This is a genomic window from Betaproteobacteria bacterium, from assembly GCA_016713305.1.
In the GTDB taxonomy this organism is placed as follows: domain Bacteria; phylum Pseudomonadota; class Gammaproteobacteria; order Burkholderiales.
Window position 1 is genome coordinate 690182 of record JADJPK010000031.1, and the last position, 200028, is coordinate 890209.

The 200028-nt window shown below is 66.2% G+C and carries 182 protein-coding genes, 1 tRNA gene, 1 other RNA gene, 16 pseudogenes and 1 riboswitch; of the genes and pseudogenes, 62 read left to right on the top strand and 138 right to left on the bottom strand.

What is annotated here, in order from left to right:
- Positions 1–210: 210 nt before the first annotated feature.
- From IPK20_24750 to IPK20_24760, 3 genes are all read left to right on the top strand, one after another.
- Positions 211–1644 (top strand): glutamate--cysteine ligase, encoded by a 1434-nt coding sequence (locus tag IPK20_24750; protein MBK8019576.1) that lies wholly within the window; start codon positions 211–213, stop codon positions 1642–1644.
- A gap of 76 nt (positions 1645–1720) precedes the next feature.
- A complete protein-coding gene (locus IPK20_24755) occupies positions 1721–2755 on the top strand; it encodes a peptidase M14 (protein ID MBK8019577.1) in 1035 nt (344 codons plus the stop codon).
- A 22-nt stretch (positions 2756–2777) separates the two neighbouring features.
- Positions 2778–3626, top strand: coding sequence for an endonuclease/exonuclease/phosphatase family protein (locus IPK20_24760; protein MBK8019578.1), 849 nt, complete (start codon positions 2778–2780; stop codon positions 3624–3626).
- Positions 3627–3630: 4 nt separating this feature from the next.
- On the opposite strand, the gene IPK20_24765 is transcribed toward IPK20_24760, so the two are convergent.
- Complete coding sequence (locus tag IPK20_24765; protein MBK8019579.1) at positions 3631–4332, bottom strand: hypothetical protein; 702 nt, start codon at positions 4330–4332, stop codon at positions 3631–3633.
- A gap of 438 nt (positions 4333–4770) precedes the next feature.
- Between IPK20_24765 and IPK20_24770 the strand changes: the two genes are divergently transcribed.
- On the top strand, positions 4771–6090 hold the full coding sequence (locus IPK20_24770; protein ID MBK8019580.1) for an MATE family efflux transporter: 1320 nt from the start codon (positions 4771–4773) through the stop codon (positions 6088–6090).
- A gap of 155 nt (positions 6091–6245) precedes the next feature.
- Entirely contained in the window at positions 6246–6467 is a 222-nt protein-coding gene (locus IPK20_24775; GenBank protein MBK8019581.1) for a hypothetical protein, read from the top strand.
- A gap of 18 nt (positions 6468–6485) precedes the next feature.
- Here IPK20_24775 and IPK20_24780 read toward each other — a convergent pair whose 3' ends face one another.
- The 4 genes from IPK20_24780 to IPK20_24795 all read right to left on the bottom strand — a co-directional run bounded on the left by IPK20_24780 (position 6486) and on the right by IPK20_24795 (position 9688).
- Positions 6486–7118 carry an aldolase gene (locus IPK20_24780; GenBank protein MBK8019582.1) on the bottom strand — a complete coding sequence of 211 codons (633 nt, stop codon included), beginning with the start codon at positions 7116–7118 and terminating at the stop codon, positions 6486–6488.
- 73 nt (positions 7119–7191) lie between these two features.
- Positions 7192–8460, bottom strand: coding sequence for a four-carbon acid sugar kinase family protein (locus IPK20_24785; protein MBK8019583.1), 1269 nt, complete (start codon positions 8458–8460; stop codon positions 7192–7194).
- A 184-nt stretch (positions 8461–8644) separates the two neighbouring features.
- Positions 8645–8920, bottom strand: coding sequence for a hypothetical protein (locus tag IPK20_24790; GenBank protein MBK8019584.1), 276 nt, complete (start codon positions 8918–8920; stop codon positions 8645–8647).
- A gap of 120 nt (positions 8921–9040) precedes the next feature.
- Entirely contained in the window at positions 9041–9688 is a 648-nt protein-coding gene (locus IPK20_24795; protein MBK8019585.1) for a glutathione S-transferase family protein, read from the bottom strand.
- Positions 9689–9720: 32 nt separating this feature from the next.
- Between IPK20_24795 and IPK20_24800 the strand changes: the two genes are divergently transcribed.
- Complete coding sequence (locus tag IPK20_24800; GenBank protein MBK8019586.1) at positions 9721–10314, top strand: DUF2946 family protein; 594 nt, start codon at positions 9721–9723, stop codon at positions 10312–10314.
- 10 nt (positions 10315–10324) lie between these two features.
- On the opposite strand, the gene IPK20_24805 is transcribed toward IPK20_24800, so the two are convergent.
- The 12 genes and pseudogenes from IPK20_24805 to IPK20_24860 all read right to left on the bottom strand — a co-directional run bounded on the left by IPK20_24805 (position 10325) and on the right by IPK20_24860 (position 23543).
- Positions 10325–10537: a KTSC domain-containing protein gene (locus tag IPK20_24805; protein MBK8019587.1), complete on the bottom strand. Its 213-nt coding sequence runs from the start codon at positions 10535–10537 to the stop codon at positions 10325–10327.
- 72 nt (positions 10538–10609) lie between these two features.
- Complete coding sequence (locus IPK20_24810; GenBank protein ID MBK8019588.1) at positions 10610–11122, bottom strand: DUF302 domain-containing protein; 513 nt, start codon at positions 11120–11122, stop codon at positions 10610–10612.
- A 365-nt stretch (positions 11123–11487) separates the two neighbouring features.
- Positions 11488–12109, bottom strand: a pseudogene (locus IPK20_24815) (histone H1-like DNA-binding protein).
- A gap of 562 nt (positions 12110–12671) precedes the next feature.
- Positions 12672–13821 (bottom strand): annotated as a pseudogene (locus IPK20_24820) (ribonucleotide-diphosphate reductase subunit beta).
- A 59-nt stretch (positions 13822–13880) separates the two neighbouring features.
- On the bottom strand, positions 13881–16736 hold the full coding sequence (locus IPK20_24825; protein ID MBK8019589.1) for a ribonucleoside-diphosphate reductase subunit alpha: 2856 nt from the start codon (positions 16734–16736) through the stop codon (positions 13881–13883).
- Positions 16737–17114: 378 nt separating this feature from the next.
- A complete protein-coding gene (locus IPK20_24830) occupies positions 17115–18017 on the bottom strand; it encodes a histone deacetylase (GenBank protein MBK8019590.1) in 903 nt (300 codons plus the stop codon).
- Between the two features lie 61 nt (positions 18018–18078).
- Positions 18079–18654: a 1,6-anhydro-N-acetylmuramyl-L-alanine amidase AmpD gene (gene ampD, locus IPK20_24835; protein MBK8019591.1), complete on the bottom strand. Its 576-nt coding sequence runs from the start codon at positions 18652–18654 to the stop codon at positions 18079–18081.
- 43 nt (positions 18655–18697) lie between these two features.
- The gene (locus IPK20_24840) at positions 18698–20185 is read right to left on the bottom strand and encodes a sigma-54-dependent Fis family transcriptional regulator (GenBank protein MBK8019592.1); all 1488 of its coding nucleotides are present in this window, start codon (positions 20183–20185) and stop codon (positions 18698–18700) included.
- Positions 20104–21720: a HAMP domain-containing histidine kinase gene (locus IPK20_24845; protein ID MBK8019593.1), complete on the bottom strand. Its 1617-nt coding sequence runs from the start codon at positions 21718–21720 to the stop codon at positions 20104–20106. The genes IPK20_24840 and IPK20_24845 overlap by 82 nt, the downstream gene beginning before the upstream one ends.
- 150 nt (positions 21721–21870) lie before the next feature.
- Positions 21871–22131: a preprotein translocase subunit YajC gene (locus IPK20_24850; GenBank protein MBK8019594.1), complete on the bottom strand. Its 261-nt coding sequence runs from the start codon at positions 22129–22131 to the stop codon at positions 21871–21873.
- A gap of 64 nt (positions 22132–22195) precedes the next feature.
- A tRNA-Pro gene (locus IPK20_24855) sits at positions 22196–22272 on the bottom strand.
- Positions 22273–22460: 188 nt separating this feature from the next.
- Positions 22461–23543, bottom strand: coding sequence for a polyprenyl synthetase family protein (locus IPK20_24860; GenBank protein MBK8019595.1), 1083 nt, complete (start codon positions 23541–23543; stop codon positions 22461–22463).
- A 46-nt stretch (positions 23544–23589) separates the two neighbouring features.
- On the opposite strand from IPK20_24860, the gene rplU reads away from it, so the two are divergent.
- The 4 genes from rplU (at position 23590) to IPK20_24880 (ending at position 26506) form a co-directional block, all read left to right on the top strand.
- Positions 23590–23955, top strand: a complete 366-nt coding sequence (rplU, locus tag IPK20_24865; GenBank protein ID MBK8019596.1) for a 50S ribosomal protein L21 — start codon at positions 23590–23592, stop codon at positions 23953–23955.
- A 15-nt stretch (positions 23956–23970) separates the two neighbouring features.
- A complete protein-coding gene (rpmA, locus tag IPK20_24870) occupies positions 23971–24234 on the top strand; it encodes a 50S ribosomal protein L27 (GenBank protein MBK8019597.1) in 264 nt (87 codons plus the stop codon).
- Between the two features lie 86 nt (positions 24235–24320).
- Positions 24321–25385, top strand: a complete 1065-nt coding sequence (gene obgE / locus IPK20_24875) for a GTPase ObgE (GenBank protein MBK8019598.1) — start codon at positions 24321–24323, stop codon at positions 25383–25385.
- Positions 25382–26506, top strand: coding sequence for a glutamate 5-kinase (locus IPK20_24880; protein MBK8019599.1), 1125 nt, complete (start codon positions 25382–25384; stop codon positions 26504–26506). The genes obgE and IPK20_24880 overlap by 4 nt, the downstream gene beginning before the upstream one ends.
- Before the next feature lie 149 nt (positions 26507–26655).
- On the opposite strand, the gene IPK20_24885 is transcribed toward IPK20_24880, so the two are convergent.
- The 5 genes from IPK20_24885 to IPK20_24905 all read right to left on the bottom strand — a co-directional run bounded on the left by IPK20_24885 (position 26656) and on the right by IPK20_24905 (position 30912).
- Positions 26656–27198, bottom strand: a complete 543-nt coding sequence (locus IPK20_24885; protein ID MBK8019600.1) for a CNP1-like family protein — start codon at positions 27196–27198, stop codon at positions 26656–26658.
- A 65-nt stretch (positions 27199–27263) separates the two neighbouring features.
- Positions 27264–27857, bottom strand: a complete 594-nt coding sequence (locus tag IPK20_24890) for a DUF3501 family protein (protein ID MBK8019601.1) — start codon at positions 27855–27857, stop codon at positions 27264–27266.
- An 81-nt stretch (positions 27858–27938) separates the two neighbouring features.
- Positions 27939–29261: a Fe-S oxidoreductase gene (locus tag IPK20_24895; protein ID MBK8019602.1), complete on the bottom strand. Its 1323-nt coding sequence runs from the start codon at positions 29259–29261 to the stop codon at positions 27939–27941.
- 104 nt (positions 29262–29365) lie between these two features.
- On the bottom strand, positions 29366–29785 hold the full coding sequence (locus IPK20_24900) for a rubrerythrin (GenBank protein MBK8019603.1): 420 nt from the start codon (positions 29783–29785) through the stop codon (positions 29366–29368).
- Between the two features lie 119 nt (positions 29786–29904).
- Positions 29905–30912, bottom strand: a complete 1008-nt coding sequence (locus tag IPK20_24905; protein MBK8019604.1) for an HlyD family efflux transporter periplasmic adaptor subunit — start codon at positions 30910–30912, stop codon at positions 29905–29907.
- On the opposite strand from IPK20_24905, the gene IPK20_24910 reads away from it, so the two are divergent.
- Both IPK20_24910 and IPK20_24915 read left to right on the top strand, forming a co-directional pair.
- Positions 30907–31614, top strand: a complete 708-nt coding sequence (locus IPK20_24910; GenBank protein ID MBK8019605.1) for a dienelactone hydrolase family protein — start codon at positions 30907–30909, stop codon at positions 31612–31614. The two genes, IPK20_24905 and IPK20_24910, sit on opposite strands and share 6 nt — an antisense overlap.
- An 85-nt stretch (positions 31615–31699) precedes the next feature.
- Entirely contained in the window at positions 31700–32338 is a 639-nt protein-coding gene (locus tag IPK20_24915; GenBank protein ID MBK8019606.1) for a hypothetical protein, read from the top strand.
- Between the two features lie 49 nt (positions 32339–32387).
- Here the strand turns inward: IPK20_24915 and IPK20_24920 are convergent, their stop codons facing one another.
- Genes IPK20_24920 through IPK20_24940 form a run of 5 tightly spaced genes read right to left on the bottom strand, consistent with a single transcriptional unit; the run spans position 32388 to position 36144 of the window.
- The gene (locus tag IPK20_24920) at positions 32388–33173 is read right to left on the bottom strand and encodes a hypothetical protein (GenBank protein MBK8019607.1); all 786 of its coding nucleotides are present in this window, start codon (positions 33171–33173) and stop codon (positions 32388–32390) included.
- A 56-nt stretch (positions 33174–33229) separates the two neighbouring features.
- The gene (locus IPK20_24925; GenBank protein MBK8019608.1) at positions 33230–33985 is read right to left on the bottom strand and encodes a LamB/YcsF family protein; all 756 of its coding nucleotides are present in this window, start codon (positions 33983–33985) and stop codon (positions 33230–33232) included.
- A 6-nt stretch (positions 33986–33991) separates the two neighbouring features.
- On the bottom strand, positions 33992–34996 hold the full coding sequence (locus IPK20_24930; GenBank protein ID MBK8019609.1) for a biotin-dependent carboxyltransferase: 1005 nt from the start codon (positions 34994–34996) through the stop codon (positions 33992–33994).
- Positions 34993–35721, bottom strand: coding sequence for a 5-oxoprolinase subunit PxpB (pxpB, locus tag IPK20_24935; GenBank protein ID MBK8019610.1), 729 nt, complete (start codon positions 35719–35721; stop codon positions 34993–34995). The genes IPK20_24930 and pxpB overlap by 4 nt, the downstream gene beginning before the upstream one ends.
- Positions 35722–35766: 45 nt before the next feature.
- Positions 35767–36144, bottom strand: coding sequence for a DUF1992 domain-containing protein (locus IPK20_24940; protein ID MBK8019611.1), 378 nt, complete (start codon positions 36142–36144; stop codon positions 35767–35769).
- Positions 36145–36440: 296 nt separating this feature from the next.
- Between IPK20_24940 and IPK20_24945 the strand changes: the two genes are divergently transcribed.
- The 4 genes from IPK20_24945 to IPK20_24960 all read left to right on the top strand — a co-directional run bounded on the left by IPK20_24945 (position 36441) and on the right by IPK20_24960 (position 41099).
- Complete coding sequence (locus IPK20_24945) at positions 36441–37766, top strand: beta-lactamase family protein (GenBank protein MBK8019612.1); 1326 nt, start codon at positions 36441–36443, stop codon at positions 37764–37766.
- Between the two features lie 8 nt (positions 37767–37774).
- The gene (locus IPK20_24950) at positions 37775–38428 is read left to right on the top strand and encodes a YqgE/AlgH family protein (protein MBK8019613.1); all 654 of its coding nucleotides are present in this window, start codon (positions 37775–37777) and stop codon (positions 38426–38428) included.
- Positions 38429–38520: 92 nt separating this feature from the next.
- The gene (locus IPK20_24955; protein ID MBK8019614.1) at positions 38521–39909 is read left to right on the top strand and encodes a thiol oxidoreductase; all 1389 of its coding nucleotides are present in this window, start codon (positions 38521–38523) and stop codon (positions 39907–39909) included.
- Between the two features lie 89 nt (positions 39910–39998).
- Complete coding sequence (locus IPK20_24960; GenBank protein MBK8019615.1) at positions 39999–41099, top strand: mandelate racemase/muconate lactonizing enzyme family protein; 1101 nt, start codon at positions 39999–40001, stop codon at positions 41097–41099.
- Between the two features lie 72 nt (positions 41100–41171).
- On the opposite strand, the gene IPK20_24965 is transcribed toward IPK20_24960, so the two are convergent.
- From IPK20_24965 to IPK20_25020, 12 genes and pseudogenes are all read right to left on the bottom strand, one after another.
- On the bottom strand, positions 41172–41675 hold the full coding sequence (locus IPK20_24965) for a hypothetical protein (protein MBK8019616.1): 504 nt from the start codon (positions 41673–41675) through the stop codon (positions 41172–41174).
- A 241-nt stretch (positions 41676–41916) separates the two neighbouring features.
- Complete coding sequence (locus tag IPK20_24970) at positions 41917–43350, bottom strand: deoxyribodipyrimidine photo-lyase (protein MBK8019617.1); 1434 nt, start codon at positions 43348–43350, stop codon at positions 41917–41919.
- On the bottom strand, positions 43347–43766 hold the full coding sequence (locus IPK20_24975) for a nuclear transport factor 2 family protein (protein ID MBK8019618.1): 420 nt from the start codon (positions 43764–43766) through the stop codon (positions 43347–43349). The genes IPK20_24970 and IPK20_24975 overlap by 4 nt, the downstream gene beginning before the upstream one ends.
- Positions 43763–44539, bottom strand: a complete 777-nt coding sequence (locus tag IPK20_24980; GenBank protein MBK8019619.1) for an SDR family NAD(P)-dependent oxidoreductase — start codon at positions 44537–44539, stop codon at positions 43763–43765. Before IPK20_24980 ends, IPK20_24975 begins: the two co-directional genes overlap by 4 nt.
- Positions 44536–45054 carry a DUF3833 domain-containing protein gene (locus IPK20_24985; GenBank protein ID MBK8019620.1) on the bottom strand — a complete coding sequence of 173 codons (519 nt, stop codon included), beginning with the start codon at positions 45052–45054 and terminating at the stop codon, positions 44536–44538. Before IPK20_24985 ends, IPK20_24980 begins: the two co-directional genes overlap by 4 nt.
- 23 nt (positions 45055–45077) lie before the next feature.
- Positions 45078–46322 (bottom strand): MFS transporter, encoded by a 1245-nt coding sequence (locus tag IPK20_24990; protein MBK8019621.1) that lies wholly within the window; start codon positions 46320–46322, stop codon positions 45078–45080.
- Positions 46323–46396: 74 nt separating this feature from the next.
- Positions 46397–46891, bottom strand: a complete 495-nt coding sequence (locus IPK20_24995) for a chalcone isomerase family protein (protein MBK8019622.1) — start codon at positions 46889–46891, stop codon at positions 46397–46399.
- Between the two features lie 37 nt (positions 46892–46928).
- Positions 46929–48139, bottom strand: a pseudogene (locus tag IPK20_25000) (class I SAM-dependent methyltransferase).
- Positions 48140–48150: 11 nt separating this feature from the next.
- Entirely contained in the window at positions 48151–48942 is a 792-nt protein-coding gene (locus tag IPK20_25005) for a DUF1365 domain-containing protein (GenBank protein MBK8019623.1), read from the bottom strand.
- Positions 48915–50192: an FAD-dependent oxidoreductase gene (locus tag IPK20_25010; GenBank protein ID MBK8019624.1), complete on the bottom strand. Its 1278-nt coding sequence runs from the start codon at positions 50190–50192 to the stop codon at positions 48915–48917. Before IPK20_25010 ends, IPK20_25005 begins: the two co-directional genes overlap by 28 nt.
- 26 nt (positions 50193–50218) lie before the next feature.
- The gene (locus IPK20_25015) at positions 50219–51028 is read right to left on the bottom strand and encodes a GTP cyclohydrolase I FolE2 (GenBank protein MBK8019625.1); all 810 of its coding nucleotides are present in this window, start codon (positions 51026–51028) and stop codon (positions 50219–50221) included.
- A 99-nt stretch (positions 51029–51127) separates the two neighbouring features.
- Positions 51128–51457, bottom strand: coding sequence for a hypothetical protein (locus IPK20_25020; GenBank protein ID MBK8019626.1), 330 nt, complete (start codon positions 51455–51457; stop codon positions 51128–51130).
- A 208-nt stretch (positions 51458–51665) separates the two neighbouring features.
- Between IPK20_25020 and IPK20_25025 the strand changes: the two genes are divergently transcribed.
- From IPK20_25025 to IPK20_25065, 9 genes are all read left to right on the top strand, one after another.
- Positions 51666–52553, top strand: a complete 888-nt coding sequence (locus IPK20_25025) for a MerR family transcriptional regulator (protein ID MBK8019627.1) — start codon at positions 51666–51668, stop codon at positions 52551–52553.
- 31 nt (positions 52554–52584) lie between these two features.
- Positions 52585–52722: a DUF2256 domain-containing protein gene (locus tag IPK20_25030; GenBank protein ID MBK8019628.1), complete on the top strand. Its 138-nt coding sequence runs from the start codon at positions 52585–52587 to the stop codon at positions 52720–52722.
- The gene (locus IPK20_25035) at positions 52712–54247 is read left to right on the top strand and encodes a cryptochrome/photolyase family protein (GenBank protein MBK8019629.1); all 1536 of its coding nucleotides are present in this window, start codon (positions 52712–52714) and stop codon (positions 54245–54247) included. The genes IPK20_25030 and IPK20_25035 overlap by 11 nt, the downstream gene beginning before the upstream one ends.
- A gap of 94 nt (positions 54248–54341) precedes the next feature.
- On the top strand, positions 54342–55199 hold the full coding sequence (locus IPK20_25040; GenBank protein MBK8019630.1) for a diiron oxygenase: 858 nt from the start codon (positions 54342–54344) through the stop codon (positions 55197–55199).
- Positions 55196–55684, top strand: coding sequence for a D-glycero-beta-D-manno-heptose 1-phosphate adenylyltransferase (gene rfaE2 / locus IPK20_25045; protein ID MBK8019631.1), 489 nt, complete (start codon positions 55196–55198; stop codon positions 55682–55684). The genes IPK20_25040 and rfaE2 overlap by 4 nt, the downstream gene beginning before the upstream one ends.
- A gap of 120 nt (positions 55685–55804) precedes the next feature.
- Positions 55805–56389 (top strand): response regulator, encoded by a 585-nt coding sequence (locus IPK20_25050; GenBank protein ID MBK8019632.1) that lies wholly within the window; start codon positions 55805–55807, stop codon positions 56387–56389.
- A gap of 503 nt (positions 56390–56892) precedes the next feature.
- Complete coding sequence (locus IPK20_25055) at positions 56893–57438, top strand: heme NO-binding domain-containing protein (protein ID MBK8019633.1); 546 nt, start codon at positions 56893–56895, stop codon at positions 57436–57438.
- A 127-nt stretch (positions 57439–57565) separates the two neighbouring features.
- Complete coding sequence (locus IPK20_25060) at positions 57566–59317, top strand: ABC transporter ATP-binding protein/permease (GenBank protein MBK8019634.1); 1752 nt, start codon at positions 57566–57568, stop codon at positions 59315–59317.
- Between the two features lie 258 nt (positions 59318–59575).
- A complete protein-coding gene (locus tag IPK20_25065; GenBank protein MBK8019635.1) occupies positions 59576–61924 on the top strand; it encodes a glycosyltransferase in 2349 nt (782 codons plus the stop codon).
- Here the strand turns inward: IPK20_25065 and IPK20_25070 are convergent.
- From IPK20_25070 to IPK20_25080, 3 genes are read right to left on the bottom strand one after another with little or no spacing between them, the layout of a single operon-like run.
- Complete coding sequence (locus IPK20_25070; GenBank protein ID MBK8019636.1) at positions 61871–62575, bottom strand: SPOR domain-containing protein; 705 nt, start codon at positions 62573–62575, stop codon at positions 61871–61873. The genes IPK20_25065 and IPK20_25070 overlap by 54 nt on opposite strands.
- Positions 62572–63315 carry a type III pantothenate kinase gene (locus IPK20_25075; protein MBK8019637.1) on the bottom strand — a complete coding sequence of 248 codons (744 nt, stop codon included), beginning with the start codon at positions 63313–63315 and terminating at the stop codon, positions 62572–62574. The genes IPK20_25070 and IPK20_25075 overlap by 4 nt, the downstream gene beginning before the upstream one ends.
- Positions 63312–64292 carry a biotin--[acetyl-CoA-carboxylase] ligase gene (locus IPK20_25080; GenBank protein MBK8019638.1) on the bottom strand — a complete coding sequence of 327 codons (981 nt, stop codon included), beginning with the start codon at positions 64290–64292 and terminating at the stop codon, positions 63312–63314. The genes IPK20_25075 and IPK20_25080 overlap by 4 nt, the downstream gene beginning before the upstream one ends.
- 159 nt (positions 64293–64451) lie before the next feature.
- On the opposite strand from IPK20_25080, the gene IPK20_25085 reads away from it, so the two are divergent.
- From IPK20_25085 to IPK20_25115, 7 genes and pseudogenes are all read left to right on the top strand, one after another.
- The gene (locus IPK20_25085) at positions 64452–64892 is read left to right on the top strand and encodes a hypothetical protein (GenBank protein ID MBK8019639.1); all 441 of its coding nucleotides are present in this window, start codon (positions 64452–64454) and stop codon (positions 64890–64892) included.
- Between the two features lie 187 nt (positions 64893–65079).
- Positions 65080–65523, top strand: coding sequence for a universal stress protein (locus IPK20_25090; GenBank protein MBK8019640.1), 444 nt, complete (start codon positions 65080–65082; stop codon positions 65521–65523).
- A gap of 182 nt (positions 65524–65705) precedes the next feature.
- Positions 65706–68805: pseudogene (locus tag IPK20_25095) on the top strand (efflux RND transporter permease subunit).
- Positions 68806–68985: 180 nt separating this feature from the next.
- Entirely contained in the window at positions 68986–69954 is a 969-nt protein-coding gene (locus IPK20_25100; GenBank protein MBK8019641.1) for a tripartite tricarboxylate transporter substrate binding protein, read from the top strand.
- Positions 69955–69981: 27 nt separating this feature from the next.
- Positions 69982–71187, top strand: a complete 1206-nt coding sequence (locus IPK20_25105) for a mandelate racemase/muconate lactonizing enzyme family protein (protein ID MBK8019642.1) — start codon at positions 69982–69984, stop codon at positions 71185–71187.
- A 25-nt stretch (positions 71188–71212) separates the two neighbouring features.
- Positions 71213–71737 (top strand): hypothetical protein, encoded by a 525-nt coding sequence (locus tag IPK20_25110; protein ID MBK8019643.1) that lies wholly within the window; start codon positions 71213–71215, stop codon positions 71735–71737.
- Positions 71738–71782: 45 nt separating this feature from the next.
- Positions 71783–72922 carry a mandelate racemase/muconate lactonizing enzyme family protein gene (locus IPK20_25115; protein MBK8019644.1) on the top strand — a complete coding sequence of 380 codons (1140 nt, stop codon included), beginning with the start codon at positions 71783–71785 and terminating at the stop codon, positions 72920–72922.
- A gap of 54 nt (positions 72923–72976) precedes the next feature.
- Here IPK20_25115 and IPK20_25120 read toward each other — a convergent pair whose 3' ends face one another.
- On the bottom strand, positions 72977–73609 hold the full coding sequence (locus tag IPK20_25120) for a TetR/AcrR family transcriptional regulator (GenBank protein MBK8019645.1): 633 nt from the start codon (positions 73607–73609) through the stop codon (positions 72977–72979).
- Positions 73610–73766: 157 nt separating this feature from the next.
- On the opposite strand from IPK20_25120, the gene IPK20_25125 reads away from it, so the two are divergent.
- Positions 73767–74183 (top strand): DUF4281 domain-containing protein, encoded by a 417-nt coding sequence (locus IPK20_25125; GenBank protein ID MBK8019646.1) that lies wholly within the window; start codon positions 73767–73769, stop codon positions 74181–74183.
- Positions 74184–74205: 22 nt separating this feature from the next.
- On the top strand, positions 74206–75054 hold the full coding sequence (locus IPK20_25130; GenBank protein MBK8019647.1) for a hypothetical protein: 849 nt from the start codon (positions 74206–74208) through the stop codon (positions 75052–75054).
- Between the two features lie 235 nt (positions 75055–75289).
- Here IPK20_25130 and IPK20_25135 read toward each other — a convergent pair whose 3' ends face one another.
- On the bottom strand, positions 75290–76507 hold the full coding sequence (locus tag IPK20_25135) for an MFS transporter (GenBank protein MBK8019648.1): 1218 nt from the start codon (positions 76505–76507) through the stop codon (positions 75290–75292).
- Positions 76508–76596: 89 nt separating this feature from the next.
- The gene (locus IPK20_25140) at positions 76597–77238 is read right to left on the bottom strand and encodes a shikimate dehydrogenase (protein MBK8019649.1); all 642 of its coding nucleotides are present in this window, start codon (positions 77236–77238) and stop codon (positions 76597–76599) included.
- A 76-nt stretch (positions 77239–77314) separates the two neighbouring features.
- On the opposite strand from IPK20_25140, the pseudogene IPK20_25145 reads away from it, so the two are divergent.
- Positions 77315–79079, top strand: a pseudogene (locus IPK20_25145) (glutamine--tRNA ligase/YqeY domain fusion protein).
- Between the two features lie 426 nt (positions 79080–79505).
- Here the strand turns inward: IPK20_25145 and IPK20_25150 are convergent.
- From IPK20_25150 to IPK20_25170, 5 genes are all read right to left on the bottom strand, one after another.
- The gene (locus IPK20_25150; protein ID MBK8019650.1) at positions 79506–79985 is read right to left on the bottom strand and encodes a cytochrome P460 family protein; all 480 of its coding nucleotides are present in this window, start codon (positions 79983–79985) and stop codon (positions 79506–79508) included.
- A 235-nt stretch (positions 79986–80220) separates the two neighbouring features.
- Positions 80221–81381: an AAA family ATPase gene (locus tag IPK20_25155; protein ID MBK8019651.1), complete on the bottom strand. Its 1161-nt coding sequence runs from the start codon at positions 81379–81381 to the stop codon at positions 80221–80223.
- Positions 81382–81394: 13 nt separating this feature from the next.
- Positions 81395–81739: an antibiotic biosynthesis monooxygenase gene (locus IPK20_25160; protein MBK8019652.1), complete on the bottom strand. Its 345-nt coding sequence runs from the start codon at positions 81737–81739 to the stop codon at positions 81395–81397.
- A gap of 36 nt (positions 81740–81775) precedes the next feature.
- On the bottom strand, positions 81776–82255 hold the full coding sequence (locus tag IPK20_25165) for a nuclear transport factor 2 family protein (GenBank protein MBK8019653.1): 480 nt from the start codon (positions 82253–82255) through the stop codon (positions 81776–81778).
- Positions 82256–82295: 40 nt separating this feature from the next.
- Positions 82296–82931 carry a glutathione S-transferase family protein gene (locus tag IPK20_25170; protein ID MBK8019654.1) on the bottom strand — a complete coding sequence of 212 codons (636 nt, stop codon included), beginning with the start codon at positions 82929–82931 and terminating at the stop codon, positions 82296–82298.
- A 197-nt stretch (positions 82932–83128) separates the two neighbouring features.
- Here IPK20_25170 and IPK20_25175 point away from each other — a divergent pair, with 197 nt between their 5' ends.
- From IPK20_25175 to msrA, 3 genes are all read left to right on the top strand, one after another.
- Positions 83129–84277: an MFS transporter gene (locus IPK20_25175; GenBank protein MBK8019655.1), complete on the top strand. Its 1149-nt coding sequence runs from the start codon at positions 83129–83131 to the stop codon at positions 84275–84277.
- An 84-nt stretch (positions 84278–84361) separates the two neighbouring features.
- Positions 84362–84844: a peptide-methionine (R)-S-oxide reductase MsrB gene (gene msrB, locus IPK20_25180; protein MBK8019656.1), complete on the top strand. Its 483-nt coding sequence runs from the start codon at positions 84362–84364 to the stop codon at positions 84842–84844.
- Positions 84841–85473, top strand: coding sequence for a peptide-methionine (S)-S-oxide reductase MsrA (gene msrA / locus IPK20_25185; protein MBK8019657.1), 633 nt, complete (start codon positions 84841–84843; stop codon positions 85471–85473). The genes msrB and msrA overlap by 4 nt, the downstream gene beginning before the upstream one ends.
- A gap of 10 nt (positions 85474–85483) precedes the next feature.
- Here the strand turns inward: msrA and IPK20_25190 are convergent, their stop codons facing one another.
- Positions 85484–86389, bottom strand: coding sequence for a spermidine synthase (locus IPK20_25190; GenBank protein MBK8019658.1), 906 nt, complete (start codon positions 86387–86389; stop codon positions 85484–85486).
- 117 nt (positions 86390–86506) lie between these two features.
- Here IPK20_25190 and IPK20_25195 point away from each other — a divergent pair, with 117 nt between their 5' ends.
- Entirely contained in the window at positions 86507–86686 is a 180-nt protein-coding gene (locus tag IPK20_25195) for a CopG family transcriptional regulator (GenBank protein ID MBK8019659.1), read from the top strand.
- Positions 86687–86704: 18 nt separating this feature from the next.
- On the opposite strand, the gene IPK20_25200 is transcribed toward IPK20_25195, so the two are convergent.
- The 9 genes from IPK20_25200 to IPK20_25240 form a co-directional block, all read right to left on the bottom strand.
- The gene (locus IPK20_25200; protein ID MBK8019660.1) at positions 86705–88381 is read right to left on the bottom strand and encodes an STAS domain-containing protein; all 1677 of its coding nucleotides are present in this window, start codon (positions 88379–88381) and stop codon (positions 86705–86707) included.
- A 276-nt stretch (positions 88382–88657) separates the two neighbouring features.
- A complete protein-coding gene (locus tag IPK20_25205) occupies positions 88658–89446 on the bottom strand; it encodes an NAD(P)-dependent oxidoreductase (protein MBK8019661.1) in 789 nt (262 codons plus the stop codon).
- Between the two features lie 13 nt (positions 89447–89459).
- A complete protein-coding gene (locus IPK20_25210; GenBank protein MBK8019662.1) occupies positions 89460–90353 on the bottom strand; it encodes an SPFH domain-containing protein in 894 nt (297 codons plus the stop codon).
- Between the two features lie 112 nt (positions 90354–90465).
- Positions 90466–91500 carry a nitronate monooxygenase gene (locus IPK20_25215; GenBank protein MBK8019663.1) on the bottom strand — a complete coding sequence of 345 codons (1035 nt, stop codon included), beginning with the start codon at positions 91498–91500 and terminating at the stop codon, positions 90466–90468.
- Between the two features lie 70 nt (positions 91501–91570).
- Entirely contained in the window at positions 91571–92017 is a 447-nt protein-coding gene (locus IPK20_25220) for a VOC family protein (GenBank protein MBK8019664.1), read from the bottom strand.
- Positions 92018–92039: 22 nt separating this feature from the next.
- Positions 92040–92288, bottom strand: a complete 249-nt coding sequence (locus IPK20_25225; GenBank protein MBK8019665.1) for a DUF1272 domain-containing protein — start codon at positions 92286–92288, stop codon at positions 92040–92042.
- Positions 92289–92392: 104 nt separating this feature from the next.
- Complete coding sequence (locus tag IPK20_25230) at positions 92393–92803, bottom strand: hypothetical protein (protein ID MBK8019666.1); 411 nt, start codon at positions 92801–92803, stop codon at positions 92393–92395.
- 76 nt (positions 92804–92879) lie between these two features.
- Complete coding sequence (locus tag IPK20_25235) at positions 92880–93929, bottom strand: alpha/beta fold hydrolase (GenBank protein ID MBK8019667.1); 1050 nt, start codon at positions 93927–93929, stop codon at positions 92880–92882.
- Between the two features lie 25 nt (positions 93930–93954).
- Positions 93955–95058, bottom strand: coding sequence for a Zn-dependent alcohol dehydrogenase (locus tag IPK20_25240; GenBank protein MBK8019668.1), 1104 nt, complete (start codon positions 95056–95058; stop codon positions 93955–93957).
- Between the two features lie 207 nt (positions 95059–95265).
- On the opposite strand from IPK20_25240, the gene IPK20_25245 reads away from it, so the two are divergent.
- Positions 95266–97614 (top strand): CHASE domain-containing protein, encoded by a 2349-nt coding sequence (locus tag IPK20_25245; GenBank protein MBK8019669.1) that lies wholly within the window; start codon positions 95266–95268, stop codon positions 97612–97614.
- A gap of 5 nt (positions 97615–97619) precedes the next feature.
- Positions 97620–97820: a hypothetical protein gene (locus IPK20_25250; protein ID MBK8019670.1), complete on the top strand. Its 201-nt coding sequence runs from the start codon at positions 97620–97622 to the stop codon at positions 97818–97820.
- Between the two features lie 152 nt (positions 97821–97972).
- On the opposite strand, the gene IPK20_25255 is transcribed toward IPK20_25250, so the two are convergent.
- Entirely contained in the window at positions 97973–98836 is an 864-nt protein-coding gene (locus tag IPK20_25255) for an MBL fold metallo-hydrolase (GenBank protein MBK8019671.1), read from the bottom strand.
- A gap of 74 nt (positions 98837–98910) precedes the next feature.
- On the bottom strand, positions 98911–99048 hold the full coding sequence (locus tag IPK20_25260) for a hypothetical protein (protein MBK8019672.1): 138 nt from the start codon (positions 99046–99048) through the stop codon (positions 98911–98913).
- Positions 99049–99069: 21 nt separating this feature from the next.
- Between IPK20_25260 and IPK20_25265 the strand changes: the two genes are divergently transcribed.
- Complete coding sequence (locus IPK20_25265; protein ID MBK8019673.1) at positions 99070–99558, top strand: PaaI family thioesterase; 489 nt, start codon at positions 99070–99072, stop codon at positions 99556–99558.
- An 82-nt stretch (positions 99559–99640) separates the two neighbouring features.
- Positions 99641–102290, top strand: a pseudogene (gene pepN / locus IPK20_25270) (aminopeptidase N).
- A gap of 42 nt (positions 102291–102332) precedes the next feature.
- Here the strand turns inward: pepN and IPK20_25275 are convergent.
- Both IPK20_25275 and IPK20_25280 read right to left on the bottom strand, forming a co-directional pair.
- Entirely contained in the window at positions 102333–103271 is a 939-nt protein-coding gene (locus IPK20_25275) for a response regulator (GenBank protein MBK8019674.1), read from the bottom strand.
- Positions 103268–104596, bottom strand: coding sequence for a protein kinase (locus tag IPK20_25280; GenBank protein ID MBK8019675.1), 1329 nt, complete (start codon positions 104594–104596; stop codon positions 103268–103270). The genes IPK20_25275 and IPK20_25280 overlap by 4 nt, the downstream gene beginning before the upstream one ends.
- A 323-nt stretch (positions 104597–104919) precedes the next feature.
- A riboswitch (cyclic di-GMP riboswitch) is annotated at positions 104920–105009 on the top strand.
- A 73-nt stretch (positions 105010–105082) separates the two neighbouring features.
- On the opposite strand from IPK20_25280, the gene IPK20_25285 reads away from it, so the two are divergent.
- Positions 105083–107506: a S8 family serine peptidase gene (locus tag IPK20_25285; protein ID MBK8019676.1), complete on the top strand. Its 2424-nt coding sequence runs from the start codon at positions 105083–105085 to the stop codon at positions 107504–107506.
- Here the strand turns inward: IPK20_25285 and IPK20_25290 are convergent.
- The 4 genes from IPK20_25290 to IPK20_25305 all read right to left on the bottom strand — a co-directional run bounded on the left by IPK20_25290 (position 107461) and on the right by IPK20_25305 (position 110023).
- Positions 107461–107955, bottom strand: a complete 495-nt coding sequence (locus tag IPK20_25290) for a type II secretion system protein (GenBank protein MBK8019677.1) — start codon at positions 107953–107955, stop codon at positions 107461–107463. The two genes, IPK20_25285 and IPK20_25290, sit on opposite strands and share 46 nt — an antisense overlap.
- A complete protein-coding gene (locus IPK20_25295; protein ID MBK8019678.1) occupies positions 107949–108431 on the bottom strand; it encodes a type II secretion system protein in 483 nt (160 codons plus the stop codon). The genes IPK20_25290 and IPK20_25295 overlap by 7 nt, the downstream gene beginning before the upstream one ends.
- A 76-nt stretch (positions 108432–108507) precedes the next feature.
- Positions 108508–108810, bottom strand: a complete 303-nt coding sequence (locus IPK20_25300; GenBank protein MBK8019679.1) for a hypothetical protein — start codon at positions 108808–108810, stop codon at positions 108508–108510.
- A 73-nt stretch (positions 108811–108883) separates the two neighbouring features.
- Positions 108884–110023: an ABC transporter substrate-binding protein gene (locus IPK20_25305; GenBank protein MBK8019680.1), complete on the bottom strand. Its 1140-nt coding sequence runs from the start codon at positions 110021–110023 to the stop codon at positions 108884–108886.
- Between the two features lie 131 nt (positions 110024–110154).
- On the opposite strand from IPK20_25305, the gene prpF reads away from it, so the two are divergent.
- Positions 110155–111297 (top strand): 2-methylaconitate cis-trans isomerase PrpF, encoded by a 1143-nt coding sequence (prpF, locus tag IPK20_25310; GenBank protein MBK8019681.1) that lies wholly within the window; start codon positions 110155–110157, stop codon positions 111295–111297.
- Between the two features lie 51 nt (positions 111298–111348).
- Here prpF and IPK20_25315 read toward each other — a convergent pair whose 3' ends face one another.
- The 11 genes and pseudogenes from IPK20_25315 to IPK20_25365 form a co-directional block, all read right to left on the bottom strand.
- Positions 111349–112539, bottom strand: coding sequence for a glycerophosphodiester phosphodiesterase (locus IPK20_25315; protein MBK8019682.1), 1191 nt, complete (start codon positions 112537–112539; stop codon positions 111349–111351).
- A 332-nt stretch (positions 112540–112871) separates the two neighbouring features.
- On the bottom strand, positions 112872–115271 hold the full coding sequence (gene lon / locus IPK20_25320) for an endopeptidase La (protein MBK8019683.1): 2400 nt from the start codon (positions 115269–115271) through the stop codon (positions 112872–112874).
- Between the two features lie 130 nt (positions 115272–115401).
- A complete protein-coding gene (xerD, locus tag IPK20_25325) occupies positions 115402–116307 on the bottom strand; it encodes a site-specific tyrosine recombinase XerD (GenBank protein MBK8019684.1) in 906 nt (301 codons plus the stop codon).
- Between the two features lie 64 nt (positions 116308–116371).
- Positions 116372–118327: a TRAP transporter fused permease subunit gene (locus IPK20_25330; GenBank protein MBK8019685.1), complete on the bottom strand. Its 1956-nt coding sequence runs from the start codon at positions 118325–118327 to the stop codon at positions 116372–116374.
- Positions 118328–118415: 88 nt separating this feature from the next.
- Positions 118416–119376 (bottom strand): annotated as a pseudogene (locus IPK20_25335) (TAXI family TRAP transporter solute-binding subunit).
- Between the two features lie 156 nt (positions 119377–119532).
- Complete coding sequence (gene rplS, locus IPK20_25340; protein MBK8019686.1) at positions 119533–119952, bottom strand: 50S ribosomal protein L19; 420 nt, start codon at positions 119950–119952, stop codon at positions 119533–119535.
- Between the two features lie 21 nt (positions 119953–119973).
- Positions 119974–120690 (bottom strand): tRNA (guanosine(37)-N1)-methyltransferase TrmD, encoded by a 717-nt coding sequence (gene trmD / locus IPK20_25345; GenBank protein ID MBK8019687.1) that lies wholly within the window; start codon positions 120688–120690, stop codon positions 119974–119976.
- A gap of 36 nt (positions 120691–120726) precedes the next feature.
- A complete protein-coding gene (gene rimM, locus IPK20_25350) occupies positions 120727–121206 on the bottom strand; it encodes a ribosome maturation factor RimM (protein MBK8019688.1) in 480 nt (159 codons plus the stop codon).
- A gap of 37 nt (positions 121207–121243) precedes the next feature.
- On the bottom strand, positions 121244–121510 hold the full coding sequence (gene rpsP / locus IPK20_25355; GenBank protein ID MBK8019689.1) for a 30S ribosomal protein S16: 267 nt from the start codon (positions 121508–121510) through the stop codon (positions 121244–121246).
- 88 nt (positions 121511–121598) lie between these two features.
- Positions 121599–122363: a DUF3530 family protein gene (locus IPK20_25360; protein MBK8019690.1), complete on the bottom strand. Its 765-nt coding sequence runs from the start codon at positions 122361–122363 to the stop codon at positions 121599–121601.
- Positions 122364–122582: 219 nt separating this feature from the next.
- A complete protein-coding gene (locus tag IPK20_25365) occupies positions 122583–123236 on the bottom strand; it encodes a glutathione S-transferase family protein (protein ID MBK8019691.1) in 654 nt (217 codons plus the stop codon).
- 150 nt (positions 123237–123386) lie between these two features.
- Between IPK20_25365 and phaZ the strand changes: the two genes are divergently transcribed.
- Positions 123387–124604 carry a polyhydroxyalkanoate depolymerase gene (phaZ, locus tag IPK20_25370; GenBank protein MBK8019692.1) on the top strand — a complete coding sequence of 406 codons (1218 nt, stop codon included), beginning with the start codon at positions 123387–123389 and terminating at the stop codon, positions 124602–124604.
- A 67-nt stretch (positions 124605–124671) separates the two neighbouring features.
- Here the strand turns inward: phaZ and ffh are convergent, their stop codons facing one another.
- Positions 124672–126027: a signal recognition particle protein gene (ffh, locus tag IPK20_25375; protein MBK8019693.1), complete on the bottom strand. Its 1356-nt coding sequence runs from the start codon at positions 126025–126027 to the stop codon at positions 124672–124674.
- Between the two features lie 95 nt (positions 126028–126122).
- On the opposite strand from ffh, the pseudogene ccsA reads away from it, so the two are divergent.
- From ccsA to IPK20_25415, 8 genes and pseudogenes are all read left to right on the top strand, one after another.
- Positions 126123–126937: pseudogene (gene ccsA, locus IPK20_25380) on the top strand (cytochrome c biogenesis protein CcsA).
- Positions 126938–127044: 107 nt separating this feature from the next.
- A pseudogene (locus IPK20_25385) lies at positions 127045–128232 on the top strand (HlyC/CorC family transporter).
- A gap of 55 nt (positions 128233–128287) precedes the next feature.
- Positions 128288–129997 (top strand): type IV-A pilus assembly ATPase PilB, encoded by a 1710-nt coding sequence (gene pilB / locus IPK20_25390; GenBank protein MBK8019694.1) that lies wholly within the window; start codon positions 128288–128290, stop codon positions 129995–129997.
- Positions 129998–130020: 23 nt separating this feature from the next.
- Positions 130021–131249: pseudogene (locus IPK20_25395) on the top strand (type II secretion system F family protein).
- 70 nt (positions 131250–131319) lie between these two features.
- Positions 131320–132174: a prepilin peptidase gene (locus IPK20_25400; GenBank protein ID MBK8019695.1), complete on the top strand. Its 855-nt coding sequence runs from the start codon at positions 131320–131322 to the stop codon at positions 132172–132174.
- 7 nt (positions 132175–132181) lie between these two features.
- Complete coding sequence (locus IPK20_25405) at positions 132182–132790, top strand: dephospho-CoA kinase (GenBank protein ID MBK8019696.1); 609 nt, start codon at positions 132182–132184, stop codon at positions 132788–132790.
- A 93-nt stretch (positions 132791–132883) separates the two neighbouring features.
- Positions 132884–133638, top strand: a pseudogene (gene zapD, locus IPK20_25410) (cell division protein ZapD).
- An 8-nt stretch (positions 133639–133646) separates the two neighbouring features.
- Positions 133647–133853, top strand: coding sequence for a DNA gyrase inhibitor YacG (locus IPK20_25415; GenBank protein MBK8019697.1), 207 nt, complete (start codon positions 133647–133649; stop codon positions 133851–133853).
- Positions 133854–133883: 30 nt separating this feature from the next.
- Here IPK20_25415 and IPK20_25420 read toward each other — a convergent pair whose 3' ends face one another.
- The 4 genes and pseudogenes from IPK20_25420 to secA all read right to left on the bottom strand — a co-directional run bounded on the left by IPK20_25420 (position 133884) and on the right by secA (position 139795).
- Positions 133884–134915, bottom strand: coding sequence for a Nudix family hydrolase (locus tag IPK20_25420; GenBank protein ID MBK8019698.1), 1032 nt, complete (start codon positions 134913–134915; stop codon positions 133884–133886).
- Positions 134843–135736 (bottom strand): ATP-binding protein, encoded by an 894-nt coding sequence (locus IPK20_25425; protein ID MBK8019699.1) that lies wholly within the window; start codon positions 135734–135736, stop codon positions 134843–134845. The genes IPK20_25420 and IPK20_25425 overlap by 73 nt, the downstream gene beginning before the upstream one ends.
- Before the next feature lie 40 nt (positions 135737–135776).
- A pseudogene (gene argJ / locus IPK20_25430) lies at positions 135777–137005 on the bottom strand (bifunctional glutamate N-acetyltransferase/amino-acid acetyltransferase ArgJ).
- A gap of 60 nt (positions 137006–137065) precedes the next feature.
- Positions 137066–139795 carry a preprotein translocase subunit SecA gene (gene secA, locus IPK20_25435; protein ID MBK8019700.1) on the bottom strand — a complete coding sequence of 910 codons (2730 nt, stop codon included), beginning with the start codon at positions 139793–139795 and terminating at the stop codon, positions 137066–137068.
- A gap of 316 nt (positions 139796–140111) precedes the next feature.
- On the opposite strand from secA, the gene IPK20_25440 reads away from it, so the two are divergent.
- Positions 140112–140594, top strand: coding sequence for a DUF721 domain-containing protein (locus tag IPK20_25440; GenBank protein ID MBK8019701.1), 483 nt, complete (start codon positions 140112–140114; stop codon positions 140592–140594).
- A gap of 27 nt (positions 140595–140621) precedes the next feature.
- Here the strand turns inward: IPK20_25440 and IPK20_25445 are convergent, their stop codons facing one another.
- The 30 genes and pseudogenes from IPK20_25445 to IPK20_25590 form a co-directional block, all read right to left on the bottom strand.
- Entirely contained in the window at positions 140622–140807 is a 186-nt protein-coding gene (locus IPK20_25445) for a hypothetical protein (protein MBK8019702.1), read from the bottom strand.
- Between the two features lie 24 nt (positions 140808–140831).
- Positions 140832–141743, bottom strand: coding sequence for a UDP-3-O-acyl-N-acetylglucosamine deacetylase (locus tag IPK20_25450; GenBank protein ID MBK8019703.1), 912 nt, complete (start codon positions 141741–141743; stop codon positions 140832–140834).
- Between the two features lie 248 nt (positions 141744–141991).
- Positions 141992–143149 carry a cell division protein FtsZ gene (gene ftsZ / locus IPK20_25455; GenBank protein ID MBK8019704.1) on the bottom strand — a complete coding sequence of 386 codons (1158 nt, stop codon included), beginning with the start codon at positions 143147–143149 and terminating at the stop codon, positions 141992–141994.
- An 80-nt stretch (positions 143150–143229) separates the two neighbouring features.
- Positions 143230–144468, bottom strand: a complete 1239-nt coding sequence (gene ftsA / locus IPK20_25460; protein ID MBK8019705.1) for a cell division protein FtsA — start codon at positions 144466–144468, stop codon at positions 143230–143232.
- Between the two features lie 50 nt (positions 144469–144518).
- Positions 144519–145229 (bottom strand): cell division protein FtsQ/DivIB, encoded by a 711-nt coding sequence (locus tag IPK20_25465; GenBank protein ID MBK8019706.1) that lies wholly within the window; start codon positions 145227–145229, stop codon positions 144519–144521.
- Positions 145219–146139: a D-alanine--D-alanine ligase gene (locus tag IPK20_25470; protein MBK8019707.1), complete on the bottom strand. Its 921-nt coding sequence runs from the start codon at positions 146137–146139 to the stop codon at positions 145219–145221. The genes IPK20_25465 and IPK20_25470 overlap by 11 nt, the downstream gene beginning before the upstream one ends.
- Before the next feature lie 34 nt (positions 146140–146173).
- A pseudogene (gene murB / locus IPK20_25475) lies at positions 146174–146941 on the bottom strand (UDP-N-acetylmuramate dehydrogenase).
- A gap of 2 nt (positions 146942–146943) precedes the next feature.
- Positions 146944–148350 (bottom strand): UDP-N-acetylmuramate--L-alanine ligase, encoded by a 1407-nt coding sequence (locus tag IPK20_25480; protein ID MBK8019708.1) that lies wholly within the window; start codon positions 148348–148350, stop codon positions 146944–146946.
- Positions 148351–148354: 4 nt separating this feature from the next.
- Positions 148355–149419, bottom strand: coding sequence for an undecaprenyldiphospho-muramoylpentapeptide beta-N-acetylglucosaminyltransferase (gene murG / locus IPK20_25485; GenBank protein MBK8019709.1), 1065 nt, complete (start codon positions 149417–149419; stop codon positions 148355–148357).
- A 19-nt stretch (positions 149420–149438) separates the two neighbouring features.
- Positions 149439–150599, bottom strand: coding sequence for a putative lipid II flippase FtsW (gene ftsW, locus IPK20_25490; protein ID MBK8019710.1), 1161 nt, complete (start codon positions 150597–150599; stop codon positions 149439–149441).
- A complete protein-coding gene (murD, locus tag IPK20_25495) occupies positions 150587–151999 on the bottom strand; it encodes a UDP-N-acetylmuramoyl-L-alanine--D-glutamate ligase (protein MBK8019711.1) in 1413 nt (470 codons plus the stop codon). Before murD ends, ftsW begins: the two co-directional genes overlap by 13 nt.
- Before the next feature lie 2 nt (positions 152000–152001).
- Positions 152002–153084 (bottom strand): phospho-N-acetylmuramoyl-pentapeptide-transferase, encoded by a 1083-nt coding sequence (locus IPK20_25500; protein MBK8019712.1) that lies wholly within the window; start codon positions 153082–153084, stop codon positions 152002–152004.
- A complete protein-coding gene (locus IPK20_25505; GenBank protein MBK8019713.1) occupies positions 153084–154457 on the bottom strand; it encodes a UDP-N-acetylmuramoyl-tripeptide--D-alanyl-D-alanine ligase in 1374 nt (457 codons plus the stop codon). Before IPK20_25505 ends, IPK20_25500 begins: the two co-directional genes overlap by 1 nt.
- Positions 154450–155914: pseudogene (locus tag IPK20_25510) on the bottom strand (UDP-N-acetylmuramoyl-L-alanyl-D-glutamate--2,6-diaminopimelate ligase). The gene IPK20_25505 and the pseudogene IPK20_25510 overlap by 8 nt, the downstream one beginning before the upstream one ends.
- Entirely contained in the window at positions 155911–157641 is a 1731-nt protein-coding gene (locus IPK20_25515; protein ID MBK8019714.1) for a penicillin-binding protein 2, read from the bottom strand. The pseudogene IPK20_25510 and the gene IPK20_25515 overlap by 4 nt, the downstream one beginning before the upstream one ends.
- Entirely contained in the window at positions 157638–157925 is a 288-nt protein-coding gene (ftsL, locus tag IPK20_25520; protein ID MBK8019715.1) for a cell division protein FtsL, read from the bottom strand. The genes IPK20_25515 and ftsL overlap by 4 nt, the downstream gene beginning before the upstream one ends.
- A complete protein-coding gene (gene rsmH / locus IPK20_25525; GenBank protein MBK8019716.1) occupies positions 157922–158839 on the bottom strand; it encodes a 16S rRNA (cytosine(1402)-N(4))-methyltransferase RsmH in 918 nt (305 codons plus the stop codon). Before rsmH ends, ftsL begins: the two co-directional genes overlap by 4 nt.
- 23 nt (positions 158840–158862) lie before the next feature.
- Complete coding sequence (gene mraZ, locus IPK20_25530; protein ID MBK8019717.1) at positions 158863–159315, bottom strand: division/cell wall cluster transcriptional repressor MraZ; 453 nt, start codon at positions 159313–159315, stop codon at positions 158863–158865.
- Between the two features lie 269 nt (positions 159316–159584).
- An RNA gene (gene rnpB, locus IPK20_25535) (RNase P RNA component class A) lies at positions 159585–160047 on the bottom strand.
- Positions 160048–160133: 86 nt separating this feature from the next.
- Positions 160134–160568, bottom strand: coding sequence for a BLUF domain-containing protein (locus tag IPK20_25540; GenBank protein MBK8019718.1), 435 nt, complete (start codon positions 160566–160568; stop codon positions 160134–160136).
- A 227-nt stretch (positions 160569–160795) separates the two neighbouring features.
- Positions 160796–161791, bottom strand: a complete 996-nt coding sequence (locus IPK20_25545) for an NADPH:quinone oxidoreductase family protein (protein MBK8019719.1) — start codon at positions 161789–161791, stop codon at positions 160796–160798.
- Entirely contained in the window at positions 161788–162903 is a 1116-nt protein-coding gene (locus tag IPK20_25550; protein ID MBK8019720.1) for a CoA transferase, read from the bottom strand. Before IPK20_25550 ends, IPK20_25545 begins: the two co-directional genes overlap by 4 nt.
- Positions 162900–163550 carry a 3-hydroxyacyl-CoA dehydrogenase gene (locus IPK20_25555; protein MBK8019721.1) on the bottom strand — a complete coding sequence of 217 codons (651 nt, stop codon included), beginning with the start codon at positions 163548–163550 and terminating at the stop codon, positions 162900–162902. Before IPK20_25555 ends, IPK20_25550 begins: the two co-directional genes overlap by 4 nt.
- Position 163551: 1 nt before the next feature.
- Complete coding sequence (locus IPK20_25560) at positions 163552–164427, bottom strand: 3-hydroxyacyl-CoA dehydrogenase family protein (protein MBK8019722.1); 876 nt, start codon at positions 164425–164427, stop codon at positions 163552–163554.
- A 29-nt stretch (positions 164428–164456) separates the two neighbouring features.
- The gene (locus IPK20_25565) at positions 164457–165623 is read right to left on the bottom strand and encodes an acyl-CoA dehydrogenase family protein (GenBank protein MBK8019723.1); all 1167 of its coding nucleotides are present in this window, start codon (positions 165621–165623) and stop codon (positions 164457–164459) included.
- Between the two features lie 7 nt (positions 165624–165630).
- On the bottom strand, positions 165631–166398 hold the full coding sequence (locus tag IPK20_25570; GenBank protein MBK8019724.1) for an enoyl-CoA hydratase/isomerase family protein: 768 nt from the start codon (positions 166396–166398) through the stop codon (positions 165631–165633).
- On the bottom strand, positions 166359–168059 hold the full coding sequence (locus IPK20_25575; protein ID MBK8019725.1) for an acyl--CoA ligase: 1701 nt from the start codon (positions 168057–168059) through the stop codon (positions 166359–166361). Before IPK20_25575 ends, IPK20_25570 begins: the two co-directional genes overlap by 40 nt.
- Position 168060: 1 nt before the next feature.
- The gene (locus tag IPK20_25580; protein MBK8019726.1) at positions 168061–168840 is read right to left on the bottom strand and encodes an enoyl-CoA hydratase/isomerase family protein; all 780 of its coding nucleotides are present in this window, start codon (positions 168838–168840) and stop codon (positions 168061–168063) included.
- Positions 168841–168963: 123 nt separating this feature from the next.
- The gene (locus IPK20_25585; GenBank protein ID MBK8019727.1) at positions 168964–169581 is read right to left on the bottom strand and encodes a hypothetical protein; all 618 of its coding nucleotides are present in this window, start codon (positions 169579–169581) and stop codon (positions 168964–168966) included.
- Positions 169582–169674: 93 nt separating this feature from the next.
- A complete protein-coding gene (locus tag IPK20_25590) occupies positions 169675–170106 on the bottom strand; it encodes a type II 3-dehydroquinate dehydratase (protein ID MBK8019728.1) in 432 nt (143 codons plus the stop codon).
- Positions 170107–170447: 341 nt separating this feature from the next.
- On the opposite strand from IPK20_25590, the pseudogene IPK20_25595 reads away from it, so the two are divergent.
- Positions 170448–171628: pseudogene (locus IPK20_25595) on the top strand (esterase-like activity of phytase family protein).
- A gap of 42 nt (positions 171629–171670) precedes the next feature.
- Here IPK20_25595 and IPK20_25600 read toward each other — a convergent pair.
- The 3 genes from IPK20_25600 to IPK20_25610 form a co-directional block, all read right to left on the bottom strand.
- Positions 171671–172057, bottom strand: coding sequence for a VOC family protein (locus IPK20_25600; GenBank protein MBK8019729.1), 387 nt, complete (start codon positions 172055–172057; stop codon positions 171671–171673).
- 492 nt (positions 172058–172549) lie between these two features.
- Positions 172550–172945, bottom strand: coding sequence for a GFA family protein (locus IPK20_25605; protein MBK8019730.1), 396 nt, complete (start codon positions 172943–172945; stop codon positions 172550–172552).
- 126 nt (positions 172946–173071) lie between these two features.
- Positions 173072–173464 carry a DUF5329 domain-containing protein gene (locus IPK20_25610; protein MBK8019731.1) on the bottom strand — a complete coding sequence of 131 codons (393 nt, stop codon included), beginning with the start codon at positions 173462–173464 and terminating at the stop codon, positions 173072–173074.
- Between the two features lie 191 nt (positions 173465–173655).
- On the opposite strand from IPK20_25610, the gene IPK20_25615 reads away from it, so the two are divergent.
- Complete coding sequence (locus tag IPK20_25615; GenBank protein MBK8019732.1) at positions 173656–174894, top strand: MFS transporter; 1239 nt, start codon at positions 173656–173658, stop codon at positions 174892–174894.
- A gap of 10 nt (positions 174895–174904) precedes the next feature.
- Positions 174905–175978: an NYN domain-containing protein gene (locus IPK20_25620; protein ID MBK8019733.1), complete on the top strand. Its 1074-nt coding sequence runs from the start codon at positions 174905–174907 to the stop codon at positions 175976–175978.
- A gap of 115 nt (positions 175979–176093) precedes the next feature.
- On the opposite strand, the gene IPK20_25625 is transcribed toward IPK20_25620, so the two are convergent.
- From IPK20_25625 to IPK20_25645, 5 genes and pseudogenes are all read right to left on the bottom strand, one after another.
- Positions 176094–176849, bottom strand: a complete 756-nt coding sequence (locus IPK20_25625) for a methyltransferase domain-containing protein (protein MBK8019734.1) — start codon at positions 176847–176849, stop codon at positions 176094–176096.
- 91 nt (positions 176850–176940) lie between these two features.
- Positions 176941–177723 carry an aldolase gene (locus tag IPK20_25630; protein ID MBK8019735.1) on the bottom strand — a complete coding sequence of 261 codons (783 nt, stop codon included), beginning with the start codon at positions 177721–177723 and terminating at the stop codon, positions 176941–176943.
- An 8-nt stretch (positions 177724–177731) separates the two neighbouring features.
- A complete protein-coding gene (locus IPK20_25635) occupies positions 177732–178757 on the bottom strand; it encodes a dehydrogenase (GenBank protein ID MBK8019736.1) in 1026 nt (341 codons plus the stop codon).
- A 64-nt stretch (positions 178758–178821) separates the two neighbouring features.
- A complete protein-coding gene (locus IPK20_25640; protein ID MBK8019737.1) occupies positions 178822–179577 on the bottom strand; it encodes a glucose 1-dehydrogenase in 756 nt (251 codons plus the stop codon).
- Positions 179578–179610: 33 nt separating this feature from the next.
- Positions 179611–180371, bottom strand: a pseudogene (locus IPK20_25645) (SDR family oxidoreductase).
- Positions 180372–180549: 178 nt separating this feature from the next.
- Between IPK20_25645 and IPK20_25650 the strand changes: the two are divergent.
- Positions 180550–183690, top strand: a complete 3141-nt coding sequence (locus IPK20_25650) for an AAA family ATPase (GenBank protein ID MBK8019738.1) — start codon at positions 180550–180552, stop codon at positions 183688–183690.
- Positions 183691–183808: 118 nt separating this feature from the next.
- On the opposite strand, the gene IPK20_25655 is transcribed toward IPK20_25650, so the two are convergent.
- The 10 genes from IPK20_25655 to IPK20_25700 all read right to left on the bottom strand — a co-directional run bounded on the left by IPK20_25655 (position 183809) and on the right by IPK20_25700 (position 193776).
- Positions 183809–184300, bottom strand: coding sequence for a hypothetical protein (locus tag IPK20_25655; protein MBK8019739.1), 492 nt, complete (start codon positions 184298–184300; stop codon positions 183809–183811).
- Positions 184301–184560: 260 nt separating this feature from the next.
- Positions 184561–187725 carry a hypothetical protein gene (locus IPK20_25660; GenBank protein MBK8019740.1) on the bottom strand — a complete coding sequence of 1055 codons (3165 nt, stop codon included), beginning with the start codon at positions 187723–187725 and terminating at the stop codon, positions 184561–184563.
- A 104-nt stretch (positions 187726–187829) separates the two neighbouring features.
- A complete protein-coding gene (locus IPK20_25665; GenBank protein ID MBK8019741.1) occupies positions 187830–188345 on the bottom strand; it encodes a hypothetical protein in 516 nt (171 codons plus the stop codon).
- Positions 188346–188435: 90 nt separating this feature from the next.
- Positions 188436–189095: a hypothetical protein gene (locus IPK20_25670; protein ID MBK8019742.1), complete on the bottom strand. Its 660-nt coding sequence runs from the start codon at positions 189093–189095 to the stop codon at positions 188436–188438.
- A complete protein-coding gene (locus IPK20_25675) occupies positions 189083–189604 on the bottom strand; it encodes a hypothetical protein (GenBank protein ID MBK8019743.1) in 522 nt (173 codons plus the stop codon). The genes IPK20_25670 and IPK20_25675 overlap by 13 nt, the downstream gene beginning before the upstream one ends.
- An 80-nt stretch (positions 189605–189684) precedes the next feature.
- Complete coding sequence (locus IPK20_25680; GenBank protein ID MBK8019744.1) at positions 189685–191637, bottom strand: hypothetical protein; 1953 nt, start codon at positions 191635–191637, stop codon at positions 189685–189687.
- A 71-nt stretch (positions 191638–191708) separates the two neighbouring features.
- Positions 191709–191963, bottom strand: coding sequence for a hypothetical protein (locus IPK20_25685; GenBank protein ID MBK8019745.1), 255 nt, complete (start codon positions 191961–191963; stop codon positions 191709–191711).
- Positions 191960–192259, bottom strand: coding sequence for a hypothetical protein (locus IPK20_25690; protein MBK8019746.1), 300 nt, complete (start codon positions 192257–192259; stop codon positions 191960–191962). The genes IPK20_25685 and IPK20_25690 overlap by 4 nt, the downstream gene beginning before the upstream one ends.
- Positions 192260–192268: 9 nt before the next feature.
- Positions 192269–193312: a hypothetical protein gene (locus tag IPK20_25695; GenBank protein ID MBK8019747.1), complete on the bottom strand. Its 1044-nt coding sequence runs from the start codon at positions 193310–193312 to the stop codon at positions 192269–192271.
- A 128-nt stretch (positions 193313–193440) separates the two neighbouring features.
- Positions 193441–193776, bottom strand: coding sequence for a hypothetical protein (locus IPK20_25700; protein MBK8019748.1), 336 nt, complete (start codon positions 193774–193776; stop codon positions 193441–193443).
- Positions 193777–193870: 94 nt separating this feature from the next.
- Between IPK20_25700 and IPK20_25705 the strand changes: the two genes are divergently transcribed.
- Entirely contained in the window at positions 193871–194092 is a 222-nt protein-coding gene (locus IPK20_25705; GenBank protein ID MBK8019749.1) for a hypothetical protein, read from the top strand.
- Between the two features lie 193 nt (positions 194093–194285).
- On the opposite strand, the gene IPK20_25710 is transcribed toward IPK20_25705, so the two are convergent.
- Positions 194286–194843 carry a hypothetical protein gene (locus tag IPK20_25710; GenBank protein MBK8019750.1) on the bottom strand — a complete coding sequence of 186 codons (558 nt, stop codon included), beginning with the start codon at positions 194841–194843 and terminating at the stop codon, positions 194286–194288.
- 73 nt (positions 194844–194916) lie between these two features.
- On the opposite strand from IPK20_25710, the gene IPK20_25715 reads away from it, so the two are divergent.
- Entirely contained in the window at positions 194917–195189 is a 273-nt protein-coding gene (locus IPK20_25715; protein MBK8019751.1) for a hypothetical protein, read from the top strand.
- A 749-nt stretch (positions 195190–195938) separates the two neighbouring features.
- Here the strand turns inward: IPK20_25715 and IPK20_25720 are convergent.
- Complete coding sequence (locus IPK20_25720; protein ID MBK8019752.1) at positions 195939–196853, bottom strand: hypothetical protein; 915 nt, start codon at positions 196851–196853, stop codon at positions 195939–195941.
- Between the two features lie 465 nt (positions 196854–197318).
- Entirely contained in the window at positions 197319–197783 is a 465-nt protein-coding gene (locus IPK20_25725) for a hypothetical protein (protein MBK8019753.1), read from the bottom strand.
- Between the two features lie 531 nt (positions 197784–198314).
- On the opposite strand from IPK20_25725, the gene IPK20_25730 reads away from it, so the two are divergent.
- A complete protein-coding gene (locus IPK20_25730) occupies positions 198315–198554 on the top strand; it encodes a hypothetical protein (protein ID MBK8019754.1) in 240 nt (79 codons plus the stop codon).
- Positions 198555–198683: 129 nt separating this feature from the next.
- Here IPK20_25730 and IPK20_25735 read toward each other — a convergent pair whose 3' ends face one another.
- From IPK20_25735 to IPK20_25745, 3 genes are all read right to left on the bottom strand, one after another.
- On the bottom strand, positions 198684–198947 hold the full coding sequence (locus tag IPK20_25735; protein ID MBK8019755.1) for a hypothetical protein: 264 nt from the start codon (positions 198945–198947) through the stop codon (positions 198684–198686).
- A 330-nt stretch (positions 198948–199277) separates the two neighbouring features.
- Positions 199278–199634 (bottom strand): polyprenyl synthetase family protein, encoded by a 357-nt coding sequence (locus tag IPK20_25740; protein MBK8019756.1) that lies wholly within the window; start codon positions 199632–199634, stop codon positions 199278–199280.
- Positions 199603–199761, bottom strand: coding sequence for a polyprenyl synthetase family protein (locus IPK20_25745; protein MBK8019757.1), 159 nt, complete (start codon positions 199759–199761; stop codon positions 199603–199605). Before IPK20_25745 ends, IPK20_25740 begins: the two co-directional genes overlap by 32 nt.
- Positions 199762–200028: the final 267 nt, after the last annotated feature.

Sequence of the window (200028 nt, forward strand, 5' to 3'; positions counted from 1 at the left end):
CACCGGTGACACGAGGAATCCGGGCGCAGCACGGTAACTCTTGGGAAAGGCGGCCGCAACGGTCGCCATTTGGCCACAGGGTTCCGCCCCTGCCCCGCGACGTCTTGCCGCAGGTGATGGGAGATTTCCCAACCCCCGCCCTTGATCTATGACAATCCCGCAGCCCTTTCATTGCGCTCCAATGGGACCAGACTACTTCTTCTGTCACTCATGGGCCAGGAAATCGCAGAACACCACTTCAGGCACCGCGACTTCGAGCGTTTCGACTCGCGTCTGGCCGTCGAGACAGACCTGCTTTGCGACTGGATCTCGGAGGGCGTGCTGGCCCGCTCGGCGCCCATGGCCGGGCTGGAACTGGAAGCTTGGCTCGTGCAGGAAGATGGAACACCCGCTCCGCGCAACGCCGAGTTTCTTGCGAGACTCGCCGACCCCGCCGTGGTTCACGAACTCGCCCGTTTCAACGTCGAGCTGAATGTCGCACCCCAGAGCCTCACGGACACCGGACTGCGGCGCATGTCCGACGAACTGGAGACGACCTGGCGGCGGTGCCGCGAGGCCGGCGCTGCTCTTGGCCTCAAGCTCGCGTCCGTCGGTACGCTTCCGACCGTGGCCGAATCGCATCTGTGCGCCGGGAACATGTCCGATTCGGAGCGCTATCGCGCACTCAACGAACAGGTGATGCGTCAGCGGCATGGGCGGCCGATGCGCCTTGCGATCGACGGCGCGGAGCGGCTGGAGACCTTCCACACCGATGTCATGCTGGAGGCCGGCACGACGTCCTTGCAAGCGCATCTGCAGGTCACTCCCGAGAACGCGGTGCGGTACTACAACGCGGCCATCATCGCGTCTGCTGCCACGGTGGCGATCGCCGCCAACAGTCCGTTCCTGTTCGGCCGTCAGTTGTGGGAGGAAACGCGCATTCCGCTGTTCGAACAGGCCGTGGACGTCGGCAGCCACGAAGCCTCCTATAGGGGATCGGTTCCCCGGGTCTCGTTCGGCACGGGCTACGCGGGGTGGTCACTCGCGGAATGCTTCCGCGAGAATCTGCACCTGTTTCCGGTCATGCTGCCGCTGGAATTCGACGTCGACTACTTCCGCCTCGCGCACCTGCGCCTGCACAACGGCACCATCTGGCGGTGGAACCGCCCGCTGGTCGGTTTCGACGCGAACGGCAAGCCGCATCTGCGGATCGAGCATCGGGTCATGGCCGCCGGTCCCTCGGTCACCGACATGATGGCGAACCTCGTGTTCTTCTACGGGCTCGTGTCGTCGCTTGCCGAAGACGACGTTCCGCCCGAGTCGATCCTCCCGTTCGCCCAGGCGAAGAGCAATTTCTACTCGGCCGCCCGCCATGGGATCGCCGGCACCGTCACGTGGCTGGACGGGGTGGAACGCCCGCTCCAACAGGTCGTTCTGGACGATCTGCTGCCGCGGGCCCGGGCGGGCCTGGGCCCGCTGGGGGCGTCCGGCAGCTTCACCGATCGTGCGCTTCGGGTCGTGGAATCGCGCGTGGCCTCGGGACGCACCGGCAGCTGGTGGCAGCGAGCATTCGCGGAACGGCATGGCAGGGACTTTCCCCTGCTGGTGCGGGAATACATCGTGCGGCAGGCGCAGGGAACGCCTGTTCACGAATGGTCCCTTTGACAGTCCGCCGCGGTTCGCACAGCGCGCCCGTTGGAGTACTCTGCGGGAAGCATCATCGGCTGCACACCGAACACGCATGGACACCCTCGTACGGCCCCGGCTGCAGATCCTGACCGGACTGCCCGCCGGATTCCTGAACTGCACCGCCGCCGACCTTTACCGGATCCTCCCCCGCCCGGCACTCATCCACCTGCCCGGAAAGCGCAGTCCCGCGCTGTTCGTGTCGATCCTGCTCCACGGCAACGAGGACGTGGGTCTCCAGGCCTTGCAGCGGGTGCTCGCGGGCTTCGCTGGACGCGAGCTGCCGCGGGCGATGTCCCTGTTCATCGGCAACGTCGAAGCGGCGCGCGCAGGCGTGCGGCGCCTCGACGACCAGCCCGACTACAACCGGGTGTGGCCGGGCACCGACGTGTCCGAGTGCCCCGAAGCCGCGATGATGCGCGAAGTCACCGAAACGATGCGCGCGCGGGGAGTCTTTGCCAGCATCGATCTTCACAACAACACCGGTCTGAATCCGCACTATGCCTGCGTGACGAGCCTGACCCCTGCCTTTCTCCAGCTTGCCGGTCTTTTCAGCCGCACGGTCGTCTACTTCCGGACACCCCGCGGAGTGCAGTCGGCCGCTTTCGCCGAACTGGCGCCTGCCGTCACGTGCGAATGCGGCAAGACCGGCGACGAGTCGGGGGTGGCGCACGCCGCACAATTGGTCGAGGCGTGCCTGCGTCTCGAGCACGTCCCCGATCATCCCGTCCGCGAGGGGGATGTGCATCTGTTCCATACGGTCGCGACGATCAAGCCTGCCGAGATGTTGTCGATGAGCTTCGATGGAACGCCGGCGGACCTTCAGTTCGTCACTTCGCTGGATCACTACAACTTCAGGGAACTGGAGGCAGGCACGCTGCTCGCGCGTTCGCGCGATCCGGAGGCGTTGCATGCGCATGGGGAATCGGGCGACGACATCACGTCGGAGGTGCTGATCCGGGTCGCCGATGGCTGGCGGCTGCGAAAACCGTTCATGCCGGCAATGCTGACGCGCGACGAGCGGGTCGTGCGTCAGGACTGCCTGTGCTATCTCATGCAGCGCATGACCTTGCCGCCGGCGATCGGCTGACCGACGGGCGGCCCGCGCGGACGTGAAGCTCATCACCTGGAACATTCAGTGGTGCCGCGGTGTCGACGGCCGCGTCGATCCGGTCCGCATCGCACGCGAGGCGAGGGACCTCGCGGACTTCGACGTGCTGTGCCTGCAGGAGGTCGCGATCGGCTTCGAGACGCTCGGCGGCAGCGCCGGTGAGGACCAGATGGCTCTCATCGGCGCCGAACTGCGCGAATACCGAGGGTTCTACGCCCCCGCCACGGATGTCGACAACCGCAAGGGAGGGCGCCGCCAGTTCGGCAACGCCGTCTTCACCCGCCTGCCTGTCGTCCAGGTTCAACGGCACCGGCTGCCCTGGCCCGCCGACCCGAGCGTGCCCAGCATGCAACGGGCCGCGCTGGAACTCGTGATCGACGCCGCGTTCGGGCCGGTGCGCGTGACGAGCACCCACCTGGAGTATTACTCGGCACTGCAGCGGATGGCTCAGGTCGACGCGCTGCGCGAAGTGCACGCCGAGGCCTGTGCACACGCAGCGCGACCTCGCGCCAGCGGCGATCCCGGCGAGCCCTTCGAAGCCCTCCCCCGACCTGCGTCGGCCATCGTCTGCGGCGACTGCAATTTCGCGCCGGGATCCGCGGAACATGCGCGGATGCTGGCGCCCTTCGCCGGAAACGAGCCCCGCTTCCTGGACGCGTGGGACGCCATGCACCCAGGCGCGGCGCATCCGCCGTCATGGGGCGTGCACGACAGGAGCTGCCCCTTGATGTGCTGCGATTTCGTCTACGTGACCGCGGATCTCGCAGCGCGGCTTTGCCGCGTGGAAGTGGATGCCTCGACCGACGCATCCGACCACCAGCCGGTACTCGTCGAGTTGCACGACGCCTGACGGCTCAGCGGCCTGCCACCAGTTCCGCGGCGAACGCCCGTACTTCCAGTTCCACCTCGAGTCCCTCGACCGGGGGCCGCGCGCAGTGGACACGCACGCCACGGCGCGACGCGAATTCCAGCGCCGGCATCAGCACATCCGTGACGGGCGCGCGTTCCGGGTGGGCACAATAGACATCCACATGTGTCGCATCCCCGAACGAAACACCGAGGCCCTGCATGCGGTCGCGAAAGGCACGCACCAGGAATTCGGTCTTGGCTGCGAATCCGGCCGCCGAGTCGTCGCCGGCGGCCACCACGCCCGCCGGGCCGTTCTCGGCCATGCCGGACAGCACGAACGTCGGGCGCGCGGCGCGTCCCGCCCGCGCAAACGAGAAGGCATGCAGCGAGGGCATTTCGGGCGGATCGAAGACGGGCGCCACGTTGGTTCTCGACACCGGGTTGCGCCCCTCGGCCAGCAGTCCCCAGGAGAGGAGCCGCTCTACATAGGGACCGTTGAACGCACGAAAACCGTCCATGCTGAGCTGCCGGGGCAACCTCAATTCCATGCCGCAGAGAGACTGCATCGGCCGTCCCGCCGAACGCAGAAACTCCTCCACGAACCTGTAGCCATCCTGCAGCTCGAGCCATCGGTCGAGCATCACGTGCACGATCTCGAAACCGCGCAACGCGACGGCACCGGTCGCGAATACCTGGTTTCCGGGCACGAATCGAAACCCTCCCTCCGGCCGATCCACGGCCGGGAGTGACTGCGCCCGCAAGAGGGCCGGACGGATGGCGAAAGCGGCGGCGGCGGCGGCCACTCCAAGCAAGCGCCTGCGGCGCAGGACAGTGTCGTACGGTGGGTGCATGGTGGTTGATCCTCCCGGAGGTTTGCGTTCTACTGCGAGCGTTCGCCAGGCGTGCGGCGCGAGCGACACGCGTCGTGGCGGCGCTCCGTATGGCGCCTGGCCGTTCCGTCGCCGGCGGCGTTCGTCGCGATCGTCCAACGACCCATCTTCAGACGCGCCGGTGCCTTGACCATATCTCCTCAGCATTCCGATTCACGTGCCGCAGCGGCATCGCGTCTGCCCGCACTCCGCCGCGACCACCACGGACACAGGCACGTGGACTTCGGCGCTGTCCTGGCGCTCGCGCTCCCGCTGATGCTGAACAGCGCCGTCCAGCTCGTGCTCAATCTTACCGACACCTGGTTCATCGGGCGCATCTCCACCGACGCCATGGCGGCGATGGGTGCGGTGCACTTTCTCGCGATCGTGTTCCTGCTTGCGCTGGGAGGCGTCGGCCTCGCCGTTCAGGCATTCGTCGCGCAGGCCTACGGCGCGAGACGAAGCCTGCAGGCGTCGTCGAGCACCTGGCATGGCCTCTGGTCGACAATGCTCCTCGCTCCCGCATTCCTGGCGATCGCGTATTCCGGACCAGCGCTGCTGCGGCCATTCGGGCTCCCGGAAGTCGTTGCGGACCTGGCGGCGGAGTGGTGGATGCCGCGGCTGCTCGGCGGGCCGCTCGCGGTAGCCCTCTGGGCCATCTCCGGATTCTTCAACGGCCTCGGCCGCGCGCGTGTGACGCTGCTCGTCATGGTAGTCGTGGCCTGTGCGAATGCAGCATTGAACGAGATCCTGATCTTCCGGCTCGGATTCGGCATCGCAGGTTCTGCGTGGGCAACGACCGTGTCGATGGCCATCGGTGTGGTGCTGGGGATGGCAATCTTTCTTTCTCCTGCACTGCAGCAGCCCTATCGAACCCGGCTTACGTGGCGGCCCAAAGTGCGTCAATTGCGACGCGTCTTGTCCATCGGCATCGCCACCGGCCTCTTTCCCGCCGTGGATCTGGTGGCAATTTCGCTGTTCCAGCTGATGCAGGTGCGCCTCGGCTCGGTCCAGGGAGCGGCCACGCAGATCGTGATGATGCTCACGTCCATCGCGTACCTGCCGGCCATCGGCATCGCCATGGCCGGTACGACGCTCGTGGGGCAATCCATCGGCGCCGGGGACAAGCACTGGGCGCAGCGCCTCGGTGACACGGTCGTGGTCATCGCGGCGCTGTACATGGGGGCCGTGGGCGCGGCGATTGCCCTGGGAGGCCCCTGGCTGGTGCCGATCTTCACGGATGCGTCCCATCCGGGTGCACAGGAAGTGATCGCGCTGGCCCTGTCGATCGTGTGGATTGCAGGCGCGTACCAGACCTTCGATGCGCTGAATCTGGCGGCGGCATTCTGCCTCCGCGGAGCAGGGGACGTGCGCGTGCCGACGGTGCTGCTGCTCGTGCTCGCCTGGGCAGGGTTCGTACCCCTGGCCCATATGCTTTCCTTCGCACCCGGTGAAGGGTGGGTGGATTTCCTGCCTCAGTTCGGGTGGGGAACCCGCGGGGGGTGGTGGGTGTTTTTGGTGTACATCGTCTTGCTCGGCGCGATGATGCTCTGGCGTTGGCGTTCCGGAAGCTGGAAGCGTGCGAGCCTGACTTAACTCATAGGTGGGAAAGCCCCGGCCCCGGCGGTCCTGGCACCCGCCTTGCGTCGTGAGAGGACATGAAGATCGAGTTCCGTTTGCTGCAAAAGTTGCAGTCCCAATCCGTGCTTGACAAGCACACGCCGAAACTTTCGGAGTATTCGCGACCCATCATGAACGAACGTGACTATCGGGATTCCAAGGCCTCGTTGGCCCAGGCGATGCGCAGTGCGCCGACCGCGGAATCCGCCCTCAGGGCAGAGGCCCTGCTGCGCGAGATCGTTGACTACGAGATGCGCCTCGACATTGACGAGGAAGAAAGCTTCTCCGCGTACGAGGAACTTTCGGACTACGAGGGACCGCGGCGGCGGTGGTCCGACCGGTTCGACGATTGAGCCTGGCGCTCCCGATGGTCAGGCGCCGAAGCGCCGTTCGAGTTCCGCCACGGCATCTTCGTCCAGCACTTTGATCTTCTCCGTTCGAAGCATCAGGAAGAGCTTCGCGGTTTCCTCCAGTTCCTCTGTCGCGTACACCGCATTTTCCAGGTCCACCCCGGCGATCACGGGGCCATGATTCGCAAGCAGTATGGAATGGTGCTTCCGCGCCACTTCCCGCACTGCGTTCGCCAGCGACAGATCCCCCGGTGGGTAGTAGGGCAACAACGCGAGCCGGCCTACCTTCATCACGTAATAGGCGGTGATCGGAGGGATGGGATTGCGCTCGTCGAGCCCCTCGATCACCGATACGGCGACGGAGTGCGTGGAATGCAGATGGACCACCGCACCGGCCGAAGGACGCTCGCCGTACATCGACAGGTGCAGGAACGCCTCCTTCGAAGCCTTGTCCCCGGACAGATGATTGCCGTGCAAGTCGAGCTTCGTGATGCGAGCCGGGTCGAGCCTCCCCAGGCATGAATTGGTCGGTGTGATCAGGTAACCGTCGTCGAGTCGCGCGGAGAAGTTCCCGGAGGAACCGAAGGTGAGTCCCCGGTCGAACAGCGACTTGCCCAACACCGCCATCTGTTCCCGAATGGCACTTTCGCTCATTGCCACTTCCTCCATCGCGCGGCACTTCGGCCGCTGCCTTGACCGGATCTTTCCGACGCGGGGCGGCCCCGCTTCAGCCGTACTTGGCGAATGCCTTGCTGAAGAAGTCGGTCGTGCCGAAATTGCCCGACTTGAGCGCAAGAGCCAGGCGCGGTTCTCCCAGGCTGGCCGTCCACGGCACACCGGGATCGATCTCCGCGCCGATCATCAGGCCCTCGACGCCCAGCGCACTCACGATGGCGCCGGAAGTCTCTCCGCCCGCGACCACCAGTCTTCGCACGCCTCGCGCCACCAGACCTCGCGCAATCTGCGAAAGCGTTTCTTCCACCAGCGCTCCCGCGTGTTCCCTTCCCAGTCTCGCCTGCACTTCAGCCACCTGATCCGGCGTGCCTGAGGAATAGATGAGGATCGGCTTGTTCGACAGCCGCTCCTGCGCCCACTGCAGCGCTTCGGCGACGACATCCCGTCCGCCTGCCAATGCCATGGGATCGATCGCCAGCGTGTCGTGGGTACGCTTCATGTGCTCTACCTGGGACAGCGTGGCGGCGGAGCAACTGCCAGCGATGACCGCGGCATGGCCCGCAATGTCGGGCAGACGCATGGCCTGGCCCGGCACGAGCTCGCCGGAGCGAACGAAATTCGCAGGCAGCCCCATGGCCATGCCGGAGCCGCCCGTCACCAGCGGCATGTCGGAGCAGGCTTCACCGAGCACCTGCAAGTGTTCGTCGCTCAGCGAATCCAGTACGGCATGCCTCGCTCCCTCCTGACGGAGGCGCTCCATCGCCGCACGCACTTCAGCAGGCCCGCGGTTCACGATGGAAACCGGCACGAGCCCGACCTTCCGCGGTGTCTGCTGCTGCAGCACGCGCACCAGCGAGGGATCCGTCATCGGGGTGAGGGGATGATGACGCATGCTCGACTCGGACAGCAGCATGTCTCCGACAAAGATATACCGCTGGTAGACCGTCCGCTTGTTGGTGGGAAACGCCGGATTGAACACCGTGAAATCCGTTCCCAGGGCATCGCACAGCGCGTCCGCCACCGGACCGATGTTGCCCTTGGAGGTGGAGTCGAAAGTCGAGCAGTACTTGAAATAGAACTGCCGGGCTCCCGCGCGTCGCAGCCAGTCGAGCGCCGCGAGCGACATGGAGACGGCCTCGGCGGCCGGATTGCTGCGTGACTTGAGCGCGACGATGACGGCATCCACATCGGGGACAGGCAGATCGCGGCGGGGAACGCCCAGCAGCTGGACGGTACGCATTCCTGCCTTGACAAGCGTGTTCGCCAGATCGGTGGCGCCCGTGAAATCGTCGGCGACGGCTCCCAGAAGAATGCGGGCCAAGATGTTCTCCGGCAGTGATCGTTGAGCCTGCTATTTGAACACAGCGTCAGGGGCCCAAGACGCAGCCTTCTGCGGAAGAGACGCATGGGTCCCGCCCGTCCTCCGGCGTCATCAGGCTCCGGACAACGACTTCAGCCGCGGGCGCCGCATTTCCTTGGGGTGACGACCCCGCGTGTGGCCCGCCCTACTGACCGCTCAGCTGCAACAGATAGGGGATGACCGATTGACGCTGAGCTTCGTCCGGCATGAAGTGGCTGGGCAGATGCCGCTCCAGTCTAGCCGCGCGGTCGGGCGCCGGAGTTCGTGCCACGAGTTGCGTCAGCCGCTGAGTGTTGTGACAGCTCACGCACTTCGACTTCACCAGCTGTTCGCCGGCGGAGGGTTCGTCATCGGCCCATGTCGGTAACGAAGTGGCGGCTGCCACGGCGAATACGACCGGTCCCAACCGCTTCATATCCATGCGTCTTCTCCCTGTTGGCGCGCGCTGGCGCGTCCTCGAATTCGATTGAATCCCAACGGAAGCCGAACGCCGGCGACGCAGATCAAGTCAGACTGCATTCCGGGCCGGCCGGTCCCGTCTTCACTTCTTCCAGTGTGGCGGTACGGTCCTGTCCAGATAGGGAAGCGCTTCGACCCGTTGCATCCAGGCCCGCATGTTCGGGCCGACAAGCGCCCCCACGCCCACATCCTGTTTGCGCTTGTCCACCCGCAACGTCAGCGCGACATGGGGGTAGAGCGTGAAGTCGGCTGCATTGGGCGCGTCGCCGGTGAGGAAGGCGGGCCCCATGGATTTCTCCCACCAGACCATCTCGGTGGCGGCCTTCTCCCGCGCCAGAGCGATCGCATCCTCGCTCCAGTTCTCGCGCGGCGTGAACAGAACGGCATCCAGGAGCGGGTCCATCGCCGGAAGGAAGTACTGATCGGCTTCCTGGATCAGCCTGCGCGTGATGGCCCTCGTCCGCAGCGTCTTGCCGATGAGCGGCGGGCCGTCCGGGAAGCGCTCGTCCAGGTATTCGACAATCGCGGCGGATTCATACAACGCGAAGCCCTCGTCCGAGATCGCGGGAATCTTGCCCCGCGGATTGATGTCCAGATACTCGGGCTTCTTGTGTTCCCGGTCCGAGAACGAGATCATTTTCAGTTCGTAGGGAACGCCTTTGAACTCGAGAGAAAGCCAGACCCGCCACGCGAAGGGCGAGCCGGAACCGCAATAGAAGGTGAGCGCCATGACGTGTTGCTCCGAAGTGCCGAGCCGGAATTATGGATGACATCGTCCGCAAGGCGCTGGAAAAGTGGCCCGACGTTCCCCACGCGTACGGCTGGCTGTCGCTGGACCCGCGGGGAAACTGGCTTCTCAAGGGCGAGCGCATCGGCAACGCGGGCGTCATCGCCTTCATCAATCGCAACTATGAATCCGACGCCAGAGGCCGCTGGTACTTCCAGAACGGACCACAGCGGGTCTATGTCGCACTCCCGGGTGCGCCGCACGTGTACCGGCTCGAGACGCAGGACGGAAACACGCTTGTCACCCATACAGGCCACGACGCCGGTCGAGTCGACGGTGCCTGGCTGGACGACCGCGAGCGAGTCGTGATTCTGGCCGACGCCGGGGTCGGAACGCTCGACGATCGGGATCTTCCGCGGATCGTGCCGTGGCTTTCGGACGAGCACGGGAAGCCGGTGACCGATGACGCCCTGGCACGCTGGATGGCGGGAGACGCCGCTGTGCCTCCTCCTTGGTTGCGCCTCGCCGGTTGCGCCGTGCCGGTGGAACGCATCGCGGCCGCGGATCTGCCGCACCGATTCGCCTTCGATCCCGATCCGCGGCCCGCCGACGGCGAACCGGAATGCTGAGTTAGATCGCTCAGCGGAGCCGTCTTGCGGTGAAGGATTCCTCGATGTTGTCGCGAAAGTAGCTGCCTGGGGAAGGCGCCGCCATCAGGCGCCGATACACCTCGGGGGAAACGCGGGAGTACTGCACGATCGAACCGCTGGGGAACTCCACCTCCAGCGTCTGCGAGGCCGGGTCATAACCGACGGACCGGATCTGCGTGGCGGACAGTCTCTTTCTTTCCATGGCGGTTCCGTCTCCTGTTCGGACCGGAGGTCTGCGGTCACTCCACGCGTGGCGGCAAGACCGCTTGCCGGTTCACTGGGAGATGCCCTTCACGACGCCCGCGACCAGTGCCTCGGACCGCTCCAGAGCCGCTCGGACGTCGGGCGAGATCTCGGGCATCAGCAGCGTTCTGTAGCTCACGTATACCCGGCCTGGCGTACCGGAGAGCGTGTAGACCGCCACGGAATACGGACAAAGACCCACGAGATGCGCGTCGACCTGGGTCGAGCCGTGCGCGGTGCTCGCCGAGCAGAACTGCACAATCTCCGCGTTCCCGTAGAGGTCGCGCGCTCCGCCGACATCGCTGCGAGTGCGCTTCAGCATGTCGCCCACGGCTGCCGTGTTGCTGACGGCGAGCCCCTTCTGCTCTATCGAGAAGACAAGCTGATCCCGGATGTCCTCGAACGTGCCCGCAAACTCGCTGACGATCAGATCGCCCAGGCGAAAACGTGCCGGCTCCTCGGCCGACACCACGGCCGCAAAGCACAACCAGCAAACCAGCAAAGCCCTCTGGCACCGAATGCCGAAAGATTTACACGCGTTCATGTTCGCCTCCGCGACCAGGATCGTTCGGATGGTAACGCAGGGCGCCAAGCCCAGACGCTTCGGAAGAGCGGGAGAACGCGGCAGCAGGGCGAGACCGGAGTGGACGAACCGGAAGGGGATCGCCGGGCGATCGGGACTCGGCCAAGGCTGGCAGGACAGCGCTCTGGAATTGCGGGAAGACGTTCTGACGGTGCCGCTTGCGCGGACGCACTCAGACGAAGCTGGAGCGAAGAACGGGGGAGGCGTGTTGCGCTCAAGGTGCGATCGTCGACACGATCGGCACCCCAGCAAGAGCCAAGAGCCCGCGGATCAGTGACTGGTATCCATCTCGGATGCAGAGCTGCCCGCAGGCATCTGGGTAGCGATTAGTTCGGTCTACCCGCTACAGGAAAGGGCCACGCGGCCGGAGCCGACAGAGGCTTGGGCGCTGCGGGGGCCGCGGCCGCGGGAGCGGCGGGCTTGGCAGCAGCCTTCTTCGGCGCAGCTTTCTTGGGAGCCGCAGCCTTCTTGGGGGCCGCAGGCTTCTTGGGCGCAGCAGCCTTCTTGGCTGCCGGCTTCTTCGCTGCAACCTTCTTGGCTGCCGGCTTCTTGGCGGCGACCTTCTTGGCTACCGGCTTCTTGGCGGCGACCTTCTTGGCTGCCGGCTTCTTCGCTGCAACCTTCTTGGCTGCCGGCTTCTTGGCGGCGACCTTCTTGGCTGCGGGCTTCTTCGCTGCAACCTTCTTGGCTACCGGCTTCTTCGCTGCAACCTTCTTGGCTGCCGGCTTCTTCGCTGCAACCTTCTTGGCTGCCGGCTTCTTGGCGGCGACCTTCTTGGCTGCGGGGCTTCTTTGCGGCTACCTTCTTGGCTGCCGGCTTCTTGGCGGCGACCTTCTTCACAGCGGGCTTCTTCGCTGCAGTCTTCTTTGCGGCGGGCTTCTTGGCCGCCGGCGCTTTCTTCTTCGCCGGAGCCTTCTTGGCCGCGGTGGCCTTCTTGGCAACTGCCATTTCAATACCTCCTGAAGAGAGTTGAACAGCACATTCGCGAAGACTGTTGCAATACCGCAGCAACCGACTCCGCGACTGCAGCGACGCGCTTACGCAAAAAGCATGCTTGTAACGCAACCGCATCGCGACAGCCCGATGGCATGCGCATCCGTTCGACGGAATGCCCATGCGTCCGAACAGCGAGTAACCCTCCGGGGCGCAGTGAGACGAACCGCGCCCGAAGCCACTCGGCGTACGAAAACGAAGAGGGAGAAACACCGGCACCGAGCGCGCTTGAGCGCCCTCGGCGAAGAAAGGGAGACGGCCCGTGCCTACGAGCGCTGCCCATCGACACGTCCCACCCGCGTTGACCTGCTGGAAGCGAACTCAGTGGATGCAACCGAGTGCGCCCCCGCCTTTGCGTCTTGAAGGAACTTGCGACTCCTTGTTCCCGTTCACACCACCCCGGGCTGCGTCGGAGAATTCCGCAGTCATCCGGGCCCGGACGAGGCAGCCACACTGCCGCCGCGCCACCGGTGCGTACGACGCGAATCCCTCAGGACACTGCCGTCGAACACACCATTCAATCCCAACTCAAGGCGCCACCGGTCTGGTACTCGATGACGCGTGTCTCGAAGAAGTTCTTCTCCTTCTTCAGATCGATCATCTCCGACATCCACGGGAACGGATTATTCGCTCCGGGATACGGAATTTCCAGTCCGATCTGCTGACACCTGCGATTAGCGACAAATCTTAGGTATTCCTTAAACATTGGCGCGTTGAGCCGAGCACGCCACGCGGCATCGTATCCTCTGCGTAGCGATATTCCAACTCCACACCGCGCTGCATGAGGCTGCGAATCTCCTCTCGGAACTCGGGGTCCACAGCTGCGGGTTCTCCAGCTTGATCTGGTTGATGAGGTCAATGCCGAAGTTGCAGTGCATGGACTCGTCTCGCAGGATGTACTGGTACTGCTCGGCCGCCCCGGTCATCTTGTTCTGCCGCCCGAGTGCCAGAATCTGGGCAAATCCGACGTAAAAGAACAGTCCTTCCATGATGCAGGCGAACACGATCAGGCTGCGCAGAAGCTTCTGGTCGTTTTCCGGCGTTCCGGTCTTGAAACCCGGATTGGTGAGCGTCTCGATGAACGGAATGAGGAACTCGTCCTTCTCCCGGATGCTGTCGACCTCGTGGTAAGCGTTGAAGATCTCGCCTTCGTCCAGCCCCAGACTTTCGACGATGTACTGATAGGCGTGCGTGTGGATGGCCTCCTCGAAGGCCTGCCTCAGGAGGTACTGCCGGCACTCCGGCGCCGTGATATGCCGGTAGGTGCCCAGCACGATGTTGTTCGCGGCGAGGCTGTCGGCGGTCACGAAGAAGCCCAGGTTGCGCTTGACGATGAGCCGCTCGTCTTCCGTCAACGCATGAGGGTCCTTCCAGGTGGCGATGTCGCGGCTCATGTTGACTTCCTGCGGCATCCAGTGATTCGCGCAGCCCGCCAGATACTTCTCCCACGCCCACTTGTACTTGAACGGCACCAGCTGATTGACGTCGGCCGTTCCGTTGATGACCCGCTTGTCCTCCACCCGTATCCGGCCGAACGGGCTCTGTGCGGGCACAGGCGCCGGTGCCGGCTGGCTCCGCGCCGTGACCGGCTGGGAGCCGCCGGTGTCGCGCAACGACTGGAGACCCAGGCCAGACAGTGGAGTGGCGGCGTCTTCGAATTGCAGCATTGGGTAATGTCCTCTTGTTCTTCGTTTCCGTGTTGGTCAGATCCAGCGCCGGCCAGCGGTCATTGGCATGCTTCGCACGTCGGATCGTCGATCGCGCAGAACTTCGGCTCCGCGGCTGCCGGCGACGCCGCCATGCCGCCGTGAGCAGGAACGGAATTGAGCTCGCCCCCCCGCCCGGTGGACTTCTCGGCCGACGTCGCAGCCAGCGTTCTCAGGTAGTAGGTGGTCTTGAGACCGCGAACCCATGCGAGCTTGTAGGTCTCGTCGAGCTTCTTTCCGGATGCACCGGCCATGTAGATGTTGAGCGACTGGGCCTGGTCGATCCACTTCTGCCGGCGGGCGGCGGCCTCGACCAGCCACATGGGCTCCATCTCGAAGGCCGTGGCATACAGCGCACGCAATTCCCCGGGGATGCGATCGACCTTCGCGAGGCTGCCGTCGAAGTACTTGATGTCCGCGATCATGACTTCGTCCCACAGCCCGTCCCGCTTCAGGTCACGTACGAGGTACTCGTTGGCCACGGTGAACTCGCCCGAGAGGTTCGACTTCACGTACAGGTTCTGGTAGTTGGGCTCGATGGAGGCGGACACGCCCACGATGTTGGCGATGGTGGCCGTGGGGGCGATGGCGAGACAGTTCGAATTGCGCATGCCGTATTGGGCGATGCGCGCGCGCAGGGCATCCCAGTCCATCGTTGCCGACGTGTCGACTTCCACGTAGCCGCCTCGCGCCTCTGCCAGGAGCTGGAGCGTGTCCTGCGGCAGCAATCCGCGGGACCAGAGGGAGCCTTCGTACGTGGAATACCGCCCCCTCTCCTGGGACAGCTCGGTGGAGGCCCAGTAGGCGAAATAGGCAACCGCCTCCATGGAACGGTCCGCGAACTCCACCGCCTCCCGCGACGCATACGGCACCCGCATCTCGTGCAGGCAGTCCTGGAATCCCATGATCCCGAGACCCACGGGGCGGTGCTTCAGATTGGCGTTCCGGGCCTTGTTGACGGCGTAGTAATTGATGTCGATGACGTTGTCGAGCATCCGCATGGCCGTCGAGACGGTCTGCTTCAGCTTGTCCAGGTCGAGCTTGCCGTCGCGCATGTGGGCCACGAGATTGATCGACCCCAGGTTGCATACGGCGATTTCCGTGTCGGACGTGTTCAGCGTGATCTCGGTGCACAGGTTGGAGCTGTGCACGACCCCCACGTGCTGCTGCGGCGAGCGGATGTTGCAGGGGTCCTTGAAGGTGATCCAGGGATGCCCCGTCTCGAACAGCATGGACAGCATCTTCCGCCAGAGCTGGAGCGCAGGGATCTTCTTGAACAGCCTCAACTCGCCTCTCGCCGCCTTGTCCTCGTAACGGACATAGGCTTCCTCGAACGACTTGCCGAAGCGGTCGTGCAGGTCGGGCACGTCGGCCGGGGAGAACAGGGTCCATTCGGCACCTTCCATCACCCGCTTCATGAACAGATCCGGAATCCAGTTCGCCGTGTTCATGTCGTGGGTACGGCGCCGGTCGTCGCCGGTGTTCTTGCGCAGTTCCAGGAACTCTTCGATGTCCAGGTGCCACGTTTCCAGGTACGAGCAGACCGCCCCCTTGCGCTTGCCGCCCTGGTTCACCGCCACGGCCGTGTCGTTGACCACCTTGAGGAAGGGCACGACACCCTGGCTCTTGCCGTTGGTGCCCTTGATGTGGGACCCCAGCGCCCTCACAGGCGTCCAGTCGTTGCCCAGCCCTCCGGCGAACTTGGAGAGGAGCGCGTTTTCCTTGATGGCCTCGTAGATGCCTTCGAGGTCATCGGACACCGTGGTCAGGTAACAACTGGAGAGCTGGGAACGTTGCGTCCCGGAATTGAACAGGGTGGGCGTGGAACTCATGAAATCGAAGCTCGAGAGCACCCGGTAGAACTCGATGGTTCGGGCCTCGCGGTCGACTTCGTTCAGGGCGAGGCCCATGGCCACCCGCATGAAGAACGCCTGCGGCAGCTCGATCCGGCGGCCGTGAACGTGGAGGAAGTACCGGTCGTACAGCGTCTGCAGACCCAGGTAGCCGAACTTGAGGTCACGTTCGGCATCCAGGGCCTGACCCAGCCTCTCCAAGTCGTAACGCGCCAGCCGCTCGTCCAGCAGCCCCGCTCCGACCCCCTGCTTGATGAAGCGCGGGAAGTATTCCGCATACCGGGCGTTCATCGCGCTCTGGCCCACGGATTCGCCCAGGACCTCGAAGCGGACGTTGTCCAGCAGCAGGCGGGCCGTGACGTAGCTGTAGGCAGGGTCTTTCTCTATGAGCGCACGGGCCGCGAGAACGGTGCACTTGCGCACCTCATCCATCGACACTCCCTCGTAGACGTCACGGAGGATGTTCTGCAGGATGAGGCCGCCATCCACGGTGTCCTGCAGCCCGGCACACGCTTCGGTCACCAGAGTCGTGAGGCCGTCGAGGTCCAGGGGGCGCAGCACGCCCGCATCGTTGACGTTGACCACCTGAGGCGCCTGTTTGGCCTGCGCCTCCTTCGCCCTTGCCCTCTCCCTCGTGCGCTCCTCGCGGTACAGAACGTAGGCACGCGCGACGTCGTGCTCGCCGAAACGCATGAGCGCCAGTTCGACCTGGTCCTGGATGTCCTCGATGTGGAAGGTTCCGCCCTGCGGCTGCCGGCGCACAAGCGCTCCGACGACCGCATCGGTCAGCTTTGCCACCATTTCGCGCACCCGGGCGGATGCCGCTCCCTGTCCGCCGTTGACGGCGATGAAGGCTTTGGTCATCGCCACGCTGATCTTGCCAGGCTCGAACCCGACCACCGCGCCATTGCGACGAATCACCTTGAAATCGCCATATCGGGATTCGCGCACGACCGCCTCCTGCATGTGCCCGAAGGCGGCATCCTGCATCAGCGGTGTGGCGGTTTCGGTGACAAGTTGCATTCGTCCTCCTGAGTCGGATGGCGGGGGAGCCGCAGGCGGGTCGGGCAATCTGCCTCGATCCGGTTGTCGCAGCACCCTATATGTTGTGTTCTGGGGCGCAATCGCCACCAAGTCTTCGGTACCCTTCCATGGTGGACACAACATCTTGTGTTCATTGCATGGTCGAGAAACAAATTCTAGTGTTTAGGGTCGGTGTGTCAAGGCGGATCGCTCGGGCGACGCCCGACATCGCATGACGCCGTTGTGGAAAGCCGCGCCAGCACTCGAACCAGCCCGATATTTGCCACTAGGTTGCAGAACTGGGTGGCTCGTCGCGCCCGCCTCCGGATGACGCGGGCATCGAAGATGCCGGTACTGGCTTGCCGCGGGCGACGCCGATCAGCGACGGTTCATCTCAGCCACGGCGCGAACCGTCGCGAAGTGGATGTCGACGGTGTCCTCGATCCGGCGACCGTAGCCCCCTGCCATGGTGACTGCGATGGGCAACCCCGAATCAGCGCAGGTCCGCAGCACGAACCTGTCGCGCGCCTCCAGTCCGCCCTTGGTGAGTTTCAGGCGGCCGAGACGATCTCCTTCGTGCGGATCGGCCCCCGCCAGATAGATCACGAGTCCGGCCTGGGCGGCAGACATGGCGCGGAACAGACCGCTTTCGAGAGCCCGGAGATATTCCGCATCCCCGGTTCCGTCCGGAAGCTCGATGTCGAGATCGCTTTCTTCCTTGCGGAACGGAAAATTGTGAGCACCATGCATGGAGAAGGTGAATACGGACGGATCATCGCGGAAGATGGACGCCGTGCCATTGCCCTGATGAACGTCGCAGTCGACGATCAGCACGCGTCGCACGCGCTCTTCAGCCTGCATCGCGACCGCCGCAATGGCCGCATCGTTGAAGACGCAGTAGCCCTCGCCACGGTCGCGGAAGGCGTGGTGAGTGCCGCCCGCCAGGTTGACCGCCATGCCGTCCTCGATCGCGGCTCGGCAAGCCTCCAGAGTCGCGCCGCTCGAACGCCGGGACCTCTCGACCATCTCCGGCGTCCAGGGAAACCCGATACGCCTGATCTCCTCCGGCGCGAGAGTTCCGGCGACCACGCGCCCCAGATAGCCGGCATCGTGCACCCGCAGGATTTCCTCGTCTGTGGCCGCGCGGGGGGAAACCGGCGGCTCGTCCCGGCACACCCCGGAGGCAACCACCCGTTCACGCAGCATCCGGTACTTCTCCATCGGAAAGCGATGCCCCTCCGGCAGGGGAAGGACATAGTGATCGGTGTAGAGGACCTTCACGGGTGCACGGGCAGCCGGTCGCAGCGTCTCCGGCAGAGCGAAGATGGGGGAACGCCCGGACTCATTCGCCCGGGGAGGCGGGTACCGGTCCCGGCAGACCGGTGTCCCGCATGAACCTGGCCCAGTCGAACCAGGGGCCCGGATCGGTCTTGCGCCCGGGCGCGATGTCGGAATGTCCAGCGGCGGCAACGAGCCCGTAGCATCGGGCCAGCGACCGCGCGAGTGAGGCGAGGGCTCCGTATTGGACTTCCATGAAGGAGAGGTCGTCGGCTCCCTCCAGTTCGACGCCGATGGAGAAGTCGTTGCACCGCTCCCGGCCTCGCCACGTCGACTGGCCCGCATGCCAGGCCCTGTGAAGACAGGACACGTACTGGACCAGGGCGCCCGTGCGGCGGATCAGGAAGTGTGACGACACCCGCAATCCCCGCAGCCGGTCGAAGTAGGGGTGCGCGCCGCAATCCAGACGGCCCAGAAAGAGGTCATCCACGAAGCCTCCGCCGAAGTCCCCGGGTGGGAGGCTGATGTTGTGGATGACCAGCAACTCGGCGAGGACACCTGCCGGGCGGGCATCGAAATGCGGCGAGGGTATCTGGGTGGCGCCGGGATGCCACCCGAACTGGTCGATGCCGAACCGCATCTGGGCCCCCGGGGGTCGTGTACTGCAGGCGTTGCGGGGGCCGTTACTCGATGCCCAACCGTTCCATCCGGTAACGGATCGAACGGAAGGTGATCCCCAGGAGCTTGGCTGCCGCCGTGCGATTGAACCGGGTCTTCTCCAGCGCCTCAAGGATTGCCTCGCGCTCGACGCGGTCGAGATAGTCCTGCAGCGGCCACTTGCCGTTGCTTCCGACGGGCGCCGCTTCCCGCGTGACGATCTCGGGCGGCGTGATCTGAAGGTCGTCCTCGGTGATCTTCCCGTTGCTGCAAAGAGCCAGGGCACGCTCTAGGATGTTCTCGAGCTCGCGAACGTTGCCGGGGAAGTCGTACTGCTGCAGTGCCTTCATCGCCCCCGATTCGATTTCCGGCTTGGGGCCCTGGATGCTGCGGGCAAGACGGTCGAGAATGAATTCGGCGAAGAGGGGCACATCCTCACGCCTGTCCCGCAGGGCTGGCATGCGCAGCTCGATGACGTTGAGCCGGTAGTAGAGATCGTGGCGGAACTTGCCGGACTCCACGCATTCGCTGAGATTCTGGTGCGTGGCACTGATGATGCGGACATCGACGGCCTCTTCCTGCGTGTAGCCCACCTTGCGCACCTTCTTTTCCTGGATGGCGCGCAGCAGTTTCACCTGCATTGGCAGCGGCAGATCGGCGACCTCGTCCAGGAACAGCGTGCCGCCATGTGCGGCCTGGAAGAACCCGTCCCGGTCGGCATCAGCGCCAGTGAAGGCACCTTTCCGATATCCGAAGAATTCGCTCTCCATCAGGTTCTCCGGGATGGCGCCGCAGTTCACGGGCACAAAAGGCTTGTCCCGCCGCACGCTCTTCTGATGAATGAGCCGCGCCGCAAGTTCCTTGCCGCTACCCGATTCGCCTGTGACGTGCACCGGCGCTTCGCTGCGCGCCAGCTTCTCAATCATCTCCCGCACGTGCTGCATGATCGCGGACGTGCCGATCAACCCCTGTTCCGTAACGGCCCGGGCCTGGGTGGCGGCGGGCAAGGACAGCGCGGACTTGACCAGGGTGCGCAACTGCTCGAGCGATACAGGCTTGGCCAGGTAATCGAAGGCGCCCGCCTTGAGGGCAGCAACCGCGTTCTCGGTGTTGCCGTGCGCCGTGATGACGGCCACGGGAAGGTCGCGTACGTTCTGCGAAATGAACTCGACAAGCTGCAGTCCTTCGCCATCGGGAAGCCGCATGTCGGTCAGGCAAAGATCGAAGTGGCCTGTCTTGACTTTCTCTATCGCCTCGCCGACCCGCATGGCCCGTTCCACCTCGAGCCCCATGCGCAGCAGCGTGAGCTCGATCAGTTCGAGGATGTCCTCCTCGTCGTCCACGATCAGCACTGTCCGCGTGCCCGCCCCGCTTGCGTTCGGCTCTTTGCGCTTCACTGCCTCTCTCCTGGAAAACCGCCGGACAGGCCGGTTCAGACGCTCTTGATCACCACCATGAATTGGGCGCCCGCGGGACGCTCCACATACGACAAATTCGCACCGTTGGCTTCGCATACTTCCCGGGCGATGTAGAGACCGAGGCCGGTGCCGCTGGAAGCCGTCGTGAAGAACGGCTCGAACAGATGGGCACGCAGCGATTCGGCCACGCCGGGACCGTCGTCTATGACACTCAATTCTACTGTACCGTGCGCCGCTCCCGGCTCCACCGCGATCTGCACGCTGCCTTCCTGCCTCTTGCTGTACCGCAACGCATTGCGGCACAGGTTCCACATGACTTGATTCAGGTGCGAGCGATCGAAGCTCACACGGGGTTGAACCGACATGTTCACGCGGATCAGCTCGGGGGCGACCTTCTCGATCTCGCAGAACTGGGCAGCGAAATTCCGCAGGAACTCCCCAAGCGAAAACGTCTCGCGGACCGCGCGGTCCCGCCGATTCAGACGGAGAACGTCCTGCACCATCCGGTCCAGTCGCTGTGCGTTGTCGTGGATGATCTGCAGCAGCCGGCGCTGCGTTTCGTTGGTCCCCTGCTCTTCCTGCAGCAGTTCGGCAGCGTGATTGATGGCGGACAACGGATTGCGGATCTCGTGCGCGATGTTGGCCGTGAGCCGGCCCAGCGACACGAGCTTCATCTGTTGCGCCTGTGTCTGGATACGCGTGAGGTCTTCGATGAAGATGACCACGCCCTGGCTTTCGCGGCTGCCCACCGGCACGAACCGGGCAGCCGTGACCTTCTGGGTGAGTATGGTGCGCAGCGGATCGAAGCCCGCATCGGGATTCTCCTGCCACCGCGCCAGCCTGGCCGCCAGACCGGAGTTGTATTCCTTCAGGTGCAGGTCGCGTACCTTGGGAGCGGGGCCCAGCAGTTCCTCGGCGCGGGCATTCATCTGCCGGACCACCCCGCGTGAATCCACGACGATGACCCCGTCCTGCATGTCCTGCATCACGAGCTGGCTCACCTGCGCCATGCTCGCGAGGTCGACCTCGCGCTGGGCCGCCAGTTGCTCGCTCGCAGTCGCACGCTTGGCGAGCGCATGGGCAAGCCAGGCGGTGGCGAAGTAACCGATGGAGAGCAGCCCCGCCTGCAGATACATCGTATAGCTGCCATAGAAGAACAGCACCTCGTAGGTGTGCTCGAGCAGGACGGCAACGGACGCGAGCGACGCGAAGAAGAGTGTGAGGCGGCCTCGGCTGATGATGCCTGCGGCGGCAAGATTGGCGAGCAGAAGGAGCCCCAGCCCGCTGGAAATACCCCCGCTCGCGTGCAGCAGCAGGACGATGAACAGGATGTCGCCGCCTACCTGGATGACGAGCTGGATAGGAAAACTCGGCCGGCGGGCCGCAATGGTCGCGAAACTCAGAGCCGAATAGACGACATAACCTACGCACCCGGTGACGAACAGCGGCCGGTTCCACGAACCGAACAGCAACGTCTGGCCCAGAACCGCCGTTGCAAGCAGCAGCACGGTGGCCACCGCCAGGCGATAGCCATTGAAGTACAGCAGGGAGCGCCAGTAGCTGTCGGGATAGTCGATCCCGGGCGCGGCGGGTTCCGGCGTGGGCGTGTGTTCGGCGGGTGAATCGGACACGTGCGCTCTGAAACTCGATCAGTTAGGAACGAAAGGGCTCTTTCGCGGGAAAGGGTCTGCAGCGGTATGCCGTATGCAAGGTCCTCGCGTCAAGCGAACAAGGAAGTGCTGCCCCGCCGGCGGTGCCCCGCAGGGCACCCCCGGCACGCGTCAATCGCCGCTGCGGCGCTTGGACGCCGGCCCGAGTTTCCGGTGTTCGTCGGTGCAGTAGAAGGCCCCCTGGGACAGGAAGCTTTCGCTCTTGGGAAGGTGCACGCCGCAATGCGCGCATCGGACCATGTCCTCGAGTGAGGAACGCGGCGTGTCTGCTCCCTCTTCTTCCTTTTGCTGTCTGGACAACGATCGCTGATAGTTCTTGAGCAGCAGTACGACGCCCGCGATCACGGCAAGGAGAAGGAGGAATTTGGCCACAGAAGCGCGGTCGGTGACGGCTCGGATGCCGGACTTGAATGTCGATGTTGGATTTGGTTGGATTTGGTCGGGGTGAGAGGATTCGAACCTCCGACTCCTGCGTCCCGAACGCAGTACTCTACCAGGCTGAGCTACACCCCGAAGACGGTGCGCCGACCACTCGCGGACGCACCATGCACGACCAAACTGACAACTCCAATCGATGCTGCCACATCGCGACCGGACCCGCCTCGGTCCCGATTGCGTGCGACAGCGTTTCCGGCGACACGATCAGCCAACTATCATTCGCTGAACGAACGTTCGTTGAACAAACATCAGTTGCACGAACATCACTGCGAACGCGTCACCGAAAAGGCGGCCAAGTGTAACAGACTCTCCTTGTATGGCGAAGACTCGATGCGATCGAGCATGGCAACAGCGCGATCGATCTCGGCTCGGGCAGCATTGCGGGCATATTCGAGGGCCCGGGTTCTCGTGATGGCGGCCATCACAGGGCCGAACTCCGCCAGCCCCCCTTCCGCGATCGCCTTGCGCACAAGGGCCGCCTCGTCGCGCGTACCGGAACGCAGGACGTGGATGAGCGGCAGCGTGGTCTTGCCTTCTGCCAGGTCATCACCGAGATTCTTGCCGGTCTCCGCCGTTTCGCCCGAATAATCCAGTACGTCGTCAATGACCTGGAAGGCCGTCCCGAGATGCATGCCGAACCTGGCGAGATCCGATTCCACTGTGTCCGAAGCGTCGGCAAGCACCGCGCCGAGGCGCCCCGCGGCCTCGAAGAGCTTCGCGGTCTTGTAACGGATCACGCCAAGGTACGCATCCTCGGTGATGTCGGGATCGTGCACGTTCATGAGCTGCATGACCTCGCCCTCGGCGATCACGTTGGTCGCGTCGGAAAGCACTTCCATGACACGTGGCCGGCCGACCGAAACCATCATCTGGAACGAACGGGAATACAGAAAATCGCCCACCAGGACGGAGGCCGGATTGCCGAAAACCGAATTGGCCGTGGTTCGGCCACGCCGCATGTCGGACTCGTCGACGACGTCGTCGTGGAGGAGCGTCGCGGTATGGATGAACTCGACAACGGCTGCCAGTTGGTGGGCATGCGGGCCGCGATATCCGCAGGATCCGGCTGCCAGCAGGAGCAGGACCGGGCGAAGGCGCTTGCCGCCGGACCCGATGATGTATTCGCTCACCTGGCGGATGAGGGCCACGTCCGAGTGCAGACGGGCACGCACGACGTCGTCGACGGCGCGCAGGTCCTCGGCCAGGAGAGTTCGGATGACGTCGATCGACAAGACGGGCGGACCGGAGGAAAACGGGAATCTTAGGAACCGTGCGATTCGGGTGTCAAGCTGGCGGCTGCCTTTTCTCACAGGGAAACGGTCTTGGCATTTGACTCGGCGAAGCATTTTTCGTACGATTCGCGCCCTTTTGGTACACGGATTGGGATCAGCCATGTACGCGGTCATCAAAACCGGCGGCAAGCAATACCGCGTCAGCGCCGGGACGAAACTCAAGGTAGAACAGCTCTCCGCCGACATCGGCTCCGAAGTCGTGCTGGACCAGGTTCTGATGGTCGGCAACGGTGAATCGGTGCAAATCGGCAAGCCCCTCGTGTCCGGCGCCAACGTCAAGGTCACGGTTCTGGGTCACGGCCGGGCCGACAAGGTTCGAATCTTCAAGCACCGCCGCCGCAAGCACTACAAGCGGCAGGCCGGACATCGCCAGTGGTTCTCGGAGATCTTCATCGCCGGGATCGACGATGGAAAAGGTGGCGTTGCGACCGCGGAAGCCCCCAAGGCTGCCGAGGCCAACCAGTAATCAGGAGCTCACGCCATGGCACACAAGAAAGCAGGTGGCAGTTCACGCAACGGGCGCGATTCCGAGTCGAAACGACTGGGAGTGAAGCGATACGGCGGTCAACTGGTGCTCGCGGGCAACATTCTGGTCCGTCAACGCGGGACCCAGATGCACCCCGGGGACAACGTCGGCGTCGGCAAGGATCACACGCTGTTCGCAAAGGTCGATGGCGTCGTGAGTTTTGCCGTCAAGGGTCCGCTCAAGCGCAAGACCGTCAGCGTCACGCCCGTGGCCGCCTGAAATTCCGGACGGCAGGGTCCGCAAGAAGCCCTATCGATGCGATAGGGCTTTTTTGCTTTATCGGCCCCCCGCACTGACACACGCCCATGAAGTTCGTCGACGAAGCCCTCATCGAAGTTCATGCCGGAGACGGCGGGGACGGTATTGCCTCGTTCCGCCGCGAGAAGTTCATTCCCCGCGGCGGCCCGGACGGCGGAGATGGGGGAAGGGGCGGAAGCATCTGGGCGGTGGCGGACCGCAACATCAACACGCTCATCGACTACCGCTTCGCACGAATTCACCGCGCTCGCAATGGCGAGAAGGGACGGGGTTCGGATTGCTATGGCGCGGGTGCCGACGACGTCACCCTGCGCATGCCGGTCGGCACCGTCATCACGGATATCGAATCGGGGGAGCGCCTCGCAGATCTTGCCCATGACGGCGATCGTGCATTGATTGCCAAGGGTGGCGATGGTGGATTGGGCAACATCCACTTCAAGTCGAGCACCAATCGGGCCCCGCGCCAGTGCACGCCAGGCAAGCCGGGAGATCACCGCAGGCTGCAGCTCGAACTCAAGGTCCTGGCCGACGTCGGCCTGCTGGGCATGCCCAACGCGGGGAAGTCGACGTTCATTCGCTCCGTGTCTGCAGCGCGGCCAAAGGTGGCGGACTACCCCTTCACCACCTTGCATCCCAATCTCGGTGTCGTGCGCATCGATCACGCCCGCAGCTTCGTCATCGCCGACATTCCCGGCCTCATCGAGGGCGCGGCCGAGGGTGCGGGCCTGGGGCACCAGTTTCTCCGGCATCTGGCGCGGACACGCCTTCTCCTGCATCTCGTGGATGTCGCCCCGACCGATCCCGATGTCGATCCTGTCAGGGAGGCCGCGGCGATCGTTCAGGAATTGCAGAAGTACGCTCAGGCGCTCTTCGACAAACCGAGATGGCTGGTACTGAACAAGGTGGACCTGATCCAGTCGGAAGACCGCGAGGAGCGCATCGAAGCGCTCGTTCGGGAACTTTCGGCGGCAACGGGAGCCGCGCAGGTGCATGTCATCTCCGCCATGACGGGCGAAGGGTGCCGGGACCTCACGTACAGGATCATGGACCATCTCGACAGTGTCAGGGAAACCGCTACCGTCTCCGCGGAGATGCCCTCGGAGCAGCCATGATGTCCATGTCCGTGGTCCGGGAGTCTGCACGCCTGGTGGTCAAGGTCGGTTCGAGTCTGGTGACCAACGGAGGTCAGGGACTGGATCTGGCGGCGCTGGCGCAGTGGGCAGAGCAGATCGCCGGGCTGGCCAAGGGCGGCAAGGAAGTCCTGCTGGTGTCGAGTGGCGCGGTCGCGGAAGGGATGCAGCGCCTCGGCTGGAAGCGACGTCCCAAGGCGCTTCACGAACTGCAGGCTGCGGCGGCCGTCGGGCAGATGGGACTGGTGCAGGCGTACGAAACCTGCTTTCGACGCTTCGATCTGCGGACCGCCCAGATCCTGCTCACGCACGAAGACCTGGCAGACCGGCGGCGATACCTGAACGCCCGTTCCACATTGCGAACGCTGCTCTCGATGGCGATCATCCCCATCATCAATGAGAACGACACGGTCGCCACCGATGAAATCCGGTTCGGCGACAACGACACGCTGGGCTCTCTGGTGACCAATCTGGTCGAAGCCGACGCGTTGATCATCCTCACGGACCAGCCCGGGCTGTTTACGGCAGACCCCCGGAAAGATCCATCGGCGACCCTGGTGCGGGAAGCTCGTGCCGGAGACCCTGCCCTCGAAGCGATGGCCGGTGGAGCGGGAAGTGACATCGGCTCGGGCGGCATGCTCACGAAGATACTCGCCGCGAAACGCGCGGCGAGAAGTGGAGCACACACGATCATTGCCTCGGGACGGGAGCCGGACATCCTGAAACGGCTCGCGTCGGGGGAGGCCATCGGGTCCCAGCTCGTTGCCGAAACGCCCACCCTGGCGGCGCGCAAACAATGGCTCGCCGACCACCTCCAGGTCAGAGGGCGACTCCTGCTCGACCACGGTGCTGCCCGGGCACTGGCCGCGGGCGGGAAAAGCCTTCTTCCGGTGGGAGTTCACGAACTCGAGGGCAATTTCGAACGCGGAGAAGTGGTGAGCTGCATCGCGCCGGACGGCCGCGAGATCGCCCGGGGTCTGGTGAACTACAGTGCCCACGAAGCGCGCCGCATCCTGCGTGCGCCAACCTCGGAAATCGAAGCCAGGCTCGGCTACGAAGACGACCCCGAACTGATTCATCGAGACAATTTGGTTCTGCTCTGAAAGAGCAGAACCAGATTGCGTCGCAGGCTGACCTGGCAAAGCCAGGTCAAGGACGAAGTCCCGGCCGAAGACACAATCCTCCGCCTCCGCTGCTCTGAAAGAGCAGAACCAGGTTGCGTCGCAGGCTGACCTGGCGAAGCCAGGTGTCCTCAGTCCGTACCGTCCCGGCGTCTGCTGAGAAGACCGTCGCTCGACTTCTTGATCTTAGCGATCACCACCGCGCCGTTCTTTGGGGTCATCCCATCACGGTCGCAGACGTACTCGTCCCACAAGGTGTAGCGAATGGCGTTGAGACCCGACTGCTCGATGCGCTGCCACCGGGGCGCCGGCGCTCTGGACCACCCGCCGTCGGGCCGGCCCGTGGCGTACATCTTCCATTCCTGCGTGGAACAGCGGATGCCCTCGTAGCTGACATTGTCGATCCCGCGCGCGGTCCTGACCAGCAGCGTGTAGCGCGTGATTCCGTCACCACCCACCGAGATGGACGACGGGTCCAGTGCGGTCTCGTGCTGGATGAAACGCTGAGCCTTGAACTTGGTCCAGGTCGCTGGAGCAGAAGTCTCCGGCAGCGTGGCGAACTCGTTCTCGGGCAGCAGGGACGGTCCGGAATCGCGCTCGAGTCCGGCCCGGCTGCCCAGATCGCGGTTCAGCGCGCGGTTGTACTGCCCCGGATCCTGGGGCTTGATCTCGATGTCCTTGCATCCTCCGCCCACCAGGGCGGCCGCAAGGACCAGGAACGAACTGCGCTGGAGCTTCGTCACGTCGGAAATCTGAGGTCGTTCAGGAGGGAATCTCGAATGCCGGAGGATACCGGATCGTTCGCGTGCGTGTACGACGCGTGGTCGATTCCAATGGAAAGCGACGCGCCACCGCGCAACGACGTCTTCATCGCGGATGACAGTTCGAATCTCAGAAAGTGCACGGACGACGTCTTCTCGTCGTTCTCGCGTTCCAGGTCCTCGTCGGCAATGGCAAACACCTTGGCGTGACCCGCGACCCGCACCCAGGTGAGATCCTCGATCCCCTTCAGCTCGGCCAAGCGAACCCGCCGCTCATCCACCTCGGGATACTCGATCAGCATCGTCGCCTTCCAGTTGCTGCCGTCGGGCAGCAACGGCGTGTAGGCCTCGAGTTCACCCTGGATGCCAGCCTCGTCGAAGATCTTCTCGATCCTCAGCATTTCCTGGATCTGATAGCGAAGGGTGAGTTCGTCCTCGAAGATGAGCGTGACATGGTCTCCGATGCGCACCTGACGGGACTTCTTGTGCTCCATCACCTTCGCGCGGAAATCCTTGCGGTTGCGCGCGTAGGACTCGAGAGTCATGAGGCTGTCGCGGGGAATGGCATTCATGGCATGCATCATCGGGAGAGTGTGGAAGTTGCGCTGGCGGCCTGGAGAAGGTCTGATCGATGGACGCGAATCGGATCCTTCCTATAGCCCGTAGGCGATCCGCACGAGCGAAAGCGGATGCTCTTTCGCGGCACCCGTCTCGCCCATGCCCTGCCGGATATGGCGGCCGGCAATTGCGCAGTCGGAACTGATGTAGTCCGGATCGCTGCTTGCCATCGCCTTGAACACGGGCCTGCCGATCTTCATGGAGTCCTTGAAAAATTCGCTCTTCACGCCCCAGGTGCCATCGTGACCCGAACAGCGTTCCACAACGTTGACTTTGGTACCGGGCACGAGTTCCAGAAGTTCACGCGTCTTCTGCCCCATGTTCTGCACCCGAAGGTGGCAGGGGATGTGATAGGACACCTTGCCCAGAGGGGTCTTGAAGTCTGTCCTGAGCAACCCGTCCTTGTATCGGAGCACCAGATACTCGAACGGATCGAACATCGCATCCTGCACGGCCTTGACGTCAGGATCGTCGGGGAACATCAGGGGTAGTTCCTGCTTGAACATGAGAGTGCACGACGGTACCGCCGTCACGATGGCGTACCCCTCCCTGGCGTAGTGCGCAAGGACGGGAATGTTGCCGTTCTTCAGCTTCTCCACGGCTTCAAGATCGCCCAGTTCGAGCTTGGGCATGCCGCAGCAGTTCTCCTTGTCCACGACGACGTGGGGAATCCGGTTGTGCGTGAGAATCCGGACGAGATCGTGCCCGATACCCGGTTCGTTGTAGTTGACGTAGCACGTGGAGAAGATCGCCACCTTGCCCGGCGTGTTCCTGCCGTCCTGCGCGGGGAAGGACGCATCCGTCCTCGCCTTGCTTCGAAACTTCGCGCTGTCGTACTCGGGCAGTTGCCGTTCGCGGTGTATTCCCAGCACGTCGTCCATGACCTTGCGCGTGGCCGGCGTCCTGTTCACCAGGTTGACCATTTGCACGACGATCGGGATCGAAGCCAGTTTGCCCAACGAGTCCGTGGATGACAGGAGCCTGTCCCTGAAGCGGATTCCCCCCTGCTTGAACTTGTATGCCTTCGCGCGAAGCATGAGGTGCGGGAAATCGACGTTCCACTCGTGCGGCGGGACGTAAGGGCACTTCGTCATGTAACAAAGGTCGCACAGGTAGCACTGGTCGACCACCTTCCAGTAGTCCTCTTTCTTCACGCCTTCCACTTCCAGGGTCTCGTTGTTGTCCACGAGATCGAACAGAGTGGGAAATGCGTTGCACAGGCTCACGCAGCGCCGGCAGCCGTGGCAGATGTCGTAGACGCGCTCGAGTTCCTTGAACAGACTTTCTTCGCTGTAGTACTCGGCGTTCTTCCAGTCGATCGGATGCCGGGTCGGTGCTTCCAGGCTGCCTTCGCGCATGGGATGGGTCGCAGGAAAGGGAACGGGGAAAAAGACAGGCGCAAGTGACCGACGTCAGGCGGGGCGACGGCGCCTGAGACCGCCGCCCCCTCTGCCCGGGCGCGTCAGTCCTGGAGGGCGTCCAGTGCCTTCTGGAATCGGTTCGCATGGGAACGCTCGGCCTTGGCCAGCGTTTCGAACCAGTCGGCGATCTCGTCGAATCCTTCGTCACGAGCCTGCTTGGCCATGCCCGGGTACATGTCCGTGTACTCGTGCGTCTCGCCTGCCACCGACGCCTTCAGATTGTCGCGGGAAGCCCCGATGGGCAATCCGGTCGCGGGATCCCCCACCTGTTCGAGATACTCCAGATGGCCGTGGGCATGACCAGTCTCGCCCTCGGCGGTGGAACGGAACAGCGCCGCCACATCGTTCTGGCCTTCGACGTCAGCCTTGTTTGCGAAGTAGAGATAACGGCGGTTGGCCTGCGATTCGCCAGCGAAGGCGGCCTTCAGGTTGCCTTCGGTCTTCGAGCCTTTGAGTTGCATGGAAACCTCCAGATCGTGGGTATGTTCGAGCAATCCGCCATCGGGGCCGGGGTCCTGCGTGACCGGATTAGACTTCGTCTAAACGGTATACGAAGTATATTCACCGCACCGGCGCGAAGTCAAAGAGATCTTCCCTCCGGTTCATGAATCCGCACCTGCACCCGGGTGCCCGCGGACAGCCGCGAATTCTCGACGACGATCAACACCAGTTCGGGCTCTCCGTCCACGTCCCGCGGCCCGGCACGGATGACCCGCGCGTGCAGCGACCGCACCGGTCCGCCTTCTTCCGAGAAATCGATCAGCGCTCTTCGGCCGGCACGGACGGAGGAAAGCAGCGAGGGTGGTATTCGGACCGCGATCTCCAGCACCCTGTCATCTTCCATTTCGACGACGGCCTGGCCGGCCCCGACCGGATCGCCTGGTGCGGCCCGAATACGTGTCACGCGACCGCTCGCCGATGCGCGCAGCTGGGTAGCGGAGGCCGCCCATCGGTCATGCCTGAGCCGGGTCGCAGCCGTCGCCTGCGCGATCTCCGCCGCCAGAACGGAAGATCGAAGAGAATCCGCCGCCCCATAGCTCACGACGGAGGGCAGGAACGCCCTCACGTCCTCCGGCCGCATGTAGTTGCCCAGCGTTGCCAGACGAGCCTTCGCGGATTCGAGCGCCTCCTCGCTGGACGCGGCGGACGTCTCAAAGGGAGCCCCGTCGATCTCCGCGACGATCGTTCCCGCCTCGATTCTCTCGCCCTCACGCACGTTCACACGAATCAGCCTTCCGCTCACTCCGAACGCGGCTGCCCAGCGGTGGCTGGCTCTGACCTCGCCCTGCAAGACGCTGCTCGAACGCAGCGCGACAGGTCCGGCGCCGCTCGTCACCCCCGTCGCTGCGCATCCTGCAGCCACGATCGCGAGCACCAGGGCGCCCTGCATGGAAAGTCTGTTCCACATCACGCAAACCCCGCAGTACGAGATTCGATAGTCTACGACCGGCACGGCGGACAGGGCGACCTGGCGTGCCCTCGCATTGACGTGTCCACGATGGGCACGGTAAAAGCCATGCGTCACGCGGCCGATCGCGTCGAGCCGGCCCGCTGCAAGGTAGCCCCGCCGGAGTTCTCCACCATGCATGGAAAGCGAATCGAAGTGACCAGCGCCGACGGCCAACCGTTCGGCGCCTATCTTTCCGCCCCGGCGTCGGGCACCGGCCCCGGTCTCGTCATCTGCCAGGAGATCTTCGGGGTGAATGCGTTCATCCGCGATGTCGCGGACCGCTATGCCGCACACGGCTTCACCGTGCTCGCTCCCGACCTGTTCTGGCGGCTCGAACCCGGTGTGGAACTGGGGTACGACGATGGCGATCGGGCGCGCGCCTTCGATCTCATGGGCCGTTTCGACACGGATCTAGGCGTGCAGGACATCACTGCGTGCGTGCAGGCGCTGCGAGCGATGCCGGGCTCGAACGGCAAGGTCGGCGTCGTGGGATTCTGCCTGGGAGGGCGACTCGCCTATCTCGCGGCGGCACGCTCCGGACCGGACTGCGCCGTGGGGTACTACGGTGTGTCCATCGACAAGTATCTCGGCGAGTCCTCGAGGATCACCGAGCCGCTCATGCTGCACTTTGCCCGCGAAGATCATCTGGTTCCGCCCGAGACGGTCGATCGCATCGCCGAGACCTTCGCCGGGCGCAGCCACGTTTCGATTCACGTCTATCCCGGAGTGGACCACGCATTCGCCCGCACCGGAGGCGCGAACTACCACGAAGGCTCGGCCGCCACTGCGAACGCCCGCACGCTCGAGCTGCTGCAGCGAACCCTCGCGGCGAGTCGCTGAGGGACCCGTCACGTTCGATTCGACACCACTGCTGCGGCGTGAGGGCGGCAAACCACCGATGTCCTGTGTCTTTCAGGAGAACGCCATGAATACCCGCGCTGCCATCGTCCGGCTCTCGCTGCCGGGCCTCCTTGTCCTGACCGTCTGCGGGGCACATGCCGAACAGGAGCGCTTCTACGCAGGAGGCTCGGCGGGCATATCGAAAGCCGACATCGATTCGGCCAACCGCGAGCGGCAACTCACCGCACTGGGTTTCACGAATCCCTCCGTGGACACCGATACCCGTGGTCACGCAGCCAAGGCGTATGCGGGGTGGCGGCTCCACCGGAACCTCGCGATCGAGGGAGGCATCTTCACGCTGCGCAGCTACGAAGTGCGCTCGACCGTCGCAGGCGGTTCGCTCCACACCGAAACCGTGACGCACGGATTCAACGCCGATGCGGTCGGTCTATGGCCGGTCAGGGAAGACCTGCTCGTGCTTGCGCGCGTCGGCGCAATGAGCGCCCGCGGCAAGACGGAGTCGGAATCCACCGGGAGCGTCAACGTGGCCCGGCCCACCGCCAGGGAAACGAAGCTGCTGTGGAAGATCGGCCTCGGCGCCGAATGGAGCTTTGCCGGCGACTTCGCCGCACGTGTCGAGTGGGAACGCTATCGCGTTCCTGACGGTCTCGGGAACCGCCTGGACATCGACGCCTTGTCCGTGGGGATCCTGCGGCGCTTCTGACGGACCGGGTCCGGTCCCGGCGACCTGCCTGCCCATCGCCGACAGGCGGTCAGAAATCCACGACTACTTTGAAGCCCGCGGAGTAGCGGGTGCTGGCCGGCTGGAAGATGAGCATGGAACCCTGAGTGTTGTGCACGACCGGTTCGGCAGGCGAGCGCGACAACCGGAGGCTGTCCACGTAGAAGACGAGGGCCAGCGGCCCCTGGAAGCGGTATCCCGCATGGAGATAGCCCGACACCTCCTTTCCCGGCCTCAAGCGGGGATTCTGCTGGAAGCCGATGTCGGTCAGATGCGAATCCTCCCAGCTGTAGAACGGCATCTTCACACCCAGCCCGGCGAGCCAGCCCGCGCCGGCGCGCTCCGTTTCCAGGCCCAGACGGGCGAATCCGATGACGTAGTCTTCCTTCTGGCTGGAGCTCAACCTGCGCTGCCACAGGTCGACACCCGCTCCGGCGACCAAGTCCATTCCGCGCTGGCCGCCCACGTCGAAGCGATAGCGCAGCTGTGCCTCCTGGACGGTTCCCGTGTACTCGGTCGTGGCTGTCACCGGCTGCACGGGAGGGAACAGGGTGGCGCCCTCGTAGTCGACCGATCCGAAATAGAGCCGGCCCCGGTACGCCCATAGCAGTCCGGCGTCGGCGGGGCGCGTGTATTCCAGTCCGAAGGCCAGGAGGGCACCCGATTCCTTGACCTCCGGCGTCGTGTCTTCCTTCCACGAGAAGGACTCGACACCGGCGCTGGCACGCAGTTGCGCCGATGCCGTGGACGGCGCCATCGCGAGAACGACCGAAGCCACCGCCAGCATTCCCGTCATCTTCAACGAAGCGTTCTTCATTTCTTCGACCCTCTCTCCGGCAGACCCTGTGGCTCGACCGATCCGATCGGCGGAACTCAAGGTGCGCGCACCTCGATGCCGTTCGTCGCGAGCGCGCGCCGCAACTCCCGTGCGAGCGTCACTGCCCCCGGCGTGTCACCGTGCACGCAGATGGTGTCGGCCCGCAGTGGCACCCAGTTGCCCTCCACACTCAGGACGCGCTGATCGCGCACCATGTCGAGCCCCTGCGCGACGGCACTCGCGACCTCGTCGATCACGGCGCCCGGCTGGGAGCGTGGCACCAGGCTGCCATCCTTCCGGTAGCTCCTGTCGGCGAAGACTTCCGCCGCGACGCTCAGCCCGGCCGCTTCGCCGGCGTCGATGAGCGCACTTCCCGCCAGTCCGTAGAGGACGAGGTCGGCATCGAAGTCCCGCACGGCGGCGGCGATGGCCGCAGCGAGGGAGGCGTCACCCGCAGCCATGTTGTACAGCGCGCCGTGCGCCTTCACGTGATGGAGCCGCCCACCGGCAACCCGCGCAAAGCCCGCCAGGGCCGATATCTGATAGAGCACCAGGTCATAGACTTCGCCGGCGCTCACCGCCATGGACCTGCGGCCGAAACCGGCGTGATCGGGAAGCGAGGGATGAGCGCCGATCGCCACGCCGTTCCGCGCCGCGAGCTGCACCGTGCGACGAATGACCGAAGGGTCGCCCGCGTGAAAGCCGCATGCGATATTCGCCGACGAGACGACCTCCAGCAGCGACGCGTCGTCGCCCATCGTCCAGGCGCCGAAGCTCTCGCCCATGTCCGAATTGAGATCGACGATCGTCACGATGGGCTAGCCCGAAAGCCGGACGGCCAGGGACTGCCGGACACGTCCGAGCTGAAACTCGCGGATCGCCGATGCGGCATAGCTCTCCTCGACAGTCACCAGACGGAACTGGATGTCCTCGCCCGGCGCCGTCTGTGCCATGACCGGAAGATCGATGCCCGCCACGACGGCGATCACCGGATATCCGCCGATGGTCTGCCGGTCCGCCATCAGCACGATGGGGTCCCCGTCCGGCGGAACCTGCACGGCGCCGTTCACCACGCCTTCGGACAGCACGTCTCCACCACGGCGGCGCTCCAGCGGCGCACCCTCCAGCCTGTACCCCATCCGGTCCGAATCGAGGGCCACCCGGTACAACGCCTGGGTGAGCTGCTCGCGGGTGGCAACGGGAAACAGCTGCCAGTGACGGCCAACCACGACGCGCACGATCTGCGGCCTGACCCGGTAGGGCATGCGCGCACGGCTCACGGACCAGTTCGGATAAGCAAGCCCATGGTGGTGGCGTGCCAGCGACCTCACCCAGCGTCCCGTCTGCGCTTCCCTGGGAGAGCGCAAGGGAAGCGCATCCCCCTTCTTGAGCGCCCGTCCGCGAAAGCCTCCGTAGCCACCCACGAGCGCGGTGGAACGGCTGCCCAGCACGAGCGGAACATCGAAGCCGCCTGCCACGGCAAGATAGGCTCGGCAACCGATCTCCGGCCGCGAGAACGCGATGGTGGTACCGGCCGGCACGCGCACCGGACGCCACCAGGGCACGATCTGGTTGCCCGCCTTGCCCCCCATGTCCGGCCCGCACAGCGCGATGACGGCGTCTTCCTCGAAGCGGAGGGTCGGCCCGTTGAGCGTCATTTCGAGCGTGGCCTCGTTCTCGTCGTTGCCCACCAGCAGATTCGCGAGCCGGTGCGACACTTCGTCCATGGCGCCGTTGACCGGCACGCCGAGATGCTGCGAACCATTGCGCCCCAGATCCTGCAAGGTCGTGAGCAAACCGGGACGTTCGACGATGATGCTCATCGCTGGGAAGCCTTCAACCGATCGTACTCGGCGCCGGAAATCGGGACGAAGCGCACTTCGTCGCCCGCCTGCAGCACCATCTGGGCACCTTCCTCCGACAACTGCACCAGCTTGCGCGGCGTTCGGCCGATGAGATTCCAGCCACCGGGAGTCTCCAGTGGATAGACGCCGGTCTGCTCACCGCCGATGCCGACGCTCCCGGCCGGGACACGCTTGCGCGGCGCCTGCCGGCGCGGACACCGCAGGCGGCTGTCGAGCCCTCCCAGATATCCGAATCCCGGCACGAACCCGAGCGTGTAGACCTGGTACAGGGGCGCGGTGTGCAGACGCACGACTTCCTCTGCCGGGAGATTGCACTGCCGCGCGACATCCTCCAGATCGGCGCCGTGGTCGCCGCCGTAGCAGACGGGGATCTCGATGGTCCGTGCCTTCCTCTTCGAGGCAAGGGGCGCTTTCTGCAACGCAGTGCTCAAGGCGGCGCGCAAGGCCTCAAGGGGTTCGGTCGTACGGAAGGCCTCGCATGCCGCCATGGGATCGAAGTGAACGGTGACGCACGCGTAGCCCGGGACAACGTCGTTGACGCAAGGCACGCGGATCGTCAGCAGATGCTCGGCGAACGCGCGCGCCCGCGCATTGATCGACGCATCGACGATGGTGCCGAATTCGACGACCAGCGCCCGATCGCCGAGCGGAAAGATCTGGGGGTCCGGGGGAGCCGCGGCCATGAACGCCTGTTCAGCGGCCGGTTCGCGGTTCGCCGTGCCGGCGGCTCAACCGCGCCCCCGCGCGAACCTGCTCACCGCCTTCTCGAAATAGGACGAACCCGGGCACAGGGGCGCGGCCTCGCGGCGGTTTTCCGACAGTGCCGTCAGCAGCGCCTGCAGGCGCCGCATGGCGAGATTGCGAGACGGTTCGTCCGCAGCCTGCGCAACCAGACGTTCGAGATCGCCGATCTCCCGCCGCTGTTCGACTTCGGGCGGCACGAAACCGGCATTCCTGAGAATGCGATAGGCCATGCGAACGTCCTCCGGAACCAGCGGCTCTTCCGACAGATCCAGAGGCTTGCCGGCACAGGGCAGATCGTCGAATTCGCCCCGTTCCATCGCCTCGCGGATCCGGCGCTCCGCGATGAGGTCGAAAGCAAGCACGTCATTGCCTCCAGTGACAGCGAGCCGCAACCTCTCGTGCGAGCTTCCGGCACGCACGACAGGGCCGCGCTGCGAAGTCGAATGCAGGAACCATCGTGCTCCCCCGAGCCTTGTAGTGAAGCCATGGCGGCACGCAGGTGCTTCGTTCCGCCGGTCTCGCGCAAGGTGCGATCCGATGCCGGGCCGCCACGCCCGGCAGCTTCCCTGCCCTGCATCATCCGGATGATAGCCGCGTTCGCCGGGTGAGGCGATAATGCCTCGGGACGGCCCGACGAATACGCTACCGCCTCGCGAGCATGCCTGCCGACCGGACCGGCCCCACCCCTTCGGAGGAGACTTCCTTGAAACCTGTCCACCGTTCGTTCCTGCTCGTCCGGATCGCCCTCCTGGCGGCGCTTGCGATGCCGGCCTGGGCCGCGCCGCTTCCCACTGCCGAACCCGAGGACGTGGGTCTTTCGTCCGAACGTCTGCGGCTCATCGAAGCGACGGTCAAGGGTTGGGTCGACAAGAAGGAAGTGCCGGGGGCGGTGGTGATGGTCGCCCGGCACGGCAAGCTCGCGTACGTCACGACCCAGGGCATGCGCGATTCCGCCAGGGGCGAACTGCTCCGGGAGGACAGCATCTTCCGCCTGTACTCGATGACCAAGCCCATCACCACCGTCACGGCAATGACTCTGGTGGAGGAAGGCCGCCTCTCGCTGCAGGAACCGGTGGCCAGGTACATTCCCGAGTTCAAGGACATGAAGGTCGGCGTGGAGACGTTCGACCCGAAGACGGGCGCGCAGACCTTCACGACCGTGCCGGCCCGCCGGCCGGTCACGGTGGGCGACCTGCTGCGGCACACGGCAGGACTCACCTATGGCCCGCCGCTGTCAACCCGCACGCAGATCCAGAAGATGTACCAGGAAGCGGGCGTGTGGTCCCAGTCGTGGGTGCTGGCGGATTTCGCCAGGACCATGGCCAGGCTGCCGCTGGTCCACGAACCAGGCACGGCATGGGAATACGGACACAACACCGACATTCTCGGGCGTGTCATCGAAGTCGCGACCGGGCAGACACTCGACAAGGCGTTCGAGGACCGCGTACTGCGCCCCGTGAAGATGACGGACACGGCGTTCTCCCTGCCGGCCGCCAAGACGGGAAGACTCGCACAGCCGCAACCCGATCCCTACAGCGGCAAGACACCCGATCTCATCGATTTCACGCAGCCGCAAGGCTTCTTCGCCGGCGGACACGGACTGGTGGGCACGGCCGGCGACTACCTGCGTTTTTGCCAGATGCTGCTGGACGGCGGATCCATCGATGGCGCGCGCGTCCTGGGACCGCGCACCGTGGAGTACATGGCGTCCAATCACATGCACGCGGGTGTCGCGCTCGGCGCGGGATACCTGCCGGGCCCGGGCTACGGCTTCGGTCTGGGCTTCGGTGTGCGGACCGACAAGGGAGGCGCCGACTACAACGGCTCCGTCGGGGACTACTACTGGGGCGGATACGCCGGCACCTATTTCTGGATCGATCCGAAGGAACGCCTCACCGTGGTGTTCATGACCACCGAACCCGTGCGCCGGACGCAGTACCGCATCGCGATCCGGCAGCTCGTGTATCAGGCGATCGCCCGCTGAGAACCGCCATGAACTCGATTCGCGATTGCTGCACGGCGCTTGCCATCGCGGTTGTCTGCGCCGCCTCCCCCGCGGCGGTGGCGGGTGTGGAGGACGAAGGAGACGCAGTGCTGCTGGTGGCGAAGCCGGAGATGCCTGACATCAATTTCGCGCAGACGGTGGTCCTGGTCACCTTTCCTCAGGATTCGGGACCCATGGGTGTCGTCCTCAATCGCGATGCCGGCCTCACCATAGGGCAGCTCTTCGGACCGGACAGGCCGGAGCTGAAGGACATCCCCGACCCGCTCTACCTGGGCGGCCCGGTGAAACCGGATGGCATGCTGTTCCTGTTCCGCGCCCCCGAACATCCGGTCAAGGCCTTGCCGGTTGTGGACGATCTCTATCTCTCCGGAGATGGCCCGATCTTCGAATCCCTGGTGGCCCGCCCTGCTGACGGTGGCAACCGGAAGTTCTTCGCAGGATATGCCGGCTGGGCCGTCGGGCAGCTGGACGCGGAGATCCGCCGGGGCGATTGGCACGTGGTGCCGGTGGACGCGGAGACAGTGCTGGCGCCGCCCATGGACGATCTGTGGCAGCGCATGCTGGTACGTGCAGCGTCCCGTTCGGCCGGCGCGAATGCGACTCCGGGAACGAAGCCGGGCCGCCGGCTGGCGGCACACTGAACGGCCTGCGGTCGAAGGAACCGCGAGACATGCCTGCCCGTTGCAGCCGTGCCGTGGGCGAAAGGGCCTGCGCATCGGGGCATGGAGGCAGGGTGCGTCAAGACCGCTCGTACCCGAAACAGTGGAGACAGCTCTCCACCATCCTGTTCCTGGTGCTGATGAGCCTTGCTCCGGCGATCCCTGCGGAGCGAGGACACTCGGCGTCGGGCACGGCGGGGCAAACGCCCGGCGAGGCACTCGATGCGGACCACGCGTACGACACGCCGGCGCCAGGACTGAGCGCCGATCAGCGCGAGCAATTCCTGAGGGGCAGACAGGTCGTCCGCGAAAGGTGGGTCGTCGCGCCGTCCCCTTTCGGCTCGTGGGGCCGGGGACCGACATCCAACGGCGAGGCATGCGTCGACTGCCATCCGCGCAACGGTCGGGGCGTTCCTCCGGAGGCGCCCGGCGAGACGGCCGTGTCGGCGATCCTGCGTCTGTCGTTGCCCGGGATCTCCGCCACGGGTGCCGCCCCTCCCCACCCCCGCTACGGCTCGCAGCTCCAGCATCAGGGCATCCTGGGCCAGGTGCCTGCCGAAGGCGAGTTCACCGTTCAATGGCGCGAGACGGTTCGCCGCTATCCGGACGGCGACATCGTGTGGCTGCGCTTTCCGCAGATCGGGACTCGTGCACTTGCTTTCGGCACGCTCGAACCCGAAACCGCAATGTCGATGCGCGTCGCGCCGCCGCTAGCGGGATTGGGGCTCCTGGAAGCGGTTGCGGAATCCTGGCTGGAGCAACGAGCCGCCATCTCCGGGCGGCTGAATCGGGTCCGTGACAGCCTGACCGGACAAAGACGTACCGGTCGATTCGGCTGGAAGGCGACGCAACCGGATCTGCGCACGCATGCGGCGCATGCGTTCTTCGAGGATCTCGGCATCACGAGCGACGTCCATCGGGGACAGAACTGCACGGACGTGCAGGACGCCTGCCGCGCCGCGGCCCAGGGCACGCAGCCCGAGATCTCGTCCGACAGACTGGATGCCGTCGCGTTCTATCTGCGGGCCCTGGATGCTCCCGCCGCCGGTCCCTCGGACAGCGCGGACACGCTCCGGGGAGCCCTCCTCTTCGAATCGGCGGGCTGCGGAACCTGCCATGCGGGCGAAGCGCCCCTGGGCGATTCGCCGCTGGCTGCGGTAACCGGCCGGACCGTCATCCGGCCGTATACCGACCTGCTGTTGCACGACATGGGCGAAGACCTCGCCGACGGAGTGCGGGAATATCTCGCGGGTGCGTCCGACTGGCGCACGGCGCCACTGTGGGGAATCGGGATGGCCAAGGCCGTGACTCCCCGCGCACGCTATCTGCACGACGGACGCGCACGTTCCCTGGAGGAGGCGACACTCTGGCACGGCGGCGAAGCGCGTTCTTCCCGGCAGCGCTTCGAACACTTTGCCCGCGACGACCGGCACGCACTGCTGGCGTTCCTGCGTTCGCTGTGAGATCGACCTGGCGACGCGCGGGTCCGGGATGCCGGCCTGGCGCAACCATCACAGACATTGATCAGACGTTTTCCTGGAGAGGACCACCCATGAAGATTGCCCGCATCGAGACGGTCGTGCTCAAGATTCCCTACACGACGGGAGGCTCGGACGAAGCCTCCGCGTGGGGTGGCCGGCCGTGGACTACCGCGGACTCGCTGCTCGTCCGTGTCGAAACTGACAACGGAATCGTGGGCTGGGGCGAGGCGTTCGGCTACAACGTCATCCCGGCCACACAGGCCGTCATCGAACACGTCCTGACCCCCATGGTGGTCGGAGCGCAAGCGGATGCCATCGAACCGCTCATGCGCGAGGCAGAACAGAAGCTGCACATCTTCGGACGCGGCGGACCGGTGATCTACGCCCTGTCCGGGCTCGACATCGCGCTGTGGGACATCGCAGGCAAGGCAGCGGGTGTGCCCGTGCACCGTCTGCTGGGAGGAAAGGCACACGACACGCTCCCCTGTTACGCGAGCCTCATCCGCTACGCCACGCCGCAGGGAGTGGCGGCGAACGTGCAGCGCGCCCGAAACGCCGGATTCGCCGACATCAAGCTGCACGAGATCGATGTCGACTGCATCCGCGCAGCGCGGCAGGCGGCAGGGCCGCAGGCCCGGCTCATGCTGGATGTGAACTGCCCTTGGACGCTGGGCGAAGCCCTGCGCGTCGCGCGCGTGCTGCGGGAGGTCGACCCGTTCTGGCTGGAGGAACCCGTGTGGCCGCCCGAGGACGATGCGGCACTGGCGCGCATCCGCCGCGAATGCGGTATTCCCATCGCGGCAGGCGAGAACGCCGCGACCCCGCACCAGTTCGCTCAGCTCCTCCGTTCCGGGGCCGTGGACATCCTGCAGCCCAGCCCGGCGAAATGCGGCGGCATCTCGACGCTGCGCAAGGTCTTCGCCCTGGCGGACGAATACAACGCTCGGGTCGTGCCGCACACGTTCTACGACGGACCCGGTCTGCTCGCCGGCCTGCATTGCGCTGCCGTGTTCCAGCGAGAGCCTTTCATCGAATGGCGGTTCTTCGACGTGGAGGCTCCGGTCTACAAGGGCAGGTGCATGCCTGCCGGCGGAAGAATCTCCGTGCCCGACGGACCCGGTCTGGGTGCCGACCCCGATCCGGACGTGCTGAAGGAGTTCGGAACCCGCTGACCCGGCGGGCTGGCGGAGGTTCCGGGCAGAACGCCCGCCCGGAGAGGAAGACAGCACGCCGGACCGCCGTTGTCAGGACTCCGGCTGCGGCGGGCGCGAAACGCACCGGCCGGAGCCGTTCACGTTCAGCACTCCGGTGGCGGACTGGATGCGGATCTTCGACTTGTAGTGCGTCACCTCGCAACCGGGCGCGCCAGGCGCGCACGCTCCCTTCGGCCTGACCACGACGTCGAGAATCTCAAGCCGGATCGGATGCAACCCGGCTCCTGGCGCATCGTAGTAGGACATGAACCGGTGTCCGACGGCGAGAGCCTTGTCGGGAATCTTGCGAAAGATCACCGATCGGTCGCGGTACTTGAGCGTGACGAGCGCGCCATCGAGCAGCATGCGCAGACGGTCACCGCCGCTGGGAGACAGGATGCATCGATTCCTTTCATCGAAATAGCTGCAGCCGTCCGCCTCGCATTGTCCGGGAGGATCCGTGCCCAGCACCGGCGCTGCGCGCAGGGGCCGGGCAAAGGGAAACAGCAGGATCAGAGCGGCAAAGGCCGCAGCGCGGCGATGGCGAGCATTCATCGATTGCCTCTGTCTGTTCGCTTCGAGCGGATCGGTGCCAGCGGCCGAGTCGGTGGCACCGCTTCGCGATTCCAGAAATGGTCCGGTCAATATACGTGGATCGCGTGGGCGCCGGAATCGTGCGACAGCAAGGCGGGAGGCGAAGGCGGCTGCTGACGTCCCGCCGCTCCGGACCATGCCGCCCGTGTCCGTCTTCCGCCGATGCGATGCCCATTTGCCGACGGTGCCCGTCCCGGCGCCCTCAATTCCGGCCGGCCTTGACTGCCGCATACATCCGTAGCGCGGCCTCTCTCGCCTCGGAATGATCCACGACAGGAAGCGGATACTCCCGGCCCACCGTCACACCGGCGGCCTGCTGCTCGAGGGGCGGCATCTTCCACGGTGCATGGATGTAGCGCGACGGTACCTTGGCGAGCAGCGGCAGGTACTGCCGGATGAAGCGCCCCTGCGCGTCGAACTTCTCCGATTGCGTGACCGGGTTGAAGATGCGGAAGTAGGGCTGCGCGTCGCAGCCGGTCGAGGCCGCCCACTGCCAGCCGCCATTGTTGGCCGCGAGGTCGAAATCGTTGAGGTGTGCTGCGAAATAGCGCTCGCCCCAGCGCCAGTCGATGCACAGATGCTTCACCAGGAACGAGGCGGCGACCATGCGCAGCCGGTTGTGCATGTAGCCGGTGGAGTTGAGCTGTTTCATGGCCGCGTCGACGAGCGGATAGCCGGTGCGGCCTTCGCACCAGGCGGTGAAGTGGTCCTCCCGGTTCGCGAAGCGCAGCGCATCGAACTCGGGCTTGAAGCTGCGTTCGGCCACGTGGGGGAAATGCCACAGAATCTGGAAGTAGAAATCGCGCCAGACCAGTTCCGACAGCCATGTGCGGGCGCCTTCGGATACGCGCTCGTACGCGCGCCGCGCAAGCTCGCGAACGGACACGGTGCCGAAGCGAAGATGCACCGAGAGATACGAAGGTCCGCGGATGGCCGGGAAGTCGCGGCGTTCGCGGTAGGCGTCCATCCGCGGGACGAAATCCTCCAGCAGAGCATGTGCCCCGCTCGCCCCCAGAGGCAACTGCAAGGACGTGAGATTGGTGGGCGTGAAGCCCAGAGCGGACAGATCGGGCATTGGAGGGACATGGTCCCGGACCAGTGACCGCGCATGCTTCTCGATCGGATATGCCTCGAGATGAAACGGCGTGAGCGTCCTGAGCCAGGCGGTCCGATACGGCGTGAAGACGCTGAACGGTCGACCCGCCTGCGTCAACACTTCGCTCTTCTCGAAGATGCACTGGTCCTTGAACGTGCGCAGCGATCGGCCCTCGTCCGACAGCGTCCGTGCGACGTGTGCGTCCCGATCTTCCGCGGCGGGTTCGTAGTCGTGGTTGGCATAGACCGCGCCGGCCCCGAGCGTCCGCGCAAGCCGGGGAATCTCGTCCCGCGCGCGCCCATGCAGGACGTGAAGACTGCCGCCTCGCGAAGCCAGACTGTCGCGCAACTCGCGCACGGCGTGCCAGATGAACTCCACGCGCCTGTCGGCCCGCGTGGGCAACGCGTCGAGAATCTCCGTGTCGAACACGAACACGCAGCTCACCGCGGCCGCGTTCTTCAGCGCGTGATGGAGTGCCGCGTTGTCGGTGACGCGAAGATCGCGCCGGAACCACATGAGGGCGCGCTCGACGGTGCTCATCCGAGCGCTCTCGAAATGCGCCGTATCACCGGGCCCAGCAGGGGCAGATGTGCATAGAGCTCCTCGCCTGTGTCCCAGAAGTCCCGGTGGTAGCGGATGCGCCCGTCGGATGCCAGCCGCAGATGCGTCGCACCGTGGATGCGCCATGACTGGCGAGGCCGGAACCGCCGGATGGAGAACGTGAAATCCCACTCGAGCATGAGCTGATCGCCCTCCGCGATGCGATTGACGACCGAGAATCTCGGCTCCAACAGGGATTCGAACATGCGGGCATAGATGGACCGGATGTCTTCCCTGCGGCGCGCCTCGTTGAACGGATCCTTGAAGTACGCATCCTCCGTATAGACGCGATCGATCGCCCCCAGCGACACCTCGTCGAGCGTCTCGAAGTACCGGACGATTTCGTCGACCGTCACAGTCCCGTCACCCGGTGGATGAGCGGGAAATACCAGCGGTAGGGCAGCCAGCTCGCCAACTTGACCAGCCGCGTGAAGCGCTTCGGATAGTGGATCTCGAACTCGCCCCGCGCGAGCCCGCGGAGCGTCTGCTGCGCGGCTTCCTCCGGCGCGATGAGGGCAGGCATGCGGAAGTCGTTGTCCGCCGTGAGGGGGGTGCGCACGAATCCCGGGTTGACCACGCTCACGCCGATACCCTTCGGCGCGAGATCGACATAGAGGCCCTCGGCGAGATGAATGAGGGCTGCCTTGGTCGCGCCGTAGAAAAGCGCCTTGGGCAAGCCCCGATAGCCAGCCACGGAAGCCACGAGGGCGATGTGACCGCCCTGCGCCCGGACGAACTCGTGAACGACTGGTTCCAGGACGTGGAGCGCGCCGGTGACGTTGACGTCGAACAGCCGCCGGCCGGCCCCGGCGTCGAAATCCCACGCATTGCAGGGCTGGTACACGCCTGCCATGTAGATCATCACGTCCAGCCCTGCCCAGGCGGACCGGATTCGGGCGAATGCCTCGCTCACCTCCGGCGCGACCGTCACGTCGAGCGGGCACACGAGCGCCTGCCCCGGATGGCTGCGCGCCAGTTCCTCGAGGGGCTCCGGGCGCCGTGCCGACACGGCGACGCGCGCACCGAGCAGGAGAAGCTGCCTGGCCAGCGCCGCGCCGATGCCCGTGGACGCACCCACGATCCACACCCGCCTGCCGGACCAGTCACGGATGGGAACGTTCATCGTCATGACGAAGCCTCCGCGCCGCGCGGTTTGCGAAAACTGATGAGCACCTGGGCAATCTCCACACCGAGCTTGGACACGGTGGAGCGGTTGAGAAGCACCTCGGGGTCCACGAGATACATCCAGTCGTCCACGTCCAGATGCACGGTCGAATCGCCCCACGGATAGTCGAGCACGTAGCGAAGGCGGAAGGCATTGCCGGCGGCCTCCCCCTGCGCTTGTCCGATCACGTCTGCGGCCGTGCCGACATACCGGTCGCCCGATCTGCGAAGCGTCCACACGCGCCGCTGCTTGCGCCCGTCGGAATAGGTGAAGATCTCGTCCAACGTTCCTTTGTCGCCTTCCCATCGGCCATCGATGCGGACGGTGAAGCGCTGCGAGATCGTGCCGTCCCGGTCGCGGACGATGCCCCAGGCGTCGACCCTGCCGCTGAAGTATTCGCGCAGATCCAGGACCGGACGTTCTGCCCGGAACTGCTCCACGCCGGGAGACGAGCAGGCCGCGATGGGAATGGCCGGGATGAGGCAGAGAGCGTGGCGCCGGTTCACGAAGGCTTTCCTCCGGTCGGATGGGGCGGCACTGCCGTCGTTTCGAAGGGAGTCCGCCAGAGCATCCAGACGGCGACGGCCTTGAGTGCGCAGGGCACGACGGCGTACATCACGGAAAGATCGCCCATGGGTCCCTGCGGCGTTCCGGGCTCGTACCCTGACCACTGAAGCAAGGGCAGCGAGATTCCCGCAGCGAGGGCGAGGTTGAGCTTCTCCACCAGTTGCCACGTACCGAAGTAGGCGCCCTGCCGCGCGCGGGTCCGGTCGGTGTCACCGGCAATGTCCGCCAGCAGCGAGGCCGGCAGCGCAAGCTCCGCCCCGTACGCGAGACCGGAGAGCGCGCATACCAGCGTGAATGCCAAGGCGTCTCCCGGACCCAGAAGATAGGCCCACACGAAGGCGGCGATGCTGCCGGCCATGGCGATCATCCATGCGATGCGCTTGCCGGCCCGGCGCGAGAGATTGACCCACAGCGGCATGGCTGCCGCGCCGAACAGGAAATACTGGGCGAGAAACACGCCGGAAAGAGCCGGCCGGTTCAGCACGTCCTCGACGTAGAAGAGAAAGAGCGTCGCGGGTATGGCCGATGCCACGCCGCTGGCGAGACAGATGCCCAGCAGCCGGCGGAACCGGTGGTCCGCGAGCGGCGCCATCATGTCCCTCCAGGAACCGGAGGCCGGTTGCGGCAGGGACCGCCGGGGTTCGGCGACACCGAAAATCACCGCCGCGGCGCCGGCCAGCAGGACGGGAATATAGAGCAGCGCGAACACCTCGAGCCCCTTGCCGAACTGTCCGCTGCCGGAGATGGCTTGCGGCAGCGCGCTGGCGATCAGCACGCCGATCACGCCTGCCGCGCCTCGAGCCGCCGTGACGTGGGTACGCCGGTGCACGTCGCCGGAAAGTTCGGCACCGAGGGTGAAGTAGTTGATCGTGCCCATGCTGAACCCGACATAGGTGACCACCAGACTGATGCCCAGCCAGACGGCGAGCGCGTCGGGCCCCAGAGCCGGGGGACGGAAAAGAGCCAGCACCCCGAGCGCCAGCAGCAGCACCGACGCGGCGAGAAACGGCTTGCGTCCGTGACGAACGGCAGTGCGATCGCTCCACCAGCCGAGCACGGGGTCCTGCAGTGCATCGAGCGCCCTCACGGCGAGCAGCAGCACACCGACAGTTGCAAGGGCGAGGCCGCGTTCGTCCCCATAGAGCTTCGGCACATGGACGTAGACCGGCAGGGCCGCCATCGCGAGCGGAAGCGCGAACGCCGCGTAGGCGCCCAGCGACCACGGTGAAAGCGGTGCAGACACGATTCCGGCGTTCAGCGCGCGCCCAGCAGCGCCGCGCGCAGCGCCGGTTCCCGCGTTCGCGGGTCGAGCCAGATCGAGAAGAAGGCTCGAGCGAACTCGGGGTCGCGCACGGACGCGGTCAACCGCCCGTCGTGATAGAACTCCACCCCGCTGCCGGGCCGATACAGCCCCGTGAGATGACTGCCCTTCCTCACGTCGGGAAATGCGCGCCGCATCTGCTCGCGCCACGCCTCGAGCCGGGCCGGATCGCGCCAGCCGATCCGCTGCATCTCGCTCACGCTCGTGTCGGCGAGCCGCTCGCCGGCGAAATCGCGTGCGTAGCGGATGTCGAGGGCGAAAGGCCGTTCCCACTGCCACTGGCTCCCCGCGACCCACAACGATGCCTCGTACAGGAGAAGCCCGAACCAGCGCATCCGGCCCTGTCCCTGGACGCGGAACTCGTCGGGCTGGCTCTGCAGGACGTCCGCCGCCGGCGTGTTGGCCCTCACGTATGCGGGAGACGCCATCGCCAGACACACGATGACCGCGAGAATGCGCCACGCCTTACACACGCTTCAGCTCCACCTGCAGTACATTGAGCGTGCCAGCACGAAAGCCGGCTTCGCAGTAGGCGAGATAGAAGTTCCACAGGCGGACGAAACGGTCGTCGAAGCCCATGGCATTGAGCTCCCCCACACGGCGATTGAAGCGGTGCCGCCAGCGCTTGAGCGTCTCGGCATAGTCCAGACGGAAGGCCGCGGTCGCGCCGATCTTGAGCCCTTTGCGGGATGCGTGGTCGCGGAACGCTTCTTCCGAGGGCAGCATGCCGCCGGGAAAGATGAACTGCTGGATGAAATCGGTCCGGTGCGATAGCGGGCAAACAGATCGTTCGCAATGACGATCGTCTGCACCAGTGCCCTGCCCCCCTTGCGCAGGCACCTCCGGACGGTCTCGAAGTATGCCGGCCAGTATCCCTCGCCGACCGCCTCGAACATCTCGATCGATACGATGTGGTCGTATTCACCCCGTGCATCCCGGTAGTCGCGCAGGTGGAACTGCACCAGTTCTCCCAGATCGGCCTGCGCGATGCGGTTGCGCGCGTAGTCGAGCTGCTCCCGGGACAGGGTGATTCCCTCCACGAAGCAGGCGCGGCTGCGGGCCGCATGTTCCGCGAAACCGCCCCAGCCGCAGCCGATCTCGAGCACGCGGTCCCCGGGCCGGATGTCCAGCACCGCACAGATGCGCTCGTACTTGGCCGCCTGTGCCGTCTCCAGCGATCGCTTCGAGTCCTGCTCGAACAGTGCGGACGAGTAGGTCATCGTGTCGTCCAGCCACAGCCGGTAGAAATCGTTGCCGAGATCGTAGTGCGCCTGGATATTGCGGCGAGCCTGCGGCTTGCGGTTCGAGCGCATCAGGTGACGGAACCGGTAGGCGACCCATCCCCAGAAGCGGCCGTGAATCGCCCGGCCGAGCGCGTCGCGGTTGACCGCCACGAGCGTCAGCAGCTCCGCCAGGTCGGGCGTGTCCCAGCGGCGCTGGAGCCACGCTTCTGCAAAGCCGATGTCACCGCGCCGGGCCACGGCGTCCAGAACGTCCCAGTCTGAGAGCCGCAGCATGGCGTGCGGCCCGGGAAACCCGCTCGTGAAAGTGCGCGCCGAACCATCGGGAGAAATCAGATCCAGCCGGCCGGAACGCAGGTGTTCCAGCAGGCGCAGGACCAGACGCGCGGCGCGGGAATGCGGCAGCGCGCCGACGTGATACGTATTCGCGGGCATGTCGTCCAGTTTCATCGGGAGGTCTCCCGCGCCGGAGCCGCCGGCTTGGCGAAGAACGGCACGCCCTTCCACCACAGACGCAGTGCCTGCCAGTGGATCCTGGCCGTCACTGCGGCCGTCATCCAGGGATAACCGACGAAGCAGCGAAAGAGGCGCCCGGGCGTAAGCGCACGCCCGGCGCCGGAGACCGATGTGACGAGAAGTTTACCGTTCTCGTCCTCATAGTCGATGCGAATCCGCACGGCGGGTCCCTGCGACTGGAACTGGAAGCGATAGCGGCCCTTGACCGGAAGGAACGGTGACACGTGGAACACCTTCCACGCCTCCAGCATGTCGCCTCCGGCGATGGGGCGCGCATCGGAATGCGTCAGCAGGTAGTTGTGGTGCTCGCCGAAGGTGTTGTTGACCTCGCAGAGTACCGCCCGAAGCCTTCCCTCGCGGTCGTGGCAGAGCCAGAAGCTCACCGGATTGAAGACATAGCCCAGAACGCGGGGAAACGTCTGCAACCAGATTCTGCCGTCGGCGTACCCGCAGCCTTCGCGCTCGAGAAGACGGCGGATCCACTCGGCCGGATCGGTGCCGTCGCGGGCACCATGATCGCGGCGGTGCACGCTGAACACGTTGAAGCGGTCCACCGACAGGAACCGGCATACGGCTTCGTCGAGCCGGTCGACGTCCAGACGAAGAAAGAAGACCGGGTAGGCAAAGCGGTTGCGGCTGGGCTTCAGCCGCTCGTGCACGACCAGGCCGCGGTACAGCACCGCCGGGCCGCTCACTACGCCGCCAGGGCCTGTGTCTGCCATGGCGCGCGAATGCCCAGGGCGTTCGCCACGGCGAGCGCCGAAGCGAGACCGTCCTCATGAAATCCATATCCCGTCCAGGCGCCGCAGAACCACGTCTTCCGCCTGCCCTGGATTTCGGGCAGGCGTTCCTGCGCCCGGAGCGTGCCGGCGTCGAACACGGGGTGGGAATACCGCAGCGTCTGCATGACCTTTTCGAACCGCGGTTCGCGGACCGGGTTGAGGGTGACGATCACCGGAGTCCGGCAGGGGACCGGCTGCAGACGGTTGATGAGATAGCTCACTGACACCGGCCGGCCATCGGGGCCGTGGCTTCCCCCGACGTAGTTCCAGGCTGACCACGCCTCACGTGAGCGGGGAAGCAGGTCCTCGTCCGTATGCAGCCAAGCAACGTTGTCCTGATACCGGACGGCGCCGAGGATGCCCGCTTCTGCCTCATCCGCATCCTCCAGCAGTGCCAGCGACTGATTGCCGTGGGTGGCGAGCACCACCTCGTCGAAGTGGTCGATGCCCGAACCCGTGCGGACCCTGACACTGCTTTCGTGCCGCGCGACACCCAGCACCGGGCAACCCAGGCGCACGTCCCGAAGACCCGCCAGGATGCGTGCGACGTAGCTGCGCCCGCCGCCGTTCACCGTTCGCCACTTCGGCCGTCCATGGATCCGGAGAAGGCCGTGGTTGTGGCAGAAGCGAAGAAACGTGCGGGCCGGATAGTCGAGCATGGTCGCGGTCGGGCAGGACCAGATCGCGGCGCTCATGGGCAGCAGGTACCAGTCGCGGAACGACGATCCGTACAGGCCCCGGGCAAGATAGTCGCCCATGGAACCTCCGATCGCGCGGCCCGCCTCCACGTCTGCCGTGGCCTGCCGGTTGAAGCGGACGATATCCTTCAGCATCGCCCAGAAATTGCGGTTGAGCAGATTGCGCCGCTGGGCGAACACGGTGCCCAGCGAACTCCCCGCCCATTCCAGATCCTGGTCGTCGACCCGCACCGAGAACGACATGTCGCTCGCCGTCCATTCGACGCCCAGGGTGTCGAACAGGGCGCAAAGGTTGGGATACGTGCGGTCGTTGAATACGAGAAAGCCGGTATCCACGGGAAAGCGTTTCCCGTCCACTGTCACGTCGACGGTGTTCGTGTGCCCCCCTGCCCGCTCGTCGGACTCGAACAGCGTGACAGCGTGGGAGCGCGAGAGAAGCCACGCGGATGCGAGCCCGGCGATGCCGGAACCCACGACGGCGATTCTTTTCATGATTCTGGAAGAGCAGGAAAGCCGCCTTACGGCGACACGGACTTGTCCCTGACGATCGACGCGAAAGCGGAGTGGTTGTGGATGGACTCGAAGTTCTCCGACGACACGCTGTAGCGCCGCACCCGATCGTCCCGGTCCAGCCGCAGCGCGATGTCGCGGACGAGGTCCTCCACGAATTTCGGGTTGTCGTAGGCACGCTCGGTCACCCACTTCTCGTCGGGGCGTTTCAGCAGGCCGAAGACTTCACAGGAGGCCTCCTCCTCCGCAATCGTCACGAGATCTTCGATGGACAGCGCCTGGCCGCACAGCGCGCTGATCGTGATGTGCGAACGCTGGTTGTGCGCGCCGTAGTCGGAGATCTCCTTGGAGCAGGGGCAGAGGCTGGTTACAGGTGCGGTCACCGAAAGCGTGATCGAAGCGTCGGAACCCCGGATGCCCTCCACGCGCAGAACCACCCGGTAGTCCAGCAGACTCTCCACTCCGGACACGGGCGCCCGTTTCGAGATGAAGTAAGGGAATCGAAGTTCGATGCATCCTTCCTGAGCATCGAGCCGGGAGAGCATCGACGCGAACATCGCACGGAGCCCTGCGATATCCACCTGGCTCGCGTGTTCCTGCAGGATTTCCACGAAGCGGGACATGTGCGTGCCCTTCGCATCGGCCGGCAGGCGGACATACATGTCGGCTTCCGCCACCGTACCCAGCGCCGTCCTGTCGGCTTTCTGGACCGTCACGGGATGGAGCAGTCCGCGGATACCGACCCGGTCTATGGCCACGGACCGCGTGTCGCGCATGGACTGGATGTCTGGGAGCAGGAATTTCTCGGGGGCGTTCACGACTGCGTCACTCCGGCGTTGGGTTCAGGCCGCAGGCGGTCCGCACGGGGGGTGGCGCGCGGAGTGAGGGGAATTTGCCTGCGGCCTGAAGAGGGGAATTCAGTTGGCGATGGTGTGCAGGTCCGACCAGGGCATGAGCAGGAAGCGGTTTGCACAGCCGGTCGCGGCCTCGTGCATCTGCACGTAGAGGCTGACTTCGGCATCCGTGAACGCCGTGGGCGCCTGGGGCATGGTCGAAGCGTACGAATGGCCGGACGCGCGCCGCTCTGCCGATATTGTCCAGGACATATCGATTTCTTCGTTCATGAGCCGCTCGACCGAGACCCGGCCTTCATCACTGGCACCCCACGCCGATGTCGCGCTGTTCAATAGGGCGAAAATCGAAATGATGCCTGCAAGCACCTTGATCTTGCTGAAACGGGACAGCATCGCACACCTCTCTTTTGTCCTAGTCAACACTGTTCATGCGGCGTACCATACGGCGCGTCGCGTTTGATGTCAACACTTTGTCCATGACAATAGTTGGACAAGTATCTCGAGAGGTTTGAGCGTGAAAGCGGACAAATGGCAGGGCTTGTTCGAGAATCGGGTCGTGCAACCGCCTTCGAGCAACGGGCCCGTGAAAGAGCGACAAACGATGTTGAGCATCAGCGCCGTCGAGCGCGACACCGGTCTGTCCAAGGACGTGTTGCGGATGTGGGAGCGGCGCTACAAGTTTCCGACCCCCCAGCGCGACCACCACGGAGAGAGGATCTATCCGCCGGATCAGGTGGCCCGGCTGCGAGTGATCAAGCGTCTGATGGACCGCGGGTTCCGTCCGGGCAGGATCATCGGGATGCCGCAGGACGAACTCGAGGCGCTCGGCACGACGCACGCGGAACGGGAGGGGCGGGACGACGATGTCGAGGCGGTGCTGCAGCTCGTGCGCAACCATCAGCTTCCCGAGTTCCGTCAGAAGCTCAATCACCTGCTCATGAAGCAGGGCCTGCAGCGCTTCGTCATGGAGACAGTCGCCCCGCTCACCGTCGCGGTGGGCGAATCATGGGTGCGAGGCGAGTTCGCCGTGTTCGAGGAACATCTCTATACCGAGCAGGTGCAGAGCGTCCTGCGAAATGCCATCGCCGCCGCGCAGTCCCATGCGCGAGGACCGCGGGTGCTCCTCACGACATTTCCCGGAGAACAGCACACGCTGGGACTGCTGATGGTCGAATCGCTGCTGGTCGTGGAAGGTGTCGCAAGCATTCCGCTGGGCACGGAAACCCCCTTGACCGAGATCGTGCGGGCAGTGTCGGCGCATCGGGCAAACGTTCTGGCGCTTTCCTTCAGCTCGGCATTCCCCGACAGGCAGGCGGCATCCGGACTCCGGGATCTGCGGGCCGCGGTGCCGAAGGACGTCGAGATCTGGGCTGGCGGGGACTGCATCCGCCGCATCCGCCGGTCCATCGACGGCGTGCATTTCGTCAAGTCCCTCGATCAGATCAATCCGCTCATCGCCGCCTGGCGGTCCGGAAGACACGTGTACTGAGCCGTCGCACGAGCACGGCCCTTCCCCGGAAGTGAAGCAACCGCTGGCCGTGAAGACGTGCGCGCAGTGCGGCCGCCCCATGACGTGGAGAAAGCGGTGGAGGAACACCTGGATGCAAGTCCGGTATTGCTCGGAACGCTGCCGGAGGCACGCGAAGCATGACCGCTGACGTGCGCCTCGTGCTGGGCAACCAGCTCACGCTGCGCAATCCGGCTCTCCCTGTTGCCGGCGCCGGCGGTGCCACCGTCCTCATGATCGAGGCCCCGGGCGAATCCACGCACGTGTGGAGCCACAAGGCGCGTATCGCGGTCTTCCTGGCGGCCATGCGCCACTTTCACCGCCTGCTCGCCGGAGAAGGCCTGCTTGTCGAATACGTGCGTCTCGACGATGACGACGCACCGGAGTTCCAGGTCCGCCTGGAAAATGCGCTGCGACGGCTGGGGGCCCGGACGCTCACGGTCGCGGAGCCGGGCGATCATCGTGTGGCCGAGCACATCAGGGCAGCATGCGAACGCCTGCGGGTTCTGCTGCGGGTGCAGCCGGATACGCACTTCATCGTGTCGACGGAGGAGTTCCGCGCCTGGGCCGGCGGGCGCGCGACGTTGCGGATGGAACACTTCTACCGGTACGTCCGCCGCCGCACGGGCATCCTCATGAATGGCAGCGAGCCCGAGGGCGGCGTCTGGAACCTGGATGGCGAGAACCGGCGGGGGTTCGGCCGGCAAGGTCCGGGACTCGTTCCTGCGCCACCCAGTTTCGTCCCCGATGCGCTCACGGCGGAGGTGCTGGATCTCGTTTCCCAGCGCTTCGCCGATCATCCGGGAGATCTCGCGACTTTCGGCTGGCCGGTGACCCGCGAGCAGGCGCTCGTGGCATTGAAGTCCTTCGTGGACGATCGCCTCGCAGGTTTCGGCCCCTTCCAGGACGCCATGTGGTCGAGGCAGCCGCATCTGTGGCATTCGCTGCTGTCCTGCGCTCTCAATCTCGAACTGCTGGACCCGCGGGAAGTCATCGATGCTGCGCTCGAGGCCTATCGCCGGCATCGCCTTCCGCTCGCCAGCGTGGAAGGTTTCGTCCGGCAGATCCTTGGCTGGAGAGAATTCGTGCGCGGCGTGTACTGGCTCGACATGCCCGGGCTCGCACGGGCGAATCACTACGGTCACGACAGACCGCTCCCCGGGTGGTTCTGGACCGGACATACCGGCATGAACTGCCTGCGCGAGGCGATCGGTCAGACGCTCTCGCTCGGGTACGCCCACCACATCCAGCGGCTGATGGTCATCGGCAACTTCGCCCTGCTTGCCGGCTTGCGCCCCCAGGAGGTGTCCGATTGGTTCCTGGCCGTGTACGTCGATGCCGTCGAGTGGGTGGAACTGCCGAACACGGCGGGCATGGCGCTGTACGCCAACGGCGGGCGCTTCACGAGCAAACCGTACGTCGCTTCCGGCGCTTACATTCAGCGGATGAGCGACTACTGCGGGGGCTGCCGCTACGATCCGGCCTCGCGCAGCGGCGCGCAGGCGTGCCCGGTCACGCTGCTATACTGGGCCTTCATCGACAGGCACGAGTCGTCGCTGTCGTCGAACCCGCGTACCACCTTGATGGCCAGGGGCGTGGCACGGCTGGGGTCCGGCGAACGCCGCACCTTGCGGCAGGAAGCGCAGCGCGTTCTCGCCACCATGGAAACTTTGTGATGTTCAGACCGGCCGCCTCGCCCGGCGCCGCATTCCCTTTGTCCGGACCGGCACGCCCGCGCCACCGCTTCCGCGCGGCCCGGTCCTTTTCGAGATGAGTTCGATGCTCTATCCGGAGATCTTCAAGTCCCTGGAACAGGTCCGCTGGAACATGGCCACCGACGTTCCCTGGGGCGAGTTCGATGCCTCCCTGCTCACCGAGGAGCAGGCCATGACGATCAAGATGAACGCGATCACCGAGTGGGCGGCACTTCCGGCCACGGAGATGTTCCTGCGGGACAATGCGAACGACAGCGACTTCTGCGCGTTCCTGTCCGTCTGGTTCTTCGAGGAGCAGAAGCACTCCCTCGTGCTCATCGAATACCTCCGCCGCTTTCGCCCGGATCTCGTGCCCACCGAGGACGAATTGCATGCGGTACGCTTCGAGTTCGATCCGGCACCGGCGCCCGAGACGCTCATGCTGCATTTCTGCGGAGAGATCCGCCTCAATCACTGGTACCGGTGCGCGGCCGACTGGCACACCGAACCGGTCATCAAGCACATCTACCGCCTCATCTCCCGCGACGAGGCGCGGCATGCCGGCGCATATCTTCAATACATGCGGCGCCTGGTCGAACGCCTGGGCGACGATGCCCGCGCTGCCTTCGCCCGGATCGGCATGCTGATGGCCAGTTCCGCCCGCAGCAGCAAGCCGCTGCACCCGACCAACCTGCACGTGAACCGCCAGCTCTTTCCGAATGACACGGTGCAGTCGCGCCTGCCGGACCCGAAGTGGCTGGAACGCTGGCTCGATGAGCAGATCCGCTTCGGACGCGAATGGGAAGGCAAGGTCGTCGGCATGATCCTCAAGAACCTCTCCCTCCTGTTCGACCGGACTTTCGCCACGGTTGCCGATCTCAATCGCTATCGCAAGGAGATCGTGAAGCCTCTGGACGCCCCACGGCCCGCATGAAGCATCCGGCCCCCGGATTCGAGGCAAAAATCTGCGCTCCCGAGACCATCGCGGGACGTGCCGGGCAACTGCCGCATCCGGTCGTCTTCACCAACGGCGTCTTCGACATCCTGCATCGCGGTCACGTCACGTATCTCGCCCAGGCTCGGGCGCTGGGCGCGAGCCTGGTCGTGGGCCTCAATTCCGATGCGTCGGTCAAACGCCTGGGCAAAGGTGACGACCGGCCCGTCAATCGCCTCGAGGACCGGATGGCCGTCATCGCAGCCCTCGAATCCGTGGCGCTGGTCACCAGTTTCGAGACGGACACGCCCCTGGACCTCATCCTCCAGGTGCGTCCCGACGTGCTGGTGAAAGGCGGCGACTGGACGGTGGACCGCATCGTCGGCGCGGCCGAGGTGATCGGCTGGGGCGGCAACGTCCATTCCATCCCTTTCGAACACGAACGTTCCACGACCGCCCTGCTGAACCGTATCCGGCTTAGCTGAGCTCACACCGACATCGCCTGTCCAGGACCCCCTTCCCGCGGAGGTCATACATTTTTTTGGCCATAAAATGAAAAAAATGCTAAAGATGAAAAAAATGAAACCGTAACTGGAGACATGTGGATGCAAGACCCCGATACCCTCACCACCCGCGAAGCCGCCCGGCGGCTCGGCGTCTCGCTCCGGACGGTGCAACTCTGGACCGAGAACGGAGCCCTCGATGCCTGGAAGACACCGGGCGGTCATCGCCGCGTGCTGCTGGCCGCGGTGGACCGGATGCTCGCGCTACGGCAACCGTCAGCATCGAGGGAGACGGGACGCAGCCTCCGGGTGCTGGTGGTGGAGGATGACCCGACCCTGCTCCATCTCTACCGCACCCAGCTCACCACACTGTCGGTGCCGGTCGACTTGCGCATCGCGACCAACGGGTACGAGGGACTGATCCGGATCGGCGAACAAGTGCCCGACGTCCTGATCACCGACCTGATGATGCCCGGCATCGACGGATTCGGAATGCTCAGGACCTTGCGAGGCCGGCCGGGACTGGAGTCCATGGACGTGCTGGTGGTGACGGGCCTGACCACCGGCGACATCGCCCTGGAGGGCGGGCTGCCGGGGGACATCACCGTGCTTTCCAAGCCCGTCCCGTTCGCCGCGATCGAGCAGCGCCTTGCCCTGAAACTTGCCGCGATGGAAGACGCCCGATGAATTCCGCTTTCGCTGTTGCCTTGCCAGGAGTACCGAACATGTTGACCCCCGACATCCCGAACGCCGATGCAACCCCGCCGCGGGAAGACCGCGCCGGATCACGCGAGGCTGGCGGCAGGAGAACCCCTTCCCAGGGACATGCGGCGATCGGCCGCGACGGCCGCGTCATCTACGTGAACGGAACCTTCGCCCGTCTGACCGGTTTGCGCGCAGAGGACGTCGTCGGGACGACCGAGGAATCCCCTGGACGCGCTCCTGGAGTCCGTGTGCGATCCGCACCGTCCCTACCCGAGCTTCTCGGAAGCGCCTGGCCGCTCGAGCAGAACCCGGCGCACCCCTGGGCCGGGAGGCCGTGCTGCATCTTGCGGCGTCTCCCCGCATCCTCTCTCACGAAGCGTCAGGCACCTCGCGGGCGACTTCAAGATCGTCGGGTTGAAATTGATCGACGAATCGGAAACCACAGGCACAGCCGCCTGAACGCACCAGCAGCGGAGAAGTCCATCATGCATACGATCCTCGAGAACGCCGTCGAACGGCTCGTCACCGAGCTTTGCGGCGCCAAGGCCTGGCGCGAGCTGGAACGCAAGGCCAAGACGGAAGACTGCGCGCTCGAGGGAAAGAATCTCCCTGGCGAATCCACCGAGCGCCTCGTGCTCGCAGCCGCCGAGTGGATGGGTCTCACCTGCGAGGAGATGCTCGAGGCGCTGGGCGAATTCATGCCGCTGTACGTGGCGGAAACGCTGCCTCGTCAGGACGGTCTGGCGGCTGGCGGGCTGCTGCGTGCCCTCGACGAACTGGACGGCCGCCGCGCACGGGGACCGCACACCCTGCCGAGGATGCGGTCCGTCGAACTGCGTGTCGACGGTAACGGCGAGCAAGCTCGCACGATCCACTGCGAATCGGCCTATGAAGGCGTCGCCTCGGTGCTCGTGGGTTATCTCAAGGGGCTCGGCCAGCGCTTCGGCACGCCTCTGGAAGTCAGGCACGTCGTCCGGCGCACCCCCGCACTGCACAAGGACACGTTCGAGGTCGTTCTCGCGGCCGCCTGAGCGGCCGCTCACAGTCTCCCGAAGAGAGGTCCACCCCCGCGAGGAACGCGCGTTGGCACGAGCCGGCAACCGTGGCGGTGTTCGCCGGTTCTGCTAACGTTGCGCGTCCTCGCGGCCGCCGGGCGTCCTGCACGCGGCCCTCCTTCGGAGACTCTTCGATGTTCGAGCATTCGCGTCGCTGCTGCGCGAGCTGTGGCAACTCGCCCGTCCCTACTGGTATTCCGAGGAGAAGACCTCGGCGCGCCTGCTTCTCGCGGCCATCATCGCGCTCACGCTCGCGATGGTGTACCTGAGCGTCCAGTTCAACAGCTGGTACAACGACTTCTACAACGTCCTGCAGGAGAAGCGGAAGGACCAGTTCCTGACCGAGATGGCCCGTTTCATGGGGCTCGCCATCGCGTACATCGTGGTGGCGGTCTATGCCTTCTATCTCAATCAGATGCTGCAGATCCGATGGCGGCGCTGGATGACCGCCAACTACGTGAACGACTGGCTTGCGGATCGCGTGTACTACCGCATGCAACTCGCTGGCAACCACACCGACAACCCCGATCAGCGGATCGCCGAAGACATGAATCTCTTCGTGTCCGACACTCTGGATCTCGTGCTGGGACTGCTCAATGCCGTGGTGACGTTCATCTCCTTCGTCGGCATTCTCTGGGGACTGTCCCGGGCGCTGGAGTTCACGCTCGGCGGCGAGACGTACGAGCTGTACGGATACATGGTCTGGGTGGCCGTGGTCTATGCCTTCGTCGGGTCCTGGTTCACTCACAAGCTGGGACGGCCGCTGGTAAAGCTCAACTTCGACCAGCAGAAGTTCGAGGCCGACTTCCGGTTCGGGCTCGCGCGCTTTCGCGAGAACACCGAGGGCGTGGCCCTCTACAGGGGCGAGCGTGACGAACTCGATGGCTTCCGCGCCCGGTTCGGTGAAGTCCTGGGAAACTGGTGGCGCATCATGAAGCGCCAGAAGATCCTGAACTTCTACACCAACGGCTACAGCCAGCTCGCCGTCGTCTTCCCCTTCCTGGTGGGCGCACCTCGGTATTTTTCCGGCGCGATTCCGCTCGGTGGACTCATGCAGATCTCCAACGCGTTCGGCCAGGTGCAGGGATCGCTTTCCTGGTTCATCAATGCGTACACGGTGTTCGCCCGCTGGCGCGCCGCCGTGGAGCGGCTCACCGGCTTCCACAACGCCATCGCCGAAGCTCGCGCGGCCGCGGCGCGGGTCGAACTCCAGACGGTCAGCAGTCAGGGAGCGGCGCTGTCGGCCGAGGCGCTGGACGTGAACCTGCCCGACGGCCGCACGCTGGTGCGCAATGGCCGGTTCGAGATCGCCCCGGGTGAACATCTGCTGCTTCGCGGCCCTTCCGATTCCGGCAAGAGCACGGTGTTCCGCACGCTCGCCGGGATCTGGCCCTTCGCGGGCGGCAAGCTGCAACTGCCGCGCGACTACGAACCGCTGTTCCTCCCGCAACGGCCCTACTTTCCCCTGGGCACGCTGCGGCAGGCCCTGGCGTATCCCGCGCGCGCGGAGCGTTTCTCCGACAGCGAGATCCGCGCGGTCCTCGAACTCACGGGCATCGCCCACCTGGCCGCCCGCCTGGAAGAGACGGGCCAGTGGTCGCAGCAGCTCTCGGGCGGTGAACAGCAACGCGTCGCCTTCGCCCGCGCACTCCTGTTGAAACCGCGCTGGCTGTTCCTGGACGAAGCCACCTCCAATCTGGACGAGGCCGCGGAAAGCCGCATGTACGAAGTGCTGCTCGAGCGTCTGCCGGCCACCACCGTGGTCAGCATCGCCCATCGGCCGACAGTCGCCCGGTTCCATACACGCGTGCTGGAACTTCGGCCCGAAGACGCGCAACTGGCTGCAGCGGGTTGACCGCACCGGGAAAGCGCCACTGCCGCAAGGGACGATCCGATCAATGAACGCGACCGAACGTGCGGATCGGACCAGTCCTGATGGCGGACGCTGCCAGGGATAGCACTCTTCTTGCACCTGGGGCGGGCACAAGCGTCGGCCGTACTCCTGCCGCACGCAATAACTCGTTGATCCAAGGAGAGACGCGCAACTCGCCGGAGTGCGCGGCAGCGTCGCTGCATTCGCCGCTGTAGCCCATCCCGACATGCGCCACCAGGTTTGGCCGCTCCCTACCCGCCCCCATCGGCGCCTGCTTCCGCGCCAGCCCCCCTGCCGGAGCCGGCAGACGGCAACCTCACCGGTCCGCAACACGATCGCCTGACGTGGCTGCAAACCATCCTCGCCGCGGTTTTCGTCGTGGTGGGCCTCGCCTACCTCGGCTGGCGCGCGACGACGTTCAATCCCGGCGCGCCGATCCTGTCGGGAATCGTCTACGGAGCGGAGGTGCTCGGCTTTCTGGCGTCGCTGCTCATGCTGTTCATCACTGCCCGCCTGTCGGTGCGCGAACCGCCGCCGTCGAACCCGGATCTCCTCGTCGACGTGATCGTCAGCGCGCGGGACGAATCGGTGACGACGGTCCGCAGAACGCTCGTCGCAGCGGCGAGGATGCGCTATCCCCACGCCACCTGGCTCGCTGACCAGACCGGCCGCGCGGACTTGGCGGAACTTGCCCGGGAGCTGAACGTCCTGTACGTGAGTGCCGTCCAGGACAGGGCCACTGGAAAGCGTTCCGACGCCATGGCGGGCGTGCTCAAGCGTGCGTGCGGAGCGCTGGTCGCGGTTCTGGCCGCCGACCACACGCCGTCACGCACGTTCCTGGAACGCACGCTCGGATACTTCAGGGATCCGCGGGTGGGACTCGTGAGCACCCCGCTGGCCGCCTACAACGTCGATTCGTTCGAGCATGTCCAGGGCGACCGGCGTTCCGTCTGGAGCGAACAGACTCTGTTCAACAGGGTGATCCAGCGCGGGCGGGACGCCTGGAATGCGGCAACCTCGGGCGGCTCCGCCGTCGTGTTCCGCCGCGGTGCGCTGAACGACATCGGCGCCACGCCGGAGATTGCACGGGGCGAGGACCTCGACACGTCACTGCGCATGCACCGCAAGGGTTGGCTCACGGTCTACCACGCCGAGCCGCTCGCCTTCTGTCTCGCCACGACGGATTTCGTACCCTACGTGCAGCAGCGCACGCGGCTGGGTCAGCAGGCGATTGCCGCCCTGCGCCGGCACGCGTCGGCACTGACGGGCGGAGAGCTCACGTGGGCGCAGAAGGCGTGTTACCTGGGCGGCGCGCTGGGACAGCTGGAGGGATGGCGAAAACTGGTCTTCTACACTGCGCCCTTCGCGAGCCTTCTTACTGGACACGCGCCGGTCGCCGCGATCACCGTCCCTCTCGTGGTTCTGTTCGTCCTCTACTACGGGCTCAACTTCTGGGTGCACGAGGAATCCAGCCGCGGCTACGGGCGCGCCTTCGAGACGGAGCGCTACCGGATGGCACGCCTGTCGGCTTCGCTGCTCGCGGTTCGCGGGCTCATGAAATCGACGGACTGGAAGCGCGTGTGGAAGAGTTCACCCGGACGCTCGTCGCGCTCGCAACGATTCCGTTACCTGATCCCGCAGTCCGGGGTCCTGGCGATGAATGCACTGGCCATTCCGGTCGGTCTGGCGCAGAGCTACTCGGGAGGCACCGTCGCGAACGCCGGCACGCTGGCCATGTCCGCCGTGTGGGCGCTGGGCAACATGGTCCTCGCCCAGACAGTGATCGGTCTCAGCCGCCGCGCCGCATCCTGCCGCCGGCAGGACTACCGGTTTCCCATCGCACTCCCCGCCATGCTGAACCATCGCGGCACGCGCCCGTGCGCGGGGGTCGTCGACGACGTCTCCGCGACCGGCTTCCGCTATTACGGAGTGCTCCCGCGGGAACTGGGCCCGGGTGAATTCGTCACCGGCCAGATCCTGCTGCCCAACGGCCCTCAGCCCTTCATCGCCGAAGTCCACACCGCCTCCGGCAGAGGTGCCGACCGCAGGCCCCGGTCCATCGGCTGTTCGTTTCTGTGGCCTACGCCCGGTTCCGGCGACGAGCTGCTGGGTTTCCTGTACGGGTCCGACCTGCAATGGCGACTCAACCAGTTCGTCGAGAAATCGCTGACGCCGATCCAGCGCATGGCGCGCTTCCTGGGACACGGTCCCCGGGGCAGGGAATCCGGCCAGGAATACTGGGCGGCGGCGACCTGCCAGACGCTGGACGGCATCTCGACCATGCATCCGGGCATCATCACCGTGCCGCGCAATTCGCGACGCGACCGGACGCTGGTGGCGTTCCGCAGGCTGCTCGCGAAGCTGCCCCTGCGGCTCACGGTGACCTCCCGCACGGGCGTGCGCCACATGAACGGCCACGCCGAACTCTTCGACGCGTTCCACGCGAACGGCTCGCCGCTCTACGCGTACCGGTTCCGTCCCTACGTGGATCCGGGGCAGGCACCGGTCAGGCATCCGCCGCCGGGACCCGAGCCGTCACTGGGGCCCTGGACACGCCGTGGCTCTCACCTCGGTCGCGGGAAACGCTGACTTCACCTCCAGGATGCGCTGCGTCTCGGCGTCGACCGGATCGCGCAGATACAGCGCGGTCATGCGGATCTGATGCTGGCGCGCGCCGATCACGGCACTGGTGACCCCCTTCTCCCTGAGCCTCTCGGCGAACCGTTGTGCCGCTTCGATCGTGCGGAAGATGCCCAGCGATATCGCGAACCGCATGTCGGAGGATTCCTGCACCACGTAGGTTTCCATCACGCCCAGGGCATTGAGCCGCGCGACTTCGCGCTCGGCGAGTTCGCGCGTCTTGCGCGGCGGGACGTACACCCACCAGCCCGCCATCGCCACGATCGGCGCTGCCGTGAGCCGGCCTTCTGCCCGCAGGGGCACCAGCGCCTGCTGAACGCGGGCGAGTTCTTCCTGGGAGAACGGTCCGAACTCGAGACAGGCAGCCGCGGCGGCCGGCTGCGCCGGGGATCCGTTCGGCGCTTCCGGCACCGGCGGGGGTGCGGCCGGGGGCGGAGGCACCGGCTCGGGTTCGCCACGCACGATCCGGATCTGCTCGGCGCCGACCGGTTCCCGCTCTGCATCCCCTTCTGCGCGGCGATGCTCTCCCAGACCGAGCAATCCGAAGACGGCAACCCCGGCATTGAGCACGATCAGGATCACCAGCGCGATCCTTTTCACGCCTGCCCCTCCGCTATCACGCGCAGCCCCTCCAGCACCAGTTGTTCGATCCGGATCACGCGTCCCGCAAGATGTTCCGCGATCGTGTCCGCGGCCCCGCCCGAGAGCACGATCGGAACCTCGCCCTGCACAGCCTGCCGAAGCGCCTCGTGCGCCCGCAGCACCGCGCCGGCCGCTGCATCGATGGCACCGGTCATCATGGCATCGGCCGTATTGGCCGGAAACGCGCGATAGGCACCCTGGGATCTTCGCAGGCCCGCGGTCCGTTGTTCCAGGGCATCCAGCATGGTGTCGATGCCGGGCATGATGCGCCCCCCGAGAAACCGCCCGCCGCGGTCCAGCGCATCGAGCGTGATGGCCGTGCCCGCGTTGACGACCAGGCAAGCGCCTCCGACGTGCGAATACGCGCCGATCATCGCGGCCCAGCGGTCCGCACCCAGCTGGCCCGGCCGGTCGTAACCGCTCGAGACGCCAGCCTGCCGTTCGCACGACGCATTCCAGCGGATGGGGAGGCCTCGCGCCGAAAGTGCGGATTCCACATGCGCGGCCGCGGTGGCGCCGGCGACGTTGCACCCGACCGCACGCACGGGTTGCTCGGGCAGCCGCGACATGGCATCCGCAAAGGCCGCGCCGTCTGCCGTGTCGACGGAGCCCGTCGCGATCCAGCCGCCGTCCCGCGACAGCCCCCACTTGATGCGCGTGTTGCCGGCATCCACCAGGAGCAGCACCGGCGCACTCATGCGGGCAGACGCCTGCGCACGCTCACCTCGCCGCCGTGACAGGTCCGCACACCGGCCGGGGTGGCGACGCGCAGGGCGCCCGTCGCGTCCGTGCCCTCGACGATCCCCGACACGACGGAACCGTCGGCGAACGTGACATCCACGGGCCTGCCGTGCAGGACGTGACGCTTTCTGAATTCCGGCTCGAGCGGTGCGAATCCGCCGTCGACGAACTGGTCCAGCGTTCGAGCGAGCATTTCCAGGACAAGGCCCAGCAGCATATTGCGGTCGCCCGTTCCGCCGGCGCCATGCACATCCGCGACAGGCTGATCCACCGCTTCGGCGACGGCGTCGGTGAGGCGCATGTTGATGCCGATGCCGATGACGGCCGCCGAGGGTCCGAGCGCGTCGCCCTGCAGTTCGATGAGGATGCCCCCGAGCTTGCGTCCATCGACCTGAAGATCGTTCGGCCACTTGATGCCGACGCCGCGGGCGCCGGCCTCTTCGAGCGCTCGCGCGCAGGCTAAGCCCACCACGAGACTCAGTCCGGACAGGCCGCTCACCCCCTGTTCGAATCGCCACAGGACGGAGAAGGTGAGCGCGCCGCCCATGGGATTGAGCCACTGCCTGCCGCGCCGGCCGCGGCCTCCGGTCTGCGTTTCCGCCGCCAGCACCAGACCGCCGGGATTGCCTGCGGCCGCGCGTTGCAGGAGATCCGTGTTGGTCGACCCCGTCGACGCGACCACCTCCACCCGGAACCGCGACGTGGCGCTGCCCAGCGCGCCTTGGATGGCGGCCGAATCCAGCCAGACCACCTCATGCTCCAGCCGGTATCCCAGGCCGCGCACCTTCTCGATGGCGACGCCGAGCGACTCGGCCTCCTGGATGGCGTTCCAGACGGTCGCCCGTGTCACCGATAGCGATGCGGCGATCGCTTCGCCGGACACGTGGCGTGTCGCCGACAGGCACTTCAGCGTGGCAAGAGTGAGCGGGTTCATGGCGGGCTGCGATGATAGTCCGCAGCCGCCCGGCCGTGCGCGTTCGGGCGCACAATTGTTTGCCCCGCGCCCGGTGAACGGCAGGGGGCGCGCCGCGAGTGCGGCAAGGGATTGCCGTGCTTCCATGTTCCCGTTCCTGCCCCGCGCGAAGGAGGAGCCATGGCGAGAATCACTTTGCACTACCGGGATCTCGAATCCGCATTCGACTTCGTCAGCGCGGCCGCTCCCAACGAGCACGCCGCCTACATCGCCCTGGACGATGGCCGCATCCACTGGGTCTCCGAGCATGGCGAGATCGACGAGCCGGTACCGGACGATCTTGACCAGGAGGGACGTTACATCGAGGTACCGCACAAGTACGACCTCGACCTGGGAAACCGGCTCGCGCTGCGCTTCGCGGAGGCCTTCTTTCCGCAGCACCACGACGAGGTGGACGGACTCTTCCGCAGAAAAGGCGCCTATGCGCGCTTCAAGCAGTGGCTGGAGGAGGAAGGGGAGCTGGAGCAGTGGTATCGTTTCGAGGCCGAATCCACACGGCGTGCCCTGCTCGAATGGTGCGAGGAGAACGACATCGCGGTCGTCGGCTCGGACCCCGAATGAGGTACGCGCGCATGCGGCCAACGAGTCATGCATTGCGCGATGGATTGATTTGCGTCAACGTGATTCCGGCGTGCGGGACGACACTCGATCCCGAATGCGGCGGGCGGCCACAGGCACACCACCGCGACGCTGGCATCGACCGCAGTCCCGGCACGAAACGAACTCGCCCTGAAAGGAGCTTCAAGCCATGTACAAGCGCATCCTGATCCCCGTCGATGGCACCCCACTGTCGAAGAAGGCCATCCGCGAAGGACTCAAGCTCGCCAAGACGTGCGGCGCCAAGGTCACCGGGTTCTTCTCGCCGCCCGAGTACGAGGTGCTCATCTACGGTGAATATTTCCCGCCCGATCTGATGCCCCGCGAGGAATACGACGAGCGCGCCGCGGCCAACGCCGAGAAGATCCTGGGCGCCGTGGAAAAGGAAGCGCAGTCCGCGGGCGTGGAGTGCGACACGTACTTCGAGCCCAGCCGCATGCCCTGGGAAGCCATCATCGCCGCCGCGAAGAAGAAGCGCTGCGATCTGATCGTCATGGCGTCCCATGGACGCAAGGGACTGACGGGCGTGCTGCTGGGCAGCGAGACCACCAAGGTGCTCACGCACTCGAAGATCCCGGTGCTCGTGGTACGCTGAATTCATGATCTGACCCGAGGGCCGGCGGGCCTGTCCCCGCCGGCCTCGTCACGTTCATCCGGACCCCCGGAGGGCGGTCCGGTCCTGTCGCCGACACGGGATGCCGGTGCGTCTGCCTTGTGCATCGTGCCGCCAGCGGCTTTACCGAACGACGATCGACTCGCCCTTGCCGAAGAGAAAGCATGCTCGATGGACTGATTCGCTGGTCGCTGCAACAGCGCCCTCTGGTGGTGATTCTGGGTGTGGTGCTGCTGCTTGCCGGAGCCATGGGACTCGGACGGCTGGCGGTCGACGCCTTTCCCGACGTGACCAACGTCCAGGTGCAGATCGCCGCCGAGGTACCCGGCCGGCCGCCGCCCGAGGTCGAGCGGTTCGTGACGGTTCCCATCGAGGTCGCCATGCGCGGCCTGCCGGGCCTCACCGAGATGCGATCGCTCAATCGGAATGGCGTTGCGTCCATCACCCTGGTGTTCACCGATCGGACGGACGTCTTCTTCGCGCGTCAGCTGGTGCTCGAACGTCTGATCGAAGTGACGCCGAGAATGCCGCCCGGCATCGTTCCGGTACTGGGCCCGATCACCACAGGTCTGGGCGAGGTCTACCAGTACACGCTCGAGCGCCCGGACGATGGCGATCGAACGCTGAGCGTCGACGAGTTGCGACTCCGCCGTGACGTCCAGGACTGGATCGTACGGCCAATGCTGCGCTCGGTTCCCGGCGTGGCCGAAATCAACACCCAGGGCGGCTTCGTCAAGCAATACCAGGTCCTCCCCGATCCCGACCGGATGCGCCACTACGGCGTTTCCATCCGCGATCTCGTTGACGCCGTATCGCTCAACAACGGCAATTCGTCGGGCGGCGCGCTCTTCGCCGGTGGCGAGCAATTCCTCGTGCGCGGAACGGGGCTCATCGAGACGCTCGACGACATTCGGCGGATCGTGCTCAAGGAACATGCGGGCGTCCCGGTCAAACTCGACGACGTCGCGGATGTGGTCATTGGCGAGGAAGTTAGGGCCGGGGCGTCGGTCAAGAACGGCAAGGACCGAGTCGGTCGCCGGGATCGTCCAGATGGTCCGCGGAGGCAATGCCAGGGAGGTGGTCGCGAGAATCAAGGACAAGGTTGCGGAAATGAACGCGGACCCCGGCTCCTGGGAGGCCTGCGCATCGTCCCGTTCTACGACCGCACCATGCTGGTGGACGCGGCGCTGTCCAACGTCGGCAAGGTCCTGATCGAGGGCATCGTCCTGGTCGTCGTGGTGCTGTTCCTCTTCCTCGGCGACGTCCGCTCGTCGCTGATCGTCGTCTCGACACTCGTGCTGACGCCGCTCGTCACGTTCCTCGTGATGGGTCAGATCGACCTTTCCGCCAATCTCATGTCGCTGGGCGGTCTCGCCATCGCGATCGGACTCATGGTGGACGGTTCGGTCGTGGTCGTCGAGAACGCATTCTCGCGGCTGGGGGAAACGGGGGAGAACTTCCGCGGCCGGCTGACCGCCGTGCGGGAAGCGACGCTCGAAGTGGGCAAGCCGGTGCTGTTCGGCGTGGGCATCATCATTCTGGTGTTCCTGCCGCTGCTGAGCCTCGAGGGCATGGAAGGCAAGCTTTTCGCCCCCCTCGCGCTCACCATCGCCATCGCACTCACCATCTCCCTCGTCCTGTCGCTCACGCTGTCGCCCGTGCTGTGCTCCTTCTTCCTCAGGGGTGGCGAGGAGCACGACACCTGGCTGCTGCGTCTCTTCAAGCGTCCGTACGTCATCGCGCTGGACATCGCGTTGCATCACGGCAAGAAGGTGGCGGCGGCCGCAGTGCTCGCCATGGCCGCCGCGGTGGCCTGCGTTCCCCTGCTGGGACGTCCTTCATTCCGGTGATGAAGGAAGGGCAGCTCACACCGGTGATCGCCCGGGTGCCGAGGATCGCCATCGACGAATCCGATCCGGATCGAGCGCGAAGCGCTGACTTCCATCATGCAGATCCCGGGCATCGTGAGCGCCGTGTCCCGCCTTGGGCGCGGCGAATCGCCCGCCGGACGCGGGTCAACCCCACGAGTCGGACCCCATCGTCACACTGGCCCCGCGGGAACAGTGGCCGGACGGCTGGACCCAGGACACCTTCGCCGACGCCATTCGCGAGCGCCTCGAGAAACTTCCCGGCATCGAGTTCTCGGTGAGCCAGCCCATCGCCGCCCGTGTGGACGAGATGGTATCGGGCGTACGGTCGCAGGTGGCGGTGAAGGTCTTCGGTGACGATCTGGACGTTCTCGGCAATCTCGGCCGGGAGATCAGCCACATACTCCGCACCATGCCCGGCGCCGTGGACCTCCGCACCGAACGGGTGTCAGGCCAGAACTACCTCACGGCAAAGGTGCGGCGGGAGGAGATCGCCCGCTACGGCATCAACGTGGAAGACGTGCACGACGTCATCGAATCGGCGATCAGAGGCAGCAGCATCACCACGATCTTCGAAGGCGAGCGGCGCTACGACCTCGCGGTGCGATTCCCGCTCGAACGCCGGGCGAGCATGCGCGACGTCGGCGACATCGCGATCAAATCCGCGAGCGGCGCGATCATCCGGCTCCGCGATCTGGCGGATATCCAGCTCCTGGACGGCCCGCCACAGATTGCCCGCGAGGACGGAAAGCGCCGGCTGGTGATCGGCGTGAACGTCCAGGACCGCGATCTGGGCGGATTCGTGGCGGAGGCCAAGGAGCGCATCGCGAGGGAAGTCCGGATGCCCGCCGGCTACTACCTCGAATGGGGCGGTAAGTTCGAGAACATGGAACGGGCCATGACGCGGCTCGCGATCATCATTCCGGTCAACATCGCCGCCATCTTCTTCCTGCTGTTCCTCCTGTTCGGAGCGGTGCGATACGCGCTGCTGATCATCCTGGTACTTCCGCTGGCAGCGATCGGCGGAGTGTTCGGGCTGCTCGTGTCGGGCGAATATCTTTCCGTGCCGGCCGCCGTGGGCTTCATCAACCTGTGGGGTATCGCCGTGCTGAACGGCGTGGTGCTCGTGAGCCGGATCCGGGAGCTTCGGCTGGCCGGCCAGGCCTCGACCGAAGCGGTGCGGGCAGGTTGCCTGGCCCGGTTCCGGCCCGTCATGATGACCGCCACCGTGGCCATGCTGGCGCTCATTCCGATGCTGTTCTCCACCGGTCCAGGTTCGGAGGTCACCCGGCCGCTCGCAGTCGTCGTCATCGGAGGACTGATCAGTTCCACGACGCTGACTCTGCTGGTCCTGCCCGTGGTCTACCGGTGGTTCGAGGGACGCTCCGCCGCCTGAGCGTCCTTCCGCTGCCGGCCTGGCGGCGGATCCGGGATGGCGCGCTCCACGATATCGGATCGCACGGCCTCCGGAAACGGGCGATGATAGGGGCTGGCTGGAACCCCAGGCGCCCGCCGCTCCAAGCCCTGGCGAGTTCCGTGAGGACAGCATTTCCGTCAACAAGCCCCGAACGTCACCATGTCACTGCTCCGCATCGTCATCGCACTCATCGCACTGGTGCTCCCGTTCTCGGAACCGGGCGCGCAGACCTTTCCCCGCAAGCCGGTCAAGATCGTCGTGCCCTTCCCGCCAGGAGGCACGCCGGACATGCTCTCGCGCATCCTCGGTCAGCGGGCCAGCCAGATCCTCAAGCAATCCGTCATCGTGGAGAACCGACCGGGCGCCGGGGGCAACGTGGCGATGGAGGTCGTGGCCCGGTCGCCCGCCGACGGGTACACGCTGATCATGGGCACGATCGGCACGTGCGCGATCAATCCCTACATCTACAAGAAGGTGGGCTTCGACGTGGAGCGGGATTTCGTGCCGGTCATGGGGGTGGGTTCCATCTCCAATCTGTTCGCCGTGCATCCGTCGGTACCGGCGTACAGCGTGAAGGAACTCGTGGCGCTCGCCAAGGCAAGACCGGGTGAGCTCACGTATGCGAGTTCGGGGTTCGGTTCGTCGATCCACCTCATCGCGGAAGTCTTCCAGTCCGTGGCCGGCATCGATCTGCGCCACGTCCCGTACAAGGGCAGCGCCCTGGCCGTCACGGCGCTGGTCGGCGGTGAAACGCAGATGATGTTCGACAACATCCCCTCCATCTCCCCGCATGCGCTTGCCGCCAAGGTTCGGCCGCTCGCGGTGACCGGTACGGCCCGTTCAAGGCTGTTCCCGAACGTCCCGACGATGAAGGAAGCCGGTTACCCGGATGTCGTGATCAAGCCGTGGTTCGGATTGCTGGCACCGGCGAAGACGCCGGCCGACGTCGTAACGAAGCTGAACGAAGCCTTCAACGAGGCCATGCGCGACGCCACCGTACAGAAGCGCTTCGCCGAGATCGACCTGGAACCGGCCGGAGGCAGCGGCGCCGACTTCGCGAAGCTGATCCGTGCGGAAAGCGCCAAATGGAGCGCCGTGGTGAAGGAAAAGAACATTGTCGCGGAGTAACCGGGGACGAGCCGCCGAGGAGCCGGAATGAAGATCACCGCCATCGAAACCATCCGTCTGCCCGACCGGCCCAACCTGCTGCTCGTGCAGGTCCACACCGATGAAGGGCTCGTCGGGCTCGGCGAGACGTCACGCGGACCTGGCCCGGTCGAGGCGCAGATCCACGATCTTTCGGCCCCCGTGCTGCTGGGCGAGGACCCGCTGGCCATCCAGAAGCACAACCGCGCGCTGATGGCGACCTACCTCGGCTTTTCCTCCAGCAGCACCGAAGTGCGCGCGGCCTCGGCGCTCGACATCGCGCTGTGGGACATCTTCGGTCAGGCGACCGGCAAGCCGATCCATCAGTTGCTGGGGGGTGCCTGCCGCGACCGCATCCGCGTCTACAACACCTGCGCGGGCTACCACTACAACACGCGCTCTGTCGGTCGGCGGCAGTTGGCGGTGGGCGACACCGCAGCGCAGGCCGAAGGTCCCTACGACGATCAGATCGCCTTCACGCACCGCGCCGACGAACTGGCGCTGAGTCTGCTCGAGGAAGGCTTTACAGCCATGAAGATCTGGCCGTTCGACCCCTATGCGGCCGACCGCGGCGGCAGCTTCATTCCCGCACGGGACCTCGAATTGGCGCTGGAGCCGTTCCGCCGCATCCGCAAGGCCGTCGGCAGTCGCATCGAGGTGATGGCCGAGTTCCACTCGCTCTGGAACCTGCAGCAGGCGAAGCAGATTGCCAGGGCCCTGGAGCCCTTCGCGCCCTACTGGTCCGAAGATCCGATCCGCATGTGCGACGTCTCGACGCTGCAGGAATACGCGAGAAGCACGACGATCCCCGTGTGTGCCAGCGAGACGCTCGGAGGCCTCTATCCGTTCCGCGACGTGCTGGAGGCGCAGGCTGCGGACGTCGTCATGCTGGACGTCGGCTGGTGCGGGGGACTCACCGAGGCACGCAAGATCGCAGCCCTGGCGGAAGCCTGGCAGCGGCCGGTGGCGCCGCACGACTGCAACGGACCCGTGGTGTGGGTCGCGTCCATCCATCTGATGGCGCACCTGCCCAACGCGCTCATCATGGAAGTCGTGCGCGCGTACTACACGACCTGGTACAAGGATGTCCTCACCGACCTGCCTCGGGTGGAAAAGGGTTTCGTCCACCCGCTGGACGGCCCGGGCCTGGGGACGCGGCTGCTGCCCGATCTGGTCGGCCGCGAGGGCGTGCAGGTACGCCGCAGCGGGTCTTAGCCATCCGTTTCACGGAGGATCGCCCATGAAGTTCATCGGACAACTGCTCGGCGCGCACCTGGCGCGATACCCTCAGATGCAGCTCGCGGACATCTACAAACTGCTGCACCAGGCCGCTCTGGGTCCTGCCCACGCGATCGAGAGCGGCGATGCCATTGCACGCCTGCGTGAAGAGGCCGCGTCGCTCGCGCCGTCGGCCTCGGCCGACCCGGTCTGCGACGTCATCTCGCCCGATGGCCGCCTGGCGCGTGTGCACGTGCGGCCGTACCTCGCCATCGGCCGGGATCTCGACGCGCTGGCTACCGCGTTCGCGCGTACCGCCTGCGAATACGCGGGCTCGGAAGACAAGCTCGCCAAGTTTTGCGGCTGCCTGGGCGATCTGGCGGACGCCGGCGGCATTCCGTTCATCCGGGCAAACGTCGAGACCTACATGAATGCTCGCCGCGACGAGGGCTGGCCCGCCGTGCATCACTCGGATCCGTACCGGGCCGCGTACGGCCCCGCCTACCGGGTGATCGACATTTCGCTGCTGACCGACCTCCCCCGCTGACCCTTCCACGGAGTCCCCATGAGCACTGCCGGCACCGCCTCCAGCCTGAGGATCCGCGACATCGTCGCCCTCCCCACCTCGTTCCCGGTTCGCGCCGAAGACAGCGTGACGCTTGGCATCGGGCGGGCCGTCAAACGCGATGCCGTGATCGTGAAGGTGGTGACCGAGTCCGGCCTCGTCGGTTACGGCGAGGCGCATCACGGCCGCGCCCCGGGCGCCGTGGCGCGGCTGGTCGAAAGCACGGTGAAGCAGCTCACCATGGGGCAGGATGCCGCGGACGTGGTGGGTGTGTGGAAGCGCATCTACGACAAGCAGCTGGGCAGTCACGGCATGGGGGCCGGCACGTGTCTCGCCATGTCGGGACTGGACATGGCGCTGTGGGACATCCGCGGCAAGGCGGCCGGCATGCCGCTCTATCGCATCCTGGGGGGCGCCTCGCGCCCCATTCCGGCATACGCAGGCGGCGTGTCGCTCGGCTACCAGCCGCCCGGCGAGCTGGTGGAGGAGGCGCGCGTGCACGTCGAGGCCGGCTATCGCGCAGTGAAGCTTCGCATCGGCGACACCGTAAAAAACGACATCGAGCGCATCGAGGCCGTTCGCCGAGCCTTCGGCGACGATCTCGCGATCCTGACCGATGCGAACACCGGGTACGACGTGGCGGCCGTGCGCGCGGCGATGCCGCAGCTCGACGCGCTGGGCGTGGGCTGGCTGGAAGAACCTTTCCCCGCTCACGACTACCACAGCTATCGCCTCGCAGGCGGATTCGGACGCACGCCGCTCGCGGCCGGCGAGAACCACTACACGCGCTACGAGTTCCAGCACGTCCAGGCGTGCGAGGCCATCACGATCTGGCAGCCGGACCTGTCCAAGTCAGGAGGCATCACCGAAGTGCTTCGCATCGCGGCAATGGCCTCGGCTCGGAAGATCCCGGTGCATCCGCACACCTCGATGACCGGCCTCAACATGGCGGCCTGCGTGCACTTCCTGTGCGCCATCGACAACGGGGGCTACTTCGAGGCGGACGTCTCCCGGAACAACCGCTTCCGCGACGAGCTGGTCGACACGCCGTTCGCCGTAGGCCGCGACGGCAACGTCCGGCCTCTGGAAGGTCCCGGATTGGGCGTGGAGGTGAACGAGGATTTTCTCGTCCGGCATCCGCTCATCGACGGTCCGGCCTACGTCTGATTTCAGGGGCCCCGGCGTTCTCCCGGCGGCCGCAGCGAGCGCCCGCCGAGGCCGTCACCGCTCGAACACGCTGCGCGCCCGCTGCATCATGTCGATGAACCGTTCGCGCGCGTGTTCGTGATCGCCCACCTGCGACGCAAAGAGGTTGTTGTCCAGCATCAGCGTCGCGAGACCGTGCACCAGTGACCACGCGAACTGAACGCAGGGCGCCAGATCGGCGTCCGGTCGACCTGCCCTCTTCAGCACGTTGCGCATGCACGACTCGAAGTGCTGGTAGACGGGGTAGGCCGACCGCTGCAGGTCCGGGTTCGCGAAGTCCAGGCGGTCACTGCGGAACATGAGCTGGAACCGCGCCCGGTGGGCCAGCGCATAGTCGAGATAGGCGAGGCCGTTGGCCACGAGTCGCTCGTAGGCTCCCGGCTGAGCTGCCTCCCTGTACTGGCGCGTGAGCGCCTCCAACTGGTCGAAGCTCTGGGCCGCGAACGCGGACAGCAGCCCGCGAACGTCGCCGAAATGGTGAGCCGGGGCGCCGTGTGACACGCCGGCGCGGCGCGCGCATTCGCGCAGCGTGAACCCTTCGAGTCCGGACTCGTTCAGCACCGACTCGGTGGCCGAGAGCAGCGCGTCGCGCAGCGCCCCGTGGTGGTAGGGCGCCTCCCCGGCGCGAGCGCGTGTCGTTCTCGGCATTTCCTCTTCCTCGCGCCTCACGGCAACGGCCGACCCCCGGCCGTGTCCGCCATGGCAATTTCGTTCTTGACACTGTCTAGTTTAGCCGGTACCGTTCGCCCACCTCAACTAGACACTGTCTATTTAGGAGTTCGACATGCACGAATCCCTCTTCTCCATGTCCGGATCTCTGGCCCTTGCCGGTTGGATCGCCCTGGCCGCGGTCCCGCTTCGCTTCCGGATCGCGCGTCCGGTCGCTCTCGCCGTCGCCCTGGTGCTGACGGCACTCTACATCGCCCTGATCCTTTCGTACTGGTCTTCGGGGACTGGCGATTTCCAGTCGCTTGCCGGGGTCGCCCGTCTGTTCGAGCACCCGGGACTGCTGCTCGCCGGATGGATCCACTACCTGGCCTTCGACCTGCTGGTCGGGACGTGGGAGCGGGAGGAGGCCCGCCGCATCGGGCTGGCCCAGTGGGTTCTCGTTCCCTGCCTCGTCCTGACCTTCCTCTTCGGGCCGCTCGGCTGGGCCGCGTTCCTCGCGTGCCGGACCGTGCGACTCGATTCCAGGCACGACACCGCTGCCGTCCGCCCCTGACCTTCGCCCCGGAGCATCCCGCATGAACGTCCTCGCCGCCCCTGCCGAAACCTTGCGCCCGCCATCGTTCGAGATCCCCTTCTGGCGCGAACTCGCCCGCCGGCAGCCCTTCCTCTCGTCCGTGGGCCTCATTTGTTTCCTCGCACTCGTCCCGATCGCACTCGCCGGCTACATCGACACGCGCACGGTCCACGGGATCAGCGTGTGGGTGAAACCCGCCAAGTTCCTGGTCGCCATCGGGGTCTACCTGTGGACGCTCGCGTGGTTCTCCGGCTATCTCGGCCCGGACGCCCGTCGTTCCCTCGCGGGTCGCTACGTCGTCTACGGTACGACCATGTTCATCACGCTGGAACTCGTCTGGATCATCGGCATGTCGGCGGCGGGACAGGCATCGCACTTCAACCGGGGATCGCCGGTCGCCAGCGTGCTGTATGGCATCGCGGGCCTTGGCGCCGTGGGTCTCACGGCCAGCCTGCTGGTTCAGGGAATACTGCTGGCACGGGATCGCAGCGTCCCCCTCGCGCCGGCTTTCCGCCTGTCGCTGGTACTGGGATCGATCCTCGCCTTCGCCGGTACGCTCGCGTTCGCGGGATTCATGGCGTCCGGGCAAGGCCACTGGGTAGGCGGCACCCCTTCGGACGTGGGCGGATTGCCCTTGATGGGCTGGTCCCGGACCGGGGGCGACTTGCGTGTGGCGCACTTCTGGGCGACCCACGCCCAGCAGTTCCTCCCGCTCGCCGGGGCGTTGCTGGTCCGCAGAGGGTCAGACTGGAGCAAGGCGGGCGTCTGGAGTGTGACCCTGGTGTACGGCGGATTCGTGGTGTACACGTTCGCCCAGGCCATGGCGGGTCAGCCGTTCCTGGCCGGCTGAGCGATAGCGCTGGCGGGTGGCGGACCGTCTCCCGCTGGGCGGCGCATCCGCGTGCTTCGATGACCAGGATCGACATGGTGGCCTCTCGTGCACTTCCCTGAGCGATCGACCGCGGTGGCCATTTCGCAGTCGACGTATCGAGGAACGACCGTTTCCGGTGCTGGCTTGTTGACACGTGGTGTTTCGTCGGCCGCGATGCGCGAGTGGGTCGATGGCCGCCACCGTCAATCCACTGTCAGTCCACTTCCAGTCGCTTCACGTCGCCAAGGATGAAGATGTAGGACAACGCACCGACCAGCGCCACCGCGCCCACATACGCCAGGGCGAAGTGGAAGGATCCGGTGCCCGCGACGATGAAGCCGATGACCAGCGGCGTGACGATGCCCGCCAGGTTCGCCGCGAAATTGAAGATGCCGCCCGTGAGACCCATGAGATTCTTGGGCGCGATGTCCGAAATGAGCGTCCAGCCCAGGCCCGTCATGCCCTGTGCGAAGAACGCGACGGACAGGATGGCGATCACCAGCGTATCGCTCTGCGCGTAGTTGGCGAGGATGATCGTCGATGCGCCCAGCAGCCCCGCGATGATGGGCGCCTTGCGCGCGACATTGGCCGACCCCGTGCGCTGCAGCAGCGCGTCTGAGACCCAGCCGCCGAACATCACGCCCACCGCCGCGGCGAGGAAGGGCATCACCGCGAAGAACCCGATCTTGATCCAACCCATGTGGCGCTCGGTGGCCAGGTACGTCGGGAACCAGGTGAGAAAGAACACCAGCGTCGAGTTGCCGCCGAACTGGCCCAGGCACGCCCCCACGATCTGACGCTGCCGCAGCAGCGCGCGCACGCGAGCCCACGAGAAACCGCTGCCTGCCGCCGCGCCGGGGGCCATGAGACCGCCGCCCTTCGCGATGTAGTCGAGCTCTGCCTGATTGACCGTGCGGCTCTCGTGCGGTTCGCGGTAGCGGAACCACCAGACGAACGCGAAGACGATGCCGGCCACGCCGGTGGCGAGGAACAGCGACCGCCATCCGTATTGACCCATCAGCCAGAACAGCAGGGGGCTGAAACAGGCCAGTCCGAGATACTCCCCTACGGTGTAGACGCCGGTCGCCCTGGCCCGCTCGTGCTGCGGAAACCAGGTGCTCACCACCCGGCTGTTGGTGGGGAAGCACGGTGCTTCGGTGACGCCCAGTCCGAACCGGAACGCGAGCAGCGAACCGAGGCCAGTGGCAAGTCCCTGCAGCAATGTGAAGACCGACCACAGGCCCACGGAAAGGAAGTAGGTGAGCCGGGCGCCGAAACGGTCGAGAAACACGCCGCCGGGAATCTGCGCCGCGGCGTAGGTCCAGGAGAACGCGGAAAACACGATGCCCATGACCGCTGCGGTCAACCCCAGTTCCTGCGTGAGCGACGGCGCCGCGATCCCCAGCACCGTGCGGTCGAGGTAGTTGATCATGGTCCCGGTCGCCAGCAGCGCAAGCACGCCGAGGCGGGCCCGGCTGCGTGCGGGCGAGGGAGGGTTCACCAAGGGGGTCTGCGACACGGTCAGGTTCCGATCATCCGTTGAAAGTGGTCCAGCATTCTCTTCTCGTCCGGCACGATGCCGGTGAACAGACGGAAGGCCTCGACAGCCTGGAATACCGCCATGCCGCCGCCGTGCAGTGTGCGGCAGCCGATACGTGCCGCCTCTTTCAGCAGCGCCGTCTCGAGCGGGAAATAGACGATCTCCGCCACCCACAGATCCGGTCCGAGCAGTTCGACCGGCAGCGGAAGACCCGGGTGGTTGGCCATGCCGGTCGGTGTGGCGTGAATGAGCCCGTCGGCCTCGCTCATCGCGGCAGCGAGGTCGCCTCCGGCGAGGGCGCGGCCTGCTCCGAAGCGCCTGGACAGGTCATCCGCAAGGCGCGCGGCACGATCTTCGGTCACATCGAAGAGGTGCAGACGCTGCGTGCCCAGGGTGAGTGCCGCATGCGCCACGGCCGCCCCTGCTCCGCCGGCACCGAGCTGCACGACACGGTTCCGGGGCGCGTCGGGGATGCGGCGCCTTCGTGCTCGTGCAGTGCGGGTGAACGGGAAGCCTGGATGCCGGAACCGATCAGCCCGATGAGATAGGAGGAGGCGGGTTGCATGGCGGGCGCATGAAGCGCTCTTCGTGGGACGGCGGCGAGTATTGCACGGACGGGCCACGGTCGAGGCGAGCCTTTAGAATAGCGGGCTTCGAGCCGGGCAGGGCTCCGGCGATGCATTTCCGAGGAACATCCAGTTGAGCAAACCCGAACCGAACGGCGCACCGGCGCCGGCTTCGAACTTCATCCGCAACATCATCGACGCCGATCTCGCCCGCGATGCGTTTTCCGACCGGCTGTGGAGCGGCCGGCCCGGTCCCGCGGCTGTCCAGGCCGGCGGCACCCCGGACCCCGCACGCATCCGCACGCGTTTTCCGCCGGAACCCAACGGTTACCTGCACATCGGACACGCCAAGTCGATCTGCCTCAACTTCGGGACGGCCCGCGACTATGGCGGCGCGTGCCACATGCGGTTCGACGACACCAACCCCACCAAGGAAGAGCAGGAGTACGTCGATTCCATCCTGGACGCCGTGCACTGGCTGGGGTTCGACTGGGGCGAACATCTCTTCTACGCCTCCGATTACTTCGAGACGCTCTACCGGTTCGCCGAGGCCTTCATCGAGCACGGCCTCGCCTACGTGGACTCGGTCAGCGCCGAGCAGATGCGCGAGCTGCGCGGCACGCTCACCGAGGGCGGCAAGGAGAGCCCATACCGCAACCGGAGCGTCGCCGAGAGCCTGGACCTGTTCCGCCGCATGCGTGCGGGCGAGTTCGCGGACGGCGCGCACGTGCTGCGGCTCAAGATCGACATGCGCTCGCCCAACATCAACATGCGCGACCCGGTGATCTACCGGATCCGGCACGCGCACCACCACCGCACGGGCGACGCGTGGTGCATCTATCCGATGTACGACTACACGCACTGCATCTCCGACGCCCTGGAGAACATCACGCACTCCATCTGCACGCTCGAGTTCGAGGATCACCGGCCGCTGTACGACTGGGTCCTGGACAAGCTCGCCGACTTCGGCCTGCTCGCGCGCCCGCTGCCGCATCAGTACGAATTCGCCCGCCTCAACCTCACCTATACGGTGCTGTCCAAGCGCAAGCTCATCCAGCTCGTGGACGAGAAGCACGTGAGCGGCTGGGACGACCCGCGCATGCCCACCATCGTGGGCTATCGCCGCCGCGGCTACACGCCCGAGGCCATCCGCCTGTTCGCCGAGCGCATCGGCGTCTCGAAGGAGAACTCCACCATCGAGATGTCGATCATGGAGGATTGCCTGCGGGAGGACCTCAACGAGCGCGCGCCGCGCGCCACCGCCGTGCTGGACCCGCTGAAGCTCGTCATCGACAACTGGCCTGCGGACAGGACCGAGGAGTGCGAAGCTCCGGTACATCCGCACAAGCCGGAGTGGGGCAAGCGTTCCTTTCGCATCGGCCGCGAACTGTGGATCGAGCGCGAGGACTTCATGGAAGACTCCGGTCAAGGGGTATTTCCGCCTCTTCCCCGGCAACATGGTGCGGCTGCGCTACGGCTACGTCGTGAAGTGCATCGGCTGCGACAAGGACGACTCCGGCCGCATCACTGCCGTGCACTGCGAGGTGATGCCCGACAGCAAATCGGGCACGCCGGGGGCGGACACGTACAAGGTCAAGGGCAACATCCACTGGGTATGCGCGGCCGATGCGCTGGACGTGGAGATCCGCCTCTACGACCGGCTGTTCACCGTGGCATCGCCCGGTGCGGGCGACACGGACTACCTCACCCAGATCAACCCCGATTCGGTGCGCTCGATCCGGGCCAGGCTGGAGCCGGGACTGGCGAGCGCCAAGGCCGAAGACCGCTTCCAGTTCGAACGCCACGGCTACTTCGTGGCTGACCTGCGCGATTCGAAGCCGGGCAGCCCCGTCTTCAACCGTGCGGTGACGCTGCGGGATTCGTGGGGAAAGAACTGACCCGCACGCGCCAGACCCGCCAGTTCTCCGGGTGGCTCATCTGCTGAGCCACCCGCCTGCCTACCATGCCTGCATGGATTCACCTTCCCGTGCCCGCATGGAACTCATCCCGGCAATCTGCTGCACCTGCCGCTTCGGCACCATGATTCCCGCCGTCGTGGCGGAAATCCGCCAGTCCGTGTTCTGGTGCAGGCAAGGGGTGCCGCGCGTCGCCGACCGGGTGGACTGTCCGTGTTATTCGAGAGGGAACGCCACGTGGGAAGTCGCCGAGCCCTCCGCAGGCAGTCACGCAGGCCCGCCGGGTGCACCCACCCAGCCGGGCAGTGAGGCAGCACCCCGGATCGAACCCGGGCGGCCGGCAGGCCCGCCGGCCATGACGGAAACCTGCCGTGGGCGGGAGGGGCCCCTCCCGGGGTCCTCTCGCGATCAGGGCTTGTCGTTCTTCGAGAACAGGTAGTGGTTGTCGGCATGCGGGACGTGACACGCGAAACAGGCCTTGCCTCCGTCCTTGACGACGCGCTGTGACGGATCGCCGCCCTTGAATGCCTCGAATCCCCATCCGCCCGTCTCGGGGTACCGGGCCGAGTTGCGCACCATCACGGCGATGACCTTGCGTGAACCCTGGGCCAGGCTGTTGTTTCCGGCGTCTTCGTACTTGAAGCGGTCGACGACGAAGGTCGCTCCATCCGCGAACTTGCCCGTGCGCAATCCCTCCAGTGCGGCGGGATTCGCATAGACATGCTGTAGTCCGACATTGCCCTCGGGCTGATGCCCGGTCATGTTGACGGTGGACCGGTGGTGAAACCAATTCCGGTATCCGTCCGGGAATGCGATTCCCGTATCTTCCGCCAGGGCGGAAACTGCAATGGCGGCGCCGAGCGCGCCCACCAGCCAGTTGAGCTTCATGGTGACCTCCGTCGTCTTGATGTTCGTGGTGTACCACCGGCAGACCTGCGTCCGGAGTCGCCGGATTGCCCACAGCGTCAGGCTGCTCCCCAGCGCACTGCGGAGCAACGGGAAAAAGGATGATCCGGGCCTCATGAGATTCATGAATCCCGCGCGCGCCTTCACGGTTCCTTTCTCGAGGGCCGGTCGTGTCCGTCGCAGGCGTCAGTAGTCACAGGCTTCCCGGTCCTTCCGTTCACCTGGCCGGCCAATGCCACGCCGGCAGTTCCAGGTCGTCGGCACCCGCGAGCCGTGTCTCGCTCAGCTCCTTCTCCAGCGTGAGTTCGTTGCAACCGGGGGCATCGCGCAGGGCAGCGATGAGCCGCGGGGAGTGAGACACGACGATCACCTGAGCGCGGTTCGCCGACCGAACGATGAGTCTGCCCAGCGCGGGCAGAAGATCGGGATGCAGGCTCGTCTCCGGTTCGTTCAGCACCAGCAACCCGGGGGGACGCGGGCTCAGGAGTGCGGCGATGAGCAGCAGATAGCGCAACGTTCCGTCGGATACCTCCGCGGCCGTCAGCGGCCGCAACAGGCCGTGCTGGCGCATGCGCAGTTCGAAGCGGCCGGCCGAGCCATGCACCGACACGCTCGCACCCGGAAAGGCGTCCTCGACCGCGGCGTCCAGCGCTTCCGTGTCGCCGATTTCCCGGATGGTCTGGACGGCGGCGGCCAGATCGGCGCCGTCGTGACCGAGCACCGGCGTGTGAGTGCCGATCTGCGGGATGCGCGCCGGAGCGTCCTGGTCCGAGCGGAAGTGATCGTAGAACCGCCAGCGGCGCATCTGCTCGCGCAACAGCAGCATCTCGGGCGCGAGCCGCGGATCGACGCCGTGGGTCATCATGCTGTCGAACGTGGCAATGTGCTGCGCGACGACGGACCATTGACCCTCCGTGCGCACTTTCACCACGCCCCCGTGCCGTTCCACCAGCACGCCGGACGGCCGCATCCAGGGTCCGTTCCACAGACACTCGCGCTTGATCTCGGGGTCGTGCGAGAAGGCGGACAGCGAGGGCGTCGGCAGGCCGAGGTCGATGGCGTAACCGAACTCGTCGCTGCCGAACCCGAAACGCAGGCTCACGGGCTTGCTGCGCGGCGTGCCCTGCACCGGCTGATCGCCGCGCCGCATGGCTTTCGAAATGGCTTCCGGCCCCGCCCACAGCACCGACTCGAGTCCGCCCTCGCGAGCGAGCGATGTCACCACCCTGCCCTGCGCCGCGTCGGCCAGGAGCCGCAACGCCCGGTAGAGATTGGACTTGCCGCTGCCGTTGGCACCCGTGACCACGTTCAACTGCGCGAGGGGGACCACCAGTTCGCGCAACGAGCGATACCCGGCAACGGCGATGCAGCTCAGCATGGAGGGGACGGCTTCACCCGTGAATGGCGACGCTGTCCTGCGGGGCCTCGGCGCGCTCCTCCATGCCGTAGTCGCGGACGACGGCCGCCACGCGCAGGCGATAGTCGGCGAACACGCCTGCCCTGCCCTTGGCCTGGGCCATGCGGTGACCAGCCCGGTTGCGCCAGTCGCGTACGGCGGCTTCGTCGCGCCAGTACGACAGGGACACGTACTTGCCGGGCGTGGTGAGGCTGGAGTACCGCTCGATGGAGATGAAGCCCTCCGCGTGCTCCAGTTCGGCCTTCAGCGCGGCAGCCAGGTCCAGGTACTCCTGCATCCGCCCCTCGGCGGGCCAGACTTCGAAGATGACGGCGATCATTCAGTCCTCCTCTTGCAAGACGGTTCGACAGATCACTTACAGCCCCAGATCGGACAACCCCGGATGATCGTCGGGACGCCGCCCCTGGGGCCAACGGAAGAGCCGGTCGGATTCGCGGATGGGCAGATCGTTGATGCTGGCAAAGCGGCGTGCCATCAGCCCATGCTCGTCGAACTCCCAGTTCTCGTTGCCATACGAGCGGTACCAGTTGCCGGCGTCGTCGCGCCACTCGTACGCGAACCGGACGGCGATGCGGTTGCCGTCGAAGGCCCACAGTTCCTTGATGAGGCGGTAGTCCAGCTCGCGTGCCCACTTGCGCACGAGGAATTCGACGATCTGCTGCCGGCCGACGGGGAACTCGGCCCGGTTGCGCCACGCGCTGTCCTTCGTGTATGCCATCGACACGCGTTGCGGGTCGCGGCTGTTCCACGCGTCCTCCGCCATCCGCACCTTCTGCATCGCCGTCTCGCGCGTGAACGGGGGAAACGGCGGTCGTGCCTCTGCTGTCGTGTTCATGTGCTGCTCCTGTCGGAAGATTCGCTTGCGGCCTTCCGCTTCAACGGCTTGCCACGGGACCGCGAGGCATCAGTTCGTACGGCGGCCGCCACCCCGGCAGGCTCGCGATGCGCTGCGTCCAGGCCTCGATGTTCGGCGTGGCGTCCAGTTCGACGCCCGCGTGCTCGGGATAGTAGAGGTAGCCCACGGCGGAGATGTCGGCGATCGTCGGCTCGTCTCCGGCCAGGAACGGCTGTCCGGCGAGATGGTTCTCGACGATGACACGGCTCGCCTCCACGCGCTGACGCAGGAAGGCGATGACCGCCGGGTCGCCCGCCTTCTGCAAGCCTGCGAGAAAACGCAGGGTCGCGAAGTAGGAGGTGAACTTGTGGTTGTCGAACAGGATCCAGCGCCAGATTTCCCGCCTGTGCGCGGCGTTGCGCGCACCGAACATTCCGGTGCGTTCGGCGAGGTAGTCGAGGATCACGCCCGACTGCGAGATCAGTTCGCCGCCGTGATTCAGTACCGGGACCTCGCCGATTTCGCTCACGTCGTGGCGAAAGGATGCGCTGCGCGTCTGGCCGCCGAAGTAGTCGACCCACTCGGGCGCCCAGTCGGCGCCCGTGAGCGCGAGCATCAGCGCGGCCTTGTACGAATTGCCGGATTCGGCAAAGCAGTACAGCGTGTATTCGGCCATGGGGCGTCCTCTTGTCGTGTTCAGGGATGGCTGCCGTGCGGCGGCACGGTGCACCGCACATTGAGTCCCCGGCCGGGTGCGTGTTACGGTCCGCCGGCTCGGGCCAGCCAGGATCCGGAAGCCGCCGGACGAACGCTGGCGCCGAGGCACGTTCTGGCGCACCGGCGCTGCACCACAACCCGCCCCGAGGAGGTCTCATGCAGTCGCCATTGTCGCCCGAACGCCGCAGCCAGGTGTTGAAGAAAGTCTCCTGGCGCCTGCTGCCGCTCGTGGTGGCGAGCTATCTCGTGGCGTACATCGACCGCACGAACGTCTCGTTCGCGGCGCTCACGATGAACCCGGACCTGGGTCTTTCCGCCTACATGTACGGCTGGGGCGCGGGCATCTTCCCCGGTATCATCTTCTATCTCACCTTCTGGTTTCCGGCGGAGTACCGCGGGCGGGCGATTTCGGTCCTGTACATCGCCGTGCCCATGTCCAACGCGCTCGCGTCGATGATCTCCGGCGTCATCCTGCAGATGGACGGCATCTGGGGTCTCAAGGGCTGGCAGTGGATCTTCATCATAGAAGCCATGCCGGCGGTGCTCCTGGGGTTCGTGGTGATGAAGTACATGACCGACCGCCCCCGCGAAGCCGCATGGCTGGAACCCGAGGAACGCGAGTGGCTGGAATCCGAACTGCAGGCCGAACGGGATCATGTGGAACGGCACGGCATGCTCACCATGTTCCAGACGATGAAGGACCCGAGAGTGCTGGCGCTGTCCATCATCTATCTCACCAACGTCACGGCGAGCTACGGCATCGTGTTCTTCATGCCGCAGATGGTGAAGTCCCTGGGGCTCTCCAACCTCGCCACGGGCTTCGTCACGGCCATTCCGTACACCATCGGCATCATCGGGCTCATCGCCTGGGGCTATTCCTCGGACCGGCTGCGCGAACGCCGCAAGCACCTGATCGCCGCGACGGCCGTGGCTGCCGTCGGCTACTTCGCGGCCGGCTGGCTGAGTTCGTCCTACTGGACCGTGGCCGCCATGTCGATCGTGACTCTGGGCGTCTATGGCTGCCGTCCGACCTTCTGGCCCATGCCGTCCCTGTTCCTCACGGGTGCCGCTGCCGCCGCCGGCATGGCGTTCATCAACTCCATCGGAAATCTCGGCGGGTACTTCGGGCCGTTCGTGGTGGGCTGGATCAAGGACAGCACGCACAGCTTCGAGATGGCCCTGTACTTCCTTGGCGCCTGCACGTTCCTTTCGGTGGTGGTCACCTATCTGTCCGTGCGGGCGACGTCCCCTGCAGCCGGTCCGGCCACGGGAACGGGCGAGGCGGTCACGGCGGCACGAAGCTGAATCCAGGGCAGGGGCGAACTCGTATAACGAGCCACGATCAAACCGGGCTCCCGGCCCATCGAGGTTCATCATGCGTCGACGTCGATTTCTGGGTCTGATGGCCTTGTCCGCCGCATTCGGCGGAATGCTCGGATCCGTGACCGCGGCTCCCCCTCGGCTCTCAGGAAATCCCATTCCGAGTGGAAGTCCCTGCTTCCTCCCGACCGCTACGCCGTGCTGTTCGAGGAAGACACGGAGCGCCCCCACACCAGCCCGCTCAATCAGGAAAAGCGGGAAGGGACGTTCGTCTGCGCAGCCTGCTTCCTGCCCCTCTTCGACTCGAACCGCAAGTACGAGAGCGGCACCGGCTGGCCCAGCTTCTGGGAACCCAGGACCGGCGCCGTGGGCACGAAGCGCGACTTCAAGCTGGTATGGCCGCGCACCGAATACCACTGCGCGCGTTGCGGCGGACACCAGGGCCACGTGTTCGACGATGGGCCGAAGCCGACAGGCAAGCGCTATTGCAACAACGGGCTCGCCCTGCAGTTCGTGGCCAGGGGCGAGCCGATGCCGGGGCTGCGCACATGAAGATCCTGCTCTGGGGCACCACGTTCATCGGCGGGGTCGTGCTGGCGGCGGCTGCCTTCTTCCACGCGGACATCGTCGCGAAGGAGTCCGCACCCAAGCCGCCTTCCACCGCGACGGCCGTCTTCGCCGGCGGCTGCTTCTGGTGCGTGGAAGCGGACTTCGAGAAGCTGCCCGGCGTGTTGTCGGCCGAGTCGGGCTATGCGGGCGGGCAGACGCGCGACCCCACGTACCAGCAGGTGAGCGCGGGCGGCACGGGCCATGCGGAGGCAGTGCGCGTCTACTACGACCCGACGAAGGTCACGTACGACCAGCTGCTCGATCACTTCTGGCATCACGTGGATCCGACCGTGAAGGACCGTCAGTTCTGCGACTCGGGCAGCCAGTCCCGCACGGCGATCTTCTACCAGGACGACACCCAGAAGCGTGCCGCAGAAGCGAGCAAGGCGGCGCTGGAGAAGAGCGGCCGGTTCACGCAGATCTTCACGGAAGTCGCTCCCGCCGGAACGTTCTACGTGGCCGAGGAGTATCACCAGGACTACTACCGGAAGAATCCGATCCGCTACAAGTTCTACCGGACTTCGTGCGGCCGGGACGCCCGCGTGGCCGAGGTGTGGCAGGAGAAGCGCTGATGCTCGTCGTTCAGTCCTGGGCCTCCTCGCGGGAGGCCCAGCGGCGCCGGAGCTGATCAGCGTAAGCGGCAAGGTCGAAGCCCAGGCGTCCCGACCACTCCAGCGCCCGGTGACGCGCCGCCGGCCAATCGACGCGCCCGGGCGGATCGGCGAACGCGAAGGCGATGCGGTTGTCTTCGTCCCGGACCTCGAGAATCCAGGGCCTCGCGTCGAACGCCTCGCCGATCAGCGCAAGATGCGCATCGCCCTGGTCGCTCGAGCCGAGCACATTCGCGACCAGGAGTCCGCCGGGCCGCAAGGCGCCGCGGAGATCGCGATAGAAGCCGGCATTGTCCGCGCTGGCGGAGAGGCCCTTGCTGTCGTACACGTCCAGGAGGATGACGTCCGTCCGGGGTCTGGCGGCGATGAGATATTCATGGGCCTCGGCTCGTTCGACCCGCCAGCGCGAATCGTCCGGCGGAATGCAGAACAGGTCACGGAATCCGATCACGTCGGCGTCCATCTCCACCGCCGTCAGCGCAGCGCCCGGCAGATGGCGGTGACAGGTCTTCGCCAGCGAGCCGCCGCCGAGCCCCATCAGCATCACGTGGCGGGGCCGGGGCCGGAGGAGGACGAAGGTCATCATGGCCTGGGTGTAGGCCGCGCAGAGCGCATCCGGCTCCGCGATGCGCATCTCGCTCTGGATGTGCGCAAGGCTGAAGTGCAGCCTGCGCATGCCTTCGTGATCGATCACGAAGGGCTTCGGATACGTGCCATCCAGCAGCCTGACGGCGAGATCGAACAGCTTCGCGTCGAGGGGTTCCCGCAGGCGGACCATGCCGTGCTCGCCCAGAACCGCGGCCGACATGCTGAGGTAGCCCGATTCGGCAGCCGCGGTTCGCTCGCCTCGATGCGTCGCGGCGGCCGGTTCTTCCATGTGGTTCACCGCTCAGTGGCCGGTCGAGCGCCGACCGCCGGATCTGCTGCGCGTGGGTGCAAGCCGTCTTCCGTTCGCATAGAATGTTAATGTGATTAACATGAAGCCGGGTTCTGCATGGAAAACAAGACTGCTCGACTCACCATCCTCATCGACCCGGTGAAGAAGAAGGCGTTCGAGCAACTCTGCGCGTCCCAGGACCTCACGCCCTCGCAAGTGGTGCGGCAGCTCATCCGCGACTATCTCGAGCGCAACGGCGTGGATTACGCGACGCGCTCCCGCAAGCCCCCCCGCTGAGAACCACATTCGCTTCCGTCAGGCCTGCTCACCTGCCGGCAGATCCTTGCGGCCCGCGGAGGCGGCGGAACGCCGAAGGCACTCCGAGAACTCCTCCGCATAGCTGCCTTCTCCCAGCGCCTCCAGCACGCCGGCGCGCTCCAGCTTCGCCCTCACCCGGGCATTCGCTTCGCACAGAAAGACGCGCACGCCGCGCTTTCGCAACTTGTCGGCGACTTCCTCCAGCGTCTGGAGACCCGTGATGTCCATGAACGGGACGCGCCGAAGACGGATCACCAGCACCCGGGGATCCGTGTGGGTCTGCGCGAGCGCCCTCTCGAACTGCTCCACCGCGCCGAAGAAGAAGGGGCCGTCGATGCCGTAGACCAGTACGCCGGGCGGCAGCTCCGTCATGCCCACCCGGTCGAGTTCCTGCGCGATCTCCTGATCGCCGAGGGGCTGCACCTCGACGGAAGCCGCCATGCGCCGCAGGAACTGCAACGTCGCCAGGATCACCCCGATGTTGACGGCAACGACCAGATCCGCGAAGACGGTGAGCCCGAAGGTGATGAGGAGAATCGCCACGTCCGCCCGCGGCGCGCGGCGCACCATGTGGGCGAAGTGCTTCAGCTCGCTCATGTTGTAGGCCACCACGAACAGGATGGCGGCGAGCGCCGCGAGAGGCACGTTCTCCGCCAGCGGCGCCAGGAACAGGATCACCAGCACCAGCGTCACCGCGTGGGTCATGCCCGCGAGGGGACCGGTGCCTCCATTGCGCACATTGGTGGCCGTTCGCGCGATGGCGCCGGTCGCGGCGAAGCCGCCGAACAGCGGAGCGGCGATGTTGGCCACACCCTGCCCGACGAGTTCCTGATTGGAATCGTGCTTGGTCCCGGCCATGCCGTCGGCCACCACGGCGGACAGCAGGGACTCGATGGCGCCCAGCATGGCGACGGTGAAGGCGGGTCCGATCAGTTCGACGATGCGCGCGAGCGTGATCTCGGGCGGCGAGAACGTGGGCAGACCCTGGGGAATGCCGCCGAACGCGCTGCCGATGGTCGTGACGCCGTCGAAGTGGAGGAAGGACTGGAGCGCGGTCGCCACCACCATGGCCACGAGCGGCCCGGGGACCCGGCGCAGGCCCGGCACCCGGGGCGACAGGATCACGATGAGCAGGCTGCCCACCGCGAGAGCCGTCGTCGTGACATGCAGCTGCGGGAAGACCTGGATCAGGTGCCAGAGCTTTTCGTGAAAGTGCTCGCCGGCGACCTTGGGCAGGCCGAAGAAGTAGCTCCACTGCCCCACCCAGATGATCACGCCGATGCCGGCGGTGAAGCCCACGATCACCGGCGCAGGAATGAACTTGATCACCGCGCCCATCTTGGCGAGCCCCATGGCCAGCAGCATGATGCCCGCCATCAGCGTGGCAATCTGCAGACCGTCGATTCCGTGCCTGGCCGTGATGCCCGCGAGGATCACGATGAATGCGCCGGTGGGCCCGGCGATCTGCAGGCGGCTGCCGCCCAGGGCCGACACGAGAAAGCCCGCGATGATGGCCGTGTAGAGGCCTTGTTCGGGCTTGGCCCCGCTGGCGATGGCGAACGCCATGGCAAGCGGCAACGCCACCACGCCCACGATCACGCCCGAGACGATGTTCGGCAACCAGTGGTTGCGACGCAAGAGCCCTGCGTCCCAGGCTTCCTTCAGCGCGATCATCGACCTGGCGCCCTTCCGTGGGAATGAGCATCGTATGTTAATGCATGTAACACATCATTAACATCTTCGACGCCATGTCGGTCTGCGCAAGCACGCAACTGGCGTCCCGCCCGGAGGGGGAATGTGTTGACAGGAATCACCGTGTCGTCGCGAAACACGCACGTACCGGTAACCGCCATGGAGGTCGCCTTCCCGGAGTGATGCGCGAGCGATCGGATGGCGGGATCGCGCCGGTTTGCGAGGGCGGCGAGATTCGCGCGGCGGGGGAATCGCCGCTCAGCCGTCGCGTTCCCAGACGCAGTACACGCCGCCCTGGAGCGTCTCGGCCAGAGGATCCGTACAGGTTCCGTCGACACCTTCCAGTTCGGGCGCGAACGTCTCGGCATCGTCCTGCGGGTGGTAGCCGAGCCTCTCGGCGGCGGCGTCCTTCCACCACCGCCGGGCGTTGTTCGACATCCCGTAGACGATCTCGTAGCGCACGTCGGCTTCGATGGCTCGCTCGACCAGTTGCCCGAGGTCGCGGTGGCTGATCCACGAGGACAGGTGGCGCCGTTCGGCCGGCGCATCCGGACGGAGCAGCGTGCCGATGCGGATGCACACCGAAGCAAGGCCGAACTTGTCGGCGTAGAAGCTCAGCAAGGTCTCGCCGAACACCTTCGACACGCCGTAGCGCGTGTCGGGCCTGGGCAGGCTGCTTTCGTCCAGCGTCTGCCGCCGCGAGTAGAAGCCGATCGCGTGGTTGGACGACGCGAACACGAAACGCCCCACCCCCGCCTGCCGCGCCGCCTCCACCACACGGTAGCAACCGTCGATGTTGGCATCGCGTATCGCCTCCCACGGCGCCTCGGTGGGCACGCCTGCCAGATGGACCACGGCGTCCGCGCCGGCCATGGCCAGGGCGAGCACATCCGGATCGCCGATGTCACCCTGCAGGACACGCTCGCCCTCGCAGGCATCCGGCATCGGTTTCAGGTCCAGAAGCGTCAGGCGGTAGCGGCCACGCAGTTGCTCGCGCAGCACCCCCCCCACAAGTCCGGCAGCGCCGGTGATCAGCACGCACTTCATGGTCGGTCTCTCCTCAGGCAGCGCTTGCCGCCGAGCCCGTCGACATCTGCAGAACGGGCTGCGCTTCGTTCTCGCCCACCAGGACCGTCATGAGATTGGTGACCAGCTGGGCGCGCTGATCGTTGGACAGCTGCACGAGTTTTCTGGATTCGAGCTGCGACAGCGCGATCTCCACCATGCCCACCGCGCCCGCGACGATCGTCTGCCGGGCGGCCACGACCTGCTGCGCCTGTTGCTGCCGCAGCATCGCCATGGCGATCTCGGGCGCGTACGCCAGATGGGCCAGGCGCGCATCGAGAACGCGCAGCCCGGCCGGTTCCACGTGCTGCTCGATGGTCTCGATCAGTTCCTTCGCGGTGCCCTGCACGTTTCCTCGCAGGGTGGCGTTGCGGTTCGGACCGTCGTAGGGATGGGAGCCGGCGACCTGCCGCAGGGCGGACTCGGACTGGACCCGGATGTATTCCGAGTACGCCTCCACTTCGAACATCGCCCGGAACGTGTCGCTCACCTGCCAGGCGATGACCGCCCCGATCTCGATGGGATTGCCGTTGGCGTCATTCACTTTCAACGTCGGGGTGGCGAGATTCTGGATGCGCAACGAAAGCTTCTGCAGACGGCAGAGCGGGTTGTAGTAGTGGAACCCGTCCTCGCGCACCGAGCCTGCGTACTTGCCGAAGAACGTGAGCACCGCAGCCGTGTTCGGCTGCAAGATCACGAAACCCTTGAGCGCCAGCAGAAGGATCGCGCCGAGCAGAAGCGGCGGTGCAAAGGACAACGGACCCGGAACGGCGCCCGACGCGACCGACAACACGGCGTGACGCCACAGGTGCCACTCCAGCGCAGCGAGCACCAGCACGACGATCACACCGATCCACCCCGAGACGGTAAGCGCGCTGCGTTCTTCCACGGCGATCTCCATGGTTGGCGGAACGCCGACCGTATCACGGGAAAAGTCGGCGGCTCAATGGAACCGGGCCTGCGCCCCTCCGCCGAACCGCCGTCGCGGCCGCTCGCGTTGATCAGAGCCCGGCCAGTTCCCGCGTGAGTTCCGCGGCGGGGATTGCCTTGCAGCCGGTGGCGTTCTGACCCGACCATAACGGTGAGAAGTCACCGCTGCCCGCCGCTTCCGCCTTCGCGCGTATCGGCGTGATGGCCGAAGTGGCGAGGGGAAACCTCGGCGCCGCCTCGTTCATGGGTCCCACTTCCCGGATGAACCGGTTGACGATGCCGCGCGCGGGACGGCCCGTGAAGAGGTTGGTGAGCACGGTGTGCCGCGCGGCGTCGCTGGCCAATGTGTCGTGATGGATGTCGCTGATGGTCGATTCCGGACACCTGAGATAGGCGGTGCCGATCTGGGCTGCCGATGCGCCCAGAGCCAGGACCGCCCGCACCCCCGCGGCATCGGCAATCCCGCCGGCTGCAATGACCGGTACCCGGACCGCCCGCACGATCTGCGGCACGAGCGCCAGGGTGCCGATCTGCGTGGAAAGATCGTCGGTGAGGAACATGCCGCGATGGCCCCCGGCTTCCACGCCTTGCGCAACGATGGCATCCGCGCCATGCGCTTCGAGCCAGCGCGCTTCGTCGACGGTGGTGGCGGACGAGATCACCAGCGAACCCCAGGACTTCACCCGCGCCAGCAGTCCGGCCGACGGAAGCCCGAAGTGAAAGCTGACGACCTGGGGAGGCGCCTCGGCCAGCAGTTCTGCAGCCTCGGCACTGAACGGGGCCCGGCCCGGGCCTGCCGGTATGGATGAAGCGTCGATGCCGAACTCGCGATAGTAGGGGCCCAGCCGCTCCCGCCATGCGGCCTCGCGCGCGTCGTCCTGGAGAGGCGGTTCATGGCAGAAGAAATTGACGTTGAACGCGCGGTCCGTGTGTCCGCGAATGATCTCCAGTTCCTTGCGGATACCCTCCGTACTGAGGGTGGCGCAGCCGACGGACCCGAGCCCGCCCACGGCCGACACGGCGGCCGCAAGCGCGCCGGCCTGTGCGCCTGCCATCGGAGCCTGGATGATCGGGACATCGAGCCCCAGTGTTTGCATGAGATTCATGAGAGTCCTCGCGAGAATGTTCGGAACGGCGCAGGTGCTGGCCGGCTGGCTGGGCGCAACGAGGAGCGGATCAGACCTGCTCGAGGTCGTTCCAGCGGTCGTGCCGGTCGCGCCGCTCCTGCCTGTAGTTGGTGATCTCGAGCCGGATGCCATCCGGGTCGGTGAAGAAGACGGCCCAGTAGTCCGGAGCGTATTCCCGATGCAGTTCGGGCCCTTCCACGTCGACTCCCAGCGCGCGCAATTCGTTCGCCGCGCGCTTCACATCGTCGGCCGACTCCACCCGAAGACACAGATGATGCAGCCCGGGCGCGTACGGGTCGTGCGCTCCGGCCGAGCGCGCCGGACGCAGCACGACGCCGAAATGCCGGTTGTAGTACTGGACGTGCGGATCGCCTCCGAGCGTGAAGGCGTTGCGGCGAAACCCGAGCGCGGGCATCACGCGGTCGTAGAAGGATTCGGACCTGCGCGGGTCGGATACGGCGAGATAGAGGTGATCGAACCCTGTGATTTCGACCATGCGGCGTTCCCCGGCCGCGCGCTCAGGAGACCCGGGCGCAGCCGGCAGGCTTGTGCACGCGGATCGAGGACGGCGGATTGGCGGCAAGCTTCGTGTCGGGACGCCGCGGTCTGGGAACGAGTTCGCCGCCGCAGTTGGGGCAGCGGCCGCCCAGCACGCCATCGGTGCAGTCCGCGCAGAACGTGCATTCGAAGGAACAGATGCGGGCATCCGTGCTGCCGGGCGGGAGATCGCGGTCGCAGCACTCGCAGTTGGGTCTCAGTTCCAGCATGGCGCACTCCTTCTCCACCCGATGGCAGGGCAGACGAAGATAGCACCGCCAGCGGCGTGACGTCGATGCGGATCGAGCCTCCGGAATTCAGCCGGAGGTCCCGCTCACTGCTTCACACCATCCCACGCCATGCGGGTATCGGAGGGGTCCGTCCCCCAGAATCCGCGGAAGATCCGGTAGTCGGTCGAGAAGAGCAGGCGGACGCTCCCGGTCCCGTACCGGTCTGTCCACGTGCAGCTCAGCAGATAGGCCGCCTCCCAGCCGCATTCGTCGAGTGTGCCGGTCTCGATGCCCTCTTCCTCCCCGATCGCGTAGCTGCCGCTCCACCGCCCCTCGGCATTGCGCGAGAACGCCGTCAGCACCGGATCGAAGTCGTCGCCGTTCAGCACCTGCCCTTGGTAGCTGCCAGAGAGCGGCTGCGGAGAATCGTCCTCTGCCCGCGCCCCCGCCGCCATCGAAGCGATCGTCACCGAGAGCAGGACGGCAATGCCGGAACCGCTGACCCGCTTGATCATGAGATGTCCCCACCCTGGAATGCCGCGCATCCGTTCGCGGCCCCGCCGAGCATACTCGAGTGGAGCCCGGACGGCCTCACGTCGCGAGGAATCCCGCGATCATCCGGTCGAGGAAGGCCGCGTCCTCGGGGCGTTGACTGGTCGCGGACTGGTGGCCCTGCGCCGAAGGGATTTCCTCGAAGCGCGCGCCCGGAATGGCAGCGGCGAGCGAGCGGGCCGCGTGTGCCGGATTGAACAGGTCGAGCGGAGGTGCAAGCACCAGCGTGCGTGCCCGGATCGATGCGAGCGCCGCCTCCGTGCCGGTCATGCCGGGAGTGGTGCCGACGTCGTGCGCTTCGTACGCCCACGACTGATAGAGATAGTCGATCGCCTGGAAACCGCCTGCCCGGTTGCGGGCCACCAGCGTATCGAACCACGCGTGGGCTTCGGCGGCATCGCGAGCGGCCGACTCGACGGCTGCCGGTGTGCGCGACAGCAACGCGGTCATGAGCCCCGTGTAGGCACGCCAGCCTCGCTCCGGTTCCGTCCGGAATCCGTCTCCGGTCCACGCGGGATCGGCCATGAGGCAGGACCTGGCCGTCTCGGTGACGAGCACCGCCCACGGGGAGGTCTTCGCCATGGGCGTCATCGCGATGCAGGCCCGGACCCGGTCCGGGTGGCTCACCGCCCACTGCAACGCCTGCATGCCTCCCATGGAGGCACCGACGACCGCGTGCAGGTTCGTCACATCCAGATGTTCGGAGAGCAATCGGTACTGAGCGTGGACCATGTCGCGCACGGTGAAGCGGGGAAACCGCATCCCCGGCTGGCGCTGGCTGTTGGATGGCGAGGTGGACAGACCGTTGCCGATCGGGTCGGTGGCGACGATGCACAGGCGGCCGGGATCCAGTGCCCGGCCGGGACCGATCAGGAAATCCAGACGGTGATGCGTTCCGGTGAGCGACGCGCACACGAGCACCACGTTCGAACGCTGCGCATCGGGCTCTCCATGCACCACGAACGACTGACGGTAGCCGGAGATGCGTTCGCCGGATTCGAGGACGAGCTCCCCCAGTTCGGCCACGCGATGCGGCGCCTCCACGTGGTCCGGTGCCGCCGGCGGATGTGCAGATGCATGAGCATTCATCGGGCAGGCCTTCCGCCAGGGGCGTTCAATCGAACATGACCACGGTCCGGATGCCTTCGCCCCGTGCGAGACAAGCGAACCCTTCGTTGATCTCGTCGAGAGCGATCCGGCGGGTGATGAGTTCGTCCAGCAGCAGACGCCCCGCGAGATACTCCCCGACGAGCCACGGAAAATCGCGCCGCGGCTTCGCATCGCCGTAGCTGGATCGCACGATGCGCCGCTCGCCCATCAGCGACCCCCAGCGGAACGTCACCTCCTGGTCCGCGTTCACCTTCCCGAGCCACACGACCTGGCCGCCGGGACGCACGGCTTCCACCGCAAGGCGGAACCCGGCAGGACGGCCCGCGGCTTCGATCACGCAATCGGCACCGCGTCCCTCCGTGAGCGCTTTCACCGCCTGCACCGCATCGGGCGACGAACCGTCCACCACATGCGTCGCGCCGAACTGCCTTGCCCGCTCCAGATGCGCGGAATCGACGTCCACGGCGATGATCCGGCCCGCACCCGCCAGTCTGGCGCCCTGCACGGCGTTCAACCCCACGGCCCCGCAACCGATCACCGCGACGCTCGCTCCGGCTTCCAGACGCGCTTTCCGGACCACGGCTCCGACACCCGTCATCACCCCGCAACCGATGATGCAGGCGCGGTCGAACGGCATCTCGCGCGGAATCGGAATCGCGCCCGACTGCGGGACCACCGTGTACTGCGCGTGCGTGGAGGTGACCGAGTAGTGATGAACGGGTTGGCCGCCACGGCGCAGGCGGGTGGTCCCGTCGAGAAGCAGCCCGCGCGGCTGATGGCGCGTGAACGGCTCGCACAGAATCGGCTGGTCGCGCTCGCAGTAGAAACAGTGGCCGCAGTGGGGATTCCACGACAGGATCACGTGGTCGCCCGGCCGGACGCCGGTCACTCCGCTGCCGACGGCCTCCACCACGCCCGCACCCTCGTGGCCCAGGACGATGGGCAGCGGATACGGCAGCGAGCCCTGCATCACCTCGAGGTCCGTATGGCACAGACCGCTCGCCCGGATCTTCACGAGCACGTCGTCCGCAGCCAGTTCGCCCAACTCCAGCGTCTGGACGGCGAGCGGCGCGCCGACCTCGTTCAGCACTGCGGCGCGGAATTCCATGCCGGCTCATCTCCCGGGAAAGGTCTGGCCCGTGAACACCGACCGCCCTGCAACGGCAGGCGGCGGGGACAGTGAGTGTGGCCGTGTGGCTGTGGCCGGCAGCCCACATGCGGCCCGGGAATCATACCCGCGCCGTCCACGGCGGCGCGGGCGGAAGCGCGGTTGACCATCCCTACAGAACGGGAACGCGAGGCCGTTAACACGTTCATGCCGCGTTCTGCCCGCTCCAGCCCCGCCACGGTGCTCCCGCCTGCGTCCTCCGGTCGCCGCTGGGTGACACCGCTGGCCGTCCTGCTCGGCGGACTGGCCCTGTCGTTCGCGGTGTGGCAGGCCGTGGAGGTGCAGACCGACGTGGCCATCGGTGACCGCTTCGACGGGGTGGTGACCGACGTCACGACGCGGCTGGAGCAGCGCATCGATGCCTACGCGCAGATCCTGCGCGGTGGCGCGGGCGTCGCCCTCGTCGAGGACGGGCTCGACCGCGGCGACTGGGCGCTGTATTACCGGAGCCTGCAGATCCCCGACCGTTTCCCCGGAGTCCAGACGTTCCTCTGGGTGCCCCGGGTGGACCCGGACCGTCTCGATGTCTTCGAGCGGGAGATCCGGTCGAAGGGACACCCCCAGTACAAGGTGTGGACAAGAAGCGATCGCCGTCCCCAGACCGCCATCGCCTTCGTGGAGCCCTTCGTGCCGGAGAACGTCAAGGCCCTCGGGTTCGACATGTTCTCCGAAGGGGCGCGGCGCGAGGCCATGATCCGCGCCCGCGACAGCGGCGAGGTATCGATCACCGGCAAGGTCCTGCTGGTGATCGACAACCGCCCCCTGCCCGGCTTCATCATGTATCACCCCGTCTACCGGGATGGCGCCATGCCGCCGGACGTCCGAAGCCGGCAGGCGGCGCTGGTGGGTTACGTGGCGAGCGCCTTCCGGGTGCAGGACCTGCTGAACGCCACGCTCGGCACCAAGCGCGAACAGGTCCACCTGCGAGTGTTCGACGGCCTGGAGCCCACCCGGGACGAAATGCTCTACGACAGCGAGCCGGCCCCCGACGAGACCGCCCTGCGGCAGGCGCAGCTGGTACGCATGGCCCCCTTCGCCATCGGCGGGCGGACGTGGACCCTGCACCTGTCGTCCACCCCGCAGTTCGAGGCGGCGGTGGCACACGGCAGCGGCTTGCTCATCGCGGTTTCGGGCGTGCTCCTGAGCGGCCTTGCGGCGTGGGTGACATGGCTTGCCCTGAGCCTGCGGGACCGTTCGCGCTCGCTGGCCGCCATGGCGGCGTCGCTGCGATCCCAGCAGGACGAGCTGGAGGCAGCGAACACCGCTCTCGTGCAGGCGCGCGACCAGGCGCTCGCCGCCGCCCAGGCCAAGAGCGAGTTCCTGGCCAACATGAGCCACGAGATCCGCACCCCCATCCACGGGTTCATGGGACACACCGAACTGGCGCTGGGCAATCCGCTGGACACGGAAACGCGAAACCACCTCGAAGTCGCCCAGAGCTGCGGCGACGCGCTGCTTGCCGTGGTGGACGACATCCTCGACTACAGCAAGCTGGAGGCGGGGCGCTTCGATCTGGACCGCGTGGCCTTCGACCTGCGCGAGCTGCTGCGCCAGAGCGTGCAGACGGTCGAACTGCGAGCGCGGGGCAAGGGTCTCGACATCACCTGGAACGTGACTCCGGAAGTGCCCGAACGTCTCATCGGCGATCCCAAACGGCTTCGTCAGGTGCTGCTCAATCTCCTCTCCAATGCCGTCAAGTTCACCGCGAACGGCAGCGTTCAGGCCGCCGTCGCGTTCCGCCGCGGCGGACCGGACAACGTCACGCTGCGCATCTCGGTGAGGGATACCGGCATCGGCATGAGCGAGGAGACACGACAGAAGCTCTTCCAGGCGTTCTTCCAGGCCGATACGTCGATATCCCGGCAGTTCGGAGGCACGGGGCTCGGTCTTGCCATCTCGGCGCGGATCGTGGCGCTGATGGGCGGCATGATCGAAGTGGAAAGCGCACCGGGCACAGGCAGCGAATTCCACTTCGAGGCGCGCTTCGCCATCGATCACTCCCGCACCGCGGCGGATGGCACGGGCGGCCGTGTCGTCGAACTGTCCCGGAGCGCCGCCTCGCCGCCGCGTCTGCGCGTGCTCGTGGCGGAGGACAATCCGGTGAACCAGGCGCTCATCCGGAGAATGCTCGAACGGCTGGGCCAGGACGTCACGCTCGCCGACAACGGTGTCAATGCCGTCACCGCCGCGCTGGCAGAGGACTTCGATCTGATCCTCATGGATCTGCAGATGCCCGACATGGACGGACTGGAGGCTTCGCACCAGATCCGCCAGCGCGCCAAGGCCCAGGGCCAGACACGCGTGCCGATCTATGCGCTTACGGCAGACACCCTGCCCGGGGATCGCGAGAAATGCGTCGAGGCGGGAATGGACGGCCATCTCTCCAAGCCTCTGCCGATGGAGCAGCTGCGTCAGCTGCTCGTCCGTGTCGCGTCCGAACGAGCCGAGATCCGAACCGAAGACACGTCCGCCCCTTCCCGGACGCTGACCGCCTGAGCCCCATGTTCCAGATGACCGACAGAGATCAGAAAGGCGCCACCCAGCTCGCCCTGGCGCCGACCCGTGCCCACGCGGCGCCGTCCCTTCCGGCACGGCCCACCCGCTTCACGGCCCACCTCCGGCGCCTGACGCCCCCGGGCACGTGGTCCCCCGGCGCCATGCTGCTGCCCGGCGGCGACTGCGACTTCTACGAACCGCGCTGAGGCCCGGCCCGGCCGGCGGCGAACGGACCGGCGCCCGCCTCACCCGCCCGGACACACGGCGGCTCCGCCGTTCGCCTCGTGCGGAACGCGGGCTATATCCCGCGACCCCGTCATCGGTGACTGCGGGAGGTCCGATCGGTATCAGACTTTCTCTAGCTGCGGAACGGGATCTTGAGATACCGCATGCCGTTGCCTTCGGGAGCAGGCAAGCGGCCGGCGTTGATGTTGAACTGAAGGCTGGGATACAGCAGGCGCGGCGCATTCAACCGCTTGTCCCGCGCCTGCCGGAACTGCACGAAGGCTTCCTTCGTGCTCTTCGCCGGAAGCTGCACGTTGTGGAGCTTCTCTTCCCCGATGGTGGATTGCCACAGGACCTCCCGCCCCCCGGGCTGGTAGTCGTGGCCGACGAACACGCGCGTTTCGTCGGGAAGGGTGTAGAGCCGCCCGGTGATGGAATCGAACAGCGTCTCAGCGCTTCCGGACGGGAAGTCGCACCGGCCCACGCCATAGTCCGGCATGAACAGGGTGTCCCCCGTGAACACCGCGTCGCCCACGAGAAACGAGACGCATGCCGGTGTGTGCCCGGGGGTGGCGATGATTCGGATGCGCAGGGCACCCGCCTCGATCATCTCGCCATCCTGCAGCAGCCGGTCGAACTGGCTGCCGTCGGTGGGGAAGTCCGGGGCGAGGTTGAACACCGGCTTGAAGGCGGCCTGGACCTCGCGGATGCGCTCGCCGATGGCCACCTTGGCGTCGGGAAAGCGGGTCTTCATCTCCTGCGATCCGGTCAGATGATCGGCATGGGCGTGCGTGTCGAGAATCCAGTGAAGCTGCAACCGCCGATCGCGGATGAAATGCTCGACCTCGTCCAGCGAACGCGTGCTCACGCGCGAGGGCGCGGGATCGTAGTCGAGCACCGCGTCGATCACCACGGCATCCCGCGTGTCCGGATCCCACGCGACGTACGTGAGAGTCCAGGTACCCGCGTCGAAAAAGGCTTTGACTTCAGGATTCATGAGGTGCATTCCCGGGCCGGAACTTCGAAGCCGGAAGGATGCCACAGCAGCGGCGGCCCGCGGGTTGATTCAGGTCAGGCGCCCGGACCGCTGAAGGCCGGCCAGCGCACGTGCGTCACGCCGCAGACCGGCACCGGCAGCGTTGGCAGTCCTGCCCCGATCCCGAGGCCGATCGGCCTGCCCACGTCCGTCGGTTCTTCCCTAGAATTCACGTTTGCCTCTCCGCTCTCACCGTGAACGCGACCCTTCCCGACTGGCCCGGCCACTGTTTCGGCTGTTCCCCCCGGAACCCTCTGGGACTCCATCTGCGCTTCGAGCGGACCGCCGAGGGCTGCCGCACTTCCCATTCCGTCTCCGACCGGCACTGCGGCATCGAGGGCATCGCCCACGGCGGCATCGTGTCGACCCTGCTGGACGAAACAGCCGCCTGGGCGATCATCCTGCACTCGGGACGTCTGGGGCTCACGACCCGGATGGGCGTGGAGTTCGTGAAGCCGGTGCCGACCGCCACTCCGCTGGAACTGGAGGCATGGATCGTGTCGCGCGATGGAAAGCGGGCCACGACCCGCGCCGAGATCCGCGATGGCGGCGGCGCGGTGCTTGCCCACTGCGCCGCCGAATGGGCGCTGGCCTCCGCGGCCGTGGTCTCCCGCATGAGCGGGCTCGATCGCTCGCTGCTGGCCGGCTTCTTCGCCGCAGCGCATCCCTCACCGGCGGACTGAACGCAACCGCATTCGCGCCGTCGAACCCTCTACCGGGTCCGGCGGCATGCCCCGACAACATCCTGCACGAGCGACATCATCCATGAGAGATCCCGCCCCCAACGTCATCCGCCTGGAGGACTACACGCCTCCCCCGTTCCTCATCGACACCGTGGAACTGGACGTCGACATCCAGACCGATCACGCGATCGTCCGGGCGGCCATGGCGATACGGCGCAACCCCGACGCCAGGGCGCCGCGCGCGGCGGCCCTCGAACTCGATGGCGACGAACTTGCGCTCCTGTCCGCGGAGATCGACGGCAGGACGCTCGCCTCGTCCGAATACGCTGTGACACCCGAACGGCTGTCCATTGCCGGCGTGCCCGATGCGTTCACCCTGCGCACAACCACGCAGGTCGACCCCTTCGGCAATACCAAGCTGATGGGATTCTTCAAGTCCAAGGATGGCCTTTTCACCCAGTGCGAGGCAGAGGGCTTCCGCCGGATCACCTGGTTCCTCGACCGTCCGGACGTGATGGCCCGCTACCGGGTCACCCTGCACGCCGACCGCGCGCGCTATCCGGCGCTGCTCTCCAACGGCAATCTGGTCGCGGAAGGCGAAGAACCCCACGGCCGCCACTTCGCACGGTGGGAAGACCCCTTCCCCCAAACCCTGCTACCTCTTCGCCATGGTGGCCGCGAAACTCGACGTGCTGGAAGATCACTTCGTCACACGCTCCGGCAAGCAGGCGCTCCTGCAGGTCTACGTCGAGCCCGGAAAACTGGATCAGGCGGGCTTCGCCATGGATGCCCTCAAGCGGTCCATGCGCTGGGACGAGGAAGTCTTCGGCCTGGAACTCGATCTCGATCGCTTCATGATCGTCGCCGTGGGCGACTTCAACATGGGCGCGATGGAGAACAAGGGGCTCAACGTCTTCAACACCAAGTACGTGCTGGCGCGTCCCGACACCGCGACGGACACGGACTACCTCAACATCGACCGCGTGGTGGCGCACGAGTATTTCCACAACTGGACCGGCAACCGCGTGACCTGCCGCGACTGGTTCCAGCTCTCCCTCAAGGAAGGCCTCACCGTCTTTCGCGACCAGGAGTATGGCTCGGACACGTACTCGCGGCCGGTCCAGCGCATCCAGGAAGTGCGCGGCCTGAGAGCCATGCAGTTCCCCGAGGACTCCGGACCGATGGCCCACCCCATCCGTCCGCAGTCGTACATGGAGATCTCGAACTTCTACACGGCCACGGTGTACGAGAAGGGCGCGGAAGTCGTGCGCATGATCCACACGCTGATCGGCAAGGATGCCTTCCGGCGCGGCATGGATCTGTATTTCCGGCGGCACGACGGCCAGGCGGTGACCTGCGACGAGTTCGTGCAGGCCATGCAGGACGCGAGCGGCGTCGACCTCGGCCATTTCCGCCGCTGGTACGACCAGGCTGGCACTCCACGCGTCGCCATCCGGTCCGAGTACGACGATCGGGCCCGCGTCTTCACGCTTCATGTCCGCCAGCACTGCGCACCCACGCCGGGGCAGCCCGACAAGAAGCCACTCCACATTCCGCTGGCTGTCGGACTGGTGGGCGAGGACGGGCGCGACTTGCCGCTGCGTCTCGTGGGCGAGGACAGCGCAGGCCCGGCTACGCGCGTGCTGTCGGTCACCCAGACGGAGCAGAGCTTCCACTTCGCGGACGTCACGGCGCGTCCGGTGCCCTCGCTGGGCAGAGGGTTCTCGGCGCCCGTGGTGCTCGAGTACGACTACCGCGAGCAGGAACTCGCGCTGCTCCTCGCATCCGACAGCGATCCGTTCAATCGCTGGGAAGCCGGGCAGCGCCTGGCGCTGGGTCTCATCCTCCGCTGTGTCGAGCAGCGCAAGGCCGGCAAGGCGTACGACATTCCGAAGAGCTTCGTCGAGGCCTTCGGCCGTGTGCTGGCCGACGCGCCGTCGGACCCCGCCTTCGCGGCCGAAGTGCTCTCGCTCCCCTCCGAGGCGTACGTCGGCGAACAGATGGAAACGTGCGATCCGGAGGCCATTCACATCGTGCGCGTACGTCTTCGCCAGCACCTGGCCGAAACGCTGCGCGAACCGCTGCTGGCAACCTTCCGGTCGATGGCGGTGCCGGGCCGCTACAGCCCCGATGCGGCATCCGCCGGCAAGCGCGCTCTGCGCAACCTGTGCCTGGGCTATCTGATGGAACTGGAGGACGACGAGATCGTGGCCGTGTGCGTTGCTCAGCTCGACGGCGCGGACAACATGACCGATGCGATGGCCGCGCTGGCGGCGCTGGCCAACGCGGAGTGTCCGGAACGGGAGCCGGCACTGCAACGCTTCCACGAGCGCTGGAAGCACGAGGCCCTGGTCCTCGACAAATGGTTCGCCGTGCAGGCCATGTCGCGTCTTCCCGGGACGCTCGCGCAAGTGCGCGCGCTCGCCAGGCATCCCGACTTCGACATCCGCAATCCCAATCGCGTGCGGTCCCTGATCGGCAGCTTCTGTCAGCACAACCCGGTCAGATTCCACGCTGCGGATGGCCAGGGATACGCACTGCTGGCCGATTTCGTCACCCAGCTCGACGCGCTCAACCCTCAGGTGGCTTCGAGGCTGGCCCGTGCCATGGATCGCTGGCGCAAGTACGACGCGGGGAGGCAGGCGCACGCGCGTGCCGCGCTGGAACGCGTGCGTGATCACGCCGGACTTTCCAAGGACGTGACGGAAGTGGTGCTGCGCGCGCTGGAATGAGCCGCTCTGTCCGGGGCGTTCCGAACTGGCCGCGGCCGGTGATCAGGCGAGCGCCACGGCCGGAACGTAGCGGGCAATGACTTCGAGAAGACGTCCGTCGTCCAGCGGCTTGTCGAGATAGGCATCGCAGCTCACCATCTTGGCCTTGATGCGGTCGAGCGGCGAACCGTGGTCGGCGAGCAGTACGACCGCCGTCGGCTTGGCCGTGCGGCGCGTCTTGACCACCTTGCACACCTGGTATCCGTCGAGCCCGGCCGAGTCCACCGCCACGAACATGCAGCAGTAGTGGCGATGCGCGGAGAGCTGGAGCGCTTCGTCGCCGCTGTGCGCCACGTGCAGCGGAAGCCGGAGAGGTCCGAGCCGTGCGCGAAGCATGTCCATCACGGCCGGATCTTCCCCCACCACCAGGACCACATCTTCCTGGGGAACCTGTTTCGGTGTTTCGGCCGCGCGCGGCGTCGCGCCTGTCTTGCGTCGGGCGTCCGCCCCTCCCGTGGGCATGGGGTGCGTGATCACGCCGTCCGCCGCCCGCCGGAACTGCGGCTCCGCCACCGGCACGCCGAGTGCCCTTGCAATGCCGCCGGGAATGACATCCGTATCCGTCGCCTTGCGTGCGGCCGCCGGCGGGCGTTCGCTGCGCGGGCGGACGGCGAGATCGAAGGCGACGAACAGGCGGGCCCATTGCAGCGGCCGCGACAGCCGCGGCCAGCCGGTGCCCTGGTCGTGCTTGCCGATGAGGATCACCGGGATCCTGCGTTCGCGGTTGCAGGCCTGCAAGGCCGTCATCGCGTTGGCGTCGTCGGCGTCCACCAGGAAGACGTCGGGCGTTCCGGTCTCGTCCAGCTGCCGCACGAACTTCGGCGTGCGTCTGGCGGACATGTCGAAGATGCTCGCGAGCACCCTCTGTTCGGTGGGATTGAAGCCGAGCACTGCCACGGCGTGCTCCGGCTTCGCGGCGTCCGTCACGGGTTGGGGATTCATGCGACTCGCGGTTCCTGAAGATTGCCGCCGGAACTGCGCCCGCTCACGGACGAGATGGCTTCCAGCAGTTCGGATGCGTTCTGAAATCGTTCCTCCGGATTCTTGGCCATCATGCGATCGAGCAGGGGCTGCGCCCACTCGGTCGATGGCGGCAGCCGGGGAACGGGCCCATGCACGTGCATGTCGAGGATTCGCACGGGATTGTCGCTCTCGTACGGCTTCCGGCCCGTGAGCATCTCGTAGAGCATGACGCCGAGACTGTAGAGGTCGGCCCGGTGGTCGACCTTGTTGCCGGCCTTGAGATACTCGGGAGCCAGATAGCTGGCGGTTCCCACGACCTGTCCCGTGCCGGCGTAGCTCAACTGCACGCCTTCCTGGCGGGCGATGCCGAAATCCACCAGCACGTACGACCCGTCGCGCCGGCGCATGACGTTCTCCGGCTTCAGATCGCGATGCACGATCTCCGCTGCGTGTACCGCGCCGAGCGCGGCGGCGATCTGGGCGAGCGCATCGAGCGCGACCTCCTGGCGGAACGGCCTGCCCATGGCGGCGCGCAATTCGCCGCCCGGCAGGTACTCCATCGCGATGTAGGCGTGCCACTCGGTGAACCCGTGCTCATAGATGCGCGCGACGCCGGGATGCTCCACCTGCGCGAGCAGAACGGCCTCGTTGATCAGACGCTGGACCATGTCGCCGCCATCGTGTTCGCTGATGGGCAGCAGCTTGAGCACACGCTCCTCGCCCGTCGCTTCGTGCAGCGTGAGATAGACGATGGCCATGCCGCCGCGGCCGAGGGGCTTGATGACCCGGTAGCCGTTGACCATGGTCCGGTCCGCGTCGTCCGCGTAGCTCGGACGCGAAGGCCGCTCCCTCGAACCCGATGCGGCGGGCGGCTCGTCGGGAGATCGCGATCGCAGCAGGAGCGTATCGTCGGGCCCTCTGCGCCGGCCGCTGGCGGGATCCTCGTGTGCCCGTCCCTGCAGCACGAGCCGCACGGCATTGGTGAGCAGTTCTTCCGTGGCGGCCAGCGGCAGGACGAGATCGGCGGCCTGGGTGGCCTCCTTGCGTCTGCCTTCGCCGGCCAGAATGATGAGGGAGGCCTCGAGGCTGCCCGTTTCCAGCTTGATCAATTCCACGAAGTCCAGCGCGTTGAGACGCGGCGGAGCATCGATGAGAACGACGACGTCGGGGTGATCGCGTGCCACGGATTCGATGATCGATCGGATGTCGGGAAGCACCCGGGCGTCGTGTCCCATGGCCCTCATGGCCCGCAGAGTGAACGCGCTGCGCGAATGCGAAGGATCCAGGACGAGAACGATGGCCATGTGGTGACGCGGAAAAAGCTCGACAGAGAATCAGTTCAACGCTTGATCGGCAGCAATGCTGAAAGCTGAAGGCGGCATCTCGAGAACGCGCGGGCGAGTCTGTCGAACCTGGGACGCAGCCCCAACAGGCGCAGCCATTCGCAGGGAGCATGCCTTCCGTGGCGTGGTGACGAATTCCGGCAACGATGTCCGAGACGTCACCACACCCGCAGTGCGGTCGGACCTCCCGGAGCTGCGCGCTCTGCCCATGGGAGACGGCTGCCAGGGCATCACATGCACGGATCTTGCAATGCCGCGCGCGGGACGCACCCCTCATGCCGCGTCCTGCACAAGGGCAAACCTGCCGAAAGGCAGCGACGCAAAACCTCCGGTCTAACGGCGACGTACTCGCCCACGACAGCGGGGTTGCCAGCAGGGAGTTCGTGATCTCCCGGCACCGCGGGAATGCCTTTGCGCGATTGCGCACACAACGCCAAAGGAAACCGAATGCCCAGTCCCTCCCGCCGAGTCCTGACCCTCGCCGTTGCCGGCGCCTGTACCGCCCTGGCGCCCATTGCCGTCCATTCGGCCGAGGCAACTTCCGACGGTACGGCCGGCCTCTCCCTGACCAAGGCCCAGGAACGCTCGATCTCCAACGCGGCCTCGCACTCGCGCGCGTTGGCTGTCCACGATCAGGGCATCACCGGACGGAACGTCCGCATCAACGTGATCGACACGGGCGTCCGGGCGACGCATACGGAATTCGCCACCGGACGCGTGCTGGTCAGCGCCTCGCGGGACATGACGCGCTCGAGTCCGCCGGCGGGTTCCGGCGCCACCGACGGGCACGGTCACGGGACATTCGTCGCATCCATCGCAGCCGGCGGAGCGAATCTGCAGGGATTCGTGGGGGTGGCCCCGGATGCGATCGTGATCTCCAGTCAGGCCATGAGCGCCTCGACCGGATGGTCCGCGTCGGGAAGCACGCTGCTCGCCGCCGTGCGCAACGGCGTCAGCGCCGGTGCCTTCATCCACAACATGAGTCTCGGCGGCCCTGCTCCGGTCGGCGAATCCGCGCTGCGGGAGGCGGTGGCGGCGGGAACCCTGTCGGTGGTCGCCGCCGGCAACCGCGGCCTGGCGAACCCCGACTGGCCGGCCCGCTACGCGAAGGAGAGCTGGGCCAGCAATTCGATCATCGCCGTCGGCGCCGTCGACGCGAACAACACCATCGCGTCGTTCAGCAATCGCGCGGGCGATACGGCGAACTGGTTCGTGGTGGCGCTGGGCGTGAACGTGATCGGCGCAGGTGCCACGTCCAACACCGCGCTCGTTCAAGGTTCAGGCACCTCGATGGCCACGCCCGTCGTCTCCGGCGTGGCGGCCCTCATCAAGAGCCGCTGGCCGAACCTGCGGGCCTCCCAGGTCGGCCAGATCATCTTCGCCACCGCCACGGACCTGGGCGCCAGAGGCATCGATCCCGTCTACGGGCATGGCCTGGTCAACGCGGAACGGGCCATGCAGCCGGTCGGCCAGACGGGCACCCGTACCGCCTCCGGCACCTGGACGTTCAGCACCCAGGGAACGCTGCTCGCCACCACCCCCGTGTGGAGCGCCAAGGTGTCCTCCTTTGCTGCAAGCGGCGCGCTCGATCCCATCGTATTCGACAGCTTCCAGCGCGACTTCACTCAGGATGTCTCTGCATCGGTGGTCACGCCCCGCGCCGCAGGGTTCGAGGGACTCGCACCGTTTTCCGACCGGCAGATGCAGTTCGCCGAGAAGACGCTGGACCCCCTGGGTTCTCGCCTGATGGTGGCCGCGGAAACCCGTACCGATCTGCAGCGCGCCGACGGCTTCGAGACGCAGAGCCTGTTCAACTACGAGCACCGCTTCCGTTCCGCCAACGCCGTGCTGGGCGCGGCCTGGATCCAGAAGTTCGAGAACGGCATGCAGTTCGGCATGGGGACGGGCGGCATGAACGGATTCTTCGGCCTGCAGGGCATGGATACCGTGTCGACCCAGATGCACGCGCAGGGGCTGCAGAACCCCGTGCTGGGCATGATGCCCCCTGGCGCAGAGCGGCGGCATCGGAATGGATCTGTCGCGCGGATGGAACCTCAAGTTGGGCATCGCCTCCACGCAAGGCGGAAACGCGGTTGCGGAACAACTCGGCATCTCGGGCGGCATCGCGCTCAAGCAGACGCTCGCGATGGCGGAACTCAACCGCGCCTTCGACGAGGGCCGCACGGTGGTGGGCGTGCAGGTCGCCAGCCTGTCCGAGCGCGAATCGCTGTTCGGCGGCCAGGGCTACGGACTCATGAGCTTGAGCGGCATGACCGGGGCCACGCAGACGGTCACGCTGCAGGCGGCCTCGCGCCTTTCCGAAGACTGGGTCGCAGGCGCGCAATTCACCGCGGGCTATCTGGGATCGCAGACCAACCGCGATGCGAGCCTGGTGACCGGCAGCACCGCGATGTCGCTCACCGGCTGGGGCATCGGCGTGACACGGTTCAATGCGCTGGCCCAGGGAGACCGTTTCGCGATCACGTTGTCGGAACCGATGGCCGTGCGCTCGGGTTCCCTGCTGTTCGACGTGCCGGTCACGGACGGCAGCGGCAACGTGCAGTACCGGCGCGAAACGGTGTCGCTGGCGGGCAGCGCCCGAGAACGCCTGTACGAGGCTGCGTGGGTGCTTCCCCTGCCGAAGCAGATGGCGGCTCTCACCGTCTCGGGAATCCTGCGGCAGCACGCCCTCGGCGAAGCGTCAGCCCCCAGCGAACTGCTCGGAATGCTGCGCTATCAGCAGGCGTTCTGACGTTGCGCCCGGGCGGCCGTGGAGCGGCCCGGCGCGGGGAAGGACCGGCCGTGCCGAGATGGCCGGCGTTTCGTCAGAACCTGCCGGTCACTCCGGCCGAGAAGACCCAGTCGGCGTAACGCCGGGCCTTCGCCCAGGAGGGATTGAAGGGCCACAGGCGGTCACGGGGCAAGGGCTTTGCCTGGGACTGGGAGTGCACGCCGACGATGCCGCCCGACGCGTCCTTGACCAGACCCCACTGCGCCTTGCCGGTCATCGGATCGACGTAGACGCGCCTGAGGTGCTGACGGTTCGACTCGCCGCGCCGGTCGTTGACCAGTTCCTCCAGCGTCTTCGGCGCGCGCCCGCCGTCGTCCGGGGCGACGGCCGCGTAAGACGCGAGCGCGAACCGGAACTGCTCTCCGATCCACATGAGGTCGCGCTCCTTCGCGAGCCTGTCCTCCATTTCCCAACGCCGGGCGAGCGTGAAGGTGAGCAGCCCCGTCACCAGCAAGAGCAGGATCGTGGCCGACAGCAGGAACCCCCCCTGCGTGCGAGGCAGGGCGCGCGGATTCGGCCGGCTCACCATTGGCGATAGGGCACGCCGTTCAAACCCACCGCGGCCGACTGCGAGAACACGTCGAAGATGTCCGGTCCCGCCTGGGGATTGTCGGGGTCCGAACCGTAGCTGCGCGACCCCCACGTCCGCTCGGCGGGAAGCCTTTCGTTCGCGAAGGGATCGCGCGGCAGCCTGCGCAGGAAGTAGAGCTTGCGCCCGGCCGGATCGAGCTGGTCCGGCACGCCCAGCACCAGCACCTCCAGCGACCGCGGATAGCCGGAATCTCCCGGGAGGCGGGCGATGCGGCCCAGGTCTCCGGCCTGCTTGTAGTCGTCCAGGGCCTGGCGGATCTGACGCAGTGCGATACGCAGCTCGTGCTCCTTGTCGCGCTTCAGCGCGGTCACGACCATGGGCGTGACGAGGCTCGCGAGCAGCACGATGATTCCCATGGAAACGAGCAGCTCGACGAGCGTAAACCCCTGCTTCCGGCGCCACATGGCGGTCATCCCGCGATCCGTGAATGTCCCGGATTGGCTTATCGACGGCGCGCGCCGAAAGTGAAGGATGCTCCCCGGCATGCGGTCAGTCAGTGCCGCCGCGATCCGACCTGTTCGGCTCCGGGGCGGGTTGCGAGCGCGGCTTGAAGTTCTTCTTCTTCACGTCGTTGGACACCTTGTTGCCGATGCCCTTGGTGCTGTCCACGGTGCCCTTGCCGATGCTGCTGCCGACCTTGCCCAGTTCCTGGCCGAATTCCTTGAAACTGCCCAGCTTCTTCTTCGGCTTCTGTTCGTGCCTGGCGCTCTCGGGCGGGGGCGCATCCGCAGACTCCGCGGCAACAGCGGCAAGGGGCAGGCACAGCACCACGGCGGCGATCAGCTTGTTCATGCGAACCTCCTTTTGTCGACGGAATACGGTGAGACCGGAAAAGAGCCGGGGGATTCCCCGGCAGCGCCGCGGCTCACTTCCCGTCCGCGGCGAAGTCGATGTGCTTGATGAACGCGAGCCGGCCCTTTTCGTTGCGGACGATGGAATAGCCGTGCAAGCCGTCGCCGTTCTGGTCGAACGCGTACTCGCCCTCGATGCCCTTCAGTCCGCGCGTGGAGAGAATGGCCTTGCGCACGGCATCGGAATCCGTGGTGCCGGCCTTCTCGATGGCGTGCTTGAGAAGGTGCAGTCCCGCGTAGGACCACGCCGAATACAGGTCCGGATTGAAGCCGTGCTTCGCCTTGAACTTCTGCGAGAACACCTTGGATTCCGGATTGGCGTCGGGAAAGAAGTCGGTCACCACATAAGTGCCCCACAAGGCGTCGCCGGCCAGCTTGAGCGCGGTTTCGGTGGACAGCGACGTCGAACCGATCCACTCCACCTGCACGCCCAGTTGCCGCAATTGGCGGGCAAAGATGCCGACGTCCGGCGAGTTGGTCATGTAGCTGCCCACGATGTCGGCGCCTGCCTTCTTGAGGCTCAGCACCACCGCCGTGAAGTCCTGCTGGTTGTTGGTGTAGCCCTGGGTCATGACCGGCTCGATGCCCAGCGCCTTCAGGGCATCCGCCAGTGCCGCCTTGCCGTTCGCGCCGAACGTGTCGGTCGAATGGATGATGGCCCACTTCTTCTTGCCGAGCGTCCTGGCGCCGAACTCCGCCATCACGCGCGACGAGTAGAAGTCGTTGGGCCGCACGCGAAAGATCCACGGGTTGTTCACGCGCGTGAGGCTCGGATCGCTGCCGCCGATGACGGCGGGCAGTTTCGCCTTGGCGATAGTCGGCGAAGCCGCCTGCACCTGCGTGCTGCGCAAGGGGCCCACGACCGCGACGACCTTCTGGTCGACCAGCTTGGAATAGGCGAGCACCGTCCCGGGGTTGGTGCTCTGGTTGTCCTCCACCACCAGTTCGACGGTCCTGCCCAGGATTCCGCCCGCAGCGTTGATCTCCTCCAGCGCGAGCTGGGCACCTCGCAGCGTGAGCACACCGGCCTCCGCCTGCGGGCCCGTGGTTTCGTCCACCACCCCGATGCGGATCGGATCGGCGGCGCCGGCACCAAATGCCAGCAGCGACAGCATGGCGGCGATTCCCCGCCGGATGATTGCCTTCGTGATCATGTCGCTTCTCCATTCGTGTGATGTGCGGCGATGGTAGCCCCGGAGATCCCGCGCGGTCGATGTGCACCGCGGCGCGCCGTGCTGCCGGAGCGCTGCGGCATAATCGGCCCATCCGATTGATGCAATGCCACATGAATTCGCGAAAGATTCCCGCCGACTTCTGGCGCGGCGGCACGAGCAAGGGGATGTTCTTCCTCGACAGCGACCTGCCTGCGGATCCGGCGGAGAGGGAAGCGCTGCTGCTGCGCTTGGTGGGCAGCCCCGATCCGTACGGAAAGCATATCGACGGCATGGGCGGCGCGAGTTCGAGCACCAGCAAGGTCGTGATCGTCCGCCCGTCCGCTCGAGCGGGCTGCGCCGTGGAGTACCGCTTCGGCGCAGTTGCCATCGACCGGCCGGTGATCGACTGGTCCGGCAACTGCGGCAATCTCACCACCGCGGTCGCGCCTTTCGCCTTGCTGCATGGATTGGCATCCCCGGTGGAAGGCACGACGACCGTCGGTCTGTGGCAGGAGAACATCGGCAAGCGCATCGTCGCGCATGTGCCCGTGGCCGACGGCGAACCCGTGGAATCGGGCGATTTCGTGATGGACGGCGTGGCGTTCACGGGCGCGGAGATTCTGCTGGAGTTCATGGATCCGGGCGGCGGAGAAGGCGCCATGCTCCCCACGGGCCAGGTGTCGGATGAGCTGGAGGTCCCCGGACTCGGCCGCATCGAGGCCACGCTGGTCAATGCGGGCAATCCCACCGTGTTCGTCGCGGCCGACGCGCTGGGTCTCACCGCGCGCGAACTTCAACCGCAGGTCAACGGCGACGCCGCCTTGCTCGAACGATGCGAACGCATCCGTGCGCATGCGGCGGTGCGCATGGGTTTGGCCGCTTCGGCCGATGCGGCCACGCGCGACCGGCCGGCGACGCCCAAGCTTTCCTTCGTGGCGCCGCCTTCCCCCTATACGTCGTCGGCAGGAAAGGCGATCGAAGGCGAACGCATCGATCTCCTCGCCCGCATCCTGTCCATGGGCGCCCTGCATCACGCCTATACCGGCACCGGAGCGGTGGCGCTGGCCGTGGCGGCCGCGCTGCCGGGTTCGGTCGTCGCGAGGGCCTCACGGAACGGCGCCAGCTCCCAGGTGCGCATCGGTCACACGTCCGGGACCCTCACCGTCGGAGCGGAAGTGAAGCGCTCTGGGGACAGGTGGGAGGTCACCCGCGCGCTCATGAGCCGCAGTGCGCGCCGGCTCATGAGCGGTTGGGTCCACGTGCCGAACCGCTAGGGAAGCGCCGACTCGTATCCGCGGTCGCCACGCAGGTTCGGCACGCGTGTCTTACCTGCGGGCCCGGCGGCGGGCGACTGCGCCCAGGATGCCCAGACCACCGAGCATCAGTGCATAGGTCTGGGGCTCAGGGATGGACGCAACGGCGGCCACGCCGATATCCGGCTGGTCGCTGAACACCCCATCCATGCCGGCCGCGAAAAAGGCCAGGATCTCGCCTTCGAGATCGCCATAGGCGTTCGGATCCGAGCCTGCGCGGTAGTCGGTGGGCAGGAAGGTGTTTTCCCGGCGGAACGTCCAGCCGTGGACGATCAGACCTTCCGCATGGGCATCCGCGATGACGCTCGTGGGATCGCCCAGCGTTCCGTCTCCGTTACGCGGAATCATGAGCGTCTTGTTCACGCCTACCCCGTCGGCGTAGGTCGCGATCTCGTCGAGCCCGGCCGCGCTCGCCATGTCGGCATAGGTGCGGCTGTCGCCGGCCACCGTGAAGTCCCACGGCCTGCCGCCGGCATTGATGAGCTGCACGATGGAGATGTCGGTCATGCCATTGAGTTCCTTGAGGTTGGCTACCTCGAAGGACTGGATGAACACGGGAGCCGTGGACGTGTTGCCGTAGTTGGCATGCAGCGCCTCCACCAGCTTCTCTTCCAGCGAAAGACCGATGGAATCGAAGTATGTCGGATGCTTCGTTTCCGGATAGATGCCGATGGGGCGGCCCAGTTCGGCACTGCGCTGCTTCGCCAGATCGATCACCTCCTGCAGCGTCGGGATCTCGAACTGGTCGTTGTAGGCAGTGTTGCCGGGACGAATCGCCGGGATCCGCTCGCGCGCCCGCAGGGTCTTCAGTTCGGCCAGCGTGAAGTCTTCGGTGAACCAGCCCGTCACCGTCACACCGTCGATGGTCTTGGTCGCTTTGCGATCGGCGAACTGGACGAGTTCATTGACGTTGGTGGTGGCCTCGATGACCGCGCCGGATACGGGATTGACGATCGCCAGGGCATTCTCGTGGCGAGCGACCAGCACGCCATCCTTGGTGCTGACGAGATCGGGCTCGATGTAGTTGGCGCCCATGGAAATCGCCAGGTCATACGATGCGAGGGTGTGTTCCGGCCGGTAGCCGCTGGCGCCACGGTGACCGATGACGATTGGTGCTGCACCGGTCAGCGTGTTGAAGTCGGCGGCCTGCGCCTCTGCGGCGGCGGCGGCCGCGAGCAGGGCTGCAACGAGGGTTCTGCGCATGGTCTGCATGATGGTCGTCCTTGTCGTGACATGTGGATGGCATGAAACTCCAAGGAAGGCTAAGGGCGGGAGATGACGCGAGGACGACGCCCGCCGGGCGCCGGCATGGTCTTTCCGGAAGAGTCCGAAGCAACACCGCGACCGGTTGGCCAGGCGCCGACGGGCCGTGGCGCACCGGTCGTGGAATGGATGGATGGCGCGAAGTCGCGCGAGCCCTCGCACCTGTCGTGGGCGGAAGTGACACCGCCATTGGTGGGCGCGACCGGGCCGCACGTGGGGGGACGGACCGCGGCAACCGCCCCTTCCGTGGCGCCCCCCCGCCTATGCCTCGATCACGTTCCGGCGGGCACCGCGGTGGAAACCGGCTCCGGTTCGAGCGCAACGTCCAGCGCCTCCTCCACGCGATCGAGGAACACGAAGCGCAGCCGCTCCTTCGCTTCCGCCGGGACGTCGGTCAGATCCTTCTCGTTGCGCCGCGGCAGCATCACGGTCTCGATGCCGGCCCGTAACGCCGCGAGCGTCTTCTCCTTGACGCCGCCGATGGGCAGCACCAGACCGCGAAGAGAGATCTCGCCCGTCATCGCGACCTCCGGGCGCACCGGGCGCCCGGTCACCATGGAGACGAGCGCCAGGTACATGGCAACCCCCGCGCTGGGTCCGTCCTTGGGCGTGGCGCCCGCGGGGACGTGCACGTGGACGTCCCAGGTGTCGAGCTTGTCGCCCAGATGCGCCTTGGCCAGCGTGAGTGCCGCCTGCACGGATTCCTTCATCACGTCGCCGAGCTGACCGGTCAGTGTCAGCTTGCCGGTCCCCGGCACCTTGGCGGCCTCGACGAAGAGAATGTCCCCGCCCACCGGTGTCCAAGCGAGACCGGTCGCCACCCCCGGCAGCGCGATACGGCCCGCCACTTCGTTGTCGAACTTCCGCGGCCCGAGAATGGGAGCGAGGTCCGGGACATCGATGGTGACCCGTTCGGCGTGGCCTTCGGCGATTCTCATCGCCACGTGGCGGAGCACCGATCCGAGTTCCCGTTCGAGGCTGCGCACGCCCGCCTCGCGTGTGTAGTCCGAGACGATGGCCTGCAGCGCCGGTTCGGTGACGGTCACCTGGTCGGGGCTCAGCCCATTGGTTTCCCGCTGCCGTTGCAGCAGATACCGCCGAGCGATCTGCAATTTTTCCTGCTCGGTATAGCCGGGCAGCTGGACGATCTCCATGCGGTCGCGCAACGGACCGGGAATGGTGTCGAGCTGGTTCGCGGTGGCGATGAAGAGAATGCGCGACAGATCGAAGTCCACGCCCAGGTAGTTGTCGCGGAACTTCGAGTTCTGCTCCGGATCGAGCACCTCGAGCAGGGCCGACGACGGGTCGCCGTGGAAGCCTCCGGCGCCCAGCTTGTCGATCTCGTCCAGCATGAACACGGCCGAACGCGATGCGGCCCGCTTGACCGCGTGAATCACGTTGCCGGGCATGGAACCGATGTAGGTTCTGCGGTGGCCGCGGATCTCGGCTTCGTCGTGCACGCCGCCCAGGGCGATCCGCTGGAACGGCCGGCCGGTGGCACGGGCGATGGATTGTCCGAGCGAAGTCTTGCCCACGCCGGGCGGACCGACGAAGCACAGAATGGGGCTCTTGCCTTCCGGATTGAGCTTGCGCACGGCCAGGTGCTCGAGGATGCGGCGCTTGATCTTCTCCAGTCCGAAGTGGTCCTCGTCGAGCACACGACGGGCCCGCGCGATGTCGATGGGCACGGCGGCGTCGAGCTTCCACGGCAGTTCCGTGAGCCATTCGAGATAGGTGCGCACCATGGACGACTCGCCGGAATTCTCGTTCATCCGCTCCAGCCGCTTCAGTTCCTTGCGGGCATGCTTGAGCGTTTCTTCGGGCATTCCGGCATTCTCGATGGCGGCGCGCAACTCGTCCCTCTCGGCCGCCTCGTCCTCGTCGTCGCCCAGTTCCTTCTGGATCTGGCGCAGCTGCTCGCGCAGCACATGCTCACGCTGGCGTTCGTCGAACTCCTTCTTCGTCTTCTCTCCGATCTCGCGTGAAAGCCGCATCACTTCCACGCGCGCGCCCAGCAGCGCGAGGACCTTGTCGAGACGGCGGCGGACGTCGAACGTCTCGAGGATGTCCTGCTTCTCCTCGCGCTTGGCGTCGATGATGTTCGCGACCATGTCGGCCAGCAGTGCCGGCGATTCCATGCCCTGCACGACGCCCTTCAATTCCTCGGGCGCGTTGGGAAGCAGGTCGATGGCCTCCACGGCCCGTTCCCGGAGCTGAAGGAATCGTGCCTCCACCTCGGGACCGACATCATCGGCCTGTTCCACCATCGCAACGCGTGCGACGAGGAAAGGCCAGCCTTCCAGGAACTGAAGCACGCGAAACCGCGTCTGTCCCTGGACGACGAGATGATGGATGCCTTCGGGTGCCGCGATGTGGCGCACGATGCGGCCCGCCGTGCCGACCCAGTGGACGTCGTCCTGCGAGACGTCGGTCTTCTCCGGGTCCCGCTGAAGCAGAAAACCGACGGGTGCTTCCGCCTTGGCCGCGACCTCCGCTGCCGCGACGGAGGTCGCACGGCCCACCGATACGGGCGAGAGGATGCCGGGGAACAGCACGGCATTGCGCATGGGGATGACGATCATCGCATCATCCGGCAAGGGGCGGACCGCGGCGTCGTGCCCGCCCTCCGGCGAGCCGTCGCCCGGTTTCGGCTTCGAGCCGCCCGACCACATCTCCTGCAATCTGGGAAAGATATCCATCGCTACGCCGCTCCAGTGACGACGGGTCTTCCGCCCGTCAGGACATCGAGGTGAGGCCGCGCGAGAGGGATTCAAGGGCGCGGGCGGCCGCCCGGAAGGCGGGCTAACCGCGCGGGTGATGCTTCTCGTGCAGCTGCTTGAGGCGCTCGCGGGCAACGTGCGTGTAGATCTGCGTCGTGGACACGTCGGCATGGCCCAGCAGCATCTGCACGACGCGCAGGTCGGCGCCGTGGTTGAGCAGATGCGTGGCAAAGGCGTGGCGCAGCACGTGCGGAGAAATGGATCTGGCGATGCCCGCTTCGAACGCATAGCGTTTCACCAGCATCCAGAATGCCTGCCGCGTCATCGGCTCGGCGCGGTGAGTCACGAAGATGGCGTCGGAGATCCGGGATTCAAGTAGAACGGGGCGGCTTTCGCGCAGATACCGCTCGAGCCAGTCGATCGCTTCCTCTCCGATGGGGACCAGGCGCTCCTTGGTCCCTTTCCCGACCACGCGCAGCACCCCCGCGTCCCGGCTCACCTGCGTGAGCCGCAGCGTGACCAGTTCGGTCACGCGCAGGCCCGTCGCGTACAGCAGTTCCAGCATCGCGCGATCCCGCAGTCCCATGGCGCTCGACATGTCGGGTGCGGACAGGAGGCGATCCACGTCCGCCTCGGTGAGCGACTTGGGCAGGGGACGCGGCAACTTCGGCGAATCGACGTTCAGTGTCGGGTCGGCCGACAGGCGGGAGTCGCGAACTTGCATGCGGTAGAAGCGCTTCAGCGTCGATAGCAGGCGGCCTGCGGAGCTGGCCTTCGTCCGGGCGCGGTAGCGGTGCGCAAGGTACGCGAGGATGTCCGCATGCGTCGCCGTGAGAAGGGCGCTCCCGCGATCCCCGTGCAGCCACGTCGCGAACAGCGCGAGATCGCGCCTGTAGGCATCCAGCGTGTTCCTCGACAGGCCATCCTCGAGCCACAGGCTGTCGCAGAAGCCATCGATGAGGGGATCGTCGGAGGTGGCCTGGGCGATGCGGGTTCGCCCTCTCCGGCGGACTTGCGAATCGCTCACCGGGCCACGCTCCGCCGCCCCGGTCTCACCCGGAACTGCGCCGTGAACCGGGCCCGGTGCGCCACCGGTGCAACACCACGGCGGCCACGGCAAGCAAAGCACCTGCCGTGTCGCTCCACGACGCCGACCACGCCAGCAGCAGACCGGCCACGATGAAGGCGGCACGCTCGACGAGAGACAGCTTGTGCGAGAGCCAGCCCTGCGCACCGATGGCCAGCGCGACGATCCCGCCGATCGCCGTGACGACGACGAGTGCGATGTCGGCGGCGGGGCCGGACAGCAGCAGTCCCACGCCCTCGGGCGCCAGCACGAACATGAACGGCGTGACGAACGCCGGCAAGGTGTACTTCCACGAGGAGAGCGTCGTCCGGTAGGGATCGCCGCCCGTGATGGCGGCTGCGGCAAACGGAGACAGCGCTGTGGGCGGCGAGACTTCGGACAGCACGGCGTAGTAGAAGATGAACATGTGCGCAGCGTAGTCGGCGATGCCCACGTGGATCAGCGCCGGGGCGGCCACGACCGCGCAGATGATGTAGGAGGCCGTCACTGGCACGGCGAGACCCACGATCCACACGAGCAACGCCGTGTACAGCGCGGTCAGCGCGCGGCTGCCGTCCGCATAGTCGATGACGATGCCACTGAACTTGAGCCCCAGTCCGGTGAGCGTGACGACGCCGACGATGATTCCGGCTGCGGCGCACGTGGCCGCCACACCCAGCACACCGCGCGATCCTTCGGCAAGCGCGCCGAGGAGGCGCTTGGGCACTAGGGCGGTGTCGCGGCGCACGAAGCTCAGTGCGACGGCGATGACGATCGCCCAGAACACGGACGTCATGGGCGAGAAACCGATCACGAGGAACACGACGACGGTGACCAGCGACAGGAAGTGGTAGCCGTGCTGGCGGACGAGCGTGGAGGCACGCAGGCCGGCGCCGGCGGCCACGGCGCCACCGAACTTGCGCGCGTCGATCTCCACCATCACGAACAGCGAGAGGTAGTAAAGCACGGTCGGGATGGCCGCCATGCGGATCACGTCGAGATAGGAGATCTTCAGGAACTCGGCGATGAGAAAGGCGGCGGCGCCCAGAACGGGGGGAGAGAGAATGGCACCCAGCCCCCCGGCCGCAAGCAGTCCTCCCGCGGATTCCTTGCTGTAGCCGGCACGTTCCAGGAGCGGATAGGCAACGGAACCGAGCGTGACGGTGGTCGCCACACCGCTGCCCGAAGGCCCGCCGAGCAGGAAAGAACCCAACACCACCGCGCGGCCCGGCGCACCCTTGCGGCGGCCCATCACGGCAAGCGCGAAATCGATGAAGAACTTGCCCGCACCGGAATACTGCAGCACGGCGCCGTAGATGGTGAAGAGCACGATGAGCGTGGCGCAGACGTCGATGGGCGTGCCGAAGATGCCTTCCATCGTCATCGTCATGTGGCCGACGAGCCGGTCGAGATCGTAGCCCTTGTGAGTCCAGGGAGCGGGCAGCCAGGGCCCGGCGAATGCGTAGGCGATGAAGGCCGAGACAACGGCGGGCATGACCCACCCGCTCGCCCGGCGCACGGCCTCCAGTACCAGCAGGATGAGGAGGCCGCCCGCAACGATGTCCCACGTCTGCGGTTCGGTCGCGCGTTCGGAGATGGCGTCCCAGTCGTGCAACAGATAGGCGATGCAGCCGAAGGTGACCAGCGCGAGCGGCCAGTCCCACGGCATGATGCGATCGCGAAAACGCCGTGAGGCGGGCAGCGTCAGGAACAGCAGACCCAGCATCAGCGCCACGTGCACGCCTCGCATCCAGGGAGCGCTGACGATGTCGAACGCCGCATAGAGATGCCACAGCGAGGTTCCCGCCAGGGCAACGGTGAGCAGCACCCCGAGGACACCGCGAAGCCGGTTGACAGCGCCTTCCTCTTCCTCGACGAAGCGGTCGGCCGCGGCGAGGCGGTCTGCATCGACCTGCGGGCCGGATGGGGAGCGTGTGGACATGCGGTCGGACGTGCCGGCTAGCCTGTGAACGGATTCCGGGGAAGATCTGATCGATGTACGCGGATCGCGCGCATCGATCAGATCTTCCCTAGAGCTTCAGTCCCTTCTCCGCGAAGAACCGGATCGCCCCCGGATGAAAGGGAATCGGTGAGGCGCCCTTCGTCTGGTACTCCAGCGAGAGCGTGGCGAACTCCTTGTGAACGGCGATCATGTCGGCGCGGCGGTCGAACACGGTCTTGACGATGGTGTAGGCGACATCCTCCGGCATGGAGGCGTTCACGACCAGCACGTTCCAGACGTTGGCGTTGCGCGCGTCCTGGGTCATGCCGGCGTAGGTGCTCTTCGGGATCACCCCCTTGCTGTAGAACGGGCCGAACCGCTGGTTCATGGCGTCCACGGCGTCGGCATGATCGATGAGCCGGATCTTCGTTCCCGGAGTCGCCGCCAGGTCCGTGACTGCCGCTGTGGGCACCCCGCCGACCCAGATGAACGCGTCGATCTTGCCGTCCTTCATGGCGTTCACCGCTTCGTTCACGGACAGGCGCTCGCGCTTGATGCGGTCGGCAAGCCCGTAGGCGTCGAGCACCCGCATGCCCATGACCTCCGTCGCACCACCGGGCGAACCGAGCGATACGCGCTTGCCATCGAGATCCTTCATCGAGGCGATGCCCGCCGATTCCGTGCTCACCACATGCATCCGGTTCGGATACAGCACCATCAGCGTGCGCAGCGGAAAGCTTGCGGCCGGCGAACTTGTCCTGGCCCGTGTAGGCATCCCACGCCGCATCGGCCATGGACAGCCCCAGGTCGGCCTTGCCCGTTCCCACCAGTTTGAGATTGTCGATCGCACCGCCGGTCACTTCCGCGGTGACCTGCCAGCCGGGCACGGTGCGCGTGAGCACCTGTGCGATCCCGCCCGCGAGAGGGTAGTACACGCCGCCGGTGTTTCCCGATCCGATCGACAGGGTGACACCTTTCTGCGCAAAGGCGAGCGGGGCAAAGGAACACGCAAGCGCAAACGCGGCGCAACGACGGCGAGTGGGATTCATGAGCATGGGTGCAGCCGGAAAGGTACGCCGATTGTAGCAACGGCTCGCGCGCGGAACGTCATGTCGATGGAGCCCCGGTGACTGGCAAGCGTTGGCGGCGGAAAAGAAAACGGCCTCCAGAAGAGGCCGTTTTCCTTGGTGCGGATCGGGGACCGGTCAGCTTGCCGGCGTTTCTGCGGCGGCGGCAGCAGCAGCAGCAGCGGCGGCCTTGTCGGCATGCGTACCGCCAATCTTCTCGCGGATGCGCGCGGACTTGCCGGAACGCTCGCGCAGGTAGTAGAGCTTGGCGCGGCGCACGTCGCCGCGACGCTTCACTTCGATGGAGGCGATGAGCGGCGAGTAGGTCTGGAACGTGCGCTCCACGCCTTCGCCCGAGGAGATCTTGCGAACGATGAACGAGGAATTGAGTCCGCGGTTGCGCTTGGCGATCACCACCCCTTCGTAGGCCTGGACCCGCTTGCGGGTCCCTTCCACGACGTTCACGCCCACGATGACCGTGTCTCCCGGGGAGAAGTCGGGGATCTTCTTGCCGAGCCGCTTGATTTCCTCGGCTTCCAGTTGTGCGATCACGTCCATGTCGTTCGCTCCTTCACTCATTCATTCATGTTCGCGCCGGAACTCGTCCAGCAGGGCCCGTTCTCGGGCTGTCAGTTCCACCTTTTCCAGCAGTTCCGGACGTCGCAACCACGTGCGCCCGAGTGACTGCTTGAGCCGCCATCGCTCAATGTCGGCATGATTGCCCGACATCAGGACCTGCGGCACCCTCTCCCCCTCGAAAACCTCCGGCCGCGTGTAGTGCGGACAATCCAGCAGCCCCTTCACGAAGGAGTCCTGCTGCGCCGACTCGGCATCGCCCAGCACGCCGGGCAGTTGCCGGATCACGGCATCCAGCACCGTCATCGCCGCCAGTTCACCGCCGGACAACACATAGTCGCCGACGGATATCTCGCTGTCGATCTCGCGTTCCAGCACGCGCTCGTCGACGCCTTCGTACCGGCCGCACACCAGAACCAGCCCTTCCTGGCCCACCAGTTCCTCGACCAGGCTGTGGTCCAGCTGCCTGCCCTGTGGTGACAGATAGATCACCCGGGTCTGCGGCACGCCCGCACTGCGCTGCCGCTGCCGCGCCGCCCGGATCGCCTTGGCGAGCGGGTCCGCCATCATCACCATGCCGGGACCGCCGCCGTAGGGCCGGTCATCCACCGTGCGATAGGCATTCGCCGCGAAATCCCTGGGATTCCATGCCACGAAACCGTACACCCCGGTTTCCCGCGCCCGCCCGGTCACGCCCCATTCGGTCACCGCATCGAACATGCGGGGGAAGAGAGTGATGGCGTCGTACTGCTTCAATCAGTAATCCGCACCCCAGTCGACCTCGATCCTGCGGCCTTCCGGGTCAACCCTCGTCACGAACTGCTCGACGAAGGGTATCAACCGTTCACGATCGCCCCGAACCACCAGAACGCTCTGCGCGCCGTTGTCCAGGAGCGATTCCACGACACCCAACCGCTCTCCGGCGCCGTTCACCACATCCATGCCGATGAGATCGGCCCAGTAATACTCGCCTGCTTCCGCGGGTGGGAGGCTGTCGCGCGGAACGGCCACGTCAACCTTGCCCAGCCTGGCCACCTGCTCGGGAGTGTCGAAACCCTCAAGCCTGGCGACCACGGTCTGACCGTGGACCTTGGCTTCGTCCACCGCGGCCTCTTTCCAGCCCGACGGCAGATGCAGCCACCAGCGGGGGAAATCCGCCAGGGCACCCGGTTCGGACGTGAAGGGCTGGATCTTCGCCCAGCCCTTTACCCCGAAGGGCGCCACGATGCGCCCCATCACGACCAGCCGATCAGACAGCTGCGTATCCCGCCTCTCAGGCGGCTGCAGTGGCGGCGACGGTCTTGCCAAACTGCTTGACCAGACGCTTGACCGTGTCGGAAAGCTGGGCACCCTTGCTTTCCCAATGGGTGACGCGGGCCACGTCGATGCGCAGCTTCACGTCTCCGTCGGGTGCGACCGGGTTGTAGAACCCGACGCGTTCGATGAATCGGCCGTCACGCGCATCGCGCGAGTCAGCCACCACAATGTTGTAGAACGGACGCTTCTTGGCGCCGCCCCGTGCAAGCCGGATCACGACCATCGGATGACCTCGGTGGTTCCTGGAAAAAAGGGCCGAATTCTAGGCATGCCGCGCCGGTCTTGGCAAGGCGTTTCGTGCAGACGGCCGGTTATCTTGGCGCCGGAGACGGCGTATTCCGGAATATCTCGTCCAGATAGTCCACCACGACCTTCACCAGGGCGTCCTCTTTTCCCTCGAAGAAGTGCAGCGCCTCGGGAACGACGACCTGGCGAGAGCCGGAGATCTTGATGATCTGCTTGTAGCGCTCCGGCGCGCCCACCTGCGTGATCTCCCAGTCCTTGCCGCCGTAGACGTCGAGCACGGGAATCTTGATCCGGAACATCTCCTCGAGCCCGTTGATGATCCCGATGAACACCCAGGTCTTCACGGCGGTGTCCTTGGCGTTCACGTTGATCAGGTAATGATTCGCCATGGTGGCCCCGAGGCTGTGGGACACGATGGAGATGTTCTTGTATCCCTTCTTCTGCAGCCACTGGGCAGCGAGGTGGTACCGCTCGGCGGCTTCGCCGTACGTGGGAATGTAGTCCCCGATCTTCGCGCCCCCGCCCAGTACGGGAAGCTGGATGGACAAGGTCGAATAGCCTTGCTCGGCGAACTTGGTCCGCAACACGCCGTAGAGTTCGTAGTCCGGACTCCAGCCGCGGCCATGACCCAAAATAATCGCTCCCCTGGCGTTTTCCGCCTCGGTCCAGAGCGTGAGGTACTTGTGCTTGTTCTCCTGCTCGATCCACACGGCCTCGCCCACCATGAGCCCGGGGACGATCTGGTCGGACCAGCGCTTCTCCCGGTAGTAGTCCTGGGCAAGGGCGGGCAGACACAGAAAAAACGACAGCGCAGCGGCCAGAAGGCGCATGAGTGTTCCTCGAGATGGCGGGAGTACGGCGGGGTGGGTCGTCCGGATTCTACCCCACCCCCTTTCGTGGACCCTTGCGGACGAGCGGGGTTCCCGGACGGATTCGGACGGAGTCCTGCCCCCGTTCAGGGGTGGAGATCCCGGTACCGGGACGGAACGAAGGGGTGCCGAGATGACCGCTGCCGGGAGCAGGATCCGCGGGCGTCCATCGGCGCTTCCCTAGAACTCCGCGTCGAGTTCCTCGATCTCCTCGGCCTCCTGCCTTGCGTCCCCGATCCACTCGACCATCTCCGGCATGGCCATGACGGTGTCCCGGTAGCGCGCGGACACCGGATCGAGCTTCACGTCGTAGGTCACGAACCGGGTGGCCACGGGGGCGTACATGGCATCGGCCATGGAGCGCTTGCCGAAGAGGAAGGGCCCCCCGTAGGTTGCCTGGCACTCCTGCCATATGGCGGTGATGCGCTCGATGTCGGCCTCGGCGCGTGCCCAGACCTTGTGCCCCGGAAAGGTGCGCTTCAGGTTCATCGGCAGTGCGGATCTCAGGGCACTGAATCCGGAGTGCATCTCGCCGCACACGGCGCGGCAGTGTGCGCGGGCCCCACGGTCAGCGGGAAGCAACCCTGCCTTCGGACGGACTTCGTTCAGATACTCGCCGATTGCGAGCGTGTCCCAGACACGCACCCCGTCTTGATCCAGACGAGGCACGAGAATGGACGGAGACAGCAGCAGCAACTCCTTGCGTGCATCCGCATCATCGGGGGGAACGATGCGCTCCGCGAAGTCCAGCCCGGAGAACCGGACGAGCAGCCACCCGCGAAGCGACCACGAGGAATAGTTGCGGCTGCTGAGGGTGAGGGTCGCCTTGGCCATGGAGTGTCCCCGGACACGGCGATTGATCGCCGGAGTGGATGATGGGCGATGTGCACCGCGCAAGCGACATGCCAGTGGCCAGTCATGGCGTGCAAGTTGCACGTTCGGCCCACGATGCCGCGAGTGCACGCGGGCGCCAGCGAAAAAACGATGATCTATCAGACCTATCAGAATCACGCGGACTGGTTGCGCGCCTGGCGCCTCGCAGGGTCGGCCATGACCGCGCTCTTCAACGATGCGCGATTCCGGTTCAAGGAGCACAAGTCGGTGCGTGAGGTCGTCGCCGCATGGGAAGTGTTTTCCGCGGCCGAGTTGACCCACGTGCGTCCCGACTATGGCGTCACCCGGGTGACCGTGAACGGCGTCGAAGAGGCGGTCGCCGAAGAATCCGCGCTACGCACCCCCTTCTGCACGCTTCTGCGGTTTCGCAAGGCTTCTTCCGCGATGCAACCCAGGGTGCTGGTCGTGGCGCCCATGTCGGGACACTTCGCCACCCTGCTGCGCGATACGGTCCGGACGCTGGCCGCAGATCACGACGTCTACATCACGGACTGGCACAACGCCCGCGACGTTCCGCTGCTCGCCGGCCGGTTCGGGCTGGACGAATACATCGAACACGTGATGATGTTCCTGCGCCATCTCGGCGAGGGCGCGCACGTCGTGGCGGTCTGCCAGCCCTGCGTTCCCGCACTGGCCGCGACTGCGCTCATGGCCGAGGACGGCGACCCGGCCACGCCGGCAAGTCTCACTCTCATGGCCGGCCCCATCGACTGCCGGATCGCACCGACGCAGGTGAACGATCTGGCCACCTCCAAACCCATCGAATGGTTCGAGCGGACACTTATCGCGACGGTGCCATGGCAGCACCCCGGGGCATGGCGGCGCGTCTACCCCGGCTTCATGCAGCTCATGGCATTCATGAGCATGAACCCGGAGCGGCACCGCGACGCGTTCCGGGGAATGTACGACGCCCTGGTGAGCGGAGACAGCGAGAAGGTCGAGGCGACCCGCAGCTTCTATCGCGAGTACCTCGCCGTGGCGGACCTGCCGGCGGATTTCTATCTGGAAACGGTCAAACAGGTGTTTCAGGACTACTCGCTGGCCCGCGGCGTGCTGCGCTGGCGCGACAGGACCGTCGATCCGGCGGCCATTCGCCGCACGTCGCTGCTCACCGTGGAAGGGGAGCGCGACGACATCTGTTCCCTCGGACAGACGCTGGCGGCCCACGACCTGTGCACAGGCCTGCGGCAGTACCGCAAGGCCCACTACGTCCAGCCCGGCGTCGGCCACTACGGGGTGTTCAGCGGACGGCGCTGGAGCCACCAGATCTATCCGATCGTCAGGGACGTGATCCATACGAGCGGGTGAAGGCGGCCGTCCTCGAAACGTACGCCTGCCGCGGTCTGTGGACGCGGCGAATCCCCAAGCTCGGGCGTTACCGCATGCCCGGCAGCATCCCCTTCATGCCCCGCATCATCTTGGCGAGCCCGCCGCCCTTGGACATCATCTTCATCATCTTCTGCATCTGCTCGAACTGGTTGAGCAGGCGGTTGACCTCCTGGACGCTCACTCCGGCCCCCGTGGCGATGCGCCGCTTGCGCGAGGCCTTGAGGATCTCGGGCTTCATGCGCTCCTTCGGAGTCATGGAGTTGATGATGCCGACGGTGCGGTTGATCACCTTGTCGTCCATCTGGCCACCCGCGGCCTGGGCGGCCTGCGAAAGCTGGGCGGGAAGCTTGTCCATCAGGGCCGACAGCCCCCCCATCTTCTTCATCTGCATGAGCTGGTTGCGGAAGTCCTCCAGGTCGAACCCCTGGCCGGACTTGACCTTCTTCGCGAGCTTCTCGGCCTCCTCGATGTCGATGCCCTTGCGCGCCTCCTCGACCAGCGACAGGACGTCGCCCATGCCGAGAATCCGCGAAGCCATCCGGTCGGGAAAGAACGGTTCGAGCCCGTTGAGCTTCTCGCCGACGCCGGCGAACTTGATCGGCGCGCCGGTGACGTGGCGCACCGAGAGCGCCGCGCCGCCACGGGAATCGCCGTCGAGCTTGGTCAACACCACACCTGTGAGCGGGAGCGCTTCGGCGAACGCCTTGGCCGTATTCACGGCGTCCTGGCCCTGCATGGCGTCAACCACGAACAGCGTCTCGACCGGAGAGACCGCCGCATGGAGATCGCGGATCTCCTGCATCATCTCCTCGTCGATGGCGAGGCGGCCGGCCGTGTCCACCAGAAGCACATCGTGGTAGTGACGTCGCGCCCAGTCCTGGGCCGCCCGGGCGATGTCGACCGGCTTCTGCCCGGGCGTGGACGGAAAGAAGTCCACCTCGACCTGCTGCGCGAGGGTCTCGAGCTGCTGGATGGCAGCCGGACGGTAGACGTCGCACGAGACCATGAGGATCTTCTTCTTGCGCTCCTTGAGCAGGCGCGCGAGTTTGCCGCAGGTGGTCGTCTTGCCCGCCCCCTGCAGGCCTGCCATCAGCACGGTTGCGGGTGGAACCGTCGCAAGGTTGAGTTCGGCGTTCGCGCCGCCCATGAGCTGAGCCAGTTCGTCGTGGACCACACCCACCAGCGCCTGTCCGGGTGTGAGGCTGGCGATGACCTCCTGCCCCAGCGCCTTGTCGCGAACGCGTGCGATGAAGTCCTTGACGACGGGGAGGGCGACGTCGGCTTCGAGCAGAGCGACCCTGACTTCGCGCAGCGCGTCCTGAACGTTCGATTCAGTGAGACGCGCGTGTCCGCGCAGTGTCTTGATGACACCGGAAAGGCGATTGGTGAGTCCGTCGAGCATGGGAAACCTCTGGAATGGCGGCGGGCAACGGCAGGATCGTTCGAACCCGCGGCGTATAATCGCCCTTGGCGGTTCGATCCGCGCGCTCCTTGAAGATGCCTCCGATTCTAGCCTACGGTCTGAACGCGTTCCTGTACGCCTCTCTCGGCGCTGTTCTCGCGCGAGGGCTGTGGCGTTCCGAGCCGGCCTCCGCCGGCGAATTCGGCTGGGTGCGCTACGCGCTCCTGGTGCCGATCCTCCTCCAGACCTGGCTCCTCTATCACGGCATCTTCGGTTCGGGCGTGATGCGCATGGGAGTGGGCAATGCGTTGTCGTGCATCGTCTGGCTGTCCATCGTCATCTATTGGCTCGGCAGCTTCTTCTACCGGCTCGAAGGGCTGCAGGCGCTCGTGATTCCGGTGGCGGCCGTGGCCGCGCTCATGCCCCTGGTCCTGCCCGGGACCAAGCCCCTGCCCAACGCGGGCATGCCGTTCTTCCAGCTGCATCTGGCGATGTCGATCCTGGCCTACAGCCTGTTCACGATCGCATCGCTGCACGTTCTGCTCATGGCAGTTCTGGAGAAGCGGTTGCACAGCGGCACGCTGCCTCCGCTGGTACGAAGCCTGCCGCCGCTGCTCACTCTGGAACGGTTGCTGTTCCGCATCATCACGGCCGGCTTCCTTCTGCTCACCGCGTCGCTCGTCACGGGCATGTTCTTCTCGAGACGCTGATCGGAAAGCCGCTCCAGTTCAATCACAAGACGCTGTTCGGGATCCTCTCCTGGCTCATCTTCGGCGCCTTGCTCGCGGGCCGGGCGTTCTGGGGCTGGCGAGGGCGCATGGCCCTGCGATGGACGCTCGCCGGCTTTCTCATGCTGATCCTCGCGTACGTGGGCACGAAGTTCGTCATCGAGATCGTGCTGGGCCGCTGACCGCCCTGCTCCTCCCGTCGCCTTGGACGAAATCTCCACACACCCTGCTGGTGACACTGGCGGTCCTGCTGGTGCTGTCGGGATTCTTCTCGATCGCCGAGACCAGCATGATGGCGCTCAACCGCTACCGGATGAAGCACCTGGCGAAGACGGGGCATCGGGGCGCCCGTCTCACCGCGCAACTGCTCGCCCGGCCCGACCGTCTCCTGGGCGTCGTGCTGCTCGGGAACAATCTGATCAATTCGGCCTCCGCGGCGCTGGTCACCTACCTCACGTTCCGGTTCTTCGGCGAATCCGAACTCGCGCTTACGCCGCGACCGTGGCCGTCACCTTCGCCATCCTGGTGTTCAGCGAGATCACGCCCAAGGTGATCGGCGCGACCTATCCGGAGCGCATCGCCTACGTCGCCGCCTTCGTCCTCACGCCGCTTCTGCGGATCGCCTATCCCATCGTCTGGTTCGTGAACCTGTTCGTCACGGCCCTCCTGAGCTTGCTGCGCCCTGAAGCCCGTGATGGACGGTCAGGGCCAGAAGCTCACCCTGGAAGAACTGCGTACGCTGGTGCTGGAGGGGGGCAACTTCCTGCCACAGAAGCATCAGAACGTGCTGCTCAACCTGTTCGATCTGGAATCGGCCACGGTGGAGGACGTCATGGTGCCGCGCCCCCAGATCGACGCCATCGACATCGATGATCCCCCGGAGGAACTCCGGCGGCAGATCGCCACCTCCAACCACACGCGCATCCCCGTGTACGAATCGTCCATCGAGAACGTCGTCGGCGTCCTGCACGTCCGCAAGTTCCTCAACATGGGCGAGGGTGACGAGTTCACCGCCGAGCACTTGCGGCAGGTGATGAGGCCACCTTATTTCGTGCCGATCGGCACGCCGCTTCTCACCCAGATCCAGCAGTTCCAGGAACAGCAGGAAAGACTGGGACTCGTGGTCGATGAGTACGGGGAACTCATGGGGATGGTCACCCTGGAGGACATCCTCGAGGAGTTGATCGGCGAATTCACCACCCAGTCGCCTCTGAGCACGTCGGTGAGCTCTTCCCGGCAGCCCGATGGCAGCCTCATGGTCGAAGGGGGAACGCTCCTGCGCGACCTGAACCGGCGTTTCGGAACCAAGTTCCCCCTGGACGGGCCGAAGACGCTGAACGGCCTCATTCTGGAGCACTTCGAGGACATTCCCGAGCCCGGGACGAGCACGCGGCTGGCCGGCCAGCCCATGGAAATCGTCCAGATTCAGGACAGGGTCGTAAAGTCGGTCCGGCTTCTGCCGAAAGAAGGGGGATAGGCACCCGGGCGCCCGTTGCGGTCCGGGCCCACTCACGAACCATCGATCCGCACGCGTGGCAGCAAATCCTCAGAGCAGCCTGTCCGGCCTGGCCCGAGCCCTGGTCCAGAAAGGCCGACTATCGGAGAAGGAGGCCGAGACCCTCCAGGCGGAGGCCACCGGCTCGGGCGGCGGTTTCGTCGACCACCTGATCGCCAGCCGCAAGATGACCGAGCTGGAGGTCGCCGAGTTCGCCTCCCAGACGTTCGGTTTCCCCTTGCTGGACCTGAACGCGCTGGACCCCGAGTTCCTGCCGAAAAAGCTCGTCGACGAGAAGGTCATGGCGACCCGGCGGGTGCTTCCTCTGCTCCAGCGGGGCAACCGCCTGTTCGTGGCCTTCTCCGATCCGACCAACCGGACGAGCTACGACGAGATCAAGTTCCAGACCGGTTTGATGGTCGACCCCATCGTCGTCGAGGACACCAAGCTGGGGACCCTGCTGGCCAAGCTCTTCCAGCAGAACGACACCAGCCTGTCCACTCTCGTGACGGAGGACATCGGCGCGGAACTGGCCGAGGCCGTCACCGAGCCCGAACCCGACCAGGCGGTGGACATCGACGACGCGCCGGTCGTCAAATACATCCAGAAGATCCTGCTGGACGCGATCAACGGCGGCGCCTCCGACATCCACTTCGAGCCCTACGAGAAGTACTACCGGATCCGGTACCGGCAGGACGGCATCCTCTACGAGATCGCCCAGCCCCCGCTCGCCATCAAGGAGAAGATCGCTTCCCGGATCAAGGTCATCTCCAAGCTGGACATCTCGGAGAAGCGCGTGCCTCAGGACGGGCGGATGAAGCTCGTGATCTCCAAAAGCCGCGCGATCGACTTCCGCGTCTCGACGCTGCCCACGCTGTTCGGCGAGAAGATCGTCATGCGGATTCTCGATCCGAACAGCGCGACCCTGGGCATCGACGCCCTCGGTTACGAGCCCGATCAGAGGGAGGCGCTGCTGCATGCCATCGGCCGGCCGTACGGGATGGTCCTCGTGACCGGCCCCACCGGCTCGGGCAAGACCGTGTCGCTCTACACGTGCCTCAATATGCTCAACAAGCCGGGCATCAATATCTCCACGGCGGAAGACCCGGCCGAAATCAACTTGCCGGGCATCAACCAGGTCAACGTGAACGACAAGGCGGGCCTCACCTTCTCGGCGGCCCTCAAGTCGTTCCTGCGTCAGGATCCCGACATCATCATGGTGGGCGAGATCCGCGACATCGAGACCGCCGAGATCGCCATCAAGGCCGCGCAGACCGGCCACCTCGTGATGTCCACCCTGCACACCAACGACGCGCCCACGACTCTCACGCGGATGCTCAACATGGGCATCGCGCCGTTCAACATCGCCTCGAGCGTGATGCTGATCACGGCGCAGCGGCTCGGCCGCCGGCTCTGCAGCCACTGCAAGCAGCCGGCGGACATTCCGCCCGAGGCACTGCTAAGAGCGGGATTCAAGGAATCGGACCTCGACGGCACATGGCAGCCGTTCCACGCTGTCGGGTGCGATGTATGCAAGAATACGGGCTACAAGGGCCGTGTCGGCATCTACCAGGTCATGCCCATCAGCGAGGAGATCAACCGCATCATCATGAAGGACGGCGATGCCATCGACATCGCCGATCAGGCGCGTCGCGAGGGAATCCGCGATCTGCGACAGTCCGGTCTGCTCAAGGTCAGGCAAGGTCTCACCTCTCTGGAGGAGATCGAGGCCGTGACCAACGAATAGCATCCGCGAGAGAGGAACCTCCGATGGCCACCGCCGCCGCCACTGCACGCAAGCAGGAAATCAAGGAATTCAACTACGTCTGGGAAGGCCGCGACAAGCAGGGCAAGGTCGTCAAGGGCGAGTCGCGCGCGACCGGCGAATCCGTCGTCAAGACGACGCTGCGCCGGCAGGGCATCCAGGTCGTCAAGGTCAAGAAGCAGCGCGCAGCCTCCGGCGGCAAGATCACCGAGAAGGACATCACGCTTTTCACCCGCCAGCTGGCCACGATGATGAAGGCCGGCGTGCCCTTGCTGCAGGCGTTCGACATCGTGGGGAAGGGGCACTCGAACCCGGCCGTGGCCAAGCTTCTCCTGGACATCAAGATGGAGGTCGAGACCGGCAACAGCCTGACGACCGCCTTTCGCAAGTACCCGTTGTACTTCGATGCGCTGTTCTGCAACCTGGTGCAGGCCGGCGAACAGGCCGGTATCCTGGACAGCCTCCTCGACCGGCTCGCCACCTACAAGGAAAAGATCGTCGCGATCAAGGGCAAGATCAAGTCTGCCCTGTTCTACCCCATCTCGATCCTCGTCGTGGCATTCATCATCACGGCGGTCATCATGATCTTCGTGATCCCGGCGTTCAAGGAACTGTTCACGAGCTTCGGCGCGGACCTTCCCGGTCCGACGGTCTTCGTGATGAAGGTCTCGGACTTCTTCGTCACGTATTGGTGGCTCATCTTCGGCACGATCGGCGGTGGCCTGTGGTTCTTCTTCTACACCTGGAAACGGTCGAAGAAGATGCAGATGACGCTCGACCGGCTGTTCCTGCGCCTGCCGATCTTCGGGGACGTCATCCGCAAGGCCACCATCGCGCGCTGGAGCCGGACACTCGCCACCATGTTCGCCGCAGGCGTGCCGCTCGTGGAAGCGCTCGATTCCGTCGCGGGAGCCTCGGGCAATTACGTCTACTACGAGGCGACGCGGCGGATCCAGAACGAGGTGTCCACCGGAACGAGCCTGACCGTATCGATGCAGAACTCCAACGTCTTTCCCAACATGGTGATCCAGATGGTCGCCATCGGCGAGGAATCCGGCTCGCTCGACGCCATGCTGTCCAAGGTGGCCGACTTCTTCGAGCGTGAGGTCGACGACGCCGTGGACGCCCTCTCGAGCCTGATGGAACCCGCGATCATGGTGGTGCTCGGCACACTGATCGGCGGATGGTGATCGCGATGTACCTGCCGATCTTCAAGATGGGTCAGGCCATCTGATCCCGGCCGAATCGATTTCACGGCGGGGCTCCTGCGGGAGCCCGTTTCACGTCCGCCCCTTGCCCATCCCATGATCGAGCTCCCGCAAGGCTCCGCTTCACTCACCGCGATCTGCTGCGGTCTCCTCGGATTGCTCGTGGGAAGCTTCCTCAACGTGGTCGTCCATCGGCTGCCGAAGATGATGGAGGCGGACTGGCGGGCCCAGTGCGCCGAGCTGCGGGGCGAGATACCCGAGGCCGCTCCCGTCTACAACCTGGTGGTGCCGCGTTCGGCCTGCCCGCAGTGCGGGCACCGGATAAGTGCCCTGGAAAACGTTCCCCTCCTGAGCTGGCTCATGCTGCGGGGCAAGTGCAGGGGCTGCGGCGCCCGCATCTCCGCGCGGTACCCCGCGGTGGAAGCGCTGACCGGAGTTCTTTCCGCGTATGCCGCCTGGCACTTCGGGTTCGGGTGGGCCCTAGCCGGCTGTCTGCTGTTCGTGTGGGCGCTTACCGCCGCCGCGTTCATCGATCTCGACACGACGCTCCTGCCGGACGACATCACGCTGCCGCTGCTGTGGACGGGCCTTCTGCTCAACCTGCGCGACACCTATGTACCGTTGCCGTCCGCCGTCATCGGCGCGGCCGCAGGCTATCTGTCGCTCTGGCTGGTGTACTGGGGCTTCAAGCTGCTCACGGGCAAGGAAGGCATGGGCTTCGGCGATTTCAAGCTGCTGGGCGCCATTGGCGCCTTCCTGGGCTGGAAGATGCTCCCTGCCGTCATCCTCCTCTCCTCCGTGGTGGGCGCGGTGGTCGGCGTATCGCTGATCGTCTTCGCACGCCACAACCGGGCAACGCCCATTCCATTCGGGCCCTACCTCGCCGCTGCCGGAGTCATCGCGATGTTCTGGGGTGACGCCATCAACCGCCAGTGGCTCTCGATCCTCTGACAAGGCCGTGACCTACGTCGTGGGGCTGACGGGAGGCATCGGCTCGGGGAAGACTGCCGTGGCGGATCTGTTCGCCGCTCTGGGCGCGGGTGTGGTCGATACGGATGCCATCGCCCATGAATTGACGGCGCCCGGGGGGGCTGGCATTGCCTCGATCGCGGCGCGATTCGGCCAGGGCGTCATTGCTGCCGACGGGCGGCTGGACCGGGCCCGCATGCGCGAGATCGCCTTTGCCGATGCGAACGCCCGCAAGGATCTGGAGGCAATCCTGCATCCACTCATCCGCGCCGAGTCCAGGCGCCGGGTCGCGGAGTCCGACGCGTCCTATGTCGTCCTGGTCGTGCCGCTGCTCGTGGAATCAGGCAACTACCGTGCGGTGGTCGACCGCATTGCCGTCGTCGATTGCAGTCGGGAAACCCAGATCGCCCGGACGATGGCGAGGAGCGGCCTGGATCGGGCGCAGGTGGAGCGCATCATGAACGCTCAGGTGGCGCGCGAAACCCGGCTGGCGGCCGCCGATGACGTGATCGACAACGACGGCCCGCGCGAGAATCTGCCGCCGCAGGTGGAGCGTCTGCATCGGAAGTACCTGCGGAGCGCGGCGAAATCGCAATGAGGCCATGCCGACGGAATCGGCGCTGGTGCCGAAGTGTTTACTTCTGGCCGCGAGTTGTCCGATACTTTCGGGAATTTCCGACTTAGGCGCGCTGTGATCAGCTACGAGTTCCCGCTCAACGAACGCGTCAGGACTCTGCTGCGACTGGAGGACCTACACGGCAAGCTCGACTTCTTCACGGCTTCGGGCGAGGCTCGCGCCCACCACGCAGCAGTCGTGACGCTGTTCGAGATCCTCGAAGTCGCCGGCCGTGCGGATCTCAAGTCCGAACTCATCCAGGAACTCGAGCGCCAGCGCGGCCACCTCGAATCCCTGCGCAGCAATCCGGCCATCTCTGCCCAGGCGCTCAACGAGGTGCTCGGCGAAATCGACCAGACGTCCACCAGCCTGTGCGGCGCCTCGGGCAAGACCGGCCAGGAATTGCGCGAGAACGAATGGCTGATGGGCATCCGGCAACGCTCCGGAATCCCGGGCGGCGTTTGCGAGTTCGACCTTCCCTCCTACCACTACTGGCTCCATCAGAACGCCGACTCCCGCCGGGCCGACATCGGCCAGTGGAGCGCGCCGTTCGTCGGCCTGTGGGAAGGCACCCGCATCGTGCTCAAGTTGCTGCGTGAAAGCGGCAAGACCTCCCCGGCGCATGCGACCCAGGGGTCTTCCAGCAGATGATGGGCGGCAAGGTTTCCCAGATGCTGCGGGTGCGGATGGATGACGCCTATCCTTGCGTGCCCGAGGTCAGCGCCAACAAGTACGCGCTCAACATCCGGTTCACGCACGCCCAGGGTGCCGAGCGCGGCCGAACCTACGACGGCGAAGTCGACTTCGAACTGTCGTACTGCAACCTGTAGGCAACGCGTTGGCCGAGAACGGCGCCGCCCCGGACAAGGGGCGCAAGATCAAGTGCCCGCAATGCGGTGGGCAGACGACGTTCGGCCCCGGCAACCCGTGGCGGCCCTTCTGTTCGGAACGCTGCAAGCTGATCGATCTGGGTCAATGGGCCACCGAGAGCTATCGCATCCCGGTGGAGGAGCAGGACGGCAGTCTCGACTTCCCCGAGAACTGATCGGGGGGAACTTCCCTTCCCCGGCGCGGCTCAGCCGGGAATCCAGGTACTGCGGATGGCCGCGATCCCGTGTGCGCCTGCCACGCGTGCTTCGTGCAGGTGATCGGGCCGCAGCCCTCCGATCGCGAAAATCGGCAGTTCCAGTCCCGTCACCATCTCCGCCAGTGCGGTCCAGCCGATTCCGGGATCGCCGGGATGAGACGCCGTGGGCAGCACGGGGCCGGCCAGCGCATAGTCCAGCCCCAGATCCTGGGCGCGTTCCAGTTCTTCTCGATCGTGACAGGAGGCGCCCACCCAGCGAAAGCCGGGCCTTTCCCGTGTCCCGGCCAGAATGCGTGCCGGGAGGTGCACGCCGTCGGCACCGATGGCACGCGCAAGATCCGGATCGCCGTTCAGCACCACCAGGGCCGAGGCTTCGTGAGCCCGCCGCACGATTTCGCGCGCCACGGACTCCAGGGCCGCATGGGTCAGTGCCGGCTCGCGGACCTGGATGAAGCGCAAGCCCCGTCCGAGGGCGGAATCGAGCCGGCGCAGGAATTCCTCCGCCCCGAGATCCTTCACTTGTGAGATGCCCAGCACGAGCGGCAGGGACAGCGCCTTGAGAATCGGGCCGTTGGCCGGCAGAACGGGATCGACGGTCAGCTGCGGAAACCGCTGCCACGCGAAGGCCTGTCCTTCGCGCGACTGGAGTGCGCCGTGCCACCCGGGAACCCGGAAGAAATGCAGGCGCACCCGTCCGTGCGGGTAGACATGCGTGCGGGTGATCCAGGGAAACGCCTGGTCGACCTCGATGCCCAGTTCTTCATGCAGTTCGCGTGCGAGCGCCTGAGCGGGGGTTTCGCCCGGCTCGCACTTGCCCCCGGGAAACTCCCACCACCCCGCGTACACCTTGCCGGCCGGGCGCTGGGCGAGCAGAAAGGACCCGTCATCCTGCTCGATGACCGCGGCGGCGACCTCGATCCAGCCAGAGCCGTCGACCGGCGAATCCGTCACCGCCCTGCTTTCCGTCCCCGACGCGCTTCCAGCAGCCGGCGGCCGGCATAGTCGCGCGCGAAGTGCCATGCGACTCGACCGCTGCGAGAACCGCGGGACAGGGCCCATTGCAGGGCCTCACGGCGAAGCTCTTCCTGATCGGGATCCGTCACGCCCAGCACGCCGACCCAGTAGCGGGCGATGTCCAGATAGTGCTCCTGATCGAAGGGGTAGAAGGACACCCAGAGACCGAACCGCTCCGACAGCGAGATCTTCTCCTCGACCGTCTCGCCGGGATGCACCTCTTCGTCGACATACTTTGTCTCGAGGTTCTCGTGCATGTACTCCGGCATGAGATGGCGGCGGTTCGAGGTGGCGTAGACCAGGACGTTCTCGGTCGTTGCCGCGATGGTGCCGTCCAGGATGGCCTTGAGCGCCTTGTATCCCGGTTCGTCGGCTTCGAAGGAGAGATCGTCGCAGAACACGATGAATTTCTGCGGCAGGCCGCCCACCAGATCCACGATTTCGGGCAGGTCGACGAGATCGTGCTTCTCGACCTCGATGAGTCGCAGCCCGCGGCCCGCGTACTTGTTCAGCACCGACTTGACGAGCGACGACTTGCCGGTGCCCCGTGCCCCCGTGAGCAGTACGTTGTTCGCGGGCACGCCTTCCACGAACTGGCGCGTGTTGGCGTCCACCAGCTTTGCCTGGGGATCGACTCCCTTGAGGTCCTTCAGGCCGATACGGTGAGGCCGCTCGACCGGCACCAGCGAGCCCACGCTCTGCCGCCGGCGCCAGCGAAACGCGATGTGGGCCTGCATGTCGGGCAACGCGGCAACGGCAGGAAGAACGGGTTCCAGGCGATCGAGCATCGCCTCCGCGCGAACGGCCAGCCGCTCGAGCGCGTTCATCGCATCGGGGCGGGCAGCGGCAGACGGAGCGTCGGGCGTCTTACGTCCGGTATTCGGCATTGATCTTCACGTAGTCGTAGGAATAGTCGCAGGTCCAGACGGTCGTCGCACCGGCGCCACGGCCGAGGTCGACGCGGACCGGGATCTCCGCGGGCTTCATCACCCGCGCTCCGTCTTCCTCCCGGTACGTCGCGCTGCGGCCACCGCGCTCGATGACCAGCACGTCGCCAAGCCAGAGATTCACGCGGGACACGTCGAGCGAGGGCACGCCGGCATTGCCGATGGCCATGATGAGACGGCCGAGGTTGGGGTCGGAGGCGAAGAACGCGGTCTTGACCAGAGGCGAATTCGCAATGGATCGGGCGACGCGCAACGCCTCGTCCGCCGTGGCGGCCCCTTGCACCTCGACCGTGATGAACTTGGTCGCCCTTCGCCGTCGCGCGCAATCGCTTGCGCCAGAGGCACCGCCACTTGCAGGACGGTGTCGCAGAGTTCGCCGTACCGCGCATCGCCAGCCGAGGCGATCTCGGGCATGCCGGAACGACCGGTGGCGATCAGCACGAACGAATCGTTGGTGGAGGTATCGCCGTCGACGGTGACGCGATTGAAGGATCGGTCGGCGACTTCGCGCACGAGGGAATCGAGGACAGGCCGGGCAACGCAGGCATCGGTGGCGATGAACGCAAGCATGGTGGCCATGTTCGGCTGCAGCATCCCCACTCCCTTGGCGATGCCGGTCACCGTGACCGGGCTGCCGCCGATCGCTGCGCGCCTGGAGAATCCCTTGGGGACGGTGTCGGTCGTCATGATGGCGGAAGCCGCCTCGGCCCAGTGGTCCGGAGCCAGTGTTTCCACGCAGGCAGGCAGCGCGCGCTCGATGCGATCGACGGGCAGGTGCTCGAGGATCACCCCGGTGGAGAAAGGAAGGATCTCGCCCGGGGTGGTGCCCAGGAGTTGCGCCACCGCACGGCAGGTGGCGAGCGCGGCCTCCCGGCCCTGCGCTCCGGTGCCGCAATTCGCGTTGCCGGCATTGACGATGAGGCCGCGGCATCCCGCCGACGCGCTCAAGTGCTGCCGGCAGACTTGCACGGGTGCGGCGGCGAAGCTGTTCTGCGTGAAGACGCCCGCCACCACCGAGCCGGGCGCAAGGCGCATGAGCATGAGATCGCGGCGATCGGCCTTGCGGATGCCGGCTTCGGCGAAGCCCAGTTCGACGCCATCGACGGCGTGCATCGCCGCGGGGTCGGGCGGAGAAAGGTTCACGGCCATTTCAGTGCTCTCTGGAAACGGTAGAGGTGTCAGCGGAGAGCGGCGCGCGGGCGCCGCGGGTCAGCTCAGCCTGCCGTGGCAGTGCTTGTACTTCTTGCCCGAACCGCACGGACACGGATCGTTGCGGCCCACCTTGGGACCTGCGCGGGCCGGTTCGTTGGTGGCATCTTCCGCGTCCGCCGCGGCCAGCGCCTCGTCCGGATCGGCGTGCTGGTAACGGACGTTGGACAGATGCACCGGTTCTTCCGCCTGCTCCATCTCCTGCTCCGCGCGGATCTGCACCAGCATGAGCAGGCGCGTGACCTCGTTGCGCACCGTCTGCAACAGCATGGAGAACAGCTCGAAGGCCTCGCGCTTGTACTCCTGCTTGGGGTTCTTCTGCGCGTACCCGCGCAGGTGGATGCCCTGGCGCAGATGATCGAGCGACGCCAGATGCTCGCGCCAGTGCGTGTCGAGGCTCTGCAGCATGATGCCCCGTTCGTACTGATGCCAGGCCTGGGCGTCGATGGTGGCGATCTTCTGCGCGTAGCGTTCCTCGAGCGCCTGGACGACACGCTTGCGGATGTCGGCATCGTCCAGCTTGTCGTCTTCCTTCATCCATTGCTGGACGGAGATCTGGAGGCCGAACTCCGCTTCCAGCGACTTCTCGAGCGCGGGGATGTCCCACTGTTCCTCCACGCTTTCGGGCGGAACGTGCTCGGCGACCATGTCGCTCGCTGCCCCTTCCCGCAGGGCCTTGATCGTATCGCTGATGTCGTCGCTCTCGAGCAGCTCATTGCGCTGCTGGTAGATGACCTTGCGCTGATCGTTCGAGACATCGTCGGACCCGAGGAGCTGCTTGCGGATGCCGCAGCTGCCCGCCTCGACCTCCCGCTGCGCGTTCTCGATGGCCCGGGTGACCAGGGGCGACTCGATGGCCTCTCCCTCCGGCATCTTCAGCTTCTCCATCACCCACTTCACGCGGTCGGCGGCAAAGATGCGCAGGAGCTGGTCCTCGAGCGAGAGGAAGAAGCGGCTGGATCCGGGATCGCCCTGCCGGCCTGCGCGGCCGCGCAGCTGGTTGTCCACGCGCCGGGACTCGTGCCGCTCCGTGCCGATGATGTGCAAACCGCCCGACTTGAGCACCTGCTCGTGCAGACGTTCCCACTGTGTGCGGATCTCGGCGACCTTCCCATTCTTGGCCGTGTCGTCCATGTCGGTCCGGGCCATGATCTGCGCGATCTCCGGCTCGGGACTGCCACCCAGCACGATGTCGGTGCCCCGGCCGGCCATGTTGGTCGCGATGGTGATCATGCCCGGGCGACCCGCCTGCGCGACGATCTCGGCTTCGCGAGCGTGCTGCTTGGCATTCAGCACCTGGTGCGAAAGCTTCTCCGCGTTCAGCGCATGGGACAGCTTTTCCGAATTCTCGATCGAGGTCGTGCCCACCAGCACGGGTTGACCCCGCTCGTTGCAGGCGCGGATCTCCTTGATGACGGCCGCGAACTTCTCGCGCTCGGTCTGGTAGACCTGGTCCATCCTGTCCTGACGGACCATGGGATGGTGGGTCGGAATGATCACCGTCTCGAGCCCGTAGATGTGCTGGAACTCGAACGCCTCGGTGTCGGCCGTGCCGGTCATCCCGGCCAGCTTGCCGTACATCCGGAAGTAGTTCTGGAACGTGATCGAGGCCAGGGTCTGGTTCTCCCGCTGGATCGCCACCCCTTCCTTCGCTTCCACGGCCTGGTGCAGGCCGTCGGACCACCGGCGCCCCGGCATCAGTCGGCCCGTGAACTCGTCGACGATGACGACCTCGCCGTTCTGGACCACGTAGTGGGTGTCCCGCTGGAACAGGGCATAGGCCCGCAGCGCGGCATAGACGTGATGCATCAGCTGGATGTTGAGCGCGTCGTAGAGGCTGCCGCCCTCCGTGAGCAGGCCGGCATCCGTGAGCAGCCGTTCCGCCTTCTCGTGGCCCGCTTCGGTGAGGAGCACCTGATGCGCCTTCTCGTCCACCGTGAAGTCGCCGGGGCCGTTCTCTTCCTTGACACGGTCGAGATAGGGGACCAGCTGGTTCACCTTGACGTACAGATCGCTCGTGTCATCGGCCTGGCCCGAGATGATGAGCGGCGTACGGGCCTCGTCGATCAGGATCGAATCCACCTCGTCGACGATGGCGAAGGGCAGGCCCCGCTGCACGCGCTCCGCCGTGTGGTACACCATGTTGTCGCGCAGGTAATCGAAACCGAACTCGTTGTTGGTGCCGTAGGTGATGTCCGCGCCGTAGGCTTCCCGCTTGGCGTCCTGCCGCTGGTCGGGCGGAAGGTCGTGGAACGGCAGGTTGACCCCCACCGTGAGCCCGAGAAAGGAATACAGCCGTCCCATCCACGCCGCATCGCGGCCGGCAAGGTAGTCGTTCACCGTGACGACGTGAACGCCCTTGCCCGCGAGAGCGTTCAGGTACGCCGGGAGCGTCGCGACGAGCGTCTTGCCTTCGCCCGTGCGCATCTCGGCGATCTTGCCCTGGTGCAGCACCATGCCGCCCACAAGCTGCACGTCGAAATGGCGCATGTTGAGCACACGCCGGCTGGCCTCGCGGACCGTCGCGAATGCCTCGGGCAGGATCTGGTCGAGCGTCTCCCCCTTGGCCACGCGCTCCTTGAAGACCTGGGTCCGCCCGCGCAATTCATCGTCGCCGAGCTTCTGCACGTCCGGCTCGAGCGCGTTGATGGCCCGGACCGTCTGGAAGTACTTCTTGAGCAGACGGTCGTTGCGGCTGCCGAACACCTTCTTGAGTACGTTCGCGATCATGAGATTGGTGAGCGTTGTACGCCTGCAAAATGCATCGAGGGGTGAGCACCGCTGTCCTCACCCCTCGAGCGCAATTCAGAATTCGTGGTGCCCCGATCCGGCCTGGGCCCGCGAAGAACCCGTCCGGGCAACCGCCTGCACGCTGGATTCCGCACCAGCGCGTGCCACCGTGCGCCTGCTGCCCGACTCCGCGGGCCTCATCGGTCCCGACATCGCAGGATGCTCACGAACACCCCGATTTTCCGCGCCTTTCATGACGGAAATCGTGACGAGAACATGCACCATGACCGATCCGGCCGATATTAACATACGACCCATGGACCGTCCCCGCCGCCCCGTGCCCCGCTCGACGCCTGCTGCTGCCCCCCGCTCCCGAGGCAAGACCGTGCGGGACTGGCTGGGCTCGCTGGGCGATTCGGCGTCGATCGCCGATCACGCCCGCCTTCTCGCCGGCATCCAGCGGACCCTGGCGTCCGTCCTGCCGCCGTTGCTCCGGACGGAAGTCCAGGTGGCCAATTTCCGACAGGGGACTCTCGTGGTGGGCGCGACCAACGGGGCCGTGGCTCACCGGCTGCGCACCCTCTCGGGGTCGGTCCTCGACCGGCTCCGCGCGGAAGGAGTGGCGGCAAGCACGCTCAAGGTGGAGGTTCGACCGCTTCCGGTCACCCCGGCGTCCGCGCCCAAGAGAGCGGTCCTCTCGACGGAGGCCAGGACCCGTCTGGAGGAGTTGTCGCGGAACCTCCCGGAGTCTCCCGTGCGCGAGGCGGTGCTCAGGATGATTCGGCAGGCGCGCCGCTGACCGCCTCTGCCCATGGGGCACCCGGCTTCACAGGACCAGGATCACCCGCTCGAGCACGTAGAAGGCCATCACGATCGCCAGAAGGATCACGGCGTAGCGGAGGATCTGTCCCGCGAGCCGCAGGTAGCGCCTGTCCCGCTTGAGCACGAACAAGAGGAAACTGCCGCCGATGGCGAGCAGGACCAGGAAGCCGACGATCCGGATGACCAGCATCGTGCCGACGCCGTCGGACCTTCCCTAGCTGGCGAGCAACTGCAGCCGGGCGAAGGCGGGCGCCTGCGACTCCTCGGCGAACGTGGCGTATTCCCAGGCACGCTCGTTCTCCAGCAGCCGGCGAAGCAGTGCATTGTTGAGCGCATGGCCGGACTTGTGGGCACTGAAGCTGCCGATCAGAGGGTGCCCCAGGAGGTACAGATCGCCGATGGCATCGAGAACCTTGTGCTTCACGAACTCGTCCTCGTAGCGCAGGCCATCCTCGTTCAGGATGCGGTATTCGTCCATCACGATCGCATTGTCCAGGCTGTCCCCAAGGGCGAGGCCCTGGGACCGCATGCTCTCCACTTCGTGCATGAACTCGAACGTTCTGGCACGGCTCACTTCGCGCACGTAGGAGATCTCGTCGAAATCCACGACCACTCGGTTGCCCGAGACGTCGAACGCGGGATGCTTGAAATCGATCGAGAAGTCGAGCCGGAAGCCCGCATACGGTTCCAGCCGTGCCCACTTGTCCCCGTGGCTCACTTCCACGGGCTCCCTGACACGAATGAACCGCTTGGGAGCGTTCTGCTCTTCCACACCGGCCGACTGGATCAGGAAGACGAACGGCGCGGCGCTGCCGTCCATGATCGGAACTTCCGCCGAGGTGAGATCCACGTACACATTGTCGATGCCCAGCCCCGCGAGCGCCGACATGAGGTGCTCCACCGTGGACACCCGCACGCCGTCCTTGTCCAGACACGACGACAGGCGCGTGTCCTTCACTGCATAGGGGCCGGCGGGAATGTCGACGGGATCCGCGAGATCGGTCCGGCGGAAGACGATGCCGGTGTTGACCGCCGCCGGACGCAAGGTCATGAGGACCTTCTCTCCGGTGTGCAGTCCCACGCCGGTCGCCCGGACGACATTCTTGAGGGTTCTTTGCTTCAGCATCTCGCTTTCAGGCACGGCTCCGATATCGGTTGGGAAACCCGGCGCAGGCGAAGGTTCGCGGCGCGAGCACCCCGAAGCACCGGGGAATCGGCCCCTTGTCGCCGGTGCCGGACGGCACCTCCGCACTTCCGTTCGACATCGCTAACTGGTTGATCAGGTTACCACAACGAACCCTGTTCAGACATCAGTCCAGCACATCTGCATCCGGGGCCGCGAGGCGGTGCAGCCCCGGACGCATTCACCCGGAATCAGTCCGCCTGCTTGCGCAGGAATGCCGGAATGTCCAGGGTCTCGATGCCGGAAAGCTTCATCGCCTCCACGGTGTCACGGTTGCGCCGGCGGATGACCGCGGGCGTATCCAGATCGCCGTAGTTCGGCTCGGCCGCGATGGGCATGCTGTCCGTGCCGGTCTTGATGACCTGCAACGGCTTGGCCTGCTGACGGCTGACGGGCGGTGAGCCGAGACCGGTGGCGACCATGGTCACACGAAGATCGTCGCCCAGGGTCTCGTCGATGACCGTGCCCACGATGACGGTTGCGTCGTCGGCCGTGAACCCCTTGATGGTGTTCATGACCTCGTGCACTTCCTTCATCTTGAGGTTGGTCGCCGCCGTGATGTTCACCAGCACGCCGCGGGCCCCGGCAAGGTTCACGTCTTCCAGCAGCGGGCTGGCGACCGCCTGCTCGGCCGCCTGGGCGGCGCGGTGCGGACCGGACGCAAGGGCGGAACCCATCATGGCCATGCCCATCTCCGACATGACCGTGCGCACGTCGGCGAAGTCGACGTTGACCAGACCCGGACACTTGATGACTTCGGCGATGCCCGCGACCGCGCCGTGAAGCACGCTGTTCGCGGCCTTGAAGGCGTCCAGCATGGAGATGTCCTCGCCAAGCACCGCCATCAGCTTGTCGTTCGGGATGATGATCAGCGAGTCCACGTGACGGCTCAGGTCCTCGAGGCCCTGCATGGCGATCTTGAGCCGTTTGCCTTCGAAACTGAACGGCTTGGTCACCACCGCCACCGTGAGAATGCCCAGTTCCCTGGCCACCTCCGCCACGATGGGCGCCGCCCCCGTGCCGGTACCGCCTCCCATGCCGGCCGTGAGGAACAGCATGTCCGCACCTTCGATGAGTTCGATGATGCGCTCGCGGTCCTCCATCGCCGCCTGCTTGCCGACTTCCGGATTGGCGCCGGCACCCAGTCCCTTGGTGACGCTGGTCCCCAACTGCAGGATCTGACCGGAGCGATTGCGCTTGAGCGCCTGCGCGTCGGTGTTCATGCAGATGAATTCCACGCCGTCGACCCCCTGGTCGATCATGTGATCGACCGCATTGCCGCCGCAACCACCCACACCCACCACCTTGATGACCGCCTCTTGCGGCTGGGCATCCACAATTTCGAACATGTCTACCGCCTCCTCTAGCTGATTGCACCCTCGCAACGAACCCGCAATCCCACTGCCAATTCCCTGCCTGCCTGCCGCGGTCAGAAATTGACCGCGAACCATTCCTTCATGCGCGAGAACACCTGCTGAACGCTGCCTGTCGACAGCTTCGCGAGGTCCCGCCGCTTCTGTTGTTCGTAAGCCGCACCGAGCAGGCCGATGCCGGTGGAGTACCTCGGTCCGCACACCACCTCCGCGAGCGGCCCGGCGTAGTTGGGTACGCCCAGACGCACCGGCATGTGGAAGACCTCCTCTCCCAGTTCGACCATCCCCTGCATGCCCGCGCTGCCTCCGGTGATGACGATTCCCGACGACAGCAGGTCCTCGTAGCCGCTGCGCCGCAGTTCCGCCTGCACCAGCGAGTACAGTTCCTCCACCCTCGGCTCGATCACTTCCGCCAGGGTCTGCCGCGAGAGCAGCCGCGGCCCCCGGTCGCCCACGCCCGGCACCTCGACCATCTCCGACGGATTGGCGAGCTGACGCAGCGCGCAGCCGTACTTGCGCTTGATCTCCTCCGCGTCCTTGGTGGGCGTGCGCAGCGCCATGGCGATGTCGTTGGTGATCTGGTCGCCCGCGATGGGAATCACGGCGGTGTGCCGGATCGCGCCTTGCGTGAAGACCGCGATGTCGGCCGTGCCGCCGCCGATGTCCACGATCGCCACGCCCAGGTCCTTCTCGTCCTCCGACAGCGTGGCCATCGCCGACGCCAGCGGCTGCAGGATGAGATCGCGCACCTCGAGACCGCAGCGGCGCACGCACTTGAGGATGTTCTGCGCCGCCGAGACCGCGCCCGTCACGATGTGGACCTTCACCTCGAGACGCACGCCCGCCATGCCGAGCGGCTCGCGGACATCCTCCTGTCCGTCGATGACGAACTCCTGGTTGAGCACATGCAGGATCTGCTGGTCCGTGGGGATGTTCACGGCCTTCGCCGTCTCGATCACGCGGTCCACGTCGAGCTGCGACACCTCGCGATCCTTCACCGCCACCATCCCGTGGGAGTTGAAGCTCTTGATGTGGCTGCCCGCGATCCCGGTGTACACCTCCTTGATCTTGCAGTCGGCCATCAGCTCCGCTTCCTCCAGCGCGCGCTGGATCGCCGTGACCGTCGATTCGATGTTGACCACCACGCCCTTCTTCAGGCCGCGGGAAGGGTGGCTGCCCAGACCGACCACCTCGAACCCGCCCTCCGGCTTTGCCTCGGCGACGATCGCCACGATCTTGGACGTGCCGATGTCGAGCCCGACCATGAGGTTGCGCACGTCCTTCGGCTTGTTCATGAGCGCCATCCGTTTCGTTTCTGCCAGGTCCATCGCCCGATCTCCCTCGGTCAAGCCCCTTTGTTCACTGTCTTCAGGCGGACGGCGAATCCGTTCGGATACCGCAGGTCCACCATCCTTGGCGGCTCCTTCATGAGCCCGACGCTCGTCACATAGGCATCCGCGAACTTGGAAAGCCGTTCGACGACGCGCTCGCGTCCCAGCTCGAGGGTCATGCCGTCCTCGAGTTGCACCGTCCACGCGCGGCGTTCCGACACGCGGATGTCCTGCACGCGCCGTCCGAGCGGCGCGAGCGCGCGATCGAAGGCGGCGTAATTCGTGGCCATGTCTCCGGCCAGTTCCGGCGGACCGGAAAAGACCGGCAGCGGGTCGTCCGACGCCGCCGTGAAGATCTCGCCGTGGGTGTTCACGAGGCCGTCCTGCCTCCAGCGCGCGAGCACCGCGTGCTCCTCGAGCGTCACTTCGAGTCGGTCGGGCCATTGCCTGCGCACCTGGACCTTGCGCACCCAGGGCAGCTTCTCGAAGGCCAGGCGGGAAGCATCGAGATTGATGGTGAAGAAGGTGCCGCGCAGTTCGCGGTGCACGACGTTGTCGATCTGCGTGGGCGTGACCCGGGAGATGCTTCCTGTGATCACCACTTCGCGCACTGGAAACAAGGGGGAATGCACGGTGACGAGGATCCCGATGTAGAGCAGCCCGAGCGCGAACACGCCGAAGAGCAGCGACGAGATCGTCGAGAGCGCTTCCGGTCTATCCCACATGCGCGGACTCCAGGATGCGCAGCACGAGCGCGGTGAAATCGATGCCCGCGACCTTGGCCGCCATCGGCACGAGACTGTGCCCGGTCATTCCCGGCGACGTGTTCATCTCGAGCAGGGAGACGCTGCCGTCGGCCCGGCGGATGAGATCGGCGCGGCCCCAGCCTTCGCATCCCAGCGCGGCCGCGGCACGCATCACCAGCGCGCGCAGACGCATCTCCTCGGCGGCATCTAGTCCGCAGGGGCAGTGGTACTTCGTCTCGTCGCTGAAGTACTTGTTCTGGTAGTCGTAGTTGCCTTGGGGTGCCTCGATGCGGATGAGCGGCAGCGCCTCATCGTCCAGAAACGCCGCGGTGAGTTCCTGGCCGGCGACGAACTCCTCGGCGAGGATGAGCCGGTCATGCCTGGCGGCCAGCGCGTAGGCATCCGGCAGCTGGTCGGGGCGGGTCACCTTGGTGAGCCCGATCGTGGACCCCTCGCGTGCCGGCTTCACGATGAGCGGCAGACCCAGCGTGGCGCACACCGCATTCCAGTCGGACGTCGCGGCCAGCACCTCCCACTTCGGCGTCGGCAGGCCGTTCGCCACCCACACCATCTTGGTCCGCACCTTGTCCATGCACAGCGCGGAGGCCATGACACCGCTGCCCGTGTAGGGAATGCCCAGCAGCTCGAGCGCCCCCTGGACGGTACCGTCCTCGCCATAGCGCCCGTGCAGCGCGATGAAGACCCGGTCGAAGCCGTCACGCCTGAGGTCCAGCAGTTCGCGCTGCGCCGGATCGAAGGCGTGCGCGTCCACGCCCGCCCCCTGCAGCGCGGCCAGCACAGCGGTGCCCGACAGAATGGAGATCTCGCGCTCCGCGGACCGTCCGCCGAACAGCACCGCCACCTTGCCGAAATCGGTCGGCTTCGTCACTTCGCTTCCTCTCCGACGATCCGGACTTCCGCTTCCCGATGCGCGCGCCCTTGAGTGCGCATGATTCGATGAGACGTGCCGCGTGGTCGCCCGGCGGATTGCGGAATACCGAGCCCGCGTTGGGCATCTCGAGCGGCTGGGTGGCGATGCGCCGGGACAGGAAGTCCTTGATCCTCGCCCGGGCGGCATGGCCGTCGCCGGGACGGAAACGGAACCACGCGGCCGCGAACCATTCCTCGTCAGCGCCCGTCGTGGCGCGCGAAAGGGCGCAGTGCCGGTAGCCGATGTCGTAGTCCGACACCGGACGCTCGCGCGCCTCCCCGCGATGGTCCACGACCAGCACCTTCTCGACCCAGCGCCACGTCTCCGATCCGTAGCAGCCTGCGTTCATCGCGAGCGCGCCGCCCACGGTGCCGGGAATGCCCGCGAGAAATTCCGCGCCTTCGAGTTCGTGCAACGCGGCCTGCCGGGCCACCTTCGGACTCGCCACGCCAGCCTCCGCATACAGCAGTCCGCCGGCCTGCAGTTCCAGACGCCTGAGCGCGCCATGCGTGAAGACCACGGTGCCCCGCAGTCCGCCGTCCCGCACCAGCAGGTTGCTGCCCAGACCCACGAAGTGAAGCGGCTCGTTCGGCTCGACACGCTGCAGGAACGCGACGAGATCGTCGAGGTCCGCCGGTATGTAGGCACGGTCCGCCGCGCCGCCCACGCGCCAGCTGGTGTGACGGCTCATGGGCTCGTCCAGGCGCAGTTCGCCTCTCAGTCCGTGGGTCGTCATGGCGAGGGGTTCGGACATGTCCATGTTCAGCCCTGGGCCGCCGCAGAGGCGATCATCCCCGGCACCTGTCCCACCGAGCCGGCGCCCATGGTCACGACCACGTCGCCATCCCGGGCCGTGGCAAGCACCGCGGCGGGCAGTTCCTTCCAGTCCTCCACGAAGATGGGCTCGACCTTGCCCAGCACGCGAACGGCGCGCGCGAGCGAACGCCCGTCCGCAGCCACGATGGGCGCTTCGCCCGCCGCGTAGACCTCGGTGATCAACAGCACATCGACCGAAGACAGGACCTTCACGAAGTCCTCGAACAGGTCGCGCGTGCGCGTGTAGCGATGCGGCTGGAACGCCAGCACAAGCCGGCGTCCGGGAAACGCGCCGCGCGCTGCCTCCAGGGTCGCCGACATCTCCGCCGGGTGATGGCCGTAGTCGTCGACCAGGGTGAACGTGCCGCCCGTCGGCAGGGGAATCTCGCCGTATCGCTGGAAACGCCGTCCGACTCCCCGGAAACCGGCAAGCGCGCGAAGTATCGCGTCGTCGGAAGCGCCCACCTCCATGGCCACGGCGATCGCCGCCAGCGCGTTCAGCACGTTGTGCATGCCGGGAAGATTCAGCGTCACGTCCAGCTTGCGGGCGGGCGAGCCGTTGGCGGCGATCTGCACATCGAAACGCATGCGGGCACCCTCGGCCCGGACGTTCATGGCACGCACCTGGGCTTCCTCGGCCAGACCGTAGGTCATCACCGGTTTGCTCACGATGGGGATGATCGATCGCACGTTCGGGTCGTCCATGCAGAGGATCGCCATGCCGTAGAAGGGCAGGTGCTGCAGGAATTCCACGAACGCCTGCCGCAGCCGGGCGAAGTCGTGGCCGTACGTCTCCATGTGGTCGGCATCGATGTTGGTGACCACCGCCAGCACCGGCTGGAGATACAGGAACGACGCGTCCGACTCATCGGCCTCCACGACGATGAACTCGCCGCGGCCGAGCTTGGCGTTCGACCCCGCCGCTTCGAGACGGCCTCCGATCACGAACGTCGGATCCATCCCCGCTTCGGCCAGCACGCTCGCCACGAGGCTCGTGGTCGTCGTCTTGCCATGCGTGCCGGCCACCGCGATGCCCTGCTTCAGCCGCATCAGTTCGGCGAGCATCATCGCCCGCGGCACGATCGGAACCCGGCGGGCGCGCGCGGCAGCGAGTTCCGCGTTGTCCTGTTTCACCGCGGTCGAGATCACCACCGCGTCCGCACCGGCGACATTGGAAGCATCGTGCCCGATATGCACCGTTGCGCCTCCTGCGCGCAGCCGCGCCGTCGTGCCGCTGTCGGCGATGTCGGAACCGCTCACCTGGAACCCCAGGTTCAGCATGACCTCGGCGATTCCGCTCATGCCGGCGCCACCGATGCCCACGAAATGAACGTGCTTGACCTTGTGTCTCATGATGTCAGGCCGATGCCGCCTCGGCGCACACGTCCGCCACCCTGCGGGCCGCGTCCGGTCGCGCGAGAGATCGCGCCTTGCGCGCCATGTCGAGCAGAGTGCCGCGCGTGAAGCCCGCGACGATGGAAGAGAGCCGTTGCGGCGTGAGGTCGCGCTGTGGCACCAGCAGTGCCGCGCCCGCTTCCGCGAGGAAGCGCGCGTTGGCGGTCTGGTGGTCGTCCACGGCATGGGGGAACGGCACGAGCAGCGCGGCGACGCCCGCGGCGGCGAGTTCGGCGATGGTCAGCGCGCCAGCGCGGCAGACGACGCAGTCCGCATCGCCCAGTGCCGCCGCCATGTCGTCCACGAAGGAGACGCACTCGCCCTCGACACCCGCTGCTGCGTAGTTCGCCTTGAGCGCCTCGATGTGCCGCGCACCGGCCTGATGGCGCACGCGGGGCCGCTCGCTCTCCGGAATGAGAGCGAGCGCCTTCGGCACGGTATCGTTCAGCGCCTGCGCGCCGAGGCTGCCGCCCACGACCAGCAGGCGCAGAGGTCCCGTACGGCCTTCGAACCGCTGCTCGGGCGAAGGCAGGCCCACGATCTCGGCGCGCACCGGGTTGCCACACCACTCCGACTTGCGCAGCGTCCCGGGAAAGCCGCTCATGCGGCGGTCAGCGACGAGTGCAAGCACCCGGTTGGCCAGCCCGGCGATCGCGTTCTGTTCGTGGAGGACGAGGGGCCGGCCCAGGAATGCGGCCATCATGCCCCCCGGGAACGAGATGTAACCTCCCATGCCCAGCACGGCGTCCGGCCGCACGCGGAACATCACGCGCGCACACTGCCAGAACGCGATCAGCAGATTGAGGGGAAGGAGTGCGGCCCGCACCAACCCCTTGCCGCGAAGTCCGGCGAAGCGGATGAATTCCATCGGGTATCCGTGCTTGGGTACCAGGTCCGACTCCATGCCTTGCCGCGAACCGAGCCAGACGATGCTCCAGCCGCGCGCGCGCATTTCGCCGGCGACGGCAAGGGCCGGCATGATGTGCCCGCCGGTACCGCCCGCCATGACCAGAAGGGTGCGCGCCATCACACTGCCCTTCCCATCATCAGCTGGCGGTTTTGTTGCGGCAAAATCGGCACGCGGAGGAGGCATGCGCCAGGCTCCGCCGAGCCGCCACCCAGGTGGCCACGATGCCGGAGGAGAAGGACAGCAGGGGGAGCGTGAGTCCCTTCGTGGGCAACACGCCCATGTTGACGCCGATGTTGATGATGGCCTGCACGCCGATCCACAGCCCGATGCCCTGCGCCACGAGTGCCGAGTAGTAGCGCTCCAGACGCGCGGCCTGCCTGCCCACGGTGAAGGCGCGAGCCACGAGCCAGGCAAACAGCATCAGCACGGCGGCCACCCCCACGAAACCCAGTTCCTCGGCAATGACGGCAAGCAGGAAGTCGGTGTGGGCTTCGGGCAGATAGAACAGCTTCTCGACGCTTGCACCCAGACCCACGCCCAGCATCTCGCCGCGGCCGAAGGCGATGAGCGAATGGGTGAGCTGATAGCCGGAGCCGAGCGGATCCTTCCAGGGGTCGAGGAAGTTCGCCACGCGGGCGAGCCGGTACGGAGCGATCCAGATGAGGATGACGAATCCGATCAGGAGCATGACCGCCAGGGAGGCGAAGAGGCGCCAGTTCATCCCGCCGAGGAACAGCAGGCCCATCGCGATCACCGTGATCACCGCGAAGGCGCCGAAGTCCGGTTCCAGCAGCAGCAGTGTGCCGGTGAGCAGCATCACGACGGCCATGGGAAGAAAGCCCTTGCGGAAGCTGCCCATGAACGCCGCCTTGCGGACCGTGTAGTCCGCCGCGTACAGCACGGCGGCCAGCTTGGCGAATTCCGAAGGCTGGAAGCCCAGTCCGGCGAAACGCAGCCAGCGCTGGCTTCCGTTGACGACGCGCCCGATGCCCGGGATCAGTACGAGCAGCAGCAGCACGGCGGCAATGATGAACAGGAACGGCGCGCCTTGCTGCCACCAGCGCATGGGCACCTGGAACGCGGCATAGGCGGCCGCTAGGCCGACGACGAGAAACGCGGCGTGCCGGACAAGGTAGTACGTCGGGTCGAAGCCGGTGAGCTTGGAGGCCTCCGCCGTGGCGATCGATGCGGAGTAGACCATCACGAGGCCGAACGCCAGCAGCAGGATCGCCGACCAGAGCAGCGACTCGTCGAGCGGCGCGGTCGTGCGCGGAGAAGACAGGGTCAGGCCGAACATGCCTTGCCCTCCTTCAACCGTCCCACCGCATTCCGGAAGACTTCCGCGCGGTGCTCGTAATTGCGATACATGTCGAAGCTCGCGCACGCAGGGGAGAGCAGCACGGCATCGCCCGGCTCCGACAGCGCGGCGGCCTGCGCGACCGCCTGGTCCATGTCGTCCGCCGTCACGACCCGCACGCCACAGGGAGCGAGCGCCGCTTCGATGAGCGGTGCATCGCGGCCGATGAGGATCACGGCCCGGGCGCGCAAGGCCGCCACGGGCCCGAGCGGCGAGAAATCCTGCCCCTTGCCGTCGCCCCCCGCGATCAGCACCACGGGCTGGGGCATGCCGGCAAGCGCGGCGACGGTGGCGCCCACGTTCGTGCCCTTCGAATCGTCGAAATAGCGCCGGCCTTCCACCTCCGCGACGAACTCCACGCGGTGAGCCAGGCCCCGGAACCTCTCCAGTGCGCGGACGATGGGCTCGTTGGTGAGCCCGATCGCCCGTCCGACGGCCAGCACGGCCATGGCATTGGCCGCGTTGTGCCGGCCGGTCACCTTGAGTGCGGCCGTGCGCATGACCGGCTGATCGCCCTCGGCGATCCATTCCTCTCCACCCACCGTGAGCAGTCCCCAGGAGTGCTCGCCCGGGGGACGCTCGAAGCCGAAGGACCAGGGCCTCTCGTTGGGCGACACCATGCCGGTCGTCCTCGGATCGTCACGGTTGACGATCGCCACGCGCGCGCCCAGGAACACGCGGGACTTGGCCCACGCGTACTGGTTCATGCCTGGGTACCTGTCGAGATGATCCTCGGACACGTTGAGCACGGTCGCTGCGTCGGGACGCAGGGTGCTGGTGGTCTCCAGCTGGAAACTGGAGAGTTCGAGCACGACCGCCTGCGGCAGCGGACGCGTGCCGGCCTCGATCTCGCTCAGCGCGTCCAGCACCGGCAGGCCGATGTTCCCGGCAACGAGGGTTTCCAGCCCCGCCTCCCGGCAGGCCTCGCCCGCCATCTCCGTCACCGTGCTCTTGCCGTTGGAGCCCGTGATGGCGATGACCCGCGGCCGCCTCAGCCTGTGCTGACGGACGTACTCGTCCAGCCCCCATGCGAACAGTTCGATGTCCCCCACCGCCGGCGTGCCGGCAGCGATCGCGCGGGCGAGTACGGCGTCGGACAGCGGCACGCCGGGACTCGCGGCAACGAGATCGATGCCCGTGAACGTCTCCGCACGGAACGGACCCAGGTGGATCTGCAGATTGGGCATCTCGGCACGGACGGCGACCAGATTCGGCGGCGAAAGCCGCGAGTCTGCCGCCGACACCAGCGCGCCCTGCGTGCGCAACCAGCGGATCATCGACAGCCCGGTAAGCCCGAGGCCGAGAACGAGGATGCGCTTGCCCGAGATGGCGGCCGTCATGTTCAGCGCAACTTGAGGGTCGAAAGGCCGAACAGCACGAGGAGCATCGTGATGATCCAGAAACGGACCACCACCTGGTTCTCCTTCCATCCCTTCAATTCGTAGTGGTGGTGCAGCGGCGCCATGCGGAAGATGCGTTTGCCGGTGAGCTTGTACGAGCCGACCTGCAGCATCACGGACAGCGTCTCCACCACGAAGACCCCGCCCATGATGAACAGCACGATCTCCTGCCGGACGATGATGGCGACGGTGCCGAGTGCCGCTCCCAGCGCGAGCGCGCCCACGTCCCCCATGAAGACCTCGGCCGGATAGGCGTTGAACCAGAGAAATCCGAGTCCGGCGCCCGCCAGCGCCGCGCAGAACACGGTGAGTTCGCCGGCCCCGGGAATGTGCGGAAAGCCGAGGTACTTCGAGAAGACGGCATTGCCGGCCACGTAAGCGAAGATGCCCAGGGCGCTTCCGACCATGACGGTGGGCAGGATCGCGAGACCGTCCAGCCCGTCGGTCAGATTGACGGCGTTGGACGTGCCGACGATGACGAAGTAGGACAGCACGATGAAGCCCAGGGCGCCCATCGGGTAGGCCACGAACTTGAAGAAGGGCACGATGAATTCGGTCTGCCCCGGCATGGACGAGTAGTTGAGATAGATGGCGGCCGCCAGGCCGATGACCGACTGCCAGAAGTATTTCCAGCGCGCGGGCAACCCCTTCGGATTGCGGTGCACGACCTTCCGGTAGTCGTCCACCCAGCCGACGATGCCGAAGCCGAGCGTGACGATCAGCACCACCCAGACCAGCCGGTTGGAAAGGTCGGCCCACAACAGCGTGGTCGCCGCGATCGCCACCAGGATCAGCGCCCCGCCCATGGTGGGCGTGCCGGCCTTGGTGAGATGGGTCTGCGGACCGTCGTCGCGTACCGCCTGCCCGATCTTGTAGGCGGTCAGCTTGCGGATCATCGTGGGGCCGACGATGAAGGAGATGATCAGCGCCGTCATCGTGGCGAACACCGCGCGCAGCGTGAGGTAGTTGAGGACGCCGAAAGCGCGGACGTCGTGCGCGAGCCAGTTGGCCAGTGCGAGCAGCATCAGTGTTCACCCACGGTGGTCGTGCCCCCGACCAGGGCATCGACGACGCGCTCCATCTTCATGAAGCGCGATCCCTTCACCAGCACGGTCGTGTCGTTGTCGCACGCACCGGCAACGTCCCGCACGAGAGATTCGACGTCGTCGTAGTGCCTGCCTTCGGCGCCGAACGCCTCGACGCTGCGCCGGCTCGTCTCGCCCAGCGCGTAGAGGCGGTCGATGCCCTGCGTTCTCGCGAAGAGACCCACATCGGCGTGCATTGCCGCCGCATCGGGTCCCAGTTCGCCCATGTCGCCCATGACGAGCATCCGCTTGCCGTGGGCCTGCGCGAGCCAGGCGATCGCCGCCTTCATGGAGTCCGGGTTGGCGTTGTACGTGTCGTCGACGACGACGCTTCCACCGGGACCGATCTTGGATTGCAGCCGGCCCTTGACGCCCTGATACGCGCTGAGGCCCCGCGCGATGGTCGCCGCGGGAATTCCAAGGACGCAGGCCACGGCCGCGGCCGCGAGGGCGTTGCGAACGTTGTGGAGCCCGGGCACGTGCAGGCGCGCGATCGAAGGCCCGGAGGGCGTCTGCAGTGTGAGCAGACTGCCGCCGTTGGTGAGTTCGTACGTGGCCGACACGTCGGCCGGGTGTCCCACGCCGAAGCGGACCAGGCGCGTGTCGGTGCGCAGCCCCGCCCAGTAGGGGTAGAAGTCGTCGTCGGCATTCAGCACACGCGTGCCCGCGGTTTCGAGCCCTTCGAGAATCTCGCCCTTCGCACGGGCGATGTTCTCGCGCGAACCGAGTTCGCCGATGTGGGCGACACCCGCGTTGTTGATGACCGCCACGGTGGGCCGCGCAAGCGCCGTCAGGTAGGAGATCTCGCCCAGATGGTTCATGCCCATCTCGAAGATGGCGTATCGATGTTGGGCCCGCAGCCGCAGCAGCATGAGGGGGAGCCCGATGTCGTTGTTCAGATTGCCCTCGGTCGCCAGCACGCCGTCGGCACCCGCGTGCTGGCGCAGGATGGCCGCGATCATCTCCTTCACGCTGGTCTTGCCGTTGCTGCCGGTCACGCCCACGACCGGAATGTCGAACCGGTCGCGCCACCATGCGCCGAGCTCTCCCAGCGCGATGCGCGTATCAGGCACCACCAGCAGCGGCGCCTCGTGAGTGGCCACACTCGCGGGGTTGCTGACGACAGCCCCGGCTGCCCCCGCGGCGAGCGCAGCGTCGACGAACGCATGGCCATCGAAGCGTTCACCCTTGAGGGCGACGAACAGATCGCCCCTGCGGATCGCACGGCTGTCCGTGGTCACGGCGAGGACCCGGCTGTCGGGGCCCTGGTGCCGGGCGCCGATGAACGCGGAAGGTTCGGAGAGATCAAACACCGCTGCCCGCCTCGAGGAGTCCGCGCGCCACTTCGAGATCGTTGAAGGGAAACCGCTCGCCCCCGATCTCCTGATAGGTTTCGTGTCCCTTGCCGGCAATGAGCACGACATCGCCCGCGCGGGAGATGTGCAGGGCACGTGCGATGGCGGCGGCGCGGTCGACCTCCGCCTCGTGATTGGGGCCGGCACCCGCGGCGATCTGCGACACGATGGCCCGCGGATCCTCCGAACGCGGGTTGTCGCTCGTCACGATCACGACATCCGCGAGCCGCGTGGCGATCTCGCCCATCAGCGGCCGCTTGCCCGGATCGCGGTCGCCCCCGCAACCGAACACGCACACGAGCCGCGCGCCACCGTCATGGCCGACCAGCTCCCGCAGGGTCTCCAGGACCTTTTCCAGGGGCGTCGGGCGTGTGGGCATAGTCCACGACGACGAGCGGCTGGCCGGGGATGCGCAGGATGTCGAGGCGGCCGGCCACCGGTCCGACTTCGGAAAGCGCATCGATGGAATCCTGCAGCGAAAGGTCCGCGGTCAGCAGCACGCCGAGCGTGCCCAGCAGATTGCTCACGTTGAAACCGCCGATGAGACGGCTGCGCAGCGCCGCATCGCCCCAGGGGGTGCGGATCTGCAGGTCGAGTCCGCGCGTGGAGAGTTTCACGTCGTGGCCGGCGATGTCGCCGTGGCCGATGCCGTACGTGAGTATGCGCACGCGGGTGCGGTCGACACGGTCCACCAGTTCGCGGCCGAACTGATCGTCGAGATTGATCACTGCGTTCGCGAGATCGGGCCAGCGGAAGAGCCGCGCCTTCGCCTCGCCGTAGGCGATCATGTCGCCGTGGTAGTCGAGGTGATCGCGCGTGAGATTGGTGAAGAGCGCCGTCTGGAATCGCACGCCGCTCACTCGGCCCTGTTCCAGCGCGTGCGACGACACTTCCATCGCGACGGCCTGTGCTCCATCCTCCACGAAGCCGCGCAACTGGCGCTGGAGCGTGACTGGATCGGGCGTGGTGTGCGTGGCGGGATCGAGACGGCCCGGAAATCCGCTGCCCAGCGTGCCCACGATCGCGGCCGGCCGGCCGCACCGCTGCAGCGACTGCGCGATCCAGTGACTGCAGGAGGTCTTGCCGTTGGTGCCGGTCACGCCGGCGATCCACAGCCGGCGCGCGGGATGTCCGTTCACATGGGCGGCGATCTCGCCGGCCACCGAACGCAGACCGGCGACTGCGGCGTGCGGGACGTTCCAGGCGGGGTCCCACTCGAAGTCTTCGGCGTCGTACAGAACGGCACGAGCGCCGTGCGCGAGCGCATGCCCGATGAACGACCGCCCGTCGGCGCGCTCGCCCGGAAAGGCGAGGAACAGATCGCCCGTTGCCACGGTCCGGCTGTCGATGGACACGGAACCGAGCGGCACCCCGAGCGATTCGAGCACCCAGGGATCGAAGCGCTCGGCCGTCATACTTCCTCCGCAATGTCGTCGAGCGTTTCCGGCAGCGGCGTGCGCGGCACGGGCAGGTCGGGCGGTACGGACAGCACGCGCAACGCGCCCGACAGCACCGCTGCGGCCACCGGTGCGGCCACCTGTCCGCCGTAGTACTGGCCCGCGCTGGGCTCGTCGATGAGGACGGCCACGACCAGCCGCGGATGCGTGGCGGGGGCGAATCCGACGAACGACGACGCGTAGCGATCTGCCGCATACGCACCGTTGACGAGCTTGTGGGCGGTGCCCGTCTTTCCGGCGACGCGATACCCCGCGATCTGGGCGCGCGGCGCCGTACCCCCGGGCTGCGTCACGAGTTGCAGCATGTCCCGCAACGCATGAGCGGTCGGTGCCGAGATGACTGGCACGCTCGGCGGCTGCTCGCCCCTCTTCACGAGCGAGAGCGGAACGAGTTCGCCGTTGCCGCAGAAGATCGTGTAGGCACGGGCGAGCTGCACCAGGCTCACGGAGATGCCGTGGCCATAGCTCATCGTCGCCTGCTCGATGGGGCGCCAGTTGCGCGGGTCCCTCAAGCGGCCGCCGGCCTCTCCCGGAAACCCGACGCGGGGCACGGTGCCGAAGCCCGATTCGGACAGCACGTCCCAGATGTTCTTCGAGGGCAGCGACAGCGCCATGCGCGCCGTTCCGACATTGGAGGACTTCTGGATCACCTGCGACACGGTGAGATTGCCGCCCGGGTGCGCGTCGCGGATGGTATGTCCGGCGAGCGTGAGCGCACCGCCGGCGGTCTCGATGACGGAATCGGGCCGGTACTGTCCGGACTCGAGCGCAGCGGCCACGGTGAAGGGCTTGAGCGTCGATCCCGGTTCGAAAAGGTCCACCAGTGCCCGGTTGCGTGCCCGGTCGGTGTCGTAACGTGCCCGGTTGTTGGGGTTGTAGGTCGGTGCGTTCGCCAGCGCCAGCACCTCTCCCGTCGTGACATCCAGCACGACGATGCTGCCGGCCTTGGCACGATGCACGGAGACGGCGTTCTTCAGTTCACGGTAAGCGAGATACTGGAGCTTGAGATCGATCGACAGCGCGAGGTCCCGTCCCTGGCGAGGTGCGCGGACACTCTCGACGTCCTCGATCACGCGTCCGCGCCGGTCCTGGATCACGCGGCGGCTGCCCGGTCGGCCGGCAAGCCACTCCTGGAACGCGAGCTCCAGCCCTTCGCGCCCCTGATCGTCCACGTCGGTGAAGCCCAGCACATGGGCCATCACGTCACCTGCAGGGTAGTAGCGGCGATGCTCGCGCTGAGTGAACACACCGGGGATGCCCAGCTGCATCACACGCGCAGCCTGCTCGGGCGGCAGGTGCCGCTTGAGATAGACGAAGCTCTTGTGACCGGTCTCGATGCGGTGCTCGAGTTCGCTGCGATCCATCTCCAGCAGACGCGCGAGCTGCGCGCGCTGCTCGGGCTCGACGGGGAACTTGGACGGGCCGAACGCGACGGACTCCACAGGGGTCGATACCGCCAGAGGCTCGCCATTGCGGTCGGTGATCATTCCCCGGTGTGCAGGCATCTCCAGCAGGCGGCCGTAGCGCATCGCGCCCTGCGCCTGCAGTTCGTCCGTCTGCATGCCCTGCAGGACGACAGCGCGCAAACCCAGCCCGAAGAACGCAAACACCATGAAGGCGAGCACCAGCCGGGTACGCCAGACGGGCAGCTTGAGCGACAGGTGAGGATGGGAATCGGGACTCATCGCGAAGCCTGCGCCACGGGGCCGGGCGTTTCGATGATGCGCACGCGCGCCGCCGGCGGAACCCGCATCTGCAATCGTTTCGAGGCCACCAGTTCGATCCGCTGGTGCATGGCCCACGTGCTCTGCTCGAGTTGCAGCCGTCCCCAGTCGTCTTCGAGGCGGCGGGCGGCCGTCACTTCCTTTTCGAGGTCCACGAACAGCACCCGCGCGCGATGCTGGGCCGTGATCGCTCCCAGCGAGCAGGCCACGGCGACGAAGAGAAGGACAAAATTGAGGCGGGTCATGTCTTTTCGGCGACCCGCAGAATGGCGCTTCGCGCGCGGGGATTGACGGCGATCTCGTCGGCGCCGGCCCGGACAGGCTTGCCGACGAGACGCATGGACGGCGCGGGCAGATCGGCGGCCCGCACGGGCAGGTGGCGAGGCAGGCGCGGCCCGGACGAAGCGTCGCGCATCGCCGTTTTCACGATCCTGTCCTCCAATGAATGAAAGCTGATCACCGCCAGCCGCCCTCCCGCTGCCAGCCGCCCCATCGCGGCGGGCAGAGCTATCTCCAGTTCCGCAAGCTCCTGATTGACGTGAATCCGTAGAGCCTGGAAGGTACGCGTCGCCGGATCCTGGCCTGGCTCGCGCGTCCGGACGGCACTTGCCACGATCGCGGCAAGTTGCCGGGTCGTGCGGACAGGGTGTCTGGACCGAGCCGCAACAACCGCTCTTGCAATCTGTTTAGCAAACCGTTCTTCGCCATAACGCCAGATGACCTCCGCAATTTCCGATTCCTGCGCCCGCGCCAGCCATTCCGAAGCCGGCTCACCGCTCTGCGGGTCCATCCGCATGTCCAGCGGACCATCCCGGCGAAAGCTGAAACCTCGCGCCGGGTCATCCAGCTGCGGGGACGACACGCCCAGATCCATCAGCACGCCATCCACGCGTCCCACTTCCAACTCGTCCAGCGTCCCGGCCAACTGACTCAGACGGCTGTGGCGGCAGAGAAAGCGCGGATCGCCGATCTGCGCAGCCGCCTCGATCGCTGCCGGGTCGCGGTCCAGCGCGACCAGCCTTCCCTGGGGCCCCAGTGCCGCCAGCAGCAGCCGGCTGTGACCGCCCCGCCCGAACGTCGCATCGACGTAAAGACCGTCGATCTTCACGGCCAGCGCCACCACCACTTCCGCGCCGAGCACCGGCGCGTGACCGAACACGCGCCCGGCCTCGAGCTCCGCCGTCACAACGAAAAGTTCTCCAGTCCCGCGGGCAGCGCGTTCGACTCCCCATCCAGCCGCGCGAGCTGCGCTTCCCAGGCCGCCACATCCCAGATCTCGAAGTGGGAGCCCTGCCCGACCATCATGACCTGCCGCTCGATGCCCGCGAATTTGCGCAACGCCGGCGAGATGAGCACGCGCCCCGCGGCGTCGAGCTCCATTTCTTCCGCGTAACCCACCAGCAGGCGCTTCCACAGCGCGGACTGGGGATCGAAGCTCGAGAACCCCATGATCCGCGTCCGGTTCGGCGTCCAGGCATCCGCGGGATACAGCAGCAGGCACCGATGAGGATGCGCGGTTAGCACCAACTTACGATCTGAGCTCGACTGCGAGCCATCGCGATGCTTCGTGGGGATCGCAAGACGCCCCTTTGCATCGAGACTCAGCTCTGCCGCACCCTGAAAGACCGCATCCATGCCTGTTTCAGACCCGAAATTGCAGAAAAACCCACTTTCACCAACTTTTTCCCACTGTATTGCAAAGAATCGACCCGGTCAAGGATGACTTGAGGACTTTTTTTCGGTACTACAAAGACTTAAGAAGGGAAGTTCGAAAACTGCGTCGCCTTTGGACAACAAATCAACGAATTTATGAAGTTACAAGATAAATCTCACGTGATACGTAAGATTTGGGTCCGCAGAGACGGGAATAGCGGCGAAACCGGAAGGGTCTCGTGGAGGGAGAAAAGCGAAGTCAGCCTGTAAGCCGGGTTCTGTCCAGGGCTTGCGCCCCTGAGCAGTCATTCCTCTGGGACCGCGATTGCTCGCGGCCTCTAGCAACCTACCCGGGAGCGACGCGGGCCACGTCATCGCCCCCCTATTTGGTCTTGCACCGGATGGGGTTTGCCGCCTCCGGTCGTTACCGCCGGAGGAGTGCGCTCTTACCGACGGCGCGCCTCGTTGCGCCGCCCGGACATCCTTCGATGCCCGGCACTATTTCACCCTTGCCCGGAATCCGTCGAAGCACTTCCCTTCGTGAGGCGGACCTGTCGCGCATCGAGGATGCGCCCGGCCGCGGATTCGAGGCGGTATCTTTCTGTTGCACTTTCCGTCGCCTTGCGACGCCCGGCCGTTAGCCGGCATCCTGCCCTTCGGTGCCCGGACTTTCCTCTGCATGCATGAACATGCAGCGACTGCCCGGCTGACTTCGCCCGGGGATTATCTCAGGACGGCACGCCGAGGTCACACCCGGGATGCCGGGCGTTGCGGCGCCCCCACGCAGATACCGCTTCGGCTCAGGCAGCCCGCTGAGCCGTCGCCCAGAAGTTGCGCAGGAGTTCCAGACCTTCGGAGGCGCACGACGGCGACTGCTGGAGGCGCTCGGCATCGCGGCGCCATTTCCAGTTCATGAGCATGAGGAGCTGAGATGCGGGAGGATGGGTGAAACCCATCGTCCACGATCCGAACAGCCGCATGGGTATCGCCGCCCTGAGAAGCTCCGTGAGGTCCTTGTGGGCGTGGCTCGCGCGGATCCTGTCGTATACGCGCTCCACTGCGTCCTCCGGGCCTTCGAAGTACTGGAAGAAGGTGCCGTCGTTGTAGAGAAGGATTCCGGTGATGCCGACACTCTCGTTGAAGGCGCGGGCATCGCGCAGCAGCAATTCCAGGTCTTCCTCCGACATCAACCGGGTGGCGGTACTCACATAGACAACACAGCGCAGGCGGGTCATGGACAGATCATCCTGTGGCATTTCTACCGAGGATAACGGCGCGTGCCCCGACTGTCTTTATGCTCCGGCAAGAACGGCAGTGGTCCGGACACGCATCGATTCGCAGCCTTCGGGAACCGTTCCATGACACCACGCTTCCTGTCGTTCGGATGCGTCATGTGCACTCGCCATGACAATCCCACGCACTCCCAACGCACGGGCTCCGCGTTGCGTCTCCGAAGTCACCGTCAGTCCTCATCCATCACCAGAACGGTCTTGCCTGCCACCCCGCGCCGCCCGAAGGACGCGAGCCCTTCCGCGAAAGCCTCGAGCGGCAGCCGCGCGGTCACCACGGGCCGCAGACGGCCTGCGATGTAGTGATCGAACAGTTCCGCCTGGGCGCGCCGCATCCACGCCGGATCGCGATCCCGGTAGTCGCTCACCTGCAGACCGCTGACGGCGACGTTCTTCACGAGCAGATAGTTGGCCTTCACCTCCGGAATCCGGCCCGACGCAAAGCCGATCACGACCATGCGCCCCCGCCAGGCGAGCGCTCGCAAGGCGGCGTCGAAGACCGCGCCGCCGACCGTATCCAGCACGACGTCGACGCCATGCCCTGCCGTGAGCGCGCGCAGCTGCGCACGGAGGCTCTCCCGAAGATCCGGCACAGAAAGATCGACGACACTCTTCGCGCCGCAGCGCTGCACCAGGTCCGCACGCTCGGGATTGGAGATGCCCCCGATCGCATGCGCGCCCATGGCATGCGCCACCTGGACACACGCGGTGCCCACACCGCCTGCGGCACCGGTCACCAGCACCGACTCCCCGGGCTGAACGTTCGCGCGATCGGTCAGCGCGAACCACGCCGTCTGGTATGCGAGACCCATGGCGGCGCCCTCTTCGAAGCTCATCGCCTCCGGCATCACGAAGCACTGCGCCTGGGGGACGGCCACTCTCTCCGCGTATGCCCCGAATTCGACGAGTGCCATCACCCGATCGCCTTCCTTGCAGGTGGTCACGCCCGGTCCGGTGGACAGCACCACTCCTGCCAATTCCTTCCCGGGAGAAAACGGCCGCGGCGGCAGCCATTGGTACTTCCCCTCGATGACGAGGACGTCGGGGTAGTTGAGCCCCGCGGCGCGGACGCCGATCAGGACCTCTCCGGGGCCGGGAACCGGATCGTCCACGGTCTCGACACGCTGCGCATCGACAGGCCCGTGGTCGCGAACGATGACTGCTCTCATGGACCCGGCGCGTCGTCGTCCTGCCCCAGACGGGGATAGCCGGCGGTGGATGCCGCGTCACGGAACTCTTCGGCCACCGGCACCGGCATGGCCGTCAACGTTCCCGCGTCCGTCGTCACCCGCCTGTCGAACAGACCTCGCGCACGAAAGTGCGGATCGTTCACCGCCTCCTCCATGCTGTTCACGAGGCAACAGCACGCATCCACGCCTTCGAACGCTTTGCGCCAGTCTTCCGCCGACCGTGACGCGATGCGTTCTGCGACCGCCGCCTTCGTTGCTGCGCAATCCCGTGCGTCGTCCGCCAAGGCTTCGGGCAATCCGATCACGCGGCAGAAGTTGAGCCAGAACCTCTGCTCGAGCGGCGCCGCCGCCAGGAACCTCCCGTCCTGTGTCCGATAGATCTGATATCGCGCACTCGCACCGGCCACCAGCCCCGTCGCGGGGCCGGGGAATCGGCCCGTCGTTTCGCCTTCGCTCAAGGCCCAGTAGAGAAACGTGAACAGGTTGTCGCTCATGGAAACATCGAGCTTGCATCCGGTACCGTTGATATCGCGCGACCGCAGCGCGAGCAGGATGTTGATCACGGCAGGGTACGCACCCCCGGCAATGTCGGCCACGAGCGCCGGAGGCACCACGGGCGAACCGTCGGCACCGGCGGACAGCGAGAGCATGCCGGACTGCGCCTGGTAGTTGAGATCGTGCGCGGCCTCGTCCGCGCGAGGTCCGTCCTGCCCATAGCCGGTGATCGCGCAATAGACGATGCGCGGGTTCACGGCCTTCATCGCCTCGTAGCCCAGACCCAGCCGATCCATCACGCCGGGACGGAACTGCTCCACGACGACGTCCGCCTCCCGAACGAGTCCCAGGATGCGATCCACGGCGCCGGGCGCCTTCAGATCGATGGCAAGCGAACGCTTGCCGCGATTCAGCAATGCGAAGTTCGCGCTGTCGGCCCCGGACTTCGGGGAGTACGTCCGCATTTCGTCGCCCGTGCCGGGGCGTTCGACTTTCAGCACCTCGGCGCCAGCTTCGGCGAGCACGAGCGTGCAGACGGGCCCCGGCAGCAGCGTGCTGAAATCGAGCACCTTCACACCTTCGAGGGGCCGCTTCACGGCTTGCCCTCCCACGCCTTCGCCACGATGGCGCGCCGGGCCGGCGCAAAGGCACTGTCCGCCAGCGATTCGTACAATGCGCGGGTGACGTCGTGATGCGCGGCAAGCCCCGTGCGCTCCAGCAACGACACCGGTCCTTCCGGATAACCGAGCCCGAGTCGCAGCGTCGTGTCGAGATCTTCCGCCGTGGCGAGCTTCTCATCCAGCCGGCGCAGCACGGCATTGAAGTACGGACGCAGAAGGCGATCGAGGATGCGCCCGGGAAAATCGTTGCACACCGACACGACGAACCCCGCTGCCTCCAGCAGTCCCTTCGCGGCCTCCAGCGATCCCGCGCGCGTCCCGGGCTGTTTCACCAGTTCCACGAGATTCGTGGGCGGCGACTCACCGAGCCGGTAGCGAGCGAAGCCCAGCACGTTTCCACCTTCCCCCCCGGCACGCTCACCCGTGTGCACGCCGAGACATTCCGTGCCCAGTTCGATCAGCACCGCTTCGTAGCGATCCGCGTCGCGCAACGCCGCGAAAGCCGCTCCCGCGCCCTCGCCGATGAGCACGGCGATCTCCCCCTGCAACGACGAACCCTGGATGAACGGATGCGATGCGGGAAAGGACCGGCTTGCGCCGGTATCGGTCACGACATAGGCCATGTCACGCTCCGAACATCCGGGTGTCACGATACGAGTGGAAGCCACGCCCGGTCTTCCTGCCGAGCCGGCCGGCCGCGATCATCCGCTTGACCAGCGCAGGACACGCCGCCCGCGGTTCGTGCGTCAGTCCGTGCATGGCTTCGCACAGCAGCAATTGCGTGTCCATGCCCACCAGATCCAGCAGTTCGAACGGCCCCATCGCATAGCCCATGGCCGTCTTCAATGCCTTGTCGATGTCCTCCGGTTCGGCGACGCCCTGCTCCACCAGACGGATCGCGTCGTTGTTGAACGGGATCAGGAAGTAATTGAGGATGAAGCCGGGCGTGTCCTGGGTGCGCACCGGGTTCTGGCCCAGGGCCTTGCAGAACTGCCACGCCCGCTCGAACGTCTCCTGCGCCGTGTTGAGCCCTGGCGACATCTCCACGAGCTTCATGAGCTGCGCCGGCAGGCAGAAGTGCATGCCGACAAAGCGGTCGTCGCGCCCCGACCCGCCCGCGATCTCGGTGATGGAGATGGTCGAAGTGTTGGAAGCGAACAACGTCTGCGGCGGGCACAGCGCGTTCAGCCGCGCGAACAGCGCGTGCTTGACCGCGAGGTCCTCGAACACCGCCTCGATCACGATGTCGGCCTGTGCGAGCGCTTCCATGTCGGCCGTCATGACGAGATTGTCCAGGATGCCCGGCAACTTCGCCGCCTCCAGCTTGCCGCGCTCGACCGACTTGCGGAAGAACGCCTCGCTCTGGCCGCGCGCCCGTTCCAGCGCGTCGGCCCGTGTGTCGTACACGATCGTGCGAAAGCCGGCGCGCGCCGAGACGATGGCGATGCCGGCACCCATGGTGCCGCAGCCGGCGACGCCCACGGTTCGAATGTCTTTCATCGGATCTCCTGACGAGGGCGCCACCGGATTCATCTCCGCACGAAGCTGCGGCCGATCAACTGGCGGTGGATCTGATTCGTGCCTTCCCAGATCTGGGTGATCTTGGCATCGCGCATGAGCCGCTCCACGCGATAGTCCTTGCAGTAGCCGTAACCGCCGTGGAGCTGGACGGCCTCGGTGGCGATGCGCATGGCCAGATCGGATGCGCGCATCTTGAGCATCGAGGCTTCCACGCCGAAATCCTCCGCGCCGCCGTCCACCATCCGGCCCACGTGCCACAGCCACGCTTCGCATTGGGCCAGTTCGGTGGCCAGGTCGGCGAGAAGGAACTGGATGCCCTGGAACTCGATGATGTGCCGGCCGGACTGTTTTCGTTCGTTGATGTAGGCGACGGCATCCTCGAACGCCGCGCGCGCGATCCCCAGCGCGTGCGCGGCCACGCTGGGACGCGAGCGATTCAGCGACGCGAACAGGATGGGCAGGCCGTCGCCGGGATTGCCCAGCAGATTCGCGCGCGGGACCCTGCAGCCGTCGAACGCCAGGCTCGCGGTCGTCGCGGCACGATGTCCCATCTTGTCTTCGACGCGGGTGACCGACAGGCCGGGCGTTCCTTTCTCCAGAACGAGAACCGAGATGGCCTTCTTCGGATCGTCGACGCCTTCCCACTTGCCGAAGAGCAGGATGAGATCCGCCACGTCGCCATTGGAGATGAACGTCTTTCCGCCGTCGATCACGATCTCGTCCCCTTCGGGGCGGAAGCGCGTGCGCATGCCGGTGGCGTCCGACCCCGCGTGCGGTTCGGTGATGGCGAGCGCTCCGAGCGCGCCTGCGGCGATGCGCGGCAGCCAGCGGCACTTCTGCTCTTCCGTGCCGAACTCGATCACGGGCTTCATGCCGTGGAACGTGGTCGCCCAGATGATCCCCGTCGACGCGCACGCCTTGCTGATTTCCCGCACACAGGCGAGGTACGCGCAGTAGGACTGGGGCACGCCCCCGTACTGCTCCGGTACGAACATGGCGTTGAGCCCCAGTTCGTGGATGGCGCGGACGCTGTCCTGCGGGAAAACGGCCGCCTCGTCGTAACGAGCGGCGTTGGGCGCGATCACCTTCGTGCACAGGGCCCGGACACTGTCGAGCAACATGCGCTCATCGCCGGACACCGGCAGAGCTGCATCGAGACGTTCGAACACTTTCATCCCGCGCTCACCCGTCGACGAACCGCGGTTTGCGCTTCTCGACGAATGCCGCCATGCCTTCGGCCGCATCGCGCGTGTTGTAGGCCAGCGTGGACAGATCGGCCTCGATCTTGAGCCCTTCGTGGACGGGCACATCCAGGGCGCGCTGGACGGCCTCACGGGCGAAGCGCAGCACCGGCAGGCTGTAGCCGGAAAACTCCCGCGCGAACGACATGCCGGCGGCAAGGGCATCGCCGTCCACCACCCTGGAGACGAGGCCCCACGAGGCGGCCGTGGCGGCATCGATGAACTTGCCGGTCAGGATCATCTCGAGTGCCCGGGCCTCGCCGATCGCGCGAGGCAGCCGTTGCGTGCCGCCATAACCTGGGATGAGGCCCAGCTTGATTTCCGGGAGTCCCATCTTCGCGTTGGCCGTGGCAAGCCGGAAAGTGCAGGCGAGCGCGAGTTCCAGACCGCCGCCGAACGCAAAGCCGTTGATGATCGCCACCGAAGGCATCGGCAGGCGGTCCAGTCTCGCGAACGCTTCCTGTCCCGCCCGGGCACCCTCGCGCTGCGCTACCAGGCTGCGGTGGGTCAGTTCCTTGATGTCCGCACCGGCGCAGAACGCCTTCTCGCCCGCGCCAATGAACAGCAGCGCGCGGGCATCGCTGCAGCTCGCCTCGTCGATGGCGGCGGCAAGGTCTCGGATGAGCGGGAACGAGAGGGCGTTCAGCGCCTCGGGCCGGTTGAGGCGGATCACCGCGAACTCATCCACGCGCGACAGTTCGATGGCCATGACGATCCTATCGGGATTCGGGTGAATCGGACGGGCTTCGGTTCGATGCGGCCGGACTTCGTCCACTCGATCAGTTCCCGCTTGAGGATCTTTCCGCTGGGCGTCAGCGGGAAGGCATCCAGCACTGCGAAGTACTCGGGCATGTCGTACCTGGACAGCCCCGCCTGGTGGAGATGGTCCAGCATTGCATCGCCGGAGACGTTGTCGATGCCGCGCAGGATCACCGCAAGGCACACCTTCTCGCCCAGGCGGTCGTCGGCCACGCCGAACGCGGCGGCTTTCATCACGAGCGGGTGGCGGTGAGCGAGATCCTCGATGCGCGCCGGGTGGATGTTGTGTCCGCCGCGGATGATGAGGTCCTTCTTTCTCCCCACGATCCGCAGACATCCGCGCTCGTCGAGCTCGCCCAGGTCGCCTGACAGAAACCAGCCGTCCCTGTTGAACGAGGCCTCGGTCGTGAGCTGGTTGTCGAAGTACCCCAGCATCAGGAGAGGCCCCCGGGTCGCAATCTCGCCGACCCGATGCACGCCCAGTTCGATGTCGGGATCGTTCTGGTCGAAGATGCGTGTCTCGAAGCCGCGGGCGGCGTGGCCGCATGTCTCCACGATCGTCTTCGGGTCGTCGGCAGGAATGGTGAACTGGTGGGAGCCGTTCTCGGTCATGCCGTAGATGTTCTGCGGCGTCACGCCCATGTCCAGAAAACTGCGCGCGACCTCACTCGGAATGGGCGCTCCAGCCATGTAGAAGAGCTTCACACTCCCCAGCCTGTTCTGTTCCCGCGCCTTCAGATGCGCGAGCAGGTCCATGCCGTGGGTGGGCACGCCCATGACGTAGGTCGCCCCCGAATCGACGACGACGTCCAGAAGCTTCTTTCCGGCGCGCAGGTCGTTCACCACGAACTCGCACCCGGTCGCGAGCATCTGTTCGACGGCCACGGTCCCGATGTGGTGGCTCATGGGGCTCAGCGACAGCAGCACCGTCCGGTGATCGATACCCCATGCTTCCGACAGCGAACGTCCGTTGGAAAGCAGCGTATTGTGCGAGTGCATCACGCCCTTCGGCGCGCCCGTGGTCCCGGAGGTGAACGCGATGTAGATCACACGGTCCGGGTCGTCGTCCGCCGGAACCGACGGCCGCAAGCCGGATTCGTGCGTGACCAGGGGCGTCCCCGCCGGATGCGAAGCGCCGACAGTGAGCACGGCCTTCATGTGATCGAGGTTCGCCGCCTGGGGAATCACGTCGCGGCGGTTCGAATCGGCACCGTAGCCCGGTTGAACGACCAGGGCAGATGCGCGGGTGCGGTCCAGCAGGTCCAGGATCTCCACGGCCGTGTAGTTCTGGTGCAGCGACGGAACGCTCACGTATCCGTTGCGGGCACAGGCCGCGAGCATGACCATGGATTCCGCCCGCGACGGCATCCAGACCGCCACCCGTTCTCCCGCGCGCAATCCCGCTTGCAGCAACTGCTCCGCGACGGCATCCGCCCACTGCAGCAGCTCGCGCCAGGTGATGCGCACGGTGGCATCGCGCAAGGCGTATTCGTCCGGGCGTGTCGAGGCGTGATGCAAGACGCGGGAGTAGAGAGTGTCCGACGTCCAGACGCCCTCGTCGTAGTAGCGACGCGCATCGCGCAGATTGAACAGCGTCAGCAGGCGGCGCATGTCAGTGGCCGAACTTGTCCGGATCCGGCTTGCGCTTGTGGCGGAACGCGTCGGCGAGTTCGTGCGATTCGTCGCTGTCCAGGTAGGGCCGCAGCAGCAGATCGTGCGTGACGCGGCCCAGGCCGCTCACCCCGCCGTGCTTCGCATTGAACGCCCCCTTGATGGAGGCCAGCGCGAACGGACCGCGTTCTGCAAGCTCCAGTGCCATGGCCCGCGTTTCTTCGCGCAGCCTCTCGTCGGGGACGACACGATTGACGAGCCCGATGGCGAGTGCCTCGCGCGCGGTGAGCTTGGGATTGAGCATCCATAGCTCCTTCGCCCGCTTCCGGCCAATGGTGTCCTCGAGGTACCAGGTGCCGTAACCGGCATCGAAACTGCCCATCATCGGGCCCACCTGGCGGAACACCGCACTTTCCTTGGCAATGGTGAGGTCGCACACCACCTGGAGCACGTTGCCTCCGCCCACGGCGTAGCCGTTGACCGAGGCGATCACCGGCTTCTGCAGGCGGTCGATGGATTCGTACATCTCCAGGGTGGGCAGCACACCCGCGTACAGCAGCGTGTCCTCCATCCCCTCCTTGCGCCCGCCGATGCAGAAGAAGCGGTCACCGGCCCCCGTGATCACCAGCACTCGCGTCCGGGTCTCCCGGCGCACTTCGTTGATGCAATCGCGAATCTCGTGACACATCTGCGGCGTGAACATGTTGCCGTCGTCCGGCCGGTTGAGGGTAAGCCAGCCGATGGGGCCGTCTTCCTCGTACAGGATCGTCTCGTAGGTCACTGCCCTTCCTCCTTGTCGCGCGGGTTCGGGCCCCGCGTCTTCGAAAACCGTGCGTTGCGCCGATGATAGCCGCCACGGATCGTGCCGCGCACGGCCTGCACTGAAGTCCCGCAGCGTCCGGCGTCAGACGGCCTGCCGGGAGGAAATCAGCGCGAAGCGCTGCACGCCCTCGGCCGCGGAGCCCACCCAGTCTGCCGCGGGAGAGAGCATGGCAGCAACGTCCGATTCGACGATCACCAGCGTCGGCGGCAGGCGGTCGGCGGCTGGCCGCAACGCCTGTTCCGGCGTCGTTCCGCCGGTCACGAGAGGATCCGGCTCGACGATTCGCCACCGCAGTTCCGGTTCGAATGCCGGCGGCCAGCAGGCAGGCATTGCGCCAGGACGCAGCGTGACGATCGCCAGGAAGGGAGCCGGCAAGGTGCCCGGTCTCGTATCGAACCGGATGCTGCACGCGGCTCGGGAAACCTCGCGGAAGCGCGGCATGATGGCGCGCGTCCGCGGAGTGGGACTGGCAAGGCGGGCGAGATACGCTTCGGAGCTCAACACCTCGATGCTGTCCGTCTCGTACATTGCGGCGTACCGGCAAGCCGGTTCCAGATCGCGGTAGCGGGCCGCGGTGCGAAAGCCGGGCACGCTCAACCGCTCGGCAAGATGTTCCTGCTCGTACCACGCATTGAACTCGCCCTCGTCCTCGGGGCCTATGCCGTTCCAGACGACGAGCAATCCCGGCGGAGCTTCCATGGCGCTGCGTTCCTCCCTTGCGATCGGGTCTTCATGCCCTTGCCGGCATGGTAACGCACGGGCCGGCTCGCCCTGCCCGCTGGAGCGTCCTCCTCACCGATCCAGATGGCGCACGAGCGCGTCGAATCCCGCCACGTAGCTGTCGATGCCGAACCCCATGACGGCGCCTGCCACTGCTTCGGCCGTCACCGATCTCATTCCCCGCGCCTCGATGTTGGTCATGTGCACTTCCACACAGGGAATGGGCAGCGCCCGCAGGCAGTCCCGTAGAGCGTAACCGGCATAGAGAAACCCCGCGGGATTCATCAGCACGCCTGCGACCCCCTCGTCCACGGCCGCATAGAGGCGGGATATGGCCTCGCCTTCGACATGCGTGTAGTGGATGAGCAACTCCGTGTCCCGCGCGGCCGCATGCGCAGTCATCATCGCATCCAGTTCCGCGGCCGTGGTCGTGCCGTACAGCTCGGGCTGGCGCCGCCCCAGAAAGCTCATGTTCGCGCCCTGCAGCAGGAGAATCTTTCGCATGATCCGTGGAAGCACGCAGGCAAGGTTTCGAGGAGGGAAGGATAGCCCGGGGCGGACGGCCGGGGACGGCCGGAAGGAGATCAGGGAACCGGCGGGATGGCCGTGCCGGTCTTGCGCATGCCAAACGGGGCGAGAGTGCCATTGCGCATCCTCCGCGGGTGAAACGTCGAACGGTCCGGCCGCGTCGAGGCATCGCAGTCCTGAGTCTCTCCGGGGAAGCACGCCGCATGGATGCCACGCGGAACCGGACCCGTGCCGAACGGACGATGGATGCTTCATCGGACGTTCACGGCCCGTCTATAGCATCCGGCCTTCGACTCGCTCACCGTCACGCCACCGCCATGAACCGCACCCTTGCATCCTGCCTGGTCTCAGCCGTCATCGCGGCACCACTGTCCACCGCCTCCGCGGGAGAGTTCTCGCTGCGCCTGATCGGTTCGACGAGCATCGCCACCGGCACCCTGTTCCAGGGGGTCGAGTTCGGCGGCATCTCCGGCCTCGACCGGGACGCCGACGGCACTTTCTGGGCCATTTCGGACGACCGCGGCGGTGAGCGCGGCACGCCTCGCTTCTACAACCTCTCGCTGAACTACGACGCGGCGGCGTTTCATGGCGTGACGATCAACAGTCAGACCTACATGCTCCGGCCTGACGGCACGACGTTTCCGGGCAATGCCCGCACGGTCGATCCGGAAGGCATCCGGGTGGCGCCGAATGGAAATCTGTACTGGTCGTCCGAAGGGAACTGGTCTGCCAACTCCGCCAGCCGCTACCAGCCCTTCGTGCGCGAAATGAAGACCAACGAGAGTTCGTGCGCGAGTTCGCCACGCCCGCGATGTTCAACTACGTCGACAACGCGACCACTGGCGGCCGCAACAACAAGCTCTTCGAAGCGCTGACCGTCTCCCCCAACGGCACGATCTTCACGGCGAACGAAGATGCGCTCGTGCAGGACGGCAACATCACGACCCTCTCCAGCGGAAGCGTCGTCCGCGTCACCTCGCTCGATCCTGTGAGCGGGGGCACCCTGGCCCAGTACGCCTACGAACTGCCGCCGATCCCCGTCGACGCTGCGCCCGGCGCACCGTTCGGCCCGGACAACGGTCTGCCGGAATTGCTGGCCCTGTCAGACACCGAGTTCATCGCGTTGGAACGCGCCTTCGCCTCGGGCGTGGGCAACACCCTCCGACTCGTCCTGACCGGCACCGAGGGTGCAACCGACGTGAGCGGAATTCCGGGTCTGGTCGGTGCCGCCTACACGCCCATGAGCCGGGAACTGCTCCTGGAGATGCCCATCACCTACGAAGGCATCACCATGGACAACTTCGAAGCCATGACGTGGGGCGAAACGCTGTCCAACGGCAATCGCACCCTTGTCCTCGCGGTGGACAATAACTTCAGCACGACGCAGACCACCCTCTTCATGGCCTTCGAGGTGACCCCGGTTCCGGAACCCGGTACCTGGGCAATGCTGCTGGGCGGACTCGGCCTTCTGGGAGCCGCCCGGCTGCGCCGCCGCTGATTCGTTGACTCGGTGGGGCAGGATTCCTCCTGCCCGCCGCGTTCAGAACGTTTCGCGCGGGCCGACCTCTGCCTTGTGGCAGACGGCCTCGATGTTGTGTCCGTCCGGACCGATCACGAAAGCACCGTAGTAGTCCGGGTGGTAATGCGGGCGCAGGCCGGGCGGCCCGTTGTCCTTGCCTCCCGCGGCAATGGCGGCGCGATAGAAGGCGTCCACGTCGCCACGTGTTTCCGCCGTGAATGCGATGTGGACCGGCGTGGGCTTTTCCTTGGATTCCGACAGCCACAGAGAGGGCTTGCGGTTGGGGCCGATGCCGACCCCGTACGGGCCTTCCATGACGAGCGCAGCGCCCAGCGGGGCCAGCGCCTTCAGATAGAACTCCTTGCTTTCCGACAGACTGCCCACTTTCAAACCGAGGTGATCGAACACGGTGCCTCCCTGGCTTCGATCTCGTGAATCGCCGGCTCGAGGTCCGAGCCGGACAGGCCGGGTGAGGGTCGAATGATACTTTCGCCCGGCCGGCCGGGCCAGCGCCCGCGTCGATGCGCGAACGCAAGACCACGGTTACGTCTGTGGCACCTCGTCCTGTTTCCGCGTCGTCAAGACAGTCCTGCGAGCGGGAACTCTGACCGGCCCTACCCCATCGCCCCGGGTTGCTGCATCAGCGAGAGAAAGTCGGCCTGGCCCGCGTTCCAGTGGCTGCGCGCCCGCTCGAGCGACCGAATGCCTGGGTGATCCTGCATGTGCCCTCCTCCAGACATCACCGATTGCGGTCGTGTCCACGACCTTGCACCGTCAGGCGGGAATCGGAAGGACTACGCACCCCGAACGACTCCCGTCGACCGGGCCTTCTCCCATCACGCAGGCGGAACCCCATCGGATGCGCGGGACGCCGGGCAGACGCCCCGCGGTCTGCGGGATTCAGCCGTCCCCGTCGTATCGGGGCAGTCCGTCGGCGATCTCATACCAGGGGGCCTTCGACAGGACGTGAATATGATGGGTGGGCCGTACGCCCGGATCGTCGTCGAGCGTGCCCAGCGCGAGCGCAAAGCTCCCCGGTTGGTTGTCCGTGATGTACTGGAGCGCCGAACCGCATCGGCCGCAGAAGGTCCGGCGAACACCGGGCGAGGAGCGGTATGTCACGACCGATTCCTGCCCCGACAGCCACCTGAATTGCGCCAGAGCGACGCGAGCGTAGGTGCCGAAGGCGGCCCCATGGGCCTTGCGGCACATGGAACAGTGACAGTGGCTGGGCTCGCCCGGCGCGCCTTGGATCTCGTAGCGCACCTGTCCACAGAGACAGCTTCCTCGAATCATGCGAATTCCCCCGGTCCCCGGCTATTCACCGGGAAAGGCAAGCGCTGAAGGAAGGTACGGCCGGCCCCCTCTGCCCACGAAGGGAAGATCCGGGAAGTGAACGGAAAGACGTCGCCCCCCCGCACCTCATCGTGCCGAAGACGCGCGATGCCGCGACAGTTCTTCTGTCAGCCAGGCGGCGCTCTGCCGGGGTTCACCGGCTCCGCACTTCACCCGGTACGGCTTGCCGCTCACGCTGCTTTGCGTGGCGGCAAACCGGATGAAGTCCTCGGCCGTGCCGAGCAGCGCTTTCCTGCGAAGGTAGTCGTACTTGTCCTGCAGGTGTTCGCGGGCGGCCTGTGGCTCGTACCACTTTCCGTTGCGGAAGAAGCGGCAATCCGACGCAGCGAGATAGGAAAGCAGATGGGCGATCTCGGCCTGCGCCACTGTCGAGAGCACCGCGGCGGGCGAGATGCCCGGGACCATGCCGGCGAGCGCAGGTACGGCAGCGATCAGGACTCGAATGATTCGAAAGGACATCGTCTGCGCTCCGGCAAATCGTTTGAGACAACGACGGCTCCATTCTTCATGGATCGCCCGCCGGTCGCCGAGTTCCGGGAAGGGCGCCTTGCGCCGTTCCGACGGGGCCCGCTCCGGTTCGCACGGCCTGCCGCGCCGATCGCGCCAATCGCGCAGCGTATACTCCGGGGCTTCCCGGTCCGCAGCACTCCATGACTTCAACCGCTTCCGCGGCCTCGCACTCCGTCCGCCACGACTCCCACGTCATCGGTCTGGTGGGCGTGGCGCATGCGACCTCGCACTTCTTCCATCTCATCGTTGCGCCGCTGTTTCCCTGGCTCAAGGTGGCGTTCGGCCTGAGCTACGCCGAACTGGGGCTGGTGATGACCGTCTTCTTCATCGTGTCCGGCACGGGACAGGCGATGGCGGGCTTCGTGGTCGATCGCGTCGGTGCCTTTCCGGTGCTGCTGGCAGGGGTGGCACTGTGCGGTGTCTCCGCCCTGATGCTTGCCGCTGCCCAGAACTACGCCATGCTGCTGACCGGTGCGGCCGTCGCCGGTGCCGGAAACGCCGTCTTCCACCCGGCGGACTTCACCCTGCTCAATCGCCGCGTCAGCCCCCAGCGTGTTCCGCACGCCTTCAGCATGCACGGCATTTCCGGCAACGTCGGCTGGGCCATCGCTCCGTTGTTCCTCGTGGGCATCACCACACTCTACGACTGGCGGACCGCGCTGTACTGCGCCGCGGTAATTCCCGCGGCGGTGCTGTGCGTTCTCGTTGCCTTTCGCCGGCTGCTCGAACCGGCCGGTCAGGAGCAGCGCGACGGTGGGGCGCACGCGGCCGGAGGAAAGAAGGAGCATGCACTCGGGTTCATGCGCCTGCCCGCGGTGTGGATGTGCTTCGCGTTCTTCATGATCACCGCCATGTCGCTGTCGGGCGTGCAGGTCTTCGCCCCCGCTGCCCTGCACGACCTCTACGAGACCCCTCTCACCCTGGCGAGTGCCGCCATCACGGTGTTCATGGTGTTCAGCGCCATCGGCATGGTCATCGGCGGATTCATCGCCGCGCGCTCCGTCCACCACGAGCGCGTGATCGCCGTGGCGTTCATCGTCGCAGCCTGCTGCGCCGTGGCGCTGGGCTCAGGCCTGCTGCCGGGCATGTTCATCTGGATTCCCATCGCGGTCATGGGATTCGCCTCCGGCGTGGCCGGCCCCTCCCGCGATCTGCTGGTGCGGGCCGCAGCGCCGCGCAACGCGACGGGACGCGTCTACGGTGTCGTCTACTCCGGTCTCGACATCGGCATTTCCATCGCGCCGTTCATGTTCGGCGCATTGATGGACGCCCACCAGCCAGGGATGGTGTTCGTGCTCGTGGGCGTCTTCCAGGCAGCCGCACTCGTCACCGCCGTCGGCGTCGGCCAGCGGACGGCGCGCCGCCTCGCAACCACCTGAGAGAAGAACCATGGCGCAGGAAACGCAAAGCATGGCCCTGTTCTGCGACTTCGAGAACGTCGCGCTGGGTGTCCGCGACGCGAAGTACGAGAAGTTCGATATCAAGAAAGTGCTGGAGCGGCTGCTGCTCAAGGGCAGCATCGTCGTGAAGAAGGCCTACTGCGACTGGGAGCGCTACAAGGGCTTCAAGGCCTCGATGCACGAGGCGTCGTTCGAGCTCATCGAGATCCCGCACGTGCGCCAGTCCGGGAAGAACTCCGCGGACATCCGCATGGTGGTCGATGCGCTGGATCTCTGCTATACGAAATCGCATGTGGACACGTTCGTGCTGATCACCGGCGATTCCGACTTCTCGCCGCTGGTGTCGAAGTTGCGCGAGAACAACAAGACGGTGATCGGCGTGGGCGTGAAGAAGTCGACGTCCGACCTGCTGATTGCCAACTGCGACGAGTTCATCTACTACGACGATCTGGTGCGCGAAAAGCCGAAACGCACCACGACTTCGCGGGGGCGCGCGGCCCCGAAGAGCCTGCCCAAGGAGGCTGCGGAACCGCCATCGGCGGCAGAGGTGGAAGTGCCCGTCGTCGCCGAAGCAGTCGAGGCGCCGCCGCCCGCAGTGGCGGAATCCGCGGGAACCAAGGGGCGCAAGGCCCCCAGCCGGGGCCGCCGCGGTGCGAAGGCGGCGAAGGCGGAACCGGCGGCAGCGGAAACGACCGTCGCCGGAGCGACCGAGGCCGAAGCCGCGGAACCCGCGCACGGAAACGGCAATGGCAATGGCGTCGAGCCGGGCAACGCAGCCGAACCGTTCGTCAAGACCGAGGAACAGAAGAAGCTGGAGGCCATCGAACTGGTGATGGAGACCATCGAAGCCATGGCAGCCGAGCGCGGATCCGAGGACAAGATCTGGGGGTCGATGGTCAAGCAGGCACTGAAGCGCCGCCGCCCCGGCTTCAACGAGAACTACTACGGTTTCAGTTCCTTCTCCCGCCTGCTGGACGAAGCGGAGGCGCGCAAGCTGCTCACGCTGGAGCACGACGAGAAGTCGGGCGGTGTGATCATCCGCGGATTCAGCGCGGACTGGTGAACGTGCGTCGAGGCCCTGGTCCAGAGCGAGGCCGGCGCGGCCTCGCGGGCCGCGGAGCCTGGCGTGCGTTTCCGCCCTCGTCGAGCGGAGTGTCCCGGGGACCAGGGTCCGGGGTCTAGGTCCCGCCCCTGCGCGCCACGCACGACACCCATGCCTGGGCCCACATTCCCTGCGGATCCCTTTCCAGTTCGCGCATGGTGCGCGCATGCTCGGGCATGCCGTCCCGGTCGTATTGCACAGCCATCACGTCCGTGATCGCGGTGATGGGGTCGTAGACTTCGAAGCGGGCGTGCATCCGCGCATCGACAAAGCCCGCCTCCGACAGGAGGGTCGCAAGCTTGCGGCCCGTGCCCGGATCACCGCCGTTGTCCGTCTGCTTGTCCACGTATGCCTGCACGGCAGCGCGCCTCGCGGCCGTGGCCGGTGCCACGATGAAGGCTTCCCAATCGGGCGTTGCCACGCCGATGACTCCCCCGGGCTTGAGAACCCTCAGGCATTCACGAGCGGCGGCAGCGGTGTCGCTCAGATGCTCGAACAGCGCGTGCGAGAAGATCGCGTCGAAATGCGCGTCCGGATACGGAAGTTCGTAGATGCTCGCCTGCCGGAATGTCACATTGTGCAGGCCGGCATCGCGCGCGCGGCGCTGCGCGAGTTCGATCTGGGACGCATCCATGTCGATGGCCTCGACTGCTCCCTGCGGCACACGGGCGACGATTCCGAACGTGATGCTGCCGGGGCCACAGCCGCAGTCCAGCACCTTCATGCCGGGCTGCAGGTGCGGAACGAAGAACGCGCCGTGGGATTCGAGGGTCCGCCGCAGCAGGAATCGCATCGCGGCGTCGCTGTAACCGAGTGTGTATTGTTCGTCCATGTCCTGTCGTGGTGAATTCAGCTCCGGCCCCGCAAGTGCGCGGTCACGAGATGCCGGGGCACCTCGCCTGCCCTGCGGGACGACCTGAGGATCAGAGCGCGTCCTTGAGATCGTTCAGCACCTTGAAGTGGCCGCGCAAGGCAGCCTGGACGAGGTGCACGTCCACGCCCGCGGAGAAGAATCTGAAGCCCTTGGCCCAGTAGTCGCGCGTCCAGGCATCAGAGGCCGTCATCACGCCCAGCGTCTTGCCGTGACGCTTCGCGGCGGCGCACATCCTCTCGATCGCCTGCACGTACGTCGGATGATCGAACTGCGCGGGGATGCCGAGGAAATTGGTGAGATCGAAGTGACCCAGCCACAGGACGTCGACACCCGGAACTGCGGCGATCTCGTCGATGTTCTCGATGCCCTCCGCCGTTTCGATCAGACACATCACGAGCGTGCGCTCGTTGGCGACGCGGATGATTTCCTTCACGTCGCCGCCCTCGTAGTCGTCGGCCGTGAATCCGAATGCGGCGCCACGGCGGCCCTCCGGCGGATAGCGGGTGCTCCGGACGATGCTGCGGGCCTCCTCCGCCGACCCCACCATGGGCACCATGATGCCCATCACTCCCGCATCGAGGGCACGCGCAATGTGGTTGTACTGCCCGGTGGGCACGCGCGCCAGGGGCACGATGCCGATTCCGCGGCACAACGCCGCCTGGGTCTTCACCTGATCGAACGTCGCGCCGTTGTGCTCCATGTCGATCAGCAGGAACTCCCCGCCGCTCGCCTTCACGATCTGCGGCAATCCGGGCACGAGAAAGTCCCAGCCGAAGCTGCCGAAGGCCGGTTCGCCGCGAAGCAGCTTTTCCTTGACGGGGTTGTGGCGCATCTCCCCTCCTATGCGTGGAACTTCCCGGCGAGCGATGCGTGGCGCAGCGCCTCCGGATTGACGACGGTGCGCGGCTTGCGGCCGTGCGCGAGATCCACGGCGGCGCGGAATGCGCCTTCGCCCAGCATGCGCATGCACTCGTCCGTGTGACAGATGGCGTGAGGCGCCACGATCACGTTGTCCAGGCCCAGCAGCGGGTTGTCGACAGGCGTGGGCTCCTGTTCGAACACGTCGATGGCCGCGCCGGCGATGCGGCCGGTCTTCAACGCCTCGAACAGCGCGTTCTCCTGCACCACCGGTCCGCGCGAGGTGTTGATGAAATAGGCGCTCGGCTTCATGAGACCGAACTGCGGCGCCCCCATCAGACCCTTGGTGCGATCGTCCAGCAGGCAGTTCACCGACACGAAGTCCGATTGCTGCAGCAGCGTGTCGAGGTCGACCATGGTCACGCCCAGGTCCGCCACGGCGGACTGAGGCACATGGGGGTCGCACCCGAGCAGCTTCAGGTCGAAGGGCCGCGCCAGCTTCAACACCTCCTTGCCGATGTTGCCCACGCCGATCACGCCGAGGGTGCGGCCCATGAGTCCCATCCCCAGATAGTTGCCCTTCTCCGCCCAGCGCCCGTCACGCACGAGCCGGTCCTTGAGCACCAGCCGGTGTGCGAGCGCCAGCACGTACAGCATCACCGAAGCCGCGACCGGACGCCGAACGCCTTCGGGCACGATGGTGAGCAGCACGCCGTTGTCCGTGCAGGCCTGCACGTCGACGTTGTCGTAGCCGACGCCGAAGCGGGCCACGAGCTTCATCCGGCGATCTGCGCCGGACAGCGTCTGGCGTGTGACCTTCGAGCCCATCAGGCAGAACGCGTCGTAGCGCGCCGCGTGCGCAGGCGTCAGCTCCGCGGCCTTCTCGGGGAGGATCTCCCATTCCACCGCCGGATCGTCGAGGATCTTCATCGCCTCGGGTCCGAATACCGTCCCACCATCGGCCGTCACGATCTCCGGACTGATGCCGATCCTGAATTTTTCGGTCATGTCACTTCTCCTCCATGCGTGTATCGGCGCCGCTGCGCGTGCCTGCGTGCGTCCGTCTGTCCTGCTACATCGCGGCCGTGAATGCGCCGTCCACCACCAGCACGTGTCCGTTGACGAACGAGGCCTCGTCGGAGGCCAGGAACACGCAAGCCGGCCCCAGTTCCTCCGGCTTTCCCCACCGGGCCGCCGGCGTGCGCTTGCAGACCCAGTCGTTGAATTCGACGTTGTCGATGAGCGCCGTGTTCATCTCGGTGGCGAAATAGCCCGGCGCGATGGCATTCACCGTGATGCCTTCCTTCGCCAGTTCGACGGCAAGTTCCCGCGTGAGCGCATGGACGGCGCCCTTGGACGCGATGTAGGCGGAGATCGTGGGGCGTGCCGCGATGGCGCTGATGGAGCCCGTGACGATGATGCGGCCGCGTTTCGCCGGAATCATCAGCCGGGCGGCCTCGCGCGCCAGCATCCACACGGCGGTGAGATTGGTGTCGAGCACCCGGCGGAAATCCGCCGTCTCGAACTCGCGGATCGGCTTGCGGTGCTGGATCCCGGCGTTGAGCACCACGATGTCCAGCCGCCCGTGCTTGCGGCCGATGGCCGCCACCGCCTGGACCGCGACTTCCTCGTGCGTGACGTCGAACGCTTCCACCTCGGCGGACCAGCCGCGGGCTGTCAGATCCGCGCAGCGCTGCTCCAGCGCCTGGACATCGCGGCCATTGAGGATCACCGTGGCGCCCGCCTGGGCCAGCGACGAGGCCATCGCCCAGCCCAGCCCCCGCGACGCGCCGGTCACGAGCGCGATCTTTCCCTTCAGGTCGAACATGGTCTGACTCCTCCGTATCTGTCCGGCCCACGCTCAGGGCATGTACTGGCCGCCGTTCACTTCGATGATCTGTCCGGTCACGTATCCGCTCATCTGCGCTGAGGCGAGGTACAGGAATGCGCCGGTGCATTCGTCCGGCGTGCCGATCCGGTTCATGGGAATGGTCGACTTGAACGCCTCGAGCATCTGCGGCGTCGAGAACCGGTCGTGGAACGGCGTGTGGATCACCCCGGGGCCACAGCGTTCACCCGGATGCCGTCCTTGACCAGTTCCTTGGCCAGCCCGCGGGTCATGGTGGACACAAAACCCTTCGAACCCGCGTAGAGCACGGCGCCGGGACCGCCGCCATGACGCGCGGCGACCGACGTCACGTTGATGACGGCGCCACCCCCTTGCGCCCGCATCTGCGGAACAGCCGCCGAGATGCAGGTGAGCGCCGAGCGCACGTTGAGATGCAGCACCTGGTCGAACAGTTCGTCGGTCAGCTGCTCGATGGGCACCCTCTGCACCATCGCCCCGGCATTGTTGACGAGAACGTCCAGCCGTCCGAAGGCCCTGATGGTGGCGGCCACCACCTCCCGGCATGCCGCCGAGGACGTGACATCCGCCCGGACTGCGACCGCATCGCCTCCCGCCTTGCGAATGTCGGACACCACCGATTCGGCATCGTCGCGGCTGCTGTTGTAGTGCACGGCCACCCGCGCACCGTTGGCACCGAATGCCCTGGCCGCCGCTGCGCCGATGCCGGTGCTGGCGCCTGTCACGAGCACGGCCCTGCCCTTCAGATCCTCGATCATCCTCGGTCCCCGTAGTTCGCACAGGGTGAACCCTGTTCGAGCCGATGGTATAACACGGGCGAGAGTGATCGGCGCGCCGCCCGCTGCTAGTATCCGCGCTGGCGTTGCCTCCGGCGGGCATGCGTGGCCCGTCCGGTCGCCGGGAAGTCCTCTCAGTGACGAGACGAACAAGATCATGAATCCAGCACCGGAAGCCCGTGCCGTCGGCGCGAGCCCCGAGCGTCGCCAGGCCACCATCGCGTTCTGCGACGTGGTGGACTCCACCGCACTCGCCTCCCGGCTCGACCCGGAGGATCTGCGCGAAGTGCTCGGCGCGTTCTTCTCCACGGCCGGCGCCATCGTCGCCCGCCACGAGGGACTGGTCGCCCGCTACATGGGCGACGGCATGCTTCTGTATTTCGGCTACCCCCACGCCAGCGAAGACGCCCCCGAGCGCGCGGCGAGGGCCGCGCTGGAGATCGTGGAGGCGGTCGCCAGACTGGAGCCCATGCCGGGTATCGGCATCCGCGTGCGCGTGGGCGTCGCCACGGGGATGGTCGTGATCGGGGACGTCCTGGGGGAGGGCGCAGCGCGCGAACAGGCGGTGTCCGGAATCACCGCCCACCTCGCGGCCCGCGTGCAGGCCGTCGCTCAGCCCGGGCAAGTGCTCGTGGCCGACAGCACCCGGCTGCTCCTCGGGAATCTCTTCGATTGCCAGGACCTCGGGCTGCACCCGATGAAGGGGTTCTCGGAACCGCAGCGGGTCTGGCACGTGGCGGCAGAACAGCATGTCGTGAGCCGGTTCAAGGCGCAGCGACAGCGCCACGGCAGTGCGCCGCTGGTGGGACGCGACGCCGAAGCGGCCACCCTGCAGGATCTATGGGCGAAGGCCGCGGCGGGCAGCGGGCAGATCGTCGAGATCCGTGGCGAGGCCGGCATCGGCAAGTCGCGTCTGGCGGAAGCCTTCCTGCAGCAGATCGAGAACGAACCGCAGTGGCTCCTGCGCTATTCGTGCACTCCGCACACGGCCAACACGGCGCTGTTCCCGGTGATCAGCCAGATCGAATTCGCGGCGGGATTCACGCGCCAAGACGCGCCGGTGGTGAAGTTGCAGAAGCTTGCGGACTTTCTGGAGCGCCTGCCGACCGCCGTGGATACGGCGCAGGCGGTCAGCTATCTCGGCACCCTTCTGTCGATTCCTCTCGAAGGCAGCGCCTATCCGGTACCAGCGGACACGCCCGAAAGGCGTCGCGACAAGACCTTGGAGATCCTCCGCAACTGGCCGCTCACACTTTCCAAGGACCGGCCGGTCGTGATGTTCGTGGAGGATCTGCACTGGGCCGACCCCACCACCCTCGATCTGCTGGGTCAGTTCATTGCGGCCCTTCCGGGCCATCGCGTGCTGCTGATCGCGACCTCGCGTCCGGAGTTCGAATCCGGCTGGTCCGAAAGCCCCCGGCTCACGCGCCTGCCGCTGAACCGTCTCGATCGAGACAGCCGCGTCACCATCGTCAACCACTTCGCCGCCGACCGCAGCATGCCGGACGAAGTGCTGGCCCAGATCGTCGATCGCAGCGACGGCGTTCCCCTGTTCGTGGAGGAGATCACGCACGCGGTGCTGGAGGGAGGGGCGCTCGATTCAGCGCAGGGACGCACGCAGGTCATCGTGCCCAGTTCCCTGCAGGATCTGCTCATGGCGCGCCTGGACCGGCTGTCCGGCGCCAAGGAGATTGCGCAGGTCGCCGCAGTGATCGGGCGGGATTTTTCCCGGGACCTGCTGGCCGCCGTGGTGCAGCCAGGCAGCGTGGAGATCGACGACGCGATCGCCCGGCTGGACGATGCCGAACTGGTCCAGCCGATCTCGGATGCCGATGGCGGAAGTTACCGCTTCCGCCACGCGCTCATCCAGGATGCCGCCTACGGGACCTTGCTTCGCGCCACCCGCCAGCGGCTGCACGGCCGGATCGCCGAAGCGATCGAGGCGCGCTTCCCCGAGACGGCCGAGAGCGCGCCCGAACTCCTGGCCCACCACTTCACCCAGGCCGCCGACGCGCCCCACGCCGTGCCGTACTGGAGACGCGCCGGGCTGCGCGCCGCCAGCCGCGCGGCGAACGCCGAGGCGAGCCGGCACTTCGAGGCGGCGCTGACGCAACTGGCCCTGTTGCCCGTCACCCCGGAGCGCCTGGGGCTGGAACTGGAACTCCAGGTGCAACTGGGGCTGGCCCTGTCCGCATGGCGCGGCTACGCGGCACCGGGGGTAGAAACGGCCTATCGCCGCGCCCGGGAGCTATGCCACATGATGGGCGACGTCGCCGAACTGTTCCCGGTGATCCGCGGCCTGTGCACGTTCTACATCGTCCGCACCGATCTCACGGCGGCGCACGAACTGGCCCTGCAGTGCGTGCGGCTGGGCGAGGAGACGGCCCGCCCCGATTACCTCGTGGAAGGTTATTCGGCGCTGGGCTATGTGCTCTACTACTTCGGGCAGTTGGACAAGGCCGTCGAACTGCTGTCCCGTTCCATCGAGATCTACCGCAACGCCGACGGAGAGAAGCTCGTCTATCCGTCCGCCCAGGATCCGTGCATCGCGTCGCTGTGCCTGCTTTCCCACGCGCAGTGCCTGCAGGGCCGTCTGCCCGAAGCGAGAAGGACGGCCGATGAAGCGATCGAGCTGGCGCAGCGCCTGAACCGGCCCTTCGAGATGGCCTATGCACGGGGCTATTGCGCCATGCTGGAGAATCTCCTGGGCAATCCGCTGCTCGCGCTCAATCACGCACAGCAGTGTCTTGCGATCTCGCAGGAACGCGGTTTCATGATCTGGCTGGGCGTGGGCACGATCCAGCTCTGCTGTGCGATGACGGCCACGGGGAACGCCCAGGGTGCGGTGGACATGCTGGAAGGCACGTTTGCCGCGTGGCTCGCCGGCGGCGCGAAACTCAGCACGCCGTTCTGCAAGGCCTGGATCGCCCGCACGCGGCTGGCGCTCGGACATGCCGTCGAAGCGGCCGCCGCCATCGACGAAGGTCTTGCCGCCTCCGCCGAGTCGAGGGAGCGCTACATGGACGCCGACCTGCTGCGGTTGAAGGCGGATGTGGCGCTGACCCGCGGAGAACGCGGCGCAGCGGCCGAAGCGCTGCGCGAGTCGCTGCGCATTGCGGCGGAACAGGGCACGAGGCTGTTCGAATTGCGGTCGGCCACCGCGCTGTACCGGCTCGAGCCGGACGCCGCAGCCCGCGAATACCTCGAGCGAGTACTGAGGCCGTTGGCCGGATATACGGAAATCTGCCCGGACATGGCGATCGCTGCAGCCGAACTTGCCGGCGAGCACATCGCGTAGATCGAGAATCCCTGACCCGCTGGCGGTGGAACCGCACGAATCGCCGAGTACTGAAAACGGAACGGCGTCGGACCACGTTCTCCAGTCCATCGGAGGATGCGGCCCGGCGCAGCCTTGATCAAGGCAAACGATAGTCCAGCCGCTGGTTGCAGTGGAGTTCACCTCCCGTTCCTGCAGGCTTGCACTTCCACGGACCGCTTCCCTGGATGCCTGTGTACTTGCCCGTACCGCCCACGATCTCGTTGGTCCCGCTTCCGCCGCCCTCGGGTACGAGCGTGCCGGTGAACTCGGTGAAGATGCGGTCGCCGTCCGCGTCGCTGAACGTACAGAACCCCTTGTCCTTGCCCCTGCCTTCGATCAGGAAGAACACATCGAAGCAGTTGGCCGGTCCCTGGTGGAGCGGTCCGCTTCCCTTGTCATTGAACGTGACGCCTGACACGGTTCCGTGACCCTGTACGTGCTTGTCGGCCACGTTCAGGACGCCACCTGAGAATTTCCATCCCGTGTGATAGGCGATCGTGCCCGAGCGCGGCAGCGTATCCGCCGAAGCGCCCGCACATGCCGCTGCCACTGCGAAACCTGCTGTTGCCCTGAACAGAAATGTTTTCATGGCTCAACCTCCCTTTCGTGTCGATTCGTCGGAGTCGTCTGCGCCATCGGGTCCGGATCGCGGTTCTATGGGCGCACGCAACAGTTCGCCCAGTCTCCTCAGACTTCTGAAGCCACGCACGCCGGCGCGCTCGGCATCCTCGACACTTCCCGTCAAGAATCGGTACCCGTGACGATAGATGCGGACGATGTAGATTCGCGGCAGGCGCATGATTTCCGTCTCCCTTCGACGCAAAGCCAGCTTAGGGGGACGGCAGCTATTTATTCGGTACGGATTGCGAGGCCGAGGAGACGAAGGCTCTCGTCCGATGGCGCGACTCCGAGCGTCTGCGAAAGCGTTCTCTGCAGTCGGCGGTACGCGCTTGCGGCCTCCGCGTGCCGGCAAAGCGCGAGATGGCAGCGCATGAGCCCCTGATGAAAGGATTCCACGAGCATGTCGGCATCGAGTCCTCGCTCGTAGAGTGCGGCCGCACCCTCGAAGTCCTGCTCGCGCTCCCGCAGTCCTGCGACGCGTTCAACGACCCGGATGAACCTCCCGCGAAGGCGCTCGCGCAGGGGAAGCGTCCATGGCTCCCCCTGGTCCCCTGCGAGAAGCGGGCCGCGATAGTGACGCAGGAACAGGCGGGCGGTCTCATCGGCGCTTCTCTCCGGGCATACCGTGCCTTCCAGGGCCACGGCGTCGATCCAGCAGATCTGCAGATCGACCGAGAGCGTTCCTCCACTCTGGCGAATCGCATCGGCATTGCCGAGCCAGCGGCGAAGACGGTGCAGTGCCGCCCCCAGCGACTGCCGTGCGGCATCCGCCTCCTCGCCGGGCCACAGGGCGTCCGCGAGCCGATCCTCCGGGACATCCCGACCGCCGAAGGCAATGACGGCCTTCAACAGCGCCAGGGTCTTGCGGGGCGCCTTGCGGCCGAACTCCACAGGCCGTCCGTCCACCCACACCTCGAACCTCCCCATGACGTATACCCTGAGTCGCCACGGCCAGGATTCCAGCCAGAGGCGGCCCGGACGAACATCGAACGCGAGAGCGATCTCGCGCGCGGTGTCTGCTTCGATCCCCCGTTCGAGCGCGACCGGCAGGAGTTCGGAGAGCGCATTCCCGTACCAGCGCAAACGCTCGCGCGCGCGTGGATCGCTGGCGCGACGCAGTGCCTGCCGCAGATGGCCATCGCGGGATTCCTCTCGTCCACGCCGATGCTCGAGCCACGCTTCGTTCATCTCGATGGCGCAGAGATAGTGACGTGTGACCGGGCCCGAGACGTGCGCACGCATGCGTACGAGGAATTCCTCTGCAAGCTCGCAGGCGCCCGATCCGACCAGTATGTTGGAAGTGACCGTTCCCACGAGCATGATGCCGACGTACTGTCCTCCCGACTCGGCGACCGCCCAGCCCCGCCTGGCGAGATCCACCGCTTCCAGGTGCCGCCCGCGGTCGAATGCCACACAGCTCTTTATGAAAAACCGCGGAGCGAAGCAGGTATCGATGGCCCCGGATGCAGAGTCCATTTTCCGGATCGTCGCTTCGGCTTCGTCCAGCCTGCCGTCCCGTCTCAGGCAAAGCGCCCGCCAGGTGCTCACGTTCATCTCCAGTTCCGCGAACCCCAGGCCTGCGATCAGGTTCTCCGCGTCGTCCAGACCTGTAAGCGACTGGTCGTACCGGCCGTGCATGTAGTGCGTATATCCCTCCATCGCCAGGTAATGGCCAGCGTTGATGGCGAGCAATTCGGGATTGCCGAGCAACGGCCTGGCGATCTGCATGGCGAGGTCCGCTGCCGAAACGTCGAGCGACGTGTTTTCGTAGCCGTGGAGGACGCTGGCCACGGAAACTGCCAAATTGGGGTCACGTTCCTTGGGAAGCAAATGGCGCACCCTTTCCAGTGCGCGCGGCAGGGCAGGGTGATCCGGATTGCGGTAGCTGGCCGCCATCAGCAATGACGCGTTGACGCGCAGTTCGTCAGCGGGTGCAAGTACGAGACCGGAAGCGTCCAATAGAGCGGCGATCACCTCTATCCATGGGTCCATCGCGAGGAAATCGCGAAAGATCAGATAGAGCACCTCCAGCACGCCCGCAGCACAAATGATCTGACCCGCCGGGTCGGCCGCATCGCGGAACGCGCGGTAGGCCATGTCGAGAAGCTCGCTTGCGGCGCCGCGGTTGGAGAACACCATGGCGCGGCCACGCCAGTAAAGAGGCCACGGCTCCAGAACAGCACCTCGTTCCGATGCGATATCGGTCCACTCCAGCACGGTGCGCCATCGGCCTTGAGCCAGCAGACCGGGCGCGGCGGTGGCCATCAGACGCACCGCCTGGGGTAGATCTTCCGCGTCCACCCAGGTGGTGAATGCGTCCTCCATCCGGCCAGCCTCCTCGAATGCGGCCGCCGCATGTCTTGCGATGGCTTGCCGCTCTGCTGGTGTCATGACCGACAGGGATCGATGCCGAAGGAAAGCCCGGAAAAGAGCGTGCAGTCTGTAGGTCGGCGTGTCGCTGCTGGTCCGCTCGAGGAACAGGTGCCGGCGATACAGGCTCTCGAGCACGTTCAGCGCTTCCGAGGTCTCTGCGAGCCGGCTCACGAGCGCAGCCTCCGCGACCGGCAGCAAGGCCGCGACAAGGAGCACGTGCTGGACCGTGGCCGGCACCCTTTCGAAGATGACCTGGGAGAAGTAGTCGAACACCGTCTCCATCGCATCGGCACGGACCGCCACGCGGCTCGGAGTAGCGGCGCGCGCCCTTTCCAGCAGCAGCGAGAACCCGGCGAACCATCCATCGGTCTGCTCGTGGAATCGACGTGCAAGCGCAATGTTCTGCAAGCCCGCGGCCACCGCGACAGCTTCGCCTTCTTCCGCGGACAGTCTCAGCTCGTTCCAGGACAGGATCGAAAGTCTCGAGTTCAAAATGCACTCCGCGAACGCGGGTGGCGGATCCGTCCGGCTGATGGCCAGGATGCCCGCGTGTTCGGGCAATTCCTCGACGAATGCGACGAGCGCGGAATGAACCGGAGAATCGGCAGCCAGTTCATGGAGGTTGTCCAGCACAAGGACGGTCCCGGCTGGCATCCTGAGACAGGCCTCGCGAAAGAATCGGCGTGCGAAACCGCGCAGATCGGGCAGATATTCGGGAGTGAACAACGGCAGCGCCCTGCCACGCCGCGGCGTGTTCACCAGGACGAGTTCCCTCAGGAAATAGAAGAACGTCGCCGGATCGGAGTCGGCGGGATCGACTTGGTACCAAAGAACACCGGCACGAGCTGCCTCGAGGTAGCTCGACACCAGAGCCGTCTTGCCCGCTCCCGGAGGGCCTGCGATCCAGACCGGCGCAGTTGCCCGCAGATCGTCCAGCCGCCGGAACAGCCGTTCCCTGACGACCGGAGCGTGCAGGCGCGGCCTTGTGAGCTTCGAGAGCCTTCTCCTGGCAGGCGACATCCCGCATCCGTGCAGTGAAGCCGACTCTCATCCTACCTGCGCGTCACATACCGTTCTCCTACGGATTGGCGGAAACGAAAGATTTGCGTTCCGTCGAGCCACGATCACTGTTCCATCAGGCCCGACCATTCCTCCAGGAAACCGCCGTCTGCGGTCCCCGTGCCAGTCCAGGTGCCGCCGCCAGCCAATCCGGAGAACGGGCCGGATCCCGATCCCGGAACGACGAACCATCCCCCGCTGCAATGGGTGACCGGCTTGCCGCCCGCCTCCCCGGCGGGATAGCAGACGCCGTTCCACTCGACCAGGACACTGCCCCCGGACTTCTCCGTCCTGGAGAACCCGCGTCCTGTCCCGTAGCCGCCTGCCATGTCCCAGTACGCCGTCGCGGTCCTGCTGGAATCGGCCCAGAGGCCTTTGCCCCGCAATTCGCGATCCACTGCCTTGCTCAGCGAGAAAAAGGTCAGCCGGCCGTTTTTCTCGTCCTTGCCTATCTGCTCGAACTTCTCCGGTTTGTGCACTGCGGTCACGGTCATGGGAAAGGTCTGTCCCGCCAGGCTCGCGTGCGGGCCGAGCAGAACCGTTGCGGCAATCAGCGGGGAAACCAGATTCTTGAAGGGCATGTCGTTCTCCTCGACGGGGCATTCGAAAAAGTTGCTCCGACTATGCCGTTTCGACGGATACCGTTTGGATACCGATTGGGGGGTGCGGCCTCAGACCTCTGGAGGCGGGAGCGACCGTGTGATCAGCGATGCCAGGTACAAGCCCTCGCTCTCTGGCGACGGTGTCCGTCCGAACGCACGCGCGAGCGTTCGCTGCAGCCGCCGGTACACCCTCCCCACTTCCGAGACTTGCCCCTGGAACGACAGGCAGCGCATCAGTCCCTGATGGAACCGTTCCACGAGTTCGTCGACGGCGATGCCGTGCTCGTACCACTGGCCGGCCTCCTCGTGACGCGATCGGTCCTCCAACATCCTTGCCGTACGTTCGACCAAGCGGACGAAGCGCTCGCGCAGCGCCTCGCGGTGCTTCAGTACCCACCCGGCATCGGTCTCGTCCGGCAGGAATGCGCCTCGGTACAGGTGTCGGGCACGGGGTGCGACCTCGAGGCCTTCCTCACTCTCGTGATTGTCCAGGCAGCCGTCGGCCAGCTGCCGGAATTCCCGCACGTCGGTCCACACGATCCCAGGATTCAGCGTGAGTCGTCCTCCGCTCAGTTCAACGGCGTCCGTGCGACCGAGCAGCGATCTCAGCCGGTGCAGCGCCGCGGCGAACGCCTTGTGCGCAAGATCTGCTTCTTCCTGTGGCCACAGACAGTCCAGGACAGCCGCTTCGGGAACGCCTTCTTCGCCCAGCGCGATCAGCAGACGCAAGAGTTCCAGGGCCGCCTCGGCGCCTTCCTGCCGTGACGGGGCACTTCTCCGCCCACCCGCAAGGTGAATCGCCCCAGCGCATGGATCTTGACCGGCCACGGCCAGCATTCCGAACAGCCCGGTCCGGCCTGCCAGCCGTGGCGGTGGATCAGCCTGACGACATACGTGGTCTCCACGTCTTCCCGTAGCGCGAGATCGGCAAAGCGGACAACCCATGGCTTGACCCAATGCAGATAGTCGCCGTGTCCCGTCGACACCGCACACCGCCACATCGCCCGTACCAGAACGATCGATCTGTCGACATTTCCGTCGAGTTCCTCGATGCGCGCTTCCACCGCCAGAAGCAAGGGATCGAAACACGTCAGCGCGGTGCCGGCGATCGCACGTCGCTGTTCCTCCAGCACCTCGCGCGCCTCGTTCAACGCGCCGGTCTCAGCCAGACCATAGACGAACGGAATGCCATAGTGGATGCGATAGGACGGAGCGCTGAGCGTTCTTGCAACGGACATGGCACGTTCGCCGCAACGCCGGGCTTGCCAGCCATCCTGGCGATACAGCGCGAGCCACGCCGAACAGGCGCTGAGAAGAGCTACCTGCAGCGGTTTTGACGAGTCCACCGATGCTTCGGCACGAGCTTCCAGCGCGGCCGCAGCCTCGAGCCTTCCCCGCGAGGCTTCCGCGCCGCTGGCGAAGTACGCAGCCAGGAACGCGATCTGCCCGAAACCCTCCGTCGCCGCAATCGCATCGGCCTTTCCCGCCGAATCGACAGCGTCGGCGTAGCGTCCGCGAGGCGGAGCATGTAGGCCTTCCAGAGGTGCCAATGGGCCCGGCCGTAGGCTGTCACCTCCGCCTGACCAACGAGGCTGATCGCCCTGCGCTCGAGCGCCGGCGTCAGATCGAACCGCCCCGCAAAGGTTGCGTAGATGGTGAGATAGGTGGTCGCGAGCAGCCGCTGGCCGCGTCGAGGCAGCAACTGGCAGCAGCGCCAGCGCCGCCGTCGCAGAGTCCTCGAGCCGGTGGTCAGGCCGGGCGAAGAGGCGCGCGAGGAGCAGCGAGGCGTGGCACCGCAATATGAGATCGGAGTCGGTGGAGCGGAACCCGCTTTCGAGTATCCGGGCGAGTTCGTCGATCCAGGGAAGCATGGCCCTGTGATCGGCGGTTTGCGTGGAAGATGATCTCGATCATGGCGCATGCGCAGCGGGCTCCCCACGATGTCGTCCGCGTCCACGAATCGGCGGTGGGCCGCCGCGATGAGCCCGGGCGCGCGGCGGCATCGTCGATCGCCGCGACGATGCCGTGGGCGTATTGGATCGGGCGAGCCTGTCGGAGATGGCCCCAGGAGGCGCCCGATCCAAGCGGCGATCTGGTCGTGCCTGCCCTGTCGCAGACACTCGTGCATCACTTCTTCCAGCGCCGGGACCGCGGCCGGCCACGCTTTGCCTCGATGAAGAGGTCGATCGCCTGCTCGGCGTGACCGTGGTTCATGCACACGGCCGCCGCGTCCCTTGCCGCATCGCCCGCACCGCTGCGCCGTCATCGCCGCGTCGCCCTGATGCTGCAGGTAGCCGCGGAACAGGCCGTGGTACTGGAAGTAGCGCTCCGAATCTCCCGTGCAGTGCACGAACAGATGACGACGGTACAGCGAGGAGAGGATCTCTCCCGACCGCGCGTTGCCCGTCAGCGCCTCGGCCATGGCCACACTGAACGGCGGCAGCCTGGCCGTGGCGAGCAGGAAACTGCGCTCTTCTTCGGTCATGTGCTCGAACACCTGGGTCGCCAGGTAGCCGAACACCTCGCCACGGGTGATCGCCGGGTACGAGCCCACGGCCCAGCCCGGGCGTCCGGCGCTCTCCAGCAGCAGCGTGAGCCCCGCAGCCCAGCCGTCGGCCTGCCGCACGAGTGCGGCGAGCGCCTCGTCCGTGCCCACGAAGCGCCCGCGCGCGACCTCCCGGGCCTCGTCGACCGTGAGGCGAAGCTCGGCCGGATCGACACGCAGCAGCGTTTCCTCCGCTCGGGCGCGCGAAGGAGGCGCAGGCGGCTCCTCCCGCGAAACGACGACCACGATCGAACCGCCGCACGCCTCGTAGAGCAGTTCGGCGAAGACCCGCTCCATCACGGCGACGCCGCCGGCGTCCTGAAAATTGTCGAGGACGAACACGGAGCCTTCCGGCAGTTGCCGGAACATGTCCCGAAAGAACCGGCGTGCGAATCCCGCCACGTCGGACCGGTACTCGGGTGTCAGATGAGGCAGCGTCCGGACGCGGCGGCGCGAACCGCCGAGCACCGCGTCCCGAAGGTAGTGGAAGAACGTCGCCGGATCCCGGTCGGCCGGATCGGCGCGGTACCAGAGGCCTTCCACCCCGCGGGCATCCAGCCACGAAGCGACGAGCGTCGTCTTGCCGGCGCCCGGCGGACCGGCCACGAAGACGGATCTCGAATCGGACCGCGCGCAGTCGAGGCGTTCGAACAATCGCAGGCGGCGCACGGGCTGCTTCAGCTTCGGCCGCGCGAGCTTCGCCAGCAGGGGGGAGGATCGCACCATGTCTTGCCGTGACGAACGAGTGCCGGCACCGGACGGAAGTCCGGATTATTCCACGCGGATTCACGGCCGACTCAAGAACGCCGGCAACGGACTCTGACGCCACCCGGGGAACTCTTGGCGCCCTGGCGAGCAGGGCCCGCCGGACCGGCGACGAGCGCCTGCCAGAGTTCGTCGCGGTCGCGAAACGGGCGCGGCTTGCCACCCTGAACGAACTCCACCAGCCCGGCCAGCGCGCACTGCCCGCCATCGGCGTCGTGGCGGTAGACGTGGACGATGCAGATGTCGGTGCGCATGGCCGGGCCCGTTCCGCGGCGCAGAACGGTCAAGGCGTTTCCCACTCCCACTCGATATCGTCCCAGTTCACGACCGGCGAGACAGACACGAAGTTGAACTTGCCCTTGCCCTTGATCCCGCTGAAGGGGCCGGAACCGCCGAGCAGGGTGACGACCCCGGACGATCCGTGGTCGTTGCCCTTCCAGTCGCACCGTGCATAGAGCTTGTGCCCATCGGAGGTCGTGAAGGTCTTCATGTAGTAGCCGGACGCGGTGCCCGCGTCGCCCACGAACTGGACGATGTAGTGGGCCCCGATCGAGGAGACGGTCGAGCTTCGCGCCGCCGCCATTGTGGAAGATCAGCCCTTCCTGCTCACCCGACCATGCCGCCTTGTAAGGGTGACCCTCGGGGCCTTGACCTCGTGGAACTTCGTATTGTTGAGCACGGCGTGGCCCGAACACGCCCGCTCGCCCGCCAGGGCGTCCGACGCGACCGGCACGATCCCGATGGCGAGCGCGAGGATCCTGCCAACACTTTCTTGCCGTCCATGTCTGCCTCCTTCCAGATTGAAGTTGCGTCGCCGGCTTCGCGACAGAAGGAAGTTTCCCGCCCCTTCACCCACCGATCGCCCACGCATGCGAAGTCCGCACGGAAAAAGCTGGACGCTGCTGCCCGCGGCGGACAAGGTAACCAAGAGGCGCGGCGCGCTGTCCCGGAGATCTGGATCCGCGGCCCGTGTCCCGGACGCTCTCAACGCGCGGGACAGAGACTCGCTCGATGCGGAAGGTTCGACACCGAGGACCACCGACAGCGTCTGGCGGAGGCGGCGGAACACGTTGAGCCCTTCGGCCAGCCGGCCCTGCGCAAGAAGACATCGCATCGCCCCCTGGTAGAACGCTTCGATGAGCGGGTCGATGCCAAGGCCGCGCTCGTAGACCGCCAACGCGGAATCCAACCGCCCGGCGTCCTCCTCCCGGCGGCCGCGGAGTTCCACGATGCGGGTGTGAAGTCCGCGGATCCTGAGGCGTCGCCGGACGGTCCAGGGTAGATCCGTATCGGCGGGCAGGAATTCCCCGGTGCACGAGGTCAAGGCCGCCTCGAGCAGCCGGTCGGTATCCGGTCCGGCCTCCACGGCGATCGGAATCTGCTCCACCAGCGATTCGAACTCATCCGCGTCGACCCGGCACACGTCACGGTTGAGGCTGACGCGCTCGTCACTGACGATCAGCGCGTCATTGCGTCCCAGCAGCCGGCGAAGCCGCATGAGTGTGACCTCCAGCGACTTCCGGGCACCGTCCGCGTCGTCGTTCTCCCACAGCCAGTCGGCGAGCCGGTCGGAGGGCACCTCGTCGCCGCCGGCCGCGACCAGGGCCTTGAGGAGATTGAGCGGCTTGCGGGGCATCTTTTCCGTGGAACCGCAGAGGCTCGCCGTTGCACTCGATGGCGAAATCGCGCCCAGGGTGACCACTCACGGGCCAGGCCAGCGAGCCGCGGCGGCACCGGCCGGTGCCCGGATGCCGAACCGCTGGATCACCCGAGGACGTAGTCGCGTTCGATGTCCAGTTCGAGGGCCCGTCCCAGCAGCATCCTCAGGGCCCGGCTCCAGCGGAACAGATTCGTGTACAGGAATCCATCCGCGCGTGCCCGACGCAGGGCCGCACGCAGCCGGTCGCCGGCAGGGTCGTCGCCCGACTGGAGGTCATCCAGCGCCTCCAGCAGCGCCGCCTCGTGCAGAAAGTGTTCGAAGCACGAGCCCCCGGCAAGTCTCCGCATGCGGGCAAGCGCCTCGGCCAGTGCCGGCCGGGAGCCGGCGATGGCAAGAGCATCGACTTCGTGGGCGGCACTCAGAACTTCGAGATAGCGCATGCCCGTCGCCGCGGCGACGCGAGCTCTCTTGCGTGCACTGCGACCCGGTCCCACCGTTCGCGGACCGCCTCACGTAGCACAACGACTGGTGGCCATGGAACGCGAGCATGGGCAGCGCATTGTCGGTCAGAGACTGGAATCGCTTGTGGAGCCGTTCGGTGCCGGCGACGTCGTGGCGCGAACAGGCGACGCATTGACGGTAGCTCGCGCCGAGGGCATCCCGGGCACGCAAGTGCTGCAGGCCGTGTTCCGCTGGCAGCGCCATCCGCGCGGCACAGTTCGAGTCCGGCTTCCTCGAAGCGGCCGAGCAGGTTGAGGTGATAGCCGTGGCGGGTGTGCCACCACACCCTCAACACAGGGGGCGACGTCGGGGTGTTCGACGAGGGCCGCCCCGCATTCGACGGCCCTCAGGCCACGCCGCGAATCCGCGGCGATGTTGCAGTAGGTGAGCAGGGCAAGCGCGGCAGTCAGCTTGCGCACGACGCCGATCTCTTCGTCGAGCATCTCGGTCACGCGGGTGACGATGCCGTCGCGCGCGGCCAGGTCCGGCGCCGCGTGAGAATTCCACGAGCAGGCTGCCGTAGACCTTGAGTTCGTGCCGCCCGTCCGCCTGGAAAGCTGCAGGCGATCGAGCAACGGAATGAGGAGTCCACCCAGGGCGCATCGGCCGGAAGTTCGACCACGCGAAATAGTACGTGTCGATCATTCCAGCCGCGGCGAGCGCCTGACCCAAGAATGTCGCCGCCTGCGACGAACGCTTCGCTCGCCGCCTCGAGATGGGCACGTGCCGAGGCCTGGTCCGCGGCGACGAGCGAGATCCCAGCCAGTACCGCAACCACGGCTGGGTGCTGGACCTTGTCCTGCGGCAGCGCGGTGATCCACTCTCTCAGAGTGACCTCCCGGCCCCGGGACAACAGATCCTCCGCGTGGTTCTCGATCAGGCGGGACGCCGCGCGCCACGCCCCCGAGGCGGAGAACAGGGTAAACGCATCGTGGAGCCCGCGCGCCTCCAGCAGCCTCGCCGCGCGTTCGCGGACCTCCCGCGGCGCCGGCCTCGCCGAGAACACGGGCGGCACGACTCGACAGAAAATCGCGGAACAAGGCGTGGTACCAGTAGACGGGCCCGGTTCCCGGCCGGCGATGCGTGAAGAGATTCTTCCTGCACAGATCCTCGAGCCGCTCCCGCGCATCGGCATCGCCCGTCAGGTCCCGAGCGATGGCGACGATCACCTGGGGCAGGCACGCCGTCGCTACCAGGAATCGCCGCGTGGGTTCGTCGAACTTCTGGAAGATCTGATCCGCGAAGTACGCGAAGGTGGCCTCCCGGTCTGCGCGCACGGCAGACTGCACGGCGCCTTCCCGGCGTCGGTGTTCCAGCATGAGCGTGAGGCCGCCGCCCAGCCTCCGCACTGATGGTGCATGGACTCGAGATCGTCCTCGGTGAGGCCGGAAATCCGCGCGGCCGCGATCTGTCGCGTTTCGGCCGGGGACAATGCCAGCTCGTTCCAGTCGACGAACCCGACGTGCTCGCTGGCCACCAGACGTGTTCAACGGCCGCGTAGCACTCGGGCGGATCGCGGCGCGAGATCACCAGCAGCGTCATCCCGGGCGGCATCTCCTCGAACGCGGCTGTGACGTGCTCGAGCAACGGATCGCCGGGGCCGACCTCCTGATAGTTGTCGAAAGACAGCACGGCGTCCCCGGCAGGCGGCCGAAAAGTTGTCGGAAGAATCGCCGCCTGTACCCCGGAAGATCGGAGGCGTACTCGGACGTGAGCGCCGGAGCGCCGACCGGCCACCGGATGGAAATTCCCTGGAGGCCTCGGCGAGGTAGTGGAAGAAGGTCGCAGGGTCGGAATCGCCAGCGTCCACCTGGTACCAGAGTCCGGGCAGCCGTTTCGCGTCCAGCCAGCTCGCGGCGAGCGTGGTCTTGCCGGCACCCGGGGGACCGACGATGCAGATGACACGCCGGTGCCCACGCTCCGCGTCCAGCCGCGCGAACAGCCGCTCGCGGTCAATCGCCCCGTAGAGCAACGGCCGGGTCAGTTTTGCCAACGGGGAGCGCCTGGGAGCCACGTGCGCATTGTGCCCCCGCCCGACCTACGGATCGCCCACGGATTGTTGCCTTCGGCTTGCGCAGCTGCCCGTCTGGCCGGCCTGTGCTCACGCCATCCTGTCGATCACATCCAGCCGGAAGCTGCCGTTGGACTGGTACCAGCCCGACGGCGGCAACAGGATGTCACCCCCCGCCCTGCACGCCCAGCACCTGCGTGAGATCGAAGCGTCCCGTGGATTCGTCCACGCCATGGAGAGGCCCGGTCCCGGTCGCTTCGGCGAAGGTCTGCAGGAGCGCCGCCAGTTCGGGATCGTGGAGGTTCCCCAGCGCACCTGCGCCGGACCGGACGGAAGCGCGACCTGGAACGACTGGACGCGGTAGTTCATCTGGATCCAGTCACGCAGCGGCTCCAGTCCGTCCGGACGCGGGCACAGGCGGCGCTGGATCATGCCGAACTGCTGCCCGCCCAGGCTGAACCAGTGCCGCGCAAATTCCCGGCGGAAACCGGCGAGGGTGAAATCGTGCTGGCCCCAAGGCAGCACGCCACCGCGATGCCCGCGGCTCCCCTGCGGCCGATGCCACCGGCCCTGATGAGCAGGGGTCTGTGCGTGCTCGAACGAGAAGATCGAGCCGAATGACGGCTCGTCCACCGTGAGCCGCCGTTCCGTCGTGCCATCGAACGCGGTGTGCGTACCAGAGTCGAACTGCGCGATGCGCTTCCAGTCCGGAGGACTTCGCGGCCGCTCACCATGGACGTCCAGTTGTCCACGAACAGGAACGGGCAGAATCACCTGCGGCGCCTCGGCGGCGTTGCTGTCCTCCTCGGTCTTGCCCACGAGGATCCGGATCGCCAGTTCGTGCTGCGTGGTGTAGTCCTCGGGATTGCGCCACTCGGTCGGCGGTCCCACGGACCGCATGGCGCCGTAGCGGAGCCACTCGATCACCACTTCGGCCGTCGCGACGCGGTAGCGGGAAGTACTGCCGTGGCTGTCCCAGTTCCTCGCAACTGTTGAGCAGCGCATCCACCAGGAACTGGAGCCGCTCGGGATCGGCCGTCACCTGAAAGCCGGTGATCAGGAAACGTCCTCGAACGCAAAGGGAGCAGGTGCGCGCGGATCGATGCGAGGTTCGACGAAGGGCACGGGCTGCGGAATCGGCGGCGTCGCGGCGCGCAGGTCGTAGGGGCCTGTGCAGAGGATCCGTTCGGCGCCTCCGAGCGCACGTGTCCGGCGCGAGCGCCTGGGGCCGGAGGCGGAGTCCCAGGTCGGAGGCGAGGTCGATGTTGCGGAACCCGGGAACGGCCGTGACGATGATGTCCGACGATTCTCGTCCGAGGCGACGTTGCCTTCCCAGGACAGATACACCGGCGAGTGCAGCACGGCCCGGTCGGTCGTGGAGCTTTCGCGGAACTGCAGCAGTCCCGTGGTCGGGTACTGCCAGGACAGCGTGCGTGATCCGGCCGCGGGATGGCGCGCGAAATCGAGAGGTCAGGATCTCCGTGTCGAAGTGGGGCGCCGGGTCGCCGGGCCGCCATAGACATCGGTGCGGACCACGATCCGTGTGCGGCCTGCGGCGTGGGTCACGTCGATCTTCCGCCCAGGCCGGATAGCCGAGATCCTGGCGGAAGCGGGACAGAAGCGCGCAGTTGCGGTCGACGAAGACATAGGGGCAGTACATCGCATCCTGTCCGTCCGACTCCCGGCGGACCGGGATGGCCACGAACAGCACCGGCAGGACGCATCCGGCCAGCGCGGTCCGCTCTCCACCGTGCCGTCCACGTAGTGCAGCCAGACGTCCGGCGAGGGACGGCCAGCCGGCCTCCCATCCGAGGCCGCATTCACCGACCGGTCCACGAGCGTCTGCAGGGCAGCGGCAGTCCCCGCCACACGGAAACTGTTCACGGCGACCGAGCGCAGCTCCAGCAGCGTGGCCATCGCGCCGGATTCAGCCATGGGATCTCGCGCCCATGCCGCTCTCCAGTACGTCGCCGACGATGGCGCAGTCACCAAGCGCCCATGGCCTTGCGGGAGTTCGTCGAAGAACGTGCCCGGCAGGCGTGCGAAGCCCCGGCGGCGCCGAGCCCCGGTCGCGCAACGATCCGAGCACAGACTCGACCAGATGGACCGCGCTCCACGCGCTGAACGCATACGGGTCGGGCGCCTCAGACGCGAGCGCAGGCGCAGGCCGCCGTAGCGGTCCTCGCCTTCCACCACCACGATCTGCGTGCGGTCCCGGCCCGCCGGCAACGCCTCCGGCAGCAAAACCGATCTGTGCCTGCACGATCTGCTGAGCGGCCACGTCTGCAGGGCAGCGCCGCGAGGCTGGCCGCCTGATACCAGGCTCGCCGCAGGCCCTCGGCCTCGGCGTAGGTTTCCACGTTCTCCAGCTGGCCCCGCCCGCGGCGGCCGTGGCGACGGCAGTCAGGAGATCGGGCAGGCGCACGACCGTGCGTGGCCGAGGTCCGACCGGCCATCGGGCGAGAAATGAAACGTGCGCTCCATCCGTCCGGCCGCGACGGACACGAGCCGCCCGCCCGGCGGACCGACATGCCTTCGCGCGTGGAATCGAGCAGCGTGGCGAACGAACCGCGCGAGAGCATTCCCGTGGCGGACAACGCCACGCGCAGGTGCGAGGCCGGGCAGCCGGCGAACGAGCCTCGCCGTGAGAAAGTCGGAGCCGGTGACCAGAAAGCCGCGCCCGGCATCAGCATCACGCCACGCTGAACGGCGTCGACGTTGTAGTCGTCGACCTGCCGGAACGCACCGAACTCGCCGCACAGATCGAGGTAGTGGACGCGGTTGCGCAGACACGCCTTGACCATCTTCGAGGCGGTCGTGCCGAAGGGGCCGGCTTCACTTGACGACGACCGCCACGTCCGCAAGCGCGGCGTCCATCGCAGCGTTGTCGTCGAGCGATGCGGCGACCCAGGGCAGATCGAGCGGCTTTTGCCAGCGCCTCGAGTTTCTGGCGTCGCGTCCGCCGAGACGGGGCGGCCGGGTCCAGGTGCGGGGGCGAGGCGGAACGTTGATCGGCAAAGTCAGCGGTCGCGCGCGCGCAAGGCGATCAACCGGCCGGTCGTAGCCGGTGGCGCCATAGATGAGCACCGCGTTCTTCATCAGTGCGTCCTCGCCAGCACCCACGTCCCCATGCCGCGGACGAACTCGCGGTCCGCGACGCGCCAGGGCTTCGAAGAGGGTCTGATTCTGCAGCGCCGCACCGGCAGAGCCCGCGAGCCGTGTCGCGGCGTAATCGAGCGCCCCGTGCGCTCGATCAGCGCACAGCCAGGACACCTGCTCCGCCGTGCGCCGTCTCTCTGGAACCGCCAGCATGTCCCTCACGGCGATCCGTTCTGCTTCGGTGCCCGCGCGGAAGCGCCATGCACGACCATCAGCGTGCCTTGCCTTCCACAGGTCGCAGTCGATCTCCTTGCCGTAGCGGTGGTCGCCCTAGCGAGATTCGGGACGTCGTCGGTGATCTGGAACGCGCCAGAAAAGCCGAAGCGGAAGAGCGTCGAGATCGGTATCGCCCCGCGTTCCGATCAGCGCGCCGACCCGGCACGGATGGATGGTGGCAAGCCGGCAGGTCTTCTTGAGGATCATCGTGGGGTAGTCGTCGTCGGTCACGTCCATCCGGTTGTCGTGGCGCCAGCCCAGCTCCAGTGCCTGTCCCTCGGCAGACTCCCACGCCATGCGCTCGGTTTCGTAGCGAAGATGCGCATCGCGAGCACCCGCGACCCCAACAACCCGACGTTCTCGCGCAGGGGCTTCAAGCTCAACAGGCTCCAGCGAATCGCCGGCATTCAGCGCGAGGAAGCCCGTGCTTGCGGTGGGCCGGCTGTCCCCCCCGCGCGCTCTCGCTGCCGTCCTCGATGTCGTCGTGGATCAGCATGGCGTTGTGCAGCAACTCGATCGCCACCGCGGAAGGCAGCACGTACTGGATCCGTACGCCGAAAGGCCGTACGGTGGCGATGCAGGCTGGACCGCATCATCTTGCCGCCGCGGCGCAGATAGTCGCAGAGGAGATCGTCGAGGTAGGGCCGGTTGCCGGAGCCGGGAGGTACCGCTCCAGCGCGTTGCGCGTGGCCCACCGTAGTCATCCAGCACGCTCTGCACGAGTTCCGGCGCATCGCGCAGCCCGGAGTCGGCGATCGATCCATGCGAGTTCTCCTCAGCCCGCCCCGGACGGCTGCGGCGTGTC

What these genes read in the sequence shown, in the direction of transcription:
- IPK20_25555 (MBK8019721.1), bottom strand. Translation starts at nt 163,550, where the DNA reads ATGGCCTATGTCGTGACCGATACCGGCGCAAGCCGGTCCTTTCCCGCA.
- IPK20_25285 (MBK8019676.1), top strand. Translation starts at nt 105,083, where the DNA reads ATGCCCAGTCCCTCCCGCCGAGTCCTGACCCTCGCCGTTGCCGGCGCC.
- IPK20_24810 (MBK8019588.1), bottom strand. Translation starts at nt 11,122, where the DNA reads ATGAACGCGTGTAAATCTTTCGGCATTCGGTGCCAGAGGGCTTTGCTG.
- rplS (MBK8019686.1), bottom strand. Translation starts at nt 119,952, where the DNA reads ATGGACGTGATCGCACAACTGGAAGCCGAGGAAATCAAGCGGCTCGGC.
- IPK20_25205 (MBK8019661.1), bottom strand. Translation starts at nt 89,446, where the DNA reads ATGAAGTGCGTGCTGATCACCGGCGCTGCCGGACTTGTGGGGGGGGTG.
- IPK20_25425 (MBK8019699.1), bottom strand. Translation starts at nt 135,736, where the DNA reads ATGAACGCGCTCGAGCGGCTGGCCGTTCGCGCGGAGGCGATGCTCGAT.
- IPK20_24795 (MBK8019585.1), bottom strand. Translation starts at nt 9,688, where the DNA reads ATGGCGCTCACCTTCTATTGCGGTTCCGGCTCGCCCTTCGCGTGGCGG.
- IPK20_24770 (MBK8019580.1), top strand. Translation starts at nt 4,771, where the DNA reads ATGCTGAACAGCGCCGTCCAGCTCGTGCTCAATCTTACCGACACCTGG.
- IPK20_25300 (MBK8019679.1), bottom strand. Translation starts at nt 108,810, where the DNA reads ATGAACAAGCTGATCGCCGCCGTGGTGCTGTGCCTGCCCCTTGCCGCT.
- IPK20_25620 (MBK8019733.1), top strand. Translation starts at nt 174,905, where the DNA reads ATGGCGCAGGAAACGCAAAGCATGGCCCTGTTCTGCGACTTCGAGAAC.
- IPK20_24775 (MBK8019581.1), top strand. Translation starts at nt 6,246, where the DNA reads ATGAACGAACGTGACTATCGGGATTCCAAGGCCTCGTTGGCCCAGGCG.
- IPK20_24840 (MBK8019592.1), bottom strand. Translation starts at nt 20,185, where the DNA reads ATGCGAAGCCAACGGTGCGAATTTGTCGTATGTGGAGCGTCCCGCGGG.
- IPK20_25675 (MBK8019743.1), bottom strand. Translation starts at nt 189,604, where the DNA reads ATGTCCGTTGCAAGAACGCTCAGCGCTCCGTCCTATCGCATCCACTAT.
- prpF (MBK8019681.1), top strand. Translation starts at nt 110,155, where the DNA reads ATGAATTCGCGAAAGATTCCCGCCGACTTCTGGCGCGGCGGCACGAGC.
- IPK20_25315 (MBK8019682.1), bottom strand. Translation starts at nt 112,539, where the DNA reads ATGCGCAGAACCCTCGTTGCAGCCCTGCTCGCGGCCGCCGCCGCCGCA.
- IPK20_25565 (MBK8019723.1), bottom strand. Translation starts at nt 165,623, where the DNA reads ATGAAAGTGTTCGAACGTCTCGATGCAGCTCTGCCGGTGTCCGGCGAT.
- IPK20_25220 (MBK8019664.1), bottom strand. Translation starts at nt 92,017, where the DNA reads ATGGTCGAAATCACAGGGTTCGATCACCTCTATCTCGCCGTATCCGAC.
- IPK20_25695 (MBK8019747.1), bottom strand. Translation starts at nt 193,312, where the DNA reads ATGCCCCGCAAGCCGCTCAATCTCCTCAAGGCCCTGGTCGCGGCCGGC.
- IPK20_25540 (MBK8019718.1), bottom strand. Translation starts at nt 160,568, where the DNA reads ATGACCCGCCTGCGCTGTGTTGTCTATGTGAGTACCGCCACCCGGTTG.
- mraZ (MBK8019717.1), bottom strand. Translation starts at nt 159,315, where the DNA reads ATGGATGCGGTCTTTCAGGGTGCGGCAGAGCTGAGTCTCGATGCAAAG.
- IPK20_25235 (MBK8019667.1), bottom strand. Translation starts at nt 93,929, where the DNA reads ATGAATGCTCATGCATCTGCACATCCGCCGGCGGCACCGGACCACGTG.
- IPK20_25155 (MBK8019651.1), bottom strand. Translation starts at nt 81,381, where the DNA reads ATGCTGAGCTGCATCGCCGTTGCCGGGTATCGCTCGTTGCGCGAACTG.
- IPK20_25660 (MBK8019740.1), bottom strand. Translation starts at nt 187,725, where the DNA reads ATGTCGCCTGCCAGGAGAAGGCTCTCGAAGCTCACAAGGCCGCGCCTG.
- IPK20_24790 (MBK8019584.1), bottom strand. Translation starts at nt 8,920, where the DNA reads ATGGATATGAAGCGGTTGGGACCGGTCGTATTCGCCGTGGCAGCCGCC.
- IPK20_25090 (MBK8019640.1), top strand. Translation starts at nt 65,080, where the DNA reads ATGTACAAGCGCATCCTGATCCCCGTCGATGGCACCCCACTGTCGAAG.
- IPK20_24915 (MBK8019606.1), top strand. Translation starts at nt 31,700, where the DNA reads ATGAATACCCGCGCTGCCATCGTCCGGCTCTCGCTGCCGGGCCTCCTT.
- IPK20_25175 (MBK8019655.1), top strand. Translation starts at nt 83,129, where the DNA reads ATGCAGTCGCCATTGTCGCCCGAACGCCGCAGCCAGGTGTTGAAGAAA.
- IPK20_25200 (MBK8019660.1), bottom strand. Translation starts at nt 88,381, where the DNA reads ATGATCGCGCTGAAGGAAGCCTGGGACGCAGGGCTCTTGCGTCGCAAC.
- IPK20_25295 (MBK8019678.1), bottom strand. Translation starts at nt 108,431, where the DNA reads ATGACCGCCATGTGGCGCCGGAAGCAGGGGTTTACGCTCGTCGAGCTG.
- IPK20_24970 (MBK8019617.1), bottom strand. Translation starts at nt 43,350, where the DNA reads ATGAGCACCGTCGAGCGCGCCCTCATGTGGTTCCGGCGCGATCTTCGC.
- IPK20_25705 (MBK8019749.1), top strand. Translation starts at nt 193,871, where the DNA reads ATGGAACGCGAGCATGGGCAGCGCATTGTCGGTCAGAGACTGGAATCG.
- IPK20_25450 (MBK8019703.1), bottom strand. Translation starts at nt 141,743, where the DNA reads ATGCTGAAGCAAAGAACCCTCAAGAATGTCGTCCGGGCGACCGGCGTG.
- IPK20_25125 (MBK8019646.1), top strand. Translation starts at nt 73,767, where the DNA reads ATGTCCGGATCTCTGGCCCTTGCCGGTTGGATCGCCCTGGCCGCGGTC.
- IPK20_25215 (MBK8019663.1), bottom strand. Translation starts at nt 91,500, where the DNA reads ATGAATCTCATGCAAACACTGGGGCTCGATGTCCCGATCATCCAGGCT.
- msrA (MBK8019657.1), top strand. Translation starts at nt 84,841, where the DNA reads ATGAAGATCCTGCTCTGGGGCACCACGTTCATCGGCGGGGTCGTGCTG.
- IPK20_25605 (MBK8019730.1), bottom strand. Translation starts at nt 172,945, where the DNA reads ATGATTCGAGGAAGCTGTCTCTGTGGACAGGTGCGCTACGAGATCCAA.
- rfaE2 (MBK8019631.1), top strand. Translation starts at nt 55,196, where the DNA reads ATGAAGCATCCGGCCCCCGGATTCGAGGCAAAAATCTGCGCTCCCGAG.
- IPK20_25545 (MBK8019719.1), bottom strand. Translation starts at nt 161,791, where the DNA reads ATGAGAGCAGTCATCGTTCGCGACCACGGGCCTGTCGATGCGCAGCGT.
- IPK20_25055 (MBK8019633.1), top strand. Translation starts at nt 56,893, where the DNA reads ATGCATACGATCCTCGAGAACGCCGTCGAACGGCTCGTCACCGAGCTT.
- IPK20_25360 (MBK8019690.1), bottom strand. Translation starts at nt 122,363, where the DNA reads ATGCGCCTTCTGGCCGCTGCGCTGTCGTTTTTTCTGTGTCTGCCCGCC.
- IPK20_24950 (MBK8019613.1), top strand. Translation starts at nt 37,775, where the DNA reads ATGAACTCGATTCGCGATTGCTGCACGGCGCTTGCCATCGCGGTTGTC.
- IPK20_25440 (MBK8019701.1), top strand. Translation starts at nt 140,112, where the DNA reads ATGGACCGTCCCCGCCGCCCCGTGCCCCGCTCGACGCCTGCTGCTGCC.
- IPK20_25690 (MBK8019746.1), bottom strand. Translation starts at nt 192,259, where the DNA reads ATGGCGGCGGCGCGAAGCTCGACCGTCTCCTCGATCGGGGCCCACTAC.
- ampD (MBK8019591.1), bottom strand. Translation starts at nt 18,654, where the DNA reads ATGCGGTTCGGCATCGACCAGTTCGGGTGGCATCCCGGCGCCACCCAG.
- IPK20_25635 (MBK8019736.1), bottom strand. Translation starts at nt 178,757, where the DNA reads ATGACCGAAAAATTCAGGATCGGCATCAGTCCGGAGATCGTGACGGCC.
- IPK20_25655 (MBK8019739.1), bottom strand. Translation starts at nt 184,300, where the DNA reads ATGAAAACATTTCTGTTCAGGGCAACAGCAGGTTTCGCAGTGGCAGCG.
- IPK20_24860 (MBK8019595.1), bottom strand. Translation starts at nt 23,543, where the DNA reads ATGCTTCGCCGAGTCAAATGCCAAGACCGTTTCCCTGTGAGAAAAGGC.
- IPK20_24750 (MBK8019576.1), top strand. Translation starts at nt 211, where the DNA reads ATGGGCCAGGAAATCGCAGAACACCACTTCAGGCACCGCGACTTCGAG.
- murD (MBK8019711.1), bottom strand. Translation starts at nt 151,999, where the DNA reads ATGACGGCCGCCATCTCGGGCAAGCGCATCCTCGTTCTCGGCCTCGGG.
- IPK20_24990 (MBK8019621.1), bottom strand. Translation starts at nt 46,322, where the DNA reads ATGGCGGCCCTGCCGGTCTACGTCCATGTGCCGAAGCTCTATGGGGAC.
- IPK20_25190 (MBK8019658.1), bottom strand. Translation starts at nt 86,389, where the DNA reads ATGGAAGAACCGGCCGCCGCGACGCATCGAGGCGAGCGAACCGCGGCT.
- IPK20_25610 (MBK8019731.1), bottom strand. Translation starts at nt 173,464, where the DNA reads ATGTCCTTTCGAATCATTCGAGTCCTGATCGCTGCCGTACCTGCGCTC.
- IPK20_24895 (MBK8019602.1), bottom strand. Translation starts at nt 29,261, where the DNA reads ATGCGCGAAGGCAGCCTGGAAGCACCGACCCGGCATCCGATCGACTGG.
- IPK20_25195 (MBK8019659.1), top strand. Translation starts at nt 86,507, where the DNA reads ATGGAAAACAAGACTGCTCGACTCACCATCCTCATCGACCCGGTGAAG.
- IPK20_25250 (MBK8019670.1), top strand. Translation starts at nt 97,620, where the DNA reads ATGTTCCAGATGACCGACAGAGATCAGAAAGGCGCCACCCAGCTCGCC.
- IPK20_25240 (MBK8019668.1), bottom strand. Translation starts at nt 95,058, where the DNA reads ATGGAATTCCGCGCCGCAGTGCTGAACGAGGTCGGCGCGCCGCTCGCC.
- IPK20_24780 (MBK8019582.1), bottom strand. Translation starts at nt 7,118, where the DNA reads ATGAGCGAAAGTGCCATTCGGGAACAGATGGCGGTGTTGGGCAAGTCG.
- ftsA (MBK8019705.1), bottom strand. Translation starts at nt 144,468, where the DNA reads ATGAACAAGCCGAAGGACGTGCGCAACCTCATGGTCGGGCTCGACATC.
- IPK20_25715 (MBK8019751.1), top strand. Translation starts at nt 194,917, where the DNA reads ATGCGTGAAGAGATTCTTCCTGCACAGATCCTCGAGCCGCTCCCGCGC.
- IPK20_25230 (MBK8019666.1), bottom strand. Translation starts at nt 92,803, where the DNA reads ATGATCAAGCGGGTCAGCGGTTCCGGCATTGCCGTCCTGCTCTCGGTG.
- IPK20_25575 (MBK8019725.1), bottom strand. Translation starts at nt 168,059, where the DNA reads ATGCGCCGCCTGCTGACGCTGTTCAATCTGCGCGATGCGCGTCGCTAC.
- IPK20_24965 (MBK8019616.1), bottom strand. Translation starts at nt 41,675, where the DNA reads ATGAATGCTCGCCATCGCCGCGCTGCGGCCTTTGCCGCTCTGATCCTG.
- IPK20_25110 (MBK8019643.1), top strand. Translation starts at nt 71,213, where the DNA reads ATGAAGTTCATCGGACAACTGCTCGGCGCGCACCTGGCGCGATACCCT.
- IPK20_25085 (MBK8019639.1), top strand. Translation starts at nt 64,452, where the DNA reads ATGGCGAGAATCACTTTGCACTACCGGGATCTCGAATCCGCATTCGAC.
- rplU (MBK8019596.1), top strand. Translation starts at nt 23,590, where the DNA reads ATGTACGCGGTCATCAAAACCGGCGGCAAGCAATACCGCGTCAGCGCC.
- IPK20_25590 (MBK8019728.1), bottom strand. Translation starts at nt 170,106, where the DNA reads ATGCGAAAGATTCTCCTGCTGCAGGGCGCGAACATGAGCTTTCTGGGG.
- IPK20_25560 (MBK8019722.1), bottom strand. Translation starts at nt 164,427, where the DNA reads ATGAAAGACATTCGAACCGTGGGCGTCGCCGGCTGCGGCACCATGGGT.
- IPK20_25420 (MBK8019698.1), bottom strand. Translation starts at nt 134,915, where the DNA reads ATGGCACTTCGCGCGCGACTATGCCGGCCGCCGGCTGCTGGAAGCGCG.
- IPK20_25640 (MBK8019737.1), bottom strand. Translation starts at nt 179,577, where the DNA reads ATGTTCGACCTGAAGGGAAAGATCGCGCTCGTGACCGGCGCGTCGCGG.
- IPK20_25445 (MBK8019702.1), bottom strand. Translation starts at nt 140,807, where the DNA reads ATGCTGGTCATCCGGATCGTCGGCTTCCTGGTCCTGCTCGCCATCGGC.
- IPK20_25225 (MBK8019665.1), bottom strand. Translation starts at nt 92,288, where the DNA reads ATGCTGGAACTGAGACCCAACTGCGAGTGCTGCGACCGCGATCTCCCG.
- IPK20_24825 (MBK8019589.1), bottom strand. Translation starts at nt 16,736, where the DNA reads ATGCAACTTGTCACCGAAACCGCCACACCGCTGATGCAGGATGCCGCC.
- IPK20_25025 (MBK8019627.1), top strand. Translation starts at nt 51,666, where the DNA reads ATGTTGAGCATCAGCGCCGTCGAGCGCGACACCGGTCTGTCCAAGGAC.
- rpsP (MBK8019689.1), bottom strand. Translation starts at nt 121,510, where the DNA reads ATGGTCGTGATCCGGCTTGCACGGGGCGGCGCCAAGAAGCGTCCGTTC.
- IPK20_25040 (MBK8019630.1), top strand. Translation starts at nt 54,342, where the DNA reads ATGAGTTCGATGCTCTATCCGGAGATCTTCAAGTCCCTGGAACAGGTC.
- IPK20_25100 (MBK8019641.1), top strand. Translation starts at nt 68,986, where the DNA reads ATGTCACTGCTCCGCATCGTCATCGCACTCATCGCACTGGTGCTCCCG.
- IPK20_25165 (MBK8019653.1), bottom strand. Translation starts at nt 82,255, where the DNA reads ATGAACACGACAGCAGAGGCACGACCGCCGTTTCCCCCGTTCACGCGC.
- IPK20_25465 (MBK8019706.1), bottom strand. Translation starts at nt 145,229, where the DNA reads ATGTGGGATAGACCGGAAGCGCTCTCGACGATCTCGTCGCTGCTCTTC.
- ftsL (MBK8019715.1), bottom strand. Translation starts at nt 157,925, where the DNA reads ATGACCCGCCTCAATTTTGTCCTTCTCTTCGTCGCCGTGGCCTGCTCG.
- IPK20_25615 (MBK8019732.1), top strand. Translation starts at nt 173,656, where the DNA reads ATGACTTCAACCGCTTCCGCGGCCTCGCACTCCGTCCGCCACGACTCC.
- rpmA (MBK8019597.1), top strand. Translation starts at nt 23,971, where the DNA reads ATGGCACACAAGAAAGCAGGTGGCAGTTCACGCAACGGGCGCGATTCC.
- obgE (MBK8019598.1), top strand. Translation starts at nt 24,321, where the DNA reads ATGAAGTTCGTCGACGAAGCCCTCATCGAAGTTCATGCCGGAGACGGC.
- IPK20_25720 (MBK8019752.1), bottom strand. Translation starts at nt 196,853, where the DNA reads ATGCGCTGCTCAACAGTTGCGAGGAACTGGGACAGCCACGGCAGTACT.
- IPK20_25735 (MBK8019755.1), bottom strand. Translation starts at nt 198,947, where the DNA reads ATGAAGAACGCGGTGCTCATCTATGGCGCCACCGGCTACGACCGGCCG.
- IPK20_25330 (MBK8019685.1), bottom strand. Translation starts at nt 118,327, where the DNA reads ATGTCCACACGCTCCCCATCCGGCCCGCAGGTCGATGCAGACCGCCTC.
- IPK20_25130 (MBK8019647.1), top strand. Translation starts at nt 74,206, where the DNA reads ATGAACGTCCTCGCCGCCCCTGCCGAAACCTTGCGCCCGCCATCGTTC.
- IPK20_24890 (MBK8019601.1), bottom strand. Translation starts at nt 27,857, where the DNA reads ATGAATGCCATTCCCCGCGACAGCCTCATGACTCTCGAGTCCTACGCG.
- IPK20_25170 (MBK8019654.1), bottom strand. Translation starts at nt 82,931, where the DNA reads ATGGCCGAATACACGCTGTACTGCTTTGCCGAATCCGGCAATTCGTAC.
- IPK20_24910 (MBK8019605.1), top strand. Translation starts at nt 30,907, where the DNA reads ATGCATGGAAAGCGAATCGAAGTGACCAGCGCCGACGGCCAACCGTTC.
- IPK20_25035 (MBK8019629.1), top strand. Translation starts at nt 52,712, where the DNA reads ATGACCGCTGACGTGCGCCTCGTGCTGGGCAACCAGCTCACGCTGCGC.
- IPK20_25020 (MBK8019626.1), bottom strand. Translation starts at nt 51,457, where the DNA reads ATGCTGTCCCGTTTCAGCAAGATCAAGGTGCTTGCAGGCATCATTTCG.
- IPK20_25005 (MBK8019623.1), bottom strand. Translation starts at nt 48,942, where the DNA reads ATGGCAGACACAGGCCCTGGCGGCGTAGTGAGCGGCCCGGCGGTGCTG.
- IPK20_25630 (MBK8019735.1), bottom strand. Translation starts at nt 177,723, where the DNA reads ATGCGCCACAACCCCGTCAAGGAAAAGCTGCTTCGCGGCGAACCGGCC.
- IPK20_24800 (MBK8019586.1), top strand. Translation starts at nt 9,721, where the DNA reads ATGGATGACATCGTCCGCAAGGCGCTGGAAAAGTGGCCCGACGTTCCC.
- IPK20_25480 (MBK8019708.1), bottom strand. Translation starts at nt 148,350, where the DNA reads ATGAGACACAAGGTCAAGCACGTTCATTTCGTGGGCATCGGTGGCGCC.
- IPK20_25080 (MBK8019638.1), bottom strand. Translation starts at nt 64,292, where the DNA reads ATGAACCCGCTCACTCTTGCCACGCTGAAGTGCCTGTCGGCGACACGC.
- murG (MBK8019709.1), bottom strand. Translation starts at nt 149,419, where the DNA reads ATGGCGCGCACCCTTCTGGTCATGGCGGGCGGTACCGGCGGGCACATC.
- IPK20_25365 (MBK8019691.1), bottom strand. Translation starts at nt 123,236, where the DNA reads ATGGCCAAGGCGACCCTCACCCTCAGCAGCCGCAACTATTCCTCGTGG.
- IPK20_25150 (MBK8019650.1), bottom strand. Translation starts at nt 79,985, where the DNA reads ATGAAGCTCAACTGGCTGGTGGGCGCGCTCGGCGCCGCCATTGCAGTT.
- IPK20_25400 (MBK8019695.1), top strand. Translation starts at nt 131,320, where the DNA reads ATGATCGAGCTCCCGCAAGGCTCCGCTTCACTCACCGCGATCTGCTGC.
- lon (MBK8019683.1), bottom strand. Translation starts at nt 115,271, where the DNA reads ATGTGGTCGGGCGGCTCGAAGCCGAAACCGGGCGACGGCTCGCCGGAG.
- rimM (MBK8019688.1), bottom strand. Translation starts at nt 121,206, where the DNA reads ATGGGGCGCATCGTGGCGCCCTTCGGGGTAAAGGGCTGGGCGAAGATC.
- IPK20_25280 (MBK8019675.1), bottom strand. Translation starts at nt 104,596, where the DNA reads ATGGCCATCGTTCTCGTCCTGGATCCTTCGCATTCGCGCAGCGCGTTC.
- IPK20_25665 (MBK8019741.1), bottom strand. Translation starts at nt 188,345, where the DNA reads ATGCCCTTCAAGAATCTGGTTTCCCCGCTGATTGCCGCAACGGTTCTG.
- trmD (MBK8019687.1), bottom strand. Translation starts at nt 120,690, where the DNA reads ATGTTCGATGCGGTGACCGAATGGGGCGTGACCGGGCGGGCGCGGGAA.
- IPK20_24755 (MBK8019577.1), top strand. Translation starts at nt 1,721, where the DNA reads ATGGACACCCTCGTACGGCCCCGGCTGCAGATCCTGACCGGACTGCCC.
- ftsZ (MBK8019704.1), bottom strand. Translation starts at nt 143,149, where the DNA reads ATGTTCGAAATTGTGGATGCCCAGCCGCAAGAGGCGGTCATCAAGGTG.
- IPK20_25515 (MBK8019714.1), bottom strand. Translation starts at nt 157,641, where the DNA reads ATGAGTCCCGATTCCCATCCTCACCTGTCGCTCAAGCTGCCCGTCTGG.
- IPK20_25255 (MBK8019671.1), bottom strand. Translation starts at nt 98,836, where the DNA reads ATGAATCCTGAAGTCAAAGCCTTTTTCGACGCGGGTACCTGGACTCTC.
- IPK20_25010 (MBK8019624.1), bottom strand. Translation starts at nt 50,192, where the DNA reads ATGAAAAGAATCGCCGTCGTGGGTTCCGGCATCGCCGGGCTCGCATCC.
- IPK20_25625 (MBK8019734.1), bottom strand. Translation starts at nt 176,849, where the DNA reads ATGGACGAACAATACACACTCGGTTACAGCGACGCCGCGATGCGATTC.
- secA (MBK8019700.1), bottom strand. Translation starts at nt 139,795, where the DNA reads ATGATCGCGAACGTACTCAAGAAGGTGTTCGGCAGCCGCAACGACCGT.
- IPK20_25160 (MBK8019652.1), bottom strand. Translation starts at nt 81,739, where the DNA reads ATGATCGCCGTCATCTTCGAAGTCTGGCCCGCCGAGGGGCGGATGCAG.
- IPK20_25305 (MBK8019680.1), bottom strand. Translation starts at nt 110,023, where the DNA reads ATGATCACGAAGGCAATCATCCGGCGGGGAATCGCCGCCATGCTGTCG.
- IPK20_25585 (MBK8019727.1), bottom strand. Translation starts at nt 169,581, where the DNA reads ATGGAAGCTCCGCCGGGATTGCTCGTCGTCTGGAACGGCATAGGCCCC.
- IPK20_25725 (MBK8019753.1), bottom strand. Translation starts at nt 197,783, where the DNA reads ATGGCTGAATCCGGCGCGATGGCCACGCTGCTGGAGCTGCGCTCGGTC.
- IPK20_25245 (MBK8019669.1), top strand. Translation starts at nt 95,266, where the DNA reads ATGCCGCGTTCTGCCCGCTCCAGCCCCGCCACGGTGCTCCCGCCTGCG.
- IPK20_24980 (MBK8019619.1), bottom strand. Translation starts at nt 44,539, where the DNA reads ATGACGATGAACGTTCCCATCCGTGACTGGTCCGGCAGGCGGGTGTGG.
- IPK20_25570 (MBK8019724.1), bottom strand. Translation starts at nt 166,398, where the DNA reads ATGGCCATCGAACTGTCGCGCGTGGATGAGTTCGCGGTGATCCGCCTC.
- IPK20_24900 (MBK8019603.1), bottom strand. Translation starts at nt 29,785, where the DNA reads ATGCAACTCAAAGGCTCGAAGACCGAAGGCAACCTGAAGGCCGCCTTC.
- IPK20_25105 (MBK8019642.1), top strand. Translation starts at nt 69,982, where the DNA reads ATGAAGATCACCGCCATCGAAACCATCCGTCTGCCCGACCGGCCCAAC.
- IPK20_24905 (MBK8019604.1), bottom strand. Translation starts at nt 30,912, where the DNA reads ATGCATGGTGGAGAACTCCGGCGGGGCTACCTTGCAGCGGGCCGGCTC.
- IPK20_24880 (MBK8019599.1), top strand. Translation starts at nt 25,382, where the DNA reads ATGATGTCCATGTCCGTGGTCCGGGAGTCTGCACGCCTGGTGGTCAAG.
- pxpB (MBK8019610.1), bottom strand. Translation starts at nt 35,721, where the DNA reads ATGGCCGCGGCTCCCCCGGACCCCCAGATCTTTCCGCTCGGCGATCGG.
- IPK20_25275 (MBK8019674.1), bottom strand. Translation starts at nt 103,271, where the DNA reads ATGAATCCCCAACCCGTGACGGACGCCGCGAAGCCGGAGCACGCCGTG.
- IPK20_25290 (MBK8019677.1), bottom strand. Translation starts at nt 107,955, where the DNA reads ATGGTGAGCCGGCCGAATCCGCGCGCCCTGCCTCGCACGCAGGGGGGG.
- IPK20_24995 (MBK8019622.1), bottom strand. Translation starts at nt 46,891, where the DNA reads ATGGCGTCTCCCGCATACGTGAGGGCCAACACGCCGGCGGCGGACGTC.
- IPK20_25650 (MBK8019738.1), top strand. Translation starts at nt 180,550, where the DNA reads ATGAATCCAGCACCGGAAGCCCGTGCCGTCGGCGCGAGCCCCGAGCGT.
- ffh (MBK8019693.1), bottom strand. Translation starts at nt 126,027, where the DNA reads ATGCTCGACGGACTCACCAATCGCCTTTCCGGTGTCATCAAGACACTG.
- IPK20_25680 (MBK8019744.1), bottom strand. Translation starts at nt 191,637, where the DNA reads ATGGTGCGATCCTCCCCCCTGCTGGCGAAGCTCGCGCGGCCGAAGCTG.
- IPK20_24945 (MBK8019612.1), top strand. Translation starts at nt 36,441, where the DNA reads ATGCCTGCCGACCGGACCGGCCCCACCCCTTCGGAGGAGACTTCCTTG.
- IPK20_24920 (MBK8019607.1), bottom strand. Translation starts at nt 33,173, where the DNA reads ATGAAGAACGCTTCGTTGAAGATGACGGGAATGCTGGCGGTGGCTTCG.
- IPK20_25120 (MBK8019645.1), bottom strand. Translation starts at nt 73,609, where the DNA reads ATGCCGAGAACGACACGCGCTCGCGCCGGGGAGGCGCCCTACCACCAC.
- IPK20_25700 (MBK8019748.1), bottom strand. Translation starts at nt 193,776, where the DNA reads ATGCGCTATCTCGAAGTTCTGAGTGCCGCCCACGAAGTCGATGCTCTT.
- IPK20_24960 (MBK8019615.1), top strand. Translation starts at nt 39,999, where the DNA reads ATGAAGATTGCCCGCATCGAGACGGTCGTGCTCAAGATTCCCTACACG.
- IPK20_25135 (MBK8019648.1), bottom strand. Translation starts at nt 76,507, where the DNA reads ATGATCAACTACCTCGACCGCACGGTGCTGGGGATCGCGGCGCCGTCG.
- IPK20_24805 (MBK8019587.1), bottom strand. Translation starts at nt 10,537, where the DNA reads ATGGAAAGAAAGAGACTGTCCGCCACGCAGATCCGGTCCGTCGGTTAT.
- IPK20_25050 (MBK8019632.1), top strand. Translation starts at nt 55,805, where the DNA reads ATGCAAGACCCCGATACCCTCACCACCCGCGAAGCCGCCCGGCGGCTC.
- ftsW (MBK8019710.1), bottom strand. Translation starts at nt 150,599, where the DNA reads ATGTTCGGCCTGACCCTGTCTTCTCCGCGCACGACCGCGCCGCTCGAC.
- IPK20_25075 (MBK8019637.1), bottom strand. Translation starts at nt 63,315, where the DNA reads ATGAGTGCGCCGGTGCTGCTCCTGGTGGATGCCGGCAACACGCGCATC.
- IPK20_25730 (MBK8019754.1), top strand. Translation starts at nt 198,315, where the DNA reads ATGAAACGTGCGCTCCATCCGTCCGGCCGCGACGGACACGAGCCGCCC.
- phaZ (MBK8019692.1), top strand. Translation starts at nt 123,387, where the DNA reads ATGATCTATCAGACCTATCAGAATCACGCGGACTGGTTGCGCGCCTGG.
- IPK20_25500 (MBK8019712.1), bottom strand. Translation starts at nt 153,084, where the DNA reads ATGCTGCTCGCACTGGCCAACTGGCTCGCGCACGACGTCCGCGCTTTC.
- IPK20_24930 (MBK8019609.1), bottom strand. Translation starts at nt 34,996, where the DNA reads ATGAGCATCATCGTCGAACGTCCCGGTTTGCTCACGACCTTGCAGGAT.